This window comes from Bacillus sp. PAMC26543, from assembly GCF_014250375.1.
Classification (GTDB): Bacteria; Bacillota; Bacilli; order Bacillales; family Bacillaceae; genus Bacillus; species Bacillus halotolerans.
Window position 1 is genome coordinate 1,506,958 of sequence record NZ_CP060193.1, and the last position, 228,547, is coordinate 1,735,504.

A 228,547-nucleotide genomic window follows, 5' to 3' on the forward strand; every position below is an offset into this window, starting at 1 on the left:
CAAGGATATCTTGACAGCTTAAATTAAAGCCAGAGGTGAATATAATGGAACACGGCGAAAAAAATATTACAATTGTTGACGATCAAGGAAATGAACAGCTTTGCGAAGTGCTGTTTACATTTGAAAACGAAGAGTTTGGCAAATCTTATGTGTTGTACTACCCAATTGAAACAAAGAATGACGAAGAAGTAGAAATTCTTGCTTCCAGCTTTACGCCAAACGAAGATGGTGAAGACGGCGAACTATTCCCGATCGAAACCGATGAAGAATGGGATATGATCGAAGAGACATTAAACACGTTTTTAGCGGAAGAAGACGAAGAGTAAAAACCGCGCCAAAAGCCGGAGCCTATACTGCTCCGGCTTTTTTTCTGCTTATAAAGAGACTTTTTTTGTAATAAATTGCCGAAACAGCATGAATCATGTAGTATAAAAGCTGATGGGAGGAGACCTTATGTATATTAATCAGCAAAAAAAATCATTTTTAAATAAAAAAAGAATTGTACTGTCTTCCATTATTGTGCTGCTTCTCATCATAGGCGGAGCATTTTTATATGGGAAATCACTGCTGGAACCTGTTGAAAAAAACAATAAAACGACAGTTAATATTAACATTCCGAGCGGATCGTCTGTATCTGCGATCGCATCGATTTTGAAGGAAAACAATGTCATAAAAAGTGAAAAGGCATTTCAGTACTATGTGAAATATAAAAAAGCTTCCGGATTCCAAGCCGGGTACTACCATCTGAACAAAGGAATGGATCTGGATGCCATTATCAAGAAGCTGACAAGCGGAGCAACAAACTACGCCTTTCAAATCACGGTGCCTGAGGGGAAACAGCTGACACAGATCGCCACAGCCATTGCGGAGGAAACGAAATACTCAACAAAACAGGTCATGGCAAAGCTGGACGATAAAACGTTTATCAATCAGCTGAAAAAGGAATTTCCAGACACCGTTACAAACGATGTTTTTCAGAAAAATATAAAGCATCCGCTGGAAGGATACCTATTCCCGGCTACATATCCATTCCACGATCCGGATACGTCGCTTGAGAACATCATAACTGAGATGATGAAACAGACAGATTCTTATGTGAAAACATACAAAACAGAAATGAAGAAAGAAAAGCTTTCTGTGCATAAGCTGCTGACGATGGCTTCTTTGATCGAAGAGGAAGCGACTGAAAAAGCAGATCGCCATAAAATTTCCAGCGTCTTTTATAACAGGCTGAAAAAGAAGATGCCGCTTCAGACCGATCCGACCGTCTTGTACGCGGCTGGCAAACATAAAGACCGGGTGCTTTATAAAGACCTTGAAATTGATTCGCCGTACAATACGTATAAAAACACCGGTCTGCCGCCAGGACCGATTGCCAATGCCGGAATGTCGTCATGGGAAGCGGCGCTTCATCCGGATAAAACGGACTATCTGTACTTTTTAGCAAAATCAAACGGTGAGGTCGTATTTACGAAAACATTAAAAGAACATAATAAAGCAAAAGAAAAATATATTTCGGCAAAAAATCAGAAATAAAAGGAGAGCAAAAGCTCTCCTTTTATTCGCATTCCGCAAGGTTTTATGATAAAATATATCGGGTTGTTTACTAACGTATACAAGTTGTGCTCAGAGAGTGTCCTATGTCAAAGACTGGGGCACTCCTTTTTAGAACGGGAGGCTGTTTATTGTGACAGACCGCTATGAACAAATAAATGACTATATAGAAGCATTATTGAAGCCTCAGCCGGATAACGTGAGGAAACTGGAAGCATATGCGGAAGAACATCATGTTCCGATTATGGAAAAAGCGGGCATAGAAGTGCTGCTCCAAATTTTGTCTGTCAAACAGGCGAAGAAAATACTGGAGATCGGAACGGCTATCGGTTACTCGGCCATTCGAATGGCGCTGGCACTGCCGTCTGCAGAAATATATACGATTGAACGCAATGAGACACGCCATGAGGAAGCTGTTAACAACATAAAGGATTTTCAGCTTGATGACCGAATCCATGTGTTTTACGGGGACGCGCTCGAATTAGCAGAAGCCGTTCATGTCACAGCGCCATATGATGTGATTTTCATTGATGCTGCTAAAGGTCAATATCAAAACTTTTTTCACTTATATGAACCGATGCTTTCGCCAGACGGGGTGATTTTAACAGACAACGTGCTGTTTAAAGGTCTGGTGGCAGAGGATTACAGCAAAATAGAACCAAAAAGAAGGCGCAGGCTGGTATCAAAAATCGATGAGTATAATCATTGGCTGATGAATCATCCGGATTATCAAACTGCGATTATCCCTGTTGGGGACGGGCTTGCGATCAGTAAAAAGAAGAGGTGAACGTCATGAAAAAGCCAGAGCTCTTAGTCACACCGACAAGTACGGCAGACATTTTGCCGCTGATTCAGGCGGGGGCAACTGCGTTTTTAGTTGGGGAACAGAGATACGGTCTGAGATTAGCGGGGGAATTTTCCCGTGAGGATGTAACGAAAGCGGTAGACATTGCCCATAACGAAGGTGCAAAAGTATACGTTGCCGTAAATGGAATTTTTCATAACGATAAAGTGGGAGAACTTGGCGATTATCTCGCTTTCTTAGCGGAAACGGGCGTTGATGCGGCTGTATTCGGCGATCCTGCGGTTCTTATGGCTGCACGTGAATCAGCGCCGGAGCTGAAGCTTCATTGGAGCACAGAAACGACAGGAACCAACTATTATACATGCAACTACTGGGGACGTAAAGGCGCAGCTCGATCTGTGCTTGCCAGAGAATTAAATATGGACAGCATTGTCGAGATCAAAGAAAACGCAGAAGTTGAAATTGAAGTTCAGGTGCATGGAATGACCTGCATGTTCCAGTCGAAACGTTCCTTGATCGGAAACTATTTCGAATACCAAGGCAAAGTCATGGACATTGAAAGAAAGAAAAAAGAATCCGGCATGTTCCTGCATGATAAGGAACGCCATAATAAATATCCGATTTTCGAAGATGAGAACGGCACACATATCATGAGCCCGAACGATGTGTGCATTATTGATGAACTTGAAGAGCTGATAGATGCGGGAGTCGATTCTTTCAAAATCGACGGTGTTCTGAAATCATCTGAATACTTAGTGGAAGTCACCAGCATGTACAGAGAAGCGATTGATCTGTTTGCGGAAAACCGTGACGATTACGAAGCGAAAAAAGAAGACTGGATCGAACGTATTGAAAACATTCAGCCAGTAAACAGAAAAATAGATACCGGCTTCTTCTTTAAAGAAACGGTTTATTAATGAAAAGGAGGTTACGTTATGACTGCCGTAAATGATAAGATTTCTAAAATAGTTGATGGTAAGCGTGTGATTACGAAAAAGCCAGAGCTTCTCGCGCCTGCGGGGAATCTTGAAAAGCTGAAAATTGCTGTGCATTACGGAGCGGATGCCGTCTTTATCGGAGGGCAGGAATACGGGCTTCGTTCGAATGCGGATAACTTTACGATTGAAGAAATCGCAGAGGGAGTGGAATTTGCGAAAAAATACGGCGCGAAAATTTACGTCACGACAAATATTTTTGCCCACAATGAGAATATTGACGGGCTTGAAGATTATTTAAAAGCTCTCGGTGACGCCAATGTTGCCGGCATCATTGTGGCAGATCCGCTTATTATCGAAACCTGCCGCAGAGTAGCTCCTCATGTTGAGGTTCACTTGAGCACGCAGCAATCTCTCTCCAACTGGAAGGCTGTTCAGTTCTGGAAGGAAGAAGGGCTTGACCGTGTGGTGTTAGCCCGTGAGACAAGCGCGCTCGAAATCAGAGAAATGAAAGAAAAAGTAGATATCGAAATTGAATCCTTTATTCACGGTGCGATGTGTATTGCATACTCCGGCCGCTGTGTCTTGAGCAATCACATGACAGCCCGCGATTCCAACCGCGGAGGCTGCTGCCAGTCATGCCGCTGGGATTATGATTTATATCAAACCGACGGTGCCAATGCCGTTGCTTTATACAGTGAAGAAGACGCTCCGTTTGCAATGAGTCCGAAAGACTTGAAGCTGATTGAGTCGATTCCGAAAATGATTGAAATGGGCATCGACAGCTTAAAGATTGAAGGACGGATGAAATCCATTCACTACGTAGCGACAGTTGTCAGCGTATATCGTAAAGTGATTGACGCTTATTGCGCTGATCCCGATAACTTTGTGATTCAAAAAGAATGGCTGGAAGAGCTTGATAAATGCGCCAACCGTGACACTGCGACAGCTTTCTTCGAAGGAACACCAGGCTATGAAGAGCAAATGTTTGGCGAACACGGCAAAAAAACAACATTTGATTTTGTCGGCTTAGTGCTGAATTATGATGAGGATACACAAATGGTCACTCTTCAGCAGCGCAATTTCTTCAAAAAAGGCGACGAAGTAGAATTTTTCGGTCCGGAAATCGAAAACTTTACACATACGATTGAAACCATTTGGGACGAAGACGGAAATGAGCTAGACGCTGCCCGCCATCCCCTGCAAATTGTCAAATTCAAATTAGACAAAAAGATTTATCCGAGCAACATGATGAGAAAGGGGAAGTAATCACCCATGGGTAAGAGTCCAGTAGTCATTGGAATCGCAGGAGGTTCCGGTTCAGGAAAAACGAGTGTAACACGTTCAATTTATGAACAATTCAAAGGGCACTCGATTTTAATGATCCAGCAAGACCTCTATTATAAAGACCAAAGCCATCTTCCATTTGAAGAAAGGCTGAATACAAACTATGATCATCCGCTTGCGTTTGATAATGACTATTTAATCGAGCATATTCAAGACCTATTGAATTACCGTCCGATTGAAAAGCCGATTTACGATTATAAGCTTCACACACGGTCAGAAGAAACGGTTCACGTAGAGCCGAAAGACGTGATTATTCTTGAAGGCATTCTTGTTCTTGAAGATAAAAGGCTGCGCGACCTGATGGATATCAAGCTTTACGTTGACACAGACGCTGACTTGCGCATCATCAGACGGATTATGAGAGATATTAATGAGCGCGGACGCTCTATTGATTCTGTCATTGAACAATATGTGTCTGTTGTCCGCCCGATGCACAATCAATTCGTTGAGCCGACAAAGCGATACGCTGATATTATTATCCCGGAAGGCGGACAAAATCACGTTGCAATTGATCTGATGGTCACAAAAATTCAAACCATTCTTGAACAAAACGCGATTTTGTAATACCATAGCATAGACATAAATAACTCTGACCATATTATGTATAGGCAGGAAGGGGATGTGTAAATTCCCTTCTTTCCCTGTTTATAAACGCGAAATATTTGCAGAACCACAAGATTCAGTTTAAGATAAACAGTACCAATATGGGAGAGAAGAACGAGGACTGCCCTGTGTTCTCATTCTTGTATTTTAGTTTATGCTCTCATACATAATCGAAGATGTTGAGGGACAACCAGAAGGAGTGAAGGGACATGGCACAAGAGAAAGTTTTTCCTATGACTGTAGAAGGAAAACAAAAACTTGAACAAGAATTAGAATATTTGAAAACGGTTAAACGAAAAGAAGTAGTAGAGCGCATCAAAATCGCGAGAAGTTTCGGGGATCTTTCCGAAAACTCTGAATACGACTCAGCGAAAGAAGAGCAGGCATTCGTAGAGGGCCGTGTAACGACTCTTGAGAATATGATCCGCAATGCGAAAATCATTGAAGATGACGGCGGCTCTAACGTTGTCGGTTTAGGTAAAACCGTCACTTTCGTCGAACTGCCTGATGGTGATGAAGAATCTTATACAATCGTCGGCAGCGCTGAAGCTGATCCGTTTGAAGGGAAAATTTCAAACGACTCGCCGATCGCTAAAAGCCTGCTTGGCAAAAAAGTAGATGATGAAGTCACAGTTCAGACACCGGGCGGAGAAATGCTCGTGAAAATTGTGAAAATTTCATAATATCCGTTTAGCAAAGAAACACCTCGTCCACAATGTGGGTGAGGTGTTTTTTTATGAAGTTATCGAAACGAATGAAGCTGGCTGTTCTGGCTTTTTTAATCGTGTTTTTTCTGCTTTTGCTGAGGCTCGCGGAAATCCAGCTGTTTTTCACAGAATCATTTTCGAAAAAGAAAATTAATTTAATACAGGAAAGTGTTAATCAGCGGACGGAGGAAGTGCTCATTTCTGACGGCAGAGGATCGTTTTTAGATCGAAACGGCCAAGCGCTGACGGGTACAAGCGAGCCTGCGGTTGTCTTGTTTCCTTTTCTGTTAACGCAGGACTGGCCGATTAAAAAAGTCGCAGAGATTCTCGGCATGTCTGAAGATGATTTGCATCAGACTCTTGCAAAATCGAAAAAACCAGTTATTTTACATCAAAAGAAAATCAAAACACTTTCGAAGGAATCTATCACAAAAATCAATTCTTTGAAATATCCTGGCATTTACGGCGTATATATGGAGAATGAAGACAAGCCCAGTCTTGCCTCGCATACGATAGGCACAACCAATCAAGATCCGGCGCTTCTCCGCAATAAGTATCCAGAAAAGGAAAACCTGCCGATTAAAACGAAAATCGGCACAACTGGTTTAGAACGGACATTTGATGAGTTTTTGCTCCCGGAACAGGACACGAAGCTTTTGTATCATGTGGACGGAAAAGGAAACCCTTTGTTCGGCATGGACGTCAAATATACAGCTGAGGCCAACTCATTTTATCCGCTCCAAGTCAAAACAACGATTGATCAAAGCATTCAAAAAGCGATAGAAGGCATACTAGATGATCAGGGGCTGAAAAAAGGAGGAGCGGTGCTGCTGGACATCGAAAAGAGCAGTGTGTTGGGCATCGTAAGCAAACCGGATGCCGATGTGTCCAGACAAAACACGCTTCAAAATTATATGCTGACGCCAATCTATCCCGGCTCCGTTTTTAAAACTGTGATAGCGGCAGCTGCGATTGAGCATAACGCGGTAAAGCCGAGTCAAACCTTTAATTGTAATTTAAACCTGTACGGCGAACCGGGAGACGACAAAGGAACCCTGTCCTTTGAAGAAAGTTTCGCACAAAGCTGCAATTACACGTTTACAAGTCTTGCCGAACAATTAATGAAGAAAGACCATTCCGTCATTGAAGACATGTCAGAAAAGCTGTCCCTTACAGATCGGGCAGGCTGGGAAGGAAAACTGTACCACGAGTCAGATTTCCGCCAATTCTATAATGAAAAAAGCGGTGTGATTTGGGGGGGTGAAAAAGACAAATCAGTCAAAAAAGCAATTGCGCAAACAGCGATCGGGCAGAAAAATGTAAAGGTAACGCCGCTTGAGGTAGCTAATATGATGGCGACAATCGCCCGCGGCGGTGAAAAGCGGCAGGTGAAAATCGCAGAGCAGATTGAATACAAAAACGGCACAACGCTCGTCAAGTTTAAAGATCAGAAGCTTAAAGGAGAAACAATAGACAAATATACGGCACAGCAGCTTCAAAAAATGCTGCGGCGGGTGGTGGAATCTCCTTCCGGAACGGGCAGAAGGTTTCAGGATCTCTCGTATACTGTAGCAGGGAAGTCAGGCACCGCCCAGACAGGCAAGCTTTCAAAAGATAAAGAAACGCTTTATGAAAAATGGTTTGCCGGGTATTTTCCCGCGGATAAGCCGAAATACGCGCTTGTCGTATTGCACATGGATACGCCGGGGGATAAGGCTCTGACAAATTCGGTGTTTTATGATATTGTTAAAAAAGTACACGAAATTGAAATCAATCAGAAATAGAACAACTTCTCAGCACATGGTAAAATATATGCTGAGCCAAGAGGGATAAAGGAGTGCAGAATTATTGAGCAATAATCAATCTCGTTATGAAAACCGTGATAAGCGCAGGAAAGCTAATTTAGTGCTTAACATCTTAATCGCAATCGTATCTATTCTAATTGTTGTAGTAGCAGCCAATCTCTTCATTAACAGTCCTTCTAGCAAAGATGTCAGCAAGGATTCTGAAACGGCGCAAAAACAGGAATCTCCGGCTTCAGGAAAGACGGAAAAGAAATCGGATGAGGATATAAAAGACAGTAAGAAAGATACATCTGACAGCGAAAAGGATTCTGAGAAATCTTCTGACTCAGATTCAGATTCCAAAAAAGATGATTCTTCTAAAAGTGATGACTCAGATTCAGACTCAAATTCAGATGACCCGCTTAAAGACGCAAAAGTCACAGAAGGCGGCTCATCAAGTGATGTGGAAAAAACGTATGAAAATCCTGACTGGAAAGCAGTCGGAACTGAGCAGAAGGGCGAGCATGCCGCCACTTATGACTCAAGCTCACAAGACTGGGCTGAGATGCTGAAAGCCATATCATATGCAACCGGTGTTTCAACAGATAACATGACCGTGCTCTGGCTCGGAAATAACGGCAGCCCTCAGGATGCCAAAGGTAAGATTTTAGATAAAACGAGCGGAGAGAAATATCAAGTAACGATTACATGGGTTGATGAAAAAGGCTGGAAGCCGACAAAAGTAGAAAAATTAAAATAAACAAAAGCAGCCGAATTTTTCGGCTGCTTTTGTTTTTACACCTCAGCTGCAAAATGAACAACGGCGCTGTAAAAAAATTTTCCGTCTGCCACAGCAGTTTGATGCGAGACAGATTTCACACGCAGCATGATTGCTTTATTGTTTTCAATTTGTGTGTTGATTTTCTTTTCAAGCTCCTGCAATGATGCCGCTTCGAAAAATTCTACTTTGTCTTTAATCAGATCCAATTGAAAATTCATCTTTCGACCCCTCCGCCTTTACAAGTCATATGAAGTATAAGCCTTTTTACGCTGTACGCGCAATATATGACTGGATAAAAAACACAAAGTGTTTTAGTACCTACTTTCAAGAAGATATGGTAAGATAGGAACTGTTCCATCATTAATTCATAGTATGCTTATAGGAATTATAAAATATGGAGTGTGACAACTATGGGACGTGAATTTATCCCTCTTTTTGAGGATTGGGCCGCAACTTACGATCAAACAGTTCAAGGTTTTGATATTCAGTATAAAGAGGCGTTCAGAGGCTATGATGATATTTTGAATGCCATTGTCAGCCGGTCAGGGATTCGTGTATTAGAATTTGGGCCAGGGACCGGCAACTTGACAGCGAAACTGCTTGAAGCGGGGAAATCTGTATTTGGAGTCGAGCCGTCTCCGGCGATGCGCAAGTTAGCATCTGACAAGCTTCGCGGCAGGGCGGAAATTGTTGACGGAGACTTCCTGACATTCCCTGAACCGCCATTTCAGGCTGACACGATTGTCAGTTCATATGCTTTTCATCATTTGACTGACGAAGAAAAACGAGCCGCAATAAAGCAATATGGCAAATACCTTCACATGCATGATAAAATAGTGTTTGCCGATACTGTCTTTGAACACGAGGAAGCGTATAATCAAGCCATTGATAAAGCACGTTCTCAGGGCTTCTATCAGCTGGCGAATGATTTAAAGACAGAGCATTATCCCACATTGGAAACGATGAAAGAGATGTTTACAGCTGAAGGTTTTGCAGTCCAATTCATTCAGCAAAACGACTTCGTGTGGATAATGGAGGCGATCAAACGGTAAAGTGAAAGGAATGTGTATAGATGAAACTAGCAGTCATCGGAGCAATGGAAGAGGAAGTAACCATCCTAAGAAACAAACTGGAAAATGCAAAAACAGAAACGATCGCGCACTGTGAATTTACAACAGGCCAATATGAAGGAACTGAAGTCATTCTTTTAAAATCAGGAATCGGAAAAGTGAATGCTGCGATCAGCACGACACTTCTGCTTGATCGCTACAAGCCTGATTATGTGATTAACACAGGCTCAGCGGGCGGATTTCATCATACACTGAATGTGGGAGACGTCGTCATTTCTACTGACGTTCGCCATCATGATGTAGATGTAACGGCCTTTGATTATGAATACGGACAGGTGCCAGGCCTTCCGGCTGCTTACGCCGCAGATGAAAAGCTGATCAGCATTACTGAAGAAGCGATTTCTGAGCTTGACGGCATTCAAGTTGCAAAAGGAACGATCGCAACAGGTGATTCTTTTATGAATGATCCGAAGCGGGTCGAAGAGGTGCGTGCGAGATTTTCTGATCTGTATGCGGTTGAAATGGAGGCAGCGGCAGTCGCTCAAGTGTGCCACCAGTTTAAAACGCCGTTTGTTGTGATCAGAGCATTATCTGATATCGCAGGAAAAGAATCACATGTATCATTTGACCAATTTTTAGAGCAGGCCGCTGTTCACTCAACAGAGCTTGTGTTAAAAGTGATCAAACGAATTCATTAAAACGGGGGAGTGTTCTCCTCCGTTTTCCCTAAAACAACCTCTATCAAGGAGGAGGACATATATGACAGTTATTACGGACATTACCGAGCTGATTGGGAATACACCGCTTCTCCGCTTGAAGAATTTTGATATTCCTGAAGGAGTGGCTGTATATGCCAAGCTGGAAATGATGAACCCTGGCGGAAGCATAAAAGACAGACTGGGAGATATGCTGATTCGTGACGCCCTGGATTCAGGCAAAGTGAAGCCCGGGGGAGTCATTATAGAGGCAACGGCCGGAAATACAGGTATCGGGCTTGCCCTTAACGCCAGAAAACATGGTTTAAAAGCCATTTTCTGTGTTCCGGAACATTTCAGCAAAGAAAAGCAGCAAATTATGCAGGCGCTAGGAGCGTCAATTGTGCATACGCCGCGTAAAGACGGAATGCAGGGAGCCATTCAAAAAGCGATACAGCTGGAGAGGGAAATTGATAATTCCTATTGTGTTTTGCAATTTAAAAACCGAGTAAATCCATCGACTTACTATAAGACTCTTGGGCCTGAAATATGGAAAGCGCTTGACGGCAATATTCATACGTTTGTCGCGGGGGCAGGATCAGGAGGCACATTCGCGGGAACAGCATCCTTCTTAAAAGAAAAACATCCCGCAGTCAAAACAGTGATTGTCGAACCGGAAGGCTCCATATTAAACGGCGGAGAGCCTCATGCTCATAAAACAGAAGGGATCGGCATGGAGTTTATCCCTGACTATATGGATGAAAGCCATTTTGATGCAATATATACGGTAACAGATGAGAATGCTTTTAGACTTGTTAAAGAAGCGGCTGAAAAAGAGGGCCTGCTGATCGGAAGCTCTTCAGGTGCAGCGCTTTATGCGGCATTGGAGGAAGCGAAAAAATCGTCTGCCGGAACAAATATTGTCACAGTATTCCCAGACAGCAGTGATCGGTATATCAGCAAACATATATACGAAGGAGGCATCTGATATGAAGAAAAAAACATTGATGGTACATGGCGGGATCACAGGTGATGAGAAAACAGGAGCTGTTTCCGTTCCGATATATCAAGTGAGCACGTACAAGCAGCCAAAAGCAGGCCAGCATACCGGCTATGAATATTCAAGAACGGCCAACCCGACAAGAACTGCACTGGAAACGCTTGTGACAGAGCTCGAAGCCGGGGAAGCAGGTTATGCGTTCAGCTCAGGAATGGCTGCAATTACAGCTGTTATGATGCTGTTTAACAGCGGAGACCATGTGGTTTTGACTGATGACGTGTACGGCGGGACATATCGAGTGATGACAAAGGTGCTTAACCGTCTCGGCATTGAATCAACTTTTGTGGATACAAGCAGCAGAGAAGAAGTCGAAAAAGCGATTCGTCCCAATACAAAGGCAATTTATATTGAGACACCGACAAATCCGCTTCTCAAAATCACCGATTTATCACTGATGGCAGATATTGCGAAAAAAGCGGGGGTTCTTCTAATCGTAGACAACACCTTTAATACACCATATTTTCAGCAGCCGCTTACTTTAGGCGCTGATATCGTACTTCACAGTGCGACTAAATATCTCGGCGGGCACAGTGATGTTGTCGGCGGTTTAGTTATTACAGCTTCGAAAGAGCTTGGAGAAGAGCTGCATTTTGTGCAAAATTCAACAGGCGGCGTGCTCGGCCCTCAGGATTCATGGCTGCTAATGAGAGGGATCAAAACACTGGGGCTCAGAATGGAAGCAATCGATCAAAACGCGCGGAAAATCGCAAGCTTTCTTGAGCAGCATCCTGCTGTTCAAACGTTATATTACCCTGGTTCTCCAAACCATCCGGGACATGAGCTTGCGAAATCTCAAGGATCAGGCTTTGGAGGCATGATCTCCTTTGATATTGGCAGTGAAGAGCGAGTGGATGCCTTTTTAGGCAAACTTAAGCTGTTTACAATTGCAGAAAGCCTGGGCGCTGTAGAAAGCTTAATTTCTGTTCCGGCTAGAATGACACATGCCTCTATTCCGAGAGAGCGCCGGCTTGAACTCGGCATTACGGACGGCTTGATCAGAATCTCTGTGGGAATAGAGGATGGGGAGGATTTGCTGGAAGATATCGAGCAGGCTCTTAACATTTTATAACAAATGGATAGATTTACTTTCTCTGTAAGCTGCCAGAGTATATTATAATAGTCGTATACTATGAATCTGGCAGGTGATTCTTTTATGAAGAAGAATAGAATGAAATCATTAAAAGAAGACTACAAGCATTTCGCTTTTACCTTGCTTGCAGTCAGCACTTTTTTATATATAGGCGCGGTTCTTCCTGATCAGGGCTTAACGTTAGGCCAGAAATCAGTTATGTTTATGACGGATTGCGTGTTTTTAGCTGGCGCTTTCTTTTGCGCCGACCGTTCACTTGTATATAAGAAGCGCTTGGAAGAAGCCGACGAATAAAAAAACAGCCATCAACTGATGGCTGTTTTTTGTTATTCTTCCCGCAGCTCTTTTCCCATGCCTTTTAAAAACTGAAGGCCGAAGCCGACTGCTCTGTTAATATCAGGGTCGTTCATCGCTTTTAAAAGATCGAGAATGCCGACTTTCTTGTCTTCTTTTAAAAAGCTTTGCGCCTGTTCGGTTCCCGCCATTACGCTTTCTAAAAGCTTGCCTGTAAACGCAGGATCAGCCTTTGTCAAAGCGCCTCCAGCCGCCATCATCGTGTTGATGAGGTTTGTGACAGGCTCGCGAGATACCTGGCCAAGCGCGATTTTGGCGATGTCTTCTTTCGCCCTCAGCATGCTTGCTGCTGCATCAAAGATGCCAAGCTCATTAAGTTCACTCATTAACGTCATCGTTTTCGAGACGGCATCCTCATTTTCCGTCAGCAGCTCCTTCAGCTCCTCGATTTTCTCAAGCTTGATTTGCTCCGCTGTTTTTGTTTCTTTTTTGATCGTTTTAATCGGAGTCGCCATTTTCGTTTCCCCCTTTCATTTAATCAGTCAAATGGACATAACCCGGACGGTTCCATTTTCTTTCTGCCTCGACGCCGTTTTGCGGATTCCGTTTCTTGTTACGCGGATTTGTTTTAGGAAGCGGTGCGCTTTCGCAGCCTCCAAGCACCTCCATGCGAACCTTCGTCTGTTTGTAAGCAGGCGTGTTCGTGCGTTTATCAGCCGCAGGCCCTGTCAGGAAGTTAATCGCTGAATCCTTGTCTGTCGAGTTCATCGGCAGGTAGAGTTCATTTTTTCGCACACGGTCAGTAATGAGCGCATTTAATTTAACAGCTCCGAACGGAGAAACGAGGCGAACCAGTGAACCGTCACAAATGCCGCGCTCCTGTGCAAGCTCCGGCGATACTTCGACGAATACATTCGGCACTTTGGATTGAATGCCTTTCGATTTATTTGTCATATTTCCTTCATGGAAATGCTCAAGCATCCGGCCGTTATTGATGTGAAGATCATATTCCTCAGGGAAAGCGGCAGGTTCAGTCCAATCAGACAGTGCAAAACGGGCTTTCTTGTCTGGGAAATTAAATCCGTCTTCATACAGAAGCGGCGTGCTTTCACCTGTGAAGCTGCCCCATAGGAAGGTGTTCCAGCCTTCAAGCACCTCATAGCTGGCTTTTCCAAATAGAGGAGAAAGACTCGCCATTTCAGAGAAAATGTCGCTTGGATGGCTGTAGCTCCATCCGGCTCCTAAGCGGTTTGCCACCTCTTGAATAATCCACCAATCCGGTTTCGCGTCTCCAAGTGTCGGAAGCGCTTGATACAATCGCTGCACACGGCGCTCTGTATTGGTAAACGTTCCATCTTTCTCAAGAGATGGAGTGGCAGGCAAGACGACATCGGCATATTGAGCCGTTCTCGACAGGAAAATGTCCTGAACCACGAAGAAATCAAGGCTTGATAAAATATCATGCACATGGTTCGCATTCGAATCGACCAGTGCCATATCTTCACCAACAAGGTACATGGCCTTCATCTTGCCTTCTTCAATGGAATGAAGCATTTGAATATTGTCTAAACCTGGTTTTCCTTCAATCTCCACACCATAAGCCTTTTCAAATTTGGCGCGTGCTTCGTCATCTGTAATATGCTGATATCCCGGAAGCCAGCCTGGCAATGTCCCCATATCGCAAGCGCCTTGAACGTTATTGTGGCCGCGCAGTGGATAAGCGCCGGCACCCGGACGGCGGTAGTTGCCTGTTGCCAGAAGCAGGTTCGAAATCGCTGCTGACGTATCAGAGCCGCCCGTATTTTGAGTAACACCCATTCCCCAAAGAACACAAGTGCCGTCAGCGTCACGAATCATTTCGGCAATTCGAATGATGTTTTCTTTAGAAAGGCCTGTGATGCGTTCCGCATAATCAAGCGTATAGGTTTTAAGCGTTTCTTTATAATCTTCAAAGTAATTCACGTTCTCATCAATAAACGCTTGATCATGCCAGCCTTGGTCGATCATATATTTCGTAACGGCCATCAGCCATACTTGGTCTGTACCTTGTTTAGGACTGATGAACAGATCAGACCGCTCAGCCATCTCATTTTTCCGCAGGTCGGCAACGATTAATTTTTGTCCATGGAGCTTGTGTGCACGTTTGACCCGTGTTGCAAGCACCGGATGTCCTTCAGCCGGATTGGCGCCGACGATGATGACGAGTCCGGCCTTGGCAATATCTTTAATCGTGCCGGCGTCACCGCCCATGCCGACCGTACGGAACAACCCGTCTGTAGCAGGAGACTGACAGTAGCGAGAGCAGTTATCGACGTTATTTGTTTCAAATACCTGACGCGCTAATTTTTGGATGACATAGTTTTCTTCATTCGTAATTTTAGAAGAAGAAATGAATCCGACAGAGCCTTTGCCGTATGTTTCTTTAATTGCACCTAATCTGCTTGCGACTAAATCGAGGGCTTCTTCCCAAGATGATTCAACAAAAGCCCCGTTTTTACGGATTAAAGGCTTTGTGATCCGCTCTTCAGAATTGACGAAATCCCAGCCGAATTTCCCTTTGACACATGTAGAAATCGCGTTAACAGGAGCGTCGGAAACAGGCTGGATTTTTAAAATATCCCGTCCTTTTGTCCATACTTCAAAGGAACAGCCGACACCGCAGAACGTACATACCGTTTTTGTTTTTTTCGTTCTTGTTTCACGCATTGCCGCTTCAACTTCAGAAATGGCAAAAATGCTGCTGTACCCCGGTTCAACATTTTTGACAAGGTCAATCATTGGTTCCATGACATCCTGCTTGATGCCCGTCATAAAGCCAGCCTGGCCAAGCATTGATTTTTCCATCAGTGCATTACACGGACAAACCGTGACACATTGGCCGCAGCTGACACAAGAAGATTCGTTGATTGTAACTCCTTCATCCCAAATAACCCGCGGACGTTCGCGTTCCCAGTCGATAGAGAGTGTTTCATTGACTTGAAGGTTCTGACACACCTCAACACACTGGCCGCAGGCGATGCATTGGTTTGGATCATATCGGTAAAACGGGTGAGACATATCAACCGCACAAGAAGGATCTTCTTTTGGCGTATAAGGGTATTTTTGATGCTCGATCCCCATCATTTCCGCTGTATTATGCAGTGTACAGTTCCCATTGTTATTATCGCAAACTGTACAATACAGCAAATGATTTTCAAGAAGGCGGTCCATTGCTTCGGTTTGTGCCTCTTTCACCCGATTTCCCGAAAGATCAATTGACATTCCGTTTTCAGCGACCGTAGAGCATGAACGAACCAGCTTGCCGTCTGCCTCTACAATGCATGTATCGCATGTTTGAATCGGATCAACCTCTGGGACGTGGCAGATTTGCGGATACTCAATCCCATTTTCATTTAAAATATCTAAAATTGTGGCCCCTGCTCGTGCTTGAATTTCTGTTCCGTCAACGCGGACACTGATCGACTTATCGTCCATCATATTCATATTCCCCTCCATCTTTCTTTCAAGAAGTCAAAAAAGCCATGTATAGATACACCTGTCTTTCATTCACAGAAGGTGTAAACACACATGGCGGAATAGTTCACTAGCAAGTCTTACTAACAGACCAATCCTGGATTTTTATAAACCGATAGACTCATAACAAGATCCTATTACAAATCCATCAACACTGCTTTTATTATAAAGTGATATTTATTATAATACAATATGACAGGAAAATTTTAACCAAGTGAAATGTCCTGAGGGGAACCGGGAACGGCCTTTTTTAAGGCAAAATCGGAAGGGGTAATCAGCATGTCAAAGAAAATTCATGAGTTCAATGATATTATTCGAAAACTTCGCAAGGAATTGTTCGGCAAAGGACCTGAACGGATTCACACGGTATTTGTAGATAATATGGCTGTGTCGACGCTCTACGGCAACCTGAGCGCGAGCGAGCAGTTTATCGCCCGCACGCCTGAGGGAAGAGAAATGGTACATGCGGCCCGGACAAGCCTGATTCAAGACCTTTACTCTAAAAAAACGCCGGAAGGAATGGAGGAGCTGATCGGGGCTAAGCTTGTTCATTTGTTTTCTGATATCAAAATTGAAGAAAATATCGCCGTATCTGTTTTTGTCTTTGACCGAAAAATTGACGACCAAAAAGAAGTCCTTTTTAACTAGCATATTTGCCATTGACACAAAATTGTCACATTTGATATGATGTTTTTACTGCAGTTATAGAAGGACAAAAGCAATGGAATGTATGCACGAACTGTATATATTCTCTATCAATATCTTAATTCTGCTTGATGTTGTTGTATGGGTATGCACACAAGTTAGGCAGCATTCAAACACCTGATTGATACAGGTTATTTGAGTGCTGCCTTTTTTGATGCTTTTCTTTTATAACTGTAAAAATGGAGAAACAATGGGGGCGTATTTAGTATGGGTTTTCGGAAACCGGATGAAATAGCAGAAGCAGCAATTGAAGCAGGGATGAAAAAGATAAAGCTTCCGCTGCTGTCTCTCTTGGTGCTGGGGTTTTTAGGCGGTGCCTTTATCGCACTCGGTTATTTGCTTGATATCAGGGTGATCGGCGATCTTCCGAAAGAATGGGGAAGCATGTCCAGTTTTATCGGGGCTGCGGTATTTCCTGTAGGACTGATACTTGTGGTTCTTGCAGGGGCTGAGCTGATTACAGGAAATATGATGTCAGTGGCAATGGCGTTATTTTCGAGAAAAATATCACTAAAGGAATTGGCGGTTAATTGGGTGATCGTCACCATTATGAATCTGATCGGCGCTTTGTTTGTTGCTTACTTTTTCGGCCATCTTGTCGGCTTAACCGAAACGGGGCCATATTTGGAAAAGACGATCGCTGTTGCACAAGGCAAGCTTGATATGAGCTTTGGCAAGGTTCTCGTTTCCGGCATCGGCTGTAACTGGCTGGTGTGTCTTGCAGTTTGGCTTTCCTTCGGTGCTCAAGATGGCGCAGGGAAAATTTTTGGCATCTGGTTCCCTGTCATGGCCTTTGTGGCAATCGGATTTCAGCACGTTGTCGCCAACATGTTTGTGATTCCGGCTGCCATTTTTGCAGGCTCGTTTACGTGGGGGCAGTTTATCGGAAACCTCATTCCGGCTTTTATCGGCAATGTTATTGGAGGAGCAGTGTTTGTCGGATTCATCTATTTTATCGCATATCATAAGAAAGACCGCTCCAGAAAAGAAATGAAACAGGTATCATAAACAAGGGACAAAGACAGTCGATGAATCACACAATTTACGTCCATTTTTAGAAAAAGATGTTTACAAAATGGAATTTGGTGGATATACTTACAAAGTAAGAAAAAAAGCAAAGGAGGCTGAATCAAAATGACAATGCGACAACGACGCAGACCAGTTAATGGCTCACGCAATGTACAAGGAATTTGTAATGGTTTATTCAGCCTGTGGAAGAGTCCATGTCCTTCCTTAACCGATGCTTATCGCACGCATTAAATTCGGAATCGTCGGACATACGCAACTCCCCGCAGGCAGTAGAGACATGGGTGTCTTCTTTTGTCTGCGGTTTTTATGTGCCCGCAGCAGGGAGATGCCGCGGGTTATTTCGCTTGGGGCGGACTTTGAAAGGGGGTGAGCGATATGACGATTAACCTATTCTTTTTGACTTTAACGATTAACAAGCGGTTTAAAAGCCCGGAAGAGTTCGAACAAGAACAGCAGATCGAGCAGATTTATGATGAAATGAAAGAATCTCAGCTGAAACATCTTTATTTGACAAACTGGCGCTAATAAAAGGAAACAAAATACAGAAGGGAGAGATGACAAATGCTTAAAATGGAACTATTGATGCATTATACGATGGAGAAGGACCAAGTGTAGCGAATGAAGCTGTCAAGGAAATGCCGTCCTGCATATCATAAAAAAAGCAGCACTTTATGTAAGGGCAGGTGATGGCATGATGAACTTTCAACAAAAAAGGCTGCCGTCGATAGGTCATGGTTATGCATCCATGCCGCATTCCTTCAAACACGGCTATGGCAATCCATTCCGTCAGCAGAGACTGGCGGCGATGCAGCATCAAAGGCTGTATATGTTCCCATATCATTGGCATTAAAAAGCGGGCGGAAAACATTTTGTTTTCTGCCTTTTTTTGCGGGAAAAAATGAAAATGTTCAGTTCTGTTGAAACATTTCTAAACACATTGCCGTCTAGTTGATATCTTCATTCTGTATAAGAAATGAAGCGATGTTTATTTTTTCAATATAATATATAAGCACATGAAACCAAAAGCAGGTGTTTAAAATGCTAGAAAACAAACTTTATAAACGAGCGAACCTATTGAAATTATTTTCTGGGAAATATAAGCAAACTAAAATAATTGAGCATATGATGATTGATTCTATAGACATACAAGAAAATGACAGAATTTTAGAAATTGGAACCGGAAACGGCTCTGTCTTTAAGACAATAACGGGAAAACTTGAAAAGGGAAGCATAAAAAGCATCGACTCTTCTAAGCGAAAAGTAAGACAGGTATCTCGTGCAATCCAAAAGCAAAAGAAAACAGATCAAGGGGGCATTTTCCATGGTCATCCGGAAAGGATCCCCTTTGAAGACCGTACCTTCAATAAAGTATTTTCTTTACATACGGTTCAGGCTTGTACTGATGTCAGGCTCGCATTAAGAGAGATTTATCGAGTGCTTCAAATTGACGGCCGATTTTACATCAGTATTGATAACAATGCAGAAAAAAACGAGAAAAAATATATTCAATTGCTGCAAGATCAGCATTTTAGAGACATTTCTGTCATCAGACGCGATTCGTGCCTTTGTATTGTCGCTGTTAAATAAAAAATTTCTCGGGAAATATATCCAGACTTCTGACATTCAGGGATTTGGGTATATTTTCTTAATTTTATATTTTTTGCATAGCATTTATATTAAAAAAAGTTTTTTTCATATAAACTATAAACATAAGAATGGGTAAGAGGTGATTCGAGACAGAGTGGATATCATTTATGAACAAACGGAATGAATGTTCATTCCTAAATGAATCGGAGGTTTTAAGTTTACATGGCATCCGCACTTATCAGTAAATACGATTTGATCATGAAGGCATCGCTCTCGCTTTTTACGGAAAGAGGATTTGATGCCACCACCATCCCAATGATAGCAAAAAGAGCTGAAGTTGGTACAGGCACGATTTATCGCTACTTTGACAGCAAAGAAACACTCGTCAATGTTTTGTTTCAAGAAAGCATTCAGCGTTTTTCAGAAAAGGTAAAGCGAAATTATTCTGAAATGCCTGTCAGAGAGGGCTTTCGCCACATATTTTGCTGTCTCGTTCAATTTACGAAGGAGAGCGACTACGCGCTGTTTTTTCTTGAAACGAAAAAGGATGCTCACTATTTAAATGAAACAAGCAAAAAAATGATAGAAAACCTGACTCAAATGCTTGACGATTTCTTTAACAAGGGAAAAACAGAAGGAGTGATCCGCTCCTTGCCCTCCAATGTATTAATTGCGATTGTATTAGGCGCATTTCTCAAGTTGTATCAGCTTGTGCAACAAGGTGATATAGAGATGAATGCTGATTTGATTTCTGAATTGGAGCAGTGCTGCTGGGACGCGATTAAACTTCATTCATTGACTTCAGAAGAATAAAGAAAGGAAGATGTTTATGAAACAGGCAAGTGCAATACCTCAGCCGAAAACATACGGACCTTTAAAAAACCTCCCGCATTTGGAAAAGGAACAGCTTTCCCAATCCTTATGGCGGATTGCTGATGAGTTAGGGCCGATTTTCCGTTTCGATTTTCCTGGTGTATCCGGCGTTTTCGTATCAGGCCATGAACTCGTTGCTGAAGTGTGTGACGAGAGCCGATTTGACAAAAACCTTGGAAAAGGCTTGCTGAAAGTGCGTGAGTTCGGAGGAGACGGATTGTTTACAAGCTGGACGCACGAGCCGAATTGGCAGAAAGCCCATCGTATTCTGCTGCCGAGCTTCAGTCAAAAAGCAATGAAAGGCTATCATTCTATGATGCTGGATATCGCGACACAGCTGATTCAAAAATGGAGCCGGCTGAATCCGAATGAAGAAATTGACGTGGCGGACGATATGACCCGCCTGACGCTTGATACCATCGGGTTATGCGGATTTAACTATCGGTTTAACAGCTTTTACCGTGATACGCAGCATCCGTTTATCACCAGCATGCTCCGGGCTTTAAAAGAGGGAATGAACCAAACAAAAAGGCTGGGCCTGCAGGATAAGATGATGGTCAAAACGAGACAGCAGTTCCAAAAGGATATCGAAGTGATGAATTCGCTGGTTGACAGAATTATAGCAGAACGAAAAGCAAACCCGGACCAAAACATTAAGGATCTGTTATCGCTCATGCTTTATGCGAAAGATCCTGTAACGGGTGAGACACTGGATGATGAAAACATCAGATATCAAATCATCACGTTTTTAATCGCAGGCCATGAAACAACGAGCGGCTTGCTTTCCTTTGCGATTTACTGTCTGCTTAAACATCCGGAAAAACTTAAAAAAGCTCAAGTGGAAGCCGATCGCGTGTTAACGGAAGACACGCCTGAATATAAACACATTCAGCAGCTGAAATATGTTCGGATGGTTCTCAATGAAACGCTTAGGCTGTATCCGACAGCGCCCGCTTTTTCTCTTTATGCCAAGGAGGATACAGTTTTAGGCGGCGAATACCCTATCAGTAAAGGACAGCCCGTCTCCGTCTTGATCCCAAAACTTCACAGAGATCAAAACGCTTGGGGTGAAGATGCAGAAGATTTTCGTCCGGAACGGTTTGAGAACCCTGAGAGTATTCCTCACCATGCGTATAAACCGTTTGGAAACGGCCAGCGGGCATGTATCGGGATGCAGTTTGCGCTTCAAGAAGCGACAATGGTTCTCGGACTTGTATTAAAGCACTTTGAATTGATGAATCACACTGGTTACGAGCTCAAAATCAAAGAGGCATTAACAATTAAACCGGATGATTTTAAAATTACAGTGAAACCAAGGAAAACGGTCCAAATGAATGTTCAGAAAAAAGAACAGACTGGCACCGTGCACGAAACGAAGGAAAACGAGACAAAACCTAAACACGGCACACCTTTACTCGTTCTTTACGGTTCAAACCTCGGCACCGCAGAAGGCATGGCAGGTGAATTGGCAGCTTACGGGCGCCGGCTCGGCTTTACAGCGGAAACTGCACCTCTTGATGATTACATTGGAAAACTCCCCGACCAAGGCGCTGTTGTCATTGTGACTGCCTCATATAACGGGGCGCCGCCTGATAATGCTGCTGGCTTTGTCGAGTGGCTGGGAGAGTTGGAGGAAGGTCAATTAAAGGGTGTTTCCTATGCGGTATTCGGCTGCGGAAACCGGAGCTGGGCCAGCACGTATCAGCGAATTCCTCGCCTTATCGATGACATGATGGCATCAAAAGGAGCATCACGATTGACATCCATTGGGGAAGGCGATGCGGCCGATGACTTTGAAAGCCATCGCGAGTCTTGGGAGAACCGCTTTTGGAAGGAAACAATGGAAGCCTTTCACGTGAATGAAATAACCGAGAAAGAAACGAAGCCGTCACTATCCATTACATTCCTCAGTGAAGCAACAGAGACACCGCTTGCTAAAGCGTATGGCGCGTTTGAAGGTATCGTTCTTGAAAATCATGAGCTTCAGACAGCAAGCAGTTTGCGTTCGACGCGTCATATAGAATTGGAGCTCCCTGACTCAAAAACGTATAAAGAAGGCGACCACATCGGAATATTGCCGAAAAACAGCCAAGAGCTGGTTCAACGGGTTCTCAACCGATTCGATTTGCAGCCGCAAGATGTGATAAAAATGAACGGCAGCCCGCATATGGCTCACCTTCCGCTGGATCGGCCGATCAGAGTGATGGAGTTATTATCATCTTACGTAGAGCTGCAGGATTCTGCTTCAAGGCTTCAGCTTCGTGAGCTGGCTTCATATACAGTATGCCCGCCTCATAAAAAAGAGCTGGAATTACTTATATCGAGTGATGAAATGTACAAGGAACATGTTCTGAGAAAACGTGTGACAATGCTGGATCTGTTAGAGGACTATCCGGCCTGTGAAATGCCGTTTGAACGGTTTTTAGAGCTTTTGCCATCACTAAAGCCAAGATATTATTCAATTTCAAGCTCACCGAAGGTCAAAGCAAATAGGGTCAGTATGACGGTGGGAGTTGTAAAGGCCTCAGCTTGGAGCGGACGCGGGGAATATAAGGGCGTTGCATCCAATTACTTAGCCGGACTCCGTCAAGGTGATACGGTTGCCTGTTTCATTCGGACACCGCAATCTGGATTCCAGCTGCCTGATGATCTCCAAACTCCGCTGATTATGGTGGGACCGGGTACAGGAATTGCGCCATTCAGAGGTTTCATCCAGGCCAGATCCGTTCTGAAGAAGGAAGGAAGTGCGCTTGGCGAAGCTCATTTATACTTCGGATGCCGGCGTCCTGATCATGACGATCTTTATAAAGAAGAGCTTGACCAGGCGGAAAAAGCCGGTTTGGTAACAGTCCATCGATGCTATTCACGAATGGAAGACGAACCAAAAGTATATGTTCAGCACTTACTAAAACAAGATGCACAGAAATTAATTTCACTGATCGAAAAAGGTGCGCACGTTTATATATGCGGCGATGGTGCACAAATGGCTCCTGAAGTAGAGAACACACTGCGTGCGGCTTATGAAGCTGACAAAGGAGCAAGTCAGGAAGCGTCAGCAGAATGGCTGAAGAAGCTGCAAGATCAAAAACGTTATGTAAAAGATGTATGGACTGGAATGTAAGTAAAAATAAATCCCGCCAGAGATGGCGGGATTGCTTTAGCATGTGAAAAACCGGCACGATATTGAAATCTACTGAAAAGGATGTTATAGGGAGTATCGCGCCGGCCTTGTTATTATTATCGTCCGAAAGATATAAAACTTTAGGTTTTTTTTCTATTATTTTATATATAAATAGTTATAAAGTTATATATTTGTGTATTGGAGTTCGATTTTTTATTGACTTAATCAAGCGTTTTGCCTTCATCCTGCCGTTTGAGTTAGACTGTCCGATAGACCCGGCTTTTGAAAGCCCCGCAGGTTTCAGACTGTTCGCTTCTTCAAACTAGTCAGAGGACACTCCTTTTTGATATTGACGCTCAAGATGTTTTCTGAATGAAAAATCATGAACCAGTCGAATTGTCGGTCTGATTAAAAGCAGGAAGCTGCCAACCGCAAACAGCCATATCCCTGCAGACATTAATTCATCGTAAAAGAAGAAAAAGCTGCCGATGAAAAATAAAAAGCCAATGATAAAATCGTTTACTGTATAGAGAACTTTATATCGTTTTTTGAAAAAAAGCTCGTATCGATTTATTTGCTTTTTCATCTCTTTTTCTGCATTAGCTTCCACGATGATCCCTCCATTCTATATTTGCTTACCCTCACGTAAACGATAGGTAAACATAAGAGCTTCACAGCTAGATATAAAAATGATGAGGACCATATATAGGTCAGCCATTTCTCAAGTTAGGAAGGGCGGTAGTTTGTGAGTTTTCTTATACCTATTTATTAACATAAATTTAAAAATGTTGTAATATAAATGGATCATAAACGAAGGGGGTGGCAATATGAATAAAGAATCGAAGGTTATTATCGTATTAGGTGAATTTGAGAACGAAGCGGAAGGAATAATTTTAGAATGCAGAATATAAATTTCCAATAGATTAGGTTTTATGCCTGGTCCATGTCATCAATGTGAACGGCAATTCTTTTTTAAAAGCAATTTGCTGCACGCAGCTGGAATTGATCCATCGCAAAAAAAAGAGGTCTAAGCAGGACCTCTTTTTTGCTAATCTATTTTATTGCCCGAACGATAAGAGCGGTTAAAGCTTCAGCCCCTTGGGGAACCAAGTGTACGCCGTCAGGGGTGAAATACTCCGGATGCTGGAGAGCTTCTGTATGCCAGTCAACCAACGTAATATTGTTATGCGTGTTAGCCTGCTGCCGCAAAGATTCATTCACCTTGCTTTCCCATTGCCGGGGAACCCGCGTATTGACAAGATAGATATGAGCTTTTGAGAAAGATGTAAGCAATTGATCGATTTGGCTGTTTGTAAAGTAGCCATTGGTTCCCAGCTCAATGATGACAGCTTTATTCGGCTGATTAAAAGACTTGTATTCCTGTGTCAGTTCTAAAGCTTGAGACATTTGTCTTCCCACCTTCCCATCAATTGTGACATGTGAAAGAGACTGACGGAGGCTGGAGGCGATATCAAGCATAACGGAATCCCCTATAGCTAATACTTCTTTATCAGCAGCTGCCGGTTCTTTCTGAGATTTTTCGTCCTTTTTTTTCTTAGTCTCCTGTCCTTTTGCGCTCGTTTCCTCTTGATCTTTAGTTGAGGCTGTTGTTTTTTGTTTGGATTTGTTTTCTCCGTCTTTATCGGATGCTGCCATCTTTCTATGCTCTGACGTCTGGTTTGTGTCAGCGCTTGTTTCTTGTGAGCTATACGTCCATTGCGGATGTTTTTTCTCTCCGGCTACCCCTGACAGTCCCCCTGCAAAAATAAGTATAGCGAGAATGACGAAGCCAATTGACATTTTGCTGATGACAGATGTCGTTTTCCATTCTCGAATTCTATGAATAAAAGCCCGGCGGAAAAATGACTTAAACCCCTCTGTCCGTATCGGCTTTTCAATGAAATGATAGGAAAGCTCGGCGAGTATAAATGTAACGATGATCTTTAGCGCGATATGCCAAAAAACAGGGTTTCCGATTTCTTGAACCGGCGTGCTTAACACAATAACAGGGTAGTGCCAAAGATAAATACCGTAAGACCTCGTTCCAAGCCAACGAAGAGGCCTCCATGAAAGCAGAATGCCCAAAAAGCTGCTCGGATGGGATACACATGCAATAAGGACCGCTGCGGTAATGCTTATTAAAAACATTCCGCCTCTGTAAAGAAAAGGTTCGTATTCATCTGTAAAATAGACACACAAAACTAAAATACAAAACGCCGATAGTTCTGTGCCATGCAAAAGGCGCTTCAGTTTGCATGGCAGCCTGTTGGAAGACAGCCTTTTCATCGGCCATATCAGAGCCAGAGCACATCCTATGAGAAGTTCAAACGAACGAGTATCTGTGCCGTAGTACACGCGACTCGGATCTCCGCCGGGTTCATACAGTACGCTCATCATCACGGCTGAACAGAGCGCAAGCAACGACACCGCTGCCGCCAGTTTCGCACGGTTTTTAAATATGTACATTCCAGCAACCAAGAACATCGGCCATACAATATAAAATTGCTCTTCAATTGCCAATGACCAAAGGTTTTTAAGCGGTGACGGGGATCCGAAGCTATCAAAATACGAGAGTTTATGAAAAATAAACCACCAATTACTCATGTAAAAGAGAGAAGAGATGGCATCTCCGCGCACAGTGTGCAAAAGTTCCCGGTTGCATACGACGACCCAAATAACAGCGGAAATGATCATAAGGTAAGCCGCTGGCAGAAGCCGCCGAATTCGGCGCACCCAAAAGTCCCGAAAATCAAGGCTGATATCATTTCCATGTGCCGGCAGTATAATAGATGTAATTAAATAGCCTGATAATACAAAAAAGATATCAACTCCAATGAAACCACCGTTAGCCCAATTGAAGTTTAGGTGATAGGCGATAACTGCCAGGACGGCAAAAGCCCGAAGGCCATCGAGTCCAGTGATGTAGCGGTGATGCTGTGTTTTGTGATACATGGTATTCCTCCAATAATGTGCAGATATTCTCGTTGTTTTGGCTGCAAGGTTACGCCTTTTTGATATTTGTCAGGTCCCTTTGCGAAAGGGAAAACACCCATGACAGATGATGACATGGATGTTTTTCTGTTATCGAACATAACGTTCTCCCATGAGCAGATTTGAGATGACGCTGGTTGGAATTTTAAACTCTGTAACGCCCATATAGCCGGGGGCAACTTCATATTCATCAAATGAAATCACAAGTTTATGGTCTTCTGTAATATAAAACGTTTGATCAGGCTGAATGTGTTTGAATGGTTCTGCATCCTCGTCAGTGACCCAATAGATTTTATTTGGATCTTCCTTCATTTGCTGTTTCATTTGTTCTTTGATGTTTTGGCTGATGACTTTGATATAGCGGTCATCTTTAAATAAACTTTTTAATGTAAGTAAGATATCATTCTTTTTGTCAATTGTGATATAACGGCTTTGTGTGTAAGATGATGCTTGTGTTTTTTCAATATCACGCCGAATAGAAATTAAATCTGGCGTGTCTGTTACTGTCTCGTAATCACTGTAGATGCTGAGATGTCCTTTTTTATTTTTGGATGTGGACTGTATAAATTCTTTATACATCTGCTTGCTTTCTTTCAAATATTTCTGGTTGATGCTGTTTTCAAGCTCTTTATTAGAAAGTCCCGACAGAGCAGGCGTTTTGACATCAATGCTTGATTCATCTTTCTCTTCTTTGATCTCAATAAAAGTGATGGCTTTGACGATCTTGCCGATGACAGGGATTTTTGACATAGCTTGAGCTGCATCTGGGTTGATGTTGACAAGTGCAGTGAATAAAATAGCTGCCGCGACAGCTGCTGATGTCGGCCACATGACGATTCTTTTCTTTTTTGGTTTTTGCTGAAGGGCTTTTTCGACAATGATATCCAGTTCTTTAGGAATCTGGACATTTTTATATTCTTCTTTTAATTGCTGTAATCTCTTATCCATTAAGAATCCTCCTTCGTCAACTGAATGCGCATCAGCTTCAATGCTCTGTAAAGGCGCGTTTTGACGGTATTCAAATTTTCCCCTGTAATTTCCGCAATTTCTTCTAGTTTGAGGTCTTCAAAAAAACGCAAAATAATAATTGTTTTATAGTGGGACGGCAATTCGTCGAGCGCTTCATGAAGATCAGTGTCCTTATAGTGATCTTCCTTTCCTGAGCTTAAAAACTCAATCGTTTCGTCATCCATCACCTTTAACTTTTTTTGTTTTCGCAAAAAATCAATAGCTGTACGTACTAAGATTTTATAAAACCAGCTTTTTATCGTCTCAGGGTTTCTGACCGTTTCAACTGAGCTGAGCGCTTTTTTTATAGATTCCTGAATAATATCTAATGCGTCATCTTGATTTTTCACATAACTGAAGGCTAATCTGTAGAAATCTTGCTTATGGTCAGTTATACACGTGACAAGCAACGCTTTTATTGTTTGTTTTTTCTTCATTGCAATAAAGGGCTCCTTTTTGAATATACGTATATCGTAGGATGTTACCTAGGATAGACGGGGCAGTTTGAAAAATAGTTTGCGCAGATATTATTTTTTTAAAAAAAGTGATCAGGAGCGGGAGGGGAGGATCAATTGCTTAAAAATAAACGGAAAAGACCCTATTAATGGGGAGTTCATAAAAAAACATGACTTGTTGATACAAGCCATGTTTTTTGGTTACATGGTATACAGGAAATATCATGTGTTCTATTCCAAGTAATGTTTTTTAAAATCTGAGTGGATTGAAAATTTGCGTCGTAACTGGATGAGGTTTTTTCCAAAACTTTCTTCTAAAAGCCCTCTATGCTTCTTCATAATTTCCATGAGATACAGATCATGAATGATCACTTCTGTAATAGGCATGACTAAACCTACATGCATCGTCCATGCAGCACGGCTATCGTTGCCAAGAGAGACAATACCTGCTACTACTTCTGAATCATCTCCGCTATATACAAGCCACCGTCCGTCATACTCTTCTGTAATTTCACTGCTCATATCATGAAGGTACACATTAGCAAAATCAGATGCGATATCTCCGTAGGCAATAATGGTGACAATGACACCTTTATTTGCCGCCTGTCTCAGCTCTGATTCCACCTCTTTGAAATCCTCTTTCCAGATCTCCAAGAGGATTCTTTTTTTTGCTGATAATATACAAGCCTTCACCTTTTCAAGAATTTCACTGCGTCCGGTGATATTCCAGATATTTTCCCGGTCATTTGCGGTCTGTTCGAATTTTTCAAAGTATTTTTCAGCCTGGTCAAAATTCTCTTCCGCTTTGAGCCGTCGGTTTTTAATCAGTTCTTTAGCGGGTACAGGGACATACTGAGGCGTGTTTCCGTGGCTTACAAAAACATCTCCTCTTAAGACTAAGCTTTCCAAGACTTCATATATTTTTGAACGAGGCACGCCGGAATTTTTGGCTACCGCATAACCGGTTAAAGGCGATTCTTGCAATAATGCCAGATAAGCTTTTGATTCATATTCGGTAAAATTGAGGTTTTTTAAAATGTCTAACATATTTTCCTTCATACATCCTCCAATATAAAGAGCAGTCGCTGCCTTTGTAATCGCTATTTTAACAAACCATATTGATTTTTTCCAAACGTATTGATACACTTTTTATAGGGAGTTACTTTAGTAGTCACTATATGTTAAGGGGATTCATTTAAAGGGGGAAAGAACATGCACAGCTTACTCGCATACATACCGATCGCTGCCATGATGGTTATCATTCCAGGAGCAGATACGATGCTTGTTATGAAAAATACCCTTAGGTATGGCGCAAAGGCTGGCCGATATAATATTCTCGGATTGGCAACGGGACTTTCTTTTTGGACGGTTATTGCCATTCTAGGTTTATCAATGGTCATTGCCAAGTCGGTGATTCTTTTTACAACAATCAAATATTTGGGAGCAGCATACTTAATTTATTTAGGGATAAAAAGTTTTTTTGCAAAAAATATGTTTTCTTTAGACGACATGCAAGCTCAAGCAAAAACCGCAGCAATTTCTCCGAAACGACACTATAAATCTTCCTTTATGCAAGGGTCACTCAGTAACATTCTCAATCCCAAAACGGTTTTGGTCTATGTCACGATCATGCCCCAATTCATTAATTTGAAGGGAAATGTAAACCAGCAGCTCATTATTTTAGCTTCAATTCTCACCCTATTAGCGGTGTTATGGTTCCTCTTTCTCGTTTATATCATTGATTACGCAAAAAAATGGATGAAAAATCCCAAGTTCCAGAAAGCTTTTCAAAAAATAACGGGAATCATATTAGTTGGGTTTGGTATTAAAACTGGTTTAAATTGATGTCACGGCCACTTATCAAAAGACTCCGTTCATATTTTGAACGGAGTCTTTTGATAAATATGGAGATTAAATCACGGAGGCAGGTATGTTTTTATCTTCAGCATACGTTTATTTGGAGACATTTGTACGGGAAAAGATCATGACACTAAATGAGCGGGATCGTAAAACATGGAATATCCAGTGCCTCGCAGCACACAAAAAAGACAAGGGATAAACAACTCCCTTGTCTTTTTTATGATTTCACTTAGTATGACGAACTTTATAAGCAATCATCAATAAGAGAAACCAAACTGGAGTGACAAATAGGGAAACACGCGTATCTTTCGCGAGTGCCAGCACAACCAGTATGAACACCAGGAAAGCCAGTGTTACGTAATTGGATAATGGAAAAAGCGGCATTTTAAATGTATTCACCTTTGCTGCATCCGGTCTTGTTTTCCGGTATTTCAAATGGCAAATCACAATAATGCCCCAAATAAAGATGAAGCATATAGTAGAAACACTTGTGATCAGCGTAAAGACTTGCTCTGGCATTACATAGTTCAGAATAACACCAATAAGAATGGCAATGGCTGAAAAGAACAATGCATTGCTTGGTACATTTGAGGCAGTCAGCTTTTGCAATGGGTCAGGTGCATGATGATCCTTGGCAAGCGAGTATACCATCCGGCTTGTACTAAATAAAGCACTATTGCCAGCTGAAGCAGCAGATGTCAGTACAACAAAATTAATGATGCTGGCGGCTGCTGTGATACCGACCGCTGAGAATACTTGAACAAATGGGCTTTCAGCAGGATTAATGATATTCCATGGATAAATACTCATAATCACAAGAAGAGCGCCAATATAAAAAAGCAAAATTCGAATAGGGATATTGTTAATTGCTTTAGGGATTACTTTTTCTGGGTTTTCTGCTTCGCCTGCAGTAAGCCCCACAAGTTCAATGCCCGTAAATGCAAACACGACCATCTGGAATGAGAGGATAAATCCATGTAAACCATTTGGAAACATGCCGCCGTGACTCCAAAGATTCGTGAAGGAGGCTATGCTTGACTGTGTGGAAAATCCTTTTATGATCAAGACAATACCGATAACAATCAGTGCCAGTATTGCGATGATTTTGATTAATGCGAACCAGAACTCCAATTCACCAAAAAGTTTTACAGTCGCTAGATTCATGATGAGCAACATCATAAGCGCAATAAACCCTGGCATCCATTGGGGTACACCAGGAAACCAATATTGGGTATAAAGACCGACAGCTGTTAAATCAGCCATAGCAAGTGAGATCCAGCAAAACCAGTACGTCCAGCCGGTAATAAATGCTGCCATATTTCCTAAATAATCACTTACAAAATCAACAAAAGAGTGATATCCCGCGTTTGATAAGAGCAGCTCTCCCAGTGAACGCATAATAAAAAAGAGAAATACGCCCGTGATCATGTAAGCAAATAAAATAGAGGGTCCTGAAAAATGTATTGATTTCCCTGATCCTAGGAATAAACCAGTTCCGATTGCCCCCCCAATCGCTATGAGTTGTATGTGCCTGTTTTTAAGGCCTCTGGACAATTTCCGTTTGTGCAGAGAATTGTCCATAGTGGAATCGTCCGTCACTTTATGTTTTCCTCCAATAAAAAATATAGTTATCTTGGTTGTTTAGGAATCATAGCTTCCTAAATTTTTTATCTATCATTATAACAGGAAACTTATATTATTTTAAATTTTATTGATTTTTTTAATTAAATGTAACTAATGTATCTATCTTTCTTTTCTATTTTTATAAGGTGTAATATCCATCAGGATGAGTAAAGGATTTCTTTTCTGCCGCTCTAATAATATATCCCACTATTTTTTATTAAAATAATAATGTTATAGGAAGAATAGAGAGTTTACATTCAGTCATGTTTATAATGACAAGAGATTAAGTTTTGGGTTATTTGCCCTGATCTTTAAGATGTATTTTCTGAAGTATCAGAACTTTGTCACCAATATGTTCACGGAGAGTGGTAAACTGTTTACGAATTATTACTTTTGAAGGGGGACAACCTGAGTGAATCATAGATCAAAAACACCAAAAAGGGTGTTTGTTTAGACAAATAACGAAATTATTTTTTAATCGGTGCAAGCTTTTGTGTTGAGATACGTGCTATTGTTCCTGCATACAAAAACATTTCACAGAATATTGAAAAAGAAAATCCGAGTGCGGACGCAAGGCCATAGAATGAGATGAGATCCTCAGTACAAGGCATAAAACTGATGTCCGTTTTTTCAATTTTGACTAATAAGGACAAAGGATGATATAGATGAAAAGAATTGATAAAATATACCATCAGCTCATGCATAATTTTCATGACTCCAGCTTAGATCATCTTTTAAAGGTACAGGGAAATTCAGCAAAGGAAATTGCTCAGCAATTGAAGATAGAGCGGTCCAATGTCAGTTTTGAATTAAACAATCTCGTGCGGTCCAAAAAGGTAATAAAAATTAAAACGTTTCCCGTGCGCTACATTCCAGTGGAAGTAGTGGAAAGGGCATTCAACAAAAAATGGAATACAGAGATAATGGAAGTGAAAGAACTGAAGGGGCTTTCTGAAAATCAAAAAAAGAACGATCAAAATATTTCTACGAATCCTCTTGAACTTATGATTGGAGCAAAAGGCAGTTTGAAGAAAGCAATTTCTCAAGCAAAAGCAGCTGTTTTTTATCCTCCGCACGGTCTGCACATGCTTCTCTTAGGACCAACAGGCTCCGGTAAATCCCTTTTTGCGAACCGGATTTACCAGTTTGCGATTTACTCTGACATTTTGAAGGCTGGTTCTCCGTTCATCACATTTAACTGTGCAGATTACTATAACAATCCTCAATTATTGCTCTCTCAATTATTTGGTCATAAGAAAGGAGCATTTACCGGTGCCAGCGAAGATAAAGCCGGTTTAGTTGAGCAGGCCGACGGGGGCATTCTGTTTATGGATGAAATTCATCGTCTTCCGCCTGAGGGACAAGAAATGCTGTTTTATTTTATCGACAGCGGATCTTATAACCGTCTTGGAGAAACTGAACATAAAAGAACATCGAAAGTATTATTTATTTGCGCAACTACCGAAAACCCTAATTCTGCTCTATTAAAAACATTTTTGCGGAGAATTCCAATGACGATTCATATTCCATCGCTGGAAGAACGATCTCTTAAAGAGAGAGTTGATCTCACAACGTTTTTATTAGGGAAAGAAGCAGAGCGTATTAAGAAGAATCTAAGTGTGCATATCGATGTATATAATGCATTGATTCATTCTGCGAAGTTTGGGAATGTGGGACAGCTGAAATCAAATGTGCAGTTAGTTTGTGCACATGGATTCTTACATAATCTTGACAGAGATGAAGTTGTTGAACTGACCGTTCGGGATCTCCCGGATGAAATCAAGCAAGATTGGATGTCAAGCAGCAAAAACATGAAAAGAAGCAAAACGATTTCTGAATATGTCAATATCACAACCATCATATCCCCGATAGTAGAAGATGAAACAACAAAAATTGATGATGATCTATCATTTAATTTGTATCATTTGATAGAAGAAAAGGTCGAAGTGCTAAACAAAGAAGGTTTGTCCAAAAAGGAAATAAACCAATATATTTTAACGGATATTCATTTGCATGTCAGAAGCTTTTTTAATCAAAGCGCGTTCCGAAATGACAACCTGCTGACATTTGTTGAGGACGGCGTGATTCAAATGACGAAGCAATTAAAAGAAGTTGCTGAACATGAACTGAATTGCACATTTGACCGTAAATTTATCTATTTTTTAAGTATGCATATCGATTCATTTTTAAAACGCGGTAAGCAAATTGATATTTTAAATGCGCAGGAAACAGATGAAATCCGTGATACCCATGTGAAAGAGTATCAGGTGGCGCTCATATTTAAAGACAAAATTCAGGAACACTTCAGAGTAACCGTCCCGGAAATAGAAGTCATCTACTTAACGATGCTGATTCATTCCATCAAAACGTTAAAAGAAAACAAAAGAGTAGGGATTGTGGTTGCCGCACATGGAAATAGCATGGCGAGTTCCATGGTAGAAGTAGCGACGGAGCTTTTAGGAAGCACCCCAATTGCGGCCGTTGATATGCCCCTTTCTGTTTCACCTGCGGAAATTATGGAGTGCTTAGCGGGAAAAATACAGCAGGTAGATGAAGGTGAAGGTGTTTTAATGCTTGTTGACATGGGGTCACTTGCAATGCTGGAAAGCAAGCTTGAAGAAAAAACAGGCATCAAAATCAAAACAATCAGCAATGTCACGACCTCAATGGTGCTGGACGCCGTCAGAAAGGTGAACTATCTGAATTTACATTTACATGCCATATATGATTCGGTCACAAAGGATTTTATTGAGTTATGGGATCGGCAGCCTGCCGCCTCACCAGGCAAAAAGAGGGCGTTGGTTTCGATCTGCACAACAGGCCGCGGAACGGCAAAAAAGCTGGAAGACATCTTAACAACGATCGTAAACAAGGCCTCTGATGTTCCCATCCACATATTGACCGTATCATCGATTAAATTGGCAAACAGCATCAAAGAAATCGAAAAAGAGTATGAGATTCTTGCGACAGTAGGAACAAAAGATCCTAAAATCAATGCTCCGCATGTATCTTTGGAGGTATTAATTGGAGGAGAAGGAGAGAAGATGATCCAACAGGCGATCACAAAAGGCAGCATCCCGATGAGTAATGGATTATCGGGCACAAACATCATTGTACGGGAGCTTTGCGAGGATAGTTTGAAAAAGTATCTGGTTTTTTTGAACCCTCATCACATTATAGAAATTTTATTAGAGTGGCTTCAAACCATTCAAGATGAACTAGGCATCATTTTCAATAACACAGTGATGATCAAAGTGATTATGCATACAGCTTTTGCCTTTGAAAGGGTGATTAAACAGAATCCGATTGCTTTTTCCGAAGAAGACGAAATAACCGATCAGCTGAAAGAGATCTTTGAGGTGACAGAGCGAACATTAATCCCTTACGAACAAAAATTGGGGCTGAACATAAGCGATGATGAAAAATTATTTATAGCCGCCATTTTTGCTGACGAAGTACATGGCCACATGTGTTAAAAACGATTTTTTTACGTAAACCTGTATTAAATGGAACGCCATTTTAATACAGGTTTATTTTTGTATTCACATGTGTTTCAATCAGCTTTCTTCATGTGCTGTAAAACAAATGAGAACGCTTAACACAGCTTCTTTGGCACGATACTTGCATTATAAATGGGTGTACGAAAAAGGAAAGGAGCAATCGTGTTATGATTTCAGTCATTATTAGCGGACATGGGGACTTTCCCATAGCATTAAAAGAATCTTCAGGCATGATATTCGGTGAAGAAAATCATCTGATAGCGGTGCCGTTTTTTAAAGGAGAGGGCATCCAAACGCTGCAAGAAAAATATCATCAGACGCTTCAGGATATTCCGAAAGAAAATGAGGTGCTTTTTTTAGTTGATATTTTTGGAGGCACACCGTATAACGCAGCGGCTTCCTTCATCGCTAAGGATCAAAGAATGGATATGGCTGCCGGCATAAACCTGCCGATACTACTGGAGGTTTTAAGCCTGAGAGAACATCTGAAACTCAAAGAATTGCTGAATCACTTAAAAAAAATGAGCCAGCAAAGCTTTCAAGTTTGCAGCGAACATTTAGAAAAAGCAAAAACAGTTTGTGAAGAAAAAAGAGAGGATGAACTATGATGAACATTACATTGGCAAGAATTGATGACCGCTTTATTCACGGCCAAATCCTGACAAGATGGATTAAAGTCCATGCAGCAGACCGAATCATCGTTGTGTCAGATGACGTTGCGCAGGATGAAATGAGAAAAACCCTGATCCTATCTGTTGCTCCTTCCAATGTAAAGGCGAGTGCCGTATCAATTTCTAAAATGGCAAAGGCGTTTCATAGTCCGCGCTACGAAGGGGTAACGGCGATGCTGCTGTTTGAAAACCCATCCGATATTGTATCTCTCATAGAAGCAGGCGTCCCTATCAAAACCGTAAATGTCGGAGGGATGCGTTTTGAGAATAATCGCCGGCAAATCACCAAATCAGTCAGCGTAACTGAAGAGGATATAGAGGCCTTTGAATCATTAAATGAATTAGGCGTCACACTGGAATTGAGGCAGCTGCCTTCTGATACCAGTGAAGACTTTATGGAGATTTTGAGAAATGTAACAAAATCATCAAGGGGATGAGATGATGACTTCAATACAAATTATTTTGTTGTTAATCATTGCAGCCATTACAGGTATTGCAAGTGTATTGGATGAAGGACAAACACACCGTCCGCTGATTGCCTGCACTTTGGTTGGCCTTGTGCTTGGTGATCTAAAAACAGGAATCATTTTAGGAGGAACGCTGGAGCTGATGGCGCTGGGCTGGATGAATGTCGGCCTCGCCATGGCGCCTGATACAGCCATTGCCTCTGTGATTTCAACCATTTTAGTGATTACCGCTGATCAAGGCATTGGTGAAGGCATTGCCGTCGCTGTTGCTTTGGCAGCTGCAGGTCAAGCGCTTACTATTTTTGTCCGAACGATTACTGTCTTTTTCATTCACCGTGCTGATAAATATGCCAGGGAGGGGAATATCAAAGGAATTGAAATTATGCATGTTACCGCCATGGTGTTTCAAGCGCTGCGTGTCATGATACCGACTTTGATTGTGGCCTTAATCAGTGTGAGCGCTGTTCAGGTGTTCTTGGGAAATATTCCGGAAGTCATTACCAAAGGTTTGCAAATAGGAGGAGGCATCATTGTTGTTGTGGGGTATGCAATGGTGATCAATATGATGAATATCCCTTATCTTAAGCCATTTTTCTATATTGGTTTTTTGTTGGCAGCGTTTACCGATTTCAATTTAGTAGGATTTGGCGCTCTTGGTCTCTGTCTGGCGCTTTTATACCAGCAGGTTATGCAAAAAAATAGCGCCCACGGGGCAGTCGCCGCAGCCGCAGACGGCAGCAATGCAGCTGTCTATGATGATGATGACGATCTTGATGCATAAGAATGAGGGGGGGATGAAAATTGGAGAAAGAAAAAAGATTAACAAAGAAAGACATTTTCAGTATGTTTATCCGTTCGAATTTCTTGCTCGGCTCATTTAACTTTGAACGTGTGCAGGCAATGGGATATTGCTATGTGATGATACCGGCGATAAAAAAATTGTACGGTCCGGGAGCGAAAAGAAACGCAGCTTTGCAGCGCCATTTGGAATGGTTTAATACACATCCGTGGCTGTCCGCACCCATATTTGGGGTGACAGCTGCCATGGAAGAAGAAATGGCGAACAATAAAGGAATAGACGGGAAAGCAATAAGCGGGATGAAAATCGGTTTAATGGGTCCGATAGCGGGTGTGGGCGATCCTATTTTCTGGGGAACCGTACGCCCCGTATTGGCTGCTTTAGGGGCTTCTCTTGCTTTAGGCGGAAACATTGCCGGTCCTCTGCTGTTCTTTTTCCTGCTGAATGCCATCAGATTAACCACAAAATATTACGGTTTAAAGTATGGCTATGTAAAAGGGATGGAGATTCTGCAGGATCTAGCAGGGAATCGTATTCAAAAACTGACAGAAGGTGCTTCCATCCTCGGGTTATTTGTGATGGGGGCTTTGGTCTCCAAGTGGACCACCATCAACATCCCGATCGTTGTTTCAAGAATTAAAGATGATAACGGAAAAGTTGACGTTCAAACTGTGCAAAATATTTTAGACAGCATTATGCCGGGGGTGCTGCCTTTAGGATTGACTTTATTAGTGGCATGGATGCTGCGAAAAGGAGTAAATCCGCTCCTTATTATAGTTGGCATATTTGTGATCGGTATTCTTGGCTATTGGGCTGGATTTCTGGCATAAGCGCTTAACGGGTAAAAAGGGGAGAACCTGCAGAAGTCTTTCTCATAACCTCATCATCATTCGATACAGCTTTTATCACGGATCACTCGTGCAGATGTCTCTCTTGAATGTTTTTAAATGTTAGAGAGGAGAGAATCAGAATGAAAAAGAAGCTAATTCAAGTCGTGATCCTATTCACCATGCTGTTTACTATGGCACTGCCAGTAAGTGCAGCCGATTCAAGCTACTATGATGAGGATTACCGTCCCCAATATCATTTCACACCAGAGGCAAACTGGATGAATGATCCAAATGGAATGGTTTATTATGCAGGGGAGTATCATTTGTTTTATCAGCATCATCCATACGGTCTGCAATGGGGGCCGATGCATTGGGGCCATGCAGTAAGCAAGGATTTAGTTCACTGGAAGCACCTTCCCATAGCGCTGTCACCTGATGAAAAAGGCACAATTTTTTCCGGGAGCGCAGTGGTCGATTGGAATAATACAAGCGGTTTTCAAACCGGAAAGGAGAAGCCGCTTGTCTCTATATATACGCAGGATCATGAAGACGGCCAAGTGCAAAGCGTCGCCTATAGTAATGATAAAGGCAGAACGTGGACGAAATACTCAGGTAATCCGGTCATTCCAAACCCGGGAAAAAAAGATTTTCGCGATCCGAAAGTGTTTTGGTATGAAAAAGATAAAAAGTGGGTGATGGTCCTGGCAGCTGGTGACCGAATACTCATTTATACATCAAAAAATCTGAAACAGTGGACATATGCAAGTGAGTTTGGACAAGGACAAGGAAGTCATGGAGGCGTATGGGAATGTCCGGATTTATTTGAGCTTCCTGTAGACGGCAATCCGAAACAAAAGAAATGGGTGATGCAAGTCAGTGTCGGAAACGGTGCGGTTTCAGGAGGATCAGGCATGCAATATTTTGTAGGAAGTTTTGATGGAACAACTTTCAAGAACGAAAACCCGTCAGACAAAGTATTATGGACCGACTACGGTAAAGACTTTTATGCGGCTGTTTCTTGGTCCGATGTTCCTTCTTCAGATGGACGGCGGCTTTGGCTAGGGTGGATGAGCAATTGGCAATATGCCAACGATGTTCCTACATCTCCATGGAGAAGTGCAATGACTATTCCAAGAGAAGTAAAATTGAAAGCGTTTTCTAAAGGGATCAGAGTTATTCAAACACCAGTAACAGAGCTGCAATCTATCAGGGGAGCCGCGCAGAAGTGGAAAAATAAGATTATATCGCCAGAGAGCAGTAATGTATTGGCGGGTATATCTGGAGATGCTTATGAAATGAATGCAGAGTTTCAAGTGAATCCAGGTTCGGCTTCTGAATTCGGTTTTAAGGTTCGAACAGGGAGAAATCAATATACAAAAGTCGGTTATCATCAAAAGAGCGGCAAACTGTTCGTTGACCGAAGCCAATCCGGAAATGTCACCTTTAATCCAACCTTTAACACTGGGAAGCAAGCAGCTCCGCTGAAGCCGGTAAATGGAAAGATAAAAATGCGTATTTTTGTTGACCGCTCTTCAGTCGAAGTATTTGGCAATGACGGGCAACAGGTGTTGACTGACATCATTCTTCCGGATAGATCAAGCAAAGGTCTTGAATTATATGCTGTTAATGGCCGTGTTAAGGTAAACTCCCTAACGATTCATCCTTTAAATAAAGCATGGGGAGCGTCACCGTTTATATCCAATTTGACTGGCTGGACAACTGTAAACGGTACGTGGGCCGACACAATTGATGGAAAACAAGGACGATCAGACGGCGATTCCTTCATGATGTCTTCAGCATCAGGAGCTGACTTCACTTATGAATCCGATATAATCATTAAGGATGGGAACGGAAAAGGGGCAGGGGCTCTTGTGTTTCGTTCTGATAAAGACGCACAAAACGGTTATGTAGCCAATGTGGATGCGAAACATGATCTTGTGAAATTTTTTAAATTTGAGGACGGGATTGCCTCTGTTATTGCCGAACACCAAACACCAATAGATATAAATAAAAAATATCATCTGAAAACTGTGGCTCATGGCGCTCACTTTAAAATATATTTGGATGACCGTCTAGTCATAGATGCTGAAGATTCTGCATTCTCAGAAGGTCAATTTGGCTTGAACGTTTGGGATGCTACAGCAGCCTTTCAGAATGTCAACGCAAAGGCTGATTAGAAAAGACAAAAGAGGCATTTTAAATGAAGGGAGAATAGAGATTCTTACACTTTCTCTATAAAAAAGGGCACAGACTCAAACTGTCTGTGCCTTTTTCTTATTTCAACAGGTTCAATGATTCGCGGTTAAATGCTTCCAAATCATCAGGTGTTCTGCTTGTTACAATGTTGTGGCTGACGACTACTTCTTCGTCTTTGTAATTTGCACCAGCGTTGATCAAGTCTTTGCGAATGCTGCGGTAGCCAGTGATGTCTTTGCCTTTCAGAAGATCCGTATCAATGAGTACCTGCGGGCCGTGGCAAATAGCGAAAACAGGTTTCTCATTTTCTACAAATGCTTTCGCAAATTCACCCGGCCGATCATCTCCGCGAAGCAAATCTGGGGAAAATCCTCCAGGAATCAATAGGGCATCGAATTCACTTGCATCTACGTCGGAGATTGCTTTGTCGATCTTCACTTTCTCGCCATGTTTACCGGTAACTTCCTTGCCTGCTTCCAAATCAATGGCAACGACGCTATGGCCAGCTTCTTCGTATGCCTTTACCGGACTTGTATATTCGATATCTTCGAATTGGTCTGTAACGAGAACAGCGATTTTTTTGCTCATATTTATACCTCCTATGAATTCCTATATACCATAGAATAACAGGCACGTTCATTTTCCTTCAAAATATTTGCTTGAGATGGTTTTCGCAAGAGTCCTGCGAAAGGATTGTTTATAGGTTTTATGGTTTTCATAGGGTAAAAGCGCAGCCAAAACGAGGCAGAAGGATTAGCGCTCTTCTTAACTTATTTCTTTTTTAAAAAAAGACTTTTTAAATGATTTTCACTGTGGAGCGGAGTGCAGTAAACAAAAGGCGAGGTAGCCAATAGTATGGCTACCTCACCTTTTACAACTATTCCGACTCATAATGTAGAGATATCAATAACGAATCGGTAGCGTACATCACTGCGAAGAACACGCTCATATGCTTCATCCACTTGATCGGCACGAATCACCTCAATTTTAGGTGCAATGCCATGCTGAGCAGCGAAATCAAGCATCTCTTGTGTTTCTGGAATTCCGCCGACAAGAGAACCCGCTAGGCTGCGGCGGCCCATGATTAAGGAGAATACACTATATTTGTCCGGCTCGGCCGGTGCCCCTACATTCACAAGGGTTCCGTCTATCCGAAGCATTGATAAATAGGCATCTACATCAAGGTTCGCGGATACTGTATTTAAGATTACGTCAAAACGCCCGGCCAATTCAGTAAATGTAGCTTGATTACTGGTTGCATAGTAATGGTCAGCCCCTAGTTCAAGGGCTTCCTCTTTCTTATTCATAGAGCGGCTCAGGACGGTTACCTCTGCACCCAAAGCATGCGCAAATTGAATCGCCAAATGACCAAGCCCGCCGACCCCTACAATCGCAACCTTTTTGCCTGGGCCGACGTTCCAGTGTTTTAGAGGGGAATAGGTTGTAATCCCTGCACACAGTAGAGGGCTGGCAACATCCATCTCCAAACTGTCCGGTATCCGAACAACGAACCTGTCAGTGACAACGATTTTTTGGCTGTACCCGCCATACGTCGGATTTCCATCATAGTCCAGTGAATTATAAGTTTGGACAACACCTTTAGTGCAGAACTGTTCCTCACCGCTGAGGCAGTATTCGCATTCTCCGCAGGAGTCAACAAAACAGCCGACGCCAACGCGATCTCCGACAGCAAATTTTGTGACTTCTGCTCCCACAGCCTCCACAACTCCGGCGATTTCGTGACCGGGAACCATCGGAAAAATTCCTCCGCCCCATTCATTGAACGCACTGTGGATATCGGAATGGCAAATACCGCTGAACTTAATGTCGATTAAGACGTCGTGCGGCCGTAATTCTCTTCTTTCAATTGTCGTCTGTTCAAATTTCGCTTTAGCATTTGGTACGCTTAATACACGAGTTTTATAATGATTACACATACAGACCTTCCTTTCATATAGTCAGTTTCCAGATAAGAACATGTCACTTGGTGTTTGTCATGTGTGTTCAACATCACTTTAAACCTTAAAGTCCACTTTAAGGCAAGAGTTTTTTTTAGAAACATATTTTTATAAAAGATTAAGAGTAAACACAATTATTGAAGAAATAATGCTTTTTTAACACTTAAGTTTGACTCAATGCGTTCATTTTATAATGCATCATACCATTCATCATAAGCAGGCTCTAACCAGTCCGTCTCTCCAGGAGTAATGGCTAAATGCACAAATCAACTGTCTTTTGTTGCGCCATGCCAATGTTTTACGTGCGGCGGAATATTCACGACATCTCCTGAAGAATGAGATTGAGGAATACGTCAGAGTTTAAACTTGGTTTCTTCTTGACTTAAAGTGAACTTTAAGTGTTATCTTCAAAAACAGCAGGATAAAGAGGTGAAAAATATGAATATTACGCAAGTGGCAAAACAGTTTGGCCTAACAGCCGCAACGCTCAGATATTATGAACGTGTTGGATTGATCCCGCCGGTAAAACGAAAAGAAAGCGGAATCCGCGATTATGATGAAGAAGATATCAAATGGGTTGAATTCATCAAATGCATGCGAAATGCTGGACTAACGATAGAAGCGTTAATTGAATATACAACGTTATTTACTGAAGGAGACCGAACAGTAGAAGCCCGCAAAAATATCCTGGCTGACGAAAGACAGCGATTGATAGAAAAGCGGAAAGAAATTGATGAAACAATAAAAAGATTAAATAAAAAAATTGAGGATTATGATGGGAAATTGCGCGAAAATGAGGACAAACTCAAAAGCAGACCTAAAACGGAAAGTTTTCATGGATAAGTACCAGTAAGGCTAGAATGAATTAAACAATTCCTTCTTTGTTAACATTTATCATAAAAGAGCAGGGGAAATCGCGGAAAAACGCGGTGTCTCCCGTATTCATATCGCGCTTGCCTGGTTGCTGCAGAAAGAGCCTGTAACAGCTCCTATTATCGGTGCTACGAAAATGTCACACCTTCAAGATGCCGTAGGTGCTCTTGCAGTTAAATTGATGCCTGCAGAAGTTAAGTTTCTAGAAGAACCATATGTACCTCACCGAATAGTTGGTCATCATGAATTATGCTCGAAAACGATATTGCTGGAAATCAACAAAATACTATGTTTCGGATTGAGAGAAAGAATAGAGGGCTTATGAATAAAAACTGGCCTATTCCAATTCTTTAAGGAATTCTAAGGCCTAAGGAGCAGGGGAGAATGATAGAAAAACAGTATACAATTATCGCGAGTACAGGCTTCGCACGTGCAGCAGTCTTGTTAGTACGTGCGGCTTGTAAATTCAGCTCTAGTATATATCTTGAATATCAAGGGGAAGCTGTCGATCTGAAAAATACACCCAAGTCCCTCATTGATGTGATGTCACTAGGAATTAAACCTAATACCCACATAAGGATAAGAGCTAATGGCGTTGACGAGAATCAGGCTTTACAAGCGATAGAAGATCATTTGCAAAAAAACAAGTTCACAAAGAAATGAGGAAGAAAACCTCTCTTTTTTTATCATTTTCAGGGACTCGCTCCAAGTCCCCCTTTTTTATACGAGCGTTTTGTTAAATGCTTATCTTTAAAGAAACCAACTCATTTCTCTTCATATTAATGCCGAAAATCTTATAATTGGAAAGGATAGGGTAATGAAAAAGGCATCCATAAGGATGCCTAAAATGAATCTTTACTGAATGATTACCTATTCCATCTTTTTACTGGTTTACAGCATGGATTTCTTAAGTCACTTCCACAATCATATTCCTCAACGATATTTTCATTCTCTGCAGATTGTGTCACTGGATAGTAATTTTCTACTCTTGTAACATTTCTATTAACATTAACAATATGAGTCGGCTGAACACGTCTAACAGTACGTTCATTGGTAGTCGTATTTACAACATTTCTTGTGGGAGAAACAATTGTTTCTACATTGTTGCCTCCGTTACCTCCATTACCCCCATTAAAACCATTGAAGCCATTGAAGCTATTGGTACCGTTGTTCCCGCGACGAGAGCCGAACATGAATTCGTCCACACTTCTTAACCCACCGTTGCTGCAGCTCATCAAAATCACCCTCTCAAAAAATCTTGTCTTACAATATAAGTTATGATGAAGAAAAAAGGTTGTCCTAGACAAGAAACTCATATTATCGATACACATGACAAGTAAGGGGGCAAAGTTTTCTGTCATTTTGATTATATTTCCACCGTAGCTACGGGCCTGGAAGACCAATCAATCATTTTATACTTGATAATAGCAGTCCTGGTATTAAAATGACTTATATATTAAAATACTAATAATATTTCGAATTTTAAATCGAGGTGGGCTATGAAAACGATTGGTCTTATTGGCGGAATGAGTTGGGAGTCGTCGGCTGAGTACTATCGAATTATCAATGAGGAAATAAAAAAGAAGTTAGGGGGGTTACATTCTGCAAAGTGTCTTTTGTACAGTGTTAATTTTAAAGAGATTGAACACTTTCAATCAGAAGGAGCTTGGAATAAAGCTGGTAAAACCTTGGGGGAAGCAGCAAGATCATTAGAAAAAGCCGGAGCAGATTTTATTGTAATATGCACAAACACTATGCACAAAGTAATTAGTGATATCCAAGCAATGATCACAATACCTATTTTACATATTGCCGATGCAACTGCTGATCAAATGAACAGACAAGATATTCGTTCAGCAGGATTACTTGGTACCAAATATACAATGGAGCAAAATTTTTATAAAACTCGTATTGAGACTCATGGCATTAATATTATTGTGCCTAATGATAATGAAAGAGAATTAATAAATAATATTATCTATCAAGAACTATGTTTGGGTGAAATTAAACAGTCATCGAAAAACATTTATCACACAATCATAAATAATTTGATGAATAGAGGAGCGGAGGGAATAATTCTCGGATGTACTGAAATTGGATTACTAGTAAAAGCTGAAGATTTCAAAGTGCCAATATTTGATACAACCTTAATCCATGCTCGAGAAGCAGTGAATAAATCTCTTTCGATTTCATCTTAGAATCAGTTCCTTCCTATACTCTAAAACCGTTTTTTAAGAGCGGTTTTTTTATTATGTTTATACAAGTCATAAAATAGGAGGCTCTTTATAGGGGTGATAATATTATGATCCTTTCCACTGAAAATTGTGTTTGAAGATATTGAAGACGGCAGCAAGGTCTCACTAACACAATAGATAGACTTTGAAAACAATTGCGTAGTGAGGTGAGTATATCTGTTCTTATATACTAAACGGTATACCTATCCAGTTTTAGACATGACACGGGTGACGAGTTCAGGAATCAGATGACAATCCTGAAGCCTATGCCTAGGTATAGATTGATGATGACCTTACTTCAGCTGTACAGATTTTTGAAATGAAAAACCAAGGTGATTCATTTCATCCATCCTTAAAGCTAATGAATAATAATGAAAAACAAATTTATGTAGTTTTTTATTTTTCAGTCTAATGATGTAGATTAAATAAGCTAAATGTAGAAAGAATTTGTTTCTCATTTTAGATATATTAAGAGAGGGGGTGTGAATAATGAAAATAAAAAATCTTGAAATATTTGTTTCTCATTTTAATCAAACTGTAAGCTTTTATAAAGATATCCTTCAATTTAAAAGGCTGGCGTTAACTGATACATTAGCCACATTTCAAGTGGGAGAAAGCATTTTAACCTTGCATCAAGACGAAGTGAATCAATATTACTATCATTTTGCGTTTAATATCCATTCGAATATTTTCGCAGAAGCAAAAGAATGGCTGAAAAAGAAGGTTAATTTACTTGAAGAAAATGGTGATGATGAAGTATATTTTGCAAATGCAAAGGCAAGATCGATATATTTTGAAGATCCAGCAGGTAATATTGTTGAGTTTATTTCTCGATTAGAAACCTCTCCGGAAACGAGGTCAAAAGAATTCACGCCCGACAATGTAATAGGGATAAGTGAGATTGGTTTATCTACGAATCATGTTAAAGAATGTTTTGACTACCTTTTAAAGTTGGGAATCCGGCAAAGAAATGATGAACCTTTCTCAAAAAACCATTTACATTTCATGGGGGAGTATAAAGAAGGAGTCTATATTTTATTAGGTCCTGTCGGAAGAAGGTGGATATTCTCGGATAAATACAGTATAGATGCACCACTTATGATTGAAACTGACCGAGGGATCATCAAAAATTTTGATGAGTAGTCAAGCTTTTAATTGGTGTGTGACATATCTTTCATGCATTATTTTTGCTTGCATTGTCATCCCTATATTCCCAAATTTTATCCTCTCTTCTGTCGGAAAATTCAGTAATAATGGCACTTCTCATATACCTGTGTGATGGTAATATGATCAATATATGTAAACGAAAGGAGCGAAGATGGTCTGCCGAATCATTCCTGAACTGAATGTAAGAAAACCAGACGCAGGACATTTATTGTGAGGAGGATATAAGTTGAGAAAGTTAAAAATGGCAAGTTTATTAACCGTTATGATGGCGTCATTCTTCATTTTTTCTAGTCATGCACAAGCAGTTCAGTATTACACTGTCTCAACAAGCAGCGGTGCTCCCGTAAATATGCGCAGCGGCCCAGGTACAAGTTGGGGGATTGTAACGACTATTCCGAGCGGAACCCGCATCCCGATCTACTGCTACAAAACCGGTACAACTGTAACTGGAAAGTATGGAACGAGTAATATTTGGAACTACACAGAACGGACGCTTGCCAGCGGGGAGATCGTTCCTGGATTTGTCTCTGATACATATATGTATACAGGATCAGACGGCCCGGTAGTTCCTAAATGCAGCTGGTAGCATATGTATCGTTCTTAAAATGAAGAAATTGAAGAAAGAGGGATGACATTGACTAAACTGAAAATGCTGAGTATGTTAACCGTGATGATCGCATCATTATTCATTTTTTCCAGTCAGGCACTTGCCGTTCAGTACTTTACTGTCTCAACAAGCAGCGGTGCGCCTGTAAATATGCGCAGCGGTCCAGGTACAAACTATCCTATTATGCTTTCCATTCCTAGCGGTTCACGTGTTCCTTACTATTGTTACGCTTATGGGACGACTGTTACTGGAAAGTATGGAACGAGTAATATTTGGGATCAAATCCAGTGGAAAGATTCACGTGGTGTCGTGAACATTGGATATGTTTCTGACACATATGTCTACACAGGTTCAGACGGCCCTGTCGGTTACAAATGCAACTAGCTATATAATTCGTACAATAGAGTCTCTTCTTTGGGCCTATCTGAGAGAAACCATACCAACAATGTTGGTATGGTTTTTGCTATTATTATGTCTTCCGCACCTGCATTTGTGGGAATGCCGCTATCGAGCGCTTCATCTATAATATGGAACGCGGTCTTTTCATCTGTATCGAGCCACCTAAACATAAACGGCTGACCCGCAATCCTGTTCTTCCTAAAAAGGTGTACTTCACAACAAATCTCTCCTCATGGAATATCGTAGATTTTCGCATTTTAAAAGAATTTCTGATTAACAAAGTAGGATTCTAATGAAATCGCCATCTGCTCCCAGCAACATTCAAGCGAGATTAGGAGCATTTTCCCTTTGATTTTTGAACAAGATAATTGTATAATACAAATCGTAATTATTTCGGTTTGGGAAAAGGAGTGTTGTAATGAAAATTTTATTTGCAAAGAGATTAGGGATATTTATGATTGGTTTATTACTAATATTGGCAGGATGTCAGACTTCAGGTTCATCTAAAGGTGAGTCTAATAAAACAGCAACATCATCCTCAGCAGGTGAAGAAAACTCTTCTAACACGCAAGAGCAAACATCAGAATCTCATGATCACGATCACGATCATAGTCATAGTCATGCACATGGTGAAGAGACAGAAAAAATTCATGAAGGCGATTTTAAAAACAGCCAAGTAAAGGATCGTTCACTTTCTGATTGGGAAGGAGACTGGCAATCGGTATATCCATACCTGCAAGATGGTACTCTTGACGAAGTATTCTCATATAAATCAGAACATGAAGGTGACAAGACAGCTGAAGAATATAAAGAGTATTATAAAAAAGGGTATAAAACAGATGTTGACCGTATCTTAATTCAAAAAGATGCTGTAACGTTCTTCAAAAACGGAAAAGAATATTCTGGTAAGTATACGTATGACGGGTACGAAATTCTAACATATGATGGGGGCAATAGAGGGGTAAGATACATATTCAAACGAGCTAAAAAAGCTGAAGGACTTCCTCAGTATATTCAGTTTAGCGATCACAGTATCTACCCGACTAAAGCTAGCCATTACCATCTGTATTGGGGTGAGGACCGTGAAGCTTTACTTGATGAAGTGAAAAACTGGCCTACCTACTACCCGTCAGAAATGGACGGACACGATATTGCCCATGATATGATGGCGCATTAAATGAAGAGGAACATACCGTGAATTATGGCATTTCTTCTACACAAACGGTTTTTTTCACTATGGAAAATTGATAGAATGGGGAAAAACAAGCTTAGTCTAGTCCCTTATGGAGTTTGAATGTTTAAATACTTTTAGCTGCTGACTCCTCGTCAGCAGCTTTTTTGCCCTCTTTCGTTTTTATCCGTTTCTTTCTCTTCGCAACGGGGATTGACGGCTCATTAACAAAGTTAAGATACGATCAATATTAACTTGACGGTTGGGAAAAAGCATTTTGAAGATAGGGTGAAGAGTAAGGGAGAGTATGAGGAAAAAATGAAATGACTAAAGATGAAGAAGCTCTGGTATTATTTCAAAGTTCTGTGAATGTATGTTATGCGAACACAACAACGAAAGCAAAAACAGTTAGAAAAAGAACCAATGATTTAAAGCCAACGGTTCTTTTTCAATGTCATATTTAAAGCAGGAACATTGGTTAAAATGTGGCATGTGTAGCCGTGAGTTGAAAGCAGTTAACGGTGCAACCGTTCTATTGAAATCAGCACTCCATGCTTTGAACAACAAGAGACATGCCGTACTTGTTAAAGCAAATATTATGAAAAAACGATGTAACCGGGAATGCTATATATCTACACGCGATTTTCTTATTGTAGCGTCATTCCTCTTCCTATCGAACGAAAGCGCGGGTGTTCTGCAAGTATGGAGCTTCTCATTTCTTTTACTGCTGGATGGTCTGATGCAAAGAACTGAAGTTTGGACTCGTATAGCTCAACTAATTTTCCGTTATCTAGTACACCTAATGTGTCACTCAATTGATAAGCGGCTTTCAAATCATGCGTAATAAAAAAATACGATAACCCAAACTCGTCTTTGAGCTCTTTTAACAAATCGAGTATAAGCGTTTGGGTAACCATGTCCAGACTGCTGACTGATTCGTCTAAAACGATCAGTTTCGGTTTGAGCGAGATTGCTCTGGCGATATTGATTCGCTGCAATTGCCCGCCGCTGAATTGGTGCGGATATTTTGTTAAATCATTTTCACTTAGGCCTACTCTTTCCAACAACTCAATAATGGTTCGTCTTTGTTCCGCCGCAGTGAGGGTTTCATAGTTTTCTAATGGTTCTGCAATAATCTGTTCCGCCGTCATTCGCGGGTTGACGGACGAGTATGAATCTTGAAAGACAGCTTGAAGGTCACGACGGATTTTTCGCCGGATCGATTTATCTACGCTATACATATCATGCCCTTGAAAAAGGATTTGACCTGATTGCGGCCGTTCTAAACCAAGCAACACTTTTCCCAATGTACTCTTACCGGCTCCACTTGGCCCAATCAAGCCTAAGCATGTACCCTTCTCAATCGAAAAGCTGACATCGGATAGGACTTGTTTAGATTGAAATTTCCATTTGAATAATGAACGCTCCGCATAACGATGAGAGACTTCTTTCACTTGTAATAAACTCACTTGTTCACCTCATTAAAATGCGCTCTTTCGTCAAATTGACCCAATGGCACGTTCATCAATTGGCAATGTCAAACGTGCACCTAATAGCTTCTTTGTATATTCATGCTTTGGTGCATCAAACAGCTGAAGCACATCTGCTTTTTCTGTGATTCTTCCTTTCTGCATCACAGCGACTTCATCCGCCATTTCAGCAATGACGCCCAGATCATGAGATATAAGCAAAATCGCCGTTCCACATTCAGAGCGCATGGCGTCTAAATGTTTCAGCACGGTTTTCTGATTATTTACGTCTAGTGCGGTTGTGGGCTCATCCGCAATGAGAATGCTTGGATGTAAGCATACCGCGGTTGCAATCATCACCCGTTGAAGCATTCCGCCGCTTAATTGAAAAGGGTAAGATTTTAAAAGTTTAATAGGATTGGATAAGCTCACATTATGCAACGCTTCGATTGCAAGCTCCTTTGCCTGCTTTTTGTTAAAAGACGTATGAGTGCGAATCGTTTCAATCATTTGATGACCAATCGTAAAAACGGGGGTAAAAGCGTTCATCGGATTTTGCATAATATAGGAAATTTCTTTGCCTCGTATTTTGCGCATTTCTTTATCTGCCAATCCGTTTAATTCTCGGCCTAGTAGTGAAATGCTTCCTTTCACCTTGGTTGTTTTCTGATCAAGCATCTGAAGAATGGACATGCCTGTTACTGTTTTTCCACATCCGCTCTCACCAATCAGGCCAAGGACTTGACCGCGCTTCAGTTCGAAATTGACGTCTTGCACTAGAGTAGAAACTCCTTTGTGCGTTTTGGCCTGTACATGCAAATCTCTAACTTGCAGCACCGGTGATTGTTCTGTTCCCAACTTCCTCATTCCTTTTTATCATCGACGTTTGACTCCGTATTTTTCTGATAAGCTCTCGCCTAATAAATTGAACGTTACAACCACAATCATGATCATCATCCCTGGATAAATCATCAACTCAGGGTTCGTCCGGATATACGATTTACCTTCATGAATTATCGCTCCCCATTCCGCAGCCGGTGGCTGGACGCCTAATCCAAGAAACGACATAGCGGATATGTCCATAATGGCCCAGCCCATTTCCAATGTACCCATGACAACGAGGGGAGGGAGCACATTAGGTATGATATGTTTTTTCAGAATCTTCCATTGTGATGATCCATTGATTTGTGCGGCTTTCATAAAGTTCTCCTCTTTGAGACTAAGCACCATTCCTCTAAAGATTCTCGCATAATAGACCCATTGCACAAGCATGAGGGCAAGAATGACTTGAGGAAGTCCAGGTCCGAATATGCCCACTAGACCAAGAACTAAAATTAAGTTCGGAAAGGCCATCACACCATCACAACATCTCATTAACAGATGATCAATCCATCCGCCTTTATATCCCGAAATCGTACCGACGATGAGACCGATCACAAGTGAGGAAATAAAAATGAGCACTGCAAATCCCAAAGAAATTCGTGTTCCGTACAAAAGGCGGGATAAGTTGCATCTTCCTAAATGATCAGTTCCTAAAGGGAACTCCAAGGATGGAGGGTGCAGCTTATATGCCAAATGAACAGCAACAGGGTTATTCGGCGCAATCCAAGGGGCAAATACAGCAATGAGAAATAGAATTGATAATATGATGATACATGCTGTTATCACTTTTTGACTTTTACATATCATGCGTATGCTTGTGATCATCGAAACTGCCCTTCTTTCCTGGAAATGCGCGGATCAATAAACATTTGAATGAGATCAACGATTAAGCTACTCAATATAAAAAATGTGGCGGCTATGAACACATAGCATTGAATGACAGGGATGTCACGATTGAAAATGGCCTCAATAAAATAACGGCCAAAGCCAGGCCAAGAAAAAACCACTTCAACAATAATGGTTCCGGTGAGAAGTTTGCCAAGATTCATTCCTAGGCCTGTAATCATCGGAGAAATGGCCATTTTCAATACATGCTTAGCCATAATGCTTTTATTCTTCAAGCCTCTGATTTTTGCGTATTGTACATATGGTTCTTGCAGGTTTTCTATAACACTGGCGCGCAAAAGTCTTGTATACATAGCAATTAAAGGAAGCGCCAGCGTCATTGACGGCAGTACGAGGTGCTGCCATGTCCCAATTCCTTCTACTGGAAAAAGATCTAATTGAACAGAAAAGAAAAAAATCAACATATACCCTAACCAAAAAGTCGGAATGGATGCCCCGAAAAAGGAAATGAAGCGACTGATATGATCAATTGCGCGATTTCTTTTCATTCCCGCAAGGAAGCCGAGAGGCACACTGACAACCACCGCGATCAATAAACTACCAAGCGCAAGTTCGATCGTTGCTGGCATTCGGAGTGTAACCTCGTCCCAAACCGGCTTATTCGAAACATAAGAAATGCCGAAATCGAATTGGCATTTCTTCAAAATAGAGTTTACATATTGGATATAGAAAGGTTGATCTAAGCCAAACTCATGTCTTTTTTGCTCTAAAATGTCATCGGTTGGCTGGATATGCGCTGCGGCTACATACGCTTCAGCCGGGTCAACCGGTGAGAGTTGAATCATTCCAGTTGTCAGAAGTGTAGCTAAAAGAAACACTGGTATGATGGACATGATTCGTTTCAATATATAGATGCCCATAAAAGCCTCCTACTGCTTAATGCGAATACCTGTAAATGGATGTTCATCACGGTTGGCAGGGAAAGTAAAGTCTGTAATATTCTTTTGGTAGATCGCTGTCTTTTTTATATAAGAGATAGGAACGATAGCTCCCTGATCTTGAAGGGATGTTAAAATAGATGAGTAAAGAAGTTGACGCTCTTTTTTATCAGTTGTTTTGGGAACTTTTGCCATCTGCTTCAATAGCTCATCCTTGTTTGGATATGCCGAAATCGCTTCATTAAATCCAAATCCTTTTGACGCGACAATGTTTACAAATGTATGCGGATCATAAGGTGCGCCATAGTTGCTAAAGAAGTTCATATCAAATTCATTCGCTTTGAACCGTTTAACCTGAGTCGCCAATTCTACTCCTTCAAGATTCAACTTCACCCCAATCGCTGCCCACTCTGCTTGCAGCGTTTCTGCCATTGCTTTTTGAATGGATTCCGCTGAATCATACATTAAACTAAATTCAAGAGGCTTTCCGTCTTTCTCACGCACCGTCTTGCCATTCGGAAGCTTCCAACCTGCTGCATCTAATAACGCTCCCGCTTTTTCCGCATCATATTTCACTGGCTTTACATCAATATCAGACGTGTATGGGAAGGTTGTCGGCAAAATATGATCTGCTTTTTCTTCTAATCCGGAGGTAATGCCTTCCACCATGGCGTCTTTATTAAAGCCATAGTGCAGGGCTTGGCGAACACGTTCATCAGAAAGCTGTTCTTTTTTTGTATTCATGACAAGCTGTCTCGTCGCCACCGGTTCGGAAAGGCTTGTTTCATATTGACCTGTCGATTGCAGCTGCTTATATGCATCCAAACTGATGACGCCTTCACCGTAAATTAAGTCCAGTTCACCTTTTTCAAATGCAAGTACTCTTGTTTCTGCGTCTGGGATGACTTTCACCTTGATTTTCTCGACTTTAGGCTTTTCACCCCAATAATTTTCATTGCGTTTAAAAATCGCATATTCATCGGTTTTATGCTCTTCCAATACCCATGGACCCGTCCCGACCGGTTTTGCTACACCTTTTGATGTATCGCCATCCTTAGGGAACCCAGCCTCTCCTAAAATCCGAACAGGCCGTACAACTGCAAGCTCCTGAATGGTTGGATAATATGATTCAGTCAGTGTCAATTGAAATGTATGATTATCGATCACTTTTGTTTGAGCTATTTTTGTAATAAATCCTAACCAGCTATGTAACTCAGGATGTTTTAAAATGGAGTCAAAATTCTTTTTCACGATTTTTGCATTAAATGTTGTCCCGTCAGAAAATGTTACATTCTTACGCAAATGAAACGTATACACTTTGCCGTCATGAGATATATCCCAAGACTCAGCCAAATGCGGTTTAAGCTTTCCGCCCGCTTCATAAGAGACCAAAGGCTCGTACACCATTGACTGCGTAAACAATTGGGAAGGATTATAGACATGTGGGTTTATTTCTCCTATATCTCTAGGCCAAGCAATTGTGACCATACTGTGAGGATCTTTCTTCTCTGTTTGTCCTGCATTTGTACATCCTGCTAATAAAATAGAAAAGATGAGTATCGATACGAAAGTAAATTTAATTTTCAAACGAATCTTCCCACTAAGCATCTGTATTTCCCCCTAATTGATGTTGATAATCATTTTCATTTTAAGGAGGCAGCATACCCTTGTCAATGTAAGAATATAGGTATTGTTTTGGAACCCGATGTTCTGCCAACGGCAGTGGGCGGTATTCGCAACAAAAACAAGTAATTGATTTCGAAAAGGGTAACAAGTAATCCTTCGAATAATTAAGATGCAACCGACTTATCATAACCAGAACGGGAAAAGTTGTCATATTTTACTATCTTTTAATGGTGGAGAAGATCTCTCCGAAAACTGAGGAGTTGGAAAAACTGAGTCAAATTAATCTACTTCTAAGATTTTCACTTGAAGTGCTGCAGTCATTTTCATAGGGTGTGTGTGCTTAGAATATGCTTTAACTTTAGCTTTACCAATTGTAGTGATTTATTATCTGGTCCATATTTGCAGGCAATGATCCTAGTCGAAGCGGTCTAACTGTAATAGCCGTGAACAAGATTATTTATTGAATTATTGATCTTTGTAACTTTTTTTGTTTTATATTGCTACACTATATAACTTCAGCTGAGCGTATAAAATGGCTCTGGATCAATATGAATGATGTAAGGTAAAACTGTGGACGTTTTAAAAAAGCTCATAGAGTTTCAGAAAGATGAAGATTTGTAATTTATATTTCCCTGGTACAGAAACTTTGTCAGGATAATGAGTAATCACATTACAAAACGCCATAAAGGTTTCTTATGGCGTTTAGCCGAACAGGGAGGTGCTGCTACGGAGGAGTTAGTCTAGATTTAACTTAATATCTAAAGAAAGCTGCTCCGACAATGATTAACAAGATGAATAGCACCACGATTAACGCGAAGGAACTACCGTAACCATTAGACATATTGCCACCTCCTTTAGTGAGGGTAGTATAAGATATGCCAAACGATCGTTTTCGACATAGATTTACGTCTAAATAAGAAAAAATGAATTTTTTGTCTAAAAAACAAATTAAAACGCCATAAAAGTTTCTTATGGCGTCAAACAGAACAGGGAGGTACTCCTGCATATAGGGTTAAATAGGAACGCCTTCTGGATAGCCTCCGAAGAAAGCTGCTCCAACAATGATTAGTAAGATGAATAGCACCACGATTAATGCGAAGGAGCTACCACAACCATTTGAGTATCCCATATGTCCACCTCCTTTAAAAGAGGATAGTACATGATATGCGGGGGCGAGTTACTTCGAAAGGGATGCTAGTTGAAATGAATTTTAAAATGATTTTTTAGTCTAAGTTGAAATTGAGAGCATTGAAAGGGCAACAATACCAATATAGACGGATTTATGGAACGAAAACGAAATCGGAAATTGAGTCTCTCTTGAAATAATCAGGAGAAAATACGTCAACACACCATTATATACCTGCTCATTTTTATATGCACCTCTGCTTGGATATTATGTTCTGAGCAGGAGGTGCTTATTTTCGTTTGTATTTCCCGACTGTTACACTCCGTAAAGGAAACTTTTGATCATGAGCACTACATTACCGAACTTCTATTATCTCTATAAATGAATGTGTACATTATTAAAAATTTTATCCTCATTCTTATGTAATTTGTGTTTCTTTCTGATTTGGAGTGTAAACATAATTAACTTTCTATACATAATTAGCAATTTAAATATAAATTGAGTGAAGAAATAAACCTTCTCAACTATCCCTCTGTTGTCTTGGCAATGCTTCATGCACCTTACAAGTGAATGAAGCATTATAGCCCTATACTTAACCAAACGATAAACTCGAAGGATTGGATTAAAAAAGAGTTGTATTCTGATATTAATTTGGATATATTGTATATAAAGTATATATACAATATGATAGTGGGGTTTTATATGCAAATTATCATTTCAAATCATTCAAAAGAACCTATTTATGTGCAAATTTATGCTCAAATTAAAAAACATATTTTGACCAATGAATTACATGCAGGGCAATCCTTACCTTCAATGCGACAGTTAGCGAAGGATTTGGATATAAGTGTTATTACAACGAAACGTGCCTATGAGGAACTTGAGAAGAACGGATTCATATATTCGGTTGTTGGGAAAGGTTCTTTTGTATCGGAGCAGGACAGTGAGATGATGAAAGAAAGAAAAATGAAGGTAATTGAAGAGCAATTGTTGACGGCAATTCAAAACAGTAAAGAAATGGGCATCTCACTTACAGAATTAAAGGACATACTTACACTGTTATATAGGGAGGAAGAATAGTGGAAAATGTTATTGAATTCAAACATGTTTATAAATCATTTGGTGATTTTCAGCTAAAAGATATTTCAATGACAGTTAAAAAAGGATTTATAACGGGTTTTATCGGTGGTAATGGTGTTGGAAAATCTACAACGATTAAACTTATGATGAACTTATTGCAACCAGATAGCGGATCGATTTCAATATTTGGGTTAGATCATAAAGCACATGAAAAAGAAATAAAGCAACGGATTGGTTTTGTATTTGATGAAAATATTTTCTACGCACATTTAACATTAGCAGAAATGAAGGAGATTATAAGGCCCTGCTATATGAAATGGGATGATCGCCTATTTAATTTCTATGTTGAAAAATTTGAACTGCCGTTAAATAAAAAAATCAAATCATTTTCTAAAGGAATGATGATGAAAGCTTCTTTATCAATAGCCTTATCACACCATGCAGAGTTAATTATTATGGATGAACCCACATCGGGATTAGATCCAATATTTCGCAGGGAGTTTCTAGATATACTACATAATATAATGCAAGATGGAAAGAAAACGATCTTCTTTTCTACTCATATTACAACAGATTTAGACCGTATTGCAGATTATATTACTTTTATTCATAATGGTGAGCATATTTTCACAAAGAAATCGTATCAAATTCAAGAAGAGTATGCCATTGTAAAAGGAGGCGCGGAGTTATTAGATCGAGATACAGAACAGGAGTTTATTTCCATCCGGAAATCTAATGCTGGTTTTGAGGCATTAACAGCCAATAAAGCACGTATAGAAGATGTGTTTGGTGACTTAGTTTTGATCGAAAAACCAACGATTGAAGAGCTGATGTTCTATACAAAGAAAGGGGCTAAATAGGGTGTTTCACTTAATAAGAAAAGATATCATTTTACAAAAGAAATCTCTTATGATATTATTGCCTGCTTTATTTGTTTATTTAACGTTAAATATATCATATATCTGGTCAGGTTTTGTATTTAGTATTGTCATAATAATGAACGCGTTTTCAATGGATGAAAAAGCCCGAATAAATATCCTGCTGAATTCACTGCCATATACACGCAGGGAAATCGTTAGTTCAAAGTACATTGGAGTACTTATTTTTACTTTTATTGTAGTGCTTACAATTGTTATTGGAAATTTGATCATTCATAGAGAACTAACAATATGGATCGATCTTATGTATATAGTATGCCTTGTGATGGTATCTGCTTCATTTATCTTTCCATTTAGTTATCAGTTTAACAGCCGATATTTGTTCAAAGGCTCACTTGTTTTATTCGGTATTTATATGGTGTTGATTAATACCTTGTTCCGAAATGTGAACGATATAATCAGAGAAAATGTTCGAATATTATTATCATTACAAAATCTTAATGTTTATTTATTAATTCTATTTTCGGTTATTATTCTATATGTTTGTTCTTGGCTTCTGTCGATTCGTATTTATAGAAATAAAGCATTTTAAAGGAAAGGTGTAGAAATTCTACAGAAAGAGATTTTTACTGAGTGGTTTAATCATCCCTATTCTCATATGTTGCAAAAGGAACGGTATCTTAAATCAATGTTTGTGATGTATTTTGAAGTTAGATGTTACTCATACAACGGATTACCTGGGATAGAATTTACGGTCCAAAAACGCGAAATCGAAAACAATATTGAAGTAAAAAGAGCCTATCTCCTTTATGAGAAGGGCTATCCACTTATTTAACATGAGTTTCTGAGTGATACATAGCTTTTTCGAATGCAGCTATTCATTTTTATCTTCGTAATCAATATCCTGCCCGATCGGATCATGAAGGGACACGTCTTTTTTGTTTTTTCATTTCGCGTAAATGCATGATGAGGATTTCTTTATTAATTACAAAAGGGGGAGCATAGTTTCCCATCACTGATTGATTAAATAAATGTTGGGTCGCTTCCTGTAATACATCTTCAAACGGGTTACTACGCATGTCTTAGAAGCTTCTGAGCATGGCAGAACAGTGATTTAAATAAGGACAGCCTTGCGCAGGTTTAATCATGAGATAGATTTTAAGGGTATGTAAATGAATAATTGAAAAAACCCACTAAAATGTGGGTTCTTTGTATGCGCTAACGGGGTAATAACTATTCTTCATCTTCAAAGAAACCGAATAGTTTTTCTTCATCATATTCATATTTACGTCCTAGATTATCTGTATCTCTTTCGTGCTGTAAAAGAACTTTATAGTTTTTTCCCTTTGAAGATTCGTTTTCAGTAACACTTAGGACGGTTACTTTATCGTTCTCATATGTCTTTGCAAAAAGTTTAATCTCCTCAATTGTATCCTTTAAATCTGTTTCATCACCATTAAAAAAGTCTAAAGAAACTTCAGTTGTGTATTTTTGAATCATGGCTAGCTCCCTGCTAATATGTATTAGTTCTTAAAGGATAACGGAAAATCTAATCAACAGCTATCACTGGATGGTGAAAGAGGTTCAACAGTTGCAGAGAGTACTCTTTGGTTCAGCAACTCTAATGTGAAATTGGAGTGTTGCTCAGTATGGATGAGATGGCGATCAATGGCCGGTGCCGGATAATTACATAAATAAAGAAGAAGCAAGTAGGATGGGAAAGCATAAAAGGTAAGTAGCACCGGGTAAAAGTATCGGGGGAGATATATACAAAAACAGAGAAAAATCTTTCTGAAGCTAAAAATAGAGTGTGGTGCGAAGATGATATAAACTATATCACAGGTTACAGAGGGAATGACAGATTACTTTATTCGAATGAGGGTATAAAACAACAGATTTATTATAAAACGTTTGTTAAGTTAAATAATGGAGGACATAGTTTTTAATGAAAAAAATAGTTGTATATGGAAAAGATTTTCAAAATAAAGAAGGGTTACATAATGCATTAAAAGATAAATTAGACTTCCCAGACTACTATGGGGGAAATTTAGACGCTTTATGGGATTGCCTTACAGGGTGGATAGAGTTGCCGTTAACTTTAATCTGGAGAAATTTTGAGTGTAGTAAAAAGTTTTTAGGTTCATACGCTGATGATGCATTAGAAGTTTTACAAGAGGCTCAAGAGGAATTAGAGGATGAGTTTAAAATAATAATAGAGTAGACTTTCTTTTTTGGTTTTGTGAATTTGAAAAAAGTTACAGGCATTGTTTTTTTATCACCTTCATGTCTATATATATGGCAAAATTCATGAGCGAAATCATACCATTGTTCAGTTCGGCTTTTTCGGCTGTCCAAGCATATATTATAAATTCCGCTGTGTTTAAGTGCGAAGCTTGTTACAGGTTTAAACGAAAGCCTGATATCTAAAGCCTTGGCAATCCGTTCAAAATTAATTTGTTCTGGTTCTTTAATATCAATCTTCCTGTATAAGTTTTCAATCCAATCCTCTAAATGACTGTTTGTATACCTCAAGATGAAAAACCTCCTTAAAGACGACAATATAAAAATTGGATTCGTGAAATATTATAGGGAAAACTAAGACTTTTTTCACGGGAAAATGCATCTAAGATAAGGGTGGTGTTTCTTGAAGAGCTGCTAAGTAATTAATGACAATAATCGATAATGAAAAGTGTTTGTTTCATAATTAGAGCCATATTCGTTTAGAGTTAGAGGTATTTAGGCTGCAAAAAGAAAAAGTTGAAACGGAGGAATACATGCAATGCGAAGTGAACAGGTAATGATGGACATTTTTTTAGACTTTGCTTTGAATGATGAAAGAATCCGATTGGTTACTTTGGAAGGATCACCTACAAACAGAAATATTCTCCCCGACAACTTCCGAGACTATGACATTTCTTATTTTGTAACTGATATGGAATCTTTTAAAGATAATGATCGGTGGCTTGAATTCTTTGGTACTCGCATTATGATGCAAAAACCCGAAGATATGGAGCTTTTTCCTCCTGAATTAGGTAACTGGTTTTCATACATCATTCTTTTTGAGGATGGTAACAAATTAGATCTAACCCTTATTCCAATCAGTGAAGTAGAAGATTATTTTGCTAAGAACGATGGTTTGGTTGAGGTCTTGCTTGATAAGGATAATTTCATCAAAAATAAAGTAATCCCAAATGATCGTCAATATTGGATTAAAGAGCCTTCTGCAAGGGAATTTGATGATTGCTGTAATGAGTTCTGGATGGTTTCGACATACGTAGTAAAAGGATTAGCAAGAAAAGAAATACTTTTTGCAATCGACCATTTAAATGAGAATGTACGTCCTAATTTATTGAGAATGATGGCGTGGCATATTGCATCCCAGCAAGGGTATTCATTCAGTATGGGCAAGAACTATAAATTTATTAAACGTTACCTTTCAAATAAAGAATGGGAAGAGCTAATGTCTACATATTCTATGAATGGGTATCAAGAAATGTGTAAGTCGTTATTTACTTGCTATGAATTATTTAGGAAATATTCAAAAGTTGTATCAGAAAGTCTTAGATATAAGTATCCATATTATGACAAAGTCATCACAAAGTATACGGAAAGTATTTATAACTCATTAAAATGAATGCATAAACCCGCCTCCTTAGCGGGAGGTTTTCTTGTGTACAAAGAAGAAATTAAACTAATGAAAAAAGAAGAGTCTATCATAATACTCTTCTCTAAATTGTTTCAGTCTTCATTTTTCCTTTCCTTACAGATACCATGATTCCAGGAATGATCATAAGTACTGCTGGTATTAAGTAGAACCAATCAATACAGATAAGTCCTCCAATCCCTGAGATAAAAAGTAAAACACTGCTCAACCTTGGTTTGAATAAGACAACAATTGAAGCGGTAAATCCAACGCATGAAAAGATCAAAGATCCCCATGCCCCTACAAGGAGGTCGCTTGTCATTTCAAAGTATCTGATCAAATGAAAAAATAAATCAAGGTAGGCGATACCTAAAGCTAGAATAGATGCTACAACACCCAATAGGCTCCCTATCAAACTTTAAAAAAACTCAATGGTTCTCTTCACAATAAACGCTCCTTATGTAATCAGCAACTTCATTTTCATATATTAGAATATAAAAGCAACATAAATGAAAATATAAATGAGAAAGACAACGGTGTAAATAGTGGTTATTCATACGAAGGATTGAAAAAGAAGGACACGCAGCAGATTCATTTGCTCTTGTTGGGGGGCAAGTGTTGACAACTCTATTAGCTGGCTTAATTAAAGAAGGAGTATAAAACCTGTATCAATGATGTTACTAGATATCTACGACACAGGTTTTATATTTAGGTAACTAAATTTAACATTGCATTTTTTTATTATGCAATAGTTCACTCTATTTCTGCTTTCAATTTTTCGAACCACTCTAAATTAACCAAGTGATGTGAACGGGAATTTTCGTTCATACGGCGAAAGTAATTGATTGCGCCGGGAATTTCTTGAGTGATGGACAGGTATTCATCAAGGAGCTCGATTCGAGTTTTAGTCTGGTCGATTTGTGATTGGATCAGACCCAGTAATTTATTTTTGTCAAATTCATCGGCAAAGAGTAACGCCCCATAAAATTGCAGGTTCACATATTCCGATTTGGTGCCGTGTTTGATCATTAATTTCTCGAATTCTGCCCTTCCCGATTCTGTGACTTTAAAGTTACGGATTTCACGCCCGCTGGTTGAGGGTTTCTGCTGAATCTGTTCAATAAAACACTTTTCTTCAAGTTGCTGCAGATTGTAATAAAATGAACCTTTCGTGAAGTTAACAATGTATTTGTAATGGCGTTTTTCCATTAAGGCCAGAAGTTCATAGCCGTGAGCTCCGGGATTTTGGATTAGCAAGCCAAGGATAAGTAAGGGAATTATGGTTTCATCACCTTCGCCATCCGCGCTTCAAATTCCGCGTACGTGATTTTACCCGAAGCCAAATCCATACTATGAAGGTAAATCTGTTCTGTTTTAGAATAGTCACCATTCACTTTCAGTGATTGCTCCTCTCCCGAAATGGGTTTCAGGATATGGTACTTTTTCGAAAAAGCCTCGAAATAGCGGTAACCGAATTTGCGTTGTGAAGCTGCGTCTAAATGAATGCCATCAGGATTCGCAGTCAAACCTGATGCAGTAACAAAATAACAATTCTGTTGTTCATTAGCAAAACGCAGCAATTGTTCATTAACCTGTCGAAATTCGGTCGCGTGCTGTCCAAAACCGGTCTTCCCAAGAAAGTCACCAAGCCCTCCAATAATCAACGGTACCTCATCAAGTTTCAACTCGTTTCTTAGCGTTTCGATGATAAGAGTTAATTTCTCGTAATAAGTTTCATGTAGCGACTGATAACTGTCACTCTCACCCTGGTGCCAAAGGATTCCGCAAATTTGACTGGACCGGAGGGCGAAGCGGGCTTCGGACAAAGCATGCTGAAAAAGGATGCCTTCCGGATGCCAGTCATTCAATGAACTGCCACCTTCCGCACAAGGGATCAAGCCAATTTCTTCATCGGGATGAGCTTTCGACCATGCATCTGCAAAAGATGCCGCTAGGCCAACGCCGGAAACCGGACGGTCATAATTAATCGGCTCTGTCATCATCTGCCACTGTCCATTGCGCAGCATTTTTATTTTTTCATTATAGATAGGGTCTACTTCATTCAAAAATCCACGGCCCGCCATATTCGACTGCCCCAACATTAAAAAAGACTTTATCATCTCATTTTTCACTTCTTTACATCAATATTTTAGTCTAATTAGACTATAGTCAATTCAGTTTGTCTTGTAAAGTCTTAATAAGGTTTTACTTTTATTATTAGTATGTATGAAAAACAAACTAACATTGAAAATTTGGGTGATGTATTTGAGAAATAGCAAGTTCCTTTGCTTTTTCTTATCTAACTATCGGGGGCTTTAACTCAATAACGATCTTCCACAATCGGGCGCGATTAATGAACAAGAACTAAAGGAGTGATACATATTAGTCATGTATAATATGTATCACTCCTTATTTTTTATGGCTTTTTTTGATTTAGGTCTTGATGAAAAAATAACAAAAACCCTGTCATGTAAGGGTTCCTATGAGGTTCAAAATCATTTTTCATAGGAAATACGTTCAATGATGGGGGTGTATCCCAAATGAAATGGATTGTTAAAAAGGGAGGGCTATGTTGAAAGGGTTAAATATCAATAAAAAATTTTTAAGCATAAAGAGGAAGAGCGTCAAAACTCTTCCTCTTTTATTTGGATAGAATACCGAAAATTTCTCTTGGGAAAATTTATTTTTTAGCAAATCCCTGTTTATTTAAATACTCAAGCATGAAGGGGAGTTTGCTTCTTTCGAGATGGTCCTCAATATGATCTTTCCATCCCTTTACTTTTTTCACTGTGAAAGGCGCTTTAACAGGACGATTCTGGTAATACTCACGCATCTGTTGATCATAGGTTGCTAATTTTTCATCATCTAGCGATTGATACTGATTATCAAACATGACCATCGATTGAGGCAAACGTGGTTTTAATCCAGGTTTCTCTTCAGCAGGGTGGCCTATGCATAGCCCTACTAAAGGAACCACATGTTTTGGTAAATGTAATATCTCAGTTAAGTCTGTAATATGTAGTCTAATTCCACCGATATATACGCCGCCGAGTCCCATTGATTCGGCTGCAGTCAAAGCATTTTGAGCCATTAGCCCAGCATCAAATGTACCTATTAAAAGGTATTCAATATACTCAAGATCTACATCGGGAGCGATTTGATGATTTCGGTTAAAATCTGCACAAAAAATCCAAAACTCTGCTGCCTCTTCAATATAAGGCTGGTTCGCAGAAAGCTCCATTACTTGTTTTCGAAGATCTGGATCTGTAATTCTAATGATAGAAACGGCCTGAAGAAGGCTGAAAGATGAAGTCTGATTAGCTGCCTTAAAGATTGCTTCTCGTTGCTCCTTTGTGAGAGGTTGATCTGTAAAAGACCGAATGGAAGTATGATTACAAAGTAATTCAATTGTATTGTTCATATTGACACTCTTCCTTTCTTACATATTAGATTCAAGCTGATTAAGTTGGGCTAGAGTTACTTTTGAAAAAAGTGTAACTTGTATACAATATGATAAAATCAGCACTCTAATTTATGAAGAGGGCAATTTAAATTGCCGTAGTGCATTTTTTTGTACTTAGTACCAAAAACTAGATAAAAAGGTGGCTAGATTTTGTTAAAACGAATTTGAAAAAGAATTTAAATGGAATAAACAAAAGATCCGGCAAATGTCCCGAAAAAGGAAGCTTGTGTCAACCTGCTTAGTTAGTAAAAAAAAGCTGTCACATTCGACAGCTTCTGATCTTTTAACTCTTGCCCCGATACTTTAATACATTTCTTCATAAACTCTTATCGTAAAATTACTCTATCTGCTCCCCAAACTTCTTTCCGAACTCTTCCATCAAATCAATTATAGGAATGAATTCTTTCCCTTTTGAGGTTAGTGAATACTCTACACGAGGAGGAACCTCAGGAAACACCTCTCTCTTAATTAATCCATCTGTTTCTAATTCTCTCAGCTGCTTTGTAAGAGAACCTTGTGAAATGTCCCATAAAAAAGCTTTAATTTCGCTATAACGACGTTTTTTTGTTTTTAAAAACCAGAGAATAATATATTTCCAGCGTCCCGAAAGCATATTTTGAGCATATGCAATTCCATATACTTCTCTTTGTTCCTTTATATACTCTTTGTCAAATCCATCCTTACATATTTTAGACACCTTTTCACCTGCTTTCTGCTGTTAAGTACAGAAAAATGTACTACGGCAATTTAAATTACCTACTTTAAATAGATGAGAAACGGTTTTATTCTAGTATATGTAAAAGAAATACTCAATACTCATTACGCTTTTCTTAATATATGTTTACGATTTGGTGAACATATAATGGTGTAACTTTAAGCAGAAATATTCTTTTATATACAAATTCTTTTAGGAGGGAAAATAGTGAAATTCGGAATTATAGGTGCAGGAACAATTGGGTCAATTATTTCTAAAAAATTAGTTGAGAATGGGCATGATGTCAAAATTGCAGATGCAAGGGCAATTGAATATTTAGAAGGAAAAAAGCTTGCTGGAACCCCTGTGCGCGTAGAGGATGCAATTAAAAACATTGATGTTCTGATCATATCTCTTCCTACAAAAGCAATGTCAAGCATTCGAAATATGATCGATCAAGTCGGAGAGGATGTAATCATTGTAGATACTTCAAATTATTATCCTTTTAGAGACGACAAAATTGAAGAAATCGAGAACGGGATGGTTGAAAGTGTTTGGGTATCAAATCAATTAGGCAGACCTGTCATTAAAGCATTCAACAATTTATTAGCCTATACTTTAGAAAATGAAGGAACAACCGTAGATTCTAGTGAACGAATCGCGATAGCAGTTTCTGGTGATGACACATCACAAAAACAAGTAGTCATAGACGTAGTATCCGAGTTAGGCTTCGATGCAATAGACAGTGGTTCTTTAAGTGATTCTTGGAGACAGCAACCAGGAACTCCTGCTTACTGCACAGAGCTAACAAAAGATGAACTTACGAAAGCGTTGAAAAAGGCGAATAAAGAAAAAGCACCGTTACTACGCGACAAAGTGATGGAAATATTTGCAGAGAAAAAGGATGTTAAATTTTCACACGAGGATGTTGTGAATCTAAACAGAGAAATATACAATTCATAAAAACAAGCTATCATAAGGAAGAAATTAAAAATTATAGAAAATGAAAGTAAAGAGTATAATAAAAATAAACATTCATAACGTGCAAGATGGTTTTATAATGTTGAAGGCCTAATGAGTGTAGTAAAAACCGGTGGTTTAATACTATCGGTTTTTTTTACTGCTTTTATATACTCATTGAAAATCACCTCATTATTAGAACAAACAGTTGTTACATAGCATTACCCAAGGGATGATGCATTTTATGAAGTTGATAATCATCGAGTGACCGCAAGCTGACAAATGCATTAACGCTTACTATCATTATTTAATAAAACGTTATAGGAAGGAGATCCAGGGTGATAGCAATATATGTAAGGGTATCGACCGAGGAACAAGCGATCAAGGGATCGAGCATTGACAGCCAGATCGAAGCCTGTATAAAGAAAGCAGGGACTAAGATGTGCTGAAGTATGCTGATGAAGGGTATTCTGGTGAGTTGTTTGAACGTCCAGCTTTTAACCGCTTAAGGGAGGACGCAAGTAAAGGACTCATAAGCAAGTTATCCTCAATGACTCAGCTATCATTGATGATGATTAGTCTAATTCCATTTGACAGTAATGGTAAAGCATTTTAATATTTACTCACTTTGTAGATACAGACAGATTCAAATGTTGGTTTCATAATAGTTGGAGATGAAGTTAGGGACTAAAGGAAGGAAAGAACCTTTCTTTTTTACTTGGAAGGAAAAAAACTGTGCCCATTTTGTGCCCAAAATAGATATAAAATGATGCAATGAGTGTATTGGATAACTTCAGATGCTTGAAAGCTTCTGTAACTGACAATATACTTCCACTTTATTGAGGGCCTCGAACTAATAAAGAGATACCAAAGCCATATTGGTATCTTCTTTGTTTTTGCTTTAGAGCTATTAAATCCATCTAGGAGTGCCATGACTTGAACTCAACGACAGTAACTTAATACTATATCGAATCTATTTGAGGAAACTGATTGATGATATATTGCTTGAAGTTTTCAGTGACAGGTGATAGATACTTCCCTTCAATCCAAGAAATACCGACTACACGCTCAAACCTTGGCCAACTAATACGGACCTTTGCGATATTTGTTTGGTCTAAGCCTTTAAAATCAGGAAGAATTGAAACGCCAAGACCCGCTGCAACAAAACCTGCGATTGTAGTAGCTTCTTCGCCTTCAAATACAATGTTTGGGGTAATATTAACCTGTTCAAATATATGATCTATTGTTACTCGAAGAGCAAAACCTTCTTTCATTAAAACAAAAGGCTCATTAGCAATTTCGTTTAAGGTAATATCCTTACGAGTAGCTAACACATGTTTTTTGGGCAAAAATAAAAAGAGCTCCTCCTTCCATAAGGGCTTCCACATTATATTTGATTCGACTGGAAAAGAAGCAAGCAGGCAGAGATCTAGTTCACCTGATTTTAGTTTATCTAAAAGCTGATTAGAGTGAGACTGGTTTAATTGGAAATGAACATTTGGGTATTGATCTTTAAATGCTCCAATTAAATTTGGAACGATCGTTGTACCCAGAGTGTGTAAAAAGCCTAAAGACACTTCACCTTGATCTGGTTGTAAAAGGGATTGAATTTCTTCCTTTCCTTCAGTAAATTCTTTAATGATGGAATCGACCCTCTTGAGGAATCTTTCCCCATATTTATTTAATGTAATGGACCGGCCTTGTCTATCAAAAAGCGGAACCCCTAAGTAATTTTCTAATCTAACAATAGACCGAGAAAGTGCTGGCTGTGTTATTGATAATGTTTCAGCAGCTTTAGTTACATGCTGTATACGAGCAAGTGTTTGAAAGTATTCTAATTGTTCCCATTCCATTAGAAATCCACCTTTTTTATAAATCATTACATAAATGAATTAAAATCATATTTATTATGCATTATACATCATAATTTATTAGTGTTATGATAAATTTATCGAAAAAATATATGAATTTTTATATGAATTTTAAACTAATTATGTGTTCAGAAGGAGGACTATTTTAATGAACTATCGAATTGAAAAAGATACTTTTGGAGAAATAAAGGTGCCTGCTGATAAGTTTTGGGGAGCGCAAACACAACGTAGTAAAGAGAACTTCAAGATAGGTTCTGAAAAAATGCCTATCCGTATTGTTAAAGCTTTTGCTATATTGAAGCGCAGTACAGCTATTGCTAATAATCGTCTAGGTAATTTGGATAACGAAAAAACAGAGGTTATTACAGCAGTTTGTGATGAAATTCTTGAAGGCAAATATGATGACAATTTTCCACTCGTTGTTTGGCAGACGGGAAGCGGTACACAAAGCAATATGAATGTTAATGAAGTTATAGCGAACCTTGCAACAGCTTTATTAAAAGAAAAAGGCTCTATACAAACCATACATCCAAATGATGATGTCAATCGCAGTCAAAGTTCGAATGACACTTTCCCAACAGCGATGCATGTTGCAGGTGTATTAGCCATCTATGAACAATTAGTTCCTGCACTTGATCAACTTCGGAACACATTAGATGAAAAAGCAAAAAAATTCAATGACATTGTAAAAATAGGTCGTACACATCTTCAAGATGCTACACCTTTAACCCTTGGACAAGAAATTAGCGGTTGGGTGTATATGGTTGATCGTTCGAAAGAAATGATATTGGAAGCAACTGAAAAAATGCGTGAACTTGCTATCGGGGGTACGGCAGTAGGGACAGGCATTAATGCACATCCACAGTTTGGAGAAGTTGTCTCAGAGGAAATCTCGAATTTTACAGGCCAACAGTTTAAAAGTTCACCGAATAAGTTCCATGCCTTAACTAGTCATGATGAAATAACGTATGTACATGGTGCTATGAAGGCATTAGCTGCTGACTTAATGAAAATTGCGAACGATGTTAGATGGCTTGCAAGCGGTCCTCGCTGTGGTATCGGGGAAATTTCAATCCCGGAAAATGAACCTGGCAGCTCCATTATGCCCGGTAAAGTCAACCCTACTCAATGTGAAGCCCTAACCATGATTGCGGCTCAAATTATGGGGAATGATGCAACTATTGGTTTTGCTTCAAGTCAGGGCAACTTTGAACTAAATGTATTTAAACCGGTTATTATCTATAACTTCCTTCAATCCGTGCAGTTACTGAGTGATGGAATAAAATCTTTCCATGATCATTGTGCGGTTGGTATTGAACCTAATACGAAAACCATTAAAGAAAATCTTTCCGGATCTTTGATGCTTGTCACAGCATTGAATCCTTATATCGGATATGAAAAAGCTGCGAAAATTGCTAAGTTTGCTCATAAAGAAGGCTTAACGTTAAAAGAGGCTGCTGTGAAACTTAAATTGCTAACGGAAGAACAATTTGATGAGATGGTTAAACCGGAAAATATGGTGAAACCAAACATTTAAATCTTTAAGATGAAAACTAGTTACTGATCAGTAACTAGTTTTTCCTTTTTTTACACTTGTTGAAAATCACTTCATTAGGACAAACAGTTATTACATAGCATTACCCAAGGGGTGATGCATTTATGAAGGTAATAATCATCGAGGGACAGCAAGCTGACAAAATGCATTAACGATTGCTATCATTAAAATTTGTAGGAATACGATCCAGGGTGATGGAAATTTGTATGTGAAAAGGTATCGACCGAGGAACAAGCGATCAAGGGATCGAGCATCGACAGCCAGCTCGAGGTCTCTAAGGATGTGCTGAAGAATGCGTTGAGGGATTTTCTGGCGAGTTTGGATGAAAGTAAAGGACTTATAAGTCAAGTCATCTGCTAAGATGCTGACCGTCTTTCTCGGAAATGATAATTGAGCTTATCAGTGCTGACGAGTTAAGATAGTGAGACAAGCGGTTGACTGGAAATATTTTCATGCCTCTATCGTATATTCTGTCTCCGTTAGTTTCGAAAGTTTTAAAAGAAGCATGTAAATGAATGAGAGAAAGCCGGAATATTAGATCCGGCTTCTTCTGCATTATTTCCCCTTCGCTTTCTTCCGCTTTTCCTTTTCCGCCCGGTAGAACTCATGGAACATCTTCATCAGCGCCCGTTTCTCAATCCGTGATACATAGCTGCGCGAAATACCGAGTTCTTTGGCAATCTCACGCTGCGTTTTTTCCTTCTTTAAATCAAGCCCAAACCGCCCGACAATCACTTCTTTCTCACGGTCATCTAAAATGTCAATGTATTGCTTCACTTTTTCAAGCTCCATATTGAGCTGGATCGTATCAATCACGTCTTTATTTTCTGATTTCAGGACATCGATCAGGCTTATTTCATTCCCTTCTTTATCCTGCCCGATCGGATCATGAAGGGAGACGTCTTTTTTTGTTTTTTTTAGTGCGCGCAAATGCATGAGGATCTCATTATTAATTACAAAGGGGGGGTGCATAAATTTCCCGTAACAGTTTGACTAAATAAATGTTGAGTCCGCTTCCTATAATAAATGTTCAAACGTTTCTTCGCAAATGAAGGGGATACCTTAAATAGCCAAGCTACATTTTCAATTGCATGTGATTGTATGTACGAAAGATTAATATTACGCAACATGAAAGTTGGAATGCAAAAGTGATATGTAAAATAATTCGACTGCCACTCCAAATAATCAGTCCAAGTTGCAGGCTTGTTTTTTTATCACCTTCATGTCTATATATATGGCAAAATTCATGAGCAAAATCATACCATTGTTCAACTCGGCTTTTTCGGCTGTCCAAGCATATGGTATAAATTGCGCTGTGTTTAAGTGCGAAGCTTGTAACAGGTTTAAATGAAAGCCTGATATCTAATGACTCGGCAATCCGTTCAAAATTAATTTGTTCAGGTTCTGTAATATCAATCTTTCTGTATAAGTTTTCAATCCAATCCTCTAAAGGACTGTTTGTATACCTCAAGATAAAAAACCTCCTTAAAGACGACAATCTAAAAATTGGATTCGTTTAAATATTATAGGGAAAGCAAGACTTTTTTCATAGGAAAATGCGTCTAAGGAGATGGAATATGAATCCGTTTAATAATGGCTGTTTTCGTAAGTATGATGATTTTAACACGCATCTGGATTTCCCTCGAAAAGTAAAGGTCTTTAGGGATTTATGTCAAAATAATAGTAAGTACCTTATGCAACAAACAGGGAGTTTGGTTGATTAATAAGGAGGGGGAAGTATGAAAAAAAATATTCACATATTGGGAGCTTCTGGTGTTGGGACTTCAACATTGGGTGTTGCATTATCAAAGCGTTTGCCTCATACGCATCTTGATACTGATAATTACTATTGGTTAGATAAATTCACTAAAAAAAGAGAAATTCCTGAAAGAAGAAAGTTGCTTGAAAAAGACTTAACAATAAATGAGAAATGGATTCTTTCTGGTGCAGTGTGTGGCTGGGGCGATAATCTAAAAAGTTATTTTGACCTTGTCGTCTTCTTATGGATTCCACAAGAAATACGGCTTGAGAGATTAAGGCATAGGGAATTTCAGCGTTATGGAAATGAAGTGTTAGCCGGTGGCAGTAAATATGAACAATCAAAAGCATTTTTAGAGTGGGCTTCTTTATATGATAATGCTGGAATGGAAGTTAGAAGTAAAGCTTTGCATGAACATTGGATGGAAGATTTATCTTGTCCAGTGCTAAAGATTGAAGGCGATCACTCAGTCAATGAAAGAGTTGACCGTGTCTTGGATTATCTGAATTCTAATTAAACTAACGGATAGCGATAGCTGCATAAGAAAATAAATTTAAAAATCAAAGAAAGTTCCAGTAATGCATTTTACGGATCACGTTTTTTTATACCGCTATCAGTATGCTGTTGGAGGGGGTAAATATCAATAAAAAATTCTTAAAAAGGTTAATGATTGTACCAATTCTATTCATTTGTTATGTTTTATTTTTAAATCCTAAAGTTATACTTGAACAGCAATGTCCTAATAAGCCTTACAGTTTAACAATCGTAAAGCACGGGACAGGTATATTCGATAAGAAAATTGTTTTAATATATTACAAGATCAACGGAAAAACAGTAGCTGTTGGGGATTTGGTGTTTTTTGAGAATTTTGACAGAGATATAGATGTTACTTGGGATACGAATACAGATGATGGAACTTGGTGGATAGATAAAAGCGTACATTTAACCATGACCTATGCTAAAAATTTTAAGGGGGATTTAGACAAGAAAGATATTGATTTTGATTATGGTGCTGTCCAATAATAATGAAGCAGTTTATTTAAAATAGGAATATACACTAAAAGAACCGCCAGTCGCGGTTCTTTTGTGTTATACTCTGCTCTAAATTGCTTTAGTAGCAGTTTTTTCTTTCCTTACAAACACCATGATTCCAGGAATGATCATAAGTATTGCTGGTATTAAGTAGAGTAACGAAATACAAAATAATCCACCTAAACCAGATATAATGAGTAATGTACCGCTTAGCTTAGGTTTTACTCCAACAGCAAATGAAGCAAGAAAAGCAACACTTGAAAAGAAAACAGATCCCCCATGAAACATCTATAAGTTCACTTGATAAATCTAAATGAATAAACGCATTTAAAAGTGCATCTGAATAGGCGATAATTAAGGCTATGATGGCGACTACTATACCTAGTAGCTTCCAATTAAACTTAAAACAAACTCAACAATTCTCTGCACCAATAGACGCTCCTTATGTAATGATTTTTATATATAAAATATAAAAGAAACATAAATGAAAATATAAATGAGAAAACAACAAAAACCCTTGTCACGTAAGGGTTTTTATGGGATTCAAAAGTCACTTTATAAATGAGGATATGATTGAGATATAAATGAGAATCTAAATCTTATTAGTAAACAGAATTAAACATAATAAACAGAAATAAATAATAATAAACTAACTGCGTTTATTTATCTGATTTCCGTCTTTCCTTTAATTGCTCCGTTATAATCTCCAAAGCAGCCTGTGAAATTTCATCAGTTACTTCACCGTCTTAGCTGCAAGGAATGTTTCAGGATCGTTTAATACTTTTTTTGCATCGTCAGTGATTATATTGCAGCTGAGATTGAACACAGGAGATCGATGACAAAATGAAAAATGCCTTTGAGCTATATGAAAACAAAGTTGCTCGGTCAGTCGGGCCGATTGAGGCACAGCGAATCGGCTACATGGTCGACGATTATGGTGAAGAGAAAGTGATGGAGGCTATCAAGACAGCGTTTCAGCTAAAGGGGAAATCAGCAAGTTTGTCATATGTTCAAGCCATCTTATCAAATCCATTCACTCAAAAGAGAAAGGAGAAACAATATGGCTATAAACAAAGCAGTCAGTATAGACACCGCATTTCAAACGATTATGCAGGAACTTCGGGAAAAGTCAGCCCGCTTTTTGGGAACAGACAGGCCGCATCCGAAGAAAAGGCTGATTTTGATTGTCCTTATTGTAAGGATCGTGGAATTGTCGTTTATCGGGTCCATAAAGATACTCCTTGGCATTTAGATGATCAGTTAGATCTTATGGTTCCAGAAGATATGGTATCGGAAGATGATTTTCTTTTGGGGAAGGTTTGCACGCCGGACAAAGCTAGTGAATGGAAAGATACTTATTCAAAACAGTGTGAATGTGTAAGACGAAAGGAAATTGCCAGACTCATGGCAGCTAGTGGCATTACAGAAGAGTTTGAAAAGCTTCTATTTGGTAACTTCATCACGGGCCGTAAGCCAGACATGATCAAGGACGCTTATGAGTGTGCAGTGGAATACTATAAAGATTTCCAAAAGATCAAAGGAGAAAGGCAAAACAGTATTGCATTACTTGGACAGCCTGGCAGCGGCAAAACTCATTTGCTCACGGCGATTATGAATAATCTGATCAAGAAAAAATCAGTACACTGCATGTATTTCCCTTACGTAGAGGGCATGGGTGATTTGAAAGCTAACTTTGATAACTTAGAAGCGAAACTCGATGTCATGAGAAAGGTCGAATTACTATTCATTGATGACTTATTCAAACCAATAAACGGTCATCCAAGGGCAACCGATTGGCAGGTTGAACAAATCCAGTCGGTCATTAATTATTGATACTTGAATCATAAGCCTTTGCTGATTTCTTCGGAGTTAACAGTCGATGAGATTTTAGATATAGACGAGGCTCTTGGTTCACGAATTCACCAGATGTGTCGTGATTACATAGTGATTATTAAAGGTGATCGAATGCAATTAAATCATAGGTTAGGTGATTGGGAATGAAAGAGAAAACGAATGTAAAAGCAGCTGATGGACTTTATATATTCGGACCCTCTAAGTCCTACAGAAGGTAAAGATCTTACGCCAACTATCCGTTTACTTGAGGAACAAATAAAGCAAATGGAGCGGATGCTGAGTGCTTAAAGCAGTCGTGTCTCTGCTGGCAATTTTACTCTCCGCACCGAGAATAGAAAAAGAAATTCAGCTATGGAAAGAGCAGTTGGATTACATTAAGTTCACTGTTTATGATGAGCCAGTCGCACAGGGGCGGCCGCTTGGATCAATACGAAATGGGAAGGTGCATATGCGAGATCCAGCGAAATCAAAGTACTTTAAGCAGTATGTAGCATTGGTTGCGTCTCAGCATCGACCAGAAACAATTATTACTGGTCCTGTCTCAATGGATGTCAAAGTGTATAGACCTATGCCCAAATCAGTTTCAAACTCATGAAAGAAGAAAGAAAAAGCCGAAAAAGGTCTTCTGAGGCCGACGACAAAGCCCGACGTTGATAACTATGTAAAGGGTGTAAAAGACGCTCTGAACCATTTGATATATAAAGATGATAGCCAAGTAGTGGACCTGAAAGTTAGCAAGTTTTATAGTGGAGAGCCGAGGGTGGAAGTCATGATAAGAGAGGTTTCTGCCTAAAAATAAAAAACACTGAAGCGCTTAGCCTCAGTGTTCTTGATATGAACTGGTACTTCTATCATAACACAGGGGGCGCTTTGAGTGTGCAATCCAAGAGAAATAAACATCAAAAAAGACTTTACTATTCAACAGAAGATTGACCCAGGGAAAGTTCAGATCATTGTTTTAGATGGGAATCAAGGTACTGCCCATGTCTTAGATGCTCCGGAGCACGGTAAAACGGTGATCCAAATTGTAAAGGGCAGCTTTGCAAGGGTTGATCATGAGATAGGTTACAAAGTCAGGTAAGCAATTGAAAGGAAGTTTCATAATGGATACCATTAACAAGTTGAACTTCAAATGTACGTCAAGTCATGCCAGATGAAATAATAACTGACAAACAAGCAGTAGAACTATAAGAAAGAGGAGGCTATAAACCTCCTCATAGTTAACTTGAATAGTAGGCGATATAAGATCCATCAGGATAAAAAGTAACACTGTCTAAATAATATGTTGTTCCGTTTATAGTGATTGTTTGTCCTGGGTCTGGATCAGAAGGAAGTCCACGAACAACTAGGGTACCTAATGCAGAAACTTCTTTTGATTGACTTTCTTCAGAATGAGTATCAGTAGGACTTGCGGCAAAGGCAGGAGCGGCAGAAACAAGCAAAGTAAGTGACAATGCAGTACCAGTTAAAACTTTTTTCAATTTCATTTTAAACACTCCCTTTGTTTTTAATACAAGTGTATTATTACATGAGATACAAAAATATCCAAGGTATTTTTTGTTAATATTTTGTGAACTTAGATTAAAATATAGAATCCTCCCGAATGCCTGCACCCCGAAATGAGGGCACAGCATGAGCGTTGAGAGGTAATATTGTCCAAGAAGGAAAGCCTGCGGACACTGAACTTACAGTATTATTTACGCTGTTGGTTTGGTGTCCGTTTTATTTGTTTAAAAAGGAGGACGTTTCATGAATCGAAAAGAAATTGAAAATCTAATCAATAGCTATCACTGGATGGTGAAAGAGGTTCATCGTTTGCAGAAGGTACTCTATGGTTCGGTAATTCCAATGAAAAATTGGGGTGTTGCTCAATATGGATTAGAAGCTGCTATGCCAAAAGGGAGTCCTGGGAAGAGTCAGGCTGAATTGAGGCAAATGGATATGCGAGAGGAACGTCTTTTCAAACGTCTTAAGTACTATGAGAAACGAGTATATGCAGTTGAGTTGGGGGCAGAAAAGATCAAATGAGAGCAACATAAAGTCATTTATGATTGCATGATGGAGGGTATGAGCAACCGCGCAATAGGTCTTCACCTTGGCATTTCAAGGGAAACTGTACGCAAAATGAAAGACGAATTGATCAGCCAATTATGCCAAGATTGCCACTTTGAGCGTTTGTTGAATCTGAAAAAATCTGTGGTTTAAAATGGGAGGCAGGTCGGCGCAGCAGAATTATTATTGTGCCACCTAAACCATATAGTAAAAGGATAATAAATCATTCGACAAATTCTGCAAAGCGTCCCTTTGTTCACCGATAATAAAGGTGGGGGAGGAGACAAATGAAAAAGATTTGTTTGTTATTTATATTAGTTGGCATTGTGGCGGTAATTGGTGCATGTTCTTCAGAAGATTCGACTGACGATACATCGGTAAACTCTGTCGATTCATCAACAGATGATTTAACGGACGATACATCTGATGAATTAGATACAGATAGTGGTGAATCTGATAGCTCAATTTATACTGAAGAAGAATTAGAGAGTGATCCAAAAACACCTTCTTCAAATCCAAATGATTACAATGATGATGCAGAGTATGTACCAGAGAATGGGGTTTCTGATAACCCAGCTGATTATAATGCCAACGGAGAATATAAACCAGTTGAAGACATGACTCAAGAAGAGATTGAAAAAGAATTGGAAAGTATGATTGGAGATAGTATAAATCAATAATTTTTTCATGGGGCACCTTATTAGGTGTCTTTTTTATGTTCAATCGTTCGACAAATTTTGCAAAATGTTCTTTGTCATAATCTATGGCTGATATTAAGGTAGGAGGTGAAAACATGACTAGAACAATTAATGTTAATCAGCAACATTTGTTAGAACAATTGGCAGGTAGATCGGTAAACCGTCAATGCACAATAGAAGCTCTAATTGATATTCTCATCGATAAAAAGGTATTTACTGAAGAAGAATTCGTTAAATACCAAATGCATCATTTAGAACAATCTGCAGATGAGCATTCTGCGGAGCTTTTAGGTGTCAGTAAAGAAGATTACATAAAGAGCAGAAAATAATAAAGCATCCTGTAGGGTGTTTTTTTGTCGACAAATTTTGCAAATAGTTCCTTAGTTACTTGCTTTAACCGATAATTAAAAAGAGGTGATTAAATGGGAAATGAAAATGGATGGAGCAAAAACTTGGTAGGAGACTTAAAGATACCTAAGATCAATTTAGAATTACCTAAATTGAATTATCCTCCAACTGACTTGAGTCATATTAAGAAAATTAATGAGCAGATAGCTTCAGAGCGGCAACAAAAAGAGCAAGCCATTAAATAAAGAGAGAAAGATGAGAAAGAGTACCGTGAACAAACTCTTCAACTACTATCTGGTATCGAAAGGAATACAGCTATACTGCATGAAATATCGTTGCTTATGAGAACTAGCAATGAGAAACAAGATGAAATTTTCACTCTAATTGTAGAAATGTTAGAGGTATTGAAAAGTGCCAATCAGGAAGAAGCTGTAAGCAAATATAGAAAGATCATGGATAAGATAAGTAAATTCAAAGGAGATACCGATACTATTAAATCACTTTATAGTGTTGGTTCTGCTATTTTGACTATGATTAATACTCTTAATTCTTGAGCCGGTTTAGCGTTGTAAAGGAATAGGAGCTGTATAATTTGAATCAAACTAACTTACTTTTAAGATTCGCTCTTGAAATCGTTGCACTAATCTCCATAGGTGTGTTTGCATGGACCCATTTTAACTTTAATGGTTATCTTAAGTATGTTGTAACTTTGGTTTTACCGATTGTAGTTATGATTATCTGGTCAGTGTTTGCAGTGTCTAATGATCCTAGTCGAAATGGACAAACTGTAATAGCTGTAAACGGGGTAACAAGATTAGTTATTGAATTTATGATCTTTATAATGGCTGTTGCAGCGCTTTATTTTAGTAATTTAAAAACTGTTAGTATCATCTTTTTATGTCTTATAATACTCCACTATATATTTTCAGTTGAGCGTATCAAATGGCTTCTAAATCAATAGTCTTTAATTTCAGCACTCCTTATTAGAGTGCTTTTATTATTCGCTGTAGAAAATATATTCAAATGTTTTAGGGGGGCGCTTATTTGGAATTCATCGTTAAGCCATTGTACAAAAGTAAAATTTGTATTTAAAATGTAGTAATAAAAATAAGTGATTCTTTAGGAGGTTAACTTATGGAAGAAAAGAAAAAAGCTTTAATAATTGTGGATGTACAAAAAGCCTTCGATGATAAAAAATGGGGTGAACGAAATAACTTAAAGGCGGAAGAAAACATTAGTGAAATACTAAAATTGTGGAGAGAAAAAGGATGGACAGTAATATACATACAACACACTTCTGATAAACCTCATTCTTTATTTCATCCAAAGAATGAAGGGTTTGCTATAAAGGAAATAGTTAAACCTATGGATGAAGAAGTAATAATAACCAAGAAAGTAAATAGTAGCTTTATTGGTACTAATTTAGAAGAGTTCTTAAAATTAAATGAAATAACAACTGTAGTAATAACTGGTTTAACTACGCCTCATTGTGTATCAACAACCACAAGGATGAGTGGTAATTTAGGATTTGATACATACCTAATTTCAGATGCAACAGCAGCCTTCGGTATTAAAGACCAAAATGGTACATATTATGATGCGAATATTATTCATAATGTATCTATAGCTACATTGCACGATGAGTTTGCCACAATATTAACAACTGATCAATTAATAAACGATTTTATAAAACTCTCTAATTAAAATAATTATGCGCAATTATGGCATGATAATGGCACGCCATTTTGTATTCCGTATGTCGGTAATAGGTAATAAAACGAGAAGAGCGACCCAAATGTAGGGGTCGCTTTTTATCACTAATAAAACTATGAACAAAATGTTCAAAAGAGAAAGCAGTTCTGTGATCAAGGAAATTAAGATTTGCAGCAAAAATTTCGACAAATTCTGCAAATTATTCCTTTGTCCTTTTCTTTCACCGATAATAAGGTGGGAGGAGATTATATGAGTTTTGAAACAAAGTATTTAATAAGGTGGGGCATACCAGGATGGATGTTAATTTTCTGGATAGGAGCCTATTTTGCACTTACTGAAGCTGACTATATATCAGCTCATTTAAAGTTTTCTGAGCTTGGAAAATTAATAGGGGTTTTCATTTCTCTGAGTATATTTGGCGTGGTAGTGGGTTATATAATTCATCATTTATACTTTGTAGCGAATTGGATATTTAATAAAAATCGGATTTTTGATAATGCAATTGAGCAGGTTGAGAATTTTCCCAAACCTGACAATTGGAAAGATAACAATAAGAACGATTATTTTTATTTTGAGGTTTTATGGCATGAAAATTTATTAAAGATTAAAGAAGATAAAAGAAACTATATCGTTGAAAGGTATAGGTACCTGCTATCAACAATTCATGCCTTGGGTACTGTATTCGTAAGTCATTTTTTAGCCGTTTTGTTTACAGTGATAGCAACACTGTATAAGTATGGCTGTTTTTCTTACCCGCCGATGGTAATTGCTATGTTAATTATACAACTTGTAATATTGTTTATTGCGGTATCAAGTTTCAGATACTACTCTGCAAACTTAAATTATTTTCAAGGAAGTTTTTTAGACAAAATGTTAAAAAATAAGATTTAGCATCCTACGGGGTGCTTTTTATATTCTCTGTAAACTGCTTCCGGTAAATCTCAGGATAGACAATTGGCGGTTAACGGCTTGAGTGCGGTGGCGGTTTAGAGAGAATATTCACCATATAGAAACCTTGTCAGCATGATTCGGCAATCAAATGGCAAAACGCCATAAAAACTTCTTATGGCGTTTTGCCGTACAGGGAGGTGAATTCAAAAAGGCCGCTTTGGATTGAAGTGCCTCAAGACTAATAAAGGAATGCAGCACCAACAATGATTAACAAAATGAATAGCACCACGATCAAAGCGAAGGAGTTACCATATCCATTTGAATAACCAGTATTTCCGTTAGAGTATCCACCGAAGAATCCCATATTTCCACCTCCTTTAGGGGAGATAGTATAAGGTATGATAAACAATAACTTTCGACATAGATTTAAGTCTAAAAAAGAAGAAATGAATATTTTGTCTAAAGGTGCAATAGCGGACACATCAGCAAAAGCTATTAAAACAAACACAAACTCAAACATGAGATCCGGAGGTGGGTGAGATGTAATGCCAAGACCACGTGATCCACGCAGAGATGAAGCTTTTCGTTTGTGGGAAGAGAGCGGCGGGAGCAAGAAGTTAAAAGACATTGCTGAGGAATTAGGCATCACAAGCAGCACTATTCGCAAATGGAAAGCAAACGATAAATGGGAAGAAAAAATAAAAGGGAGCGCTCTTTTGCGTCGAGGCGCACCTAAAGGGAACAAAAATGCAAAAGGAAACAAGGGAGGAAGAGCACCGTTTGGTAATAAAAATGCGTTAGGAAATAAAGGTGGTGCCGCTCCACTGAGAAATCAAACAAAATGCTGTGACTCATGGATTCTTCTCAAAGTTCTTGCCAGAAGAAACGCTATCCATCATGGATGAGATTCAGGAGCGCTCACCTGTCGATATGATATGGGATCAGATACAGATCCAATATGCTGCAATATTAAGGGCGAAAAAATCATGTTCGTTTCTGATAAGGAAGAAATGATTAAGGAACTGAAAAAGAAAAAGTCTGTCATATCTGAGACAAACGAAGTCGAAGAGGAAGAATACGAATTCCAATTTTCTTGGGATCGTCATGCTACGTTCTTGAACGCTCAATCTAGGGCAATGGCAGAGCTCAGGAACCTAATAAAACAGTTTGATGAGTTAGCTCATTCGGAAGACGAACGACGCCTTAAATTGGAGCATATGCGTTTAAATATCAACAAGAAAAAATTAGAGATTGAAGAACTTACAGAAGAAGATAAACCTTTTGAGATCACCATTGTGAACAAAGGTGATAACAGTGATTAAACAAGTAAATCCCCATTTTAAAGAATTTCTCTTTGACTGGAATCAAAAATTTCAATTCTTAGTAGGTGGTTATGGATCATCCAGAAGCTATCATGTGGCACTCAAGATTGTTCTGAAATTGATACGAAAGCGATCTAGAAGCATTTATTGAAGTGCAAAAGAGCCTCTCATATAATGAGGGTTCTATATTGCAATCCTTCTGACTTAATCGTCCCAGTCTTCATCTTCTTCCCAGTTTTCTTTAGATTCCTCAAGATCCTCCATTAAAAACTCTAAAAAGTTACGGGCCACAGTTCGACCGTAACCCTCTTGATTGTCCCAAAGGATAACCGGACATTCTCCATCATCATCCATTCTGTTTGTATCAAGACAATAAGAAAATTCATCTATATATTCGATAACCACAATTCCATCAATTAAATCATAGTATTTCTTGTATTCTTCAGTCACTGTAACCACTCTCGCCGTAGCTTTACCATGACCTAGTATATTCACTCCATAAACTCCACCAGATCCATATTTCTCAAGAAACCATTTATAACTGTTGGGTAATTTAACGTTTAGTTTTTCCTCTATAGCATTAATTTTATCAATGCTAATTCCACCCGTAAAATCGTCATCTTCTGCATTCTCTCTAATAAATTGCTCAACTTGTGAATAGTTCATTAAAGTCACCTCTTACTCTTGATTCTCGAATTGTTTAGCTCTCCATTTCCAATATCTCTTTCTAAAATTATTGTACTGTTTTTCAAGTATTGGATCATTTCTAAAGCTCTGTCCACTTCCCTTCAAGCCATGCAGCACTTTACTATATTTGTTGTGCCAGCTTTCGGGTATTTCAAGCATTGTACCACTCTCTTCTTGGATAAGGTGATGCAAATTAACTTTGGTTCCATCATTAGCGTAAGGAGCATCTCCTTTTTTCATTATCTGAAGATTCGTTTTCCCTGTATCTGGGTCTACTCTGTTAATATCAATGTCTTTCATTGTGTATACTCTACGGCTTACATCTCTAGGTTGTCTTTTAACTTTTACTTTGCCGTCTATTTCAACAGCACTTAACCAAGGAAGATTTATTTCCTTACCTGTAAACGGTTTTCTGCTATCATCTAGTTTTACGATTATAGAGTCGGTGATAAATTATTCATCCGTGTAAACGGTGATCGAACAAAACGTTACTTAGAAGTAGATATTATAGAAGCATCTAGTGCAAATAAATCAGGGTTTATGAATATGGTTTTATGAGAATTTGTAAAGGGACATACAAAGCAGGTCTTTTTAAATAATATATTTTGCATTGATTAAGAACGTCCATTTTTGTGTTAAATATGAATTTTCTTGATTTAGTAACACTCCCTTAATAAATGCATAGGATACTATCACAAAATTTATAATTGTGGGGATCAAAAAATGTACTATATACCTTTTTCGCCTCAATGTTATTATTATGTCACTGTACCGATGTATAACGATGGAAGATCTGTTTATTGGACTATTCCAAATGAAATGCAGTATGTAAACAGATTTAATGATGTGCGTTCTTCCTACGAAGATAGAAACCTTCTCTTGAAGGATTATGGACCAAAACCATTTGTTGTAAATATCAATAGAGCCACAAAACAAAACAATACGTTCCGTGCTGCCTTATGGACAGGAAAACATTTTCAAGTAACTTTGATGAGTATCGGTATTGGAGAAGATATTGGTTTGGAAATGCATTCAAACGTCGATCAGTTCTTACGGATTGAGCAGGGTCGAGGGATCGTTAAAATGGGAAAGAGCAAAGATAATTTAAATTTCCAAAGAAATGTCTATGATGATTCTGCCATTGTTATACCTGCTGGCACTTGGCACAATGTGATTAATACAGGTAATACGCCGTTAAAACTATACTCAATTTATGCTCCTCCAAACCATCCATTTGGTACAGTTCATGCAACCAAAGCAGATGCAGCCGCTGCGGAAGATTAGCATAGATATTTTGCAGAATTCTGAGTAATTCGAGTCACATACGGCATGAAACATAGGGAACCAGTACCTGCAAATTGTTCTTATGCAAATGAAACTCAATTTAATATCCAAGCAGCGGAGGATTGCATGCTGTGTAGCGTATTAGAAATAGTTGCTGAGCAGATGAACTGTCTTGTGCTAATTTTAAAAGTAATTGATTAAACAAGTCGATTTAAATGAAAATCGGATTGTTTCTTTATTCGAGTTACTTTTAGTCGAATTGGCATTAGCGAAATGTGAGTGTTTTTCAGTCGTTAGAGGTTAAAATTAATTAATAGCTCAAAGAAATTAGCTTTCACACTTGACTATATACCTATAGGGGTATATTATTGCGTTATGAATAAGAAGGGGTTAATAAGGTGGTGTGGTTAGTATCAATTATTTAGTTGTTGCATTTCTGCTTATTTTTGTTATTATCCATGCAACGTATAGACGTTATTATCCTATAACCGGAATTTTTTGTATTCATAAGGATAAATTAGAGACCATGGACATAACAATATTAGATATTCGCCATTATAACGATGTACCCAATTTTTCAGATGGTATTATTTTAAACATCCCATATGCGTATCTAAAACGTTTTTATTTAGAGATTCCACGTGATAAAATACACATAATAGCTTATGATAGGGTGGAATTAAATTTAGGAGTGCGTTTTCTGAAGAGCAAAGGTATCCATGTAAATAGTTATGAATTGGCAACATGTAAATGTAAAAATAAATTATAGAAAGGATTTCAGCGAATGGAGTATGATCAAAAGATTAAAAACCGCTTACGTCGGATAGAAGGACAAATTAAAGGTGTATTGACTATGATGGAGCAAGGAAAAGACTGTAGAGAAGTTGTGACTCAATTGGCAGCATCACGCAATGCTATAGACCGAGCATTAGGTGTTATAGTTAGTACAAATCTTGAACATTGTGTTCGCGAAAGTTTAGAAAAGGGCGAAGACACACAAAACTTAGTAAAAGAAGCAGTCGACTTATTGGTAAAGAGTCGATAAAAAATTCATCAACCTATATTTAAGGTTGACGAATTTTTATATGTGTTATATTATACCCCTACCGGTATATGTATTTGGCGAAACGTCCATCTTTCACTTAAAAATTTTTGGAATTCTATATACCCCTATGGGTAATTCAATTGGGAGGAGAAACATGACAGAACAAACAAAACGCACAACAATTGTTTTATTTAGTGGAGATTATGATAAAGCAATGGCAGCTTATATTATTGCAAATGGTGCTGCTGCCTACGATCACGAAGTGACGATCTTCCATACTTTTTGGGGTTTAAACGCTTTACGTAAAGAAGAACTGATTCCAGTAAAAAAAGGGTTTCTTGAAAAAATGTTTGGAAAGATGATGCCTCGTGGTGCTGATAAGATGGGTTTATCTAGAATGAACTTTGCAGGTATGGGCCCTAAAATGATTAAAAACGTGATGAAAAAGCATAATGCACTTACGTTGCCTCAGTTGATTGAGATGGCTCAAGAACAGGGTGTAAAGCTTGTAGCTTGTACGATGACAATGGATCTTCTTGGTTTACAGGAAAAAGAACTATTAGATGAAATCGACTATGCTGGTGTAGCCGCTTATTTAGCAGATGCTGAAGAAGGCAGTGTCAACTTATTTATTTAATGTTACCAATTGCAAATTAAATAAAGGAGGTGAAACACAATGGATAGTGGGATAATCATCAATACCTTACTAATTTTATTTTTACTTTGGATTGTATTTCGACGATTTTTACCAGTGGAAGGTGTTAAACAGATAACAACTACTGATTTAAAGTCAGAGCTGAAAAATAAAGGAAAACAGTTTATCGATGTACGAACACCTCATGAATTTCGTACAAGGCATATTAAAGAGTTCAAAAATATTCCCTTGTCAAAATTGGCTCATCAAACAAGTCAACTTTCGAAAGACCAAGAAGTTTTTGTTATTTGTCAAAGTGGAATGAGAAGTCTAAAGGCGAGCAAGGTATTGAAAAAACAAGGATTTAAAAATATCACAAATATTAAAGGTGGTATGAACACATGGCCATAAAACCTTAGATATTATTTTTTTGTATATTTATATACCCCCACCCGTATTTGAAAAGGAGGAAAAAATGGTGAAGGCAAATATTGTGTTAGACGCTAAAGGTTTGACGTGTCCAATGCCCATTGTAAAAACGAAGAAGAAAATGAAGGATTTAAATGCTGGTGAGATACTAGAAATTGAAGCAACAGATAAAGGCTCTACGGCAGATTTGCAAGCATGGGCAAATAGCACAGGTCACGAATATCTAGGTACTGAAACAGAGGGAGAAATACTTCATCATTTTCTTCGTAAAGGAGGAGTACATTCATCAGAAAGCGCACCTTCTATTCCTGAGGTTCCACTAGAAGCTTTCAAACAGAAAGTGGAAAGTGAGGAGTCTCTTAACATTTTAGATGTCCGGGAGCTAGATGAGTATGAAGAAGCTCATATCCCGGGAGTTATGCATATCCCTCTTGGGGAAGTGGAAAAGCGCTCTAACGAGTTAAACAAAGATGATGAAATTTATATCATTTGCCATTCTGGAAGAAGAAGTGAAATGGCAGCCCAAACGATGAAAAAACAAGGTTTTAAAAAGGTAATTAATGTTGTCCCTGGTATGCGTGATTGGACAGGTAAAACAGAATAAATAAAAAGGATGATGAACCAATGAGTACAAGAGTAGCGATTATTGCGGCAAATGGTGGTCTATTTGATGCTTATAAGGTATTTAATATTGCGACTGCGGCAGCAGCAAGTGGTCAAGAAGTATCTATCTTCTTTACATTCGAGGGATTAAATCTGATCCATAAGCAAGCCCATCAACATTTAGAAATGCCGAAAGGAAAAGAACACTTCGCGGAAGGATTTAAGAAAGCAAATGTGCCTTCTATTCCTGAACTGATTGAAATGGCACAAGAAATGGGAGTTACATTTATTGGTTGTCAAATGACGATGGACGTTATGGGTTTAACAAAAGAGGACTTTGTAGAAGGAATTGAAGTAGGCGGGGCTGTCACCTTTTTAGATTTTGCTAAAGATGCTGATGTATCCTTAACATTTTAGTCCCATTAAAAAAAATTCAATATAGGAGGCATTGAAACATGACTGTAAAGGCAATGACCCCAAAAGAAGTGACAAAAAAAATCTTTAACAATGAACCTTTATTTATTTTGGATGTGCGTAATGAAAATGATTTTAGTAATTGGAAGATTGAAGGGCATGACTTTGACCATTTGAATGTTCCTTATTTCGATCTTTTAGATGGCGTAGAAGATATGCTAGAGAAAATTCCTTCTGATAAAGAAGTGCTAGTCGTTTGCGCAAAAGAAGGTTCATCAGTAATGGTATCCGAGATGCTTTCAGAAGCAGGTCTTTCTGTATCCTATCTTAAAGGCGGAATGAAAGCATGGAGTGAACATTTAGAGCCAGTAAAAGTCGGGGATTTAAAAGATGGTGGGGAAATTTATCAGTTTGTTCGAATTGGGAAAGGCTGCCTATCATACATGATATTATCCAATGGAGAAGCAGCCATAGTAGATGCTACACGTATGGCGGATGTCTTTTTAGATTTTGCTAAAGAGAAGGGTGCAACAATTACTCACGTATTTGATACCCATCTCCATGCAGACCATATTTCAGGGGGGAGAGTGATTGCTGAAAAAACAAGAGCAACCTACTGGTTACCGCCTAAAGATGCTGAAGAAGTGTTATTCGATTATCAGCCGTTGGAAGAAGGAAATGACATTATCATTGGAAAAACGACGATTAAAATTCAACCAATTTATTCACCTGGACATACCATTGGCTCCACTTCTTTCATTGTCGATGATCAGTATCTCCTTTCAGGTGATATCTTGTTTATCGATTCAATCGGCAGACCTGATTTAGCCGGTATGGCAGAAGATTGGGTAGGAGATTTAAGAGAAACCCTTTATAAACGTTACAAAGCGTTATCAAAGGATTTAATTGTATTACCGGCACACTTCATGATTATTGATGAGTTAAATGAAGACGGAAGTGTTGGTAAAAAACTAAGTACATTATTTATTAAGAATCATGGTTTGAACATTGAGGATGAAACGGAATTTAGACACCTAGTGACAGACAGTCTGCCTCCACAACCCAATGCATATCAAGAGATTCGAGAAACAAATATGGGAAAAATCAACCCAGATGAAGAAAAACAGCGTGAAATGGAGATTGGGCCAAATCGTTGTGCAATTCGATAAAAGATGATTATTACCAAACAGAGGAGAGATGAACATGAAATCAGATAAAGTATTAGATGCTAAAGGACTGGCATGTCCAATGCCAATCGTCAGAACAAAGAAAGCTATGAATGAAATAGAATCAGGTCAAATATTAGAAGTACATGCAACCGATAAAGGATTCAAAAGTGACCTAGCGGCTTGGTCTAAATCAGGTGGGCATGACATCTTAGAGCAAGATCAAGAAGGAGATGTACTGAAATTCTGGATTAAAAAAGGCTAATGAATGTGAAAGGGTATCGAATAAAAAGATACCCTTTTCCTTTGAAAAGGAGGAAACCAAATTGGATATTGCCTTTATCACAACTCTTTTCATTATAGGGTTTATTGGTGCCTTTCTTTCCGGATTGATTGGTATTGGCGGTTCAGTAATTAATTATCCAATGTTATTGTACATTCCTTCTTTAGTAGGGGTGATGTCATTAACTGCCCATGAAGTTTCAGGGATAGGGGCTATTCAAGTTTTCTTTGCGACACTTGGCGGTGTTTGGGCTTATCGTAAGAGTGGTCTTTTAAATAAAGCATTAATTATTTACATGGGAAGCAGCATCCTTTTAGGGAGTGTATTGGGGAGCTATTTTTCTCATCACTTATCTGAAAAAGGAATTAACTTTATATACGGAATTCTGGCTATTATAGCTGTTATTCTAATGTTTATACCTAAAAAAGGACAAGCACATAGAGACGGCAAAGAAGTGATATTTAATAAATGGTTGGCGTCGTCCCTAGCGTTTATCATTGGTGGCGTATCAGGTATTTTAGGAGCTGGCGGCGCCTTTATCCTAGTCCCCATTATGTTATCGATTTTAAATATTCCTGTAAGAATCACCGTCGCTTCATCTCTTGCGATTACATTTCTTTCATCTATTGGAGCAACAGTTGGAAAGGTGATCACAGGTCAGGTACTTTTTTTACCTTCTTTGATTCTTATTATCTCAAGTTTAATCGCTTCGCCTCTAGGAGCAAAACTGGGACAAAAAGTAAATGGAAAAATCCTGCGGTGGATCTTAGCTTTACTGATTTTGGTGACGACCGTTAAAATTTGGTTGGATATTCTGTAACAGATCACTTTCTTACGTATGATTAAAAGAAAGACCAACAGAGTGTTTCAAATGTTGGCCTTTCTTTTTTATGTAAGACATTTATCATTGTATTTGTACTTGCTTTCGGATTATCAGCATATGAAACAGTTTTCAGCCTATTTTCTGATCATAAATTTGGCTTCACGCCGAAGGAGATTGCAACTATTATTACAATCAGCTCAATCTTCGGAGTTGTTATTCAATTATTTATGTTTGGAAAAATGGTAGATAAACTTGGTGAAAAGAAACTAATTCAATTATTGTTAATTATAGGTGCAATATTGGCGGTGGCATCTACTGTAATCTCTAGCTTTTTAGCAGTACTGGCAGTAACTTGCTTCATCTTCCTCGCATTTGACTTGCTTCGCCCGGCGTTAACGACTTTTTTATCAAAAGCTGCCGGGAAAGAGCAAGGATTTGCTGCTGGAATGAACTCAACCTATACGAGCTTAGGTAATATCGGTGGGCCAGCCATGGGTGGAATATTATTTGACGTAAACATCCACTATCCTTATCTTTTCGCTGCTGTCATTATGGTCATTGGCTTCGGTATTACAATTATGTGGAAAGAAAACCGGTTGGGAGAAAGCTTAGCGAAAAACTTGAGGTCCTAGTGGGGATAGTAAAAAAAACCGATGATTTAAGGGACTGACCCCTGTTTTTGAGACAGGGATCAAAACACTTTTATACAGCCAATTGCCGATAGCTTATCGGTGATTGGCTGTTTAGTTTCGTTTCGTTTGAATACGAATGTTGTTATAATAATAAATGTATTCTTTGACAGTGCGTTCTACGATGGCGGTCGTGGTTCGATTAATGCTGTTAAGATAGAACGTTTCAGACTTTAGTGAGGAATGAAACGATTCGATGGAGGCATTATCAGCGGGCGTCCCTTTGCGGGACATGCTCATGGTAATGCCTTTTGTTTTAACAGCTTTCTGATACTCATAAGATGTATACACAGATCCTTGGTCACTATGTAACACACAGTTCTGAGGCAGTGTTGGCAGTTGCTCAAGTGTGTTTAAGACAAAGTCTGTGTCCTGCTTATCTCCAATCGTGAAAGCAATCACTTCTCCATTGTATACATCCAATATACTGGAAAGGTACAATTGTTTCTGTCCATAAGGCAAATATGTGATGTCCGTTACTAGTTTTTCAAGAGGACGATCAGACTGAAAGTTCCGATTCAATATGTTATCGACCACGGCATATGGCTGCCCATTCTTCTTGCGTTTTTTCACCTTAACCCGGCACTGCCACTGATTTTTCTGCATGATACGCTGAACCGTTTTATGGTTAATACGCATTCCCTTTTTTAATATAGCTGTAATTTTTCGATATCCATATCGATACTTGTGCTCTCGGCACAACGTGCCGATTTGTTTTTCCAAATGGCATTTGGGATGATCTTTCGTCAGGTTCTTTTTCCAACGATAATAAGATGCTCGTGAAATACCTAAATGAACACAGATATTCTGTACGGTCATTGTGTTGCGCAATACTTCTACAAGTTCGACTGACGTTTGACTATCAACTTCCTTTCCAATTCGTTGTACTTTTTTAAAACTTCATTCTGTTGTCTCAGATAACGGTTCTCTGCCTGTAGTTTCTCTAATTCGGAAGAATACTCCGGACCTTTTCCGTAAGTGTATTGCTTACCAACAGGCTGTTCAAATCGATGTGTATCCCCAGCTTTATGCCATCTAACCCATGTCTGAACCTGCGTCTTATTCTTGATATTCAATTCCTGCATGATCTCTTTCATAGGCACACCTGCCAATCTCATTTCTACAGCCTTCTGTTTGACTTCAATCGGATAACTCGCTCTTGTTCCCATACAAAAAACACCTCCAAGTCTTATTTCGGATAACAACTATCCGTTTTCAAACTTGAAGGTGTTTTTTATTTGTCTCATCTTATGGGGTCAGTCCCATCTTTCATGGCTTTTTTCTGTTCAGACATGATTGATTTTGATTTTTTATGGGCGTTAGCCAGTTCATGTTCTAAAAAAGATTCTTCAATATAAGCATCAGAGAGACCTTTGTCTTCGACAGCTCCGGCAATGCTGTTAAAGAATGCGATTTTCATGTCAATGTAGTCAATCCATTGATCAGTGACACCAACATGATCGTGATAGAATGCTTTAATGTTATTAGCGCCTTTACCTGAGAATTCGCTGTCGTCCAGTTCAGCGACGCTTTGTAAAGCTTTTCTCAAGTTGACCATTTGCGTCCTTAGTTCTTTATATTCTTTGGCGCGGTCTGTAGCTTCAGACATAAGTGTTTTAGCTTCAAAGACTTTCATAATCATACCCTCTCATTTAATCATATAACAAAATATTACCATGGAAGAATGATGAAACTAACTGTTATGTGGATCAAATGGTGGAAATGAATCATTCGATCTGTGTCATTTTACCTATTTGCTAATCCTTTCAATGAAAGGGGACTTTCCAATTGTAACATCGCCATCATGAAAAAATTCGATAACGTAGCCGGATTCACTAAACATAAAAGTATCTGAACCAACGGCAGTTACATCATCAATTACGTTTAATGCATGTTCAAGACTGGTTTTTAATGCTGGTTGTTCTCCGTAACCCCAAAGAATGATAATGTTTCTATCTTTAAAATGGTGTTCAGCTAGCCACTCGTCAATCTCTTCCTCGTAATCTATAGATTGGTGACAACAAACTTCTTCCCACTTGATTCGTCCCCAAGATGTAAAGGGAAAACTGTTTGAAAGCAGTTCATAATATTTTGCCGTTAATTCTTCTGATAAGATTTCTTTGTTTTTCTCTAGAGCTTCTAAGCATTCATCAAATAAGTCCAAAATTTTCACCTCAAAAGCTTTATGTATATGATGGATTTTTTCAGTATTAGAAATAAGAAAAAGCCGTTATGAAACGGCTAAAGGGAATTAGAACTAATGTTGTTTATCGAATCAAACAAGGAATTCATGAGTAGGTGCGAGAGTTACATTCCGGGATGCTTCCTTCATTTCGCCATTAGACATAGATCCGAAAAAGGCAAGTCCAATTAAAACAGCGGATAAACTGATAAACAATTTAGATTTCATACATGCATTCCCCTTTCGATATTTGCTTTTGAGCATATACCATCTTCTTGAAACAGATGATACTATCCTCTATTTTTCCATTATAATCGAAAAGGTTTCCTCCTAACAATGCCAGCTCTTCCAGATAATGGTATCCTTTGCCGTTCTCTAAACGAGAAAAAATGTTGAGGAGTTTAGGTGTATCGCCATTTCTTATATAAAGAACGTCTAATGCTTCAAATAAGTTCATAAAAAGTTCGTCTTTAAAATCTACAGCGCTTCTGATTCCTTTGCGGAAGCAATCCATTGCTTGTTCTTTTTTGCCTTGTTTAAAATAAATCAACGCTAGGTCATGATAAGCTTGCGGAAGTACGTCAGAGTTTATTTTTCTGTATTGAACCAAAGCTTGTTCGATGTAACGTGCAGCCTTATTTAGGTTGTCCATTTTGTGATAGCAGTTACCGAGATTGAAAAATGCGGTGGCATAGATGTGAGTATTTTTACTTTTAAGCAGCTCAGCACCTTTTAAAGCTTCTTGAAGGTGGGGGAGAGCTTTTTCATGATTTTCAAGGTCATCGTAGTTGCCAGCAATAACAAAATGGCACTGAATAAGCCGACCAGAATAAAGTTCATGTTTTTTATAGATGTTGTATGAAAGTTCAGCGTAGTGCATTGAGATGTGAGTCATCTTCATATGATAATAGACTTCGGATAACTTAAAATAAAACTCAGCTTTTTCAATCTTGTCGGAGATCGTTGGAATTTTGCGTTCAGCTTTTTTGTAATATGTAATGGCCTTTGTGTATTCACCGTTTCTAAACTCATACATCCCGCGGAAGAAGTTATAATAATACGCTCGCATATTGTCTAGCTTCTTCTTATGCCCCTCGATTTTCTTTAAATATTCTGAAAGTTCCATTCGATTTTCATCAGATGCAGCGTGTATTCCAACATAATTTTATGGCGAAAGGCCATTAATTGATAATAAATAAGCAAATCTTGATCTTCTTCCATCACCTCTATATCACGTTCGATTTCAGCTTTTAACATTTCAGCATCAGTTACGTTGAATTTTTGAATATGCCTATGCCATTCATTAATCTTCATTCCCACTTCAGCTGATGTGATTGATATCAAGATATTCACCCTTCCCTTAACTCTACTAGTAATGTAAATATTAACAAGTTTTCCTTCGCGGAAAAAGGCAATAGGGCACCGCAATTTAAATTTTCGGTGAGACCGCAATAACTTTTTGTCTTGGTATTAAGAATCTTGATTATATGCTACGTAGAAAGTGACGGGTTGGGACTGTTAGAGGAGTAAACCTTGTGTTTGCTCCTCTTTTTTTTGCTTATCAGATAGTCGTCGTGGTGTTGTTATCAAGTTGCAATAGTATTTTTAAGAAAAGCATCAATTGATTTTATTTGAATACAAAAGAACCTGTATTGGAATTTTTATAATAAATATTTTGACATTTCAGTAAAGAGCATATATATTCTTATATGAGCATGTAATCATATATTGATATTTCTAGTGTCAGGTTAGAATGCTCAATAAAAGATAAGAAATAATAAAGCATATGAATCAAGAAACTTTCGTTAAGGAGGAGATTTTTATGGGTCACAATCATACTACGGGAGCTAATAAAAAGGTTTTATTGATCTCTTTTATCATGATTACAGGTTATATGATGATAGAAGCCATAGGTGGATTTTTAACAAATAGTCTGGCGCTTTTATCAGATGCAGGCCATATGCTGAGTGATTCAATTTCATTAATGGTTGCCTTGATTGCTTTTACATTAGCTGAAAAAAAGGCAAATCACAATAAGACATTCGGCTATAAACGATTTGAGATTCTTGCTGCTGTGATAAACGGTGTTGCATTAATTCTTATTTCTCTTTATATCATTTATGAAGCAATCGAACGTTTCTCTAACCCACCAGAAGTAGCAACAACTGGCATGCTTACGATTAGTATTATCGGGTTAGTTGTGAATATATTAGTCGCATGGATTATGATGAGTGGCGGAGATACAAAGAATAATCTGAACATAAGAGGAGCTTATTTGCATGTGATAAGCGATATGCTCGGCTCTGTAGGTGCCATTCTAGCTGCCATACTTATCATCTTCTTTGGATGGGGCTGGGCAGACCCATTGGCTAGTATGATTGTGGCTATTCTTGTTCTAAGAAGTGGTTACAATGTGACTAAAAGTTCCATTCACATATTAATGGAAGGAACTCCAGAACATATCGATGTCACTGACATCATTCGTGCAATTGAAGAGACAGAGGGAATTCAAAACATTCATGATTTACACATATGGTCTATCACAAGTGGATTAAATGCTCTTTCTTGCCACGCTGTGGTTGACGATCAGCTGACCATTTCAGAAAGTGAAAATATTTTACGCAAAATTGAACATGAGCTTGAGCATAAAGGCATTACGCATGTAACCATTCAAATGGAAACAGAAGCACATAATCATGACAATGCGATCCTTTGTCAGGCCACAATTGAGAAGCCGCATGACCACCATCATCATTAAAATTTTTATCTGATGAGGTTCAGTTTTAGTCTATCTCTCGTATGAATAAAATTAGTGGGAGGCTTAATATGTATGACACGATAGTAATTGGAGCTGGTCAAGCAGGAATCTCAATAGGATATTATCTTAAGCAGACCGACCAAAAGCTTATCATTTTGGATAAAAGTCAGGGGGTTGGGGAGAGCTGGAAAGAACGGTATGACTCATTGGTTTTATTTACTACTCGAATGTATAGCTCTTTGCCTGGGATGCATCTTGAAGGAGAAAAAAACGGATTTCCTTCAAAAGATGAAATTGTAGCTTATCTAAAGAAATATGTTGAAAGATTTGATATTCCAATCCAATTACAGACAGATGTAATAAGTGTTCTAAAATCAAAGAATTATTTCTTAATAAAAACAAATCAGGGAGAATATCAATCAAAGAATCTTGTCATTGCTACAGGTCCTTTTCATACCCCTAATATTCCATCAATATCAAAAGGTTTAGCTGATAATATTAATCAACTACACTCGTCACAATATAAGAATTCAAAACAATTGGTACATGGAAATGTACTAGTAGTTGGTGGGGGGAATAGTGGTGCGCAGATAGCTGTTGAATTATCCAAAGAAAGAGTTACATATTTAGCCTGTAGTAATAAACTTGTTTATTTGCCTTTAATGATCGGAAAAAGAAGCATCTTTTGGTGGTTTGATAAATTAGGAGTTTTACATGCAAGTCATACATCGATATTAGGCAAATTCATTCAAAAGAAAGATGATCCAATATTTAGGTATGAACTAAAACACGCAATAAAACAGAGGGAGATTATGTTAAAAACAAGAGTCGTAGCTGGAAAGCAAAATGAAATCATTTTTAAAGATTCATCTTCGTTAGAAGTAAACAATATTATTTGGGCTACAGGTTTTAGGAATCCTCTTAAATGGATAAATATAAAAGGTGTTTTGAATAAAGAAGGCCGAATCATACATCATAGAGGTGTTTCACCTGTAGAGGGATTGTACTTTATAGGTTTGCCTTGGCAGCATAGGCGAGGTTCAGCATTGCTTCAAGGCGTAGGAAATGATGCTGAATACATTGTAAAACAAATTAACGGGGAATAAACTATGTAGAGCAGTAACTAACATGTGAACTGCTCTATTTTTTGTGGGAATAAGTTTAGGAAGCAGAGATGTCCCTTCTCTTTTATATTTAAGAAATTAGAAAGAAATCTCTTCAAGACATACTCATATTTTTATCTTCAATAATGTAAGAGGGGAGAAACGAGCCTAAAATTATCTTGGTTAATCATATCAAAGATACGATACCGAATAAAAAAATTGCGGTTTTTTTGCGGTCCAAACACTTTTTGGAAATGTTAGAATATTACATAAAAAGACATAAAAGGAGGGGTCCTGTGAATCCGGTTTTATCATCGTCAGAAGTTGGCGTAAAGATCAATGAATGGTATAAAATGATACGTCAATTTAGTGTCCCGGATGCAGAGATTTTAAAGGCAGAGGTGGAGCAAGAAATCCAACGGATGGAGGAAGATGAGTATTTACTCATTTACTTCTCCCTAATGAAATTCCGTCATCAACTCATGTTAGATTATTTGGAACCCGTAACAACACGTATAAGACCAACTATTGACGAACTTCTTGAAAAAATTGAGACTTCAAATAAAGGCATATCTGGTCTTTTGTCGTATTATTCTCTGTTTTTCAGAGGGATGTACGAGTTTGATAAGAAGCAATACATGAAAGCTATTTACTATTATAGAGAAGCTGAAAAGCAGCTTATACATGTCCCTGATGAGATCGAAAGGGCAGAGTTTCATTTTAAGTTAGCTGAAGCATATTATGGTATGAAGCAAAGTCATGTGTCTATGCATCACGTTAAACAAGCATTGGATATTTATAATCAATATGAACTTTATAAGGTGCGAAAAGTTCAATGTATGTTTGTTATCTCAGGGAATTATACTGATTTTAAACATTATGAAAAAAGTCAGCCGCATCTTGAAAAGGCATTAGAGTTATCTAGGGAATTGAATAACAAAAGGTTGATTAGTTCTGCACTATATAATTTAGGCACTAATTTTGCTGATAGTGGTGATTACGAGCAGGCGGAAGTATACATAAAGCAAGCAGTGGAGATTACAGAAAAAGAAAAGCTCACAAACTTGCCACATTCTTTATTTTCTTATGCAAAAATCCTTTTTAAACAAGGAAAAATGAATGAGGCTATCCAAGTAAGTAAGAAAGGTTTGTCAGCAGCTCTTTATCAAGGTGATGAGCTTTTCGCAAAATTACAGGGATATTTAAAAGCTCTTTATGTCGATGCAGTGGACCAACAAGGTGTTAATAAAACAATAGAATACTTAGAAAAAAATAAGAACTATTCATATATTGAAGACATTGCCTGTGAGACCGCAGCTGCTTACGCAAACTCAAAAGAATTTGAAACATCTTATTTATATCATCGGAAAATGCTTGAGACTCAAACACAAATTCAAAGGGGAGAATGCCTGTATGACTTTTAAAAAGAAGGTATGCCTAATCCTGGGTTTGTCACTTGTTTTAGTGTGTGGTTTCGGATCCAACTTAACAGAAAATCAAACTCAAAACACATTTCATATTGCCTCAGATCGTTTTCAAACTTGATAATATTACATTCAACCTCCTTCAGAAATGGAGGTTTTTTTATTTGATATCAACAGAAACAATGGAATCAAATGCGATATAATTAGTATCCCCCCTTTAAATCCTTGAGGAATAACCTTTACTTTTGGGGAGAGAAAAAGGCAATAGGGCACCGCAATTTAAATTTTCGGTGAGACCGCAATAACTTTTTAGTTCTCATGGAAAATCTCTCGATGGTGAATTAAGTGGTTTTGAGGATTAGCTCATTAAAAACTCACTTCGTAGATGAAGACAGTGCTTCAAAAGTGATTTTAAAATTGCTGCAGAACAAGTTATGCATAAAGAGAAAGGTGATCAGACCTTTTATTTCTATTTTGGATGATTGCTGAACTTGTACCCATTTTTGTGCATAAAATATAAAACTGTGTAAAAAGATGTAATGAATGACTTCAAAATTACTTAGGACCTAATGGCCGAAGTAATTGTCCGAGAAAACACTGGTTGTTTCAAACTATCGGTGTTTTTATTTGTCTCATTTTATGGGGGTGTACCACTTACATAAAGTTCTTTTATGCCCCCTAGAGAATATACATGTAAAAATATTTTTTCATATGGGGGATTATATGAAGTTGCAAGGGAGGATAAGTTTAAGCGTTGGTTGGATAACTTTGTTTCTAATGGGTACTGATTTATTTGTGGTATCCCCATTATTACCGTTTATTTCGGAAGTATATAAAGTTAGTGCATCAACCACTGGATGGATGGTAACTGTTTTTGCAGTTACATATGCTTTTTCGGCTCCTTGCTTCGGTTGGCTTTCAGATATCAAAGAACGGAGAACATTGATTACATTTGGCTTATTGCTGTTCGCTATTTCTAATATGCTAACTGCATTTTCTCCTTCATTTTTATGGTTGATTGTTAGCCGTATTTTAGCTGGTTTATCCGTTGCTTCAATCACTCCTTTGATATACGCAATCATTGGAGATACTGCCCCGCCTAACCGAAGAGGAACATGGCTTTCGATTGTTGTCTCAGGACACTTGACGGCTCTTTGGGCAGGAGCGCCAATCGGTACGTTATTAGAGCATTTTCTTGGATGGCGCTCAGTATTTGTTGTAATGGCAATCATAGGAGCCGTATTGGCGGCAGTGAATTTTAAAACATGGGAATCTATTCCTAAAAATGGTTTAACAAGAAACCTGTTAGAAGGAAATCTGCTAAGAATACTTGGTTCTGTAAGTGTTACTACCATTTGGGCGATTTCAATGTATACCCTTTATGTTTATTTAGGTGCAGCTCTTTACTCTAAAAATAAATTCTCGTCATCAGAAATCGCATTAGCTGTTGCTTTTTATGGTGTCGGTGCTGTTTTAGGGAGCCTTACAAGTGGGCAATTAACAGATAAATTTGGAGAAGAGAAAATTTCGAAGGTTACGCTAATTTTGTTAATTTTAATACTCATTTGTTTAGGGATATTCTTCTCATCTGGTGATTGGATTTATTTCTTTCTTTTTATATGGGCTTTAGTTGGGTATGCAGGATTTACATCATACCAAGCAAGATTAGCAGTGGAATATCCAAAAGAACGAGGAATTGTTATGGCATGGAATAATACAGCTCTGTATATTGGTATTACCATTGGTTCAATGATTGGGGGTTATGTCATATCTAATTGGGGATATTCTTCACTTCCATATGTTTGTAGCGTTGCAGCAATCGTAAGTTTTGTGCTTAGTACCCAAAAGGTACAAGAAGCCAAAAAAGATTCAGCTTTTTCAACAGATACATGACCACGGAACAAAGTCTATTTGGGGTTCAGCCGAGATACATGTATAAGGGGTCATAGGATTGTTTTTATTTCCAAATCCTAAAATATCAAAAGTGACATTAGGAAACATGGATTTTTTGCACAAAGCTTAACTTCAAACTAAAAAAGTCAAATTTCCTGTCACGCTAAGCCACTTTTCATTAAAGCCGGATTCCTGTTCAACTAGAGGCTCAGGCTTATGTTCATTACACTCTGATTCTCGTTCGCTTTACTCAGTTATATTTTTCAAGCCGATCTTTGAGATTTGTGCGGACAGCAGGCCATTCCTTGGCAATGATTGAAAAGTAAGCTGTATCCCTAATGCTACCATTACTTGCAGGGAGATGTGCCCTGCGAATGCCTTCAAAAGTAGCACCAAGCCTTTGTATAGCAGAACGTGAACGTATGTTACGAGCGTCAGTTTTCAGTGTGACTCTGATAGTATTCCACGAATCAAATGCATGTGCAAGCATCAGAAGCTTGCACTCTGTATTAACACCAGTACGTTGAAATGGAGCTCCATACCAGGTGCTACCGATTTCTGCCACGGTTGGTGGAGTCAAATCTGTAGGGGAAGTCCCACTTGCAACGCCCGGTGGCCATGAAAAAACTTCGAGAGCAAAAAGCCGCGGATCTGTTTTGAAACATCATAAAAATGGATAAAGTAATTTCTCGTTTCAAAACTGGTTGTCTAGTTTTGAAATTTGATTTCCATATTCATCAAAATTGCTCTCCAAAAGCCACTTTTCGAACCGATTTTTTATATTGGGCCATTCTTTATCAATTATCGAAAACCAAGCTGTATCTCTATTTCTTTGTTTGTATACAAGTGCTTGCCTAAAAGTTCCTTCATATTGAAATCCCAATCTTAGAGCTGCCTTTCTAGAAGGATCGTTTAAACTATCACATTTCCATTCATAACGTCTATAGTGCAGCTCTTCGAATACGTAACGCGCCAGTAGAAACTGTGCTTCAGTAGCAATTCTAGTTTTTTTTAGTCTTTCAGAGTATATTACATGTCCAACTTCCACTGAACTATTTTCGATATTGATCCTCATTAGTGAAAAAGAGCCCAGTGCTACGTTAGTGTCATTGTCAACTATTGCATAGTAAAAAGGATCTTCTGATTTTATTAATTTTGATAAGAAAATTTCGAATTCCTTTTCACTTGTAAATTTTTCGGTTGGCAGATAGGTCCATTGTTTATCGTCACTCTCGGGTCCATAAACATTTTTGTACAGATCATCAAAATGCTTCATTGATACCTTTTCTAACGTACAGTATTTTCCTGCTATTGTGTTTCTTGTTGGAACTAGTGGATGTTGATAGCCCTCAACTGGCTCACCGATTTTTTGTCCAAATTGGTTAATTTGCATACTTAACATATCCTTTCTTAGATCAACCCACGAAGTAGGGAACTTATGCTTGTTAATATTACATTGAATGTTTAATAAGATTGATTTCTCTACTTTTGGGGATTCCATCAGCGTAAGAATTCTCCCAATAAAGTACCTAGTTCAAGAATAATCCAAACAATTTAACCGATCGTATCTGAGTAAAATCAATCCTCTTATTATCTGTACATACTAATTTTATTGGCGGATATTATGCATTTTTTTTATCCCAACTTTCTTTATAAATGATAAAATCATTTTAGAGAATTTCTGTACCTAATAAAAGTGACAGAATTTAAAAAAACAATAGGGACAGATGGAGGGTTAACAGTGGAAATTACCCCATTTTTACATAGGGAGTCGTCTGAGCCGTTATATAGTCAATTGTATCATTGGATTAAGAATGAAATTGAGGAAGGTAGGCTCTTGCCAGGAATGAAGATGCCATCAATTCGTCAGCTAACGGCTCATTTAAAGGTTAGCCGAAACACGGTTGAGACAGCATATCAGCAGCTACAATCAGAGGGATACCTAGAAAGTGTCCCTAAAAGTGGAATATGGGTAGCTGAGATTGAGAAACCTTTACTACATCCGATTGTTGTGGAACATCCTATTAGGTTGGAAAGTAAACAATCAAGCGAGGTCCTTGTGGATTTTAAATATGGAAACATCGATCTGGAGAAGTTTCCCTTGAAGCAGTGGAAAAAATGTCTGTCAGACGCAGTTGATCAAGTATTTCATTATGGAGAAAATCAGGGTGACTTTGCATTGAGGAGAGAGATTTCAAACTATCTGCTTCAATCCAGAGGTGTACGCTCTACACCGGAACAGATTCTTGTAACGGCCGGAACACAAGCCTCCATGGCGTTAATCTGCCGTCTTTTAGCACTTCAGGAAAAAACCGTGGCCATGGAAGAACCCGGTTACAGTGGAGTTCGATCAGTCTTAAAAGACCAAGGATGCCAAATTGAACCAGTGCCTCTTGAGAAGGACGGATTGTCAATGGAGCATATTCAAATGAGCAAGGCAAAAGCAGTGTATTTAACGCCTTCTCACCAATTTCCATTTGGTATGATTATGTCCATATCGAAAAGAATGCGTTTACTAAAATGGGCTTATCAAACTGGGGGATACATTATTGAGGATGATTATGACAGCGAGTTTCGATACAGGGGACAGCCGATTCCTTCACTGAAATCATTGGATGAAGAGGAAAGGGTTATTTATTTAGGTACATTTTCTAAATCATTTCTACCTTCAGCTCGATTAAGTTATATTGTATTTCCATCCTCTCTAATGGTTCAATATTCACGAAAGTTCGCAGCTTACAAGCAATCTGCTTCTCCTATTATTCAGAGGGCTATGGCCATGTTTATGCAATCCGGGGAATTTGAGAGGCATATACGAAGAATGCGCAAGATTTATCAAAGAAAACATCAGACTCTGTTAAGGAGCATTGAACAGTATATGGGCAATCAAGTAAAAATTGTTGGAGAAAAGTCAGGCTTACATATCTTATTGAAACTAAAAGGCGTAACAGCCTTCGAGTTGATCGAAGCTGGTTTCCAAAAAGGTGTCAAAGTATATTCTCCGTCAAGGTTTTGGCTTAATCCAAACCCCGAAAATGATTCCTATATCATGTTGGGATTTGGTGGATTATCAATTGAAGAAATTGAAAATGGAGTAAGATTACTCGCTAGCTGCATCCCATGAAGAGGGAGAACAGTAAGTAATAAACATATTGGCTTAAAGAATGATGGCGATATATGTAGGTATCGACCGAGAAACAAGCGATCAAGGGGTCAAGCATCGACAGCCAGATAGAGGCCTGGCCTGTATAAAGAAAGCAGGGACTAAGGATGTGCTGAAGTATGCCGATGAAGCTTTGGGGAGCTTTTAGAACGTCCGGCTTTGAATTGCTTAAGGATAAGGATGGATTCAAAATTGCCGCATATCGAGTTGGTGCATAACATAGTTTTGAGTAATTTTCCAAATAATAAACCCACCTTCATCTTTACAATAGAAGCTGGGTTTATTATTTCAGGTAGTTTTTAAAGTGTTAAAAATATTACGTGCTTGTTGTTTTCAACTCATTTATTTGAAAATTAGATTCTTTCTTCTTTCTAACTTTTAAAGTTAATAGCATTAATATGATTGAAATAAAAAGTAATAAAAAGAATGCAAAATTATAAGAGTTTGTTATATCTTTTGCAGCCCCAACAAGTATAGGGACAGCGCCACTTATAATGTAACCACCGAATTGAATCATAGCAGTCCATTGACTAGCATCTCTTGGTGTAGTTGTTGCGTCTAAAGGAAGGATCATCGCTATTGGAAATAACCCTCCGGCACCAATCCCAGTCAAAATAGCACTAATAATGGGTGAAATACTTCCAGCTATTAACGTGATTATCCCGATAAAATAACATAAAGCACATAGAATAATCCAAGGTTTTCTATTTGGATTATTATTAATTAAAATAGGGATGATGAAGCTGAAAATCATCTGTATGATTGAAAAAACAGTAGCAGTTGTTGCTGCATATGTGGCACTAAAACCTACTTCTTGTACTTTTGGAGCTAGCCATGTTGCAAAAGAATAATACATGCCAGACTGTAGGCCAAAAATCACCATTAGCAGCCATACATATCGATTTCTCCAAGGTAATTGGTTTTTTTGTTTTACAGACTCCCCTTCTACACTTTTCTTTAGTTTAGATTTTTTAATGATTGGCATCCAAACAATTATTCCAATTCCAGCGAATAAAGCCCATATTGCTAAAGCGATGTTCCAAGAATTATTAAAAGAATGCATAGCGGGCACTACCAACCCAGAACTTAAGGATGCTCCAACGCCCATGCCAGCTGAATAAACACCAATCATTGAAGATGAATATTTAGGAAATTGTTTTTTTATATATCCAGAGATAAGTGGACCGGCTATTGCAATTCCAATTCCGGTAAGTACAGCCGTCATTAATAATAGAAAAGGGAAGGTTGCCATAAAGCGCAACGCTGTTGCTAGTCCAATTAATAAGACTGAAAATGCAATGGTCAATTCAATTCCCCATCGTTGACTAAGCTTTGCAGCCACAGGAGCAAATACCCCCATACAAAAAACTGGGAGGGCTGTAAGTAAACTAACCGAAACATTAGACATTTGTAAGTCTGCCTGAATAGTTTTTAAAACTGGAGAGATTGATGTAATGGAAGCACGTAAGCTCATGGATATAACAAACAAAGAAAAGATGCTCCAAATTATATAAATGTTTCCCTTTTTTTTCATAATTATAAACGCTCCTTTTATGATTTTAGATGATTATTTGATATAATATAGTTAACTTTTTTGTTTGGATGTATACTATAGTTACATCTTTGGTATACTATAATATATTTTGTAGATAGAATCAATGCGAAAGGTGTGAAAAAGTGAAGGAAGAAAATATTGACTTATCCAATCAGGTAGGGATTAAACTTAGAGGAATTCGAAGAAGTAAAAAAATTAGCTTGGAAGAGTTATCTAACTTAAGCAATGTCAGTAAATTAACTCTAGGTAAAATTGAAAGAGGCGAAGCGAACCCAACAATAAATGTCTTATGGAAAATATGTAGAGGATTAAATATTCCATTAGCATCTTTACTAACTTTTGAAGAGGAAATTGAAGTACACCGATTTGTGCCTCCCCATCACTTTGCGGGACAAAATAATGATTGGTTTATCAACCCATTGTTTAAGGCACTTGGCACGGTTGAATGGTATAGAGCATGTATCGATCCAAACAGTGAGTACAGTGAGTCACATTTGGCTGGATCTGAAGAAATCGTACTTGTATTAAATGGTCAATTGGAAATGAAAGTTGGAGAGGAAAAACACCAACTCAACAAGTGGGATGTCATTAAATTTAAAGGTGAAGAGATTCATACGTACATAAACCGTTCAGACGAAAAAGTGTACTTAATGATTTCTTTAACCTATACAAGCCCTTAAGCTCAAACTTTTCAAGAGAGGAATTTTTTGTTTATCACTGGTTATTTTAATACCTACCGTATGAGGATAATCTTAATTCGAAAAGCAAGTTACTTTAAGATCAGGCTACCAATGTGGTAGCTTTTTTATTTACTATAGGGGCAGTATTCTGTTATATACCAGGGTTTCTTCTAATTTTTGCCCTACTTCTGTTTTCTTAAATAGTCCCCTCAACAAAAATTTGTATTGTTGAAATTGCATTAATAACTGGCAATAAAAACGCTACTTCATTTTTAAAATGAGAATAAATCTTTGTAAACGATAATAAGCTAATTTTGATTTAAGGCTTTGATTAGAAAATAAAATCTCTCCTATTGAGGATCTAAGGAGTGTAGAAATGTCTCAACAAAACATCGATTGTTTCAAATTATCGGTGTTTTTTATTTTCTGCATATACATTGAAACGTTTAATAACACTGTAGTTTAATTTAAAATCTCCTCATTTGGACAAACAGCTGTTACATAGCATTACCCAAGGGGTGATGCATTTTATGAAGGTAATAATCATCGAGGGACCGCAAGCTGACAAATGCATTAACGATTGCTATCAATATTTAATAAAACGTTATAGGAAGAAGATCCAGGGTGATAGCAATATATGTAAGGGTATCAACCGAGGAACAAGCGATCAAGGGATCGAGGAATCGAGTATTGACAGCCAGATCGAGGACTGCATAAGAAAGCAGGGACTAAGGATGTGCTGAGGCATGAACGATTTTCTGACGAGCTTTTAGAACGTCCGACTTAGAATCGCTTGAGGGAGAATGCGAGTAAAGGACTAAAGTTTGCTAAGGTCCTGACCGTCTTTCTCGGAAATGATAATTGAGCTTATCAGTGCTGACGAGTTGAGAGAGTGAGACAAGCGGTTAGCTGGAAGCATTTTCATACCTCTATCGTATATTCTGTCTCCATTAGTTTCGAAAGTTTTAAAAGAAGCATGTAAATGAATAAGAGAAAGCCGGCATATTAGATCCGGCTTCTTCTGCATTATTTCCCCTTCGCTTTCTTCCGCTTTTCCTTTTCCGCCCGGTAGAACTCATGGAACATCTTCATCAGCGCCCGTTTCTCAATCCGTGATACATAGCTGCGCGAAATACCGAGTTCTTTGGCAATCTCACGCTGCGTTTTTTCCTTCTTTAAATCAAGCCCAAACCGCCCGACAATCACTTCTTTCTCACGGTCATCTAAAATGTCAATGTATTGCTTCACTTTTTCAAGCTCCATATTGAGCTGGATCGTATCAATCACGTCTTCATTTTCTGATTTCAGGACATCGATCAGGCTTATTTCATTCCCTTCTTTATCCTGCCCGATCGGATCATGAAGGGACACATCTTTTTTTGTTTTTTTCAATGCTCGCAAATGCATGAGGATTTCATTTTCAATACACCGCGCAGCATACGTCGCCAGTTTTGTCCCTTTTCCGGCGGAATAGCTTTCAATTCCTTTGATCAGCCCGATTGTTCCGATGGAGATTAAGTCCTCTGCGTCTTCACCTGTATTTTCAAACTTTTTTACAATATGGGCGACCAAGCGAAGATTATGCTCAATCAGCATGTTTCTGGCATGTTCATCCCCTTTAGCCATGAGCTCTAAGTATTTTTTTTCGTCGCTGCTTGAGAGCGGTTGTGGAAAGGCATTGTTTTTCACGTAAGATACTAAAAAGACAAGCTCTTTAACTACAAAACCGAGCGCTGCGAAAACACCTGTCACCATCGTCACCTCCACATGATTATGTAGGCAAAAGCCTATATGTCAATGTATGTGATCGGAAGGCTGTCTGTGTCTGTACCGGGAAATTTCTCAATGGGGAGCTTAGGTTTTGTTTTTTAAAATAATCTTTACGCTGCCCCCATACATTTAAATGAACGAAACTGTATGGGGGGATGAGGATGAAAAGATGGATGGCAATGCTTCTTCTGGCGGCAGCAGTTTTTCTTTGTTTGTTGGGAAAGGATATGACGGCTCCGCAACAGGCCAAGGGGGCTGCTTTATATGACAAAATTTTATACTTTCCGTTGTCTCGTTATCCGGAAACCGGGGATCATATAAGAGATGCAATTGCCGAAGGACATTCTGATATATGTACAATTGATCGTGGTGGAGCGGACAAAAGGCGGGAGGAATCATTAAAAGGAATTCCAACGAAGCCTGGCTACGATCGGGATGAATGGCCGATGGCAGTTTGTGAAGAAGGAGGCGCCGGAGCCGATGTCCGATATGTAACGCCTTCTGATAATCGCGGCGCCGGTTCATGGGTAGGAAATCAAATGAGCAGTTATCCAGATGGCACCAAAGTGTTGTTTATTGTTCAGTGATAAAAGAAGAGGCTCAATTCTGAGCCTCTTTTGCTATGATCCTATTTTGCCGCTAGGCTGATTCTCCTGAGGAGGATACGATTCTGTTTCTCGCCAATACTGGCGTGTTCCTTCTTCACGTACAACAATTCCGATCTTTGCGAGTTCAAGACGGAAATCTTCAATGTCGTCTGTTTCCTCTTCTTTCAGTGCTTTCTGACGAGCCTTCAATATAGCATGAGCGCTTGGAGAGAGATCGGGTGATTCAGGTACCCATCGTCTAAATTTATCTTTAAACGGGTCTCCTTCAGCCGACCACACGTAATGGTGCTTTTTAAAGGCCTGTTCAATGATTTTAGGTTTTTCATCTATTTCTTCACGTGCCAGTTCATATCCGTCTGTTCCTAAGAGGACAAGCCGTTTATGATCAATAAATACCAGAGCAATGTCTCCGGAGTTGATCGTTTGAACATGCTTGCCTTTCATTAATTCCACGGAGTCGTCTGTAATCTGTACAGTTAATAGCAATTTCATGATTGAATGAGCGAACCATATACCGGCAATCAGGCCAAGCAGCGCGGTGATAAACTTAACCGGTGATCCGTGAAAAGAGGCAACAAGCCGAAGAGGGCCTTCTAATGGAGTCCACGGCAGGGATAATGCCCATTTCGCAAGCTGATGAAAAAAATAACCAATGAGAAGACCGATGATTGCAAGTGTACCGTATAATAAACATTTCGCGGTTTTCGTAATTCCAATTATAGTTTGTGTTTGATCCGGCAAGTTGTCACCTTCTTAGCTAGAAATAAGTTGAATTCCCTTTCCATATTTTAACTTAAATAGAGAGGAAATCAAGAATGTTTCCGCTATTTTTGCTGTCATGCATGAAGCCGCCAAATGATTATCAAGCCTTCTTTATGATAAAGATCATACAGAAACAATATGACACGGAGCAGTAAGTTACTGGGGATAAAAGGAATTACCCTTGCTGATCGCGGCCCGCTTTTGTTTTTTATTTGAGAAAACAGGACGTATCACATAGCAGTTCACAGGGAACATAAAGAGTAATGGCTTTAGAGTTTAGACAACCAGGAGGAACTCACATGAAAATAGGATTGATCGGCTTAGGGAAAATGGGCATAAACATAGGAAAGCAATTGATCGACCGCAATCATCAAGCAATCGGTTATGACGTGAATCAAGCGGCTGTTGATGAACTGATATCTTATGGGGCTGAGGGGACAACAAATATAAAAGAATTGATTTCATTATTAGATACGCCGCGAATTTTGTGGGTGATGGTGCCGCATGACGTTGTGGATGCTGTACTGAGTGATGTGGCACCGTTATTAAACGAAGGGGATATTATCATTGAGGCTGGAAATTCTCATTATAAAGAATCGATCCGGCGGTACAATCAAATGAAAGAAGCCGGTCTTCATTATCTCGACGCCGGAACTTCCGGCGGTATGGAGGGAGCGCGTCACGGGGCTTGTTATATGGTTGGAGGAGACCCGGAAGCATGGCGTATCGCGGAGCCGCTGTTTCGGGATACTGCTGTTGAAAATGGATATTTATATGCCGGAGAAGCGGGCAGCGGCCACTTTTTGAAAATGATTCATAATGGCATTGAGTACGGAATGATGGCTGCCATTGGTGAAGGATTTGAAGTGCTGGAAAACAGTCCGTTTGAATTTGACTATGAGAAAGTCGCAAGGGTATGGAATCATGGCTCTGTCATAAGGTCGTGGCTTATGGGGCTGACTGAGCGAGCTTTTTCTAAAGACGCGAGGCTCGATCAGATCAAAGGCGTCATGCATTCCTCAGGGGAAGGGAAATGGACAGTGGAAACGGCACTAGATCTGCAGACAGCAGCTCCGGTGATCGCGATGTCGCTCTTGATGAGATACCGTTCTTTAACAGACGATACGTTTACAGGAAAGGTCGTTGCTGCGCTCCGTAATGAATTTGGAGGACATGCAACAGAAAAAAAGTAAGGGGGGCAAAGCGGGACGCCCTTATTTTTTTGACGCTTTCACCAGATGAGGAAACTTTATATATATGATTAGCATCAGGATCAGAACGTAGGCCCCGTAAATACTGAAAGATAATAATTTGTTGCTGGAGAAATTGGCGCCGGCAATGGTAACAACTAAAATGTTCGGAATTTTTCCTATTAAAGAGGCGAAGAAAAAAACATGCCACCGAACACTGCTTAGTCCGCATACAACGTTCATGACTAGAGAAGGGATAACAGGGATAAGCCTTCCCAATAAAACTGCAGTAAACGCATTTTTATCGAATGAAGCCTCGTAGCCTTGTATAGCAGGATAAGCTTTTATTTTTTTTCTGGCCCAATCTCGAAAGCTGTACCTCGCGAGAAAAAACAGCAATATCGTACCGAGCATTGAACCGGCCAGTGTAATCCAAACACCATTTGCAATTCCGAACACAGCGCCATTTAAAGCTGCAATGATTGCAAACGGCACAATCGGGAAAAAGACGTCGGCGGCTATCAGCAGCATACTACATAAAACGGAGATCAATCCGCCTGCTTTTATAGCATCAAGCCAAGCTTCTTTCTGATAGAATCCGACTGCAATAACGGCGATGATCAAGATTATACCTAAAGTCTTTTTTAACATATCAATTATCCACTCCCAACACTTGTGGCGATGTCAGGAGGCAGAATCTCCGGCATCTACGTTAGTATAACTTGTACCGTTTCGGTGGTTCAACTGTCATACGAGTGGGGGGAAATACAATTCTTTTTTATCTAGTAAAATAGGCTGTCCATTTCTCTTGTTGCTGCATTCTTTAATAGTAGGGAGGGATAGAAATGGTAGCGATAAAAAAGGATTTTATACCAAAATCAAACGATAACCGTCCCGGCTATGCGATGACACCTGCCTATATTACGGTGCACAATACAGCAAATACCGCCAAAGGTGCCGATGCGAAAATGCACGCTGATTATGTGAAAAACCCAAGTACATCTGTCAGCTGGCATTTTACAGTAGACGATTCAGACATCTATCAGCATCTTCCTCTTACTGAAAACGGGTGGCATGCTGGCGACGGCACCAATGGGACAGGGAATCGCAAATCAATCGGGATTGAAATCTGTGAAAATGCAGACGGCGATTTTGACAAAGCAGTAGCTAATGCGCAGTGGCTGATCAAAAAATTAATGAAGGATCACAATATTTCGCTGGATCGTGTTGTTCCCCACAAAAAATGGTCTGGAAAAGAATGTCCCCGCAAACTCTTACATCAATGGAGTGCTTTCAAAAACGGAATTTCTTCCTCTGATACGCCATTTGAAGAATCACCCAAATCTTATCCTCTGCCTTCAGGAGTAATAAAACTCACTGCGCCTTATAGAAAAGGCACTAAAGTTCTTCAGCTGCAAAAGGCTTTAGCCGCCTTTCATTTTTACCCCGATAAAGGCGCGAAGAATAACGGTATTGACGGCATTTATGGACCGAAAACAGCAAATGCCGTGAAACGTTTTCAGCTGATGAATGGATTAAAAGCTGATGGTATATACGGACCAAAAACAAAGGCCAAGCTTAAAGCGAAATTAAAATAAATGCAGAGGTAATCAGTAGCCTGTTTCCTCTGGCGGAAACAGGTTATTGCATTCAACTCTCTGAAGTGTTTTTTCGCAGAAAAAGACGGGAACTGAAATAGATATCTCACCCCTTACTGGAAACAGAATGATTTTAGTCGAGAGGGACACGTTAACAATAGAGAGAACGCTATAACGAAAAAACTCTGCGTTGAATGAAACAGAACAGAGGTATAACATAAAGATGAAGCTTTTGGGGGTGTAAAGATGAAGTATATATTCATCCTTTTCCTTCTGCTGTTCGTTACAGCAGGATGTGAAGGAAAGGGATACGAAGACGTGGTAGCATTTGGTGACAGCAATACACGCGGCTCTAATTGGGATTATCGTGACTATCCAAAAGCGCAGCAGTGGGTCAATATATTAAAAACAGCTGAACGCGGGAATCTTGATATCCTCAACGCAGGAATTGGAGGACAAACGACTGAAGATGCCCGTTTACGGTTTCAAACAGATGTACTCGATCAAAAACCTAAGCATCTTTTTATTATGTTTGGCACTAATGACGCTGGGATTCTGGCTGAAGGAAAGCCAAGAGTGTCAAAGCTGCGTTTCAGAGAGAATCTGGTGTACTTTATAAAAGAAAGCAGAAAACACGGCATCAAGCCTGTTTTAATGACGTGTATCCCTATTATTGAAGGAAACGGGAAGCATCACCTCTTTTACTATTCCAGGTATAAAGCGGCTGCTTTTGAATCAAAAGGCGGGGCGAGAAAGTGGCATAACTCATACAATGATATTACAAGAGATGTCGCGAAACATATGAATGTGCCTCTCGTAGACAACTGGAAGCACTTTATAGAAGCAGACGGCGGAAAAGCTACTGATGAAGCACTTATCCAATCCGGCTTGATAGATCCTTCTGGCAATCATATGACACCTAAAGGGGCAAGGGTTGTTTATGAAGGAATACAAGATGGGCAGGTCCTGAAGCGCTGAACCGGACAAAGGCCTAAAATGTTTTATTTCTCCTACATAGGCTGTTATAGAAACATTTTTAAGGAGGCGCGCTTCACATGTACAGCGGTTATTTATACACGTATCCTTTCGGCGGCTGGCCATATGGCGCAAGCAGAGCATACGGATACGCTTTTATCGTTGTTTTGATTGTTGTTCTCCTGATTGTGGGCGGAGTGTATTGGTTCACATGAAATCCAGCCCTGGAAACACCTCTTTTTAGGGGTGTTTTTTGCTGAAAACAGTAGTAAAGCGCGTAACTGAAGTGATATAATATCAGTCATCTGAGTAAAAAAAGGAAATACGCCCGGAAAAAATAGACAAATTCCTATTAAGAAGATACGGAAATAATATGTCCGAGCGATCTTCTTTTTATTTCGTTTTCGATTAACTCGATAAAGTCACGGTTTAAATTCATTTCGGTGGCTTTGAAATAAGATTCTATTAATAATTCATCAGACAATTTTCTCATGCTAGGAACCCAATTAATGGGAGAGACACCTCCTTCATAGTTGGAATCATTCATGACTTTGTGACATACATTTATAGGTTGCGTTCATCTGAAGCTGAAGATTATCTTTAATCTACCATGAATTGCATATAAGAACAATCGTTCTGTTATCCACACCAAAAAGTGGATAACTTGTGAGTATCGTGTTTATAATTTGTCTAAAGAGTGATGTAATAAGAGTGGATAGTGTGTGTAAATTTATCCACACCTGGTGAAGAAACCCAATTTTTGTCGAAATTTTTTTGCTCAGTTTTTCTTTAAGCGCAAGTTCGATTTTTTTCGACATGAATTTTAAGAGAAAGAAAAGGGAAGGGTGCGGGTTTTGTTAAAAAAGTTTTTTTTACCTGACGAGTTTGTTAAAAATATTTTTCATATTACACCTGAAAAATTAAAGGAACGAAATGTAAAAGGAATTATCACTGACCTGGATAATACACTTGTTGAATGGGACAGACCAAACGCAACACCGCGATTGATCGAGTGGTTTGAAGAAATGAAAGAGCACGGCATTAAAGTGACGATTGTCTCTAATAATAATGAGCGAAGAGTAAAACTTTTCTCGGAACCGCTCGGCATACCATTCATCTATAAAGCAAGAAAACCGATGGGCAAAGCCTTTAATAGAGCAGTGCGCAATATGGAGCTGAAAAAAGAGGACTGTGTTGTCATCGGAGACCAGCTGCTGACTGATGTACTCGGCGGGAACCGTAACGGCTACCATACGATCCTGGTCGTGCCTGTCGCTTCCTCGGATGGCTTTATTACGCGCTTTAACCGCCAGGTCGAACGCAGAATACTGAGTGCTCTCAAACGAAAAGGGCACATTCAGTGGGAGGAGTAAGAATGGAAAAGGTTGTTTGTATCGGCTGCGGAGTCACAATCCAAACCGAAGACAAAAATGGTCTGGGATACGCGCCGCCGGCTTCGCTTTCTAAAGAAAGTGTGATTTGCCAGCGCTGCTTCAGACTGAAAAACTACAATGAAATACAAGACGTTTCCTTAACGGATGATGACTTTTTAAACATCCTTCATGGAATTGGAGAAACGGATTCTCTCGTTGTTAAAATTGTTGATATTTTCGATTTTAACGGCAGCTGGATTAATGGATTGCAGCGCTTAGTCGGAGGCAATCCTATATTGTTAGTCGGAAACAAGGCGGATATTCTGCCTAAATCGCTCAAAAGAGAACGGCTGATCCAGTGGATGAAGCGCGAGGCGAAAGAGCTTGGCTTAAAACCGATTGACGTATTTTTGGTCAGTGCGGGACGCGGCCAGGGAATCAGAGAAGTCATTGATGCGATTGAGCATTACCGTAACGGCAAGGATGTTTACGTTGTCGGCTGTACCAATGTAGGGAAATCAACGTTCATTAACCGGATTATCAAGGAAGTGTCGGGTGAAGACAACATTATCACGACATCCCAATTCCCGGGCACAACTCTTGATGCTATTGAAATTCCGTTAGATGACGGCTCTGCGCTTTATGATACACCGGGAATCATCAATCACCATCAAATGGCGCACTATGTAAACAAAAAGGATTTAAAAGTGCTTTCGCCCAAAAAGGAACTGAAGCCGCGCACATTCCAGCTAAACGATCAGCAAACGCTGTATTTCGGCGGACTGGCAAGGTTTGATTATGTTTCAGGTGAAAGAGCTGCCTTTGTCTGCTATATGCCAAATGAATTAATGATTCACAGAACGAAACTGGAAAATGCAGACGCGCTTTATGAAAAGCACGCAGGAGAATTGCTCATACCGCCGGGAAAAGATGATATGGATGAGTTTCCAGAGCTGGTTGCCCATACGTTTACGATGAAAGAGCAAAAGACAGATATCGTTTTCTCTGGGTTAGGCTGGGTAACGGTGCATGACGCGAATAAAAAAATAACGGCTTATGCGCCAAAAGGCGTTCACGTATTTGTTCGGCGCTCATTAATTTAACAAAAAGGGGAGAGGAGTATGAAGAAGCTGTACGGGGTTATCGGAAATCCGATTGCGCATTCCATGTCGCCGGATATCCATAACGCGGCTTTGAAGGATCTTGGTTTGGACGGACACTACCATGCATTTAAGGTGGAAGAGAATCGTCTGGAAGATGCGGTAAAAGGGATAAGAGCTCTTGGTGTACAAGGCATCAATGTGACTGTTCCGCACAAGGTTTCCATCATGGATCATCTCGATCATATTGATGAGAGCGCAAAAGTGCTTGGTGCCGTTAACACTGTCAGAAGAGAAGGAGACAAGCTTGTCGGATATAATACAGACGGAGAAGGCTTTGTGAAATCTTTAATGAGAATTTTGGACAAACCAGTCTCCGAACTGTCTTTCTTAATGATCGGCGCGGGCGGGGCAGCCAGAGCGATTTTTACAACGATCGTCCGCGACAATCCGGAAAAGTTTGATATTTGCAACCGAACGATAGAAAAAGCCAAACAGCTCGCAGAATCTGCTCCCTCGTTCCGCAATGTAGAAGTGTTAAGCATAAAAGAAGCAGAAGAACGGCTTGAGCAGTATGATGTAATTATCCATACAACATCTGTAGGCATGTATCCAAACGTGGAAGATATTCCGCTTTCATTGCAGCGTGCTGCAAGCAGTGCGGTTGTTTGCGATATCGTGTATAATCCGATTCAGACTTCACTATTAAAAGAAGCAAAGCAAAAAGGTCTGAAAACACTGGATGGAGTCGGCATGTTTGTTGAGCAGGCGGCATTGTCTTTCCGCTTGTGGACGGGACATGAGCCTGATGTTGAAAAAATGAGATCTATTGTAGTAGGGAAATTAGGAGGAAAATAATGTTAACAGGAAAACAAAAACGTTTCTTGCGTTCAAAAGCGCACCATTTAAGCCCGATTTTTCAAGTAGGAAAGGGCGGAGTCAATGACAACATGATTAAACAAATTTCTGAAGCGCTTGAAGCGAGAGAGCTGATTAAAATCAGCGTTCTTCAAAACTGCGAAGACGATAAAAATGATGTTGCGGAAGCTCTTGTAAAAGGAAGCCGCGCACAGTTGGTTCAGACGATCGGCAATACGATTGTTTTATATAAGGAATCAAAGGAAAATAAACAAATCGAGCTTCCTTAAGGTGGTTGAAATGAAGAAAATCGGAATTTTCGGAGGCACGTTTGATCCTCCGCATAACGGTCACCTTTTAATGGCGAATGAGGTGCTGTATCAGGCGGAGCTCGACGAAATTTGGTTTATGCCCAATCAAATTCCTCCGCATAAACAGGATGAAGACTATACAGACAGCACTCATCGGGTGGAAATGCTGAAGCTTGCTATTCAGTCTAATCCATCCTTTAAGCTGCAGCTGGCTGAAATGGAAAGAGAAGGACCGTCATATACCTTTGATACCGTTTCTTTACTAAAGCAGCGATATCCGAATGATCAGCTTTTCTTTATTATCGGTGCTGACATGATTGAATACCTGCCGAAATGGTATAAGCTGGACGAGCTGCTGAACCTTATTCAATTTATCGGAGTAAAGCGCCCCGGTTTTCATGTTGAAACCCCTTATCCGCTTCTCTTTGCAGACGTTCCGGAGTTTGAGGTATCATCGACTATGATAAGGGAACGGTTTAAAAGCAAGAAGCCCACTGACTACTTAATCCCTGATAAAGTGAAGAAGTATGTAGAGGAGAATGGTTTATATGAATCGTGAGGAGGCACTTGCCTGCGTCAAGCAGCAATTGACCGAGCATCGATATATCCATACAATTGGCGTAATGAACACGGCGATTGAACTTGCGGAGCGCTTTGGCGCCGACTCCAAAAAAGCGGAAACGGCGGCTATCTTTCATGATTACGCCAAATTCCGCCCGAAAGAAGAAATGAAACAAATTATAGCCAGAGAAAAAATGTCCGCGCATCTGTTGGATCACAACCCGGAGCTGTGGCATGCTCCGGTCGGCGCTTACCTAGTCCAGAGAGAAGCGGGAATTCATGACGAAGATATTCTTGACGCGATCAGATATCATACCTCTGGGCGTCCGGGCATGACGCTTTTGGAAAAAGTCATTTACGTTGCTGATTATATTGAACCAGGCCGTAAATTTCCCGGTGTCGATGAGGTGCGTGAACTTGCAGAAACGGATTTGAATCAAGCGTTGATTCAGTCGATCAAAAATACAATGATTTTTCTAATGAAAAAAAATCAACAGGTTTTCCCAGATACATGTTTAACTTATAACTGGCTTGTGTCTGGCAAATGAACAGGAGGAATATGTGAATGAATCAAACGTCCATTTTAAAGATTGCAGCTGCGGCTTGCGACGATAAGCGGGCAGAGGATATTTTAGCACTGGATATGGAAGGAATTTCTCTGGTTGCGGATTATTTTCTGATCTGCCACGGTAATTCAGACAAACAAGTGCAGGCCATTGCGCGTGAAATCAAGGACCAGGCTGAAGAAAACGGCATTGAAGTCAAAAAGATGGAAGGCTTCGATGAAGCAAGATGGGTATTAGTTGACCTTGGGGATGTCATTGCCCATGTGTTTCATAAGGATGAAAGAAGCTATTACAACCTAGAAAAACTGTGGGGAGACGCTCCGCTCGCAGACCTGGAACTTGGATTGAACCAATGATTTACCAAGGCTTTGCAAGCGTGTATGACGAGTTAATGTCTCACGCACCTTACGACAAATGGACAAAGTGGATTGAAGCATCTCTACCGGAAAAAGGCCGTATTCTCGATTTGGCATGCGGCACCGGAGAAATTTCAATCCGGCTTGCCGAAAAAGGCTTTGAAGTCACCGGGATTGATCTCAGTGAAGAAATGCTTTCTTACGCCCAGCAAAAAGTACCAGCTAAACAGCCGATTCTTTTCCTTCAGCAGGACATGAGAGAGATTACCGGATTTGAAGGCCAGTTTGACGCGGTTGTGATCTGCTGTGACTCCTTGAACTATTTAAAAACGAAAAATGACGTAATGAATACCTTTAAAAGTGTATTTCAGGTGCTGAAGCCGGACGGCATATTGCTGTTTGATGTTCATTCACCATATAAAATAACCGAGGTTTTTCCTGGGAGCACGTTTGCTGATCAGGACGAAGATATCAGCTATATTTGGCAAAGCTTTGCCGGAAGTGAAGAGCTTTCCGCCATTCATGATATGTCGTTTTTTGTTTGGAACGGAGAGGCGTACGACCGCTTCGACGAAACACATGAGCAAAGAACGTTCCGAGTGGATGAATACGAAGAAATGCTGGCAAGCTGCGGCTTTCAGCTTCATAAGGTTACCGCTGATTTTACCGATTCAGCGCCGTCACCACAATCTGAGCGCCTGTTCTTTAAAGCACAGAAATCAAAAACCATCGTTTACTAAGACGATGGTTTTTAAAATGCCTTTTTACCCTTTTGCATACAACAGACGGCTATGACATACTCGTTTACACATGAAACTGCTTCTTCACCGCGGAAATATCCTCTTCGTACTTCAAATGCGTATTTTGAAACACCCGATGAAACATATCCTGTACACCGCTTTCGAGTGCTTTAATGCCTTCTCCTGTCACGCCGCCTTTTACGCAAACCTTTTCCTGTAATGCAGGAAGGGTATACAATTCGGTTTCTAACAGTTTTCCCAGCCCGACAAGCATTTCTTTACACATGAGTATAGCGTCTTGTTTAGACACTGACGTTTCCGTAACGGCTGCATCTATAAACCGCTGAACCAGATAGCTCATAAAAGCGGGTCCGCAGCTTACGATATCTGACGCTACTCTTGTGATGTCACTTTCAATTTGCAGCGGATTAGAAATGTGCTTCATCAGCTCGTTGATTTTTGTTTTTGCTGCCTCCCCGCAGCTTTTACCGAAGGTGACAAGAGAAACGCCAGCAAGCGCCCGGTTTGTAATACTCGGGATAACTCGTGCCACTTGACATGGCACATACTGTTCCAGCTGATCAGTTTGAAGCGGGCTTGTAATTGAAATGAGAATGTGATCCTTTGTTAAATAAGGGACTGCCCTTGACAATAATGGATATATATCAAGCGGCTTTACACAGATGAAAATGATCTCATTTTCTGCAACAAGCTTTTCAAGGCTCTCTGTTACGTTTAAGCTGTTGTAGCGGTTTTTTATCTTCAACGCTTTTTCAATTGTGCGGTTTGTGATTGTGATGTTTGAGGGATCGGCTGCTTGTGATTCAATAAATGATTCTATAAGGATCGTACCCATATTTCCAGTGCCGATAAAGCCAATCTTCAATAATTTCCCCTCCTTTGAGCTATTATCCTCTAAACCATATGTGATAAAGAAACAAAATATGACGAAAGCGGGGCGCATGCAAGTTGAATTGGTTGAATCAACATAAAACGATAATCATGTCAGTTGGCTCTGCTGCTGTTCTCATTGCAGTTCTTTGCCTCTTTTTTTTCAGCGGAAATAACAAAGAGCCTGTAAAACAAGTTGTATCTAGTGAAAAGGAAAATGAGGAGGTCAAGCAGGAAGCAACAAAAGACAAAGCGGAAGAAAATATTGTAATCGATATAAAAGGCGCTGTTAAGCATCCCGGCGTTTATGAAATGCATACGGGAGACAGAGTATCGCAGGCTATTGAGAAAGCAGGCGGCATTGGTGAAAAAGCAGATGAAACGCAAGTGAATTTGGCGGAACTTTTACAGGACGGTACAGTGGTGTATATACCGAGTAAGGGAGAAGAGGCGGCACAGCAAGCGGCCGGCGGTGCTGTACAAAGCAGTACGGGGAAGGAGACTTTGGTCAATATCAACATAGCAACATTAGAGGATTTACAAAACATTTCGGGAGTAGGGCCTTCAAAAGCCGAAGCGATTATTGCGTATCGGGAAGAGAACGGGCGTTTCCAGACAATCGAAGATATCACAAAGGTTTCGGGAATTGGCGAAAAATCTTTTGAAAAAATAAAGTCTTCCATTACAGTAAAGTGAATTGACGGTCATGCATGAGGATAGGTAAACTAAAGAACAGGCAACACAACATTTGGAGGGAACAACGTGGAACGAATTTCATGGAACCAATATTTTATGGCTCAAAGCCATTTACTGGCACTGCGCAGCACCTGCCCGAGATTGTCTGTCGGCGCTACCATTGTCAGAGATAAACGCATGATTGCAGGAGGCTATAACGGATCAATCGCAGGCGGCGTACATTGCGCGGACGAAGGATGCTTAATGATAGACGATCATTGCGCGAGAACGATTCACGCGGAAATGAATGCGATACTTCAATGCTCTAAATTTGGAGTGCCGACAGATGGAGCGGAGATATATGTCACGCACTATCCGTGTATTCAATGCTGTAAGTCTATCATTCAAGCCGGTATCAAAACAGTATATTACGCTGAGGATTATAAAACACATCCGTATGCCCAGGAGCTATTTGAGCAATCAGGCGTTACGGTTGAACAGGTTGAACTCGATGAAATGATCGTTGATCTGAAAAACAGAGAAAAGCTTTCATTTGTAGCAGGACTTTTAGAAAAATTAGCGGATGCCGGTCTTGCAGAGGAAGATTTGAAGAAAATACATGAGCAGGCTAATAAACTTTTTACGAGTTATGTGTGATTGATGCGGAATTCGCGTCTATTATTGCCTTTGGCGGCAGCTTCAGCAACGGCTGGAATTGCTGCCGCCTCTTATTTCTCCGCTGTCTTTCTCTTCTTCCTCTTTCTTCTTATTGTGTCAATCAAAACAAGGAACGCTCCACTCATTTTTGTTTGTTTATTCTCTTTTGTACTCAATTTTGCCCTGTTTAAGATCACAGATTCTCAAAATACTTCTTCGTATCAGCAGGGCAGCTATCACTTCAAGGCGGTTATTCACAGTATTCCTAAAATTGACGGGGATCGGATGTCTATGCTGATCAAGACGCCTGATGGCGAAAAATGGGCTGCCTCTTATCGGATCCAGTCTTTAGCTGAAAAAGACAAACTGTCACATCTAGAGCCGGGTATGCCATGCGAATTGACTGGTGCTTTGGAGAAGCCAAAACAAGCAACAGTGCCGGGAACATTTGATTATCAACAGTATCTTTACCGGCAGCATATTCATTGGAGCTATTCTGTCACATCTATTGGAAATTGCAGCGAGCCTTCAGGTGTCCGATATAAGCTTCTCAGTTTGAGAAAATACATCGTATCATTTACGAACACGCAGCTTCCGCCAGATTCAGCAGGAATCGTACAGGCGCTTACAGTAGGTGAAAGATCTTATTTAGATGACGATGTGCTTAATGCTTACCAAAGTCTAGGTGTTGTCCATCTGTTAGCCATCTCAGGACTCCATATCGGGATTTTGACAGCAGGCCTATTTTACGCAATGATCCGTCTGGGCATAACAAGAGAAAATGCGTCAATCCTATTGCTTTTGTTTCTGCCGATCTATGTTATTTTGACAGGTGCAGCGCCTTCTGTTCTCCGAGCCGCTCTGATGTCCGGCATCTGCTTAGCGGGAAGCCTTTTTCAGCAGCGGGTGAATTCTGCCGGGGTAATCTGTCTTTCGTATATTGTCCTCTTGCTTTTTAATCCCTACTACCTTTTTGAAGCTGGATTTCAGCTTTCATTTGCGGTCAGTTTTTCTTTAATTCTCTCATCGTCTATTTTTCAGCATATCAAAACGAGTCTGGGACAGCTGACGATTGTATCTGTTATTGCCCAGCTAGGCTCACTACCCATTCTTCTGTATCATTTTCAGCAGTTTTCTATCATTAGCATTCCAATGAATATGGTGTTGGTGCCTTTTTATACATTCTGTATTTTACCGGCTGCTATTATAGGAGTTATTCTATTATTTTTTTCAGCGTCCGTCGGTCAATTTCTGTTCTATTGGTTTGATGTAATGATGACCTGGACCAACAGACTGATCACTAAAATCGCTGATATAGAAATATTCACAATCATCATCTCTCGCCCTGCACCTGCTCTTCTTCTCTTATTCACGCTCACTGTCATCATATTGCTTATGAGTATTGAGAAACCCTCATTTCTCCGGCTGACAGTGTCCACAGGCCTTTTTTGTGCAACACTTATCCTGCTCTTTGTTTTCCCTTATGTTAGTTCCGAGGGAGAAGTAGATATGATTGATATCGGACAAGGTGACAGTATGTTTGTCAGTGCACCGTATCAGAAAGGCCGTGTTTAGAGGCACTTTGTCTTATTCGTCAGAGCCTTGGCGGGAAAAACAGCATCCTTTTTCACTGGGGGAAAAGGTGCTGATCCCTTTTTTAACGGCAAAGGGCATCAAGCAGCTTGATGCGCTGATACTGACGCACGCAGATCAAGATCATATCGGAGAGGCAGAGGTTTTGCTGAAGCATCATAAAGTGAAGCGTCTCATCATTCCGAAAGGGTTTGTTTCTGAACCTCATGATGAGAAAGTGCTGCGGACTGCCAGACAGGAGGGTGTGGAAATTGAAGAGGTGAAGAGAGGTGATGTATTACAAATAAAGGACTTACAGTTTCATGTGCTGTCACCGGAAACGCCTGATCCGGCAAGTAAAAATAATTCTTCTCTCGTTCTATGGATGAAAACAGGCAGGCTCAGCTGGCTCCTGACGGGTGATCTGGAAAAAGAGGGGGAACAGGAGGTTATCGATGTGTTCCCAAATATAAAAGCGGATGTGTTAAAGGTGGGGCATCATGGAAGCAAGGGCTCGACCGGTGAAGAATTCATCAAACAGCTTCAGCCCAAAACGGCGGTCATCTCAGCGGGTGAAAACAATAGGTACCATCATCCGCATCAAGAAGTTCTTCAATTGTTAAAGAGCCGATCCATTCGTGTGCTGCGCACTGATCAAAGCGGCACGATCCAATACACGTACAAAAGCGGATCTGGAACCTTTTCTGTTTATCCTCCATATGATACATCAGATATGACAGAGACGAATTAAAAAAGACTGCCGAGAAATCAGCAGCCCGGGCAGTCGTGTTATGAACCAACCAGGTGAATAACCGTTGCCATGACAAACAATAAGGCGAAAAATCCGAAGGACACAACAAAACCAACCGCTGAATCTACAGCATCATTTCGTTTGCTTTGAACGTTTTTTTCAAAATCATTCAATTTCATCCCCCCCTGACTGACTTAAGTATAATGGAATCGTTTTGAAAAATCTAGAAGCTAAGGTAACGTTTTCTGTTCTGGTGATTATCGCCTTTTTACAAGCTGTCCCGGGGGCTTGCGAACAGGCGTTTAATATAAATGGGGAAGCAGCTGTCAGGCTTCCTCTTTACTATTTTGCAAACTCAATTTAGGATAGAAGGGGATGATGAAAGAGAGGAAGTCGTACAACAATGGTATTTGATGTGTGGAAAAGCCTGAAAAAAGGAGAAGTCCATCCGGTTTATTGTTTATACGGAAAAGAGACGTATCTGCTCCAGGAAACCGTCAGCAGGATCAGACAGACGGTGATTGATCAAGAGACGAAAGATTTCAACCTGTCTGTTTTTGATTTGGAGGAAGACCCGCTTGATCAGGCGATTGCCGACGCTGAAACGTTCCCGTTTATGGGGGAGCGGCGCCTTGTCATTGTGAAAAATCCATATTTTTTAACGGGTGAGAAAAAGAAAGAAAAAGTTGAGCACAACGTCAGCGCGCTTGAATCGTATATACAATCACCGGCACCATACACGGTCTTTGTTCTGCTTGCGCCTTATGAAAAACTGGATGAGCGGAAAAAACTGACCAAAGCGCTAAAAAAGCAGGCGTTCATGATGGAGGCAAAGGAATTAAACGCGAAGGAAACGACAGACTTTACGATCAATCTGGCGAGAACCGAGCAGAAAACGATCGGCACCGAGGCGGCAGAGCATTTGGTTTTGCTTGTAAACGGGCATCTGTCATCCCTTTTTCAGGAGATTCAGAAACTCTGCACGTTTATTGGAGACCGTGAAGAAATTACGCTGGATGATGTAAAAATGCTTGTAGCGAGAAGCCTGGAACAAAATATCTTTGAACTGATTAATAAAATCGTCAATCGGAAACGAACTGAGAGTCTGCAAATTTTTTATGACTTGCTCAAACAAAATGAAGAACCGATCAAAATTATGGCTCTTATATCGAACCAGTTCCGGCTGATCCTGCAGACGAAATATTTCGCGGAACAAGGGTACGGACAAAAACAGATTGCTTCTAATTTAAAGGTGCATCCATTCCGGGTAAAGCTGGCGATGGATCAAGCAAGGCTTTTTTCAGAAGCCGAGCTCCGGTCTATTATTGAACAGCTTGCCGTTATGGACTATGAGATGAAAACCGGGAAAAAGGACAAGCAGCTTTTACTAGAGCTTTTTCTCTTGCAGCTGTTAAAAAGAAATGAAAAAAACGATCCTCAATTATGAGGATCGTTTTTGTTTTATGCAGAAAGTCCGTTCACTTTTTTCGCTAGTCTTGATTTGTATCGAGCTGCGGCATTTTTGTGTACAAGACCTGTTTTCACTGCTTTATCAATACGTTTAGCTGCTTCAGTAAGAGCAGTTTTCGCTTTGTCAGCTTCGTTGTTTGCAACAGAAGCTTCAACTTGTTTGATTGCAGTACGCATAGCAGATTTGATTGTCGCGTTATGAGCGCGGCGTTCGTTATTAGTTTTTGTACGTTTAATCGCTGATTTAATGTTTGGCATGTGTTTCACCTCCTAAGATACAACCTGTAGCACAGTGTCTTAAGGTTAAATCTTCTTCACAATAGAACAAATTGTATTCTATCAAACACACCTTTAGATTGCAATATAAATGTAAAGTATTTTTCATTGAAGGAATGCTTTTAAGCATGATTCATTTTATAAATGGAAACAATATGGATACTGAATATCGAAGGAGGCCCTGTATGAAAAAGAGTGAGCTGGATGTAAATCAGTATTTGGTACGTACGGATTTAGCGGTTGAAACGAAGGAAGCCATGGCTAATCAGCAGGCTGTGCCTGCAAAAGAGATAAAAGGTTTTATCGAAAAAGAACGCGATCATGGCGGAATAAAAATCCGCACTGTTGATATCACGAAGGAAGGTGCTGAGCTTTCAGGAAAAAAAGAAGGACGTTATTTAACAATTGAGGCCCAAGGGATCAGAGAAAATGACTCGGAAATGCAAGAGAAAGTCTCTGCTGTATTTGCGGAAGAATTCTCAGCCTTTCTGGAAAGCCTTAAGATCTCAAAGGATGCGAGCTGTTTAATTGTCGGCCTCGGCAACTGGAACGTGACACCTGATGCGCTCGGTCCGATGGCTGTAGAAAATCTATTGGTGACAAGACATTTATTTAAACTCCAGCCTGAAAATGTGCAGGAGGGCTACAGGCCTGTCAGCGCATTTGCTCCTGGTGTCATGGGAATTACAGGCATCGAAACAAGCGACATTATTAAAGGGGTAATCGAACAGTCAAAACCTGATTTTGTGATTGCCATTGATGCACTTGCGGCGCGTGCGGTAGAAAGGGTCAACACAACCATTCAAATATCAGATACAGGAATTCACCCGGGGTCAGGCGTTGGAAATAAACGCAAAGACTTGAGCAAGGACACCCTGGGCGTACCTGTCATTGCAATCGGTGTACCGACAGTCGTTGACGCGGTAACAATTGCCAGCGATACGGTTGACTACATATTAAAACATTTTGGCAGAGAAATGAGAGATGACAGTCCGTCGAGATCGCTTGTTCCGGCGGGGATGACGTTTGGGAAAAAGAAAGTGCTTACTGAAGAGGATCTTCCCGACCCAAAACAGCGTCAATCGTTTCTCGGCATTGTCGGGACTCTTGAAGAAAACGAAAAGCGGCAGCTCATTCATGAGGTGCTGGCGCCTCTGGGCCATAATTTGATGGTCACGCCGAAGGAAGTCGATTCATTTATTGACGATATGGCAAATGTGCTGGCAAACGGATTAAATACAGCGCTTCATGAAAAGGTGTCTCAAGAAAACAAAGGCTCCTATAATCACTAAACGGTTCTACTTCCTCTAGCTTGTTCATAGAGTAATTACTAGACAAGCGCTGGAGGGATTCAATGAGAAATAAACGCAGAAACAGACAAATTGTTGTTGCGGTGAATGGCGGGAAAGCGATAAAGGCGATCTTTCTATTTATCGCAAGCCTAGTAGTGATTTTTGTTTTATCTGGTGTGCTGACGTCTCTCCGGCCGGAACTCAGGCCTTCGTCTGACTCTTTTTACGGGATTGCCGACGAACTGCCGGGTGACGTATTTGCACACTTGCTGCGGATGGAAAACCATTATTTCGCTTCTGACCTTTCTCAAACCGACAGCTCATTTCATCTATCACGTCTTTCTTTAAAGTTGGCGACAAGTATTAATCTCGAAGATCCGCGAAGTTTTCTTGGACGCGAGCTGCCTGGGTTTGCGCAATTTGACACAGAGATTCTTTTAGCGGGACAAGGCACCGATTATACAAACATGCCGTCGGAATCCCCGCCGCCTTCAAAGGTGATGCAGGAAGAAAGAGAAGCGAATTTGGCGGAGATTGAAAAACAGCAGACGCAAACAGACAATACGAAAAAAGACCCGCCAAAACAAACAACCGGCGATAAGAAGGTTGTCTTTATCTATCACACGCACAATACAGAATCTTATCTCCCGTTATTAAAAGGTGAGACCGACCCCGATATGGCGCGTCATTCTAAAGCAAACGTCACCCTCGTGGGAGACATGTTCGGAAAAGCGCTGCAATCTCAAGGTATCGGAGCCACAGTTAATAAAACGGATATACAGGCAAAACTGAGCAAAAAAGGGTTGAATTATGCCAGATCCTATGATGAATCAAGGCCGGTCGTGCAGGAAGCCCTTGCGTCAAATAAAAATCTGCAATATATCATTGACATCCATAGAGACTCCAGGCGCAAGAAAAATACGACGGCAACCATTAAAGGGAAAAGCTATGCCCGGGTGGCGTTTGTGGTCGGCAAAAAAAGCAAGAATTTCGAAGAAAACTACAAAATTGCAAGTGAGCTTCACAAGCTGATGGAGAAAAAATACCCGGGACTCAGCACAGGGGTCTTTTCTAAAGGCTCACCAGGCGATAACGGAGTTTACAACCAAGACTTAAACGACAGAGCGCTTTTGCTTGAATTCGGCGGAGTGGATAACAATCTCGAAGAGCTGCAGCGGGCGGCTGACGCAACCGCTGACGTATTCAGCGAAATGTACTGGGATGCTGAAAAGGTTAACGCTGAAAGCGGCGAGACGAAAAAACAATAAGAAATAGGTGGTCGAGTTGATTGCATATCTTGGCAAATGCTTGCTTCTTGTGGCGATGATGTTTATAGGCGTCCTGTTCGGCATGCAGCAGGCGAATAACGGCATGCTGAGCATGAAAGGCTATCATGATCCTTCACTGAAAGGCGCGTTTACGCTCACAGACGGAGAAAATAATGAAAAAGAAGCGACCGTTTTAGGGGAAACAGTAACCTCGAAAGATTTAGAAGAAAAACAAAAAGAGCTGGAACAGGTGGAAACCTTTAACGTTTTCTCTAAAGCCGGAAAAACGCTTTCTGACACAGTGACAAACACAGCCCAATCGATGTATGAATGGATACGGGATATGAGAAAATAAGTGCTTGAAAGAGAAAAGCAGCCCCAGTATGAGAGGGAACTTTTCTCTTTCTTGTTTTACATTGAATCTTTACAATCCTATTGATATAATCTAAGCTAGTGTATTTTGCGTTTAATAGTAGGAGTGATAGATTGTGACAGATAAAGAAAAGCGTTTAGAGAGGCAGTCGAGAATTCGGAATTTCTCCATCATCGCCCATATTGACCACGGAAAATCGACCTTAGCGGATCGTATTTTAGAAAAAACGTCGGCAATCACTCAACGAGAAATGAAAGAACAATTGCTTGATTCTATGGATCTTGAACGCGAACGGGGCATCACCATTAAATTAAACTCTGTTCAGCTTAAATACAAAGCGAAAGACGGAGAGGAATATATTTTCCACCTGATTGACACACCGGGACACGTCGATTTCACATATGAAGTATCCCGAAGCCTTGCTGCCTGCGAAGGAGCGATACTTGTTGTGGATGCGGCGCAAGGAATTGAAGCGCAGACGCTTGCGAACGTTTACTTGGCGCTTGATAATGACCTTGAAATTCTTCCGGTTATTAATAAAATCGATCTGCCAAGCGCAGAGCCGGAACGTGTTCGCCAAGAGGTGGAGGACGTCATCGGCCTTGACGCATCGGAAGCCGTGCTCGCTTCAGCAAAAGCCGGGATCGGGATTGAGGAGATATTAGAGCAGATCGTGGAAAAGGTGCCTGCTCCGACCGGAGATCCAGAGGCGCCGCTTAAAGCGCTGATCTTCGACTCGCTTTATGACGCTTACCGCGGTGTCGTGGCTTATATCAGAGTCGTTGAAGGAACGGTAAAGCCGGGGCAAAAAATCAAAATGATGGCAACTGGCAAAGAGTTTGAAGTGACAGAAGTCGGTGTGTTCACGCCGAAAGCAACTCCGACAGATGAACTGACCGTCGGCGATGTAGGCTTTTTAACTGCTGCGATCAAAAATGTCGGTGACACACGCGTCGGTGACACGATCACAAGCGCGGCCAATCAGGCTGCCGAAGCATTGCCTGGATATCGCAAGCTGAACCCGATGGTGTATTGCGGTTTGTATCCGATCGATACGGCCAAATACAACGATTTAAGGGAAGCTCTTGAAAAGCTTGAACTGAATGACTCATCGCTTCAATATGAAGCAGAGACATCCCAAGCGCTCGGATTCGGTTTCCGCTGCGGATTTTTAGGTATGCTTCACATGGAAATCATCCAGGAGCGGATTGAGCGTGAGTTTAAAATCGACCTGATCACAACAGCACCGAGTGTTATCTATGATGTGTATATGACAGACGGCGAAAAGGTTGTTGTCGACAACCCGTCCAACATGCCTGACCCACAAAAGATCGAAAGAATCGAGGAGCCGTATGTAAAAGCGACAATGATGGTGCCGAACGATTATGTCGGTGCGGTGATGGAGCTTTGCCAAGGAAAACGCGGCAATTTTATCGACATGCAATATTTAGACGCAAATCGTGTCAGCATTGTCTATGACATGCCATTAGCGGAAATCGTCTATGAGTTTTTTGATCAGCTGAAATCAAGCACAAAAGGCTACGCGTCCTTTGATTACGAACTGATCGGCTACAAACCGTCTAAACTTGTCAAGATGGACATTATGCTGAACGGAGAAAAAATCGACGCCCTTTCATTTATCGTGCATCGCGATTACGCGTACGAACGCGGAAAAGTAATTGTAGAAAAACTGAAAGAGCTCATTCCGCGCCAGCACTTTGAAGTACCGATTCAAGCGGCGATCGGCCAAAAAATCGTGGCCCGCTCTACCATTAAAGCGATGCGTAAAAACGTATTGGCTAAATGTTACGGCGGAGACATCTCGCGGAAACGGAAGCTTCTTGAAAAACAAAAAGAAGGAAAACGCCGAATGAAGCAGGTTGGCTCAGTTGAAGTGCCGCAAGAAGCATTTATGGCGGTCCTGAAAATGGACGACAGTCCGAAAAAATAATAGAAGCCGCCGCAGTCCTGTACTGCGGCTTCTTTCTGTAAAGAAGGTGAATACATTGAAATCAGCTTATATCCATATTCCATTTTGTGAGCATATTTGCCACTACTGCGATTTCAATAAATATTTTATTCAAAGCCAGCCCGTCGGCGAGTATTTAAACGCACTCGAGAAGGAAATGATAAATACGATAGAAAAAACGGGGCAGCCTGATTTGGATACGATTTTTATCGGAGGAGGCACGCCGACATCCCTCTCAGAGGACCAGCTCAAAAAATTGATGGACATGGTCAGCCGTGTGCTGAAGCCTGCAGACACTTTAAAAGAATTCGCTGTTGAGGCGAACCCGGACGACCTATCGGCAGAAAAACTGAAAATACTCAAGGAAGCGGGCGTTAATCGTTTAAGCTTCGGTGTGCAAACATTCGAAGACGACCTTCTAGAAAAAATCGGACGGGTGCATAAACAAAAAGACGTATTTGCCTCTTTTGAACGTGCAAGGGAAATTGGTTTTGAAAATATTAGTCTCGATTTGATGTTCGGTCTTCCCGGACAAACGCTTAAACATCTGGATCATTCTTTAAAAACTGCTTTATCCCTGAATGCAGAGCATTATTCCGTTTACTCTCTCATTGTAGAACCGAAAACGGTATTTTATAATTTGATGCAAAAAGGGCGGCTTCATCTGCCGGCGCAGGAACAGGAAGCCGAAATGTACGAAACGGTGATGAGCCGGATGGAAGCTGCCGGTATTCATCAATATGAAATCAGCAATTTTGCAAAACAAGGCATGGAATCTCAGCACAATCTGACGTACTGGAGCAATGAGGAATATTTCGGTTTCGGAGCAGGAGCCCACGGGTATATCGGCGGAATTCGAACAGTAAACGTCGGACCTGTTAAGCATTACATTGACCTGATAGCTGAAAAAGGTTTTCCTTACCGGGATACACATGAAGTGACGATGGAAGAACAAATTGAAGAAGAGATGTTTTTAGGATTAAGAAAAACATCCGGAGTCAGCAAAAAACGGTTTGAAGAGAAATACGGTCGTTCTCTTGATAAACTTTTTCCCGGCGTTTTAAAAGAGCTTTCTGAAAAGGGACTGATTCTTAACACAGAGTCTGCCGTTTGTTTGACTCATCAGGGAAAATTATTGGGTAATGAAGTTTTTGGCGCTTTTTTGGGTGAGTTATAATTGACATTTTTCTTGTGGTTTGATACTTTTGTTATAGATTTAGCACTCGCTTGTTGAGAGTGCTAACAGAGGTGATGATGATGTTAACAAATCGTCAGCTGCTGATCCTTCAGGTCATAATCAACGATTTTATTAAATCGGCGCAGCCGGTCGGATCTAGAACTCTTTCGAAAAAAGATGAAATCACATTTAGCTCTGCAACAATAAGAAACGAGATGGCTGACTTGGAGGAGCTGGGCTTTATTGAGAAAACCCACTCTTCCTCAGGACGTGTTCCGTCGGAAAAAGGGTACCGGTATTATGTTGATCATTTGCTGTCGCCCGTCAAACTGACAAAAACCGACCTAGACCAAATCCACTCGATCTTCAAAGAAAAAATATTCGAGCTGGAAAAGACAGTTCAAAAATCAGCACAAATTTTGTCCGATCTTACGAATTATACGTCTATCGTACTCGGGCCGAAGTTGAGCGAGAATTATCTTAAACAGATTCAAATCATACCGATTCAGCCCGATAAAGCGGTAGCCATTCTCGTAACCAATACGGGGCATGTGGAAAATAAAACGATTAATTTTCCAACCAAAATGGATCTGTCTGATATTGAAAAGCTGGTAAATATATTGAACGACCGTTTAACCGGTGTTCCGATGGATGAACTGAATGAACGCATTTTTAAAGAAGTTGTCATGTACTTAAGGCAGCACATTAAGAACTACGACAACATCCTTGAAGCGCTGCGTTCAACATTTCATTCGACAAGTCACGTTGAAAAATTGTTTTTCGGCGGGAAAATCAATATGCTGAACCAGCCCGAGTTCCATGATATCGGCAGAGTGCGGTCGCTGCTTTCTCTAATCGAAAAGGAGCAGGACGTCTTGAAGCTCGTCCAATCTTCAGATACAGGCATTTCGATTAAAATCGGAAAAGAAAATGACTATGAAGAGATGGAAAACTGCAGCCTGATTACAGCCTCTTATTCAGTAGATAAGAAGCAAATAGGCTCAATTGCGATCATCGGACCAACCCGTATGAATTATTCACGGGTCGTCAGTCTGCTTCAGCATGTGACTTCAGACTTGTCAAAAGCATTAACAAGTTTGTATGATGAGTAAGGGAAATTTGGCAAATTTTATCGAAGGGCATCACCCGCCCTTCTCCTTACACTTTTGAGGGAGGTGAACACAATGTCAGAAGAAAAACAAACCGCGGAACAAAACGAAACAGAAGAGCAAGAAGTAATCGAAGAACAAGTTGCCGCTGAAGAACAGCAGGAAGAAACAAACGAAAGCGAACTTCTTCAAAATCAAATTAACGAATTGCAAGGTTTGCTTGAGGAAAAGGAAAACAAACTTTTGCGTGTTCAAGCAGACTTTGAAAACTATAAACGACGCAGCCGCTTAGAAATGGAAGCGTCACAGAAATACCGTTCTCAAAACATCGTTACTGAATTGCTGCCGGCTCTTGACAGCTTTGAAAGAGCGCTTCAGGTTGAAGCCGACAATGAACAGACGAAAAGTTTGCTCCAAGGAATGGAAATGGTCCACCGCCAGCTCGTAGAAGCCTTGAATAAAGAAGGCGTAGAAGCAATCGAGGCTGTAGGACAGGAATTTGATCCGAACCTTCACCAAGCCGTTATGCAGGCTGAAGATGAAAACTACGGCTCCAACATTGTCGTTGAGGAAATGCAAAAAGGCTACAAGCTGAAGGATCGCGTCATTCGCCCTTCCATGGTAAAAGTGAATCAATAATTACATAGCAGGAGGTTATTCAAGTGAGTAAAGTTATCGGAATCGACTTAGGTACAACAAACTCATGTGTGGCAGTGCTTGAAGGCGGCGAGCCTAAAGTTATTGCTAACGCTGAAGGAAACCGCACAACTCCATCAGTTGTCGCATTCAAAAACGGCGAACGCCAAGTAGGGGAAGTGGCTAAACGCCAATCTATCACAAACCCTAACACAATTATGTCTGTCAAACGCCATATGGGTACAGATTACAAAGTTGAAATTGAAGGAAAAGATTACACTCCTCAAGAAGTGTCTGCTATCATCCTTCAACACCTTAAATCATACGCTGAAAGCTATCTTGGCGAAACAGTTTCAAAAGCAGTTATCACAGTTCCTGCATACTTTAACGATGCTGAGCGTCAAGCGACAAAAGACGCTGGTAAAATCGCAGGTCTTGAAGTAGAACGTATCATCAACGAGCCGACTGCAGCAGCGCTTGCATACGGACTTGATAAAACAGATGAAGATCAAACGATCCTGGTATACGACCTTGGCGGCGGTACATTCGACGTTTCCATCCTTGAACTTGGCGACGGTGTATTCGAAGTTCGTTCAACTGCCGGTGACAACCGTCTGGGCGGAGACGATTTTGACCAAGTCATCATCGATCATCTTGTGTCTGAATTCAAAAAAGAAAACGGCATTGATCTGTCAAAAGACAAAATGGCGCTTCAGCGTTTGAAAGACGCAGCTGAGAAAGCGAAAAAAGATCTTTCCGGCGTATCTTCTACGCAAATTTCTTTACCGTTTATCACAGCTGGAGAAGCAGGACCGCTTCACCTTGAACTTACATTAACTCGCGCTAAATTCGAAGAGCTTTCTTCTCATTTAGTAGAGCGCACAATGGGCCCTGTCCGTCAAGCGCTTCAAGATGCAGGACTTTCTGCAAGCGAAATCGACAAAGTCATCCTTGTCGGCGGATCAACTCGTATTCCTGCCGTACAAGAAGCAATCAAAAAAGAAACTGGAAAAGAAGCGCATAAAGGCGTAAACCCGGATGAAGTTGTAGCGCTTGGTGCTGCAATTCAGGGCGGCGTTATCACTGGTGACGTAAAAGACGTTGTTCTTCTTGACGTTACACCGCTTTCTCTCGGTATTGAAACAATGGGCGGCGTGTTCACAAAACTGATCGACCGCAACACAACAATTCCGACAAGCAAATCACAAGTGTTCTCAACTGCTGCTGATAACCAAACAGCTGTTGATATCCATGTTCTTCAAGGTGAGCGCCCAATGTCTGCCGACAACAAAACACTCGGCCGCTTCCAGCTTACTGATATCCCGCCAGCACCGCGCGGCGTGCCTCAAATCGAAGTTTCTTTCGATATTGACAAAAACGGTATCGTAAATGTAAGAGCAAAAGACTTAGGCACAGGAAAAGAACAAAACATCACAATCAAATCTTCTTCAGGTCTTTCTGATGATGAGATCGAACGCATGGTAAAAGAAGCGGAAGAAAATGCTGACGCTGATGCGAAGAAAAAAGAAGAAATCGAAGTCCGCAACGAAGCAGATCAGCTTGTTTTCCAAACTGAGAAAACATTAAAAGATCTTGAAGGCAAAGTGGACGAAGAACAAGTGAAAAAAGCCAACGATGCCAAAGACGCTTTAAAAGCAGCGATTGAGAAAAACGAATTTGAAGAGATCAAAGCGAAAAAAGATGAGCTTCAAGCAATCGTTCAAGAGCTTTCTATGAAGCTTTATGAAGAAGCTGCTAAAGCACAGCAAGCTCAAGACGGAGCAAACGCTGAAGGCAAAGCTGATGACAACGTTGTCGACGCTGAATACGAAGAAGTAAACGACGACCAAAACAAAAAATAAGTTTCTTTCTGAGTCAGCTCGCTTTTGGGCTGGCTGAAAAGAACATATTTCATAATCTGATTCAATGGTTAGAAAGTCAAAGTCAGGCATCTCTTGGCTTTGACTTTTTTTCTTGCCCGGGATAAAAGGAATTGAAAAATCATAATTCAAAATGATACAATCTAATTTATGTGAGAAATTCGGGAGAGTGAAGTAGATGAGTAAGCGTGATTACTATGAAGTGCTGGGTGTAAGTAAGAGCGCTTCAAAGGATGAAATAAAAAAGGCTTATCGAAAGCTGTCAAAAAAATATCATCCTGACATTAACAAAGAAGCCGGATCAGATGAAAAGTTTAAAGAAGTCAAAGAAGCATACGAAACGCTGTCTGATGACCAAAAACGGTCTCATTACGACCAATTTGGCCATACTGATCCTAACCAAGGCTTCGGCGGCGGCGGTTTTGGCGGCGGCGACTTCGGCGGTTTTGGTTTCGATGATATTTTCTCAAGTATTTTCGGCGGCGGCACTAGACGAAGAGATCCGAATGCACCGCGTCAAGGGGCGGATCTGCAATATACGATGACTTTGTCATTTGAGGATGCCGTTTTCGGAAAAGAAACGACCATCGAGATTCCGCGTGAGGAAACATGCGATACATGTAAAGGCTCAGGGGCGAAACCTGGTACAAATCCGGAAACGTGCTCACACTGCGGAGGCTCCGGTCAGCTAAATGTGGAGCAAAACACGCCGTTTGGTAAAGTTGTCAACAGACGAGTCTGCCACCACTGCGAAGGTACAGGTAAAATCATTAAAAACAAATGTGCGGATTGCGGCGGCAAAGGAAAAATCAAAAAACGCAAAAAAATCAACGTCACAATTCCTGCCGGTGTAGATGACGGGCAGCAGCTGCGTCTCTCAGGACAGGGTGAACCAGGCGTAAACGGCGGCCCTGCCGGGGATTTATTTGTCGTATTCCACGTGCGCGCCCACGAATTCTTTGAGCGCGACGGAGATGATATTTACTGTGAAATGCCGTTAACGTTTGCTCAAGCCGCGCTTGGAGATGAAGTGGAAGTTCCGACGCTTCACGGGAAAGTGAAATTGAAAATCCCTGCCGGTACACAAACAGGAACAAAATTCAGATTAAGAGGCAAAGGCGTTCAAAATGTCAGAGGCTATGGACAGGGTGACCAGCATATCGTCGTCCGCGTTGTCACTCCGACAAACTTGACAGATAAACAAAAAGATATTATCCGCGAATTTGCCGAAGTCAGCGGAAACCTGCCTGATGAACAGGAAATGAGTTTCTTTGATAAGGTAAAACGCGCGTTTAAAGGCGATTAATTATTGGATGAGGAGTTGGTAGTTTTGAAATGGTCCGAATTAAGCATTCACACAACACATGAAGCGGTCGAACCTATCTCAAATATTTTGCATGAAGCTGGTGCGAGTGGGGTTGTGATAGAGGACCCGCTTGATTTAATTAAAGAACGTGAGAATGTGTACGGGGAAATCTACCAGCTCGACCCCAATGATTATCCGAACGAGGGTGTCATTGTCAAAGCGTATCTGCCGGTCAACAGCTTTCTTGGAGAAACGGTAGAGGGCATAAAAGAAACAATTAATAATCTGCTTCTTTATGATATTGATTTGGGCAGAAACCATATCACCATTTCCGAAGTGAACGAAGAGGAATGGGCGACTGCCTGGAAAAAGTATTACCACCCTGTGAAAATTTCTGAAAAGTTTACGATTGTGCCGACGTGGGAGGACTATACGCCGGTACATACGGATGAGCTGATTATTGAAATGGACCCGGGAATGGCATTCGGAACAGGCACACACCCTACAACCGTACTTTGTATTCAGGCGCTTGAACGCTTTGTGCAAAAGGGTGATAAGGTGATTGATGTAGGCACAGGCTCCGGAATTTTAAGTATTGCGGCTGCAATGCTTGAGGCTGAATCGGTTCATGCCTATGATCTTGATCCCGTTGCTGTAGAAAGCGCACGTCTCAATTTGAAGTTAAACAAGGTTAGCGATATAGCTCAAGTCAAACAAAATAATTTGTTAGACGGGATTTCAGGAGAACATGATGTGATCGTTGCCAACATTTTGGCTGAAGTCATCCTTCGTTTTACTTCACAGGCTTATCATCTGCTGAAAGACGGCGGGCACTTTATTACTTCAGGAATTATCGGCCAAAAAAAGCAAGAGGTAAAAGAAGCATTGGAACAGGCTGGCTTTACCATTGTGGAAATCCTCTCAATGGAAGATTGGGTCAGCATTATTGCGAAAAAATAACAGTTAGTAGGTGTCACAGCGTATGCAACGATATTTTATCGAGCTCACGAAGCAGCAAATGGAGGAAGCGCCGGCTATTTCAATTACCGGAGAAGATGTTCATCATATTGTAAATGTCATGAGAATGAACGAGGGAGACGAGATTATCTGCTGTTCTCAGGATGGCTTCGAAGCAAAATGTGAACTTCAATCTGTTACCAAAGAAAAAGTGTCCTGTCTTATGATAGAATGGACGAATGAAAACAGAGAGCTTCCGATAAAGGTTTATATTGCAAGCGGCCTCCCGAAAGGGGATAAACTTGAATGGATTATCCAAAAGGGGACTGAGCTGGGAGCTCATGCCTTTATTCCTCTGCAAGCCGCACGCTCTGTTGTCAAGCTGGATGACAAGAAAGCGAAGAAAAAGCGGGAAAGATGGACAAAAATTGCGAAGGAAGCGGCGGAGCAATCGTACCGAAACGAAGTGCCGCAAGTGCTGGATATCCATTCCTTTCAGCAGCTTCTTGAAAAGGTGCAGAATTTCGATAAATGTGTCGTTGCATACGAAGAGTCATCGAAGCAAGGAGAAACAAGCTCGTTCAGCGCAGTTGTAAGCAGCCTTCCGAAAGGATCATCCCTTTTGATCGTATTCGGTCCCGAAGGCGGTTTAACAGAAGCGGAGGTTGAGCGGCTCACGGCGAAAAACGCTGTTCCGTGCGGCCTCGGACCGAGAATTTTAAGGACAGAAACCGCTCCGCTATACGCGCTGAGCGCAATTTCTTATCATACAGAGTTATTAAGAGGTGATCAATAATGGCAACTGTTGCGTTCCATACGCTTGGCTGCAAAGTCAATCATTATGAAACAGAAGCAATCTGGCAGCTTTTCAAAGATGCGGGCTATGAAAGAAGAGACTTTGAACAAACAGCTGACGTATATGTCATTAATACATGTACGGTAACAAATACGGGAGATAAAAAAAGCCGACAAGTGATCAGACGCGCCATTCGTCAAAATCCTGACGGCGTCATCTGCGTCACAGGCTGTTATGCGCAAACCTCGCCAGCGGAGATTATGGCAATCCCGGGTGTTGACATTGTAGTCGGAACTCAGGATCGTGAAAAAATGCTCGGCTACATCGATCAATATCGTGAAGAGCGTCAGCCGATCAATGGCGTCAGCAACATTATGAAAGCTAGAGTATATGAAGAGCTTGATGTACCTGCTTTCACAGACCGGACAAGAGCGTCATTAAAAATACAGGAAGGCTGCAATAACTTCTGCACGTTCTGTATCATTCCGTGGGCGCGCGGACTTCTCCGTTCACGTGACCCGGAGGAAGTTATTAAACAAGCACAGCAGCTTGTTGATGCGGGTTATAAAGAAATCGTACTTACTGGTATTCATACAGGCGGCTACGGTGAAGATATGAAAGATTACAACTTTGCCAAGCTTTTGAGAGAACTTGACGCCCGTGTTCAAGGTGTGAAACGGATCAGAATTTCGTCCATTGAGGCAAGCCAGATCACAGACGAAGTGATTGAAGTTTTAGACCGTTCAGATAAGATTGTGCGCCATTTGCACATTCCGATTCAATCCGGATCAAACACAGTGCTTAAACGGATGAGACGCAAATACACTATGGAATTTTTCGCTGACCGTTTAAATAAGCTGAAAAAAGCACTTCCGGGCTTAGCCGTAACCTCCGATGTCATTGTAGGCTTCCCTGGTGAAACAGAAGAAGAATTTATGGAAACCTATAACTTTATCAAAGAAAACAGATTCTCTGAACTGCATGTTTTCCCTTACAGCAAACGTACGGGAACGCCAGCTGCGCGGATGGAAGACCAAGTGGATGAAAACGTCAAAAACGAACGTGTACACCGCCTGATTGCACTTTCTGACCAGCTTGCGAAGGAATATGCCTCTGATTATGAAAATGAAGTCCTTGAAATTATTCCTGAGGAAGCATTTAAAGAATCAGATGAAGAAAACATGTATGTCGGCTACACAGACAACTACATGAAAGTTGTTTTCAAAGGTACGGAAGACATGATCGGCAAAATCGTGAAAGTAAAAATACTAAAAGCAGGCTATCCATACAATGAAGGACAGTTTGTCCGTATTGTTGAGGATGACATAACAGAACAAATGCGTATGTCTTCTTAATCTGAAAAACCGGTGCATCTGAATGTGCCGGTTTTTTATGTTCAGTTTTTAGCTGGGATAAGCAGTTTAATAAAGCTGTAGAACAAGTTGGTAAGCGGTAAAAACAAAAGAGCTGATACGACATTAAATAGCAGACTGAAATGGGCGATTCTTTGGGCAGGGTCTGCCGAGAGCTGTTCAACAAATCCGGTCGCTGCCGCCAAAAACGGGAATACAATTGCTACGCCGATTATGTTAAACAAAACATGGGCGCACGCTGTCTGTTTTGCGGCATATCCGCCGGATACAGCAGCCATGACAGCTGTAATGCATGTCCCGATGTTTGACCCAAGCACAACGCTCATTGCCTGTGTCAGTCCAATAACGCCTTCATTCATAAAGCTCATTAAAATGCCGATGCAGACAGAACTTGAGTGAATGATTGCAGTTAACACCATGCCGATAAGCAAAGCAGACCAGTTTGAGTCGTTTACATGATGAAGAATCCCTGCACCTGTTTTCAGCTGAGTAAGCGGTTCTGCAAGACGGCTGAAGCCGCTGATGCAAAAAAAGATAATTCCGAGTCCGAGAAAGCTTGTTCCCAGCTGCTTGAATGGATACCTGCCCGTCAAAAAAAACAGCACACCGCCAATCAATAGAATCCAAATCAACACATCCATTTTGATTGCAAGAAATTCGGTTGTAAAGGTAGATCCGACATTTGTTCCAAGGATCATCGGTATTGTCCGTTTGAAAGAAAGGGCTCCCGCACTTACAAATCCGATGACAATTACCATAAAGGCGGAGCTGCTTTGGAGAAATCCTGTAAAAACAATACTGATGAGGAATGCTTTTAATGGATGATCCGTAAAAATCAGCAGCTGCTCTTCAATTTTTGAATACGTCAGCGAAATTAAACCTTTCCGAAGCATGTTCATTCCTGCGAGAAAGAATAATATAAGAGCAGTAAAACTAATCAGAAGCAACATTTTATTCACCAACCCCTTTCTATCATTATATAGACAGGCAGTCCCGCTCATGACGGAAAAGTGAACTCACTTAGTTGACCTGACTGAAGGCTTATATTATAATGTCAAAGTACATGTTTATATGTGTAACTTAAAGGTAGTCGATTGGTGTATTCGGAGGGAGGGAAAGAGAATGTCAAAAACGGTCGTTAGAAAAAACGAATCGCTTGAAGATGCTCTTCGTCGCTTCAAACGCAGTGTATCAAAGACAGGTACTTTGCAAGAAGCAAGAAAGCGCGAATTTTATGAAAAACCTAGCGTAAAGCGCAAGAAAAAGTCTGAAGCTGCTAGAAAACGCAAATTCTAAAAGAGGGTGGATTTATGAGTCTTCTTGAGCGACTTAACCAAGATATGAAGCTATATATGAAAAGCCGTGAGAAAGACAAACTGACTGTCGTTCGAATGGTTAAGGCTTCACTTCAAAACGAAGCAATTAAGCTTAAGAAAGACAGTTTGACCGAGGATGAGGAACTCACTGTCCTTTCTCGTGAACTTAAGCAACGTAAAGACTCCCTCCAGGAATTTTCAAACGCTAATCGTTTAGATTTAGTAGATAAAGTTCAAAAAGAGCTGGACATTTTAGAAGTTTATTTACCACAGCAGCTATCAGAAGAAGAGCTGCGTACAATCGTAAATGAAACCATCGCGGAGGTCGGTGCGAGCTCAAAAGCGGACATGGGCAAAGTGATGGGGGCAATTATGCCTAAAGTAAAAGGTAAAGCTGACGGAAGTTTAATTAATAAGCTTGTGAGCAGTCAACTGTCTTAAATGGCGAAGAAAAGGACATCTTTCTAAGAGAGATGTCTTTTTTTATACATAAAAAAATGAAACCTTTGATACATTTGTTACGTATGAAGAGAAGGCACTTACTATACGAGGAAGGAGGGATACATCGCCCTTGCTTCAAACAAAAGGATTCCGAGCGGCTCTTTTGAGCATATTTCTACTATCATTATTAGGAGTTCAGCTGCACACAAAAGCAGAAAAACAAACCGTCTACGTCATTCCCGTTGAAAAAAATGTCGAACAGGGTCTCGCCTCGTTTTTGTCACGTTCGCTACAAGATGCAGAGGCTCAGCATGCAAACCATATTATTCTTGATATTAACACACCGGGAGGACTGGTGAAATCAGCTATTGATATAGCGGACACGATCAACGAAACGGATATCCCGATAACTGCTTATGTAAACAAACGGGCATTGTCTGCTGGTGCATATATCGCGTTACAGGCTGACGCCATTTATATGGCGCCCGGAGGAAAGATGGGAGCCTCGGCGATCATAGACGGTAAAGGCAATGCTGCTGACAAAAAAGCTGAATCATTCTGGCTTGCGGAGCTGGAAGATGCCGCAGCAAAAAACAACCGTGATCCAAAATATGCGCGTGCCATGGCAGACCCTGATGTAGATGCAAGAGAAGCGGGCGCGCCGAAGGGAGATCTGCTTACGCTGAATGCGGAAAAAGCTGTTGACGTAGGCTATTCAGAAGGAACTGTTAACAATCTTTCCGCGCTTGTGAAGAAGCTTGGATACGAAAATGCACATATCAGCTATGCTGAGGAAAGCTTTGCAGAAAAGGCAGCAAGGTGGCTGACCAGTCCGATTGTTGTTCCTATTTTATTGACAATTGCCTTTTTAGGCCTTACTGTTGAGCTTTTTTCTCCTGGTGTCGGTCTGCCTGGAACAGCAGGATTTATCGCTTTGATCCTGTTTTTTTACGGACATCTTGCAACGGGTCTTGCCGGATATGAAACGGTTCTCCTCTTCATAGCAGGGGTGATTCTGATCCTGATGGAGATATTCCTCCCCGGAGGAATTATTGGTTTACTTGGCTTGGGAGCAATTGTTGCGAGCTTATTTTTGGCCGCGGGAAGCTTCACAGTCATGGCGGTTTCTCTCTTGATCGCCTCAGCTGTTTCCATTACAGCTTTCATTTTACTGACAAGGGTGTTGGGAAAGCGTATGAAATTCTTTAAGAAATTTATATTAAATGATTCTACAAATACAGAGAGCGGTTATGTATCAAACCAAACGCGCACGGACTTAATCGGCAAGGAGGGCGTGACCTTTACGCCGCTGCGTCCCGCGGGAACCGTCATTATCGATGATGAACGTCTTGATGTGGTATCTGAAGGATTATTTACAGAGAAAGATAAAAAAGTAAAAGTAATCAAAGTGGAAGGCTCGCGCATTGTCGTGAGAGAAATTTAAACAGAAACGAGGAGAAGTAGCATGGACCCATCAACATTAATGATACTGGCTATTGTCGTAGTAGGGATCATTGTTTTAGCTGTATTTTTTACATTTGTACCTGTTATGCTCTGGATTTCAGCTTTAGCAGCCGGAGTTAAAATCAGCATTTTCACTCTAATAGGGATGAGGCTTCGCCGCGTCATACCGAACCGGGTGGTTAATCCGCTGATTAAAGCGCATAAAGCGGGACTCGACGTTGGAACAAACCAGCTTGAAAGCCACTATCTTGCCGGAGGGAATGTAGATAGAGTCGTTAACGCACTTATCGCAGCTCAGCGTGCTAATATTGAGCTTACATTTGAACGCTGTGCAGCCATCGACCTTGCCGGACGTGATGTATTGGAAGCCGTGCAAATGAGCGTTAATCCGAAGGTCATTGAAACACCGTTTATTGCAGGTGTTGCCATGGACGGAATTGAAGTGAAGGCGAAAGCGAGAATTACAGTAAGAGCCAATATCGACCGCCTCGTCGGGGGGGCGGGTGAGGAAACGATTGTAGCCCGTGTAGGCGAAGGGATCGTCTCTACAATCGGTTCATCCGAAAATCACAAAAAAGTGCTGGAGAACCCTGATATGATTTCTCAAACGGTTCTCGGTAAAGGCCTGGATTCAGGAACCGCCTTTGAAATTCTTTCGATTGATATTGCTGATGTTGACATTGGTAAAAACATCGGGGCGATCTTGCAGACGGATCAGGCAGAGGCCGACAAAAATATTGCACAGGCCAAAGCCGAAGAACGCCGTGCAATGGCTGTTGCTCAAGAACAGGAAATGCGCGCACGTGTAGAAGAAATGCGAGCTAAAGTGGTTGAAGCCGAAGCGGAAGTGCCGCTTGCGATGGCCGAAGCTTTGCGCGAAGGAAATATCGGCGTCATGGACTACATGAATATTAAAAACATTGATGCAGACACAGATATGCGTGATTCATTCGGTAAATTAACGAAAGACCAATCGGATGAAGACCGCAAATCATAATCTCTCTATGCAGAAGGGAGAATAGTGATGGAAGATATACTGACGAATCCGCTTGTTATTGCAGCGATTATCGGAATTATTTCCACGATTTTCGGCAAAGTGAAAAAAGAAGAAGAAAAAAACAATCAAAATCAAAAAAGAAAAAAGCCGCAGACAATGAAACCTGCTTCTGTTCAAACTAAACAATCAGCTGAAGAAACGCCTGCTCCTATTCCAAACCGCTTGGAACAGATGAGACAAGAAGCTGAAGACAGACGGAAGGAAACGGAAAGAAACCTGAAAGGGCTTGAGGGGGATCTTACTGCCGCCAAACATAAATCTGTGTATACCAAGCAAAAACTGTTTCAGGTCAATAAAGACACTGTGGTGCAAGGTATTGTCTTAGGCGAGGTATTCGGTCCGCCAAGGGCAAAAAAACCTCATCACACAATGCGAGCAGCCCGCAAAAATTAAGTGTTAGAACCCTCTTTCAAATCATACATATGAGATGAAAGGGGGTTCTTTTTGTATGGGGCAAAGAAAGAATCGTTTAAAAGCTTGGCTGACAAGAGCATTGGAAATTCCCCCGGACGTTATGATGGATCTGCCGCGGATCACAATGGTCGGCAGACTTCATATCTACATAGAAAACCACAGAGGCCTTCTGCTGTTCAGTGAGAATGAAGTGAGGCTGATGCTGAAGCAGGGCCAGTGCATCATATCAGGAAAAAACTTTGTTATCAAAGCGATTCTTCCGGAAGAAATACTTTTGGAGGGTACGATTGATGTCGTTCGATATGTTGAGTCATAAAGCCGAGGGGGAAATGTTGTGAAAAATAAATGGCTGTCTTTTTTTGGTGGTAAGGTCCAGCTTGAAGTGACGGGACGAGGCATTGAACGGCTCCTTAATGAATGCACAAGAAGAGGGATTCCGATCTTTCATCTGAAAAAAAAGAAAGAAGCCGTCTTGTTATATATACAGCTTCAGGATGTACATGCCTTTCGGCGTGTCAGAAGAGAATTTGACTGTAAAGCCCGTTTTATCAATCGAAAAGGGTTCCCGTTCTTATTGCTGAAATCCAAACTGAATTTAGGTTTTACCATTGGTTTTGCGCTTTTTTTTATCCTATTGTTTTTGCTCTCCAATATGGTGTGGAAAATTGAAGTGACTGGTGCAAAGCCTGAAACGGAGCACCAAATGATGCAGCATTTGAAGGAAATCGGCGTCAAAAAAGGGCGATTGCAATTTTTAATGCAGTCTCCCGAAAAAATACAAAAATCGTTAACCAACGGAATAGACAATATTACTTGGGTCGGAGTCGATTTGAAAGGCACGACCATCCACATGAAAGTTGTGGAGAAAAATGAGCCTGAAAAAGAAAAGTATGTCAGTCCGCGCCACATTGTCGCCAAAAAGAAAGCAACCATTACAAGAATGTTTGTCCAGAAAGGCCAGCCCATGGCCGCAATCCATGATCATGTGGAAAAGGGGCAAATGCTTGTCTCCGGCTTAATCGGAAGCGAAGATGAGCAGCAGGAAGTCGCCTCTAAAGCTGAAATTTACGGCGAGACCTGGTACAGATCTGAAGTAACGGTGCCCCTTGAAACATTATTTAACGTCTATACGGGCAAAGTAAGGACAAAGCACAAGCTTTCTTTTGGCTCATGGGCTTTCCCAATCTGGGGGACGCTTAAAAAAGAAGAATTAAAACATCCAAAAACAGAACAAGAGAAGCATTCGCTTCATTTTCTCGGTTTGGAGCTCCCTGTTTCTTATATCAAAGAGCAAACGAGAGAAAGTGAAGAGGCTTTGCGAAAATATACGAAAGAAGAAGCAGTTCAAGAAGGAATCAAAATGGGTAAACGGGATGTAGAGAGTAAAATAGGCGAGGACGGCGAGGTGAAAAGTGAAAAAGTTTTGCACCAGACAGTCGAGAATGGTAAAGTAAAGTTGATTATTCTCTACCAAGTTATAGAAGATATCGTTCAAACCACACCTATTGTCAGGGAGACTGAAGAATGACAGAACATTTACTTGCGATGAATCAAAAACTGAAAAGCCCGGACGAAGCGCTTTCACTGTTCGGGAATCAAGATTCTTTTTTGACACTGATGGAGAAAGATCTGGATGTAAATATCATTACGCGAGGCGAAACGATTTATATTTCAGGCGATGAAGAATCGTTTCAGATTGCCGACAGGCTGCTGGGATCACTTCTCGCATTAATTCGCAAGGGGATAGAGATCTCTGAACGTGATGTGATTTCCGCCATCAAGATGGCAAAAAAGAATGAACTTGAATATTTTGAAAGCATGTACGAAGAAGAAATTACAAAAAACGCAAAAGGCAAATCGATCCGTGTGAAAACCATGGGACAGCGGGAATACGTAGCCGCCATGAAACGAGATGATCTTGTATTTGGCATCGGCCCGGCAGGAACTGGAAAAACGTACCTTGCTGTCGTAAAAGCAGTCCACGCATTGAAAAACGGACATATTAAAAAAATCATTTTAACAAGACCTGCGGTAGAAGCCGGTGAAAGCCTCGGTTTTTTACCAGGTGACCTGAAAGAGAAAGTAGATCCTTATCTGCGCCCGCTGTATGACGCTCTTCATGATGTGCTTGGAACAGATCATACAGAACGGCTGCTGGAAAGAGGAGTCATTGAAATCGCTCCGCTCGCTTATATGAGAGGCCGGACGCTTGATGATGCCTATGTTATACTTGATGAAGCACAGAACACTACGCCTGCCCAGATGAAAATGTTTTTGACGAGACTGGGTTTTGGCTCTAAAATGATCATTACAGGTGACGTTAGCCAAATTGATCTGCCGAAAGGCGTCAAATCGGGACTTGCAGTAGCGAGAGAGATGCTGAAAGAAATCAACGGCATTTCTGTGATTGAACTGGACCAGACAGACGTGGTCAGACATCCGCTTGTTGCGAAAATTATTGAAGCATACGATAAGCAAAATTAATCCTGAATGACCCGATCGCGCGTTATCGGGTCATTTTTGCTTATGAGCTTGATTTTCTAGAGGAGGTTCTTGTGTTGAAAAAGAAGGGGAAGACCAAAAGCGGCTCAAAAAAGTGGCGCGGCTTTAAAAATGCCCGTTCCATGCATGTACTGCTGTATCTTCTGCTGGCTGCGATTATGTTCGCATTGCTTTTTGTACATGTGAAGCCGGAAACGCTTGATTTAGACCTGTTTTCAGTCAGCGACAAGACCATTTATGCTCCGGCAACCGTGGAAGATCAAAAAGCGACAGAGGAAAAAAAGCAAGCTGCTGAGGATGCGGTCGAAGATCAATATACCTTAAAGAAAGATTATACAGACAATCGAATTGATCTTGTGTCATCGATATTCGACAGTATCAGTGAAGTGAAAAAATCAGCAGAAGAAGACAGCAGTTCACCATCAGAAAAAACAATGATTAAGTCGGTGAAAAATAAGCTGACGTCAGATGTGAATGATTCTATATCAGAGGATGCCATCAAGACTTTGCTGAAGGCGGACCATGAAGATTTTTCATTTGTCAGAGATACTGTCATAACAGCAGTAAACTCAGTGATGAGCAGTGAAATCCCGTCGGATAAATTATCTGAAGCAAAAGATAAAGTGCAAAAAGAACTGAAGAGTAATTCTATCCCGTCTAAATATTTAGGAGCCGCCACGGAAATCGGGCGTTACGCCATTATTCCGAATTACGTCTTCGATCCAAAAGCAACAGAGGCAAAACGCCAGGAAGCGTCAGATAATGTTCAGCAGGTTCAGATCAAACAGGGGCAGGTGCTCGTGGAAGAAAATGACCTCATTGATCGGGAAGTGTACAGAAAACTTGAGCTGACCGGATTGTTAAATAACTCCAATTTGTTCAAACCGATTAGCGGCCTTTTGATTATGATCGGGCTTTTCATTGCTACACTCGTTTACTATTTCGAAAAACAGAATCAAAATCTGAAATTCAAAAACAAGTCGATCCTATTATTCTCCATTATTACAACGCTTTTGCTTGTTATTATGGAGGTTGTCAGTTTATTTCAAAAGATGGAATATAACAATATTGGCTATCTTGTTCCCATTGCGGCCGGAGCAATCTTAATCAAGCTGCTGATGAATGAACGGATCGCTATTTTAGGAAGTATCATTCTTGCGATTTGCGGAAGTATGATGTTTAATCAAGGTGTGACAGGAACATTTAATTATGTCATTGGTATTTATTATTTGATCAGCGGTATTTCCGGTGTTTTGTTTTTAGGAAAACACAATGGCAGATCAAAAATTTTGCAGACCGGGCTTTTTGTGGCGTTTATCAATATGATTGTGGTTCTATCTCTATTATTGATTCAAAACACCGCGCTGTCAGGCTTGGAAATCGGGACGCTAATGCTGATGGGGGTTGTGTCGGGATTTGCTTCCTCCGTATTAATTATCGGGCTTATGCCGTTTTTTGAGACAGGTTTCGGCATTTTGTCCACAATGAGGCTGATCGAGCTGTCCAACCCTAACCATCCGCTGCTTCGAAAAATACTGACAGAAACACCAGGTACATATCACCACAGCGTCATGGTCGCCAATTTGTCAGAGGCCGCCTGCGAGGCGGTAGGGGCAAATGGTTTGCTTGCAAGAGTCGGTGCGTATTATCACGACCTCGGAAAAACAAAGCGGCCGCAATATTTTATTGAAAATCAAATGAATATTGACAATCCGCATGATAAGCTTTCTCCGCAACTCAGTAAAAATATCATTATTTCGCATACCACTGACGGGGCGAATATGCTGAGGAGCTATAAATTTCCAAAGGAGCTTGTGGATATTGCTGAGCAGCACCACGGGACCTCTCTTTTGAAATTCTTTTATTATAAAGCGAAAGAAAAAGGCGATCAGATTACAGAGGAAGAATTCCGTTACCCGGGACCGAAGCCGCAGTCAAAAGAAGCCGCGATTATATCAGTGGCAGACAGTGTCGAAGCGGCTGTCAGATCGATGCATAATCCAAATCCTGAACGAATTGAAAAGCTTGTCCGGGGCATTATATCCGATAAGCTTCAGGACGGACAGTTTAGTGAATGCGATTTGACATTTAAAGAGCTAGATACAATCGCAAAAACGCTTTGTGCAACATTAAAAGGAATTTTCCACTCCCGGATTGAATATCCGGAGGCTACTAAGAAGGTGAAATAGATGAGTTTATTGATTGATATCGTAGATGAAACCGGAAGTGTCTCTGAAGAGATGCTTAAAGAAGTAGAAAATCTGCTTCAATTTGCCGCTGAGCGCGAAGGAGTTCAGGACCAGGCTGAGGTTTCTGTCACGATCGTTACCAATGAAGACATTCAGCAGATCAATAAAGAGTATCGGGGAAAGGATACGCCGACAGACGTCATCTCTTTTGCTCTTGAAGAAGAGGGAGAAGACGAAGTTGAAATTGTCGGTGCTGAAATGCCGCCGGTTCTAGGTGACATTATCATCAGTGCAGATCGTACAAGAGAGCAGGCTGAAGAATATAACCATTCTTTCAAGAGAGAGCTTGGCTTTCTAGCGGTGCATGGATTCCTGCATCTTTTAGGATATGACCATATGACGAAAGAGGAAGAAGAGGAGATGTTTACTAAGCAAAAGGATTTGCTGGACGCCTATGGACTCAAGAGATCATAGAAATGAGCTGAAGCGATTCCTAATGAGCTTCGTGCACGCAGGGCGGGGCATATGGAGAACGGCGCGGACGGAGCGGAATTTTCAATTTCATGCCGCGGCTGCCTGCGCCGTTATCATTTGCGGTTTTCTCGTTAATCTCAGCCTGACAGAGTGGGCTATTATTTTTCTTTTGATTGGCGGAATGCTTTCACTGGAGCTTTTAAATACAGCTATTGAACACACGGTTGATTTAGTAACAGATAAACACCACCCGCTTGCTAAGGCGGCTAAGGACGCTGCTGCCGGGGCTGTTTGCGTTTTTGCCGTGATTTCGTGTATTATTGGTTTACTTATTTTTTTGCCAAAGCTGTCTGGCTGAAAATTCTTACATTTATTTTACATTTTTAGAAATGGGCGTGAAAAAAGGAGCGCCATTATGTAAAATATAAAGTGATAGCGGTACCATTATAGGTAAGAGAGGAACATGTACACATGAACAGACAGAAATTGATAACAGAAGCTTTAAAAGCGCGTGACATGGCATATGCACCGTATTCCAAGTTTAAAGTAGGAGCCGCTCTTCTTACCAAAGATGGAAAAGTGTACAGAGGCTGCAATATAGAGAATGCGGCATACAGCATGTGCAATTGCGCTGAGCGTACCGCTTTGTTTAAAGCTGTTTCTGAAGGCGATACTGAGTTTCAGATGCTGGCAGTAGCTGCTGACACCCCGGGCCCAGTATCACCGTGCGGAGCCTGCCGGCAGGTGATTTCTGAGCTCTGCACAAAGGACGTTATTATCGTGCTGACCAATTTACAAGGACAAATACAAGAAATGACTGCAGAAGAATTATTGCCAGGCGCATTTTCATCGGAGGATTTACATGACGAACGAAAGCTTTAAATCAGGATTTGTATCCATTATCGGAAGACCAAACGTAGGAAAGTCTACTTTTTTGAACAGAGTGATCGGCCAAAAAATCGCGATCATGAGTGATAAACCCCAAACAACAAGAAATAAGGTGCAAGGGGTATTAACGACAGGCACATCACAAACGATTTTTATTGACACACCAGGAATTCATAAGCCTAAGCATAAGCTTGGAGACTTTATGATGAAAGTGGCGCAAAATACATTAAAAGAAGTCGATTTGATCTTATTTATGATCAATGCTGAGGAAGGCTACGGCAAGGGTGACGAGTTCATTATTGAGAAACTGCAGAATACCTCGACACCTGTTTTCTTAATCGTAAACAAAATTGACAAGATCCATCCAGATCAATTGCTTCTGCTAATTGACGAATACCGCGGGCGATATCCTTTTAAGGAAATTGTTCCGATCTCTGCATTAGAGGGAAATAACATTGAAACATTGCTGGCCCAGATTGAAGCATATTTGCCTGAAGGTCCGCAGTTTTATCCGAGTGACCAGGTGACCGATCATCCGGAGCGCTTTATCATTTCTGAGTTGATAAGGGAAAAGGTGCTGCATCTGACAAGGGAAGAGATCCCGCACAGCATTGCGGTAAGCATCGAATCGATTAAAGGGCAGGACAACGGATCCGTGCACGTGGCGGCAACAATTGTGGTCGAACGGGATTCTCAAAAAGGAATTGTCATCGGGAAAAAAGGCAGCCTGCTGAAAGAAGTCGGAAAAAGAGCGAGAGCGGATATCGAGGCCCTCTTAGGTTCTCGCGTCTATCTTGAATTGTGGGTAAAAGTGCAGAAAGACTGGCGTAACAAAATGTCCCAGCTTCGCGACTTCGGCTTTAAAGAGGATGAATATTAATCTCTTGCTGTGTCATTATCTCACATGAACAGGGATACATTAGCAAATTTTGTTTAACATGAAATGGAGGACATCTGGTCAAGATAAAGGTAAGAATTTGGAGTTTAGGTAAGCTAGTTTAACTACAGAAAGGTGGGTTTCTTGTGTTGAATTTTACCTGGAACGTATTTTCTCAAACAGGAAATGTTGATACGTATCTTCTTTTTAAAGAACTGGAAAAAGAGAACATGGAAAGACCCGAAGAACTAGAAGATGAGCTAGCCCGATTTGATTTTCCAATTTTATAGACCTCTTGACCGCTCCTGTTTTAGGAAGGTGCGGAAATGCTGACAAAATGTGAAGGAATCGTTCTTCGTACCAATGATTACGGAGAGACGAATAAAATTGTTACTTTACTGACAAGAGAACACGGAAAAATAGGTGTTATGGCCAGAGGAGCCAAAAAACCGAACAGCCGTTTATCAGCAGTCAGCCAGCCCTTTTTGTATGGTTCATTCTTAATGCAGAAAACAACAGGCCTCGGAACCCTTCAGCAGGGTGAAATGATCCTCAGCATGAGAGGCATCAGAGAGGATTTGTTTTTAACTGCATATGCAGCTTTTATTGCTGAGCTCGTTGACAAAGGCACAGAAGAAAAAAAACCAAATCCCTATTTGTTTGAATTTATTTTAGAATCCTTTAAACAGCTTGACGAAGGAACAGACCCGGATGTTATTACCTTCATTGTTCAAATGAAGATGCTTGCTGTGATGGGACTGTATCCTGAGCTTAATCACTGTGTGCATTGTAAAAGCCAGGATGGGACATTCCATTTTTCTGTTCGCGATAACGGTTTTATTTGCCACCGCTGCTTTGACAAAGACCCTTACAAGGTGCCGATTAAGCCGCAAACGGCAAGGCTTTTGAGACTGTTTTATTACTTCGATCTTTCAAGGATTGGCAATGTGTCTTTAAAGCAGGAAACGAAAAATGAATTAAAGCAAGTTATTGACTTGTACTACGAAGAATATTCAGGGGTTTATCTGAAATCGAAGCGTTTTTTAGATCAAATGGAGAGCATGAAACATCTTATGGGTGAAAACAAAAGTTGACATATGGCCCATCTTTTTATATGATCATTTATTATAAAATATGTTGCAGTGAGAGAAAGAAGTACTTGCGTTTACCTCATAAAAGCGACCTTAGGACGGTGTAAGCTAAGGATGAGCTCGCAACGAAAGGCATTCTTGAGCAATTTTAAAAAAGAGGCTGGGATTTTGTTCTCAGCAACTAGGGTGGAACCGCGGGAGAACTCTCGTCCCTATGTTTGCGGCTGGCAAGCATAGAGACGGGAGTTTTTTGGTTGCTGCCGCAGCAATTTTATGAAAGAAAAGTGGAGGTGCTTGAAATGAATATTCAAGACATGATTCTAACCCTGCAGAAGCATTGGTCTAATGAAGGCTGTGTGCTCATGCAGGCATACGATGTAGAAAAAGGGGCCGGCACGATGAGCCCGTATACATTTTTGCGCAGTATCGGTCCTGAGCCGTGGAAAGTGGCTTACGTTGAGCCGTCAAGACGCCCAGCTGACGGCCGATACGGAGAAAACCCGAACAGACTCTATCAGCATCATCAATTTCAGGTCATCATTAAACCATCACCTGATAACATTCAAGAGCTGTATTTAGACTCTTTGCGTGCTCTCGGAATTGATCCGCTTGAGCATGACATCCGTTTTGTTGAGGACAACTGGGAGAATCCGTCTTTAGGCTGTGCGGGTCTTGGCTGGGAAGTCTGGCTTGACGGAATGGAAATTACACAATTCACGTATTTCCAGCAGGTTGGGGGACTTGAGTGTAAGCCTGTTTCCGTGGAAATTACATATGGAATTGAGCGTCTGGCCTCTTATATACAGGATAAAGAAAATGTATTTGAACTTGAGTGGACGTCAGGGTTTACTGTGAAAGATTTATTTATGATGGCTGAGTACGAGCATTCCGTTTATACATTTGAAACATCTGACGTTGATATGCTGTTCCAATTATTCAGCACGTATGAAAAAGAAGCGATCAAGCAAATGGATAACGGTCTTGTGCATCCCGCATATGACTACGTGCTTAAATGCTCGCACACATTCAACCTTCTTGACGCCAAAGGGGCAATCTCTGTTACAGAGCGGACAGGCTATATCGGAAGAGTGCGGAATTTAGCAAGAAAAGTCGCAAAAACCTATTATGAGGAACGAGAAAAACTAGGGTTCCCAATGCTTAAAGGGGAGGGTTCTTCTCATGAGTAAACAGGATTTACTTTTAGAGATCGGATTAGAGGAAATGCCGGCGCGCTTTTTGAATGAAAGCATGGTTCAGCTGGGCGAAAAGCTGACAGGCTGGCTTGCAGAAAAAAATATTGCACACGGTGAAGTGAAGCTTTTTAATACACCGAGACGCCTTGCTGTTTTAGTAAAGGGTGTAGCAGAAAAGCAGGATGATATAAAAGAAGAAGCAAGAGGGCCTGCAAAAAAAATCGCCCTTGATGCTGACGGCAACTGGACAAAAGCGGCGATTGGGTTTTCAAAAGGCCAAGGTGCCAGCGTGGAAGACTTGTACATGAAAGAAATAAAAGGCACCGAATATGTTTTTGTGCAAAAATTTCAAGCAGGACAAGAAACCAAAACGCTTCTGCCTGAACTGAACAGCTTAATTACAAGCCTCCATTTCCCGAAAAACATGAGATGGGGAAATGAAGATCTGCGTTATATCCGTCCGATTAAATGGATTGTCGCTTTATTTGGCCAGGATGTCATTCCGTTTGCAATCACAAATGTTGAGTCAGGCCGGACGACACAGGGGCACCGGTTCCTGGGGCATGAAGTGTCTATTGAATCGCCTTCAAGTTATGAAGAACAGCTGAAACAGCAGCATGTTATTGCTGATCCAAATGTTCGCAAACAGATGATTCAATCGCAGCTGGAAGCAATGGCCGAAGAAAACAATTGGAGTATTCCGGTTGACGAGGACCTCCTTGATGAGGTCAATCATTTAGTAGAATATCCGACGGCTCTTTACGGGTCATTTGAATCTGAGTTTCTGTCCATTCCTGAGGAAGTGCTTGTAACGACAATGAAAGAGCATCAGCGCTATTTCCCTGTTAAAGACAAAAACGGAGATTTGCTGCCTTACTTTATCACAGTCCGTAACGGAAACAGCCACGCGATCGAAAATGTCGCGCGAGGCAATGAAAAAGTGCTGCGTGCTCGTTTGTCAGATGCTTCCTTCTTCTACAAGGAAGACCAGAAACTGAACATTGATGAAAATGTGAAGAAGCTTGAAAACATTGTGTTCCATGAAGAGCTTGGCTCTCTCGCTGATAAGGTAAGAAGAGTAACAGCGATCGCAGAGAAGCTTGCTGTCCGTCTTCAAGCTGATGAAGATACATTAAAACATGTGAAACGTGCTGCTGAAATTTCTAAATTCGACCTTGTGACACACATGATATATGAGTTCCCTGAGCTTCAAGGAATTATGGGTGAAAAGTATGCGAAAATGCTTGGCGAACATGATGCTGTAGCCGCAGCTGTCAACGAACACTATATGCCTAGATCTGCAGGCGGAGAAACGCCTTCCACTTTTACTGGGGCGGTAGTTGCCATGGCGGATAAGCTGGATACAATCGCATCCTTCTTCTCTATTGGCGTCATTCCGACTGGTTCACAGGATCCTTACGGTTTGCGCCGCCAAGCGAGCGGGATTGTCGCTATTCTGCTTGACCGGAACTGGGGCATTTCGTTTGAAGAGCTGCTGACTTTCGTACAAACCGAAAAAGAAACCGAACTGTTAGATTTCTTCACTCAGCGTCTAAAATACGTCTTAAATGCGGAGCAGATCAGACATGATGTAATAGATGCCGTGCTGGAAAGCTCTGAGCTTGAGCCATATTCGGCGCTCCACAAAGCGCAAGTGCTGGAACAAAAACTGGGTGCGCCAGGCTTTAAGGAAACAGCAGAAGCTTTAGGCCGAGTGATTTCTATCAGCAAAAAAGGAGTTCGCGCGGAAATTCAGCCTGATTTATTCGAAAATGAATACGAAGCGAAGCTGTACGAAGCTTATCAAACTGCTAAACAAAATCTGCAGGAAAGCTTCAGCAAAAAGGATTATGAGGCGGCACTTACTTCCCTTGCGGCCTTGAAGGAACCGATTGATGCTTATTTCGACCATACGATGGTTATTGCTGATAACGAGACATTAAAGGCAAACCGATTAGCGCAAATGGTAAGCTTGGCGGATCAGATCAAGTCCTTTGCTAATATGAATGCCCTTATTGTAAAATAAAGAAAGAAAAGGCGGTTGCTGTGTGATCGGTAATCGTCTTTTCCCCATTTGAAAGTTTTTTTGTTTGATTACAAAGCATTTACGTTATAATATGGTTTATTATTTCTTTACATAGATACGAAGTGAAAAGGTGGTGAGTACGATCGAACTAAATAAACGGCAAGAACATATTTTGCAGATTGTAAAAGAAAACGGACCGATTACAGGGGAGCATATTGCCGAACAGCTGAATTTAACAAGAGCAACACTGCGTCCGGATTTAGCCATACTCACCATGTCAGGTTTCCTTGAGGCGCGCCCGAGAGTCGGTTATTTCTATACTGGAAAAACCGGCACGCAGCTTTTGGCAGATAAACTGAAAAAGCTTCAGGTGAAAGACTTTCAATCTATCCCCGTCGTTATTCACGAGAACGTTTCTGTATATGATGCGATTTGCACCATGTTTTTAGAAGATGTAGGTACTCTGTTTGTAGTGGACCGTGATGCTGTTTTAGTCGGAGTGCTTTCACGAAAGGATTTACTACGAGCCAGCATCGGCCAGCAGGAGCTTACTTCTGTCCCTGTGCACATTATTATGACTAGAATGCCGAATATTACAGTGTGCAGACGCGAGGATTATGTGATGGACATTGCAAAGCACTTAATTGAAAAACAAATCGATGCGCTGCCTGTCATCAAAGATACCGATAAAGGATATGAAGTGATCGGCAGAGTGACGAAAACGAATATGACCAAAATACTTGTCAGTTTATCAGAAAATGAAATCCTATAAGAGCGCAGACTAACGGGGGGATAATATGAATAACCGCATCATCTATGTTGTATCGGATTCCGTCGGTGAAACGGCCGAATTGGTAGTCAAAGCTGCATTAAGCCAATTTAACGGATCAGCGGATGATACACATGTAAGAAGAATTCCTTATGTTGAAGACATTGGCACTATCAATGAAGTGATTTCACTTGCAAAAGCAGATGGAGGTATTATCTGTTTTACACTTGTGGTGCCGGAAATAAGAGAATATTTGATTGCCGAAGCGGAAAAAGCAAATGTTTTATATTATGATATTATCGGCCCGTTAATTGATAAAATGGAAACAGCCTACGGTTTAACGGCGAAATATGAACCGGGACGGGTCCGCCAGCTTGATGAAGATTATTTCAAAAAGGTCGAAGCGATTGAATTTGCTGTTAAATACGATGATGGGCGTGACCCACGAGGCATTTTAAAAGCTGATATCGTTTTGATCGGTGTATCGAGAACCTCTAAAACACCGTTATCTCAATATCTTGCCCACAAGCGGCTGAAGGTTGCCAATGTTCCGATTGTTCCGGAGGTTGACCCGCCGGAAGAGCTCTTTAATGTTGACCCGAAAAAATGCATCGGCCTGAAGATTAGTCCGGATAAACTGAATCATATCAGAAAAGAACGGTTAAAATCGCTTGGCCTCAATGACAAGGCCATCTATGCAAATATCAACAGAATTAAAGAGGAACTGGAATATTTCGAAAAGATCGTGGATCGAATCGGCTGCCAGGTTGTAGATGTTTCAAATAAAGCAGTAGAAGAAACAGCAAATATTATCCATCATCTCAAAACGAAAAACATGTAACTCAGGACGCTCTATCCTGGGTTTTTGACTTTGCCAAAAGGGAATAATGAAAAACAATAGCATCTTTGTGAAGTTTGTATTATAATAAAAAATTGTGATAAAATGATTAATTTTAGGTTTAAGGTTAGTGTGATACGAATAAACTATTATGGGTAAGATGTCAAGAATTTCTCCTGGAAATTTTTCGACAAATTCATATACACCCGCATTTTTGCAGGGTGTGCGATTTTGCTTGCTTTTATGCAGGAGTTTAATGGAGGGATGGAGAATTACTCTTCTTAATGAAAAAGAAAAGACGATTTTTGTCGATGCTGATGCTTGTCCCGTAAAAGACGAAATTTTACAAACAGCATCCGATTATGAAGTTCAAGTTCTTTTTGTCGCTTCATTTGAACATTACCAGCTTTCAAGAAGTCAGGAAGAAAAATGGAAGTATGTTGATCCTCATAAAGAAGCTGCTGATTTATATATCGCAAATCATGTAAAACCGGGAGATGTCGTGGTGACGCAGGATATTGGTTTAGCATCCCTGCTTGTGAACAGGAATGTCACCGTCATGTCGGAGAGAGGGCGTCTTTACAAGGAAGATACGATTGATTTTGCCCTTGAAGGCCGTCATGTTTCCGGCAAACAAAGGAGAAAAGGCATATATGCCAAAGGGCCTAAAAAATTGAATCATGAAGATCGAGAACGATTTGTTACACTGCTGCAAAAAATCCTGTCGAACGATGAAGGGATTTTGCACTAAAACATCGAATAATGTACGACGGAGTGTTATAAGATGGGAAATCGGATACCAGATGAAATTGTAGACAAGGTGCAAAAGTCGGCAGATATCGTTGAAGTCATAGGTGATTATGTTCAATTAAAGAAGCAAGGCCGAAACTACTTTGGACTCTGTCCTTTTCACGGAGAAAGCACACCTTCGTTTTCCGTATCGCCAGACAAACAGATTTTTCATTGCTTCGGCTGCGGAGCGGGCGGCAATGTTTTCTCTTTTTTGAGGCAGATGGAGGGCTATTCGTTTGCGGAGTCGGTTTCCCACCTTGCGGACAAATACCACATTGATTTTCCAGATGATATAACGGTTCACACCGCAGTCCGGCCAGAATCCTCCGGAGAACAAAAAATGGCGGAGGCTCATGAGCTTCTGAGGAAATTTTACCATCATTTGTTAATAAATACAAAAGAAGGTCAAGAAGCGCTGGATTATTTGCTTGCAAGAGGGTTTACAAAAGAGCTGATTGATGAATTTCAGATCGGCTATGCTCTTGATTCTTGGGATTTCATAACAAAATTTCTCGTCAAGCGGGGCTTCAGTGAAACACAAATGGAAAAAGCGGGTCTGCTAATCAGACGCGAAGACGGAAGCGGATATTTTGACCGTTTCAGAAACCGGATCATGTTTCCGATCCATGACCATCATGGAGCTGTTGTGGCTTTCTCAGGCCGAGCGCTTGGCAGCCAGCAGCCGAAATATATGAACAGTCCGGAAACGCCGCTTTTTCATAAAAGCAAGCTGCTTTATCATTTTCACAAGGCCCGGCTTCATATCAGAAAGCAGGAAAGAGCTGTCTTATTTGAGGGATTCGCTGATGTCATATCAGCGGTAAACTCAGGCGTAAAAGAGAGTATAGCGACGATGGGCACGTCTCTGACAGATGATCATGTAAAGATTCTGAGAAGAAACGTGGAGGAAATCATTCTTTGCTATGACTCTGATAAAGCCGGATATGAAGCCACCTTGAAAGCTGCGGAGCTTCTTCAGAAAAAAGATTGTAAAGTCAGAGTCGCTATGATCCCTGACGGATTGGACCCTGACGATTACATTAAACAGTACGGCGGAGAAAAATTCAAAAACGACATTGTCGATGCAAGCGTTACGGTAATGGCGTTTAAAATGCAATATTTCCGCAAAGGAAAGAACCTGGCCGATGAAGGCGATCGATTAGCCTACATTAAAGAAGTGCTTAAAGAAATCAGCGCGCTGTCAGGATCACTTGAACAGGAAGTCTATGTGAAACAGCTTGCTTCCGAATTTTCGATTTCCCAGGAGTCATTAACTGAGCAGCTGACTGTATTCGGCAGGCAAAACAAACCTGCTGACAGCAGCGGTGAAACGAAAACAAGAAGAGCGCATTTGACAACTAAGGCAAGGCAAAAGCGGCTGCGCCCGGCGTATGAAAATGCAGAAAGGCTTTTACTGGCGCATATGCTTCGTGACAGGGGCGTCATAAAAAAAGTCATTGACCGGGTCGGGTTTGAATTTAATATTGATGAACACCGCGCTTTGGCAGCCTATCTGTACGCTTTTTATGAAGAGGGTGCCGAGCTGACGCCTCAGCACCTTATGGCCAGGGTGACGGATGATCATATAAGCCAGGTACTGTCTGATATTTTAATGCTTCAGATTAATCAAGAACTCAGCGAGGCCGAGTTATCAGATTATGTGAAAAAAGTGTTGAATCACAGAAAATGGTCAATGATAAAAGAAAAAGAGGCGGAAAGAGCCGAAGCCGAAAGGCAAAAAGATTTTTTGAGAGCGGCATCTCTGGCTCAAGAAATCGTTACTTTGAACCGATCTTTAAAATAACCGGGACAACTGATGAGGAGCTTTCATTGGCAATGATTCCTTGCGGAGGAGCAAATAGATCGCTTGACCTCATCATGAATTGTCATTTCATTATTCGCACATTGTTAAAGGCAGTTCACATAGAAAACGCCTGAATGGACCGAATAAGAATCATACCGCTTTTAGAATTCGTTGCAAGCTTTGGAAGGAGGGATCCATAATGGCTGATAAACAAACCCACGAAACTGAATTAACATTCGACCAAGTGAAAGAACAATTAACCGAGTCTGGTAAAAAACGTGGCGTTTTGACATATGAAGAAATTGCTGAGCGTATGTCCAGCTTTGAGATTGAATCAGACCAAATGGATGAGTATTATGAATTTTTAGGTGAACAAGGTGTTGAATTAATTAGTGAGAATGAAGAAACAGAAGATCCTAATATTCAGCAGCTTGCCAAAGCCGAAGAAGAATTTGACCTTAATGACCTAAGTGTACCGCCTGGTGTCAAAATCAATGACCCAGTTCGTATGTATTTAAAGGAAATCGGCCGGGTTAACCTTCTTTCTGCAAAGGAAGAAATCGCCTATGCGCAAAAAATTGAAGAAGGTGATGAAGAATCCAAACGTAGATTGGCTGAAGCGAACCTGCGGCTTGTTGTCAGCATCGCCAAACGGTACGTCGGACGCGGAATGCTGTTCCTTGACCTGATCCAAGAAGGTAACATGGGTCTGATGAAAGCCGTTGAGAAATTTGATTACCGTAAGGGTTATAAATTCAGTACGTATGCTACGTGGTGGATCAGACAGGCGATTACACGCGCCATTGCCGATCAGGCGAGAACGATCCGGATCCCCGTTCATATGGTTGAAACCATTAATAAATTAATCCGCGTACAGCGTCAGCTATTGCAAGACTTAGGCAGAGAGCCAACACCTGAAGAAATTGCGGAAGACATGGATTTAACACCTGAAAAAGTACGTGAAATCTTAAAAATAGCACAAGAGCCAGTGTCCCTTGAAACACCGATCGGTGAAGAGGATGATTCCCATCTTGGTGATTTCATCGAAGATCAAGAGGCTACTTCACCTTCAGATCACGCGGCATACGAGCTATTGAAAGAGCAGCTTGAAGACGTGCTTGATACGTTAACAGATCGTGAAGAAAATGTATTGCGGCTTCGATTCGGTCTTGATGACGGACGTACAAGAACATTGGAAGAGGTCGGCAAGGTATTTGGAGTTACGAGAGAGCGTATTCGACAAATCGAAGCGAAAGCGCTGCGGAAACTAAGACATCCTAGCAGAAGTAAACGTTTGAAAGATTTTCTAGAATAAGATGGAACGGGTCTTGCAGATCCGTTCTTCTTTTTTTAAAAAGATATATGGATAATATGCCTTTATTTTACTGAAAAATGATGTCATTTGCAAATGAACATTGTAATGAAAAATTTCAATATACCAATCCATATTTTCTATTGTAAGCGTATACAATACATTATACAATAGAATAAAAGGAATGTTAGAGAAATAGGCATGTTTTGATTCAATTTTGTATAAAGTGTGAATAAAAAACTTTTGTATGCCAATCCATTTACTTTTTGTAAAAATAAGTTAGAATTAGAAGTGTTTACATAGGGGGAAGGATCATAAAGGGGGAAGGGAAATGAAATGGAATCCGCTTATTCCATTTTTACTGATCGCTGTTTTAGGAATTGGTCTGACTTTCTTTTTATCAGTAAAGGGGCTTGATGACTCTCGTGAGATTGCGAGCGGGGGAGAAAGCAAGTCTGCTGAAAAAGATGATGCGAACGCTTCACCGGAAGACATTTACAAGGCAAATTGTATCGCGTGTCACGGGGAAAATTATGAAGGAGTTTCGGGTCCGAGTTTAAAAGGTGTAGGAGATAAGAAGGATGTCGCTGAAATCAAAACAAAGATTGAAAAAGGCGGTAATGGAATGCCTTCCGGTCTTGTTCCGGCTGATAAGCTTGATGACATGGCAGAATGGGTGTCTAAAATTAAATAAAGGATGTATCTTTCTCCTTATACGTTCTCAGGCCGCCGAGATGTTCTCGACAGCCTTTTATTTTTGTCCGTCATCCCGACTTGATGTTGTTCCTGCAAAGAAATAAACTGAAAATCATTCGCTCAGCTTGGATTCCGGGCTGATTTTTTATATGATAGAAAAGGAAAAAATGATTGAGAAAAGTTGTGATGACTAGTGAACGAATTAAAATTATCAAAACGATTACAAACAGTAGCGGAGTACATACCGGATGGAGCTGTAGTAGCGGATATTGGTTCTGACCATGCTTACCTTCCCTGTTATGCGGTGCTGAATCATAAAGCCAGCAAAGCTATTGCTGGAGAAATAACAGACGGTCCATTCTTGTCTGCCAAACGGCAGGTCGAAAAATCGGGCTTAAGCGCACACATAACGGTAAGGCAAGGAGACGGCCTGGAAGTGCTTCAGAAAGGTGAGGCTGACGCCATAACAATTGCCGGAATGGGCGGGTCACTGATCGCTCATATTTTAGAAGCAGGCAAAGAAAAACTGACTGGTAAAGAACGGCTTATTTTACAGCCGAATATTCATGCCGTTCATATTAGAGAGTGGCTGTATAAAGAAGGATACGCACTTATTGATGAAGTGATTCTTGAGGAAGACGGAAAGTGCTATGAGGTACTTGTCGCCGAATCCGGAGACAGAGATGCAGCTTATGCAGGAATTTCTTTGCCGGCCGGAATGCTCGTAGGCCCATTTTTGGCAAAAGAAAAGAATGCTGTATTTTTGAAAAAATGGACACAAGAGCTTCAGCATACTCAAAACATATATGAACAGATCAGCCGTGCTGCAACATCTGAAGATAACAAACAGAAATTGAAGGAACTAACCGATCGAATGAAGCTATTAAAGGAGGTTATCGATCATGGCTAAAACGGTAAACGGACAGCAAGTCATCCAGCTGTTTGAACAATTTTCTCCGAAAGCCTATGCAGTTGAGGGCGATAAAATCGGTCTGCAAATCGGCAGTTTAAATAAACCGGTTAAAAATGTGATGGTTACGCTGGATGTATTGGAAAGCGTTGTCGATGAAGCGATTGAAAAAGATGTTGATTTAATCATTGCGCACCATCCTCCTATTTTCCGGCCGCTAAAGCATATTTCAACTGATCAGCCCGGCGGAAGGCTGATTGAAAAGTGTTTGAAGCATGATATTGCTGTCTATGCGGCTCATACTAACTTAGATGTTGCTGATGGCGGCGTAAATGATCTGCTTGCTGAGGCCTTGGAGCTGAGTGAAACTGAAGTATTGGCCCCTACTTATACCGATCCTCTTAAAAAGCTGGTCGTATACGTGCCGAAAGAATATGAGGAGCAGGTCAGAGGAGCGCTGGGAAATGCGGGGGCAGGCCATATCGGTGAGTACAGCCATTGTGCGTATTCATCTGAGGGCATTGGCAGCTTTAAGCCACTGGACGGCGCACAGCCTTTTATCGGAGAGGTAGGAGAGCTTGAGCTCGTTCATGAAGTCAGACTGGAGACTGTGTTTCCTAAAAGCATAGAAAAAGCCGTTATAAACGCAATGATAAAAAGCCATCCATATGAAGAAGTGGCTTATGATGTTTATCCTGTCGAACAGTCACCAGCTGAAAAAGGGCTAGGCCGTGTCGGAACACTTAAAAATGAAATGACGCTTCAGGAATTCGCTTTGTTTGTGAAAGACAAGCTTCAAGTGAACGGCGTCAGAATGGTGGGACAGGCTGACAGCATGGTGAAGAAAGTAGCTGTTCTCGGAGGAGACGGGAACAAGTATATCCACCAGGCAAAACGAAAAGGCGCAGATGTTTACGTTACAGGTGATCTATATTTCCATGTTGCCCATGATGCGATGATGCTTGGTCTGAATGTCATTGATCCAGGCCATTACGCTGAAAAAATCATGAAAGAAGGCGTCACAAAAAAACTGACGTCAATGTGTAAGGATAAAAAAGTAGACGTCAATATCTTTATTTCTGAAACGGATACAAATCCATTTACTTTTCTATAAAAAAACTGAGGCTGTGAGGGCCTCAGTTTTTTGCTTTCACTTTCGGAAGGATTTTTTTGAGCGGAACATTGTGTTCAATTGTCCAAGTTGATGGGTCTTCATGATCGAACTGTTCTAAAAAGCGAATCACTTCTTTGGTGATCGGTGTCGGTGTTGAAGCTCCGGCAGTAACGGCAACGGTATTTACGCCTTTAAGCCATTCCAATTTTAATTCGCTTAGATCGCCGATTCGGTACGCTTTTGTTCCGGCTATTTCCTCTGACACTTGAGCGAGCCGGTTTGAATTGTTGCTTTTCGGGTCGCCGACAACGATCGTTAAGTCCGCTTTTTTCGCCTGTTCCGATACAGCTTCCTGCCGTACCTGAGTAGCCAGGCAAATCTCTTGGTGATATTCAACGTGAGGATATTTTTCCTTCACAAGCTCCATAATATCGTGAACATCCCATTGAGACATTGTCGTTTGGTTTGTTACGATCAATTTTTCAGCTTGGGTATCGAGATTTTTGACATCTTCCGGCGTTTCAACCAAGTGAACGATATCAGGCGCAACGCCAACCGCTCCTTCCGGCTCCGGATGGCCTTTTTTGCCGATATAGATTACGTGGTATCCTTTTTCTTTCATTTCTAAGATTAAATTGTGGGTTTTCGTTACATCCGGACATGTAGCATCTATTGCGACTAATCCTTTTTCTTCGGCGATTCGTCTAACCTCGGGAGAAACGCCGTGCGCTGTGAAAATGACAGTTCCTTTGTCAACCTGCTTCAGGATGTCCAGTCGATTAGCGCCGTCCAATGTATAAATGCCATCTTCCTCAAACGCATCAGTGACGTGTTTATTATGAACAATCATCCCGAGTATATAAATGGGTCTTGGCAAGCTTTTATCCAGTGCCGCGTTTTTAGCGATTACCATAGCGTCAACAACACCATAGCAATAGCCGCGCGGCGAAATTTTAATTACGTCCATTTTCGGTTGTCCTCCAATACAGAAGTGAGTAAAGGCAATATAAAAAGCCGTAATCAAACGGCTCTAATCTTGCATTCTTCTGATCTCCATTATAGCCAAACTCACTCCAGATATCAAAGAATGTTAAATATATAATCTCGGCTTAGAACTGCCGGATGTTTTTTTCGAGGAAGGAGAGGGCGTTTCCTTTTTCTGTGAGACAGATGTTTTTGATTCTTGTTCCTTTAAGTCCGGTGCTGCTGTTTTTTTTGCAGATGATGGTCTGCTTGCTATTGATTTTTCCTTTTCACCAGATTCGTTTGCCGCAGCTTTCTTTTCTGTTTCTGTATTATCTTCTGTTTCTGTATTATCTTCCGATTCTGTCTTCGTTTCTTCTTCAGTGCCCTCTGTATCATCGTTTTTGCTTAATTGACTGTAAAGCTTTATCATTGCCGGCAGATTGCGGACTAAGGGTCCGTACTGCTGGATCATAGGGGTGACTTGCTGCGCCATGCCGAGCACTTTTTGCACATTGTTGAGCATACTGGATAACGATGCCGGATTGGCGAGATTTTGAATGCCTTGCAGACCTGCTCCTCCGCCTGCGGCTGCTCCGGGTGCCCCTGTGCCTCCTGCGCCGGGCAAAAATTTGGACAGCATCCCTTTTAAGCCTGTGCCCGCCCCATTTCTTGCTCCAGCGTTTGGCTGAGGAAGAAATTGCTGCCCTGATTGCTGGAAACCTTGCTGCGGCGGACCAAATGAAGGTCTTCGCATTTCAGGCGCTGTTCTTCCCATCATGCGCTGGTTTTGCATAGGGCGGGGCGGACCGGGCTGCGGATAGTTTCTCATTGGCTGCTGCTGTGAAAACATACTTGTACCTCCTTTCAGCTCTCTCTGCTATTACAATATGCATGGGTTTCGGTATTTGCTTTCCTTATCTGAATAAACAAACGCCTTCCAAACGTGGTGTTTTTAAGGTAAATCGGGTATAATGTGATGATGGACACATAATGTGCCGCTTTAAGGAGCTGGGAAAAATGAAAGAAACTAAATTTGATGTGTATGAATTGAAACCGTTTATTATAGATGCAGTACATCGCCTTGGTTTTTATGAACCGACTGATATTCAAAAAAGGCTGATTCCTGCTGTATTAAAAAAAGAAAGCGTCATTGGACAGTCTCAGACGGGAACCGGAAAGACTCACGCTTACTTACTTCCTTTGTTAAATAAAATTGATCCTGCTAAGGATGTCGTTCAGGTGGTCATCACGGCTCCGACGCGCGAGCTTGCCAACCAAATTTATCAGGAAGCGCTGAAAATTACGCAGGGTGCAGAAGGCGATTCGATCCGTTCGAAATGTTTTATCGGAGGAACAGATAAGCAGAAAGCCATTGATAAACTGAAAACGCAGCCGCATCTAGTCGTCGGAACGCCGGGACGGATTGCGGATTTAATCAAAGAACAGGCATTAAGTGTTCATAAAGCTGAGTCTCTTGTTATTGATGAAGCGGATTTAATGCTGGATATGGGGTTCCTTGCAGACGTTGATTACATTGGTTCACGCATGCCGGAGAATCTGCAGATGCTTGTGTTCTCTGCAACTATTCCGGAAAAGCTGAAACCGTTTTTGAAAAAATATATGGAAAATCCGAAATATGCCCACGTGGAGCCGAAACAGGTCACTGCTGCAAAAATTGAGCATATTCTTATTCCTTCAAAGCACCGTGATAAGGACAAGCTCCTTTTCGATATCATGTCTAATCTGAACCCATACTTAGGCATTGTGTTTGCCAATACGAAAAACACTGCCGACCATATTGCCAAATATTTGATGGGCAAAGGTATGAAAATCGGACTTCTGCACGGCGGCTTAACGCCTCGTGAGCGGAAAAAAGTCATGAAGCAGATTAATGATTTGGAATTCACTTATGTAATTGCAACTGACCTCGCCGCAAGAGGTATTGATATTAAAGGTGTCAGCCATGTCATCAACTATGAGCTGCCGGATGATCTTGATTTCTATGTTCACCGTGTGGGCAGAACAGCGCGCGCGGGTTCTTCAGGACAGGCCATGACAATTTATGAGCTTTCTGATGAGGATGCATTGGTGAAGCTTGAGAAAATGGGTATTGAGTTTGATTACCTGGAGATTGAAAAAGGCGAATGGAAAAAAGGCGATGACCGCCAGCGCCGCCAAAAGCGTAAAAAGACGCCAAACGAAGCAGATGAAATCGCCCATCGTCTCGTGAAAAAGCCGAAGAAGGTTAAGCCGGGTTATAAAAAGAAAATGAGCTACGAGATGGAGAAAATTAAGAAAAAACAGCGAAGAAATCAATCTAAAAAAAGAAAGTAGGGGAACCGGTTGTTGAGAATAGGTTCACACGTCTCTATGAGCGGAAAACATATGCTTCTGGCTGCGAGTCAGGAAGCGGTCTCTTACGGGGCGAACACGTTTATGATTTATACAGGTGCGCCGCAAAATACGCGCCGAAAAAAAATTGAAGACTTAAATATAGAAGCCGGCCGCGTTCACATGCAGGAAAACGGGATCGACGAGATTATCGTACACGCGCCTTATATTATTAATATTGGCAATACGGTCAATCCGGCTACTTTTGAGCTTGGTGTTGATTTTCTCCGTTCTGAAATTGAGCGGACAGCTGCTATCGGCGCGAAGCAAATCGTCCTTCACCCGGGTGCTCATGTTGGCGCGGGAGCCGAAGAAGGCATTAAAAAAATTATTGAAGGTTTAAATGAAGTCATTGATCCGAATCAAAATGTGCAGATTGCATTAGAAACAATGGCAGGCAAAGGATCTGAATGCGGCAGAAGCTTTGAAGAGCTTGCGCAAATTATTGATGGCGTGACACACAATGAGCATTTGTCTGTATGCTTTGACACATGCCATACACATGATGCCGGCTACAATATTGTCGAAGATTTTGACGGAGTGCTGAATGAGTTCGATAAAATTGTCGGTATTGACAGAATCAAAGTGCTCCATATCAATGACAGCAAAAATATCAAAGGCGCGAGAAAAGACCGTCATGAAAATATTGGCTTCGGGGAAATCGGGTTTGACGCATTGCAATATGTCGTTCATCATGAGCAGTTAAAAGACATTCCGAAAATCCTTGAAACGCCGTATGTCGGTGAAGATAAAAAGAACAAAAAACCGCCGTACCGTTTTGAAATTCAAATGCTGAAAGAAAAGCAATTTGACAACACATTACTCGAAAAGATTTTACAGCAATAAAAAAAGGGGGGGATTGAATTCCCCCCTTTTTTCAGCTTGTGAACTGTTTGAAAAGTTCATGAACGGTTTGGGCTGTTTCTTTTGAAGTAATGGATTCTACTTGTTTCAGCAGCCGCGTACGTTCCTGCTCATTAAAAATATTCACATTTTTCCCGTATAACAGGTTTGCTACTTCAACTGCCTGCGGTTTTGTCAGACTGATTCCGTATTGCTTAGAGTACTTCAATAAATCTTCAGCAGTGGCTTGATTGAGCCTCTGCAAAATAATTCTTTGAAATAATATCATCGAACATTCCACCTCTCAGACATAATGTATGGGCAAATCAGTAAAATGTGTCAGCATTTCATGGTAAAATAGAGTCATAGTCTATTTAAAATAGTTATTGCAGGAAAGGAGATTTTATGACCCCAACAAAACAACACAAAAGAGAATCATTTACCCATTTTATATTCAGGGTCATCATGATTCTGATTGGAGCTGCGTCTGCGGCGGTAAGTATTGAATTATTTTTAGTCCCCAATGATTTTATTGATGGAGGCATTATCGGTGTATCACTTATTTTAGACCACCTCTTTATGTCAAACCCCTTTCTGAATTTCGCTGTATTCGTTGTCATCTTAAACATTCCTTTTATGATCTTCGGATATAAATATATCGGTAAGACTTTCCTCGTTTCTACTGTTATCGGGATTGTCGGCCTTGCCTTAATCGAATCCTCGCTTCACCACGTAGAAGCCATTACGACACAGCCTATTCTGGCTACAGTATTCGGAGGTCTTTTGCTCGGCTTTGGTGTCGGGCTGGTGATTCGAAACGGTGGTTCAATGGACGGCACAGAAATTCTCGGTATCCTTCTAACAAAAAAACTGCCGTTTTCAGTTGGTGAGTTTGTGATGCTCATCAATGTATTTATCTTTATTTGGGCCGGTTTTGTGTTCGGTCCTGAGCAAGCTATGTATTCTTTCATGACTTACTACATTGCCATGAAAACCATTGATGCGGTCATCCAAGGGCTGGATGAAACAAAAGCTGTGATTATTGTCTCGGACCAGTATGATGAGATTTCCGACGCAATATTACACCGTCTCGGACGCGGAACAACAAAGCTGAAGGGAAAAGGCGGCTATACAGACGAGGAAAAAGATGTGATTTATGCAGTTGTCACAAGGCTGGAAGTGACCAAGCTCAAATCCATTGTGTTTGAAGTCGACGATAATGCATTTATTACAATTATGAATACTCATGAAACAAGAGGCGGTAAATTCAAAACCGCAATCCACTAGGCTTTCATTTACTTTTATTCATTTTATGGGTATAATTTTATCAGTAGTAAAGAAAATGGCTTGCTGGTCAGACAGCTGCCATTTTCTTTTTGATATATAAGATACGTTCGTTCTTAAGCAAAGCGAAAAGGGGGGCCCTTCATGAACGTACAAGAAGCGCTGAACTTACTGAAAGAAAACGGATATAAATATACAAGCAAACGGGAAGATATGCTTCAGCTTTTTGCTGATTCGGACAGGTATCTGACCGCTAAAAATGTACTGTCTGCACTAAATGATGATTATCCCGGTTTAAGCTTTGATACGATTTACAGAAACCTTTCTTTATATGAAGAGCTAGGTATTTTGGAAACGACTGAGCTCTCCGGTGAAAAGCTGTTCCGATTTAAATGCTCATTTACTCATCATCACCATCACTTTATTTGCCTGGCTTGCGGCAAAACAAAGGAAATTGAGTCTTGTCCGATGGATAAGCTCTATGATGATCTAGATGGCTATCAGATCAGCGGGCATAAATTTGAGATTTACGGGACATGTCCAAGCTGTGAACAGGAAAAGCAAGATCAACCTTCTGCGTAAGAGTTAAGGATAGAGAAAAAGGAGCCTGATCAGGCTCCTTTTTTAATTTTTCACACGTATGAAATAATGTTTATTTTCATTTATCCATTGAACCGCTTCGAGCCAGTTGTTAACTCTAATGATATTTGAATCGATCGGAAGCTGGTTATAAGGCGAATTGAATAAAATCACCGGTATACCGGCTTCTTTTGCAATCATCATTGCGTTTCCGTGATGATCCTCAAAAAACAAGTCGATGTCATGTTTTTTGACCGCTTCGACTTTATGATGCCCGCCCACGAGCTCTATGTGGTCATAATGGATGTTTTGTCTGTCAAACCATTCGAACGTAACATCGCTTAAATGAGTCCTTCTCGCCGTAATATAAATCAGCCGGTGCTCCTCTTTGAGGAGGTCAAGGGACTGTTTTGCATGCTGCGCAAGAAGTGCTTCTTTATATATGATTGCTTCATTTTGATTCATCCAATCCCAAAATTCTTCCTGTGTAATATGTAACAGTTTTGTTAAATCATAATCCGTCATATCGTTTAATGAAATGGAAAGATTAAACGAGTGGTTTAAATAAGGGACGAATGTATCCTGAGCCGTGATTGTGCCGTCAATATCTATTCCTAACCGTAACATGCCCACACTCCTTCAGTTTCATCCTTCCAAGTGTAACATAAACAATTAACATTACCAGAAAAGTTTAGCAAACATGAATCAGCAAAAATGGATCAAACTATAAAAGCTCCTTTAATAAAACAGAAGGGGGAATTGAAGGTGGCAAACGATTACGAAAAACGTGATAACAACAGTTACTATGTAGATCATGGTTCTGAAGGAACAAATATTACCCGCGACAATGATGGTTTTTTTGAGGAAACGGCTGCTGAAATTGCAGAGCCTTTCCGTGCTTCTGACCGCAGCGGTGACCAAGAGAATGACCGCAGCGGCGGAAATGTCAATGAAGGACGGGGGATAGGGTATATCGCTTTAGCCTTGTCCATTATTTCATTGTTTGTTCTTCCTGTTTTGTTGGGAGCTGCCGGTATTATTGTCGGCTATATCGCAAGAAGAAGAGGAGCCCAAAGCCTGGGTGCATGGGCTATGGGGATTGGTGTTGTTTCATTAGTGCTTGGAATATTTATTATTCCATTTTTCTAATACAAAAAAGCTTGACGGGTTTCCGTCAAGCTTTTTGTGTTTCTTCATCTAATTTCGCTTTTTCAGCCTCAAGTTTTGCGTAGTGCTCTTCAGCAAGTATGTCGATTTCTTTTTTCAGTTCTTCAACCATTGTTTCTTCTGGAACCTTACGGACAATTTTACCTTTTCGGAACAGAAGGCCTTCACCGCGTGCTCCAGCGATGCCGATATCAGCTTCTCTTGCTTCACCCGGGCCGTTTACCGCACATCCGAGAACGGCGACTTTAATCGGCGCTTTCACTTTAGAAATATATTCTTCCACTTCGTTGGCGATACTGATCAAATCAATCTCGATACGGCCGCAAGTCGGGCATGAGATGAGGGTTGCAGCATTAGAGGCCAAACCAAAGGATTTCAACAGCTCTCTCGCTACTTTAACCTCTTCAACCGGGTCTGCGCTTAATGAGATACGCAGGGTGTTACCGATGCCCTTGCTTAAAATCGCGCCAAGTCCTGCTGCGCTTTTTACTGTACCGGCAAACAGCGTTCCTGACTCGGTGATTCCGAGGTGAAGCGGGTAATCAAATGCTTTTGACGCTTTTTCGTAAGCCTCGATGGCAAGGTTTACGTCAGAAGCCTTCATGCTGACGATAATATCGTGAAAATCTAGATCTTCAAGAATCTTAATGTGATGAAGAGCGCTTTCTACCATGCCGTCTGCTGTCGGATATCCGTATTTTTCTAAAATCCGTTTTTCCAATGAACCTGCGTTTACACCAATTCGGATTGGAATCCCTTTTTCTTTTGCCGCTTTAACGACCGCTTCGACTTTTTCACGGCGGCCGATGTTGCCTGGGTTGATTCGTATTTTATCTGCGCCGCCTTCAATAGCTTTTAACGCAAGCTTATAATCAAAATGAATGTCAACGACGAGCGGAATGGAGATGCGTTTCTTAATATCCGCAATGGCGTTTGCCGCCCGTTCATCCGGACAAGCCACCCGCACGATTTGGCATCCGGCTTCAGCCAGCCGGTTAATTTCCGCAACCGTTGCTTCTACATCATGTGTTTTGGTTGTTGTCATGCTTTGGATAACGACTTCATTGTTACCGCCTATTGTTAAAGGTCCCACTTTAACGGGACGCGTTTTTGTACGATGGGTGATTTCACTCACTTGTCAATCGCTCCTTAATTGTAGTTGCCGCTTCTAGATAGAATAAACCTAGTATGGTGTATGTCAATGTATTTTACAAATTATATTGTAACAGTGTATTCGCCGAACTGACAAGAAATTAACGTTAATTATGGGTAGACCGGGAATTTGTATGCTGTTCCTGCTTGAATCGTATTGGCTTTTACACTTGGATTAAGCGTTTCAAAATCCTTTACAATATCGTCAGGGGAACTTGCAGACCCGACAATTGACATGACCGTGTCACCCGGTTTTACCGTCACCGTTTTATACGCTGTTTCCTGTACAGCTGTTTTTGCCGATGCTTTATAGACAGGGAGGTTCTGAATGGGGATCGTTCCAATTTTAAGATCATAAAAAATAATAAAAAGGATAAAGAGAATGCTGAATACAAAAGTGAGACGTTTCATTGATTTTGCCTCCCGCATACAAAATTTTTATAACATTGTATGCTTGTCCGTGTTGATTCATGACAAAAGAAAAGAGACTGCGAAGGCAGTCTCCGAATTAAGCAACAGCTTTTTTGGACGGGAGCTCTTTTAATACGAGAAACAGGATGACAAAGTTAACAAACCAGTTGACTAAAAATTCACTTGGCACCGTTGTTTCTAACGCACGCATAATCGTAAAAAATATTGTTGAAAGGGTAATGGAGTAAGCAGAAAGCTTCCATAGCTGCTGGTAAGACAGCTGCTTTTGCTGAGCGTTCTTTATGATTAGCCCGATAAGCGCCAAGAATGATACCTCAATAAATTTTCCCGCCGCTGTCACGAGAAAAATGAGTACCGAGAGAACAGTCACGATCATTGTTTTATTTTGGTTTAACCCTGCAGTGACATCTTTTTTGGTTAAATCTGACGGCATCATTGAGTAAGCCATCTCTTGGGCCTGTCCGTCAATGGCCAAAACAAACTTATCCTGAAGTATACCTATTGCGTTTTGCTTTGCTTCGATTTGTTCAGTGCCATATGCATCCGTCGGATCAAACACAATGACAAAGCCGTTTGCCTTTGATTCTGTAGCTTTTTTTTCATCCGTCTGAAGTTTGCCGTTTGAAATTGTGAAATCAGGGAAATCTTTGTTTAAAACGGATTTAAAGCCGTTCATAGATTGGACGGTCCCTGAGCTTACATAATAAGCAGTGGGGATCGCAAAAAGGACAGAAAGCAAAAATACATAAAGAATCGCTTTTCCGATTCCTTGAAATCTTGTTTTTGCAATATCCCGTGGAGAGTATGTACTTTTGATGAAAAGCTGAAATACATTCACTGTCTTCACTTCCTAGCTATACAATATATGTTGCTTATTGTATCGTTGCCTGCGTATGAATACAAGGAAGACCTGCATTGGCAGAAGTGTAAGATAAGAGATGTAAGCATAATGAGGAGGATGGATTCTATGGATATTTTGTATTGGCTGTTGATCGCGGCACTATTTATCATCGCTTTTATCGGGCTTGTGTATCCTGTTATTCCAAGTGTTGTATTTATCGTTGCCGGTTTTGTATTATATGGATTTTTGTTTTCTTTCAGTCCGTATTCCTATATGTTCTGGCTGGTTGAAGCTGTATTCGCCGCAGTATTATTCGCCGCAGATTACGTTTCCAATCTGCTTGGTGTAAAGAGGTTCGGCGGAAGCAAAGCTGCTATTTGGGGGAGTACGATCGGGTTGTTGATCGGTCCCTTTGTGATTCCGGTTGCGGGGATTATTTTAGGGCCGTTTATCGGAGCTGTTTGCGCAGAGCTTATCGTACATCAAAAAGATGTAAAATCAGCGTTTAAAATTGGGCTAGGCTCATTGATCGGCTTTTTAACGGGGGTCATTGCAAAGGGAATTATTCAGCTTTTAATGATCGGATATTTTTTATGGACTGTCCTGTAAGAATTGCTGTCAGGAGGTTTAAGGGGGCAAAGTAACGGTTAAAGTGAAATATGTCTGCTGAAATAGCCAAATTGTGAGCTTTTTCATTGATTACACGGCGTTCTTTTGTTACATTGAATGAAGAAAGGCTCGCTGTGAAGCGGCATTTCAGTACATATATATTAAGGAGGAATTATCATGGCTTACGAACTTCCAGAATTACCTTATGCGTACGATGCTTTAGAACCGCATATCGACAAGGAAACTATGAATATTCACCATACGAAGCACCATAACACATACGTTACAAATTTAAACAAAGCGGTTGAAGGAAACACTGCTCTTGCAAACAAATCAGTTGAAGAGCTTGTTGCAGATCTAGATTCTGTTCCTGAAAACATCCGCACAGCAGTCCGCAACAATGGCGGCGGACACGCGAACCACAAATTATTCTGGACACTTTTATCTCCAAACGGCGGTGGCGAGCCAACTGGCGAGCTTGCTGAAGAGATCAACAGTGTATTTGGAAGCTTGGACAAATTCAAAGAACAATTCGCTGCAGCAGCAGCTGGACGTTTCGGTTCAGGCTGGGCATGGCTTGTTGTAAATAACGGCAAACTTGAAATCACAAGCACGCCAAACCAAGATTCTCCGCTTTCTGAAGGCAAAACGCCTATCCTAGGTCTTGATGTTTGGGAGCATGCTTACTACCTTAACTATCAAAACCGCCGTCCTGATTACATTTCAGCTTTCTGGAATGTGGTAAACTGGGACGAAGTTGCTCGTCTTTACAGCGCAGCAAAATAATAACGCAAAACAAGGCCCTCATAAAAGGGCCTTGTTTTTTTATGTCTTCTCTTTACATATCTCTGTTTCAGTGAGACAGACTAAGGGGTAGTAAAGGGGAGTCAGTAATGAGCAAACTAAAAAAGGTAATTGGAGATGTAAATGTAAATAAAGGATTACTTCTTCTGCTGACCGTTGGCGGTCTTTACTCGTTAGGAATTGCGCTTTCCAATACATTTGTGAATGTGTATCTCTGGAAGCAGTCAGGAAAATTTATTGATTTGGCGATATACAACTTATCGATTGTGACGATGCAGCCGATAACATTTTATTTAGCTGGCCGATTAGCCAAAAAAATAGACCGGGTTTTCATTCTTAGATTTGGAGTGATTTTTTTAGCAGCATTTTATTTAAGTGTGCTGCTGGCTGGAGAAACTGCAGCATCACGTCTTGTTCTCATCGGAGCGGTGCTCGGAGTAGGCTATGGATTTTACTGGCTCGCGTTTAATGTGCTCACCTTTGAAATAACAGAGCCTGATACGCGGGATTTTTTCAACGGCTTTATGGGCATCCTGTCCTCATCCGCAGGAATGATTGGTCCGATTGTTGCAGGATTTGTCATCTCAAGGCTTGAAAATAATACGGGTTACACTGTCATTTTCAGTCTCTCCCTCAGTTTATTTGCACTGGCTGTCGTGATGAGCTTCTTCCTAAAACGGAGAGAATCAAAGGGCCAATTTATGCTGAGTAAGGTATTTGGAGAACGCCACACTAATATGAACTGGCGGCGGATTACAAATGCGCATTTTTTTCAGGGCTTGAGAGAAGGGATTTTCGTCTTTTTAATCAGTGTTTTTGTGTTTATTGAGACAAACAGCGAACTGGCCCTCGGAACCTTTGGTCTCGTCAACTCCGCTGTTTCCTTTTTTGCCTATTATTTTGCATCAAGGCTGATTAAGAAAAAGGCCCGTAAAAAATCAATTTTGCTGGGCGGCCTTATTTTGTATGGTGCGCTGTTTTTGATACTCTTTCATATGAGCTTTACGACATTATTGACGTACGGCGTGTTTATTGCGATCGGCTATCCTCTTTTGCTCGTGCCTTATGTATCGCTTACATATGATGTCATAGGACGGGCCAGACATGCCAGAAAAGCGAGAATTGAATATATCGTGCTGAGAGAAATGTTTTTAAACGCCGGCAGAATTGTTTCGATTTTATGCTTTCTCCTTATCGTGGCCCTTTTTAAAGAAGATATGGGTATACCGTTGTCGCTTGCCATCTTGGGCATCGGGCATCCGCTCATTTATTACTTTGTCAAGGATATTCGTTTTAAAGAGAAAGAAGAGGAAAATGAAACTATGGAGGAAGACGGCCACAAACGGGTGACTGAACCGAACCTTTTAAAAGGCGAAAGATAATTTTTTGGCAATAAGGGGTTATCTGTAGAAAAAAGTCGAAAAAACCTTTAAAATGAAAAATGGCACTCTTACTTGAGTGTCTTTTCTTTCTGTAAATAGAAAAAGGTGATGTTATGAGGAGAAATAAACAAAAAAAGCAAAATCATAAAGAGAAAAAGAAGTCGCTTCCGATCCGGCTGAATATTTTATTTTTGGCCGCTTTTGTCATATTCACCTGGATTATTGTGGAGCTTGGCATTAAGCAGATCGTTCAAGGCGATGATTACAAAAATCAAGCCAATCAGCAGGAACAAAGTGAAGTCAGCTCGGCGGTGCCGCGCGGGAAAATTTATGATCGGAATTTTAATGCCATTGTAACAAATAAGGCTTTAAATGCGATTACATACACCAGATCTAAATCTACAACGCAAGAACAGCGTTTGAAAATCGCAAAAAAGCTGGCGGATATGATTAAAGTCGACACAAAAAAAGTAACAGAACGGGATAAAAAAGATTATTGGATTTTGACTAGACCAAAAGAAGCGAAAAAGCTGATTACTTCTAAGGAAAGACAGCAGGTAGAAAATAAAAAATTATCAGATGATGATTTATACCAGCTCCAGCTGAAACGGATTACTGATAAGCAGCTGAATGAATTGACTGATAAAGACATGCAGATTCTCGCCATTAAAAGACAGATGGACTCCGGATATGCGTTAACACCGCAATACATCAAAAATGAAGATGTTTCAGCGAAAGAAATGGCAGTTGTAAGTGAACATTTAGATGAACTGCCGGGTGTTGATGTCACATCAGACTGGGAACGTGAATATCCGTATAAAAATCTTCTCCGCTCAGTGCTCGGAAGTGTTTCCAGCTCTGATGAAGGATTACCGTCAAATCTGCTCGACCATTATTTATCGCTCGGCTACAGCAGAAACGACAGGGTTGGTAAAAGTTATCTGGAATATCAATACGAAAGCCTTTTGCAGGGGCAAAAAGCGAAGGTGGAAAATATCACAGATTCAAACGGCAATGTAACGGGAACGAAGACCGTTTCTGAAGGGAAAGCCGGTAAAGATCTCGTGCTTACAATTGATATTGACTTGCAAAAATCAGTTGAAAAAATTATCGAGAAAAATCTCAAATCTGCTAAAGCAAGACCAAGTACTGAATTGTTAGACCGGGCATTTGTCGTCATGATGGACCCGAGAAACGGTGAAGTGCTGACGATGGCAGGTAAGCAGATTAAAACAGAAAACGGGAAATATAAAATTGATGATTACGCACTAGGGAATATGACATCATCTTATGCTATGGGATCAGCTGTCAAAGGCGCAACTGTACTGACAGGTCTTCAAACCGGTGCCATCAATCTGAATACAGTGTTTCAGGATGAACCATTGTATATAGGTAGTCAGGATAAAAATGGTAAAAAATCATGGACGAACTTAGGTCCGGTTAATATTCAAAGAGCCTTAGAGCAGTCTTCAAACGTATTCATGTTTAAGACTGCAATCGCACTTGGAAAAGGTGAATATAAACCGCATCAAGCTTTACCGATTGATACGACGGCATTTGATACGTTCCGGAATTATTTCAGTCAATTTGGACTTGGTGTAAAAACTGGGATTGACCTTCCAAATGAAATGACAGGCTATAAAGGAACAAGCAGATTGACGGGATTCTTGCTAGACTATGCTATCGGCCAATATGATACGTATACACCGCTCGAACTAGCACAATATGTATCAACAATCGCAAATGGTGGCTACCGCTTGAAACCTCAGCTTGTAAAAGAAGTAAGGGAACCTGATGCAGAAAAAGGAATCGGGGCGGTCGTACAATCTGTTCAGCCTGAAGTGCTGAATAAAGTGGACATGAAAAGCGATTATATTAAAGAGGTTCAAGCCGGGTTTAGACGAGTCGCGACTAAAGGAACTGCGGCAAGTCAATTTGCTTCAGCATCTTATAAACCTGCTGCTAAAACAGGAACAGCGCAATCGTTCTATGACGGACCAAATAAATCAAAAACAGGTGAAGGTACTTATAATACGACACTTGTTGCTTATGCGCCTGCTGATAACCCTGAGGTTGCCATCTCTGTTGTAGTTCCTTGGGCTTATGTAGATTACAGCGCTAAATATACCATTACGAACGAAATCGGCAGAGAAGTATTGGATAAATATTTTGAGCTGAAATCGAAGCAGGACAAAGAAGATACTCAGCAAAAAAATAAAGACAAAATTGAAGAAAAAGCAGAAAACACAACGTCTTCTGATAACTAAACAGAAACGCCCACATCATGTGGGCGTTTTTTTATACAAAAAAATGCACGGATTTACAAAACCTTAACATTCGATTTAAACCTATTTTACATAGAACCTTTACTCTATACGTGTAGGACAAATTACACATTATACGCAGGGGGAATTCAGGAAATGAAAAAAAACAAATTGGTGCTTATGCTTCTGATGGCTGCTTTTATGATGATTGCAGCTGCATGCGGAAACGCAGGAGAAAGTGAAAAAACAAATAGCGGCTCTGCAAAAGGAGAAGAAAAGGCATCAGGTTCTTTAACCATTTCTGGTTCATCGGCCATGCAGCCATTAGTACTTGCAGCTGCAGAAAAATTTATGGAAGAAAACCCTGATGCTGATATACAGGTACAAGCAGGGGGGTCTGGAACAGGGCTTTCTCAAGTCTCTGAAGGAGCTGTTCAAATCGGAAATTCAGATGTTTTCGCTGAAGAAAAAGAAGGTATCGACGCAAAAGCGCTTGTAGATCATCAAGTTGCAGTAGTCGGTATGGCAGCGGCTGTAAACCCTGATACAGGTGTAAAAGATATCTCAAAAGATGAATTGAAAAAAATCTTCACTGGCAAAATCAAAAACTGGAAAGAGCTTGGCGGAAAGGACCAAAAAATTACGCTTGTAAACCGTCCTGATTCTTCAGGTACACGTGCTACATTTGTAAAATACGCGCTTGACGGAGAAGAACCAGCAGAAGGCATTACTGAGGATTCTTCCAACACTGTGAAAAAAATCATTGCTGATACTCCGGGAGCGATTGGATATCTTGCATTCTCATATTTAACAGATGACAAAGTAACAGCTTTATCTATTGACGGTGTGAAGCCGGAAGCGAAAAACGTTACAACTGGAGAATATCCAATCTGGGCTTATCAGCATTCTTATACAAAAGGCGAAGCGAAAGATCTAGCGAAAGAATTTCTTGATTATCTAAAGAGTGAAGACATTCAAAAAAGCATTGTAACTGACCAAGGGTACATTCCGGTGACTGATATGAAAGTGACTCGCGATGCCAAAGGGAAGCAAAGCTGATCTAAATAAAAAGAGGAGTGCGGAGACTTCCGTTTCTCCTCTTAACACATTCATAGGAGTGTAAAACAATGATAAACAATAGAGAAAATATGTCTGTGAGCGAACGTTTAATCAGCTCAAGGCAAAATAGGCAATTGGATGAAGTTCGGGGAAGAATGATCGTGACAGCCTGCGCGCTTATAATGATAGCGGCATCTGTGGCGATCACCATTTTCCTCGGCATTAAGGGGCTGCAATCTTTTCTTGTAAATGGTGTAAGCCCAATTGAATTCTTAACGAGTCTGAATTGGAACCCTACAGATTCTGATCCGAAATACGGAGTGCTGCCTTTTATCTTTGGCTCATTTGCAGTAACGATTCTCTCCGCTCTCATTGCTGCGCCGCTCGGCATAGCAGGTGCGATCTTTATGACAGAAATTGCGCCGAATTGGGGGAAGAAAGTGCTTCAGCCGGTGATCGAATTATTGGTCGGCATCCCATCTGTTGTTTATGGATTCATAGGTCTTACAGTATTGGTGCCTTTTATTGCTCAGTTCAAAACGAGCGGAACAGGACACAGTTTATTGGCGGGAACGATTGTGCTTTCTATTATGATTCTGCCGACGATTACATCTATCTCAGCCGATGCGATGGCATCACTTCCGAAAAGCTTAAGAGAAGGTTCTTACGCTCTCGGTGCGACAAGATGGCAGACCATTAGAAAAGTGCTCATCCCTGCAGCTTTTCCGACATTAATGACTGCCGTTGTCCTAGGTATGGCCCGTGCGTTTGGTGAGGCTCTTGCTGTCCAAATGGTCATTGGAAATACAAGAGTATTGCCTGAAAGTCTGTTTGACACCGCAGGAACATTGACAACCATTATTACGCTGAATATGGGCCATACCACATACGGAAGCGTTGAAAATAATACGCTGTGGTCAATGGGACTTGTGTTGCTGGTGATGTCATTCTTGTTCATCCTGCTTATTCGCTACTTGTCATCTAGGAGGAAAGTGTAATGAACCGCAAATTAACAGATAAACTGGCGACTGGAATGTTCGGTTTATGCGCAGCCATTATCGCCGCGATTCTAGTCGGTCTGTTTTCCTATATTATTATTAACGGTGTTTCTCAGCTCAGCTTTGATTTTATTACGACAAAATCAAGTGCCATTGCCGCAGGAGGCGGGATACGAGACCAGCTGTTTAACTCCTTTTATATTCTGTTTATCACGATGCTGATTACCATCCCGCTCGGAGTGGGCGGCGGAGTGTTCATGGCGGAATACGCGCCTAACAACAAAGTGACAGATTTTATCAGAACGTGTATTGAGGTCCTTTCATCTCTTCCATCAATTGTCATTGGAATGTTCGGCTTACTGATATTTGTTAACCTGACAGGCTGGGGATATACGATCATAGGCGGGGCGCTGGCATTAACGGTCTTTAATCTTCCTGTTATGGTGCGTGTGACAGAAGACGCGGTCCGTTCAGTCCCTAAAGATTTGAAGGAAGCATCGCTCGCTTTAGGTGTTTCTCGATGGCATACCGTAAAAACCGTTTTAATACCAAGTGCGATCCCTTCCATCATCACAGGTGCCATTTTAGCGTCAGGAAGGGTGTTCGGGGAAGCGGCGGCTTTATTATTTACAGCAGGGCTTACAACGCCGCGCCTCAATTTTGCAGAGTGGAATCCGTTTTCTGAAACATCGCCGCTTAATATTTTCAGACCCGCTGAAACACTTGCGGTCCACATTTGGAACGTAAATACGCAAGGGATGATTCCGGATGCTGAAGCGATTGCCAACGGCGGTTCTGCAGTGCTGGTGATTTCAGTCCTAGTCTTCAATCTCGCGGCGAGATGGCTTGGAACAATAATCTATAAAAAGCTTACGGCAAATTAGACCGGAAAGAGGCGAAAACAATGTCTGAACAAATGGTAAAAGAAAAGCCTGAGAGTGCGGTTATGCTTCCTCAGCAGCAAAATGTGCTCGAGGTGAAGGATCTGTCTATTTTCTACGGAAACAAACAGGCCGTTCGTCACGTGAATATGGAGATTGAAAAAAATGCGGTGACTGCTTTGATCGGGCCGTCAGGATGCGGCAAATCTACTTTTCTTAGAAATATTAACCGCATGAATGACTTAATTCCTTCTGCAAGAAGCGAAGGTGAAATTTTGTATGAAGGATTAAATATACTGGGAAGCAATATTAACGTTGTCAGCTTAAGAAGAGAAATCGGCATGGTCTTCCAAAAGCCGAATCCATTTCCAAAATCGATCTACCATAATATCACGCATGCATTAAAATATGCCGGAGAGCGGAACAAATCAGTGCTCGATGACATCGTGGAAGAAAGCTTAACAAAAGCGGCGCTCTGGGATGAAGTAAAGGACCGTTTGCATTCATCTGCACTTTCGTTATCAGGCGGTCAGCAGCAGCGTTTATGTATTGCCAGAACGCTCGCGATGAAGCCGGCCGTTCTTCTTCTTGATGAACCTGCTTCAGCGCTAGATCCGATTTCGAATGCGAAAATAGAAGAATTGATTACGGAATTGAAAAGCGAATACTCAATTATTATTGTCACTCACAATATGCAGCAGGCTTTGCGGGTGTCTGACCGGACGGCTTTCTTTTTAAACGGCGAGATCGTTGAATACGGACAAACCGAACAAATTTTCACAAGTCCGAAGCAGCAAAAAACAGAGGATTACATTAACGGGAAATTCGGATAGGAGGCTGGCAATGAGTATTGCTACCGAAGCTGTAAAGAAACAGGAAGTATATCAAGTCAACGGAATGAATTTATGGTATGGGGAAAACCATGCCTTGAAAAATATCAATTTGAGCATTAATCAAAACGAAGTCACGGCGATTATCGGGCCGTCAGGATGCGGCAAATCGACATTTATTAAAACATTGAATTTAATGATTCAGATGACGCCGAATGTAAAGCTTGCGGGTGAGCTGAACTATAATGGCAGCAACATTTTAAAGGATAAAGTCGATATCGTAGATCTACGCAAAAATATCGGCATGGTATTTCAGAAAGGAAACCCGTTTCCGCAATCAATTTTTGATAATGTCGCTTACGGACCGAGAGTTCACGGCATCAAAAATAAAAAGAAGCTGCAAGACATTGTAGAAAAGTCATTAAAAGACGTGGCGCTGTGGGATGAGGTGAAGGATCGTTTGCATTCATCTGCACTCTCATTATCAGGCGGCCAGCAGCAGCGTCTCTGTATCGCCAGAGCTCTTGCGACAAATCCTGATATTTTGCTGATGGATGAGCCGACATCTGCGCTAGATCCAATTTCGACGAGAAAAATTGAAGAGCTCATTCTTCAGCTGAAAAATAAATACACCATCGTTATCGTGACGCACAACATGCAGCAGGCAGCGAGGGTTTCTGATCAAACTGCATTTTTCTACATGGGTGAGCTTGTTGAATGCGACAATACAAATAAAATGTTCTCTCAGCCGAGAGATCAAAGAACACTCGATTATATTACAGGGAAATTCGGATAAAAAAAACAGGCTGTTACATAGCCTGTTTTTTTTATCGTGTTAATGTTTTAACGATCTTTTTGAAGCTCATATCTGATTTAACTTTAAATTCTCCGGCACGAATCTCCTTGTGATACCCAGCGTCGATCACGTAGTCATTAAAGTCCTTAGCTGAAGAAATAATGCCTTCTTTTTCAAGAATAGCTGATACATCTGCGGTGCTCATGCCGTCTTTAATGATGAGCTTGTACGTTTTTACTTTGTTTTTCGAGTCTGAGCTGCTGTCATCGCTCAGAGATTTCTCTTTTGAGTCGAGAAGCTTTTGATATTCATCACGGTTAACAGAAACCATTTTTTTAGAATCGAGATAATTGTTCACGTCCTGCTCGGTTACTGTTTTTTGTTCTTTTACAGCAGCGGCTTGATCTTCATCTGTCAGATAAAAAACACTTGCGAGAACGGCTGTCGCTAATATGATACCGCCGGCAAATGCCTGAATGCCTCGTTTTGTCATACGAGCACCTTCTCATTATCTTTTATAATCGTATTCACGTCTTCTACTGATACATGCTCAGCTTTAGCAATTGCTTCAGCTGACATGCCGTTATTATATTTAGAAAGTATTTGTTTGGCGATCTTTTGATTGATGCCGCTGTTCTTTGCTTTACGGATCACAAGGTTTGTTTCAAGTAATTCTTCCTCAAGCACTGTCATTTTCTTTTTGAGCTTATAAATTTCCTGCATAGCAGAAAGCTGCAATGTTTCAAGCTCCTGCTCGACATCTTTCATCGGATCTCGTTGAGAATATGAGAATGCAATTAGCGCTATACTGACGATAAACAACGCAATAATAGCAATTTCCACGTTTCATCACCTTCTATTCTTTTTTTATCCTTCTTTTTTATACCATAAAACAAGTGGATTCTAAAGGAATTCGCGAAAAAAACGAGTTTTTGTCGAGAAATCTTTCTTTTCTTCCTTTATGGGTAATGGTTTAATAGGATCACCGAGCCAATGGAAGGAAAGGAGAATGTGAGAAGCCTATGGACAAACACTCATTTCCCCATAACATTCGAAGCGGGATTCCTTTTTTTAGGGACATATTCGACATGAACATCCAAAACTCTCACACATTGACAGTCCGATGGAATCTTTCAGTTGAGACGATGAAACTGGCGGAAACCGTGCTTTTCGAAAAAGCGCCGGACATGATAAAAGAAATCCGTATTTTCGTGAAAAGAAACGGTATAGAAGCTGTCAGGACGAAACGCATAAAACGGGGCAAAGGGAAATGGATCATTGTTCAGGTGCCTGGTCATGCTTTATATCGCGCAGAATGCAGAATACTGAATTCAATGAATGTTTCTCTCAAACTAGCTGAAACAGAGGACATCTTTCTTGCAGAAAACGGTGTCAGCGACATAAACAGTTTCCGCAATGCAGAAATACATACCAGGTGGGAGGAGCAATTTTCTGCTTATACCTGCTATCGCACTGAGGGAAAAGGGAAATGAACATCCTTATGCTTTCATTCGAGCATCCTAATAAACCGAAAAGCGGGCTTGGCGTTCATTTGAGCCGTCTTATTTCTTATTTAAATCCGCATATCAAAATAACGGTATGCGTTCCAAGCGGTAAGCTATGTTCCAATGCGAATGTTGAAGACTTTATAGCTGATGTCAATGTCAGAATGGTTCAACAAGTGTTGTCATGCAATGATCGCTTTGATCTGATTCATGCCCATGATGACATGACGGCTCCTGCCGCTCATTATTTGAAAAAGCAGCTTGGCATTCCGCTTGCTGCAACGATCCACGGGCTTGAAAGCAGAAGGAAGCGTGCATGCAAAGAAACGCCTCATCCGTACAGGCTGCTGACGGAGAGGCTCCTCCTTGAAATTTCCGACGAACTGATTGTGTTAAGCAGTTTTATGAAGAGATCGATGAATAAGGCGTATCCGTTTCGTGAAAAAATAACCGTCATCCCAAGCCCTCTGTCTCTGCAGGCAAAAAGCGGCCTAGCTGAAAGGATCATTCATAAAAGATACTTGTTTTCGTTTGGAAGGTTTGTTCCGGAAAAAGGGTTTTCACAGCTGTTGAAGGTATTTTCTATTCTGAACAAATGCCGGCCTGACCTTCAGTTGGTGCTAGCTGGACAAGGGCCGTTTCTGGCTGCCTATAAGAAACTGGCTGAGCAATTGAGCATAAAGGAAAGTGTAATGTTTTATCCTTTTTTAAATAGAAGAGAGATCGTGACGTTACTGTCTCAATGTGAAATGGCTGTTTTCCCAAGCTTTTATGAACCCTTTGGGCTCGCTGCACAAGAAAGCATGGAACAAGGCGTGCTGACAGCTGTTTCACAGTCGGGCGGTTTTTGTGACTTTGCCGTTCATGACAAAACTGCAATTGCTGCTGATTTTTCGCAAGAACGGGAGGCAGCCGATAGGCTTCACAACATATTAATAGATGAAGAAAAGGCCCGCCGGATAAAAGAAGCGGGCAGAGAACAGGTGATGAAACTGCATCATCCACGGATCATCACAGCATCATATTTGCAGCTTTATCAGCGTCTATCCAATAATTCATCATTTCATTGAAAAACATCCTAGCATTCCGTGCATTATAGTGGTATTATATATAAGTCTGAATAAGTAAATGATATTTAGTTTGGAGGGAAAACAATGCGCGTTAATATTACTTTGGCTTGCACAGAATGTGGTGAGCGTAACTATATTTCTAAAAAGAACAAACGCAACAATCCAGACCGCGTTGAATTTAAAAAATATTGCCCACGTGATAAAAAATCTACGTTACACCGTGAAACAAAATAACAGCATAGCTGTTTGAGGTGTAAGAAAAAAGCCAGAGCTTTGAAAAAGGTTCTGGCTTTTTTCTATTCCGAGGGGGATGGAAATGAAATCACAATTAAGAAAAAAAACAATAGAAACGTTATCAGCGATATCGAGTGAAGAACTGTCTAAGAAAACTGCGCGTATCAACAAGCATTTATTTTCACTCCAAGAATGGCAAAATGCCAGCACCATAGCCGTCACCATTTCAAGAGGGCTGGAGGTACCGACACGGCCGATCATCGAAAAAGCCTGGGGCGAAGGGAAAGAAGTTTGTATTCCAAAGTGTGATCCCGACACGAAAAGAATGCAGTTCCGCACTTTCCAAGCGGATGATCAGCTTGAAACGGTTTACGCCGGACTTCAGGAGCCAATGATTGAGAAAACGAATGAAGTGATCCAATCACAGATTGATTTGATGATCGTGCCTGGCGTATGTTTCGATGTCAACGGCTATAGGATTGGCTTTGGCGGCGGTTATTATGATCGTTATTTAAGTGGTTATAAAGGGAACACAGTTTCTTTGCTTTTAGAATGCCAGCTGTATGATCACGTGCCGCATCTGTCACATGATATCCCGGTTCAAATGCTGGTTACTGAGGATCGAATCATTTCTTGCTTTTCATAGCTTTCTCGTCCCTCCGTCAAGAATAAATAAGAAAGAATAACAAACCCTAATGGCAGGAGGGATATAATGAAAAAATTTATGATCTATGCCATTTGTGCTGTTTCTGCCGTGATTTTTTACCAAAACCGTTACCGTCTCATGAATACCGTGCTCAGCCAGCCGGGAATTAGACGGTCCTTTATTCATCTTTTTTTAAGAATTCCGTTTATCCGCAATAAGTTTATACAGCAAGCTTTTTAAAAATCCCGTTTTCACGGGATTTTTTGCTTTTAGTAGGCGTCAAGAGCACCAGCTGTTATAATGAAAAAAAACCATTGGAGCGGTAAACATGTATTTGTTGGAGTATACATATTGGAAGATCGCGGCGCATTTAGTAAGAAGAGGGTATGGCGTCATACAATCCGGTGAATCTGATGAAATATGGCTGGAAGCACCGGACAAATCCTCTCATGATATGATTCGCCTCTTTAAACAGAATATTGATTTTCGCCAAGAAATTGCAAGGGACATAGAAGTGCAGGCGGAGCGAGTAGAGCATGTCAGGAAGTCTATCGGTAAGCGGCATTTGAAGCTGCTGAATGTGCTGATTACAGCGGAAGCCCCTGTCGATGACTGGGAGGAAATCGCTGAAAAGCCTTTTGAAAAAGGACAGGTATCCGTTGAAACGGCACTTGTGACTGGCACTTCGCTTCATGAAGATCTGCAGGCAGTTTTTCCCTCACTTGATGCTGTTGAATGGACGGAAGACCGAGACTCATTGGAACACGCGCAAATGGCGAAAGAACGCTTTTTTTCACTAGTGCAGAAACAAGAGGAACAGCGAAAAAAAGAAGCGGCGTTTTTCCAGAACGGAAAACCGATCTTTACATATTTGTTCATCGCGTTGCAGCTCGTGATGTTTTTCCTGCTCGAAATAAACGGAGGCAGCACCAATACGGAGACGCTTGTTGCTTTCGGTGCTAAGGAAAACGGCCTGATTGCAGCCGGAGAATGGTGGCGCCTGCTGACGCCGATTGTGCTTCACATCGGCCTTGCGCATTTAGCCTTTAACACGCTGGCTTTATGGTCGGTTGGAACCGCTGTTGAGCGCATGTATGGATCAGGCAGATTTTTGCTGATTTATTTGGCGGCGGGTATCACGGGATCGATCGCCAGCTTCGTGTTCAGTCCGTATCCTTCAGCCGGTGCTTCAGGCGCCATATTCGGATGCTTAGGCGCATTGCTGTATGTAGCTGTGTCAAACCGAAAAATGTTTCTAAAAACGATAGGCACAAATATTATTGTTATTATCCTGATAAACCTGGGTTTTGGCTTTGCGGTCTCAAATATTGATAATTCGGGGCATATTGGCGGCTTGGCCGGCGGTTTTCTTGCTGCGGCAGCACTGGGTTTGCCAAAAGCAAAAGACTGGGGCAAAAAACTGGTGTCAGCGATTCTGCTGGCTGCCCTGGCCGGCGGGTTTCTCTCTTACGGATTGCATTCACCGTCCCATCAGGAGACAGCGCTGATCCGGCAGGCAAATGAGCTTTACCAGGAAGGGAAATATAAAGAAGTAACCGAATTGCTGAACGGTGAAGCAGAGCAGAAAGACGCTTCAGCTGATCTTCTGAAAATCCTGGCCGTTTCTGATATTCAAATCAGTGAATATGATCAGGCGATTTCTCTTTTGGAAAGAGCTGTGCAAAAAGAGCCTAAAGACCATGCGTCCTATTACAATTTGGCATTGCTGTATGCGGAAAAAAATGAACTTGGTCAAGCTGACGAGGCAATCAGGACCGCTGTAAAGCTGAAGCCGAAGGAGAAGCGTTACATAGAACTGCAGCAGCAAATTGAAAATAATAAAAATAAATGACTGGATGAGAAAACGTTGAATTTGCCAAGGAATGAATCCCGGGTATTTTTGTCAGCGTTTTCTTCTTGACTGGCCGGTTCTTTATGACTACGCTATTTATAGTTAAGATCAAGAATGGTGAGGAATATGAATACATTTTATGATGTACAGCAGCTGTTAAAAACTTTTGGACACATTGTTTACTTTGGTGACAGAGAGCTTGAAATTGAGTTTATGCTTGATGAATTAAAGGAACTATATATAAATCATATGATTGAGAAGGAGCAGTGGGCTAAAGCGGCAGCTGTCCTTCATAAAGAGCTGGAACAAACAAAAAAACGGAAGAGATTTACGTAAAGGTTAAGGTGATAAAAATGGATGAGATATGGTTTGCGGGAATCGATCTTGGAGGAACGACGATAAAACTCGCATTTATTAATCAATATGGAGAGATTCAGCATAAATGGGAAGTGCCGACCGATAAGTCCGGTGACACCATTACCGTGACAATAGCAAAAGCGATTGACAGCAAGCTGGATGAGCTTCATAAACCGAAGCACATCGTCAAATATATAGGAATGGGCGCACCGGGGCCAGTAGATATGGCAACTGGGGTCGTTTATGAAACGGTAAATCTGGGCTGGAAAAACTATGCTTTAAAAAATCATCTGGAAACGGAAACAGGCATCCCTGCGGTTATAGAAAATGATGCGAATATTGCCGCGCTCGGAGAAATGTGGAAGGGTGCGGGTGATGGCGCAAAAGACGTCATTCTCGTTACTCTAGGCACAGGAGTTGGCGGCGGTATTATTGTGAATGGGGAGATTGTGCACGGGATAAATGGCGCTGGCGGAGAAATCGGCCATATTTGCAGCATCCCTGAAGGCGGGGCGCCGTGCAACTGCGGTAAAACAGGCTGTATTGAAACCATCGCGTCAGCAACTGGCATTGTTAGAATTGCAAAAGAGAAAATTGCAAAAGCTAAAAAGCCGACTCAATTAAAAGCATCTGATCATTTAACGGCACGAGATGTATTTGAAGCAGCAAATGAAAATGATGAATTAGCTCTTGAAGTTGTCGATTATGTAGCTAAGCATCTCGGCCTGGTGCTTGGCAATCTGGCCAGTTCGCTTAATCCGTCAAAAATTGTTCTCGGCGGCGGCGTTTCAAGAGCCGGAGAATTGCTGAGATCCAAAGTCGAGAAAACATTCCGTATATGTGCCTTTCCGCGCGCTGCGGAAGCGGCTGATATATCTATTGCGGCGCTTGGAAATGATGCGGGCGTTATCGGAGGGGCTTGGATTGCTAAGAATGAATGGCTGAAACACCAAAATTGTTAAATTTGTGAAAATGAAATTGATTTTTTGTTATGTTCAGGTTAAGATTTAATTTGATGTGTTAATGAGAATGTTGTGAATAGACTGATTTATTTGAGCGTGCTTGCATAGGAGGTTGAAATGCGAAAAACGTTTTTTTCGATAATTTCATTTATGCTGATTGCCATTTTAATGATGTGGCTGAAAACGTATGTTGTTTACAAAACCAGTTTTCATATTAAAATTGACAATCTTACGCAGGAATTTATTCTGTTTATCAACCCATTGAGCTTTTTGCTGCTTATTTTTGGCTTCAGCCTGTTTTTAAAGGGAAGAAACAGAAATCGTTACATTATTGCCATGAGTTGTGTTGTCACATTTGTTTTGCTGGCGAATATGGTTTTTTATCGTTTTTACAATGATTTCCTAACGATTCCGGTTCTTTTTCAAACAAGCAATATGGGCGATCTGGGAAGCAGCATCGGAACGCTTCTTGAGCCGACAGACCTCCTATTGGCTGTAGATATCGTGATTTTAATATGGCTTTATATGCGTCAAAAAGCCTTTCAATCAGACATCCCCTCCACGAAAAATGAACGGGCGGCATATTTTTTGTTTGTGGCTTCCGTTTATTTCTTCAACTTAGGTCTGTCTGAGGCAGAACGGCCGCAGTTATTGACACGCTCATTTGACAGAGAAATGCTCGTTAAAAATATCAGCCTTTTTAATTTTCATATTTATGACGGAGTACTTCAGTCGAAGCAATCCGCACAAAGAGCGCTGGCTGACAGCAACAGCCTGACTGAAATTGAAAACTATGTCACAGCCAATGCGAAAGATGCCAATAAGAACTTAATTGGCGCCGCAAAAGGCAGAAACGTCATACTCGTATCTCTGGAGTCGACACAAAGCTTTGTGATCAATGAAAAGGTGAACGGAAAAGAAATCACCCCGTTTTTGAATGATTTTATAAAAGAAAGCTATAACTTTAGTAATGTTTACCACCAAACCGGGCAGGGGAAAACCTCTGATTCTGAATTTATCGTTGACAATTCACTTTATCCGCTTGGACGAGGCGCTGTGTTCTTTACAAATGCGGGCAATCAATACATGGCCGCCCCTGAGATACTCAAAAATAACGGATATTATTCAGCGGTGCTCCATGCCAATAATAAAAGCTTTTGGAATCGCGACTTAATGTACGATTCATTTGGGTATGATTCATTTTTTGATATTGAATCGTATGATGTCAATGACGATAATTCAGTCGGCTGGGGGCTGAAGGATAAAGAATTTTTTGAACAGTCTTCAGAGCTGATGAAAAACCTGCCTCAGCCGTTTTACTCCAGGCTGATCACACTCACGAACCACTTTCCGTTTGACCTTGATGAAGAGGACAAATTGATTGAGGAATATAATTCAAGCAGCCAAACGTTAAACAAGTATTTCCCAACTGTTCGCTATCAGGATGAGGCGCTGAAACGATTTATCGAAAAGCTGAAGGAAGACGGGTTATATGATAACTCCATTATTGTTTTATACGGTGACCATTACGGGATATCGGAAAACCATAATGAAGCGATGGGGCAGTTTTTAGGGAAAGAAATTACACCATTTGAAGAAGTGCAGCTCCAAAAAGTGCCGTTTGTCGTTCACATTCCTGGAATTACAGACAAGAAGCCGAAAACGATTGATAAGGTAGGCGGACAAATCGATATCCGGCCGACGCTGATGAATCTGTTAGGTATTGATACAAAGAACTTCATTCAATTCGGCAACGATCTGCTTTCTGACGACAAACTGGACTTTACAGTGCTGCGGGACGGAAGCTTTATCACAGACCAGATCGTGTATACTGACGGTCTATGTTATGACAAAGCGACTGGAAAGCCTTTGAAAGAGGGAAAACAATGTGAAACATTTGCAGATAAAGCGAAACAGGAGCTTTCACTTTCCGATGAAATCATTTACGGAGATTTGTTACGATTTTATGATCAGGAAAGACTGGACAATTCGTCAAAAAGAAAAGAAAAACAAATTCTTGATCAGGCCTCATGATCACAAAGTCTCCCGTATCAAAAAATGCGGGAGGCTTTCTTTTTTAAAAAACGCCGTCATATAGTAACAAAAAGGGGGATGATGATGGCGTTTATTACGATAAAACCTGAGATCAAATACAATTTGGCTTTATTGGCAAGAGAACTGAAGATAGATGAGACATTGCTTAGAAGTGCCAATCAAACAGCACAGAAACATCAATTGTACTGTCCGGGTTATAAGATTGAAGAAAGTACTGATAAGGAGCTTCAATCCATTCAGGAAGTAAAGCGCTTTTTACACCCGCTGCAGCTGCAGCCTGCTGATGACTGGCTGGAGCAAGAAAAAATCTATGACTTTCTAGCTACCGAAGAGGAAATTAAAAAAATAATCAATGTGTTTCCGTTTGTTTCGTGCCGGGAAATCGGACGTTCCGTTTTGGGCAGGCCGATCTGGGAGCTGGCAGTTGGGGGAGAGCATACCTCCAAAAAAGTTCACATGAATGCATCGTTTCATGCAAATGAGTGGATTACCACGTCTGTATTGCTGAAGTGGCTGAAGGAATATTGCCTTTCTTTATGTCATAATACGAATTTCTTTGGTTTTACTCCTTTGGAGCTGTTCAGCCGAACCTCTCTGTCTCTTGTTCCTCTTGTGAATCCGGATGGCGTTGATCTTGTCTTACACGGATCAGCGGGCATGGGAGACAGGAGAGATGAACTTGATATACTAAACTGCCATCGTCCGAATTTTAATGAATGGAAAGCAAATATTAACGGAGTTGATTTAAATAAACAATTCCCGTCTTTATGGGAAATTGAAAAATACCGCAAACCAAAAACGCCCAGCTACCGAGATTTTCCCGGAACTTCTCCGCTCACAGAGCCGGAATCCATTGCGATGCAGCAGCTGATAACAGCGGATCCGCCTGACAGGCTGGTGGCCCTTCACACTCAAGGAGAAGAAATCTATTGGGGATATAAAGGCCTTGAGCCCGAAGAATCGGCTGCAGTAATAAAGGATTTTGAGACGATAAGCGGAAACATTTATAAAGGAGTCAAGGATATTGACAGCTATGCGGGATTCCGCGACTGGTTTATTCATCACTATTTTAAGGAAGGTTATACGGTGGAGCTTGGAAAAGGTCAAAATCCCTTGCCGTTTGAGCAGTTTTCACATATTTACAAGGCGACAAGCGGGATCTTATGGAGGTCGTTATTTTTTCCTGAATAACTGAAACTTTTTCTTTTTCGTACCGTATCAAATATGGGACAATAAATATGATCGGAGGGGGAGGCTGATGAGATCAGTTTGTTTGATTCTGCTGTCAGCATTGCTAGTTTGTTTATCGGCATGCGAACCATCTCATCAGCAGCAAAAACAGGCAGCGACGGCAAAAAGTGAGGAAAAAGAGATTGTTCCGCTGCCAGCAGGAAAAGCGGACGGAGCGGAAGGCTGGCTCAATAACAACACCATTCTGTATACAGCCTCAGATCCGACAAAAACAGAGCTTCTTGCATATCAAATCTTTAATGGCAAAACGAAAAAGCTCTATCAGACGGATGGTCAAATCGTTGATGTTCAAATCAATCCCAAGAAACAGATGATTCTGCTGCAGATCACGCATAGCCAACAGACAGCAGTAGTTTTGCTGAATCAAAAAGGGGAGAAGCTGTACCAGAAAGAATACGAAACGTACGAGCTGGAGGCAGCATGGAATCAGTATGATCCGTATCAAATGATGGTCACGGTATTCACTGAAAACTGGGACTTCAATACATATCACGTGGATGCCAAAAAAGACAAGTCTGCTTTAAGTCGAATACAGGTACCGTTTGTCCATTGGACCTCAAAAGACACATTTGACTATCTAAAAGAGGGAAGAAACGATAAAGAAGGCCCTTTGTATACGTATGATATTGCTTCTGAAGAGGAGAAAAAGCTGGAGGAGGATGTCCTTTACTTTGATTCTTTTCATAATATGAACTTTACCGTCAAAGCAGATTCCGGAGAGAACGGCTTGTATAAATTTACATCACCGCAATTGAATGGTGAAGCAGTTACAGCAGAATGGCCGCTCCAAACCAAATATACAAGTCTGGCTCCGATGGAGTATGATTTTGATGAGGCTGGCGGTCTGTTTTACACGTTTAAAGAAAGCGGGGACGCATATAAGCTGTCAGCGATCGATATGAAATCGGGAAAGGCGCAGGATCTTCTTACCTTGCCTGAAATGGAGCCGATCCAAGTATCCCCGAATGGAAAATATGCGTTGTACGGTTTTCATTTTGAGCGCATAATTTCATTAATATCACATGAAATGAAGCCAATCATCATTGATAAAAAGGAGATGGAATAATTAATGGCTATCGCAGATGTAACCATTATCCCAATCGGAACAGAAACACCTAGTGTGAGCGCCTACGTGGCGGATGTGCAGAAAATTTTAGAGGGCTACAAGGCAGAAGGGAAAATCAAATATCAGCTGACACCAATGAACACACTGATTGAAGGCGAACTCAGCGACCTTTTTACTGTGATTCAGGCGATTCACGAAGCGCCGTTCCAAAAAGGGCTTCACAGAGTGGCGACCAACATTCGCATCGATGACAGACGGGACAAAAAAACGACGCTTGAAAGTAAAATAGAAAGCGTGAATAAACATTTACAGCAATAAAAAATAAACCTGTATCCCATTGGATACAGGTTTTAATGTGCAGTAGGATAACCGCTGTTTATCACCGTCATCACTGTAAACCAGCCAAACACACACAAGGTGGCTCCGGCTAATAAAAATCCAAGTATGTTTTTGTTTTTCACAGAACGCAAGACTCCCCATAAAGCGAAAAGAGCGACAAGGCCGAAAATCACGACAAGTAACATTACGCAGCCCCCTTTACATTGAAAAACCTGCAATTCTTTCCATTTTTATTCTACCCGTTTTCAGTGTGTTTGTCGATAGCGTTTTCATAGCGATTGTTTGAATCTTTTTTCAAAAACCCTCATAATAGGAGCATAAAAAGGAAAGAGGTGAGAAAAGTGAAATGGAGAAGAATGCCTGTAGGACCGATTCAAGCGAATGCATATTTTTTAATCAGTGATGATCAATGCCTGATTTTTGATCCGGGCGGCGAAGGAGATAAAATCAACCAATACATAAAAGAAAAAGGATTAACGCCTTTAGCCATTTTACTGACACACGCCCATTTTGACCATATTGGGGCGCTGGATGACGTGAGAGACAGATGGGATATTCCTGTCTATCTGCATCAAAATGAAAAGAATTGGCTTACAGATGCCTCATTAAACGGCTCAGGAATGCTGAGAGGGATAGAAGTGACAGCTAAGCCGGCAGATCATTTGATTGAAGGGGACGGTGAGCTGAATATTGGGCCTTTCCATCTGGAGACGCTATTTACACCGGGACATTCCCCGGGAAGCGTTTCATATTACGTGAAGGATGCCGACCTGGTGATTTCCGGTGATGTCCTGTTTCAAGGCGGGATAGGCCGTACAGATTTACATGGAGGCGACCAAGAAACGCTGCTGACGTCTATCCATGAAAAATTGCTTACGCTGCCGGAGCACACATTGGTGTTAAGCGGACATGGCCCTGAAACTGACGTGCAGACTGAGCAGGATCAAAATCCGTTTTTAAATGGTTTTTCATTATAGAAAAAGAGACAAACCGATGAGGTTTGTCTCTTTTTGCCTTTAATGTCCTCCGCCGCCTGGTACCATAATAAAAATGGAATAGTATGTGAAGCCGGCAAAGAAGATGGTTAAATAAGCGCCAAAGATATAAATGTACATCCGTTCTGTTAAATTCAAATACGATAGAAACACAAATAAGATCGTCTGTCCAAAAAATAAAAGGGAAGCATCTTTCATATCACCTAAATAAAACATGACTGCAAATATTCCCGTCCAAAATCCTAACACCCGGAACATGCGATTCATTTTTTATCCCCTCCCGAGAGTCCCTCTGACTGTTATTATAATAGATTACGGACAAAAATGTAAACATTTTCATTATTAATATGAAAAATGGTATTTAACCCTTTGATTGCGTTTTCTATTATATGTGCGGTTTTTTAGAAATAACCCGAAAAAAAGTTCAATAAATGGTTTAAAGAAAAATTGATACGGGTAGTTATTCTACAAAGAGATCGTTAACTGGAGGAGGAAAAAACATAATGGAACAATTAACTTTTTACTCATACCCAAGCTGCACGTCATGCCGAAAAACAAAACATTGGCTCAAAGCGCACCAGATTGAATTTAACGAACGGCACTTATTCAGAGAAACTCCAACGATGGATGAATTAAAGTATATTTTATCTTTAACCACAGAAGGAATTGACGAAATTTTAGCAACAAGAAGCCAAACCTTCAAAAATTTAAATTTAAACATTGAAGATATGACTGTAAACGAAGTGCTGGAACTTTTAATTGAGAAACCGAAGCTTTTGCGCCGTCCGATTCTCGTGGACAACAGGAAGCTTGTTATCGGATACAATCCGGGAGAACTGTTAAAGTTATCGAAGAAGAAAACGGTTCATCAATCTGCATGATGAAAAACCGAAGATCCGCTGATTTGCTTGAATCAGCTTATCTTCGGTTTTTCACGGTTCAGAAACTGGGCTAGCTGGATTCGAACCAACGATCACGGAGTCAAAGTCCATTGCCTTACCGCTTGGCTATAGCCCATTGAATATAAAAATAGTATGTGTAACGTGAGACAAGTTATACATATCAATCATACACTTTTTGAAAGATAAACATCACAGGAGGTAACCGATGAAATGAAAGCTCTAGATCAGTATTTAACAGAGCACAAAGAAGACATTACACTCCAATGGCTGGAAACATGCACGTTAAAAGGAAGTTTGCTGTATTCTGCAAAAGATCAGCAAAAATTAGAACGAAAATTAAAAGAGCAGCATGAATCATTGGTAGCCATTGTAGCAAATTCCATTAGAAAAGAAGAGGTGAAGGATCAGCTTAACCAATGGTCACTTCAATGTGCCAGAGACCGTGCTGTTCATGAAGTGACCGTGACGGAAAGTGTCAGTCAGTTTAACGCTTTCAGGCACATCATGTGGCAATGGATTCAAGACTTCAGCGAAACCGCTTCTTCCCAAGAAATCGGCATCCAGGAGATATTTGAGTGGAGCAAGATTTTGAATCAAACGATTGATGAGATTATCGAGGTATTTACAGAAGAATATCATCAGGTCACGGTGATCCAATTAAATGCGCAAAAAGAAATGATCAATGAATTGAGCGCACCGATTATGCCGATTTCTAAAGAGATTGGGATTCTTCCCCTTGTTGGTGAAATTGACACGTACAGAGCGAGAACCATTTTGGAATCCGTTTTGGCCCAATGCTCGGCGTTAAAGCTTTCATATTTATTTTTAGATATATCCGGTGTTCCTATCGTCGATACGATGGTTGCCTATCAAATCTTTAAAGTGATTGACAGCACCAAACTGCTGGGCATTGAGACGATTATTTCAGGAATCAGGCCTGAAATCGCCCAGACTGTTGTGAAGCTCGGATTAGATTTTTCGAATGTGAAAACAGAGCAAAGTCTTGCTAAAGCTTTAGCCAACAAAGGATTTAAGATAGAAGAATCTTAAGATGTCCCTTAAGGGATGTATTTTTTTGAAGCACGTTCAACAATGAAGAGAAGCAACAGCTGAACAGCCTGTGCTAGGGCTATTCAGCTTTTTTTACTTCGATAAACAAAATATGGTGACTGTCGATGTCTTTTACCTTGAATGAGTAGCCGTCATATTCAATGACACTTTCAGGCTCGGCGTCTATGTTTTGTGTGAGAAACCAGCCTCCGAGCGTATCGACTTCAGCATCTGATAAATCAGTTCCAAGCAGGTTATTCACGTCACTGATTAATAACTTCGCATTTAATAAATAATGATCTTTTCCCAGCTCACGAACATGAGGCACTTCATCTGCATCAAATTCATCGCGTATTTCTCCTACAATTTCTTCAATAATATCCTCGACGGTGATCAATCCTGAAGTTCCGCCATACTCATCAATAAGAATCGCCATATGAGTGCGTTCCTTTTGCATTTTGATGATTAATTTGTAAATCGGAATGGTCTCAATGACATGAATGACGGGCTGTATGAAGGGTTCAATTTTGTGCTTCTGAAAAGAAAAATCTTTCGTCAGCAATGAAAACAGCACTTCTTTCATATTGATCACGCCGATGACGTTATCTTTATCTTCCTTTACAACAGGGTAACGGGTATATTTGGTCTGCTTAACCGTTTCCCGCATGCTTGGAATCGAGTCATCCTCAATAGACAAACTGACCATTTCGTTTCGCGGGACCATAATTTCCTTTGCCATTCGTTTATCAAATGTAAAGATATTATTCATATATTTTAATTCGCTTTTTCTGATTTCTCCGCTTTTATAGCTTTCGGTTAACAGTACTCTAAGCTCTTCCTCCGTATAAGCCAGTTCATGCTCTGATGCCGGCTTCAGCCCAAAAAGTCCTGTGATCATTCTGGCAGACTGGTTAAGGAGCCAAATGAACGGAAACATGATTTTATAAAACCAGATTAATGGCTTCGCGAGCATCAGCGTAATGCTTTCTGCTTTTTGAATCGCGAAGCTCTTCGGTGCCAGTTCCCCGATGACGACATTTAAATACGTTACCACTAAAAAGGCGATAATAAGGGAAAGAAGATGGGTAAGCGACTCGTTTAAACCTGCCTTCTGAAAGAGCGGACGAAGCAGAGTCTGTACAGTCGGTTCACCCAGCCAGCCGAGTCCTAAAGCTGCGACCGTGATGCCCAGCTGGCAGGCTGATAAATATTCGTCAAGATGAGTGACCACATGTTTTGCCGCTTTAGCGCCTTTTTTGCCTTTTGCGACAAGCTGATCAATTCTGGATCGCCTGACTTTTACGATCGAAAATTCTACGGCGACAAAAAATCCCGTTAACAAAATTAAAAACACGACTGCTAATAAATTGATAAATTCCAAAATAAACTGCCTTCTCCAAGGAAGGCATGCACCTCCCTTTCCGATGTCTTTCTACATTCCATACCACCGGCAAAAGCTCACAAAACATGTGATGAAGTGCCTAAATGGTTTAGGAATGCTTCTCCTTGGGCAATTAAAGAACAAAAGAATAAAAGTCTGGAGGATCGTAACATGAAGGTACATACAGGTGGGGATTGGTTTTGGTACCAAATGGGGCCTCAGGAAAGAGATAAGGCAAGAGATCTGATCCATTTTTCTCATTGGCCGCAATGTGAAAAGTGGTTTGAAAATAATCATCATATTAATTTTTTGCGCGTGGATACAACAGAAGCTGAGAATGAAGCGGTATTTGGCTCGATCGTATATGATCAGGGGCTTGGCGAGGAAAAAGACCATACCGTTTTTCATTTCTATATTACTAGGCAATATTTTTTCACAATTAACTTTGATTTTGCGATTTTGGATGGGATTAAGGGAAAACAAGTTGTCCAGCAAATGGAGAGAGCGGATAGTACCATGGAGGGATTTTTGATCCTTCTCGGCGAGTTAATGAATGCGTATCTAATCGGTGTAGATGAATTTGAAGTAAAGCTGAGAAAGCTCAGATGGCAAATCAAAGACGACAATAGCAAAAGCATTTTAAACCGTGTTCATCTCCTGCACCATGAGCTGATGGTCTGGAAAAACTTAATCCTAAGCGCTAAAAAAATTGAAATGGCATTGAAAGAAACCTTTTTGCTCCAAAATGATAGTAAAAAGGTTTATCAGCGGATACAACTCAAAATTGACAGGGGGTTTACATACATCAGCGAATTTGAAGGGGAGCTTAATAGTCTGTTGCATTCAGAGGAAGTCATTACCTCTCACAGGGGAAATGAAATATTCAAAGCGCTGACCATTTTCACGACGCTTTTTACGCCGGTTACAGCACTTGGTGCCCTCTGGGGGATGAACTTTTCCGTGATGCCTGAGCTGAATTGGAAATACGGTTATGTCTTTTCTCTCTTATTGATTATCACTTCTACAGTCTTAATCTACCTATATTTGAAGAAGAAAGGCTGGACGGGAGATATGCTGCAGGAACGGAAGGATAAAAAGAAATCTCGAAAACGGCGGATACTGTAGAATGTTTCATTTTTTGTGCAGCGGATAAAGAATAAATAGAACACGGTAAAGGAGGAATTGAAATGAAAGTAAGAGATATCATGACTGCGAATGTAGAATGCTGTGAGCCAACCGCATCAGTCACTGAACTAGCCAAAAAGATGAAAGACTCCAATGTCGGTTCTATTCCAATTTGTGAAAGCGGCAGACTTCAAGGCATCGTTTCTGATCGGGACATTGTCACCAGAAGCTTAGCTGAAGATCAAATAGAAGCGAAAGCAAGTGATATCATGAGCACCGAAATCGTTTCCGGTCATCCTGATATGTCTGCTGATGAAGCGAGTCAGCTCATGGCAGAGCATCAAATCCGCCGTTTACCGATTCTTGAAAATGAACGTTTAACGGGTATTGTTGCGTTAGGCGACCTTTCCGTTAAGAAAGACACAGACCAGAAAGCCGGAAAAGCATTAAGTGAAATTTCTAAATCAGCATAACAAACAGTTTGGAAGAGGTAACTGCCTCTTCCTTTTTATTTTGTATACAATAAACTGATTCGCCAATTTTAGAAAGCATCAAACTCCGATTTATGAATCCCTCTTTGGGTGCCAGAGCCGGACTGCGTACATCTGTCCATCAATCTCTTTTCAAATCCTTATTAAAATTGAAAATGATGTGATACATATAGCTGAATTTCTATTTTTGGTAGGAGCGAAATGTTTTTTTAGGTTGTAAATACATCAGAAAAACACATTTTCTTTGTTTGATTACCATGTCTTCTTTTTCTACAATACGCTTTGAAAGGAGAGGGAATCAAATTGGATTCGATAGAAAAAATAAGCAAAACTTTAATTGAAGAGGCATATAGGACGAAGGCCTCTGACATTCACATTGTGCCGAGGGAACGGGACGCAATCATTCATTTTCGGGTTGACCATGCATTGCTGAAAAAGCGAAACATGAAAAAAGAAGAGTGTGTAAGACTCATTTCTCATTTTAAGTTTCTCTCAGCTATGGACATAGGGGAAAGAAGAAAGCCGCAAAATGGATCTCTTACTCTAAAATTAAAAGAGGGTGACGTTCACTTAAGGATGTCAACGCTCCCGACAATTAACGAAGAAAGCCTCGTCATCAGAGTGATGCCTCAGTATAATATCCCTTCGATTGACAAACTGTCTTTATTCCCAAAGACAGGAGCCACCTTGCTATCATTTTTAAAACACTCCCACGGCATGCTGATTTTTACCGGACCAACAGGCTCTGGGAAAACAACAACATTATATTCTCTGATCCAATATGCAAAAAAACATTTTAATCGAAACATTGTCACACTTGAAGATCCAGTGGAAACGAGGGATGAAGATGTTCTTCAAGTGCAGGTGAATGAAAAAGCCGGTGTCACATATTCCACAGGGCTGAAGGCTATTTTGCGCCATGACCCCGATATGATCATCTTAGGTGAGATTAGAGACGCTGAAACAGCCCAAATTGCGGTGCGGGCAGCGATGACTGGTCATTTAGTGCTGACGAGCCTTCATACGAGAGATGCGAAGGGCGCGATTTACAGGCTGCTTGAATTTGGCATTAATATGAATGAAATCGAGCAAACGGTTATTGCGATAGCGGCTCAGCGTTTAGTTGATTTGGCTTGCCCGTTTTGTGAAGACGGATGTTCATCAGTGTATTGCCGCCTGTCACGAAATGTCAGGAGAGCAAGCGTATACGAGCTGCTTTACGGGAAAAACCTTCAGCAGTGTATCCAGGAAGCGAAAGGGGACAATGCAAATTACCAATATCAAACGCTGCGTCAAATTATAAGAAAAGGGATTGCGCTCGGCTATTTAACGACAAACAACTATGACCGGTGGGTTTATCATGAAACAGATTAGAAAAGTTTGGCCGTTAAAGGATCAAGCCTATTTACTGAAAAGGCTGGGTGAAATGACAGCGGGCGGATACAGTCTTTTAGACGGATTGCGCCTGATGCAGCTGCAAATGAATAAAAGGCAGCTGGCGGACTTGGCTAACGCAATAAGCCGGTTGAGAGAAGGGGAATCGTTTTACCATGTATTAAAGAGCTTGTCATTTCATAAGGAAGCCATCGGTATTTGTTATTTTGCTGAAACACATGGGGAATTGCCGGCTTCCATGATTCAGAGCGGAGAGCTGCTGGAACGAAAAGCAGGTCAGGCAGAACAGATAAAAAGGGTGTTGCGATATCCTCTTTTCCTCATCTTTACCGTTGGTGTCATGCTTTATATGCTGCAATACATCATCATCCCTCAGTTTTCTGGTATTTATCAATCGATGAATGTAGAAACGTCACGCACAACAGACATCATTTTTGCGTTTTTTCAGCACCTTGATGCTGTGTTCATATTAATGGCCATTTTGGCTGCAGGAATAGGTCTTTATTATTGGTTTGTGTTCAAGAAAAAATCCCCTGACCATCAAATGCTCATTTGCGTAAGCATTCCTTTGTTTGGAAAGCTGGTCAGGCTGTTTAACAGCTACTTTTTTTCTTTACAGCTGAGCAGTCTGCTAGCATCAGGTCTTTCTATTTATGACAGTTTGAAAGCATTTAGGCATCAAACGTTTCTCCCTTTTTACCGCCATGAAGCTGAACAAATGATTGAACGGTTAAAAGCCGGTGAAACCATTGAAGCTGCTTTATACAAACGGCCTTTTTACGAAAATGATTTTTCAAAAGTGATATCTCATGGCCAGCTAAGCGGCCGCTTGGATCGGGAACTCTTCACATACAGCCAGTTTATATTGCAGCGGCTTGAGGACAAGTCACAAAAATGGACAGGCATTCTTCAGCCCATTATTTACGGATTTGTCGCAGGGATGATTTTAATTGTTTATCTATCGATGCTCCTGCCTATGTATCAGATGATGAATCAAATGTGAAAGGAAGAGGCGGATGAATGAGAAAGGGTTTACACTTGTGGAAATGCTGATCGTGCTCTTTATTATTTCTATTTTGCTATTGATCACCATACCGAATGTAACAAAACATAATCAAACCATTCAGAAAAAGGGCTGTGAAGGCCTGCAAAACATGATAAAGGCGCAGGTAACAGCATATGAACTCGATCATGACGGGAAGACACCAAGCCTCGGCGATTTACAGGCAGAAGGTTATGTGAAAAAAGATGCTGTTTGTCCAAATGGAAAGCAAATTATCATTACCGGCGGGGAGGTTAAGGTTGAACATTAAATTAAAAGGGGAAGCTGGATTCACCCTTTTAGAAAGCCTGCTTGTTTTAAGCCTCGCCTCTATTATGCTGATTGCGGTGTTTACCACGCTTCCTCCTGTTTATGAAAATACAGCATTACGGCAGACAGTATCCCAGCTGAAAAATGATATTTTACTTGCGCAGCAGACCGCAATTTCCAATCATCAAAGAACAAAGATTCTTTTTCAAGAGAAAAAATATCAATTAATCATAGGTGACACTGTTATAGACCGTACTTATCATAACGGGCTTTCGGCAGAGTTACTGACATTAAAAGACCGCTTGGAATTTAACGAGAAAGGGCACCCGAATATAGGCGGGAAAATCCGTATAAAAGGACGTGCCGCCTATGACATAACAGTTTATTTAGGGAGCGGAAGAGTGAATGTGGAGAGAAAATAAAGGCTTTTCTACAATTGAAACAATGGCTGCCCTCAGCATATGGCTGTTTATGCTTCTGACGATCGTGCCGTTGTGGAACAAGCTGATAGCTGATGAACATATAGCGGAGTCGAGAGAAATTGGTTATCAGCTTGTTAATGAAAGCATAGGCAAATATATGCTTACAGGAAAAGGAAATTCGTCGCAAACTGTTTCGATGAACAATAGCAAATACTCGATGACATGGGAGGAGGAGGGAGAGTATCAAAACGTATGCATCACATCAGACGCCTATAAAGACAAGCCATTTTGCCTCAGCATTTTGCGGACAGACTGGCTATACGCTTCTTAATGTATTATTTTCGCTCTCTGCTTATTTGCTCATATCAGGATCGTTAGCGATATTCTTTCATCTATTTTTGTCACGTCAACAGGAGAATGAGGGCTTCATGCAGCGGGAATGGGTCATTTCGGTAGAGCAGATCATGAATGAGTGCAAGCAGTCGCAGACAGTGCAGACAGATGAGCATGGCAGCGTCTTAATCTGCAGAAATCTGTCAGGGCAAGAGGTCCGTTTTGAAATCTACCATTCAATGATCAGAAAAAGAGTAGACGGAAAAGGGCATGTTCCGATTCTTGATCATATTAAAACAATGAAAGCCGGGGTTAAAAACGGGATGCTTTGGCTGAAAGTCAAGAATGAGAATGATAAAGAGTATCAAACCGCTTTTCCGGTATATACGTCGTTAGGAGGTGGGTGAATGTACTACTCAAAAGGGTTTATCTATCCGGCTGTTCTTTTTACATTTGCCCTTGTGATGCTGATTGTGAATTTCACCGCCCCTCAATTTGTTTCACGCCATATGTTTGAGAAGGAAACAAAAGAGTATTACACAGGAGAAAATCTGCTGCAAAATGGCGCGCTTCTATCCATCAGGCATATACTTGAGCACAGACCAGGCCGAAAGGGTTCACAGCAGTTTCAATATGGACATGTATCTTATGACATTCGCAAAACAACCATAAAAGAACAGCAAGAAATCACTCTTAAAGCCATCACAGAGTCGGGAACAGAAAAAAACGCTCAGCTGCTGTTCGATCAAAGTCAGAAAAAACTGCTGAGCTGGACAGAATAAACCAGCGGTATGTGTATAAAAAAAGTCGTGTGAGCCAACACTTCATAATAACTGAATGATGAGGTGATCACGTGAAAACGAATGATTATGTCAAATATATGACTCAGCAATTTGTGAAATATATAGACACTCCGAAAGATGAGCGAAAAGAACGAAAAGAGGTTCGAAAAGAAACAAAAACGCCTGCTTCTCAGCATTGGTTCGGTATTTTACCTTATGGTTTTAGGCTATGGCTGAAAAGAAAAAAATAAACTGTCCAATATAACGAACAAGGTCCTTCACATGGAGGACCTTATTGATATTCTTCTAAAATTGCAATTTTATTCACCTTTTGACTATGAGGATCGAAAGAAATTGTGACAAACACGCCGAATTCCTTTGAGCCTTCTCTCAGGGTTAAATGATATTGCTTCACAGCTTCGTCTTTTCTTTTGCGGTCCCAAACTTTTTGTTTAACCAGTACCTGTGCGAGCGGGTACCTTTTTTTTGCTTCTTTTACAGCAAGCTCTTCCCATTTTGACATGTGGCGGGCGGTTACAAGCGGCCCTTCTTCTGCTTGAGCGGCACTGGTGCCGAAACCGAGAAGAGACAGACAAATCACACATTGTTTGATCATAAGCCGTCACCCTTTCTTTGTTGTTTATTATTGCCAAATGTTAACCAGATATGCGTTTAATTTCTCACATAACAATCCTAAAAAATTCTAAAAACTTAAAAAGGTGAGCAATATTGAGTAAGGCTATGCAATATGATGAAAACATTCTTTTAAACGAACAAAATGGCGGATTTTGGTGTTTTTAAATCCTTCAATCGTTGATTATACTCAGTTTGTATGGTTCTTAAAAGAGAACAATTGTCACATCAAGTTACAGTGTTTTACAGGGGGTAAGGTATGTTTCGATTGTTCCGCAATCAGCATAAGGCTAAGACAAAATTAAGAGTGCTGCTTGTTTTTCAGCTTTCAGCCATATTCAGTCTGACAGCCGCCATATGCTTACAATTTACCGGAGATACAAGCGCAGCTTTTTATGATATTGAAAACTTTGATGTTTCGCTTCAAACGTGTGAGAACTTTCAGCATACAGATAAAAACTGTCATTACGATAAACGGTGGGACCAAAGTGATTTACACGTGGTGAATCAAACAGATACAAAAGGTACTGTCTGTTCCCCTGTTCGTCTATTTGCCGAGCTGGAAAACAGAGGCGAGAAACTTAAGAAATCGAAATGGAAGTGGGAGCTTCATAAACTGGCAAACACCCGCAAACCGCTAAAAGACGGGAACGTAATAGATAAAGGATACGTTTCCACCCAAACAGGCGAATCACTTTACAAAATTGAAACAAATAAAAAAGTGAAACCCGGCATTTATGCGTTTAAAGTATATAAACCGGCCGGCTATCCGGCGAACGGAAGCAAGTCTGATTGGTCGGAACCAATGACAATTGTGAAGTGTGACGAAAAACCGACAGCACCGAAAAAGGAAAGTCAGCCGTCTGTGAAAAATCAGCACAATCAAGCAGACAGTGACAGAAAAGACAAAACAGATAAAGAAAAAACAGCCGACAAAGCCGTAACTGAAGACAAAGAAAATCAACCAGTTCAGAAGGAAAGCGGGGAAGAGGATGAAGAAAGCATTAAAGCTGATCAGTAATATCCTTTACGTAATCATCTTTACTCTGATTATTGTGTTAACGCTAGTTGTCATATCAACACGTTCATCCGGGGGAGAGCCGGCAGTGTTCGGATACACGCTGAAATCAGTACTGTCTGGCTCGATGGACCCTGAATTTAAAACGGGCTCATTAATTCTTGTTAAAGAAATCACGGATGTGAAAAGGCTCCAAAAGGGCGACGTGATCACATTTATGCAGGATGCAGACACAGCGGTGACCCATAGAATTATTGATATGAAAAAGCAAGGCGATCATTTGTCATTCCAAACAAAAGGGGATAATAACGCCGCAGCTGATTCTGCGCCTGTGTCGGATGAAAATGTCCGCGCGCAATATACAGGTTTTCAGCTTCCTTATGCCGGCTACATGCTTCATTTTGCCAGTCAGCCGATCGGCACAGCTATTTTACTGATTGTTCCCGGCGTTATGCTGCTGATCTACTCCTTTGTGACAATCAGCAGTGCGATCAGGGAGATTGAAAGAAAGACGAAAGCCTTGGAAACAGAGACAAAGGACAATACGATGTCCACTTAACATCAGTTGTAAACCTGGCAACAGGTTTCGATAATATAATCATTCAATAAAAGGGGAGTTTACCATGGGTATGAAAAAGAAATTGAGTTTAGGAGTTGCATCAGCAGCACTAGGGTTAGCTTTAGTAGGAGGAGGAACATGGGCAGCATTTAACGACATTAAATCAACGGATGCTACTTTTGCATCAGGCACGCTTGATTTAGCAGCGAAAGAAAATTCAGCCAGTGTCAACTTATCAAATCTAAAGCCGGGAGATAAATTGACGAAAGATTTCCAATTCGAAAATAACGGCTCACTTGCGATCAAAGAGGTATTAATGGCGCTGAATTATGGAGAATTTAAAGCAAACGGGGGAAGTAATACATCCCCAGAAGATTTTCTCAGCCAATTTGAGGTTACATTATTGACAGTCGGCAAAGAGGGAGGCAATGGCTATCCGAAAAACATCATTTTAGATGATGCCAACCTTAAAGACTTATATTTAATGTCCTCTAAGAATGATGCTGCGGCGACTGAAAAAATTAAAAAACAAATTGATCCTAAATTCTTAAACGCAAGCGGAAAAGTCAATATAGCGACAATTGACGGTAAAACCGCTCCTGAATATGACGGCGTTCCAAAAACACCGACTGATTTTGACCAGGTTAAAATGGAAATTCAATTTAAAGACGATAAAACAAAAGATGAAAAGGGACAAATGGTTCAAAATAAATATCAAGGCAACTCATTACAGCTTCAATTCTCATTCGAAGCAACACAGTGGAATGGCTTGACAATCAAAAAGGAACATACTGATAAAGACGGTTACATTAAAGAAAATGAAAAAGCGCATAGCGAGGATAAACATTAATAGAAAAAAGAGGTGGCTCAGTACATGCGTACTGAGCCATTCTTATGTTCATTGACAAAAGAGGAGTAAGTGCCTCTGCTCAGGCACTACTCCTCTTTTTGGGATTTTCTCCATTTTTGATAATCTAAAAATTCACGAAATTGTTTTTTCGATACCCCAGATGTCATCGCATCGCGAACCAATTTCTCCCATTCACTATCTAATTGACCATCGTATTCGGTTTCATGTTTTTCATCAAGCAAAGTATGAACCGAGACGTCCAGAACAGCGGAGACTTTTTCGAGAAATTGAATGGAGGGGTTCGTTTGTAGATTTCGTTCTATTGAGCTTAAATAAGACTTCGCTACCCCAGCTTTTTCTGCTAGTTCTGATAGTGAGTAGCCTTTTTCTTTACGGTATTGTTTAATACGCTGGCCAATCAATGTCATCACCTTCCTTGTGATATTATAGCACATTCAGAAAGGATTTATGGTATGACTTCTGGCTGCCGGACCAGGATGAGCAGACTTTTTGTTTAAAAGTAAATATTTGCGTATTTCCTCAGGGCTGATATTTGCTTCTCTGGCTTCCATCATTAATTCAACCCATTCTTGATCTAATTCGAAGTGCTCTTGTTTTGCATTTTTCATGCAGTTTCTCCTCCTAAAATACTTGTTTATGTATTTCAGCCAGTCCGGCCATGACCATTGTACGCCTTCTGTGGTCTCTGGAAGTCATTTGCCAATTGAATAGCCAGAATTTTTTTCCAATATACCTTTATTATAATAGCATTTTTCCAAAAAAAACGAGAACGATGTCGAATCTGAAAAAAGTTAGCTCGAAATATTATTTTGCAGAAAAAATAATCCGCCATTCTCGATCTGAACTGATATCTTTGGTTGATACAAGGCTTTTAACGCCTGTTTTTCAAGGTGGTACTCTTCTGGTTTTTCTTCTGTATGCTCATAAAACTGATCAAGCAATTTCATATCGTTTTGCCACCTGTTTACCGCCTGCTCTGCCCAGTCTGACGGTTCTTGCATAGCGGCTTGAGTAATGTAGCTCTCCATCCGCTTAAGACCGCTTTCAGGTTTAATCATAGGCGATATGGTGAAACAATAGTCACATATTTGTGATGTCAATGAAAGCTGTACGAGCTTACTTTGAAAATCTTCAATCATGGTTCCAGAGACAAGGTGAAGACCTAGTGACAATAGCTTATCCTTTTTCATGTCGGACTGGTATGAAATCATGACATTTATACCAAGCCAAGGCTGAAGCGGAATTTTCGCTCCGGCTGATTCAATTTTCTCATACATTCTGGTAAATCTCCCATTTTGTTTAACTGCTTTAAATATTTGAAAAAGGCGTGGCGCCCCGAAATAAATAAATTCGCCATCTAGGTCTTTTGGAGCAGATTCCTTATCTGTAATGAACGTCATTTTCATCGGATTCGGGTCGCCGCCGGTCTTCTCGCGCCAGTGCCAGTAAAAAGGCCGATTCATGATCTGTTTGTCCATTTCAACTGTAAGCTGAACCGTCATGTAACCGGGTCCTTGGTCGATGATCGGACAGCTGTTTGCCTGGAAAAAACGAAGCAGTAATTGGTGAACCTCTTGCTGTCTCACTTGTAAAACCTCCTTGCGGCTAAGAACCTCTTTTTTCAGCGGGCTGCTGTTTTTTATAAGACAAAAATGAGGTTAAGTTGTCCATTTTAATTTTCATTTCTTCTTCGGTTGCCGAATGGAACAAAATATCGTGCAGGTGCTCTTCAAAATTGTTGACTTGAATTTTTGTTAAAATGTCATCAAGCTCGCCGACCACTTTTTCAAATAAATGAATTTTTTCATATAAAAGCTTTAAAATATGCTCTTCCACTGTATGTTTGGTAGCCATGTTATAAATATGGACGTCACGCTCCTGCCCGAGCCTGTGGATTCTTCCGATTCTTTGTTCAAGCCGCATCGGATTCCATGGCAAATCATAGTTAATCATGTGATTGCAAAACTGCAGGTTGATCCCTTCGCCGCCTGCTTCAGTTGCAATCAGCACTTGAACCTTCCCGCGGAAAAGGTCCTTCATCCAGTCTTTTTTTCCGCGTTTAAATCCGCCTCTGAACGGCACAGAGCTGATGCCGTGTTGCTGAAGAAACCACTGCAGATAAATTTGAGTGGCACGGTATTCTGTAAAAATAATGACTTTATCGTCTATCTTTTTAATCAGATCGACGACTTGATTCGCTTTAGAATTTTGTGTCACTTGATTGATGCGGTCCATTAATATAGAAATGGTGTCTTCATCAATAGCTGGTGCCTGTTTTTCTTTTTGGTCGAGCATTTTTTTCAATGTCATGTACACAGCTTCCCTGCTTGAACAGCATTCTCTTTGGAGTGTCATAATGGAGAACATGCTGGCCGGTTTGTTAATGCTTTCTTTCAGGCGGGAAATCTCATCGTAAAGCGCCTGCTCTGATGGAGAAAATTCAATCGGCACTGTTTCGACGCGGCGCTGCTTCCAATTCAGCCCGGTGTCATGCCGCCTGTTGCGAATCATGACTTTATTCACTAGATCTTTTAAATGATCATGTGCTTCTAAGCTGGATTTCTTTTTAGAAAACATTTCTTGAAAGTGATTCTGATTGCCTAAATGACCAGGCTTTAATAATGAAACCAAATTGAATATTTCTTCAACACGGTTTTGGATTGGCGTCGCAGTCAGCAGCAGGCAGTATTTTTTCACAAGATTCCGGACAAATTCATAGTTCTTTGTTTTGCTATTTTTCAGCTTGTGGGCCTCATCAATAATGACGAGATCATATGGGATTGACAGCACAATTTCCCGGTGGGGCGAGCGCTTTGCGGTATCGATGGAGGACACGACGATATCGCACTGCTCCCACACATAGCTTTTCTTTTGTTCAACAGCCGGAATCAAAAATTTTTCCTGAAGCTCTTTCACCCACTGCGAAACAAGAGAAGCTGGCACAAGGATCAGAATTTTTTTGGCTAACCCGCGAATCATATATTCTTTTAGAATCAGTCCGGCTTCAACAGTTTTGCCGAGCCCCACTTCATCTGCTAAAATCGCTTTTCCGTTCATTTTTTCAACAACCTTCTGCGCAACCTCAAGCTGATGGGGAAGCGGCGTGAAGGAAGGGAGATATAATGGGGCCCGCAAGCCTTCAAATTCAGGAATCGCCAATGTTTCCTGGATTTCTGATGAAAGCTTGTACAGCTCCCAGTTTGACCACGGACCGTCGTTTTTCAGTCTTTCGGCAAATTCTTCGGGCCATTTTGTGTCATATGTGATTTCTGCATTCATTGCTGTGAAACCGCCTTTCATATTCTTCAATTTTTTAAATGAACAATATAAGAAAAATCCGCCCAAATTGCTGTTGCCCCGCATATAGTGATGATGGTAGGATATGAGTATGTATTTGATGTAAGATATTGCTATAGTATGTCCATAACAGCATGAAAATATGAGCGAATGACAGCAAGGGGAGAGACCTGACCGAGAAAACCGGGATACAGGCGCCGAAGGAGCAAACTGCGGAGTGAATCTCTCAGGCAAAAGAACTCTTGCTCGACGCAACTCTGGAGAGTGTTTGTGTGAAATGCGCAAGCCACCAAAGGGGACGTCTTTGCTATTGCAAAGTAAACTTTCAGGTGCCAGGACAGAGAACCTTCATTTAATATGAGGTGTTTCTCTGTCCTTTTTTGTATGTTTTTTAGCTGCGCCGTTGAAAAAGGGGAGGAATTTGATGCTGAAAAGAACACCGTTATTTGAATTGTATAAGGAATATGGAGGGAAAACGATTGATTTCGGAGGCTGGGAGCTTCCTGTTCAATTTTCTTCAATCAAAAAAGAGCATGAAGCTGTCCGAACAGCAGCCGGGCTGTTTGATGTATCTCATATGGGGGAAGTCGAAATCACGGGGGATGACAGTCTGTCTTTTTTACAAAAGCTGATGACAAATGATGTATCCGCGTTAAAAACCGGCCGTGCGCAATATACCGCGATGTGCTATCCGGATGGCGGCACCGTTGATGATTTACTCATCTATCAAAAAGCTGAAAACCGCTATTTGCTTGTCATAAATGCTTCAAATATAGATAAAGATCTTGCTTGGCTCAAAGAACACGCAACAGGAGATGTCCAGATTGACAATTTGTCAGATCAGATTGCGCTTTTGGCCGTGCAGGGCCCGAAAGCAGAAACAATCTTAAAAAATCTGACAGCTTCAGATGTATCTGCTTTAAAACCATTTGCATTTATTGATGAAGCTGATATCAGCGGCTGCAAAGCACTCATTTCGCGCACCGGCTATACGGGTGAAGACGGGTTCGAAATTTACTGCCGTGCTGATGACGCAGTCCGAATTTGGAAACAAATCATTGAAGCGGGTGAAGAACACGGGCTTATGCCATGCGGGCTAGGGGCGCGTGATACGCTCAGATTTGAAGCGAAGCTCCCGCTCTATGGCCAGGAGCTGACTCGGGATATCACGCCGGTTGAAGCAGGTATAGGCTTTGCCGTAAAACACAAAAAAGAGTCTGATTTTTTCGGGAAGTCTGTATTGAGTGAACAGAAAGAAAACGGGGCGAAACGAAAGCTCGTCGGTCTTGAAATGATTGAAAAAGGAATACCGAGACACGGATATGAAGTGTTTCAAAGCGGCAAGTCCGTCGGAAAGGTGACAACAGGCACCCAGTCACCGACATTGGGGAAAAACGTGGGCCTTGCCTTGGTTGATGCTGGAGCGAGTGAGATCGGAACTGTTGTAGAAGTGGAGATTCGCAAAAAATTAGTGAAAGCAAAGGTAGTTAAAACACCATTTTATAAACGCTAAAAATTTTTCTTTGGAGAGGGGTCAACACATGAAGCACCGCTATTTGCCCGCGACAGAAAAGGATAAACAGGAAATGCTTGATGCCATCGGCGCAAACACGATCGATGATTTATTCGCCGATATACCTGAGAACGTCAGATTCAAAAAAGAGTATCAATTCAAAAAGGCAAAATCAGAAACAGAATTAACAAAAGAACTGACAAAGCTGGCGTCTAAAAACTGTGATACCGTTCAATACGCATCTTTCTTAGGCGCCGGTGTATATGATCATTATCAGCCGGTTATTGTGGATCATGTCATTTCAAGGTCTGAGTTTTATACAGCTTATACACCATATCAGCCGGAAATTTCTCAAGGGGAGCTTCAGGCGATTTTCGAGTTTCAAACGATGATTTGTGAATTAACAGGCATGGATATCAGCAACTCTTCTATGTATGATGGCGGAACAGCCTTGGCGGAAGCTGCGATGCTTGCCTCCGGACATACGAAAAAGAAAAAAATTGTGGTGTCAACAACCGTGCACCCTGAATCGAGAGAAGTGCTGAAAACATATGCAAAAGGACAGTATATTGAAGTTGTTGAAGTCCCTGCCGCAAATGGAGTGACTGATCTTGATGCTTTGCGCGAAACCGTTTGTGACGATACGGCGGCAGTCATTGTGCAGTACCCGAACTTTTTTGGTCTGGTTGAGCCATTGAAGGATATTGAGCCGATCGCTCATCAGGGAAAATCCATGTTTATTGTCTCAGCCAATCCGCTTGCATTGGGACTTCTGACCCCGCCGGGCGCTTTTCAGGCCGATATTGTGGTTGGCGACGCACAGCCATTCGGGATTCCTTCCGCATATGGCGGACCCCATTGCGGATTTTTTGCCGTCACGAAAAAATTAATGAGAAAGGTGCCGGGCCGCCTCGTCGGACAAACGGAGGATGAAAACGGAAAAAGAGGTTTTGTGCTTACCTTGCAAGCCAGAGAGCAGCATATTCGCAGGGATAAGGCGACCTCAAACATCTGCTCGAACCAGGCTTTAAACGCACTGGCCGCTTCCGTCGCCATGACGGCTCTCGGCAAAAACGGCGTAAAAGAAATCGCCCGCCAAAATCTCTTAAAAGCCAATTATGCTAAGCAAGAAGCGAAAAAAGCGGGGCTCACTGTGATGTTTGACGGGCCGATGTTTAACGAATTCATCATCAAACTTGATGAACCTGTGAAATCGGTAAACAAAAGATTGTTGACAAATGGGATCATCGGCGGCTACGATTTGGGTCTGACGTATCCGGAGCTTGACCGCCATATGCTTATTGCCGTAACAGAGCTGAGAACAAAAGAAGAAATTGACGCACTCATTCAGGAATTGGGGGATCGCCATGTATAATCAGGATCAGGCACTTATTTTTGAGCTTTCAAGAGAAGGCCGTGTCGGCTACAGTCTGCCGGAGCTTGACATACCGGAAATGGAAGTGGAGGACCTCTTGTCAGACAGCTATATCCGTGATGAGGACGCAGAGCTGCCGGAGGTTTCTGAGCTGGATATTATGCGGCATTACACAGCATTGTCCAGACGGAACCACGGGGTTGATTCGGGCTTTTACCCGCTCGGTTCCTGTACAATGAAATACAATCCGAAATTGAATGAAAAAATCGCGCGGATTCCCGGTTTTGCCGCGATTCATCCTCTTCAGGACGAAGACACAGTGCAAGGCGCTTTGGAGCTTTTATATGACTTAAGCAAGCATCTCGAAGAAATTACGGGAATGGATGAGGTCACGCTTCAGCCCGCGGCGGGGGCGCATGGCGAATGGACGGGACTGATGATGATCCGCGCTTATCATGAGGCGCGCGGAGATATGAAACGGACAAAGGTCATTGTCCCCGATTCAGCTCATGGGACAAATCCTGCGTCTGCAACAGTTGCCGGTTTTGAAACGGTGACGGTGAAATCGAATGAAAACGGGCTTGTTGATTTAGAGGATTTAAAAAGAGCGGTGAATGAAGAAACCGCAGCTCTTATGCTGACGAATCCGAATACACTCGGATTATTTGAGGAACAGATCACCGAGATGGCGGAAATCGTTCACCAAGCCGGAGGAAAGCTGTATTATGACGGCGCTAATTTAAATGCCGTGTTAAGTAAAGCGAGACCCGGTGATATGGGATTTGATGTGGTGCATCTTAATTTGCATAAAACCTTCACAGGGCCTCACGGCGGAGGCGGTCCGGGTTCAGGTCCGGTTGGCGTAAAAGAAGATCTGATTCCTTATCTGCCAAAACCCGTTTTAATCAAAAAAGAAGGGCGATTTACTTTTGACTATGACCGCCCTCACGCGATCGGCCGTGTTAAGCCTTATTACGGCAACTTCGGCATCAATGTCAGAGCGTATACGTACATCCGCTCTATGGGCCCGGACGGGTTAAAGGCCGTTACTGAAAACGCGGTGCTGAACGCCAACTATATGATGAGAAAGCTTGCCCCTTATTACGATCTGCCGTTTGACCGCCATTGCAAGCACGAATTTGTATTGTCAGGGAAACGCCAGAAAAAGCTTGGGGTGCGTACGCTGGATATTGCAAAACGGCTGCTCGATTTCGGCTATCATCCGCCTACAATTTATTTTCCGCTTAATGTTGAGGAGTGCATCATGATTGAGCCGACAGAGACAGAATCCAAGGAAACACTGGATGCATTTATTGATGCTATGATCCAAATTGCGAAAGAAGCAGAGGAAACTCCGGAGCTCGTACAGGAGGCTCCGCATACAACAATCGTCAAAAGAATGGATGAAACAAAAGCAGCCAGACAGCCGGTACTTAGATATAAGAAAAATGTAAGCAGCGAACTTGTAAAATAAAAAACAGCTGTCTGATATCAGACAGCTGTTTTTTTAATTTTTGGCTTTAATTTTTCCGCCCCATTTTTTAAAGCCGCCCTTAAGGTTATAAATCTCAGTGCAGCCGTTTTTGCGCAGGGTTTGTGCCGCGCGTCCGCTGCGGACACTGTTCTGGCAGTACAGATAGACAGGCTTGTCCGGCCGGATTTCATTTTTTCTCTGTTTCAGCTGAGAAAGCGGAATGTTGCGGGCGCCTAAAATATGTCCGCCATCAAATTCATTCGGTTCACGAACGTCGATAAGCTGCGCTTTGCGGTAACCAGCGCGGAATTCTTCTTCCGAAAGTGTTTTCATAATTCGCTGCTGATAGACATATGAAGCAATCATATAGACGATAAACGCAGCAAAAATAATTAAAACGATCATATTAGACAATGTGATTCTACTCCTTTAACGTATAAAATCAAAACCCTGCTTCTTTAAACAAGGGCATAGAGACGTTTTCGACAAATACTATTATAGTAAAGCACGGCGTGATTGTCATCCATAATGGAACTAAAATATTTTTCATTTTCCCTGCAGTTTGTTAAACTGATTCTATTAAAACGGTAAGGAAGGTCTCAAAATGGAAAAAGAAACTTGGCGGTTTATAGACTCAGGAAATGCAAGCCCGGCTTTCAATATGGCGCTTGATGAAGCGCTTTTATATTGGCACAGTGAAAAGAAAATTCCTCCGGTCATCCGTTTTTACGGCTGGAATCCGGCGACGCTTTCTGTAGGTTATTTTCAAAATATTAAAAAGGAAATCAATTTTGAAGCAGTACATAAGTATAATCTTGGATTTGTCAGACGCCCGACCGGAGGAAGAGGGGTGCTCCACGATCAGGAATTGACATACAGCGTAATCGTTTCTGAGGATCATCCGGAAATGCCGGCGACTGTAACCGAGGCATATCGGGTTATTTCAGAAGGCATACTTCAAGGCTTTAGAAATCTTGGTCTGGACGCTTATTTTGCCATTCCGAGAACCGAAAAAGAAAAAGAAAGCTTAAAGAACCCGCGGTCATCCGTTTGTTTTGACGCGCCGTCCTGGTATGAGCTTGTTGTGGAGGGGCGCAAGGTGGCGGGAAGCGCGCAAACGAGACAAAAAGGCGTCATCCTTCAGCACGGCTCCATTCTGCTTGATTTGGATGAGGACAAGCTGTTTGATCTGTTTTTGTATCCGAGTGAAAGAGTCAGAGAACGGATGCAGCGCAATTTTAAAAATAAAGCGGTTGCGATTAATGAACTCACCGATCACCCGGTGACAATGGACGATGCACGCAAGGCTTTTAAATCCGGATTTGAAACCGGCTTGAATATTCACTTGGAGCCGTACGAATTATCCCAGGAAGAGCTTGATTTTGTTCAGGACTTGGCAGAAACAAAATATGCTTCTGATGAATGGAATTATAGGCGGTAAAAAGGGCTTTTTAGCCTGCAGAGCATCCTTGTTTTTTCAAGTTCATTAGTGTAAACTTGTAATGATTTATAAAGTTAAGGTGCTTTTTGGGAGGGTTTCGATGACGACACCAAGTATGGAAGATTATATTGAACAGATTTATATGCTGATTGAAGAAAAAGGATATGCAAGGGTTTCTGATATCGCGGAAGCATTGGCAGTCCACCCCTCCTCTGTAACAAAAATGGTTCAAAAACTAGATAAAGACGAATATTTAATTTATGAAAAATATCGCGGTCTCGTGCTAACGTCTAAAGGAAAGAAAATAGGCAAACGGCTAGTATACAGACATGAATTGCTTGAGCAGTTTTTAAGAATCATTGGTGTTGATGAAGAGAAAATATATAACGATGTCGAAGGAATCGAGCATCATTTAAGCTGGAACAGCATTGATCGCATCGGTGATCTTGTTCAATATTTTGAAGAAGACGATGCGCGTAAAAAAGAGCTGAAATCAATCCAAAAGAAAACAGAACATCATAATCAGTAAAAAGGCGGGTCTCAAAGGAGGCCGCCTTTTTTTGATGAAATGCGCCCTGCTTCATTCATTGGTCTATTTCTTCGCATTTTTTCTTAAAATGATAGTAAGCCATTGGATGGAGGGGGAGGGTATGGGATGTATATTGACGGTGTGTTTTCTGGCGGAGGGGTAAAAGGCGTGGCGCTTGCCGGCGCTTATGAAGCGCTTGAGGAAAAAGGCTTCCGCTTTGCACGGCTTGCCGGCACAAGCGCCGGCGCCGTTATTGCCGCTTTTATTGCATCAGGTTATTCAAGCAAGGAAATTCACGCTTTGATTGAAGAAGTGGACGGAGAGAGGCTGCTGGACCAGCGATACTCATTTCTCCCCTTAAAAATGCTCCAATGGGTGTCCATTTACTGGCGTTTGGGCTTGTTTAAAGGAGACACATTAGAAAAGTGGATCGCCGACCTTTTAAGAGCGAAAGGCGTACGCGTCTTTGGCGATTTGAAAAAAGGCTCTTTGCGGCTCATCGCTTCGGATCTGACAAACGGTACAATGATCGTGCTGCCGGACGACTTGGTCCGCTACGGGTTAAATCCGGATATGTTTCCGGTTGCCAGAGCGGTAAGAATGAGCTGCAGCATTCCCTATTTTTTTGAACCAATAAAATTAAAAACAGATACAGGAACTGCCACCGTAGTGGATGGGGGCGTTTTAAGCAATTTTCCCATATGGCTGTTTTCTAAAGAAAGAAAACGACCTGTTATCGGTGTGACGCTTGCGCCGAATGAAAGGGAGCGGCCGAAAAAAAATATCGGAAACGCTTTCGAACTGTTTGGCGCTCTGTTTGAAACGATGAAGGATGCGCATGACGCAAGACATATCGCGTCACGCTATGAGCAAAATATCATTTTTCTTCCGGTTGACAACGTGATGGCGACCGAATTTCATTTAACACAACAAAAAAAACTAGCCCTGATTGAGCTAGGTAAAAGTCGGACAGAGCAGTTTTTAAAGCAGTGGACCTATTAAAAAAGCGCTCTGTTTTTCTTTTTATTTTTTTTTCCTTCTATGACAGTCAGCTGCGTCTGGCTTTTTTTCTTGAGAATCATCGGCTTAGGTTTGCTGGCGCTCGGAACGCTTCGCAGATGGCTCACCCGTCCTTTATGCCCGGCGCGGTGCTTTGCTTTTTGTTCTTTCAGCCGGCGCCGCGATTGTTTGGCCGCTTTTTTAAAAGCCGCTCCTTCACTGCCAGTATTTCGCTTCATTACATATTTCACAATAAAATAAATAATGATACCTGCCAAGATGACGGTTATCGCCATTTTTGCCATTTCTCCGGGATTGGTTACCAGCACATAGAGGAAACCGAACGCTCCCAGCGCAATTAATACAGCAATAATAGGTTGTACACGATGATTCATAACTGTCCACCTCCGAAAGTAATAGCAGGGCAACGGATATTAGATGACGTTGTGAGAAGGCTGCTCTTTTTGTTCAGATCTTTCTTCGAGTCTGAGAAGCTCGTTAAAGCTTTCGATTGCAACTTCAACTTGGTCATCCTTAGGTTCTTTCGTCGTTAACAGCTGAAGCCAGAGGCCCGGGTACCCGAGACATTTCAAACCGGGAATATCACGCACTTTATTTGTCAGCTGCAGCACTTCAAAGGAAATCCCAAGTACAACCGGTATGAGAGCGACACGATCTATAACACGCAACCAAAGCGGATCTGTTGGAACAAGCAAGTATACAAACATACCGACAATAATGGTAAATAAAATAAAGCTGGACCCGCAGCGGTAATGAAGCCGTGATTGATTTTGAACGTTCTCTACAGTAATTGGCAATTTCTGTTCATAACAGTTTATGACCTTATGTTCGGCTCCATGATATTGAAACACTCTTTTAATCAGCGGTGTCATGGATAAAAAATAAATATAACCGAGCAGCAAAATCAATTTGAATAGACTTTCAACTGCGATTTGCGCTGTGTCCGATGGAAAAACCGGTCTTGTCAGTTCAGCTAAGAAAACAGGAACCAATGTAAATACGAATTTACTGAACAAAAATGATAAGACGCCGATCACTGCAAGGCTGAGATACATTGACAGCCCCGAGGCTTTTTTTTCTTCCTTAAGCGTCTCGTCCTCAGACGGATCAAGTCCGTAGCGTTCACTCGAGAAATTCAAATGCTTTGTGCCGTTAGCGCTCGCTTCAATAATAGCCGCGATCCCTCTTATAAATGGTATTTTTTTTACCCTGTTCAGCTTCGGATTGTGTTTCCGGGGAAGCTTGAAGAAATCAATGCTTCCGTCTGTTCTTCGTATGGCCGTAACGTAATTGTGTTTTCCGCCAAACATAACGCCTTCCACAACCGCCTGCCCGCCGTAAGCGGGCGGAATTTTATGTTTTGACATATTCATCAACCTGCCTATTTCTTTAGGATTGCTAACTATTTCCTTTCACTCTATTGTACAGGAAACAGCGCGAAACCTCTAGATTGACGGGCTGAAAATTTGCCAGAGCCTTGCTTTTTCTACATGCAGTATACCCGTTATTTTCAAATTTTACTCGCTGCTGTCAAAATGTGTGAGCTTTTTTATTGACATTTCATTTTTTGGGCACACTTTAACAAGGAGGTGGCCGTTATGACAAGTGAAAAAAATACAGATCAAAACGAACAAACAAAAGAGGATCAGGGACCGCCTGTGCCAATGGGCGCCAGGGTAGCGGCGACGGGTTTTTGCGGAGGCGTATTATGGAGTTTCGTCGGTTATATCGCCTACTTATTTCATTTTTCCGAAATCAGCCCCAATATGATATTGCAGCCGTTTGTACTCGGAGAGTGGAAGAAACATGGTTTAGGAACGATTATCAGCATCATTGTGATTGGCATCATTTCGATTGGCGGGGCGTTTCTTTATTATCTTCTCTTGAAACGCTTGAAAACGATGTGGCCTGGTATGTTATACGGCTTGCTGCTTTGGCTGCTCGTGTTTTTTGTGTTTAATCCGATTTTCCAGGATGTGCGCGCTGTAACTGAATTGAAATCAGATACGATTATTACAACAATTTGCATCTATCTGCTTTACGGGCTGTTTGTCGGATATTCAATTTCATTTGAATATAATGAGCTGAACTCGGAAAAGCTGGCACGTGCGCTGGGAACACAGAGAGAATAGTGTATTATCCTTTTTTGTTATGATAAAATGTTCACGAGAAGTGAACATTTTTTACATGAGAAACCCTCGCGAAAAGGAGAGAGCCATGTGCCTCATTTTTTGATTTTGAACGGCCCGAATGTCAATCGGCTGGGGAAGCGTGAGCCGGATGTATTTGGGCGTCACACACTGACAGATATTGAAACAGATCTTTTTCAATTTGCTGAAGCCTTACATATTCAGCTTACTTTTTTCCAGTCTAATCATGAAGGCGATTTGATAGACGCCATACACGAGGCTGAGGAACAATATGACGGAATTGTTTTGAATCCGGGCGCGCTGAGCCATTACAGCTATGCAATCAGGGATGCTGTTTCAAGCATCAGCCCTCCTGTGGTTGAGGTGCATTTATCAAATTTATACGCCAGAGAAGAATTCAGGCATCAGTCAGTGATCGCTCCTGTTGCGAAAGGGCAGATTGTCGGCCTCGGATCTGAAGGCTACAAGCTTGCTGTTCGCTATTTATTAAGCCGGCAAGGGGGAGAATAAAGATGAAACTTGAGAAATTAAGAAACTTGTTCGAACAGCTGGGGATAGACGGAATGCTGATTACAAGCAGCATCAATTTGCGCTATATGACCGGTTTTACAGGGTCAGCGGGCTTAGCTGTCATATCCGGAGACAGGGCTGCGTTTATTACAGATTTCCGTTATACGGAGCAGGCGAAGGTTCAGGTAAAGGGCTTTGAAATCATTGAGCACGGCGGCAGCCTGATTCAAACCACTGCCGACACAATTGAAAAGTTCGGCATCAAACGCCTCGGTTTTGAACAAAACAGTATGACCTACGGCACATACGCGTCCTACAACGCGGTTGTCAGTGAGGCTGAATTAGTGCCTGTGGCTGAATCCGTGGAAAAGTTGCGCTTGATTAAGTCTAATGAAGAGATTAAGATATTAGAGGAAGCTGCGAAGATTGCAGATGATGCTTTCAGCCATATCTTGACGTTTATGAAACCCGGCATTTCTGAAATAGCTGTTGCCAATGAATTGGAGTTTTATATGAGAAGCCAAGGAGCGGACAGCTCTTCTTTTGATATGATTGTCGCCTCGGGCCTTCGGTCAAGCCTTCCCCATGGAGTGGCAAGTGACAAACTGATTGAAAGCGGGGATCTTGTTACGCTGGATTTTGGCGCTTACTATAAAGGATATTGTTCTGACATTACCCGAACGGTCGCTGTAGGCCAGCCTAGTGATCAATTGAAAGAAATTTATCAGGTCGTATTTGATGCTCAGGCACTCGGCGTCGAACATATTAAGCCGGGCATGACAGGCAAAGAGGCTGACGCCCTGACTAGGGATCATATCGCTGCAAAAGGCTACGGCGAGTACTTCGGCCATTCAACCGGGCATGGGCTCGGCATGGAAGTTCATGAGTCGCCGGGGCTGTCCGTCAGATCTTCAGCTATCCTTGAACCGGGCATGGTGGTTACAGTGGAGCCGGGCATTTACATACCAGAAACAGGCGGTGTCCGAATTGAAGATGACATCGTGATGACAGAAAACGGCAACCGGACAATTACCCATTCCCCAAAAGAACTCATTATTTTGTGATTGGAATATAGGAGGACATTAAACATGATTTCAGTAAACGATTTCCGTACAGGATTAACAATCGAAGTGGATGGCGGCATTTGGCGCGTCGTTGACTTCCAGCACGTAAAACCGGGTAAAGGTGCGGCATTTGTCCGTTCTAAACTTCGCAACCTGCGTACTGGCGCGATTCAGGAAAAAACATTCCGTGCTGGTGAAAAAGTGGCAAAAGCGCAAATCGAAACAAAAACAATGCAATACTTATATGCAAACGGAGACCAGCACGTATTCATGGATACAAGTTCTTATGAACAGCTTGAACTGAGTGAAACTCAAATTGAAGAGGAATTAAAATATCTGCTTGAAAATATGTCTGTACACATCATGATGTACCAAGATGAAACACTCGGAATCGAACTACCGAACACGGTTGAGCTGAAAGTGGTAGAGACTGAACCTGGCATTAAAGGTGATACGGCATCAGGCGGTACAAAACCTGCGAAAACCGAAACTGGTCTTGTTGTAAACGTGCCGTTCTTTGTCAATGAAGGCGACACACTTGTAGTCAACACATCAGATGGTTCTTACGTTTCAAGAGCGTAAGGAGAAAAAAGAGGCCTGTTCCCAATTGGGAGCAGGCTTTTTTTGTACGCAAAAACAGAATCTTTCTTTTATACGAAAATGGCAAGACTACTTCCGCAAGCTAGAGCATATCATATAAAAAAATGGGAGGTTGGGAGAGTGCTATGAAATTTTTTCTTGGAAATATCAATTCTACTGTTTTGACGATGGCCGGATTGCGAGTTTTATCCTCCATGATTGAGCTGACGGCCGCGATTGTGATGCTTGTGACAAATGATGTCCGCAAAGCGGTTGTGGTCAACAGCATTCTTGCTATTGTCGGTCCGCTGATTTTTATCATCACCATGACTGTGGGAATCTACCAAATTGCCGGGCAGCTGTCATATGCAAAACTGATCTTGATTTTTACGGGTGTCGTGTTGATTTTAGCGGGTGTCCACAAATAAAGAGAGGCTTGTCATAAAGTCTGCCTCACATCATACATTTTAAAGAAGCCGATCGGTAGAAAGGAGGAGACTCTGTTGAATGAAATTGCTGACGTTCTCCCTGAATCCATGAAAAACGCCCTTTCTGAAATACCGGAACATCAATGGCTGGAAATCGAAGAAATCAGAATTCGGGTTAACCGCCCTGTTGAACTGATACGAAAAGGACAACCTCTTTTTTTGTCCTATGCGGGCACGGCCGAGGATGCCCACCTGATCCTCAGCCGGCTAAGCAATTACAGTATGTATACGCTCGAAGAAGAGCTGAAGAAAGGGTATGTCACCATCAGGGGCGGCCACAGAGTCGGACTTGCAGGCAGAGTCATTACAGAAAACGGAGGGGTGAAGGGCCTCCGTGACATTGCGTCTTTTAATATACGAATTGCCCGGCAAAAGCTTGGAATAGCAGAACCGCTGCTGCCTTATCTGCATCAAAACAGCTGGCTGAATACATTGATTATCGGTCCGCCGCAAACCGGTAAAACAACGCTGCTTCGTGATATTGCCAGACTTGCGAGCAGCGGCAAGAACCGCATTCCGCCCGTAAAGACAGGCATTGTCGATGAACGGTCGGAAATTGCCGGGTGCCTGCGCGGCATTCCGCAGCATCAATTCGGACAGAGAATTGACGTGTTAGATGCCTGTCCGAAGGCTGAGGGGCTGATGATGATGATCCGGTCAATGAGTCCCGAGGTGATAATCGTTGATGAAATCGGAAGAACGGAGGATACAGAAGCACTTCTCGAGGCGCTGCATGCCGGTGTTTCGGTCATCGTATCCGCGCATGGCTGGAGTATTTCTGATCTGATGAAGCGGCCTTCATTAAAGCGTCTGTGGGAAGAAAAAGCCTTTGACCGCTATTTGGAATTATCCAGAACGAAGGGGCCGGGCACGGTAAGCCGTATTTATGACAAAGACGGAAACGTGCTTTCTGGAACGAGGGACGTGAAAACATGCTGAAGCTGTTAGGCGCTGTATTCATTGTAGCTGCGACAACATGGACAGGTTTCGAGACGGCGAAAATTTATACAGAACGGCCAAGGCAAATCCGTCAGCTGCGTGCGGCGCTCCAATCTCTCGAGGCGGAAATTATGTACGGCCATACACCGCTTCACACCGCTTCGCAGCAGATCGCAAAACAGCTTGCACAGCCTGTTTCGGCTCTGTTTCTCAGTTTTAGCGAACAGCTGGAGAAAGGCAGTGATTCCGCTAAAACGGCATGGGAGCAAAGCTTAAAAAAAGTGTGGGACAACATGTCACTGAAAAAAGCCGAATATGATGTGCTGAAGCAGTTCGGCGAGACGCTTGGGATTCACGATCGAATCTCACAGCAAAAACATATCAAGCTGGCACTTACACACTTAGAGGCATCGGAAGCGGATGCTGAGCAGGCACAAGCGAAAAATGAAAAGATGATAAAAAGTTTAGGCTTTTTAGCGGGCTTGTTACTCATTCTTCTATTGATGTAAACGTGAGGGGAGCAAAAATAAAATGGGAGTAGACGTTAATGTCATTTTTCAAATCGCCGGAGTGGGAATCGTGGTCGCTTTTTTACACACGATTTTGGATCAGATGGGAAAAAAAGAATACGCCCAGTGGGTGACGCTGTTAGGTTTTATCTATATTTTATTTATGGTCGCCACCATTGTGGATGACCTCTTTAAAAAGATAAAAGCTGTGTTTTTATTTCAAGGATAGGGGGGCTTACAGATTGACATTGTTCAAATTGTAGGTTTAGGGCTGATCGCCACCTTCCTTTCTTTGATCGTAAAAGAACAAAAGCCGACATTTGCCTTTTTAATTGTCGTATTTGCCGGATGTGTTATTTTTCTCTATTTGGTAGATCAAATCTACGACATTATCAGAATGATTGAAAAAATAGCCGTTAACGCCAATGTCAACATGGTATATGTTGAAACGATTTTAAAGATTATCGGAATCGCCTATATTGCTGAATTCGGGGCGCAGCTCACCAAGGATGCCGGTCAAGGGGCCATCGCCTCGAAAATAGAATTGGCGGGGAAAATTCTGATTCTCGTTATGGCTGTTCCTATTTTAACCGTGATTATTGAAACGATTCTCGGACTTATACCTTCCATGTCATAACCGAAAGGAGGCGGCAGATTGAAGCGTTTTCGATGGGCGTTGGTTCTTGCGGTGCTGCTCGTATTCGGCTGCACAGAAATTGTACAAGCAGCAGACGACTCGGTCCAAACAGAAGAACATACCGAAACACCGGAGCAATTGGCTGAAAAAACGGCAGAGTCGCTTGAAACAGACAAGATCGGTGAATTTTGGAATGACATAATGACGGAGTACGGCGGGCTTCTGCCGGAAAGTCAAAAAGGAAGTTTGCTTGAGTTTATAAACGGCGATAAATCTTTTTCACCGCAAGAATGGCTGAAGGCTCTCTTTTCTTATTTGTTTCATGAAGTGCTTGCCAATGGAAAGCTTCTCGGCACGTTGATTTTGCTAACGATTTTTTGCGTCATTCTTCAGCTTCTGCAAAATGCATTTCAGCAAAGCACAGTCAGCAAGGTTGCCTACGCAATTGTTTATATGGTGCTGATTATCCTTGCACTGAACAGCTTTCATGTAGCGATCAATTATGCGACAGAGGCGATTCAGACGATGACCAGTTTTATTTTGGCTCTCATTCCTCTCCTGCTGGCGCTTTTGGCTTCCTCTGGAGGAGCTGTATCTGCGGCCTTCTTTCATCCTGTTATTCTTTTTCTAATGAATACGAGCGGTCTGCTGATTCAAAATATCGTCATGCCGCTGATTTTCTTATCAGCAATTCTGAGCATCGTCAGTACAATGACTGAACAATACAAAGTAACGCAGCTGTCCAATCTTCTCAGAAATATTGCCATCGGAGCGCTGGCAGTCTTTCTCACTGTGTTTCTCGGCGTCATTTCTGTGCAGGGTGCCTCGGCGGCAGTGACAGACGGCATTACGCTCAGGACGGCTAAGTTTATTACCGGCAACTTCATTCCTGTTCTTGGAAGAATGTTTACTGACGCAACGGATACGGTGATCAGCGCTTCCTTATTGCTGAAAAATACGGTAGGAATCCTAGGTGTCGCCATTTTGATTTGTATTGCGGCTTTCCCGGCAATCAAAGTGCTTTCTCTCGCTTTTATTTACAAGCTGGCAGCCGCGATTCTCCAGCCGCTCGGCGGCGGTCCGGTCATTACCTGTCTCGATGTCATCAGCAAAAGCGTCATTTATATTTTTGCGGCTCTCGCTATTGTGTCTCTCATGTTTTTTTTAAGCCTTACCGTCATTATTACTGCCGGAAACCTCACGATGATGATGAAATAAAGGAGGCTGACGGATGAGTTTTTTAACTGAATGGCTTACCAGCATCGTCTTATTTATCCTATTTGCAATCGTTATTGATATGCTGCTGCCGAGCTCCAGCATGCAAAAGTACGCAAAAATGGTAGTCAGCCTGCTGCTGATCGTCGTCATGCTTACTCCAATCTTTAAGCTTTTCAAAACAGACCCCGAAGTCATCTTTGAATACCTCACAAAAAACGGGCAATCGGAATCTGCCGAAATAAAAAATCAGATCAATTCAAAAAAAATAGAAATACAAGCTTCCCAGCGCGCATATATTTTAGAAGAAATGGCTGTCCAACTAAAAAAGAAAGCGGAGGAGATGTTCAGTCATGACGAATATAAAGTAGACCAAATCAAGATCACGGCAGGAGAAAAAGTAGATTCAGAAGAGGATATCAAAACAATCAGCGTGTATATGGCCCCGTCTTCTGAAAAAACGGTCCAAACGGTCGCGCCGATCGACATTAATACGGATCATGCATACGTCACGAAAGAAAAAGCGGAACAAAAAGAAGCTAAACAGATTGAGACAAAGCTTGCGGACATTTGGGAAATCGGCAGTGAGAAAATTACGGTTCATATGGAAGGCGGGGAGAGGATCGGCAATGAATAAAAACGGATTATGGAACGTATTGAAAAAGCAGTTTCTTCCGGGGCAATCGAAGGACGGCGAAAAACCGAAGCTGACCAAATATCATTACTTTCTGTTCGTTTTTGTTCTCGGCGTCTCCTTTATGCTTGTCAGCCAGCTCTTTTCTTCACCGGAGAAAACGGAAAACGCCCAGACCATAACAGCACCGGCATCAGCTGATTCGGCGGACAGCAAAGAGAAAACAGCTGAAGTGTTTAAAGCCTCTAAATCTGATGATCCTAAAAACTCTATTGGCGATTATGAAAAAGAATATGAAAACCAGCTGAAGGAAATTCTTGAAACCATTATCGGCGTGGAGGATGTCTCGGTTGTGGTCAATGTAGACGCAACGTCACTGAAGGTTTATGAAAAAAACAAATCAAGCAAAAATACAACAACTGAGGAAACAGACAAAGAAGGCGGAACTAGAAGTGTGACGGATCAAACATCAGAGGAAGAAATCGTCATGATCAGGAATGGGGATAAAGAAACCCCTGTTGTCGTTCAAACGAAAAAACCTGATATACGCGGTGTACTCGTTGTTGCTCAAGGAGTGGACAACGTTCAAATAAAACAAACCATTATTGAAGCGGTGACACGGGTCCTGGATGTTCCAAGCCACCGGGTTGCGGTTGCCCCTAAAAAAATAAAGGAGGATTCATAAATGCTCAAAAAACAAACCGTTTGGCTGTTAACAATGCTCAGTCTTGTTGTGGTGTTAAGTGTTTATTATATCATGTCGCCGGAAAGTAAAAACGCGGTGCAGATGCAAAGTGAAAAAAGCCCGTCAGACAGCGGTGAGGTAGCAACTGAAAAAACACCTGCCAAGGAAGACACAAAGGAAAAAAACGGTGCTGAAACAGAGAAAGAAGACGGAACAAAGGGTACGAAAGATTCTTCATCAGACAAAGAAACTTCCGCTGAAGCGAGTGAAAAAGGAACGGTTGTGACCGAAACCGCCGATGATGATCTCTTCACAACGTACCGCCTTGATTTAGAGGATGCCAGAAGCAAGGAAAGGGAAGAACTGAATGCGATCGTATCCAGCGACGATGCAACAGCAAAGGAAAAGAGCGAAGCATATGATAAAATGACAGCCCTCAGTGAAGCGGAAGGAACAGAAAAACAGCTTGAAACACTGATTAAAACACAAGGCTATGAAGATGCCCTCGTAAATGCGGAAGGAGACAAAATCAACATCACGGTCAAGTCTGACAAACACTCCAAATCTAAAGCTACAGCCATCATAGACCTTGTTGCCAAAGAAATTAAAACGATGAAAGACGTTGCTGTCACATTTGAGCCTTCCAAATAGTTAATGAACAACCGCCCGCCGAAACGCGGGCTTTTTGCATGCCAATCATATTAGAGTTGAATTCAAAAGTCCGCTCCTGTAAGATAAACATAGTATGTACTTTTAGTAGTAACCTATAAAAAAGAAATTTCAATACATAGGAGTGCGATGGAATGTTAAACATTAAAGAAATCCATGAGCTGATTAAAACAATTGACGAATCTTCAATTGATGAATTCGTATATGAAAATGAAGGTGTTTCCCTAAAACTGAAAAAACACGAAGCGGGTACTGTGCAAGTGATGCAGCAAGCACCGGCAGCACCTGTACAAGCAGCGGCTCCGCAAACGGCACAGCCTCAAGCGCAGCAAGCAGCGCCGGCACCTGCACAAGAGGCGCCGAAACAAGATGAAAACCTGCATCAAATCAAATCGCCGATGGTGGGAACATTTTATGCTTCTTCATCACCGGAAGCCGGTCCTTATGTAACTGCAGGCTCTAAAGTAAATGAAAACACAGTTGTCTGCATTGTGGAAGCAATGAAGCTATTCAACGAAATCGAAGCGGAAGTAAAAGGCGAAATCGTTGAAGTATTAGTTGAAAACGGCCAGCTGGTTGAGTATGGACAACCTCTATTTCTTGTAAAAGCAGAGTAAGGAGACTTAACATGATAAAAAAGCTATTGATCGCCAACAGAGGAGAAATTGCTGTCAGAATCATCAGAGCCTGCAAAGAGCTCGGCATTGAGACTGTCGCTGTTTATTCAGAAGCTGATAAAGATGCCCTGCATGTGCAAATGGCTGATGAGGCTTTTTGTATCGGACCGAAAGCATCAAAAGACAGCTATCTAAACGTTACAAATATCGTAAGTGTCGCCAAGCTTACCGGCACAGATGCTATCCATCCGGGATACGGATTTTTAGCTGAAAACGCCGACTTCGCGGAATTATGTGAAGAAGTGAATGTCACGTTTGTCGGACCTAGCGCTGAGGCCATTTCAAAAATGGGAACAAAAGACGTTGCGCGGGAGACGATGAAACAGGCGGGCGTGCCGATCGTTCCAGGTTCACAAGGAATTATAGAAAATGTGGAAGAAGCGGTTTCGCTGGCTAATGAAATTGGGTATCCTGTAATTATAAAAGCCACCGCAGGCGGAGGCGGAAAAGGAATCAGGGTTGCGCGCACCGAAGAGGAATTGATTAACGGCATTAAGATTACTCAGCAGGAAGCTGCAACTGCATTTGGAAATCCTGGAGTTTACATCGAAAAATACATAGAGGATTTTCGTCATGTTGAGATCCAAGTGCTTGCCGATAATTATGGAAATACCATTCATTTGGGCGAACGCGACTGCTCGATTCAAAGACGCCTTCAAAAGCTTTTGGAAGAATCACCATCTCCTGCGCTTGATTCAGAAATCAGAGAGCAGATGGGTGAAGCAGCGGTTAAGGCTGCAAAAGCAGTTGGCTACACAGGCGCGGGCACAGTTGAATTTATTTATGACTACAGAGAACAGCGCTACTACTTCATGGAAATGAACACAAGAATTCAAGTAGAGCACCCAGTCACAGAAATGGTGACAGGAACAGACCTGATTAAGGAACAAATCAGAGTCGCATCAGGAATGGAACTCAGCCTCAAACAAGAAGATGTTCTATTTGAAGGCTGGGCCATCGAATGCCGAATTAATGCGGAAAACCCAAGCAAAAATTTCATGCCGTCACCTGGTGAAATAAAAATGTATCTGCCGCCGGGCGGTTTAGGTGTCCGTGTAGATTCAGCCGCGTATCCGGGCTATACCATCCCTCCGTACTACGACAGCATGATTGCGAAAGTAATCACATACGGAAAAACGAGAGATGAAGCGGTTGCCCGCATGAAGCGCGCATTAAGCGAATTCGTCATCGAAGGCATAGAAACAACAATCCCGTTCCACATCAAACTGCTTGAACACGAAACATTTGTCAGCGGAGAGTTTAATACGAAGTTTTTAGAAACATATGATGTAATGGGCTCATAATTTTTACGGAGGTGAATTGAATGAAAGACAACAGCTTGCTTAAAATGGATCATGAAGACACGCATTTAGGTAAGGTTGAGATCGCGCCGGAAGTCATTGAGGTGATTGCCGGTATCGCAGCTTCAGAAGTTGACGGCGTTGCTGAAATGCGCGGGAACTTTGCGACAGGGGTCGTCGAGCGCTTCGGCAAAGTAAACCACGGCAAAGGCGTAAAAGTCGACTTGGCGGATGACGGAATTACGATCGATGTCTTCTGTGTTGTCGCATTCGGCGTTTCCATTCCGAAAGTCGCAGCGGCCGTTCAGGAAAACATTCGTCAAACCTTATTAAATATGACGTCTCTTTCAATTAACGAGATCAATATTCACATCGTCGGCATTCAATTTGACACAAAAGCCCAGGAAGTCGAAATCGACGAAGAAATGTAAATGGCTTAACAGAAAACCAAGGGGAGGGCGGCCCTTTGGTTTTTTTACACGTTACCCTTTATTTCAAAGCATGAAGAAAGCCGGCTCGAGGCAGCCGAGTTTCTTCATGATCGTGAAATCCGAATGATCATATGAAGGTGTGTAAAAATATTCGGTAATAGGGTCGAAAAACCTTGATTTCAATATGCGGATACGAAAAAAATATGTTATGATCTCTTTATGGCTTAACGACAAGCGGATAAAGAGGATCAAAGGAGAAAGAAAATGAAAAGAAGAACAGCAAGAG

At 41.0% G+C, this 228,547-nt stretch carries 245 protein-coding genes, 1 tRNA gene, 29 pseudogenes and 1 riboswitch (2 of these 276 running past the window's edge); of the genes and pseudogenes, 202 read left to right on the forward strand and 73 right to left on the reverse strand.

What is annotated here, in order from left to right:
• From ruvX to H7F27_RS07545, 10 genes are all read left to right on the forward strand, one after another.
• Positions 1-27, forward strand: partial view of a Holliday junction resolvase RuvX gene (gene ruvX, locus H7F27_RS07500; RefSeq protein ID WP_024122301.1) — the 3' end only. 390 nt of this gene lie to the left of the window's left edge; 27 of the gene's 417 nt are visible here — the last part of the coding sequence; the start codon falls outside the window, past its left edge; the stop codon is at positions 25-27.
• Positions 28-44: 17 nt separating this feature from the next.
• Positions 45-326: a DUF1292 domain-containing protein gene (locus H7F27_RS07505; protein ID WP_010335105.1), complete on the forward strand. Its 282-nt coding sequence runs from the start codon at positions 45-47 to the stop codon at positions 324-326.
• A 127-nt stretch (positions 327-453) separates the two neighbouring features.
• The gene (mltG, locus tag H7F27_RS07510) at positions 454-1,536 is read left to right on the forward strand and encodes an endolytic transglycosylase MltG (RefSeq protein WP_185848764.1); all 1,083 of its coding nucleotides are present in this window, start codon (positions 454-456) and stop codon (positions 1,534-1,536) included.
• A gap of 151 nt (positions 1,537-1,687) precedes the next feature.
• The gene (locus tag H7F27_RS07515; RefSeq protein WP_024122299.1) at positions 1,688-2,341 is read left to right on the forward strand and encodes an O-methyltransferase; all 654 of its coding nucleotides are present in this window, start codon (positions 1,688-1,690) and stop codon (positions 2,339-2,341) included.
• Positions 2,342-2,346: 5 nt separating this feature from the next.
• Positions 2,347-3,276, forward strand: a complete 930-nt coding sequence (locus H7F27_RS07520) for a peptidase U32 family protein (protein WP_185848765.1) — start codon at positions 2,347-2,349, stop codon at positions 3,274-3,276.
• An 18-nt stretch (positions 3,277-3,294) separates the two neighbouring features.
• Positions 3,295-4,563, forward strand: a complete 1,269-nt coding sequence (locus H7F27_RS07525) for a peptidase U32 family protein (RefSeq protein WP_044154332.1) — start codon at positions 3,295-3,297, stop codon at positions 4,561-4,563.
• A gap of 6 nt (positions 4,564-4,569) precedes the next feature.
• Positions 4,570-5,205 (forward strand): uridine kinase, encoded by a 636-nt coding sequence (udk, locus tag H7F27_RS07530; RefSeq protein ID WP_010335100.1) that lies wholly within the window; start codon positions 4,570-4,572, stop codon positions 5,203-5,205.
• Between the two features lie 248 nt (positions 5,206-5,453).
• A complete protein-coding gene (gene greA, locus H7F27_RS07535; protein WP_010335099.1) occupies positions 5,454-5,927 on the forward strand; it encodes a transcription elongation factor GreA in 474 nt (157 codons plus the stop codon).
• Between the two features lie 53 nt (positions 5,928-5,980).
• Positions 5,981-7,735: a peptidoglycan D,D-transpeptidase FtsI family protein gene (locus H7F27_RS07540; RefSeq protein WP_185848766.1), complete on the forward strand. Its 1,755-nt coding sequence runs from the start codon at positions 5,981-5,983 to the stop codon at positions 7,733-7,735.
• 64 nt (positions 7,736-7,799) lie between these two features.
• Positions 7,800-8,495, forward strand: a complete 696-nt coding sequence (locus H7F27_RS07545; protein ID WP_101861144.1) for a YrrS family protein — start codon at positions 7,800-7,802, stop codon at positions 8,493-8,495.
• A 35-nt stretch (positions 8,496-8,530) separates the two neighbouring features.
• On the opposite strand, the gene H7F27_RS07550 is transcribed toward H7F27_RS07545, so the two are convergent.
• Positions 8,531-8,734 (reverse strand): YrzA family protein, encoded by a 204-nt coding sequence (locus tag H7F27_RS07550; RefSeq protein ID WP_024122294.1) that lies wholly within the window; start codon positions 8,732-8,734, stop codon positions 8,531-8,533.
• 192 nt (positions 8,735-8,926) lie between these two features.
• Between H7F27_RS07550 and H7F27_RS07555 the strand changes: the two genes are divergently transcribed.
• The 5 genes from H7F27_RS07555 (at position 8,927) to H7F27_RS07575 (ending at position 12,725) form a co-directional block, all read left to right on the forward strand.
• Positions 8,927-9,568, forward strand: coding sequence for a class I SAM-dependent methyltransferase (locus H7F27_RS07555; RefSeq protein WP_024122293.1), 642 nt, complete (start codon positions 8,927-8,929; stop codon positions 9,566-9,568).
• Positions 9,569-9,588: 20 nt separating this feature from the next.
• Positions 9,589-10,284: a 5'-methylthioadenosine/S-adenosylhomocysteine nucleosidase gene (gene mtnN, locus H7F27_RS07560; protein WP_024122292.1), complete on the forward strand. Its 696-nt coding sequence runs from the start codon at positions 9,589-9,591 to the stop codon at positions 10,282-10,284.
• 61 nt (positions 10,285-10,345) lie between these two features.
• Entirely contained in the window at positions 10,346-11,269 is a 924-nt protein-coding gene (locus H7F27_RS07565) for an O-acetylserine dependent cystathionine beta-synthase (RefSeq protein WP_024122291.1), read from the forward strand.
• 1 nt (position 11,270) lies between these two features.
• Positions 11,271-12,410: a bifunctional cystathionine gamma-lyase/homocysteine desulfhydrase gene (locus tag H7F27_RS07570; RefSeq protein WP_024122290.1), complete on the forward strand. Its 1,140-nt coding sequence runs from the start codon at positions 11,271-11,273 to the stop codon at positions 12,408-12,410.
• A gap of 84 nt (positions 12,411-12,494) precedes the next feature.
• Positions 12,495-12,725: a YrhC family protein gene (locus H7F27_RS07575; protein WP_010335091.1), complete on the forward strand. Its 231-nt coding sequence runs from the start codon at positions 12,495-12,497 to the stop codon at positions 12,723-12,725.
• 32 nt (positions 12,726-12,757) lie between these two features.
• Here the strand turns inward: H7F27_RS07575 and H7F27_RS07580 are convergent, their stop codons facing one another.
• Complete coding sequence (locus H7F27_RS07580) at positions 12,758-13,240, reverse strand: helical membrane plugin domain-containing protein (protein ID WP_185848767.1); 483 nt, start codon at positions 13,238-13,240, stop codon at positions 12,758-12,760.
• Positions 13,241-13,259: 19 nt separating this feature from the next.
• Complete coding sequence (gene fdhF / locus H7F27_RS07585; protein ID WP_185848768.1) at positions 13,260-16,202, reverse strand: formate dehydrogenase subunit alpha; 2,943 nt, start codon at positions 16,200-16,202, stop codon at positions 13,260-13,262.
• A 315-nt stretch (positions 16,203-16,517) separates the two neighbouring features.
• On the opposite strand from fdhF, the gene H7F27_RS07590 reads away from it, so the two are divergent.
• The 7 genes from H7F27_RS07590 to cypB all read left to right on the forward strand — a co-directional run bounded on the left by H7F27_RS07590 (position 16,518) and on the right by cypB (position 23,553).
• Positions 16,518-16,886 (forward strand): Na-translocating system protein MpsC family protein, encoded by a 369-nt coding sequence (locus H7F27_RS07590; RefSeq protein WP_024122287.1) that lies wholly within the window; start codon positions 16,518-16,520, stop codon positions 16,884-16,886.
• Between the two features lie 264 nt (positions 16,887-17,150).
• A complete protein-coding gene (locus H7F27_RS07595) occupies positions 17,151-17,951 on the forward strand; it encodes a formate/nitrite transporter family protein (protein WP_185848769.1) in 801 nt (266 codons plus the stop codon).
• A 396-nt stretch (positions 17,952-18,347) separates the two neighbouring features.
• Entirely contained in the window at positions 18,348-18,497 is a 150-nt protein-coding gene (locus tag H7F27_RS07600) for a YrzI family small protein (protein WP_024122284.1), read from the forward strand.
• A 166-nt stretch (positions 18,498-18,663) separates the two neighbouring features.
• On the forward strand, positions 18,664-18,822 hold the full coding sequence (locus tag H7F27_RS07605; RefSeq protein WP_185848770.1) for a hypothetical protein: 159 nt from the start codon (positions 18,664-18,666) through the stop codon (positions 18,820-18,822).
• A gap of 188 nt (positions 18,823-19,010) precedes the next feature.
• On the forward strand, positions 19,011-19,559 hold the full coding sequence (locus H7F27_RS07610; RefSeq protein WP_103672579.1) for a class I SAM-dependent methyltransferase: 549 nt from the start codon (positions 19,011-19,013) through the stop codon (positions 19,557-19,559).
• Positions 19,560-19,781: 222 nt separating this feature from the next.
• The gene (locus H7F27_RS07615) at positions 19,782-20,372 is read left to right on the forward strand and encodes a transcriptional regulator FatR (RefSeq protein ID WP_024122281.1); all 591 of its coding nucleotides are present in this window, start codon (positions 19,782-19,784) and stop codon (positions 20,370-20,372) included.
• Between the two features lie 16 nt (positions 20,373-20,388).
• Positions 20,389-23,553 (forward strand): bifunctional cytochrome P450/NADPH--P450 reductase CypB, encoded by a 3,165-nt coding sequence (cypB, locus tag H7F27_RS07620; protein WP_185848771.1) that lies wholly within the window; start codon positions 20,389-20,391, stop codon positions 23,551-23,553.
• A 322-nt stretch (positions 23,554-23,875) separates the two neighbouring features.
• Here the strand turns inward: cypB and H7F27_RS07625 are convergent, their stop codons facing one another.
• The 5 genes from H7F27_RS07625 to H7F27_RS07645 form a co-directional block, all read right to left on the reverse strand.
• On the reverse strand, positions 23,876-24,139 hold the full coding sequence (locus H7F27_RS07625) for a YrhK family protein (protein ID WP_395958033.1): 264 nt from the start codon (positions 24,137-24,139) through the stop codon (positions 23,876-23,878).
• A 467-nt stretch (positions 24,140-24,606) separates the two neighbouring features.
• A complete protein-coding gene (locus H7F27_RS07630) occupies positions 24,607-26,505 on the reverse strand; it encodes an acyltransferase family protein (RefSeq protein ID WP_185848773.1) in 1,899 nt (632 codons plus the stop codon).
• A gap of 129 nt (positions 26,506-26,634) precedes the next feature.
• On the reverse strand, positions 26,635-27,492 hold the full coding sequence (gene rsiV, locus H7F27_RS07635; protein WP_095713415.1) for an anti-sigma-V factor RsiV: 858 nt from the start codon (positions 27,490-27,492) through the stop codon (positions 26,635-26,637).
• A complete protein-coding gene (gene sigV, locus H7F27_RS07640; protein WP_095713414.1) occupies positions 27,492-27,989 on the reverse strand; it encodes an RNA polymerase sigma factor SigV in 498 nt (165 codons plus the stop codon). Before sigV ends, rsiV begins: the two co-directional genes overlap by 1 nt.
• A 249-nt stretch (positions 27,990-28,238) precedes the next feature.
• On the reverse strand, positions 28,239-29,066 hold the full coding sequence (locus H7F27_RS07645; RefSeq protein WP_095713413.1) for a TrmB family transcriptional regulator: 828 nt from the start codon (positions 29,064-29,066) through the stop codon (positions 28,239-28,241).
• 153 nt (positions 29,067-29,219) lie between these two features.
• Between H7F27_RS07645 and H7F27_RS07650 the strand changes: the two genes are divergently transcribed.
• Positions 29,220-29,852, forward strand: coding sequence for a LysE family transporter (locus H7F27_RS07650; protein ID WP_024122275.1), 633 nt, complete (start codon positions 29,220-29,222; stop codon positions 29,850-29,852).
• A 240-nt stretch (positions 29,853-30,092) separates the two neighbouring features.
• Here H7F27_RS07650 and H7F27_RS07655 read toward each other — a convergent pair whose 3' ends face one another.
• Complete coding sequence (locus H7F27_RS07655) at positions 30,093-31,466, reverse strand: amino acid permease (RefSeq protein ID WP_024122274.1); 1,374 nt, start codon at positions 31,464-31,466, stop codon at positions 30,093-30,095.
• 689 nt (positions 31,467-32,155) lie between these two features.
• Between H7F27_RS07655 and H7F27_RS07660 the strand changes: the two genes are divergently transcribed.
• The 6 genes from H7F27_RS07660 (at position 32,156) to H7F27_RS07685 (ending at position 39,934) form a co-directional block, all read left to right on the forward strand.
• Positions 32,156-34,966, forward strand: a complete 2,811-nt coding sequence (locus tag H7F27_RS07660; protein WP_185848774.1) for a sigma-54-dependent transcriptional regulator — start codon at positions 32,156-32,158, stop codon at positions 34,964-34,966.
• 191 nt (positions 34,967-35,157) lie between these two features.
• Positions 35,158-35,598 (forward strand): PTS fructose transporter subunit IIA, encoded by a 441-nt coding sequence (gene levD, locus H7F27_RS07665; RefSeq protein ID WP_095713411.1) that lies wholly within the window; start codon positions 35,158-35,160, stop codon positions 35,596-35,598.
• On the forward strand, positions 35,598-36,098 hold the full coding sequence (locus tag H7F27_RS07670) for a PTS sugar transporter subunit IIB (RefSeq protein WP_185848775.1): 501 nt from the start codon (positions 35,598-35,600) through the stop codon (positions 36,096-36,098). Before levD ends, H7F27_RS07670 begins: the two co-directional genes overlap by 1 nt.
• Before the next feature lie 4 nt (positions 36,099-36,102).
• A complete protein-coding gene (gene levF, locus H7F27_RS07675) occupies positions 36,103-36,909 on the forward strand; it encodes a PTS fructose transporter subunit IIC (protein ID WP_101861138.1) in 807 nt (268 codons plus the stop codon).
• 20 nt (positions 36,910-36,929) lie between these two features.
• Positions 36,930-37,757 carry a PTS fructose transporter subunit IID gene (gene levG / locus H7F27_RS07680; protein ID WP_024122268.1) on the forward strand — a complete coding sequence of 276 codons (828 nt, stop codon included), beginning with the start codon at positions 36,930-36,932 and terminating at the stop codon, positions 37,755-37,757.
• A 140-nt stretch (positions 37,758-37,897) separates the two neighbouring features.
• Positions 37,898-39,934, forward strand: coding sequence for a glycoside hydrolase family 32 protein (locus tag H7F27_RS07685; RefSeq protein ID WP_185848776.1), 2,037 nt, complete (start codon positions 37,898-37,900; stop codon positions 39,932-39,934).
• 97 nt (positions 39,935-40,031) lie between these two features.
• Here H7F27_RS07685 and yraA read toward each other — a convergent pair whose 3' ends face one another.
• From yraA to H7F27_RS20815, 3 genes and pseudogenes are all read right to left on the reverse strand, one after another.
• Positions 40,032-40,541, reverse strand: coding sequence for a cysteine protease YraA (yraA, locus tag H7F27_RS07690; protein WP_069487145.1), 510 nt, complete (start codon positions 40,539-40,541; stop codon positions 40,032-40,034).
• A gap of 299 nt (positions 40,542-40,840) precedes the next feature.
• Entirely contained in the window at positions 40,841-41,890 is a 1,050-nt protein-coding gene (locus H7F27_RS07695; RefSeq protein ID WP_185848777.1) for an NAD(P)-dependent alcohol dehydrogenase, read from the reverse strand.
• Between the two features lie 209 nt (positions 41,891-42,099).
• A pseudogene (locus H7F27_RS20815) lies at positions 42,100-42,240 on the reverse strand (gamma-carboxymuconolactone decarboxylase); the annotation flags it as partial.
• Positions 42,241-42,349: 109 nt separating this feature from the next.
• Between H7F27_RS20815 and H7F27_RS07700 the strand changes: the two are divergent.
• From H7F27_RS07700 to H7F27_RS07710, 3 genes and pseudogenes are all read left to right on the forward strand, one after another.
• Complete coding sequence (locus tag H7F27_RS07700) at positions 42,350-42,754, forward strand: aldehyde stress transcriptional regulator AdhR (protein ID WP_024122264.1); 405 nt, start codon at positions 42,350-42,352, stop codon at positions 42,752-42,754.
• Positions 42,755-42,809: 55 nt separating this feature from the next.
• Positions 42,810-43,025, forward strand: a pseudogene (locus tag H7F27_RS07705) (aldo/keto reductase); the annotation flags it as partial.
• A 143-nt stretch (positions 43,026-43,168) separates the two neighbouring features.
• Complete coding sequence (locus H7F27_RS07710) at positions 43,169-43,447, forward strand: HPr family phosphocarrier protein (RefSeq protein WP_095713407.1); 279 nt, start codon at positions 43,169-43,171, stop codon at positions 43,445-43,447.
• A gap of 203 nt (positions 43,448-43,650) precedes the next feature.
• Here H7F27_RS07710 and H7F27_RS07715 read toward each other — a convergent pair whose 3' ends face one another.
• Positions 43,651-44,019, reverse strand: a complete 369-nt coding sequence (locus H7F27_RS07715; RefSeq protein ID WP_095713406.1) for a CotD family spore coat protein — start codon at positions 44,017-44,019, stop codon at positions 43,651-43,653.
• 264 nt (positions 44,020-44,283) lie between these two features.
• Here H7F27_RS07715 and H7F27_RS07720 point away from each other — a divergent pair, with 264 nt between their 5' ends.
• The 4 genes from H7F27_RS07720 to H7F27_RS07735 all read left to right on the forward strand — a co-directional run bounded on the left by H7F27_RS07720 (position 44,284) and on the right by H7F27_RS07735 (position 47,176).
• Positions 44,284-44,982 carry an aspartate/glutamate racemase family protein gene (locus tag H7F27_RS07720; RefSeq protein WP_095713405.1) on the forward strand — a complete coding sequence of 233 codons (699 nt, stop codon included), beginning with the start codon at positions 44,284-44,286 and terminating at the stop codon, positions 44,980-44,982.
• Positions 44,983-45,507: 525 nt separating this feature from the next.
• Positions 45,508-46,161 carry a VOC family protein gene (locus H7F27_RS07725; RefSeq protein ID WP_095713404.1) on the forward strand — a complete coding sequence of 218 codons (654 nt, stop codon included), beginning with the start codon at positions 45,508-45,510 and terminating at the stop codon, positions 46,159-46,161.
• A gap of 250 nt (positions 46,162-46,411) precedes the next feature.
• Positions 46,412-46,771, forward strand: coding sequence for an SH3 domain-containing protein (locus tag H7F27_RS07730; RefSeq protein ID WP_010335061.1), 360 nt, complete (start codon positions 46,412-46,414; stop codon positions 46,769-46,771).
• A gap of 48 nt (positions 46,772-46,819) precedes the next feature.
• Positions 46,820-47,176, forward strand: coding sequence for an SH3 domain-containing protein (locus tag H7F27_RS07735; RefSeq protein ID WP_004398671.1), 357 nt, complete (start codon positions 46,820-46,822; stop codon positions 47,174-47,176).
• A 14-nt stretch (positions 47,177-47,190) separates the two neighbouring features.
• On the opposite strand, the pseudogene H7F27_RS21120 reads toward H7F27_RS07735, so the two are convergent.
• Positions 47,191-47,408 (reverse strand): annotated as a pseudogene (locus tag H7F27_RS21120) (aldo/keto reductase); the annotation flags it as partial.
• A 201-nt stretch (positions 47,409-47,609) separates the two neighbouring features.
• Here H7F27_RS21120 and H7F27_RS07745 point away from each other — a divergent pair.
• Positions 47,610-48,368 (forward strand): metal-binding protein ZinT, encoded by a 759-nt coding sequence (locus H7F27_RS07745; protein WP_103672571.1) that lies wholly within the window; start codon positions 47,610-47,612, stop codon positions 48,366-48,368.
• 317 nt (positions 48,369-48,685) lie between these two features.
• Positions 48,686-48,826, forward strand: coding sequence for a hypothetical protein (locus H7F27_RS07750; RefSeq protein ID WP_185848778.1), 141 nt, complete (start codon positions 48,686-48,688; stop codon positions 48,824-48,826).
• Between the two features lie 183 nt (positions 48,827-49,009).
• On the opposite strand, the gene nikE is transcribed toward H7F27_RS07750, so the two are convergent.
• The 7 genes from nikE to H7F27_RS07785 form a co-directional block, all read right to left on the reverse strand.
• Entirely contained in the window at positions 49,010-49,831 is an 822-nt protein-coding gene (nikE, locus tag H7F27_RS07755; protein ID WP_101861132.1) for a nickel import ATP-binding protein NikE, read from the reverse strand.
• 30 nt (positions 49,832-49,861) lie between these two features.
• Positions 49,862-50,689: a nickel import ATP-binding protein NikD gene (gene nikD / locus H7F27_RS07760; protein WP_024122257.1), complete on the reverse strand. Its 828-nt coding sequence runs from the start codon at positions 50,687-50,689 to the stop codon at positions 49,862-49,864.
• An 18-nt stretch (positions 50,690-50,707) separates the two neighbouring features.
• Positions 50,708-51,538, reverse strand: a complete 831-nt coding sequence (nikC, locus tag H7F27_RS07765) for a nickel ABC transporter permease subunit NikC (RefSeq protein ID WP_185848779.1) — start codon at positions 51,536-51,538, stop codon at positions 50,708-50,710.
• Positions 51,535-52,479 (reverse strand): nickel ABC transporter permease subunit NikB, encoded by a 945-nt coding sequence (nikB, locus tag H7F27_RS07770; RefSeq protein WP_106022546.1) that lies wholly within the window; start codon positions 52,477-52,479, stop codon positions 51,535-51,537. Before nikB ends, nikC begins: the two co-directional genes overlap by 4 nt.
• Before the next feature lie 9 nt (positions 52,480-52,488).
• Positions 52,489-54,105 (reverse strand): nickel ABC transporter substrate-binding protein, encoded by a 1,617-nt coding sequence (gene nikA / locus H7F27_RS07775; protein ID WP_185848780.1) that lies wholly within the window; start codon positions 54,103-54,105, stop codon positions 52,489-52,491.
• Positions 54,106-54,874: 769 nt separating this feature from the next.
• Entirely contained in the window at positions 54,875-54,964 is a 90-nt protein-coding gene (locus H7F27_RS07780) for a YjcZ family sporulation protein (RefSeq protein WP_024122253.1), read from the reverse strand.
• Between the two features lie 171 nt (positions 54,965-55,135).
• The gene (locus H7F27_RS07785; protein WP_010335054.1) at positions 55,136-55,252 is read right to left on the reverse strand and encodes a YjcZ family sporulation protein; all 117 of its coding nucleotides are present in this window, start codon (positions 55,250-55,252) and stop codon (positions 55,136-55,138) included.
• Positions 55,253-55,951: 699 nt separating this feature from the next.
• Between H7F27_RS07785 and H7F27_RS07790 the strand changes: the two genes are divergently transcribed.
• Genes H7F27_RS07790 through H7F27_RS07800 form a run of 3 tightly spaced genes read left to right on the forward strand, consistent with a single transcriptional unit; the run spans position 55,952 to position 57,799 of the window.
• Positions 55,952-56,329 (forward strand): GntR family transcriptional regulator, encoded by a 378-nt coding sequence (locus H7F27_RS07790; protein ID WP_185848781.1) that lies wholly within the window; start codon positions 55,952-55,954, stop codon positions 56,327-56,329.
• Positions 56,329-57,189: an ABC transporter ATP-binding protein gene (locus H7F27_RS07795; protein ID WP_185848782.1), complete on the forward strand. Its 861-nt coding sequence runs from the start codon at positions 56,329-56,331 to the stop codon at positions 57,187-57,189. The genes H7F27_RS07790 and H7F27_RS07795 overlap by 1 nt, the downstream gene beginning before the upstream one ends.
• A gap of 49 nt (positions 57,190-57,238) precedes the next feature.
• Positions 57,239-57,799, forward strand: a complete 561-nt coding sequence (locus tag H7F27_RS07800) for an ABC-2 transporter permease (RefSeq protein ID WP_260627363.1) — start codon at positions 57,239-57,241, stop codon at positions 57,797-57,799.
• Between the two features lie 641 nt (positions 57,800-58,440).
• Here the strand turns inward: H7F27_RS07800 and H7F27_RS07805 are convergent.
• On the reverse strand, positions 58,441-58,707 hold the full coding sequence (locus H7F27_RS07805) for a hypothetical protein (RefSeq protein ID WP_185848784.1): 267 nt from the start codon (positions 58,705-58,707) through the stop codon (positions 58,441-58,443).
• A 445-nt stretch (positions 58,708-59,152) separates the two neighbouring features.
• Between H7F27_RS07805 and H7F27_RS07815 the strand changes: the two genes are divergently transcribed.
• Entirely contained in the window at positions 59,153-59,428 is a 276-nt protein-coding gene (locus H7F27_RS07815) for a barstar family protein (protein WP_106020152.1), read from the forward strand.
• A gap of 29 nt (positions 59,429-59,457) precedes the next feature.
• Here the strand turns inward: H7F27_RS07815 and H7F27_RS07820 are convergent.
• Positions 59,458-59,739, reverse strand: a pseudogene (locus H7F27_RS07820) (ImmA/IrrE family metallo-endopeptidase); the annotation flags it as partial.
• Positions 59,740-59,986: 247 nt separating this feature from the next.
• On the opposite strand from H7F27_RS07820, the gene ant(6) reads away from it, so the two are divergent.
• Positions 59,987-60,841, forward strand: coding sequence for an aminoglycoside 6-adenylyltransferase (gene ant(6) / locus H7F27_RS07825; RefSeq protein WP_185848785.1), 855 nt, complete (start codon positions 59,987-59,989; stop codon positions 60,839-60,841).
• A 762-nt stretch (positions 60,842-61,603) separates the two neighbouring features.
• On the opposite strand, the gene H7F27_RS07830 is transcribed toward ant(6), so the two are convergent.
• The 4 genes from H7F27_RS07830 to H7F27_RS07845 form a co-directional block, all read right to left on the reverse strand.
• Positions 61,604-62,131, reverse strand: coding sequence for a PadR family transcriptional regulator (locus H7F27_RS07830; RefSeq protein WP_185848932.1), 528 nt, complete (start codon positions 62,129-62,131; stop codon positions 61,604-61,606).
• Complete coding sequence (locus tag H7F27_RS07835; RefSeq protein WP_185848933.1) at positions 62,128-62,970, reverse strand: sialate O-acetylesterase; 843 nt, start codon at positions 62,968-62,970, stop codon at positions 62,128-62,130. Before H7F27_RS07835 ends, H7F27_RS07830 begins: the two co-directional genes overlap by 4 nt.
• Positions 62,971-63,530: 560 nt before the next feature.
• The gene (gene nfsA, locus H7F27_RS07840) at positions 63,531-64,271 is read right to left on the reverse strand and encodes an oxygen-insensitive NADPH nitroreductase (RefSeq protein WP_185848786.1); all 741 of its coding nucleotides are present in this window, start codon (positions 64,269-64,271) and stop codon (positions 63,531-63,533) included.
• 379 nt (positions 64,272-64,650) lie between these two features.
• Positions 64,651-65,010 carry a winged helix-turn-helix transcriptional regulator gene (locus H7F27_RS07845; RefSeq protein WP_024122237.1) on the reverse strand — a complete coding sequence of 120 codons (360 nt, stop codon included), beginning with the start codon at positions 65,008-65,010 and terminating at the stop codon, positions 64,651-64,653.
• A 225-nt stretch (positions 65,011-65,235) separates the two neighbouring features.
• Between H7F27_RS07845 and H7F27_RS07850 the strand changes: the two genes are divergently transcribed.
• The 3 genes and pseudogenes from H7F27_RS07850 to H7F27_RS20825 all read left to right on the forward strand — a co-directional run.
• Positions 65,236-65,970 (forward strand): NADPH-dependent F420 reductase, encoded by a 735-nt coding sequence (locus tag H7F27_RS07850; protein ID WP_185848787.1) that lies wholly within the window; start codon positions 65,236-65,238, stop codon positions 65,968-65,970.
• A gap of 283 nt (positions 65,971-66,253) precedes the next feature.
• A pseudogene (locus H7F27_RS20820) lies at positions 66,254-66,390 on the forward strand (hypothetical protein).
• Positions 66,348-66,511 (forward strand): annotated as a pseudogene (locus tag H7F27_RS20825) (recombinase family protein); the annotation flags it as partial. The pseudogenes H7F27_RS20820 and H7F27_RS20825, both read left to right, overlap by 43 nt.
• 418 nt (positions 66,512-66,929) lie before the next feature.
• Here the strand turns inward: H7F27_RS20825 and H7F27_RS07860 are convergent.
• Positions 66,930-67,820 carry a LysR family transcriptional regulator gene (locus H7F27_RS07860; RefSeq protein ID WP_185848788.1) on the reverse strand — a complete coding sequence of 297 codons (891 nt, stop codon included), beginning with the start codon at positions 67,818-67,820 and terminating at the stop codon, positions 66,930-66,932.
• Between the two features lie 166 nt (positions 67,821-67,986).
• Here H7F27_RS07860 and fumC point away from each other — a divergent pair, with 166 nt between their 5' ends.
• A complete protein-coding gene (gene fumC / locus H7F27_RS07865) occupies positions 67,987-69,375 on the forward strand; it encodes a class II fumarate hydratase (protein WP_185848789.1) in 1,389 nt (462 codons plus the stop codon).
• Between the two features lie 573 nt (positions 69,376-69,948).
• Here the strand turns inward: fumC and H7F27_RS07870 are convergent.
• Both H7F27_RS07870 and H7F27_RS07875 read right to left on the reverse strand, forming a co-directional pair.
• Positions 69,949-70,347: pseudogene (locus H7F27_RS07870) on the reverse strand (sigma-70 family RNA polymerase sigma factor); the annotation flags it as partial.
• Positions 70,347-70,864 (reverse strand): annotated as a pseudogene (locus H7F27_RS07875) (ImmA/IrrE family metallo-endopeptidase). The pseudogenes H7F27_RS07875 and H7F27_RS07870, both read right to left, overlap by 1 nt.
• Positions 70,865-71,132: 268 nt before the next feature.
• On the opposite strand from H7F27_RS07875, the gene H7F27_RS07880 reads away from it, so the two are divergent.
• Both H7F27_RS07880 and H7F27_RS07885 read left to right on the forward strand, forming a co-directional pair.
• Positions 71,133-71,669 (forward strand): ATP-binding protein, encoded by a 537-nt coding sequence (locus tag H7F27_RS07880; protein WP_106020147.1) that lies wholly within the window; start codon positions 71,133-71,135, stop codon positions 71,667-71,669.
• 149 nt (positions 71,670-71,818) lie between these two features.
• Positions 71,819-72,175 (forward strand): hypothetical protein, encoded by a 357-nt coding sequence (locus H7F27_RS07885; RefSeq protein ID WP_260627349.1) that lies wholly within the window; start codon positions 71,819-71,821, stop codon positions 72,173-72,175.
• Positions 72,176-72,253: 78 nt separating this feature from the next.
• On the opposite strand, the gene H7F27_RS07890 is transcribed toward H7F27_RS07885, so the two are convergent.
• Positions 72,254-72,472 (reverse strand): hypothetical protein, encoded by a 219-nt coding sequence (locus H7F27_RS07890; RefSeq protein WP_260627350.1) that lies wholly within the window; start codon positions 72,470-72,472, stop codon positions 72,254-72,256.
• Between the two features lie 371 nt (positions 72,473-72,843).
• Positions 72,844-72,989 (reverse strand): annotated as a pseudogene (locus H7F27_RS07895) (transcriptional regulator); the annotation flags it as partial.
• 20 nt (positions 72,990-73,009) lie between these two features.
• On the opposite strand from H7F27_RS07895, the pseudogene H7F27_RS07900 reads away from it, so the two are divergent.
• The 5 genes and pseudogenes from H7F27_RS07900 to H7F27_RS07920 form a co-directional block, all read left to right on the forward strand.
• Positions 73,010-73,362, forward strand: a pseudogene (locus tag H7F27_RS07900) (DnaD domain-containing protein); the annotation flags it as partial.
• A gap of 31 nt (positions 73,363-73,393) precedes the next feature.
• A pseudogene (locus tag H7F27_RS07905) lies at positions 73,394-74,185 on the forward strand (ATP-binding protein).
• Positions 74,176-74,326 (forward strand): annotated as a pseudogene (locus tag H7F27_RS07910) (hypothetical protein). Before H7F27_RS07905 ends, H7F27_RS07910 begins: the two co-directional pseudogenes overlap by 10 nt.
• Before the next feature lie 76 nt (positions 74,327-74,402).
• Positions 74,403-74,831, forward strand: a pseudogene (locus tag H7F27_RS07915) (RusA family crossover junction endodeoxyribonuclease).
• Between the two features lie 81 nt (positions 74,832-74,912).
• Positions 74,913-75,119 carry an XtrA/YqaO family protein gene (locus tag H7F27_RS07920; protein ID WP_103672589.1) on the forward strand — a complete coding sequence of 69 codons (207 nt, stop codon included), beginning with the start codon at positions 74,913-74,915 and terminating at the stop codon, positions 75,117-75,119.
• Between the two features lie 139 nt (positions 75,120-75,258).
• Here the strand turns inward: H7F27_RS07920 and H7F27_RS07925 are convergent, their stop codons facing one another.
• On the reverse strand, positions 75,259-75,525 hold the full coding sequence (locus tag H7F27_RS07925) for a hypothetical protein (RefSeq protein ID WP_024122226.1): 267 nt from the start codon (positions 75,523-75,525) through the stop codon (positions 75,259-75,261).
• A gap of 262 nt (positions 75,526-75,787) precedes the next feature.
• Between H7F27_RS07925 and H7F27_RS07930 the strand changes: the two are divergent.
• The 7 genes and pseudogenes from H7F27_RS07930 to H7F27_RS07960 all read left to right on the forward strand — a co-directional run bounded on the left by H7F27_RS07930 (position 75,788) and on the right by H7F27_RS07960 (position 79,740).
• A pseudogene (locus H7F27_RS07930) lies at positions 75,788-76,243 on the forward strand (sigma-70 family RNA polymerase sigma factor).
• A gap of 134 nt (positions 76,244-76,377) precedes the next feature.
• Positions 76,378-76,770, forward strand: coding sequence for a hypothetical protein (locus tag H7F27_RS07935; RefSeq protein ID WP_103672590.1), 393 nt, complete (start codon positions 76,378-76,380; stop codon positions 76,768-76,770).
• Positions 76,771-76,883: 113 nt separating this feature from the next.
• Positions 76,884-77,117 (forward strand): hypothetical protein, encoded by a 234-nt coding sequence (locus H7F27_RS07940; RefSeq protein WP_103672591.1) that lies wholly within the window; start codon positions 76,884-76,886, stop codon positions 77,115-77,117.
• Positions 77,118-77,210: 93 nt separating this feature from the next.
• Positions 77,211-77,381: a hypothetical protein gene (locus H7F27_RS07945; RefSeq protein WP_181000342.1), complete on the forward strand. Its 171-nt coding sequence runs from the start codon at positions 77,211-77,213 to the stop codon at positions 77,379-77,381.
• A 338-nt stretch (positions 77,382-77,719) separates the two neighbouring features.
• Positions 77,720-78,097 (forward strand): YrdB family protein, encoded by a 378-nt coding sequence (locus H7F27_RS07950; RefSeq protein WP_038954242.1) that lies wholly within the window; start codon positions 77,720-77,722, stop codon positions 78,095-78,097.
• 173 nt (positions 78,098-78,270) lie between these two features.
• Positions 78,271-78,840 carry a cysteine hydrolase family protein gene (locus H7F27_RS07955; RefSeq protein ID WP_185848792.1) on the forward strand — a complete coding sequence of 190 codons (570 nt, stop codon included), beginning with the start codon at positions 78,271-78,273 and terminating at the stop codon, positions 78,838-78,840.
• 258 nt (positions 78,841-79,098) lie between these two features.
• Positions 79,099-79,740, forward strand: a complete 642-nt coding sequence (locus tag H7F27_RS07960) for a BA5345 family protein (protein WP_185848793.1) — start codon at positions 79,099-79,101, stop codon at positions 79,738-79,740.
• A gap of 238 nt (positions 79,741-79,978) precedes the next feature.
• Here the strand turns inward: H7F27_RS07960 and H7F27_RS07965 are convergent, their stop codons facing one another.
• Positions 79,979-80,104 carry a YjcZ family sporulation protein gene (locus H7F27_RS07965; protein WP_024122219.1) on the reverse strand — a complete coding sequence of 42 codons (126 nt, stop codon included), beginning with the start codon at positions 80,102-80,104 and terminating at the stop codon, positions 79,979-79,981.
• Between the two features lie 181 nt (positions 80,105-80,285).
• Between H7F27_RS07965 and terS the strand changes: the two are divergent.
• Together terS and H7F27_RS07975 are read left to right on the forward strand one after the other, a co-directional pair.
• Positions 80,286-81,062 (forward strand): annotated as a pseudogene (gene terS, locus H7F27_RS07970) (phage terminase small subunit).
• Positions 81,055-81,207: pseudogene (locus H7F27_RS07975) on the forward strand (phage terminase large subunit); the annotation flags it as partial. The pseudogenes terS and H7F27_RS07975, both read left to right, overlap by 8 nt.
• 59 nt (positions 81,208-81,266) lie before the next feature.
• On the opposite strand, the gene H7F27_RS07980 reads toward H7F27_RS07975, so the two are convergent.
• On the reverse strand, positions 81,267-81,728 hold the full coding sequence (locus H7F27_RS07980; protein WP_185848794.1) for an SMI1/KNR4 family protein: 462 nt from the start codon (positions 81,726-81,728) through the stop codon (positions 81,267-81,269).
• Positions 81,729-81,740: 12 nt separating this feature from the next.
• A pseudogene (locus tag H7F27_RS07985) lies at positions 81,741-82,172 on the reverse strand (HNH/ENDO VII family nuclease); the annotation flags it as partial.
• Between the two features lie 300 nt (positions 82,173-82,472).
• Between H7F27_RS07985 and H7F27_RS07990 the strand changes: the two are divergent.
• The 11 genes and pseudogenes from H7F27_RS07990 to H7F27_RS08035 form a co-directional block, all read left to right on the forward strand.
• Complete coding sequence (locus H7F27_RS07990; RefSeq protein WP_185848795.1) at positions 82,473-83,033, forward strand: cupin domain-containing protein; 561 nt, start codon at positions 82,473-82,475, stop codon at positions 83,031-83,033.
• Between the two features lie 403 nt (positions 83,034-83,436).
• Positions 83,437-83,802, forward strand: a complete 366-nt coding sequence (locus H7F27_RS20835) for a sulfurtransferase (protein ID WP_151175170.1) — start codon at positions 83,437-83,439, stop codon at positions 83,800-83,802.
• A 15-nt stretch (positions 83,803-83,817) separates the two neighbouring features.
• Positions 83,818-84,078 carry a metal-sensitive transcriptional regulator gene (locus tag H7F27_RS07995; RefSeq protein WP_151175169.1) on the forward strand — a complete coding sequence of 87 codons (261 nt, stop codon included), beginning with the start codon at positions 83,818-83,820 and terminating at the stop codon, positions 84,076-84,078.
• A gap of 154 nt (positions 84,079-84,232) precedes the next feature.
• Positions 84,233-84,715: a DsrE/DsrF/DrsH-like family protein gene (locus H7F27_RS08000; RefSeq protein ID WP_185848796.1), complete on the forward strand. Its 483-nt coding sequence runs from the start codon at positions 84,233-84,235 to the stop codon at positions 84,713-84,715.
• A 39-nt stretch (positions 84,716-84,754) separates the two neighbouring features.
• Positions 84,755-85,123, forward strand: coding sequence for a rhodanese-like domain-containing protein (locus tag H7F27_RS08005; RefSeq protein WP_185848797.1), 369 nt, complete (start codon positions 84,755-84,757; stop codon positions 85,121-85,123).
• Between the two features lie 64 nt (positions 85,124-85,187).
• Positions 85,188-85,745: a sulfurtransferase TusA family protein gene (locus tag H7F27_RS08010; RefSeq protein WP_185848798.1), complete on the forward strand. Its 558-nt coding sequence runs from the start codon at positions 85,188-85,190 to the stop codon at positions 85,743-85,745.
• 20 nt (positions 85,746-85,765) lie between these two features.
• Positions 85,766-86,161, forward strand: a complete 396-nt coding sequence (locus tag H7F27_RS08015) for a DsrE/DsrF/DrsH-like family protein (protein WP_185848799.1) — start codon at positions 85,766-85,768, stop codon at positions 86,159-86,161.
• A gap of 31 nt (positions 86,162-86,192) precedes the next feature.
• Positions 86,193-87,327, forward strand: a pseudogene (locus H7F27_RS08020) (MBL fold metallo-hydrolase).
• Positions 87,328-87,361: 34 nt separating this feature from the next.
• Positions 87,362-87,589, forward strand: coding sequence for a sulfurtransferase TusA family protein (locus H7F27_RS08025; RefSeq protein WP_185848801.1), 228 nt, complete (start codon positions 87,362-87,364; stop codon positions 87,587-87,589).
• A gap of 61 nt (positions 87,590-87,650) precedes the next feature.
• The gene (locus H7F27_RS08030; RefSeq protein ID WP_185848802.1) at positions 87,651-88,427 is read left to right on the forward strand and encodes a sulfite exporter TauE/SafE family protein; all 777 of its coding nucleotides are present in this window, start codon (positions 87,651-87,653) and stop codon (positions 88,425-88,427) included.
• An 80-nt stretch (positions 88,428-88,507) separates the two neighbouring features.
• Positions 88,508-89,062, forward strand: a pseudogene (locus H7F27_RS08035) (MFS transporter); the annotation flags it as partial.
• 70 nt (positions 89,063-89,132) lie between these two features.
• On the opposite strand, the pseudogene H7F27_RS08040 reads toward H7F27_RS08035, so the two are convergent.
• The 5 genes and pseudogenes from H7F27_RS08040 to rapE all read right to left on the reverse strand — a co-directional run bounded on the left by H7F27_RS08040 (position 89,133) and on the right by rapE (position 92,645).
• Positions 89,133-90,288, reverse strand: a pseudogene (locus tag H7F27_RS08040) (IS3 family transposase).
• A gap of 95 nt (positions 90,289-90,383) precedes the next feature.
• Positions 90,384-90,755, reverse strand: a pseudogene (locus tag H7F27_RS08045) (T7SS effector LXG polymorphic toxin); the annotation flags it as partial.
• Between the two features lie 368 nt (positions 90,756-91,123).
• Positions 91,124-91,283: pseudogene (locus H7F27_RS08050) on the reverse strand (hypothetical protein).
• Positions 91,284-91,394: 111 nt separating this feature from the next.
• Complete coding sequence (gene phrE / locus H7F27_RS08055) at positions 91,395-91,529, reverse strand: phosphatase RapE inhibitor PhrE (protein ID WP_014114495.1); 135 nt, start codon at positions 91,527-91,529, stop codon at positions 91,395-91,397.
• Positions 91,519-92,645: pseudogene (gene rapE, locus H7F27_RS08060) on the reverse strand (response regulator aspartate phosphatase RapE). Before rapE ends, phrE begins: the two are co-directional and overlap by 11 nt.
• A gap of 478 nt (positions 92,646-93,123) precedes the next feature.
• Here rapE and czcD point away from each other — a divergent pair.
• From czcD to H7F27_RS08080, 4 genes are all read left to right on the forward strand, one after another.
• The gene (gene czcD, locus H7F27_RS08065; RefSeq protein WP_101861076.1) at positions 93,124-94,059 is read left to right on the forward strand and encodes a CDF family zinc transporter CzcD; all 936 of its coding nucleotides are present in this window, start codon (positions 93,124-93,126) and stop codon (positions 94,057-94,059) included.
• A 68-nt stretch (positions 94,060-94,127) separates the two neighbouring features.
• Positions 94,128-95,165 (forward strand): flavin-containing monooxygenase, encoded by a 1,038-nt coding sequence (locus tag H7F27_RS08070; protein ID WP_185848803.1) that lies wholly within the window; start codon positions 94,128-94,130, stop codon positions 95,163-95,165.
• Positions 95,166-95,458: 293 nt separating this feature from the next.
• Entirely contained in the window at positions 95,459-96,586 is a 1,128-nt protein-coding gene (locus tag H7F27_RS08075; protein WP_185848804.1) for a Rap family tetratricopeptide repeat protein, read from the forward strand.
• A 723-nt stretch (positions 96,587-97,309) separates the two neighbouring features.
• Complete coding sequence (locus H7F27_RS08080; RefSeq protein WP_127696745.1) at positions 97,310-98,479, forward strand: MFS transporter; 1,170 nt, start codon at positions 97,310-97,312, stop codon at positions 98,477-98,479.
• A 250-nt stretch (positions 98,480-98,729) separates the two neighbouring features.
• Here H7F27_RS08080 and H7F27_RS08085 read toward each other — a convergent pair.
• Positions 98,730-99,074 (reverse strand): annotated as a pseudogene (locus H7F27_RS08085) (GNAT family N-acetyltransferase); the annotation flags it as partial.
• Between the two features lie 99 nt (positions 99,075-99,173).
• Entirely contained in the window at positions 99,174-99,872 is a 699-nt protein-coding gene (locus tag H7F27_RS08090) for a GNAT family N-acetyltransferase (RefSeq protein WP_219620031.1), read from the reverse strand.
• A gap of 348 nt (positions 99,873-100,220) precedes the next feature.
• Between H7F27_RS08090 and H7F27_RS08095 the strand changes: the two genes are divergently transcribed.
• Together H7F27_RS08095 and H7F27_RS08100 are read left to right on the forward strand one after the other, a co-directional pair.
• A complete protein-coding gene (locus H7F27_RS08095; RefSeq protein ID WP_024122193.1) occupies positions 100,221-101,603 on the forward strand; it encodes a MocR-like pyridoxine biosynthesis transcription factor PdxR in 1,383 nt (460 codons plus the stop codon).
• Positions 101,604-101,643: 40 nt separating this feature from the next.
• Positions 101,644-101,816 (forward strand): annotated as a pseudogene (locus H7F27_RS08100) (recombinase family protein); the annotation flags it as partial.
• Positions 101,817-101,958: 142 nt separating this feature from the next.
• Here H7F27_RS08100 and H7F27_RS08105 read toward each other — a convergent pair.
• The gene (locus H7F27_RS08105) at positions 101,959-103,176 is read right to left on the reverse strand and encodes an MFS transporter (RefSeq protein ID WP_106020130.1); all 1,218 of its coding nucleotides are present in this window, start codon (positions 103,174-103,176) and stop codon (positions 101,959-101,961) included.
• A gap of 143 nt (positions 103,177-103,319) precedes the next feature.
• Here H7F27_RS08105 and H7F27_RS08110 point away from each other — a divergent pair, with 143 nt between their 5' ends.
• Together H7F27_RS08110 and H7F27_RS21125 are read left to right on the forward strand one after the other, a co-directional pair.
• Entirely contained in the window at positions 103,320-103,877 is a 558-nt protein-coding gene (locus H7F27_RS08110; protein WP_101861070.1) for a helix-turn-helix domain-containing protein, read from the forward strand.
• A 624-nt stretch (positions 103,878-104,501) separates the two neighbouring features.
• A pseudogene (locus H7F27_RS21125) lies at positions 104,502-104,661 on the forward strand (recombinase family protein); the annotation flags it as partial.
• Between the two features lie 242 nt (positions 104,662-104,903).
• On the opposite strand, the gene sigK reads toward H7F27_RS21125, so the two are convergent.
• Positions 104,904-105,632, reverse strand: a complete 729-nt coding sequence (gene sigK / locus H7F27_RS08125) for an RNA polymerase sporulation sigma factor SigK (protein ID WP_174754429.1) — start codon at positions 105,630-105,632, stop codon at positions 104,904-104,906.
• 176 nt (positions 105,633-105,808) lie between these two features.
• On the opposite strand from sigK, the gene H7F27_RS08130 reads away from it, so the two are divergent.
• Positions 105,809-106,234, forward strand: a complete 426-nt coding sequence (locus H7F27_RS08130; protein ID WP_101861068.1) for a NucA/NucB deoxyribonuclease domain-containing protein — start codon at positions 105,809-105,811, stop codon at positions 106,232-106,234.
• 33 nt (positions 106,235-106,267) lie between these two features.
• Here the strand turns inward: H7F27_RS08130 and H7F27_RS08135 are convergent, their stop codons facing one another.
• Positions 106,268-106,996 (reverse strand): YqeB family protein, encoded by a 729-nt coding sequence (locus tag H7F27_RS08135; RefSeq protein WP_185848805.1) that lies wholly within the window; start codon positions 106,994-106,996, stop codon positions 106,268-106,270.
• A 320-nt stretch (positions 106,997-107,316) separates the two neighbouring features.
• On the opposite strand from H7F27_RS08135, the gene gnd reads away from it, so the two are divergent.
• Positions 107,317-108,210 (forward strand): phosphogluconate dehydrogenase (NAD(+)-dependent, decarboxylating), encoded by an 894-nt coding sequence (gnd, locus tag H7F27_RS08140; protein ID WP_101861066.1) that lies wholly within the window; start codon positions 107,317-107,319, stop codon positions 108,208-108,210.
• Positions 108,211-108,231: 21 nt separating this feature from the next.
• Here gnd and H7F27_RS08145 read toward each other — a convergent pair whose 3' ends face one another.
• Entirely contained in the window at positions 108,232-108,858 is a 627-nt protein-coding gene (locus H7F27_RS08145; protein WP_024122122.1) for a TVP38/TMEM64 family protein, read from the reverse strand.
• Positions 108,859-109,052: 194 nt separating this feature from the next.
• Here H7F27_RS08145 and H7F27_RS08150 point away from each other — a divergent pair, with 194 nt between their 5' ends.
• The 3 genes from H7F27_RS08150 to H7F27_RS20840 all read left to right on the forward strand — a co-directional run bounded on the left by H7F27_RS08150 (position 109,053) and on the right by H7F27_RS20840 (position 110,995).
• Positions 109,053-109,805 carry a peptidoglycan recognition protein family protein gene (locus tag H7F27_RS08150; protein WP_185848806.1) on the forward strand — a complete coding sequence of 251 codons (753 nt, stop codon included), beginning with the start codon at positions 109,053-109,055 and terminating at the stop codon, positions 109,803-109,805.
• A 246-nt stretch (positions 109,806-110,051) separates the two neighbouring features.
• Positions 110,052-110,783 (forward strand): SGNH/GDSL hydrolase family protein, encoded by a 732-nt coding sequence (locus H7F27_RS08155; RefSeq protein WP_024122120.1) that lies wholly within the window; start codon positions 110,052-110,054, stop codon positions 110,781-110,783.
• 77 nt (positions 110,784-110,860) lie between these two features.
• Positions 110,861-110,995 carry a hypothetical protein gene (locus H7F27_RS20840; RefSeq protein WP_010335019.1) on the forward strand — a complete coding sequence of 45 codons (135 nt, stop codon included), beginning with the start codon at positions 110,861-110,863 and terminating at the stop codon, positions 110,993-110,995.
• A gap of 137 nt (positions 110,996-111,132) precedes the next feature.
• On the opposite strand, the gene H7F27_RS08160 is transcribed toward H7F27_RS20840, so the two are convergent.
• Positions 111,133-111,273 (reverse strand): sporulation histidine kinase inhibitor Sda, encoded by a 141-nt coding sequence (locus H7F27_RS08160; protein WP_003226124.1) that lies wholly within the window; start codon positions 111,271-111,273, stop codon positions 111,133-111,135.
• A 361-nt stretch (positions 111,274-111,634) separates the two neighbouring features.
• Between H7F27_RS08160 and H7F27_RS08165 the strand changes: the two genes are divergently transcribed.
• From H7F27_RS08165 to H7F27_RS08200, 8 genes are read left to right on the forward strand one after another with little or no spacing between them, the layout of a single operon-like run.
• Positions 111,635-112,153: a YqeG family HAD IIIA-type phosphatase gene (locus H7F27_RS08165; RefSeq protein WP_003226126.1), complete on the forward strand. Its 519-nt coding sequence runs from the start codon at positions 111,635-111,637 to the stop codon at positions 112,151-112,153.
• Positions 112,154-112,155: 2 nt separating this feature from the next.
• Positions 112,156-113,256, forward strand: a complete 1,101-nt coding sequence (gene yqeH, locus H7F27_RS08170; protein ID WP_185848807.1) for a ribosome biogenesis GTPase YqeH — start codon at positions 112,156-112,158, stop codon at positions 113,254-113,256.
• A gap of 18 nt (positions 113,257-113,274) precedes the next feature.
• On the forward strand, positions 113,275-114,111 hold the full coding sequence (gene aroE / locus H7F27_RS08175) for a shikimate dehydrogenase (RefSeq protein ID WP_038954228.1): 837 nt from the start codon (positions 113,275-113,277) through the stop codon (positions 114,109-114,111).
• On the forward strand, positions 114,111-114,401 hold the full coding sequence (yhbY, locus tag H7F27_RS08180; protein ID WP_024122118.1) for a ribosome assembly RNA-binding protein YhbY: 291 nt from the start codon (positions 114,111-114,113) through the stop codon (positions 114,399-114,401). Before aroE ends, yhbY begins: the two co-directional genes overlap by 1 nt.
• 10 nt (positions 114,402-114,411) lie before the next feature.
• Positions 114,412-114,981 carry a nicotinate-nucleotide adenylyltransferase gene (locus H7F27_RS08185; RefSeq protein ID WP_010335014.1) on the forward strand — a complete coding sequence of 190 codons (570 nt, stop codon included), beginning with the start codon at positions 114,412-114,414 and terminating at the stop codon, positions 114,979-114,981.
• Entirely contained in the window at positions 114,971-115,531 is a 561-nt protein-coding gene (gene yqeK / locus H7F27_RS08190) for a bis(5'-nucleosyl)-tetraphosphatase (symmetrical) YqeK (RefSeq protein ID WP_185848808.1), read from the forward strand. Before H7F27_RS08185 ends, yqeK begins: the two co-directional genes overlap by 11 nt.
• A 17-nt stretch (positions 115,532-115,548) precedes the next feature.
• On the forward strand, positions 115,549-115,905 hold the full coding sequence (rsfS, locus tag H7F27_RS08195; protein WP_044154484.1) for a ribosome silencing factor: 357 nt from the start codon (positions 115,549-115,551) through the stop codon (positions 115,903-115,905).
• Entirely contained in the window at positions 115,902-116,645 is a 744-nt protein-coding gene (locus H7F27_RS08200; protein ID WP_024122114.1) for a class I SAM-dependent DNA methyltransferase, read from the forward strand. The genes rsfS and H7F27_RS08200 overlap by 4 nt, the downstream gene beginning before the upstream one ends.
• 64 nt (positions 116,646-116,709) lie before the next feature.
• On the opposite strand, the gene comER is transcribed toward H7F27_RS08200, so the two are convergent.
• The gene (gene comER, locus H7F27_RS08205; protein WP_024122113.1) at positions 116,710-117,531 is read right to left on the reverse strand and encodes a late competence protein ComER; all 822 of its coding nucleotides are present in this window, start codon (positions 117,529-117,531) and stop codon (positions 116,710-116,712) included.
• A gap of 83 nt (positions 117,532-117,614) precedes the next feature.
• Between comER and H7F27_RS08210 the strand changes: the two genes are divergently transcribed.
• From H7F27_RS08210 to H7F27_RS08220, 3 genes and pseudogenes are all read left to right on the forward strand, one after another.
• A complete protein-coding gene (locus H7F27_RS08210) occupies positions 117,615-118,232 on the forward strand; it encodes a helix-hairpin-helix domain-containing protein (protein ID WP_185848809.1) in 618 nt (205 codons plus the stop codon).
• Between the two features lie 66 nt (positions 118,233-118,298).
• Positions 118,299-118,868, forward strand: coding sequence for a ComE operon protein 2 (locus H7F27_RS08215; RefSeq protein WP_010335007.1), 570 nt, complete (start codon positions 118,299-118,301; stop codon positions 118,866-118,868).
• 3 nt (positions 118,869-118,871) lie between these two features.
• Positions 118,872-121,191, forward strand: a pseudogene (locus H7F27_RS08220) (DNA internalization-related competence protein ComEC/Rec2).
• 38 nt (positions 121,192-121,229) lie between these two features.
• On the opposite strand, the gene H7F27_RS08225 reads toward H7F27_RS08220, so the two are convergent.
• Positions 121,230-121,364 (reverse strand): YqzM family protein, encoded by a 135-nt coding sequence (locus H7F27_RS08225; RefSeq protein ID WP_010335005.1) that lies wholly within the window; start codon positions 121,362-121,364, stop codon positions 121,230-121,232.
• A gap of 41 nt (positions 121,365-121,405) precedes the next feature.
• Between H7F27_RS08225 and H7F27_RS08230 the strand changes: the two genes are divergently transcribed.
• Both H7F27_RS08230 and holA read left to right on the forward strand, forming a co-directional pair.
• Positions 121,406-121,555 carry a hypothetical protein gene (locus H7F27_RS08230; RefSeq protein ID WP_003229985.1) on the forward strand — a complete coding sequence of 50 codons (150 nt, stop codon included), beginning with the start codon at positions 121,406-121,408 and terminating at the stop codon, positions 121,553-121,555.
• Between the two features lie 39 nt (positions 121,556-121,594).
• The gene (gene holA / locus H7F27_RS08235; protein ID WP_024122110.1) at positions 121,595-122,638 is read left to right on the forward strand and encodes a DNA polymerase III subunit delta; all 1,044 of its coding nucleotides are present in this window, start codon (positions 121,595-121,597) and stop codon (positions 122,636-122,638) included.
• Between the two features lie 14 nt (positions 122,639-122,652).
• Here the strand turns inward: holA and rpsT are convergent, their stop codons facing one another.
• Positions 122,653-122,919 (reverse strand): 30S ribosomal protein S20, encoded by a 267-nt coding sequence (gene rpsT / locus H7F27_RS08240; RefSeq protein WP_010335003.1) that lies wholly within the window; start codon positions 122,917-122,919, stop codon positions 122,653-122,655.
• Positions 122,920-123,122: 203 nt separating this feature from the next.
• On the opposite strand from rpsT, the gene gpr reads away from it, so the two are divergent.
• The 12 genes from gpr (at position 123,123) to mtaB (ending at position 137,055) form a co-directional block, all read left to right on the forward strand.
• Positions 123,123-124,229: a GPR endopeptidase gene (gene gpr / locus H7F27_RS08245; RefSeq protein ID WP_044154490.1), complete on the forward strand. Its 1,107-nt coding sequence runs from the start codon at positions 123,123-123,125 to the stop codon at positions 124,227-124,229.
• A gap of 62 nt (positions 124,230-124,291) precedes the next feature.
• Positions 124,292-125,497 (forward strand): spore autolysin SpoIIP, encoded by a 1,206-nt coding sequence (gene spoIIP / locus H7F27_RS08250; RefSeq protein WP_095713315.1) that lies wholly within the window; start codon positions 124,292-124,294, stop codon positions 125,495-125,497.
• 16 nt (positions 125,498-125,513) lie between these two features.
• Positions 125,514-125,852, forward strand: coding sequence for a YqxA family protein (locus H7F27_RS08255; RefSeq protein WP_024122107.1), 339 nt, complete (start codon positions 125,514-125,516; stop codon positions 125,850-125,852).
• A gap of 133 nt (positions 125,853-125,985) precedes the next feature.
• Positions 125,986-127,821: a translation elongation factor 4 gene (lepA, locus tag H7F27_RS08260; RefSeq protein ID WP_044154493.1), complete on the forward strand. Its 1,836-nt coding sequence runs from the start codon at positions 125,986-125,988 to the stop codon at positions 127,819-127,821.
• A 55-nt stretch (positions 127,822-127,876) separates the two neighbouring features.
• On the forward strand, positions 127,877-129,016 hold the full coding sequence (gene hemW / locus H7F27_RS08265; RefSeq protein ID WP_185848810.1) for a radical SAM family heme chaperone HemW: 1,140 nt from the start codon (positions 127,877-127,879) through the stop codon (positions 129,014-129,016).
• A gap of 80 nt (positions 129,017-129,096) precedes the next feature.
• Positions 129,097-130,128, forward strand: a complete 1,032-nt coding sequence (gene hrcA, locus H7F27_RS08270) for a heat-inducible transcriptional repressor HrcA (protein WP_095713313.1) — start codon at positions 129,097-129,099, stop codon at positions 130,126-130,128.
• A 72-nt stretch (positions 130,129-130,200) separates the two neighbouring features.
• On the forward strand, positions 130,201-130,764 hold the full coding sequence (grpE, locus tag H7F27_RS08275) for a nucleotide exchange factor GrpE (RefSeq protein ID WP_185848811.1): 564 nt from the start codon (positions 130,201-130,203) through the stop codon (positions 130,762-130,764).
• Between the two features lie 23 nt (positions 130,765-130,787).
• Positions 130,788-132,623, forward strand: a complete 1,836-nt coding sequence (gene dnaK / locus H7F27_RS08280; RefSeq protein WP_024122102.1) for a molecular chaperone DnaK — start codon at positions 130,788-130,790, stop codon at positions 132,621-132,623.
• A 196-nt stretch (positions 132,624-132,819) separates the two neighbouring features.
• The gene (gene dnaJ, locus H7F27_RS08285) at positions 132,820-133,947 is read left to right on the forward strand and encodes a molecular chaperone DnaJ (RefSeq protein WP_024122101.1); all 1,128 of its coding nucleotides are present in this window, start codon (positions 132,820-132,822) and stop codon (positions 133,945-133,947) included.
• Between the two features lie 24 nt (positions 133,948-133,971).
• A complete protein-coding gene (gene prmA / locus H7F27_RS08290; protein ID WP_101861060.1) occupies positions 133,972-134,907 on the forward strand; it encodes a 50S ribosomal protein L11 methyltransferase in 936 nt (311 codons plus the stop codon).
• Positions 134,908-134,929: 22 nt separating this feature from the next.
• A complete protein-coding gene (locus H7F27_RS08295; protein WP_103672287.1) occupies positions 134,930-135,700 on the forward strand; it encodes a 16S rRNA (uracil(1498)-N(3))-methyltransferase in 771 nt (256 codons plus the stop codon).
• Positions 135,700-137,055, forward strand: a complete 1,356-nt coding sequence (mtaB, locus tag H7F27_RS08300; protein WP_024122098.1) for a tRNA (N(6)-L-threonylcarbamoyladenosine(37)-C(2))-methylthiotransferase MtaB — start codon at positions 135,700-135,702, stop codon at positions 137,053-137,055. The genes H7F27_RS08295 and mtaB overlap by 1 nt, the downstream gene beginning before the upstream one ends.
• Before the next feature lie 41 nt (positions 137,056-137,096).
• Here the strand turns inward: mtaB and H7F27_RS08305 are convergent, their stop codons facing one another.
• Positions 137,097-138,023 (reverse strand): Na/Pi symporter, encoded by a 927-nt coding sequence (locus H7F27_RS08305; protein WP_024122097.1) that lies wholly within the window; start codon positions 138,021-138,023, stop codon positions 137,097-137,099.
• Positions 138,024-138,195: 172 nt separating this feature from the next.
• Here H7F27_RS08305 and rpsU point away from each other — a divergent pair, with 172 nt between their 5' ends.
• The 25 genes from rpsU to H7F27_RS08430 all read left to right on the forward strand — a co-directional run bounded on the left by rpsU (position 138,196) and on the right by H7F27_RS08430 (position 161,240).
• On the forward strand, positions 138,196-138,369 hold the full coding sequence (gene rpsU / locus H7F27_RS08310; RefSeq protein ID WP_003152957.1) for a 30S ribosomal protein S21: 174 nt from the start codon (positions 138,196-138,198) through the stop codon (positions 138,367-138,369).
• A 14-nt stretch (positions 138,370-138,383) separates the two neighbouring features.
• Positions 138,384-138,830 carry a GatB/YqeY domain-containing protein gene (locus H7F27_RS08315; protein ID WP_010334989.1) on the forward strand — a complete coding sequence of 149 codons (447 nt, stop codon included), beginning with the start codon at positions 138,384-138,386 and terminating at the stop codon, positions 138,828-138,830.
• Positions 138,831-138,960: 130 nt separating this feature from the next.
• Positions 138,961-140,274, forward strand: coding sequence for an NfeD family protein (locus tag H7F27_RS08320; protein WP_185848812.1), 1,314 nt, complete (start codon positions 138,961-138,963; stop codon positions 140,272-140,274).
• 21 nt (positions 140,275-140,295) lie between these two features.
• Positions 140,296-141,291 carry a flotillin-like protein FloA gene (gene floA, locus H7F27_RS08325; protein WP_024122095.1) on the forward strand — a complete coding sequence of 332 codons (996 nt, stop codon included), beginning with the start codon at positions 140,296-140,298 and terminating at the stop codon, positions 141,289-141,291.
• Positions 141,292-141,318: 27 nt separating this feature from the next.
• The gene (locus H7F27_RS08330) at positions 141,319-141,744 is read left to right on the forward strand and encodes a hypothetical protein (RefSeq protein ID WP_185848813.1); all 426 of its coding nucleotides are present in this window, start codon (positions 141,319-141,321) and stop codon (positions 141,742-141,744) included.
• A gap of 55 nt (positions 141,745-141,799) precedes the next feature.
• Positions 141,800-142,081 carry a sporulation protein YqfC gene (gene yqfC, locus H7F27_RS08335; protein WP_024122093.1) on the forward strand — a complete coding sequence of 94 codons (282 nt, stop codon included), beginning with the start codon at positions 141,800-141,802 and terminating at the stop codon, positions 142,079-142,081.
• An 18-nt stretch (positions 142,082-142,099) separates the two neighbouring features.
• Entirely contained in the window at positions 142,100-143,293 is a 1,194-nt protein-coding gene (gene yqfD, locus H7F27_RS08340) for a sporulation protein YqfD (RefSeq protein ID WP_185848814.1), read from the forward strand.
• Complete coding sequence (locus H7F27_RS08345; protein WP_095713296.1) at positions 143,290-144,249, forward strand: PhoH family protein; 960 nt, start codon at positions 143,290-143,292, stop codon at positions 144,247-144,249. The genes yqfD and H7F27_RS08345 overlap by 4 nt, the downstream gene beginning before the upstream one ends.
• 71 nt (positions 144,250-144,320) lie before the next feature.
• On the forward strand, positions 144,321-146,456 hold the full coding sequence (pgpH, locus tag H7F27_RS08350) for a cyclic-di-AMP phosphodiesterase PgpH (RefSeq protein WP_081638339.1): 2,136 nt from the start codon (positions 144,321-144,323) through the stop codon (positions 146,454-146,456).
• Positions 146,457-146,930 (forward strand): rRNA maturation RNase YbeY, encoded by a 474-nt coding sequence (gene ybeY, locus H7F27_RS08355; RefSeq protein WP_010334982.1) that lies wholly within the window; start codon positions 146,457-146,459, stop codon positions 146,928-146,930.
• Complete coding sequence (locus H7F27_RS08360; protein ID WP_024122089.1) at positions 146,911-147,288, forward strand: diacylglycerol kinase family protein; 378 nt, start codon at positions 146,911-146,913, stop codon at positions 147,286-147,288. The genes ybeY and H7F27_RS08360 overlap by 20 nt, the downstream gene beginning before the upstream one ends.
• Before the next feature lie 113 nt (positions 147,289-147,401).
• Positions 147,402-147,812, forward strand: coding sequence for a cytidine deaminase (gene cdd, locus H7F27_RS08365; protein WP_024122088.1), 411 nt, complete (start codon positions 147,402-147,404; stop codon positions 147,810-147,812).
• On the forward strand, positions 147,793-148,698 hold the full coding sequence (era, locus tag H7F27_RS08370; RefSeq protein ID WP_010334979.1) for a GTPase Era: 906 nt from the start codon (positions 147,793-147,795) through the stop codon (positions 148,696-148,698). The genes cdd and era overlap by 20 nt, the downstream gene beginning before the upstream one ends.
• A gap of 143 nt (positions 148,699-148,841) precedes the next feature.
• The gene (locus H7F27_RS08375; RefSeq protein WP_024122087.1) at positions 148,842-148,985 is read left to right on the forward strand and encodes a YqzL family protein; all 144 of its coding nucleotides are present in this window, start codon (positions 148,842-148,844) and stop codon (positions 148,983-148,985) included.
• A gap of 36 nt (positions 148,986-149,021) precedes the next feature.
• Positions 149,022-149,789 (forward strand): DNA repair protein RecO, encoded by a 768-nt coding sequence (gene recO, locus H7F27_RS08380; protein ID WP_024122086.1) that lies wholly within the window; start codon positions 149,022-149,024, stop codon positions 149,787-149,789.
• A 296-nt stretch (positions 149,790-150,085) separates the two neighbouring features.
• Positions 150,086-150,973 carry a glycine--tRNA ligase subunit alpha gene (glyQ, locus tag H7F27_RS08385; RefSeq protein ID WP_103672297.1) on the forward strand — a complete coding sequence of 296 codons (888 nt, stop codon included), beginning with the start codon at positions 150,086-150,088 and terminating at the stop codon, positions 150,971-150,973.
• A complete protein-coding gene (gene glyS / locus H7F27_RS08390) occupies positions 150,966-153,005 on the forward strand; it encodes a glycine--tRNA ligase subunit beta (protein WP_185848815.1) in 2,040 nt (679 codons plus the stop codon). The genes glyQ and glyS overlap by 8 nt, the downstream gene beginning before the upstream one ends.
• A gap of 133 nt (positions 153,006-153,138) precedes the next feature.
• Positions 153,139-153,777: a transcriptional regulator CcpN gene (gene ccpN / locus H7F27_RS08395; protein ID WP_024122084.1), complete on the forward strand. Its 639-nt coding sequence runs from the start codon at positions 153,139-153,141 to the stop codon at positions 153,775-153,777.
• A gap of 25 nt (positions 153,778-153,802) precedes the next feature.
• Positions 153,803-154,615, forward strand: coding sequence for a pyruvate, water dikinase regulatory protein (locus tag H7F27_RS08400; RefSeq protein ID WP_003237056.1), 813 nt, complete (start codon positions 153,803-153,805; stop codon positions 154,613-154,615).
• Positions 154,616-154,868: 253 nt separating this feature from the next.
• Positions 154,869-155,363, forward strand: coding sequence for a YaiI/YqxD family protein (locus H7F27_RS08405; protein ID WP_024122083.1), 495 nt, complete (start codon positions 154,869-154,871; stop codon positions 155,361-155,363).
• Positions 155,364-155,396: 33 nt separating this feature from the next.
• Positions 155,397-157,208 carry a DNA primase gene (gene dnaG / locus H7F27_RS08410; RefSeq protein ID WP_185848816.1) on the forward strand — a complete coding sequence of 604 codons (1,812 nt, stop codon included), beginning with the start codon at positions 155,397-155,399 and terminating at the stop codon, positions 157,206-157,208.
• 199 nt (positions 157,209-157,407) lie between these two features.
• Positions 157,408-158,523: an RNA polymerase sigma factor RpoD gene (rpoD, locus tag H7F27_RS08415; RefSeq protein ID WP_003226225.1), complete on the forward strand. Its 1,116-nt coding sequence runs from the start codon at positions 157,408-157,410 to the stop codon at positions 158,521-158,523.
• 328 nt (positions 158,524-158,851) lie between these two features.
• A complete protein-coding gene (cccA, locus tag H7F27_RS08420; protein WP_003237051.1) occupies positions 158,852-159,214 on the forward strand; it encodes a cytochrome c550 in 363 nt (120 codons plus the stop codon).
• 243 nt (positions 159,215-159,457) lie between these two features.
• Positions 159,458-160,126 (forward strand): tRNA (adenine(22)-N(1))-methyltransferase TrmK, encoded by a 669-nt coding sequence (gene trmK / locus H7F27_RS08425; protein WP_249746157.1) that lies wholly within the window; start codon positions 159,458-159,460, stop codon positions 160,124-160,126.
• Entirely contained in the window at positions 160,119-161,240 is a 1,122-nt protein-coding gene (locus H7F27_RS08430; RefSeq protein ID WP_101861053.1) for a Nif3-like dinuclear metal center hexameric protein, read from the forward strand. The genes trmK and H7F27_RS08430 overlap by 8 nt, the downstream gene beginning before the upstream one ends.
• Positions 161,241-161,262: 22 nt before the next feature.
• Here the strand turns inward: H7F27_RS08430 and H7F27_RS08435 are convergent, their stop codons facing one another.
• Together H7F27_RS08435 and vrrA are read right to left on the reverse strand one after the other, a co-directional pair.
• Complete coding sequence (locus H7F27_RS08435; protein WP_024122079.1) at positions 161,263-162,207, reverse strand: 4-hydroxy-3-methylbut-2-enyl diphosphate reductase; 945 nt, start codon at positions 162,205-162,207, stop codon at positions 161,263-161,265.
• Positions 162,208-162,330: 123 nt separating this feature from the next.
• A complete protein-coding gene (gene vrrA / locus H7F27_RS08440) occupies positions 162,331-163,056 on the reverse strand; it encodes a VrrA/YqfQ family protein (protein WP_101861052.1) in 726 nt (241 codons plus the stop codon).
• Between the two features lie 167 nt (positions 163,057-163,223).
• On the opposite strand from vrrA, the gene cshB reads away from it, so the two are divergent.
• Together cshB and H7F27_RS08450 are read left to right on the forward strand one after the other, a co-directional pair.
• Positions 163,224-164,540 (forward strand): DEAD-box ATP-dependent RNA helicase CshB, encoded by a 1,317-nt coding sequence (gene cshB / locus H7F27_RS08445; protein WP_024122078.1) that lies wholly within the window; start codon positions 163,224-163,226, stop codon positions 164,538-164,540.
• 9 nt (positions 164,541-164,549) lie between these two features.
• The gene (locus H7F27_RS08450; protein ID WP_101861051.1) at positions 164,550-165,443 is read left to right on the forward strand and encodes a deoxyribonuclease IV; all 894 of its coding nucleotides are present in this window, start codon (positions 164,550-164,552) and stop codon (positions 165,441-165,443) included.
• A gap of 31 nt (positions 165,444-165,474) precedes the next feature.
• Here H7F27_RS08450 and H7F27_RS08455 read toward each other — a convergent pair whose 3' ends face one another.
• Positions 165,475-165,729: a DUF2624 domain-containing protein gene (locus H7F27_RS08455; RefSeq protein WP_059352365.1), complete on the reverse strand. Its 255-nt coding sequence runs from the start codon at positions 165,727-165,729 to the stop codon at positions 165,475-165,477.
• Between the two features lie 116 nt (positions 165,730-165,845).
• Between H7F27_RS08455 and H7F27_RS08460 the strand changes: the two genes are divergently transcribed.
• Positions 165,846-166,727, forward strand: a complete 882-nt coding sequence (locus H7F27_RS08460; RefSeq protein ID WP_010334965.1) for a YitT family protein — start codon at positions 165,846-165,848, stop codon at positions 166,725-166,727.
• A 141-nt stretch (positions 166,728-166,868) separates the two neighbouring features.
• Complete coding sequence (locus H7F27_RS08465; protein ID WP_010334964.1) at positions 166,869-167,306, forward strand: zinc uptake transcriptional repressor Zur; 438 nt, start codon at positions 166,869-166,871, stop codon at positions 167,304-167,306.
• 42 nt (positions 167,307-167,348) lie between these two features.
• Here the strand turns inward: H7F27_RS08465 and H7F27_RS08470 are convergent, their stop codons facing one another.
• Positions 167,349-167,930, reverse strand: coding sequence for a hypothetical protein (locus H7F27_RS08470; protein ID WP_101861050.1), 582 nt, complete (start codon positions 167,928-167,930; stop codon positions 167,349-167,351).
• A 132-nt stretch (positions 167,931-168,062) separates the two neighbouring features.
• Between H7F27_RS08470 and H7F27_RS08475 the strand changes: the two genes are divergently transcribed.
• Positions 168,063-168,452 carry a DUF308 domain-containing protein gene (locus H7F27_RS08475; RefSeq protein WP_082687864.1) on the forward strand — a complete coding sequence of 130 codons (390 nt, stop codon included), beginning with the start codon at positions 168,063-168,065 and terminating at the stop codon, positions 168,450-168,452.
• Between the two features lie 25 nt (positions 168,453-168,477).
• Here H7F27_RS08475 and ispG read toward each other — a convergent pair whose 3' ends face one another.
• The 3 genes from ispG to H7F27_RS08490 form a co-directional block, all read right to left on the reverse strand.
• Positions 168,478-169,596: a flavodoxin-dependent (E)-4-hydroxy-3-methylbut-2-enyl-diphosphate synthase gene (gene ispG / locus H7F27_RS08480; protein WP_173400513.1), complete on the reverse strand. Its 1,119-nt coding sequence runs from the start codon at positions 169,594-169,596 to the stop codon at positions 168,478-168,480.
• A gap of 137 nt (positions 169,597-169,733) precedes the next feature.
• A complete protein-coding gene (locus tag H7F27_RS08485; protein WP_095713288.1) occupies positions 169,734-170,033 on the reverse strand; it encodes a LysM peptidoglycan-binding domain-containing protein in 300 nt (99 codons plus the stop codon).
• A 97-nt stretch (positions 170,034-170,130) separates the two neighbouring features.
• Positions 170,131-170,892 (reverse strand): DUF1189 domain-containing protein, encoded by a 762-nt coding sequence (locus tag H7F27_RS08490; protein WP_095713287.1) that lies wholly within the window; start codon positions 170,890-170,892, stop codon positions 170,131-170,133.
• A 129-nt stretch (positions 170,893-171,021) separates the two neighbouring features.
• On the opposite strand from H7F27_RS08490, the gene H7F27_RS08495 reads away from it, so the two are divergent.
• From H7F27_RS08495 to pstB (H7F27_RS08535), 9 genes are all read left to right on the forward strand, one after another.
• Positions 171,022-171,504 carry a DUF456 domain-containing protein gene (locus H7F27_RS08495; protein WP_010334953.1) on the forward strand — a complete coding sequence of 161 codons (483 nt, stop codon included), beginning with the start codon at positions 171,022-171,024 and terminating at the stop codon, positions 171,502-171,504.
• Positions 171,505-171,681: 177 nt separating this feature from the next.
• Entirely contained in the window at positions 171,682-172,290 is a 609-nt protein-coding gene (sodA, locus tag H7F27_RS08500) for a superoxide dismutase SodA (RefSeq protein WP_024122071.1), read from the forward strand.
• A 107-nt stretch (positions 172,291-172,397) separates the two neighbouring features.
• On the forward strand, positions 172,398-173,690 hold the full coding sequence (locus H7F27_RS08505) for an MFS transporter (protein ID WP_024122070.1): 1,293 nt from the start codon (positions 172,398-172,400) through the stop codon (positions 173,688-173,690).
• Positions 173,691-173,803: 113 nt separating this feature from the next.
• Positions 173,804-175,957 (forward strand): penicillin-binding protein 2A, encoded by a 2,154-nt coding sequence (gene pbpA, locus H7F27_RS08510; protein WP_024122069.1) that lies wholly within the window; start codon positions 173,804-173,806, stop codon positions 175,955-175,957.
• A 153-nt stretch (positions 175,958-176,110) separates the two neighbouring features.
• Positions 176,111-177,013: a phosphate ABC transporter substrate-binding protein gene (locus H7F27_RS08515; protein WP_024122068.1), complete on the forward strand. Its 903-nt coding sequence runs from the start codon at positions 176,111-176,113 to the stop codon at positions 177,011-177,013.
• 68 nt (positions 177,014-177,081) lie between these two features.
• The gene (gene pstC / locus H7F27_RS08520; RefSeq protein WP_024122067.1) at positions 177,082-178,011 is read left to right on the forward strand and encodes a phosphate ABC transporter permease subunit PstC; all 930 of its coding nucleotides are present in this window, start codon (positions 177,082-177,084) and stop codon (positions 178,009-178,011) included.
• Positions 178,011-178,895: a phosphate ABC transporter permease PstA gene (pstA, locus tag H7F27_RS08525; RefSeq protein WP_185848817.1), complete on the forward strand. Its 885-nt coding sequence runs from the start codon at positions 178,011-178,013 to the stop codon at positions 178,893-178,895. The genes pstC and pstA overlap by 1 nt, the downstream gene beginning before the upstream one ends.
• A gap of 20 nt (positions 178,896-178,915) precedes the next feature.
• Entirely contained in the window at positions 178,916-179,725 is an 810-nt protein-coding gene (pstB, locus tag H7F27_RS08530) for a phosphate ABC transporter ATP-binding protein PstB (RefSeq protein ID WP_127696765.1), read from the forward strand.
• Positions 179,726-179,735: 10 nt separating this feature from the next.
• Positions 179,736-180,518 (forward strand): phosphate ABC transporter ATP-binding protein PstB, encoded by a 783-nt coding sequence (gene pstB, locus H7F27_RS08535; RefSeq protein WP_024122064.1) that lies wholly within the window; start codon positions 179,736-179,738, stop codon positions 180,516-180,518.
• Positions 180,519-180,549: 31 nt separating this feature from the next.
• Here pstB (H7F27_RS08535) and H7F27_RS08540 read toward each other — a convergent pair whose 3' ends face one another.
• Entirely contained in the window at positions 180,550-181,011 is a 462-nt protein-coding gene (locus H7F27_RS08540; RefSeq protein WP_024122063.1) for an endolytic transglycosylase MltG, read from the reverse strand.
• Positions 181,008-181,361: a hypothetical protein gene (locus H7F27_RS08545; protein WP_010334943.1), complete on the reverse strand. Its 354-nt coding sequence runs from the start codon at positions 181,359-181,361 to the stop codon at positions 181,008-181,010. The genes H7F27_RS08540 and H7F27_RS08545 overlap by 4 nt, the downstream gene beginning before the upstream one ends.
• Before the next feature lie 179 nt (positions 181,362-181,540).
• Between H7F27_RS08545 and H7F27_RS08550 the strand changes: the two genes are divergently transcribed.
• The 12 genes and pseudogenes from H7F27_RS08550 (at position 181,541) to H7F27_RS08605 (ending at position 191,834) form a co-directional block, all read left to right on the forward strand.
• On the forward strand, positions 181,541-182,011 hold the full coding sequence (locus tag H7F27_RS08550; protein ID WP_223203881.1) for a hypothetical protein: 471 nt from the start codon (positions 181,541-181,543) through the stop codon (positions 182,009-182,011).
• A complete protein-coding gene (locus tag H7F27_RS08555) occupies positions 182,008-183,093 on the forward strand; it encodes a glycosyltransferase family 4 protein (protein WP_185848818.1) in 1,086 nt (361 codons plus the stop codon). The genes H7F27_RS08550 and H7F27_RS08555 overlap by 4 nt, the downstream gene beginning before the upstream one ends.
• An 84-nt stretch (positions 183,094-183,177) precedes the next feature.
• Positions 183,178-183,327 (forward strand): 50S ribosomal protein L33, encoded by a 150-nt coding sequence (gene rpmG, locus H7F27_RS08560; protein ID WP_003153056.1) that lies wholly within the window; start codon positions 183,178-183,180, stop codon positions 183,325-183,327.
• A gap of 82 nt (positions 183,328-183,409) precedes the next feature.
• Positions 183,410-183,973, forward strand: a complete 564-nt coding sequence (locus H7F27_RS08565; RefSeq protein WP_185848819.1) for a 5-formyltetrahydrofolate cyclo-ligase — start codon at positions 183,410-183,412, stop codon at positions 183,971-183,973.
• Between the two features lie 66 nt (positions 183,974-184,039).
• The gene (locus H7F27_RS08570; protein WP_185848820.1) at positions 184,040-184,213 is read left to right on the forward strand and encodes a hypothetical protein; all 174 of its coding nucleotides are present in this window, start codon (positions 184,040-184,042) and stop codon (positions 184,211-184,213) included.
• 88 nt (positions 184,214-184,301) lie between these two features.
• Complete coding sequence (gene yqgP / locus H7F27_RS08575; protein WP_185848821.1) at positions 184,302-185,825, forward strand: rhomboid protease YqgP; 1,524 nt, start codon at positions 184,302-184,304, stop codon at positions 185,823-185,825.
• Positions 185,826-185,951: 126 nt separating this feature from the next.
• Positions 185,952-186,168: pseudogene (locus H7F27_RS08580) on the forward strand (YqgQ family protein).
• 10 nt (positions 186,169-186,178) lie between these two features.
• On the forward strand, positions 186,179-187,144 hold the full coding sequence (gene glcK / locus H7F27_RS08585) for a glucose kinase GlcK (RefSeq protein WP_044154564.1): 966 nt from the start codon (positions 186,179-186,181) through the stop codon (positions 187,142-187,144).
• 117 nt (positions 187,145-187,261) lie between these two features.
• Complete coding sequence (locus tag H7F27_RS08590) at positions 187,262-189,178, forward strand: LTA synthase family protein (protein ID WP_185848822.1); 1,917 nt, start codon at positions 187,262-187,264, stop codon at positions 189,176-189,178.
• Between the two features lie 81 nt (positions 189,179-189,259).
• Entirely contained in the window at positions 189,260-190,390 is a 1,131-nt protein-coding gene (locus H7F27_RS08595) for a M14 family metallopeptidase (RefSeq protein WP_185848934.1), read from the forward strand.
• Between the two features lie 67 nt (positions 190,391-190,457).
• The gene (locus tag H7F27_RS08600) at positions 190,458-191,516 is read left to right on the forward strand and encodes a YqgU-like beta propeller domain-containing protein (protein WP_185848823.1); all 1,059 of its coding nucleotides are present in this window, start codon (positions 190,458-190,460) and stop codon (positions 191,514-191,516) included.
• Positions 191,517-191,519: 3 nt separating this feature from the next.
• Positions 191,520-191,834: an MTH1187 family thiamine-binding protein gene (locus H7F27_RS08605; protein WP_010334936.1), complete on the forward strand. Its 315-nt coding sequence runs from the start codon at positions 191,520-191,522 to the stop codon at positions 191,832-191,834.
• Positions 191,835-191,866: 32 nt separating this feature from the next.
• On the opposite strand, the gene H7F27_RS08610 is transcribed toward H7F27_RS08605, so the two are convergent.
• Positions 191,867-192,040 (reverse strand): DUF2759 domain-containing protein, encoded by a 174-nt coding sequence (locus tag H7F27_RS08610; RefSeq protein ID WP_010334935.1) that lies wholly within the window; start codon positions 192,038-192,040, stop codon positions 191,867-191,869.
• Between the two features lie 156 nt (positions 192,041-192,196).
• Here H7F27_RS08610 and H7F27_RS08615 point away from each other — a divergent pair, with 156 nt between their 5' ends.
• Entirely contained in the window at positions 192,197-192,832 is a 636-nt protein-coding gene (locus tag H7F27_RS08615; protein ID WP_024122052.1) for an MBL fold metallo-hydrolase, read from the forward strand.
• A 39-nt stretch (positions 192,833-192,871) separates the two neighbouring features.
• Here the strand turns inward: H7F27_RS08615 and H7F27_RS08620 are convergent, their stop codons facing one another.
• Complete coding sequence (locus tag H7F27_RS08620; protein WP_003226300.1) at positions 192,872-193,117, reverse strand: DUF2626 domain-containing protein; 246 nt, start codon at positions 193,115-193,117, stop codon at positions 192,872-192,874.
• A 233-nt stretch (positions 193,118-193,350) separates the two neighbouring features.
• Between H7F27_RS08620 and mgsR the strand changes: the two genes are divergently transcribed.
• A complete protein-coding gene (gene mgsR / locus H7F27_RS08625; RefSeq protein WP_026014741.1) occupies positions 193,351-193,731 on the forward strand; it encodes a transcriptional regulator MgsR in 381 nt (126 codons plus the stop codon).
• A 65-nt stretch (positions 193,732-193,796) separates the two neighbouring features.
• Here the strand turns inward: mgsR and H7F27_RS08630 are convergent.
• Positions 193,797-193,867: transfer RNA gene (locus tag H7F27_RS08630), tRNA-Gln, on the reverse strand.
• A gap of 95 nt (positions 193,868-193,962) precedes the next feature.
• On the opposite strand from H7F27_RS08630, the gene H7F27_RS08635 reads away from it, so the two are divergent.
• Positions 193,963-194,802 (forward strand): STAS domain-containing protein, encoded by an 840-nt coding sequence (locus tag H7F27_RS08635; protein WP_185848824.1) that lies wholly within the window; start codon positions 193,963-193,965, stop codon positions 194,800-194,802.
• 79 nt (positions 194,803-194,881) lie between these two features.
• On the opposite strand, the pseudogene H7F27_RS08640 reads toward H7F27_RS08635, so the two are convergent.
• A pseudogene (locus H7F27_RS08640) lies at positions 194,882-196,211 on the reverse strand (hemolysin family protein).
• A 143-nt stretch (positions 196,212-196,354) separates the two neighbouring features.
• Here H7F27_RS08640 and H7F27_RS08645 point away from each other — a divergent pair.
• The 10 genes from H7F27_RS08645 to H7F27_RS08690 all read left to right on the forward strand — a co-directional run bounded on the left by H7F27_RS08645 (position 196,355) and on the right by H7F27_RS08690 (position 202,294).
• Positions 196,355-197,308 carry a magnesium transporter CorA family protein gene (locus H7F27_RS08645; RefSeq protein ID WP_185848826.1) on the forward strand — a complete coding sequence of 318 codons (954 nt, stop codon included), beginning with the start codon at positions 196,355-196,357 and terminating at the stop codon, positions 197,306-197,308.
• 62 nt (positions 197,309-197,370) lie between these two features.
• Complete coding sequence (locus H7F27_RS08650) at positions 197,371-197,781, forward strand: CBS domain-containing protein (protein ID WP_185848827.1); 411 nt, start codon at positions 197,371-197,373, stop codon at positions 197,779-197,781.
• A gap of 321 nt (positions 197,782-198,102) precedes the next feature.
• Positions 198,103-199,173 carry a competence protein ComGA gene (gene comGA / locus H7F27_RS08655; protein WP_095713275.1) on the forward strand — a complete coding sequence of 357 codons (1,071 nt, stop codon included), beginning with the start codon at positions 198,103-198,105 and terminating at the stop codon, positions 199,171-199,173.
• Positions 199,160-200,197 (forward strand): competence type IV pilus assembly protein ComGB, encoded by a 1,038-nt coding sequence (comGB, locus tag H7F27_RS08660; RefSeq protein WP_185848828.1) that lies wholly within the window; start codon positions 199,160-199,162, stop codon positions 200,195-200,197. Before comGA ends, comGB begins: the two co-directional genes overlap by 14 nt.
• 13 nt (positions 200,198-200,210) lie before the next feature.
• Positions 200,211-200,507, forward strand: a complete 297-nt coding sequence (comGC, locus tag H7F27_RS08665; RefSeq protein ID WP_010334925.1) for a competence type IV pilus major pilin ComGC — start codon at positions 200,211-200,213, stop codon at positions 200,505-200,507.
• Positions 200,497-200,928, forward strand: coding sequence for a competence type IV pilus minor pilin ComGD (gene comGD, locus H7F27_RS08670; protein WP_151175143.1), 432 nt, complete (start codon positions 200,497-200,499; stop codon positions 200,926-200,928). Before comGC ends, comGD begins: the two co-directional genes overlap by 11 nt.
• Positions 200,912-201,259, forward strand: coding sequence for a competence type IV pilus minor pilin ComGE (comGE, locus tag H7F27_RS08675; protein WP_185848829.1), 348 nt, complete (start codon positions 200,912-200,914; stop codon positions 201,257-201,259). The genes comGD and comGE overlap by 17 nt, the downstream gene beginning before the upstream one ends.
• Positions 201,260-201,284: 25 nt before the next feature.
• Positions 201,285-201,668 (forward strand): competence type IV pilus minor pilin ComGF, encoded by a 384-nt coding sequence (gene comGF, locus H7F27_RS08680; RefSeq protein ID WP_038954226.1) that lies wholly within the window; start codon positions 201,285-201,287, stop codon positions 201,666-201,668.
• Positions 201,669-202,043: a competence type IV pilus minor pilin ComGG gene (comGG, locus tag H7F27_RS08685; protein WP_185848830.1), complete on the forward strand. Its 375-nt coding sequence runs from the start codon at positions 201,669-201,671 to the stop codon at positions 202,041-202,043.
• Between the two features lie 71 nt (positions 202,044-202,114).
• The gene (locus H7F27_RS08690; RefSeq protein ID WP_003236949.1) at positions 202,115-202,294 is read left to right on the forward strand and encodes a YqzE family protein; all 180 of its coding nucleotides are present in this window, start codon (positions 202,115-202,117) and stop codon (positions 202,292-202,294) included.
• A gap of 41 nt (positions 202,295-202,335) precedes the next feature.
• Here H7F27_RS08690 and H7F27_RS08695 read toward each other — a convergent pair whose 3' ends face one another.
• Positions 202,336-202,659 (reverse strand): YqzG/YhdC family protein, encoded by a 324-nt coding sequence (locus tag H7F27_RS08695; protein ID WP_024122040.1) that lies wholly within the window; start codon positions 202,657-202,659, stop codon positions 202,336-202,338.
• 276 nt (positions 202,660-202,935) lie between these two features.
• On the opposite strand from H7F27_RS08695, the gene tapA reads away from it, so the two are divergent.
• The 3 genes from tapA (at position 202,936) to tasA (ending at position 205,103) form a co-directional block, all read left to right on the forward strand.
• Positions 202,936-203,697: an amyloid fiber anchoring/assembly protein TapA gene (gene tapA / locus H7F27_RS08700; RefSeq protein ID WP_185848831.1), complete on the forward strand. Its 762-nt coding sequence runs from the start codon at positions 202,936-202,938 to the stop codon at positions 203,695-203,697.
• Positions 203,669-204,253, forward strand: a complete 585-nt coding sequence (gene sipW / locus H7F27_RS08705; protein ID WP_101861033.1) for a signal peptidase I SipW — start codon at positions 203,669-203,671, stop codon at positions 204,251-204,253. Before tapA ends, sipW begins: the two co-directional genes overlap by 29 nt.
• A 64-nt stretch (positions 204,254-204,317) precedes the next feature.
• Positions 204,318-205,103, forward strand: coding sequence for a biofilm matrix protein TasA (gene tasA / locus H7F27_RS08710; protein WP_024122037.1), 786 nt, complete (start codon positions 204,318-204,320; stop codon positions 205,101-205,103).
• An 86-nt stretch (positions 205,104-205,189) separates the two neighbouring features.
• Here tasA and sinR read toward each other — a convergent pair whose 3' ends face one another.
• The 4 genes from sinR to H7F27_RS08730 form a co-directional block, all read right to left on the reverse strand.
• Positions 205,190-205,525, reverse strand: a complete 336-nt coding sequence (gene sinR / locus H7F27_RS08715; RefSeq protein WP_003226345.1) for a transcriptional regulator SinR — start codon at positions 205,523-205,525, stop codon at positions 205,190-205,192.
• A 33-nt stretch (positions 205,526-205,558) separates the two neighbouring features.
• A complete protein-coding gene (sinI, locus tag H7F27_RS08720; RefSeq protein WP_024122036.1) occupies positions 205,559-205,732 on the reverse strand; it encodes an anti-repressor SinI in 174 nt (57 codons plus the stop codon).
• Positions 205,733-205,915: 183 nt separating this feature from the next.
• Positions 205,916-206,710 (reverse strand): YqhG family protein, encoded by a 795-nt coding sequence (locus tag H7F27_RS08725; protein ID WP_185848832.1) that lies wholly within the window; start codon positions 206,708-206,710, stop codon positions 205,916-205,918.
• A 19-nt stretch (positions 206,711-206,729) separates the two neighbouring features.
• Positions 206,730-208,403 (reverse strand): DEAD/DEAH box helicase, encoded by a 1,674-nt coding sequence (locus tag H7F27_RS08730; protein WP_185848833.1) that lies wholly within the window; start codon positions 208,401-208,403, stop codon positions 206,730-206,732.
• A 168-nt stretch (positions 208,404-208,571) separates the two neighbouring features.
• A riboswitch (glycine riboswitch) is annotated at positions 208,572-208,673 on the forward strand.
• A gap of 172 nt (positions 208,674-208,845) precedes the next feature.
• On the opposite strand from H7F27_RS08730, the gene gcvT reads away from it, so the two are divergent.
• From gcvT to gcvPB, 3 genes are read left to right on the forward strand one after another with little or no spacing between them, the layout of a single operon-like run.
• Positions 208,846-209,934 (forward strand): glycine cleavage system aminomethyltransferase GcvT, encoded by a 1,089-nt coding sequence (gcvT, locus tag H7F27_RS08735; protein WP_185848834.1) that lies wholly within the window; start codon positions 208,846-208,848, stop codon positions 209,932-209,934.
• A gap of 28 nt (positions 209,935-209,962) precedes the next feature.
• Complete coding sequence (gene gcvPA, locus H7F27_RS08740) at positions 209,963-211,309, forward strand: aminomethyl-transferring glycine dehydrogenase subunit GcvPA (RefSeq protein WP_185848835.1); 1,347 nt, start codon at positions 209,963-209,965, stop codon at positions 211,307-211,309.
• Positions 211,302-212,783 carry an aminomethyl-transferring glycine dehydrogenase subunit GcvPB gene (gcvPB, locus tag H7F27_RS08745; RefSeq protein ID WP_185848836.1) on the forward strand — a complete coding sequence of 494 codons (1,482 nt, stop codon included), beginning with the start codon at positions 211,302-211,304 and terminating at the stop codon, positions 212,781-212,783. Before gcvPA ends, gcvPB begins: the two co-directional genes overlap by 8 nt.
• A gap of 33 nt (positions 212,784-212,816) precedes the next feature.
• On the opposite strand, the gene H7F27_RS08750 is transcribed toward gcvPB, so the two are convergent.
• Positions 212,817-213,197: a rhodanese-like domain-containing protein gene (locus tag H7F27_RS08750; RefSeq protein ID WP_024122030.1), complete on the reverse strand. Its 381-nt coding sequence runs from the start codon at positions 213,195-213,197 to the stop codon at positions 212,817-212,819.
• Between the two features lie 190 nt (positions 213,198-213,387).
• Between H7F27_RS08750 and lipM the strand changes: the two genes are divergently transcribed.
• From lipM to H7F27_RS08765, 3 genes are all read left to right on the forward strand, one after another.
• Positions 213,388-214,224 (forward strand): octanoyltransferase LipM, encoded by an 837-nt coding sequence (gene lipM, locus H7F27_RS08755; protein ID WP_103672263.1) that lies wholly within the window; start codon positions 213,388-213,390, stop codon positions 214,222-214,224.
• 100 nt (positions 214,225-214,324) lie between these two features.
• Positions 214,325-214,753 carry a transcriptional regulator MntR gene (mntR, locus tag H7F27_RS08760; RefSeq protein WP_010334908.1) on the forward strand — a complete coding sequence of 143 codons (429 nt, stop codon included), beginning with the start codon at positions 214,325-214,327 and terminating at the stop codon, positions 214,751-214,753.
• Positions 214,754-214,879: 126 nt separating this feature from the next.
• Positions 214,880-215,755, forward strand: a complete 876-nt coding sequence (locus tag H7F27_RS08765) for a patatin-like phospholipase family protein (protein WP_024122028.1) — start codon at positions 214,880-214,882, stop codon at positions 215,753-215,755.
• On the opposite strand, the gene H7F27_RS08770 is transcribed toward H7F27_RS08765, so the two are convergent.
• On the reverse strand, positions 215,752-216,147 hold the full coding sequence (locus tag H7F27_RS08770; RefSeq protein WP_044154629.1) for an SA1362 family protein: 396 nt from the start codon (positions 216,145-216,147) through the stop codon (positions 215,752-215,754). The genes H7F27_RS08765 and H7F27_RS08770 overlap by 4 nt on opposite strands.
• A 39-nt stretch (positions 216,148-216,186) precedes the next feature.
• Positions 216,187-217,140, reverse strand: coding sequence for a DUF1385 domain-containing protein (locus tag H7F27_RS08775; protein WP_024122026.1), 954 nt, complete (start codon positions 217,138-217,140; stop codon positions 216,187-216,189).
• Positions 217,141-217,371: 231 nt separating this feature from the next.
• On the opposite strand from H7F27_RS08775, the gene H7F27_RS08780 reads away from it, so the two are divergent.
• The 17 genes from H7F27_RS08780 to nusB form a co-directional block, all read left to right on the forward strand.
• Positions 217,372-217,905 (forward strand): YqhR family membrane protein, encoded by a 534-nt coding sequence (locus H7F27_RS08780; RefSeq protein WP_024122025.1) that lies wholly within the window; start codon positions 217,372-217,374, stop codon positions 217,903-217,905.
• A gap of 87 nt (positions 217,906-217,992) precedes the next feature.
• Entirely contained in the window at positions 217,993-218,433 is a 441-nt protein-coding gene (gene aroQ, locus H7F27_RS08785) for a type II 3-dehydroquinate dehydratase (protein ID WP_024122024.1), read from the forward strand.
• Positions 218,434-218,435: 2 nt separating this feature from the next.
• Positions 218,436-219,497 carry an aminopeptidase PapA gene (gene papA / locus H7F27_RS08790; RefSeq protein WP_101861027.1) on the forward strand — a complete coding sequence of 354 codons (1,062 nt, stop codon included), beginning with the start codon at positions 218,436-218,438 and terminating at the stop codon, positions 219,495-219,497.
• A 24-nt stretch (positions 219,498-219,521) separates the two neighbouring features.
• Positions 219,522-220,079, forward strand: coding sequence for an elongation factor P (efp, locus tag H7F27_RS08795; protein ID WP_024122022.1), 558 nt, complete (start codon positions 219,522-219,524; stop codon positions 220,077-220,079).
• Between the two features lie 143 nt (positions 220,080-220,222).
• Positions 220,223-220,504, forward strand: coding sequence for a YqhV family protein (locus tag H7F27_RS08800; protein WP_010334901.1), 282 nt, complete (start codon positions 220,223-220,225; stop codon positions 220,502-220,504).
• Between the two features lie 75 nt (positions 220,505-220,579).
• The gene (gene spoIIIAA / locus H7F27_RS08805; protein WP_185848837.1) at positions 220,580-221,503 is read left to right on the forward strand and encodes a stage III sporulation protein AA; all 924 of its coding nucleotides are present in this window, start codon (positions 220,580-220,582) and stop codon (positions 221,501-221,503) included.
• On the forward strand, positions 221,497-222,012 hold the full coding sequence (gene spoIIIAB / locus H7F27_RS08810) for a stage III sporulation protein SpoIIIAB (protein WP_024122020.1): 516 nt from the start codon (positions 221,497-221,499) through the stop codon (positions 222,010-222,012). The genes spoIIIAA and spoIIIAB overlap by 7 nt, the downstream gene beginning before the upstream one ends.
• Positions 222,013-222,034: 22 nt before the next feature.
• Positions 222,035-222,241 carry a stage III sporulation protein AC gene (spoIIIAC, locus tag H7F27_RS08815; protein WP_003153142.1) on the forward strand — a complete coding sequence of 69 codons (207 nt, stop codon included), beginning with the start codon at positions 222,035-222,037 and terminating at the stop codon, positions 222,239-222,241.
• Positions 222,242-222,253: 12 nt separating this feature from the next.
• Entirely contained in the window at positions 222,254-222,649 is a 396-nt protein-coding gene (gene spoIIIAD / locus H7F27_RS08820) for a stage III sporulation protein AD (protein ID WP_081638335.1), read from the forward strand.
• A gap of 18 nt (positions 222,650-222,667) precedes the next feature.
• The gene (spoIIIAE, locus tag H7F27_RS08825) at positions 222,668-223,867 is read left to right on the forward strand and encodes a stage III sporulation protein AE (protein WP_069487194.1); all 1,200 of its coding nucleotides are present in this window, start codon (positions 222,668-222,670) and stop codon (positions 223,865-223,867) included.
• Between the two features lie 13 nt (positions 223,868-223,880).
• Positions 223,881-224,501, forward strand: a complete 621-nt coding sequence (gene spoIIIAF / locus H7F27_RS08830) for a stage III sporulation protein AF (protein WP_044154638.1) — start codon at positions 223,881-223,883, stop codon at positions 224,499-224,501.
• Positions 224,494-225,183 carry a stage III sporulation protein AG gene (spoIIIAG, locus tag H7F27_RS08835; RefSeq protein WP_010334895.1) on the forward strand — a complete coding sequence of 230 codons (690 nt, stop codon included), beginning with the start codon at positions 224,494-224,496 and terminating at the stop codon, positions 225,181-225,183. The genes spoIIIAF and spoIIIAG overlap by 8 nt, the downstream gene beginning before the upstream one ends.
• The gene (gene spoIIIAH / locus H7F27_RS08840; RefSeq protein WP_024122016.1) at positions 225,184-225,834 is read left to right on the forward strand and encodes a stage III sporulation ratchet engulfment protein SpoIIIAH; all 651 of its coding nucleotides are present in this window, start codon (positions 225,184-225,186) and stop codon (positions 225,832-225,834) included. It begins immediately after the preceding gene.
• Positions 225,835-225,986: 152 nt separating this feature from the next.
• Complete coding sequence (gene accB, locus H7F27_RS08845; RefSeq protein ID WP_024122015.1) at positions 225,987-226,469, forward strand: acetyl-CoA carboxylase biotin carboxyl carrier protein; 483 nt, start codon at positions 225,987-225,989, stop codon at positions 226,467-226,469.
• 11 nt (positions 226,470-226,480) lie between these two features.
• Positions 226,481-227,833: an acetyl-CoA carboxylase biotin carboxylase subunit gene (gene accC / locus H7F27_RS08850; protein ID WP_044154640.1), complete on the forward strand. Its 1,353-nt coding sequence runs from the start codon at positions 226,481-226,483 to the stop codon at positions 227,831-227,833.
• Positions 227,834-227,853: 20 nt separating this feature from the next.
• Positions 227,854-228,261, forward strand: a complete 408-nt coding sequence (gene yqhY / locus H7F27_RS08855) for a fatty acid biosynthesis protein YqhY (protein ID WP_185848838.1) — start codon at positions 227,854-227,856, stop codon at positions 228,259-228,261.
• 264 nt (positions 228,262-228,525) lie between these two features.
• A protein-coding gene (nusB, locus tag H7F27_RS08860) for a transcription antitermination factor NusB (protein ID WP_024122013.1) crosses the window boundary here: on the forward strand, positions 228,526-228,547 show its beginning. 374 nt of this gene lie beyond the right edge of the window; the window shows 22 of its 396 coding nt (coding positions 1-22); the start codon lies at positions 228,526-228,528; the stop codon falls past the right edge of the window.

What these genes read in the sequence shown, in the direction of transcription:
- dnaG (WP_185848816.1), top strand. Translation starts at nt 155,397, where the DNA reads ATGGGAAATCGGATACCAGATGAAATTGTAGACAAGGTGCAAAAGTCG.
- H7F27_RS07800 (WP_260627363.1), top strand. Translation starts at nt 57,239, where the DNA reads ATGATATTATTGCCTGCTTTATTTGTTTATTTAACGTTAAATATATCA.
- efp (WP_024122022.1), top strand. Translation starts at nt 219,522, where the DNA reads ATGATTTCAGTAAACGATTTCCGTACAGGATTAACAATCGAAGTGGAT.
- rsiV (WP_095713415.1), bottom strand. Translation starts at nt 27,492, where the DNA reads ATGGATAAGAGATTACAGCAATTAAAAGAAGAATATAAAAATGTCCAG.
- nfsA (WP_185848786.1), bottom strand. Translation starts at nt 64,271, where the DNA reads ATGAACAATACAATTGAATTACTTTGTAATCATACTTCCATTCGGTCT.
- dnaJ (WP_024122101.1), top strand. Translation starts at nt 132,820, where the DNA reads ATGAGTAAGCGTGATTACTATGAAGTGCTGGGTGTAAGTAAGAGCGCT.
- yqhY (WP_185848838.1), top strand. Translation starts at nt 227,854, where the DNA reads ATGAAAGACAACAGCTTGCTTAAAATGGATCATGAAGACACGCATTTA.
- H7F27_RS08565 (WP_185848819.1), top strand. Translation starts at nt 183,410, where the DNA reads ATGAAATCACAATTAAGAAAAAAAACAATAGAAACGTTATCAGCGATA.
- H7F27_RS07935 (WP_103672590.1), top strand. Translation starts at nt 76,378, where the DNA reads ATGAAAAAGATTTGTTTGTTATTTATATTAGTTGGCATTGTGGCGGTA.
- H7F27_RS07815 (WP_106020152.1), top strand. Translation starts at nt 59,153, where the DNA reads ATGAAAAAAATAGTTGTATATGGAAAAGATTTTCAAAATAAAGAAGGG.
- mltG (WP_185848764.1), top strand. Translation starts at nt 454, where the DNA reads ATGTATATTAATCAGCAAAAAAAATCATTTTTAAATAAAAAAAGAATT.
- rpsT (WP_010335003.1), bottom strand. Translation starts at nt 122,919, where the DNA reads ATGCCAAACATTAAATCAGCGATTAAACGTACAAAAACTAATAACGAA.
- H7F27_RS08515 (WP_024122068.1), top strand. Translation starts at nt 176,111, where the DNA reads ATGAAAAAAAACAAATTGGTGCTTATGCTTCTGATGGCTGCTTTTATG.
- tapA (WP_185848831.1), top strand. Translation starts at nt 202,936, where the DNA reads ATGTTTCGATTGTTCCGCAATCAGCATAAGGCTAAGACAAAATTAAGA.
- H7F27_RS08765 (WP_024122028.1), top strand. Translation starts at nt 214,880, where the DNA reads ATGTATATTGACGGTGTGTTTTCTGGCGGAGGGGTAAAAGGCGTGGCG.
- comGG (WP_185848830.1), top strand. Translation starts at nt 201,669, where the DNA reads ATGTACTACTCAAAAGGGTTTATCTATCCGGCTGTTCTTTTTACATTT.
- comGE (WP_185848829.1), top strand. Translation starts at nt 200,912, where the DNA reads ATGTGGAGAGAAAATAAAGGCTTTTCTACAATTGAAACAATGGCTGCC.
- nikA (WP_185848780.1), bottom strand. Translation starts at nt 54,105, where the DNA reads ATGCTTAGTGGGAAGATTCGTTTGAAAATTAAATTTACTTTCGTATCG.
- H7F27_RS07650 (WP_024122275.1), top strand. Translation starts at nt 29,220, where the DNA reads ATGCACAGCTTACTCGCATACATACCGATCGCTGCCATGATGGTTATC.
- H7F27_RS08295 (WP_103672287.1), top strand. Translation starts at nt 134,930, where the DNA reads ATGCAACGATATTTTATCGAGCTCACGAAGCAGCAAATGGAGGAAGCG.
- H7F27_RS08455 (WP_059352365.1), bottom strand. Translation starts at nt 165,729, where the DNA reads ATGATATTATTTCAAAGAATTATTTTGCAGAGGCTCAATCAAGCCACT.
- lipM (WP_103672263.1), top strand. Translation starts at nt 213,388, where the DNA reads ATGGAAAAAGAAACTTGGCGGTTTATAGACTCAGGAAATGCAAGCCCG.
- H7F27_RS08730 (WP_185848833.1), bottom strand. Translation starts at nt 208,403, where the DNA reads ATGAATGCAGAAATCACATATGACACAAAATGGCCCGAAGAATTTGCC.
- H7F27_RS08645 (WP_185848826.1), top strand. Translation starts at nt 196,355, where the DNA reads ATGAAGGTACATACAGGTGGGGATTGGTTTTGGTACCAAATGGGGCCT.
- H7F27_RS08435 (WP_024122079.1), bottom strand. Translation starts at nt 162,207, where the DNA reads ATGGACGTAATTAAAATTTCGCCGCGCGGCTATTGCTATGGTGTTGTT.
- H7F27_RS07805 (WP_185848784.1), bottom strand. Translation starts at nt 58,707, where the DNA reads ATGATTCAAAAATACACAACTGAAGTTTCTTTAGACTTTTTTAATGGT.
- accC (WP_044154640.1), top strand. Translation starts at nt 226,481, where the DNA reads ATGATAAAAAAGCTATTGATCGCCAACAGAGGAGAAATTGCTGTCAGA.
- H7F27_RS07520 (WP_185848765.1), top strand. Translation starts at nt 2,347, where the DNA reads ATGAAAAAGCCAGAGCTCTTAGTCACACCGACAAGTACGGCAGACATT.
- H7F27_RS07595 (WP_185848769.1), top strand. Translation starts at nt 17,151, where the DNA reads ATGGGTTTTCGGAAACCGGATGAAATAGCAGAAGCAGCAATTGAAGCA.
- H7F27_RS08070 (WP_185848803.1), top strand. Translation starts at nt 94,128, where the DNA reads ATGTATGACACGATAGTAATTGGAGCTGGTCAAGCAGGAATCTCAATA.
- H7F27_RS07785 (WP_010335054.1), bottom strand. Translation starts at nt 55,252, where the DNA reads ATGGGATACTCAAATGGTTGTGGTAGCTCCTTCGCATTAATCGTGGTG.
- H7F27_RS07780 (WP_024122253.1), bottom strand. Translation starts at nt 54,964, where the DNA reads ATGTCTAATGGTTACGGTAGTTCCTTCGCGTTAATCGTGGTGCTATTC.
- grpE (WP_185848811.1), top strand. Translation starts at nt 130,201, where the DNA reads ATGTCAGAAGAAAAACAAACCGCGGAACAAAACGAAACAGAAGAGCAA.
- H7F27_RS08405 (WP_024122083.1), top strand. Translation starts at nt 154,869, where the DNA reads ATGGAGGGATGGAGAATTACTCTTCTTAATGAAAAAGAAAAGACGATT.
- H7F27_RS07540 (WP_185848766.1), top strand. Translation starts at nt 5,981, where the DNA reads ATGAAGTTATCGAAACGAATGAAGCTGGCTGTTCTGGCTTTTTTAATC.
- H7F27_RS07525 (WP_044154332.1), top strand. Translation starts at nt 3,295, where the DNA reads ATGACTGCCGTAAATGATAAGATTTCTAAAATAGTTGATGGTAAGCGT.
- comGB (WP_185848828.1), top strand. Translation starts at nt 199,160, where the DNA reads ATGAAACAGATTAGAAAAGTTTGGCCGTTAAAGGATCAAGCCTATTTA.
- H7F27_RS08505 (WP_024122070.1), top strand. Translation starts at nt 172,398, where the DNA reads ATGAGCAAACTAAAAAAGGTAATTGGAGATGTAAATGTAAATAAAGGA.
- H7F27_RS07630 (WP_185848773.1), bottom strand. Translation starts at nt 26,505, where the DNA reads ATGTATCACAAAACACAGCATCACCGCTACATCACTGGACTCGATGGC.
- H7F27_RS07670 (WP_185848775.1), top strand. Translation starts at nt 35,598, where the DNA reads ATGAACATTACATTGGCAAGAATTGATGACCGCTTTATTCACGGCCAA.
- fumC (WP_185848789.1), top strand. Translation starts at nt 67,987, where the DNA reads ATGAACTATCGAATTGAAAAAGATACTTTTGGAGAAATAAAGGTGCCT.
- ybeY (WP_010334982.1), top strand. Translation starts at nt 146,457, where the DNA reads ATGAGTTTATTGATTGATATCGTAGATGAAACCGGAAGTGTCTCTGAA.
- H7F27_RS08570 (WP_185848820.1), top strand. Translation starts at nt 184,040, where the DNA reads ATGAAAAAATTTATGATCTATGCCATTTGTGCTGTTTCTGCCGTGATT.
- levD (WP_095713411.1), top strand. Translation starts at nt 35,158, where the DNA reads ATGATTTCAGTCATTATTAGCGGACATGGGGACTTTCCCATAGCATTA.
- pstB (WP_127696765.1), top strand. Translation starts at nt 178,916, where the DNA reads ATGTCTGAACAAATGGTAAAAGAAAAGCCTGAGAGTGCGGTTATGCTT.
- cshB (WP_024122078.1), top strand. Translation starts at nt 163,224, where the DNA reads ATGAAAGAAACTAAATTTGATGTGTATGAATTGAAACCGTTTATTATA.
- H7F27_RS07945 (WP_181000342.1), top strand. Translation starts at nt 77,211, where the DNA reads ATGGGAAATGAAAATGGATGGAGCAAAAACTTGGTAGGAGACTTAAAG.
- H7F27_RS08610 (WP_010334935.1), bottom strand. Translation starts at nt 192,040, where the DNA reads ATGTTACTTGTCGTGATTTTCGGCCTTGTCGCTCTTTTCGCTTTATGG.
- H7F27_RS08550 (WP_223203881.1), top strand. Translation starts at nt 181,541, where the DNA reads ATGGACAAACACTCATTTCCCCATAACATTCGAAGCGGGATTCCTTTT.
- H7F27_RS08015 (WP_185848799.1), top strand. Translation starts at nt 85,766, where the DNA reads ATGAGTACAAGAGTAGCGATTATTGCGGCAAATGGTGGTCTATTTGAT.
- H7F27_RS08620 (WP_003226300.1), bottom strand. Translation starts at nt 193,117, where the DNA reads ATGAATCGCATGTTCCGGGTGTTAGGATTTTGGACGGGAATATTTGCA.
- H7F27_RS08025 (WP_185848801.1), top strand. Translation starts at nt 87,362, where the DNA reads ATGAAATCAGATAAAGTATTAGATGCTAAAGGACTGGCATGTCCAATG.
- gcvPB (WP_185848836.1), top strand. Translation starts at nt 211,302, where the DNA reads ATGTATAATCAGGATCAGGCACTTATTTTTGAGCTTTCAAGAGAAGGC.
- H7F27_RS08305 (WP_024122097.1), bottom strand. Translation starts at nt 138,023, where the DNA reads ATGTTGCTTCTGATTAGTTTTACTGCTCTTATATTATTCTTTCTCGCA.
- vrrA (WP_101861052.1), bottom strand. Translation starts at nt 163,056, where the DNA reads ATGTTTTCACAGCAGCAGCCAATGAGAAACTATCCGCAGCCCGGTCCG.
- H7F27_RS07565 (WP_024122291.1), top strand. Translation starts at nt 10,346, where the DNA reads ATGACAGTTATTACGGACATTACCGAGCTGATTGGGAATACACCGCTT.
- yhbY (WP_024122118.1), top strand. Translation starts at nt 114,111, where the DNA reads ATGTTAACAGGAAAACAAAAACGTTTCTTGCGTTCAAAAGCGCACCAT.
- levF (WP_101861138.1), top strand. Translation starts at nt 36,103, where the DNA reads ATGACTTCAATACAAATTATTTTGTTGTTAATCATTGCAGCCATTACA.
- H7F27_RS07960 (WP_185848793.1), top strand. Translation starts at nt 79,099, where the DNA reads ATGAGTTTTGAAACAAAGTATTTAATAAGGTGGGGCATACCAGGATGG.
- gpr (WP_044154490.1), top strand. Translation starts at nt 123,123, where the DNA reads ATGAAAAAGAGTGAGCTGGATGTAAATCAGTATTTGGTACGTACGGAT.
- H7F27_RS07745 (WP_103672571.1), top strand. Translation starts at nt 47,610, where the DNA reads ATGAAAATTTTATTTGCAAAGAGATTAGGGATATTTATGATTGGTTTA.
- H7F27_RS08200 (WP_024122114.1), top strand. Translation starts at nt 115,902, where the DNA reads ATGATTTACCAAGGCTTTGCAAGCGTGTATGACGAGTTAATGTCTCAC.
- H7F27_RS07715 (WP_095713406.1), bottom strand. Translation starts at nt 44,019, where the DNA reads ATGAGCTGCAGCAACGGTGGGTTAAGAAGTGTGGACGAATTCATGTTC.
- H7F27_RS08005 (WP_185848797.1), top strand. Translation starts at nt 84,755, where the DNA reads ATGGATAGTGGGATAATCATCAATACCTTACTAATTTTATTTTTACTT.
- H7F27_RS07605 (WP_185848770.1), top strand. Translation starts at nt 18,664, where the DNA reads ATGATGAACTTTCAACAAAAAAGGCTGCCGTCGATAGGTCATGGTTAT.
- H7F27_RS07720 (WP_095713405.1), top strand. Translation starts at nt 44,284, where the DNA reads ATGAAAACGATTGGTCTTATTGGCGGAATGAGTTGGGAGTCGTCGGCT.
- H7F27_RS08000 (WP_185848796.1), top strand. Translation starts at nt 84,233, where the DNA reads ATGACAGAACAAACAAAACGCACAACAATTGTTTTATTTAGTGGAGAT.
- H7F27_RS08130 (WP_101861068.1), top strand. Translation starts at nt 105,809, where the DNA reads ATGAAAAGATGGATGGCAATGCTTCTTCTGGCGGCAGCAGTTTTTCTT.
- H7F27_RS08185 (WP_010335014.1), top strand. Translation starts at nt 114,412, where the DNA reads ATGAAGAAAATCGGAATTTTCGGAGGCACGTTTGATCCTCCGCATAAC.
- H7F27_RS08460 (WP_010334965.1), top strand. Translation starts at nt 165,846, where the DNA reads ATGACCCCAACAAAACAACACAAAAGAGAATCATTTACCCATTTTATA.
- H7F27_RS08430 (WP_101861053.1), top strand. Translation starts at nt 160,119, where the DNA reads ATGGCTAAAACGGTAAACGGACAGCAAGTCATCCAGCTGTTTGAACAA.
- fdhF (WP_185848768.1), bottom strand. Translation starts at nt 16,202, where the DNA reads ATGATGGACGATAAGTCGATCAGTGTCCGCGTTGACGGAACAGAAATT.
- H7F27_RS07790 (WP_185848781.1), top strand. Translation starts at nt 55,952, where the DNA reads ATGCAAATTATCATTTCAAATCATTCAAAAGAACCTATTTATGTGCAA.
- glyS (WP_185848815.1), top strand. Translation starts at nt 150,966, where the DNA reads ATGAGTAAACAGGATTTACTTTTAGAGATCGGATTAGAGGAAATGCCG.
- H7F27_RS08145 (WP_024122122.1), bottom strand. Translation starts at nt 108,858, where the DNA reads ATGTTAAAAAAGACTTTAGGTATAATCTTGATCATCGCCGTTATTGCA.
- floA (WP_024122095.1), top strand. Translation starts at nt 140,296, where the DNA reads ATGGACCCATCAACATTAATGATACTGGCTATTGTCGTAGTAGGGATC.
- mtaB (WP_024122098.1), top strand. Translation starts at nt 135,700, where the DNA reads ATGGCAACTGTTGCGTTCCATACGCTTGGCTGCAAAGTCAATCATTAT.
- spoIIIAF (WP_044154638.1), top strand. Translation starts at nt 223,881, where the DNA reads ATGAGTTTTTTAACTGAATGGCTTACCAGCATCGTCTTATTTATCCTA.
- H7F27_RS07625 (WP_395958033.1), bottom strand. Translation starts at nt 24,139, where the DNA reads ATGAAAAAGCAAATAAATCGATACGAGCTTTTTTTCAAAAAACGATAT.
- H7F27_RS08150 (WP_185848806.1), top strand. Translation starts at nt 109,053, where the DNA reads ATGGTAGCGATAAAAAAGGATTTTATACCAAAATCAAACGATAACCGT.
- H7F27_RS07615 (WP_024122281.1), top strand. Translation starts at nt 19,782, where the DNA reads ATGGCATCCGCACTTATCAGTAAATACGATTTGATCATGAAGGCATCG.
- aroE (WP_038954228.1), top strand. Translation starts at nt 113,275, where the DNA reads ATGAAGAAGCTGTACGGGGTTATCGGAAATCCGATTGCGCATTCCATG.
- rsfS (WP_044154484.1), top strand. Translation starts at nt 115,549, where the DNA reads ATGAATCAAACGTCCATTTTAAAGATTGCAGCTGCGGCTTGCGACGAT.
- sinI (WP_024122036.1), bottom strand. Translation starts at nt 205,732, where the DNA reads ATGAAAAATGCAAAACAAGAGCACTTCGAATTAGATCAAGAATGGGTT.
- H7F27_RS08160 (WP_003226124.1), bottom strand. Translation starts at nt 111,273, where the DNA reads ATGAGAAAATTGTCTGATGAATTATTAATAGAATCTTATTTCAAAGCC.
- H7F27_RS07980 (WP_185848794.1), bottom strand. Translation starts at nt 81,728, where the DNA reads ATGAACTATTCACAAGTTGAGCAATTTATTAGAGAGAATGCAGAAGAT.
- H7F27_RS08105 (WP_106020130.1), bottom strand. Translation starts at nt 103,176, where the DNA reads ATGAAAAAAAAGGGAAACATTTATATAATTTGGAGCATCTTTTCTTTG.
- H7F27_RS08780 (WP_024122025.1), top strand. Translation starts at nt 217,372, where the DNA reads ATGACAAGTGAAAAAAATACAGATCAAAACGAACAAACAAAAGAGGAT.
- rpmG (WP_003153056.1), top strand. Translation starts at nt 183,178, where the DNA reads ATGCGCGTTAATATTACTTTGGCTTGCACAGAATGTGGTGAGCGTAAC.
- papA (WP_101861027.1), top strand. Translation starts at nt 218,436, where the DNA reads ATGAAACTTGAGAAATTAAGAAACTTGTTCGAACAGCTGGGGATAGAC.
- H7F27_RS07885 (WP_260627349.1), top strand. Translation starts at nt 71,819, where the DNA reads ATGATTGTACCAATTCTATTCATTTGTTATGTTTTATTTTTAAATCCT.
- tasA (WP_024122037.1), top strand. Translation starts at nt 204,318, where the DNA reads ATGGGTATGAAAAAGAAATTGAGTTTAGGAGTTGCATCAGCAGCACTA.
- H7F27_RS08600 (WP_185848823.1), top strand. Translation starts at nt 190,458, where the DNA reads ATGAGATCAGTTTGTTTGATTCTGCTGTCAGCATTGCTAGTTTGTTTA.
- sigV (WP_095713414.1), bottom strand. Translation starts at nt 27,989, where the DNA reads ATGAAGAAAAAACAAACAATAAAAGCGTTGCTTGTCACGTGTATAACT.
- rpsU (WP_003152957.1), top strand. Translation starts at nt 138,196, where the DNA reads ATGTCAAAAACGGTCGTTAGAAAAAACGAATCGCTTGAAGATGCTCTT.
- nikB (WP_106022546.1), bottom strand. Translation starts at nt 52,479, where the DNA reads ATGGGCATCTATATATTGAAACGAATCATGTCCATCATACCAGTGTTT.
- recO (WP_024122086.1), top strand. Translation starts at nt 149,022, where the DNA reads ATGCTGACAAAATGTGAAGGAATCGTTCTTCGTACCAATGATTACGGA.
- sodA (WP_024122071.1), top strand. Translation starts at nt 171,682, where the DNA reads ATGGCTTACGAACTTCCAGAATTACCTTATGCGTACGATGCTTTAGAA.
- H7F27_RS08465 (WP_010334964.1), top strand. Translation starts at nt 166,869, where the DNA reads ATGAACGTACAAGAAGCGCTGAACTTACTGAAAGAAAACGGATATAAA.
- H7F27_RS07750 (WP_185848778.1), top strand. Translation starts at nt 48,686, where the DNA reads ATGACTAAAGATGAAGAAGCTCTGGTATTATTTCAAAGTTCTGTGAAT.
- H7F27_RS08800 (WP_010334901.1), top strand. Translation starts at nt 220,223, where the DNA reads ATGAAATTTTTTCTTGGAAATATCAATTCTACTGTTTTGACGATGGCC.
- greA (WP_010335099.1), top strand. Translation starts at nt 5,454, where the DNA reads ATGGCACAAGAGAAAGTTTTTCCTATGACTGTAGAAGGAAAACAAAAA.
- H7F27_RS07835 (WP_185848933.1), bottom strand. Translation starts at nt 62,970, where the DNA reads ATGATAAAGTCTTTTTTAATGTTGGGGCAGTCGAATATGGCGGGCCGT.
- H7F27_RS07860 (WP_185848788.1), bottom strand. Translation starts at nt 67,820, where the DNA reads ATGGAATGGGAACAATTAGAATACTTTCAAACACTTGCTCGTATACAG.
- spoIIIAC (WP_003153142.1), top strand. Translation starts at nt 222,035, where the DNA reads ATGGGAGTAGACGTTAATGTCATTTTTCAAATCGCCGGAGTGGGAATC.
- H7F27_RS07925 (WP_024122226.1), bottom strand. Translation starts at nt 75,525, where the DNA reads ATGAAATTGAAAAAAGTTTTAACTGGTACTGCATTGTCACTTACTTTG.
- yqeH (WP_185848807.1), top strand. Translation starts at nt 112,156, where the DNA reads ATGGAAAAGGTTGTTTGTATCGGCTGCGGAGTCACAATCCAAACCGAA.
- H7F27_RS08695 (WP_024122040.1), bottom strand. Translation starts at nt 202,659, where the DNA reads ATGATCAAACAATGTGTGATTTGTCTGTCTCTTCTCGGTTTCGGCACC.
- H7F27_RS07955 (WP_185848792.1), top strand. Translation starts at nt 78,271, where the DNA reads ATGGAAGAAAAGAAAAAAGCTTTAATAATTGTGGATGTACAAAAAGCC.
- phrE (WP_014114495.1), bottom strand. Translation starts at nt 91,529, where the DNA reads ATGAAATCTAAATTGTTTATCAGTTTATCCGCTGTTTTAATTGGACTT.
- yqeK (WP_185848808.1), top strand. Translation starts at nt 114,971, where the DNA reads ATGAATCGTGAGGAGGCACTTGCCTGCGTCAAGCAGCAATTGACCGAG.
- H7F27_RS07590 (WP_024122287.1), top strand. Translation starts at nt 16,518, where the DNA reads ATGTCAAAGAAAATTCATGAGTTCAATGATATTATTCGAAAACTTCGC.
- H7F27_RS08345 (WP_095713296.1), top strand. Translation starts at nt 143,290, where the DNA reads ATGACAGAACATTTACTTGCGATGAATCAAAAACTGAAAAGCCCGGAC.
- czcD (WP_101861076.1), top strand. Translation starts at nt 93,124, where the DNA reads ATGGGTCACAATCATACTACGGGAGCTAATAAAAAGGTTTTATTGATC.
- H7F27_RS08635 (WP_185848824.1), top strand. Translation starts at nt 193,963, where the DNA reads ATGAAAGCTCTAGATCAGTATTTAACAGAGCACAAAGAAGACATTACA.
- H7F27_RS08400 (WP_003237056.1), top strand. Translation starts at nt 153,803, where the DNA reads ATGAATAACCGCATCATCTATGTTGTATCGGATTCCGTCGGTGAAACG.
- pstB (WP_024122064.1), top strand. Translation starts at nt 179,736, where the DNA reads ATGAGTATTGCTACCGAAGCTGTAAAGAAACAGGAAGTATATCAAGTC.
- spoIIIAH (WP_024122016.1), top strand. Translation starts at nt 225,184, where the DNA reads ATGCTCAAAAAACAAACCGTTTGGCTGTTAACAATGCTCAGTCTTGTT.
- spoIIP (WP_095713315.1), top strand. Translation starts at nt 124,292, where the DNA reads ATGAGAAATAAACGCAGAAACAGACAAATTGTTGTTGCGGTGAATGGC.
- H7F27_RS07695 (WP_185848777.1), bottom strand. Translation starts at nt 41,890, where the DNA reads ATGTGTAATCATTATAAAACTCGTGTATTAAGCGTACCAAATGCTAAA.
- H7F27_RS08470 (WP_101861050.1), bottom strand. Translation starts at nt 167,930, where the DNA reads ATGTTACGGTTAGGAATAGATATTGACGGCACAATCACGGCTCAGGAT.
- H7F27_RS07710 (WP_095713407.1), top strand. Translation starts at nt 43,169, where the DNA reads ATGATAGAAAAACAGTATACAATTATCGCGAGTACAGGCTTCGCACGT.
- sigK (WP_174754429.1), bottom strand. Translation starts at nt 105,632, where the DNA reads ATGGTGACAGGTGTTTTCGCAGCGCTCGGTTTTGTAGTTAAAGAGCTT.
- yraA (WP_069487145.1), bottom strand. Translation starts at nt 40,541, where the DNA reads ATGAGCAAAAAAATCGCTGTTCTCGTTACAGACCAATTCGAAGATATC.
- cdd (WP_024122088.1), top strand. Translation starts at nt 147,402, where the DNA reads ATGAACAGACAGAAATTGATAACAGAAGCTTTAAAAGCGCGTGACATG.
- H7F27_RS08330 (WP_185848813.1), top strand. Translation starts at nt 141,319, where the DNA reads ATGGAAGATATACTGACGAATCCGCTTGTTATTGCAGCGATTATCGGA.
- gcvT (WP_185848834.1), top strand. Translation starts at nt 208,846, where the DNA reads ATGCTGAAAAGAACACCGTTATTTGAATTGTATAAGGAATATGGAGGG.
- nikC (WP_185848779.1), bottom strand. Translation starts at nt 51,538, where the DNA reads ATGATCACAAGCATACGCATGATATGTAAAAGTCAAAAAGTGATAACA.
- H7F27_RS20840 (WP_010335019.1), top strand. Translation starts at nt 110,861, where the DNA reads ATGTACAGCGGTTATTTATACACGTATCCTTTCGGCGGCTGGCCATAT.
- hrcA (WP_095713313.1), top strand. Translation starts at nt 129,097, where the DNA reads ATGTTAACAAATCGTCAGCTGCTGATCCTTCAGGTCATAATCAACGAT.
- H7F27_RS07505 (WP_010335105.1), top strand. Translation starts at nt 45, where the DNA reads ATGGAACACGGCGAAAAAAATATTACAATTGTTGACGATCAAGGAAAT.
- holA (WP_024122110.1), top strand. Translation starts at nt 121,595, where the DNA reads ATGGTATTTGATGTGTGGAAAAGCCTGAAAAAAGGAGAAGTCCATCCG.
- H7F27_RS07685 (WP_185848776.1), top strand. Translation starts at nt 37,898, where the DNA reads ATGAAAAAGAAGCTAATTCAAGTCGTGATCCTATTCACCATGCTGTTT.
- H7F27_RS08555 (WP_185848818.1), top strand. Translation starts at nt 182,008, where the DNA reads ATGAACATCCTTATGCTTTCATTCGAGCATCCTAATAAACCGAAAAGC.
- H7F27_RS07575 (WP_010335091.1), top strand. Translation starts at nt 12,495, where the DNA reads ATGAAGAAGAATAGAATGAAATCATTAAAAGAAGACTACAAGCATTTC.
- H7F27_RS08775 (WP_024122026.1), bottom strand. Translation starts at nt 217,140, where the DNA reads ATGTCAAAACATAAAATTCCGCCCGCTTACGGCGGGCAGGCGGTTGTG.
- H7F27_RS07600 (WP_024122284.1), top strand. Translation starts at nt 18,348, where the DNA reads ATGACGATTAACCTATTCTTTTTGACTTTAACGATTAACAAGCGGTTT.
- H7F27_RS07995 (WP_151175169.1), top strand. Translation starts at nt 83,818, where the DNA reads ATGGAGTATGATCAAAAGATTAAAAACCGCTTACGTCGGATAGAAGGA.
- spoIIIAG (WP_010334895.1), top strand. Translation starts at nt 224,494, where the DNA reads ATGAATAAAAACGGATTATGGAACGTATTGAAAAAGCAGTTTCTTCCG.
- comGC (WP_010334925.1), top strand. Translation starts at nt 200,211, where the DNA reads ATGAATGAGAAAGGGTTTACACTTGTGGAAATGCTGATCGTGCTCTTT.
- H7F27_RS07990 (WP_185848795.1), top strand. Translation starts at nt 82,473, where the DNA reads ATGTACTATATACCTTTTTCGCCTCAATGTTATTATTATGTCACTGTA.
- H7F27_RS08360 (WP_024122089.1), top strand. Translation starts at nt 146,911, where the DNA reads ATGGACTCAAGAGATCATAGAAATGAGCTGAAGCGATTCCTAATGAGC.
- H7F27_RS08155 (WP_024122120.1), top strand. Translation starts at nt 110,052, where the DNA reads ATGAAGTATATATTCATCCTTTTCCTTCTGCTGTTCGTTACAGCAGGA.
- pstC (WP_024122067.1), top strand. Translation starts at nt 177,082, where the DNA reads ATGATAAACAATAGAGAAAATATGTCTGTGAGCGAACGTTTAATCAGC.
- glyQ (WP_103672297.1), top strand. Translation starts at nt 150,086, where the DNA reads ATGAATATTCAAGACATGATTCTAACCCTGCAGAAGCATTGGTCTAAT.
- H7F27_RS08540 (WP_024122063.1), bottom strand. Translation starts at nt 181,011, where the DNA reads ATGACAAAACGAGGCATTCAGGCATTTGCCGGCGGTATCATATTAGCG.
- gnd (WP_101861066.1), top strand. Translation starts at nt 107,317, where the DNA reads ATGAAAATAGGATTGATCGGCTTAGGGAAAATGGGCATAAACATAGGA.
- H7F27_RS07725 (WP_095713404.1), top strand. Translation starts at nt 45,508, where the DNA reads ATGAAAATAAAAAATCTTGAAATATTTGTTTCTCATTTTAATCAAACT.
- H7F27_RS07580 (WP_185848767.1), bottom strand. Translation starts at nt 13,240, where the DNA reads ATGGCGACTCCGATTAAAACGATCAAAAAAGAAACAAAAACAGCGGAG.
- udk (WP_010335100.1), top strand. Translation starts at nt 4,570, where the DNA reads ATGGGTAAGAGTCCAGTAGTCATTGGAATCGCAGGAGGTTCCGGTTCA.
- H7F27_RS07940 (WP_103672591.1), top strand. Translation starts at nt 76,884, where the DNA reads ATGACTAGAACAATTAATGTTAATCAGCAACATTTGTTAGAACAATTG.
- sipW (WP_101861033.1), top strand. Translation starts at nt 203,669, where the DNA reads ATGAAGAAAGCATTAAAGCTGATCAGTAATATCCTTTACGTAATCATC.
- glcK (WP_044154564.1), top strand. Translation starts at nt 186,179, where the DNA reads ATGGATGAGATATGGTTTGCGGGAATCGATCTTGGAGGAACGACGATA.
- H7F27_RS08605 (WP_010334936.1), top strand. Translation starts at nt 191,520, where the DNA reads ATGGCTATCGCAGATGTAACCATTATCCCAATCGGAACAGAAACACCT.
- cypB (WP_185848771.1), top strand. Translation starts at nt 20,389, where the DNA reads ATGAAACAGGCAAGTGCAATACCTCAGCCGAAAACATACGGACCTTTA.
- H7F27_RS07570 (WP_024122290.1), top strand. Translation starts at nt 11,271, where the DNA reads ATGAAGAAAAAAACATTGATGGTACATGGCGGGATCACAGGTGATGAG.
- H7F27_RS08770 (WP_044154629.1), bottom strand. Translation starts at nt 216,147, where the DNA reads ATGAATCATCGTGTACAACCTATTATTGCTGTATTAATTGCGCTGGGA.
- H7F27_RS07555 (WP_024122293.1), top strand. Translation starts at nt 8,927, where the DNA reads ATGGGACGTGAATTTATCCCTCTTTTTGAGGATTGGGCCGCAACTTAC.
- pstA (WP_185848817.1), top strand. Translation starts at nt 178,011, where the DNA reads ATGAACCGCAAATTAACAGATAAACTGGCGACTGGAATGTTCGGTTTA.
- H7F27_RS07880 (WP_106020147.1), top strand. Translation starts at nt 71,133, where the DNA reads ATGAAAAAAAATATTCACATATTGGGAGCTTCTGGTGTTGGGACTTCA.
- mtnN (WP_024122292.1), top strand. Translation starts at nt 9,589, where the DNA reads ATGAAACTAGCAGTCATCGGAGCAATGGAAGAGGAAGTAACCATCCTA.
- H7F27_RS08090 (WP_219620031.1), bottom strand. Translation starts at nt 99,872, where the DNA reads ATGCAAATTAACCAATTTGGACAAAAAATCGGTGAGCCAGTTGAGGGC.
- H7F27_RS07700 (WP_024122264.1), top strand. Translation starts at nt 42,350, where the DNA reads ATGAATATTACGCAAGTGGCAAAACAGTTTGGCCTAACAGCCGCAACG.
- H7F27_RS08650 (WP_185848827.1), top strand. Translation starts at nt 197,371, where the DNA reads ATGAAAGTAAGAGATATCATGACTGCGAATGTAGAATGCTGTGAGCCA.
- era (WP_010334979.1), top strand. Translation starts at nt 147,793, where the DNA reads ATGACGAACGAAAGCTTTAAATCAGGATTTGTATCCATTATCGGAAGA.
- H7F27_RS08495 (WP_010334953.1), top strand. Translation starts at nt 171,022, where the DNA reads ATGGATATTTTGTATTGGCTGTTGATCGCGGCACTATTTATCATCGCT.
- H7F27_RS07645 (WP_095713413.1), bottom strand. Translation starts at nt 29,066, where the DNA reads ATGAAGGAAAATATGTTAGACATTTTAAAAAACCTCAATTTTACCGAA.
- pbpA (WP_024122069.1), top strand. Translation starts at nt 173,804, where the DNA reads ATGAGGAGAAATAAACAAAAAAAGCAAAATCATAAAGAGAAAAAGAAG.
- cccA (WP_003237051.1), top strand. Translation starts at nt 158,852, where the DNA reads ATGAAATGGAATCCGCTTATTCCATTTTTACTGATCGCTGTTTTAGGA.
- yqgP (WP_185848821.1), top strand. Translation starts at nt 184,302, where the DNA reads ATGTATTTGTTGGAGTATACATATTGGAAGATCGCGGCGCATTTAGTA.
- H7F27_RS07550 (WP_024122294.1), bottom strand. Translation starts at nt 8,734, where the DNA reads ATGAATTTTCAATTGGATCTGATTAAAGACAAAGTAGAATTTTTCGAA.
- H7F27_RS07610 (WP_103672579.1), top strand. Translation starts at nt 19,011, where the DNA reads ATGCTAGAAAACAAACTTTATAAACGAGCGAACCTATTGAAATTATTT.
- H7F27_RS08080 (WP_127696745.1), top strand. Translation starts at nt 97,310, where the DNA reads ATGAAGTTGCAAGGGAGGATAAGTTTAAGCGTTGGTTGGATAACTTTG.
- gcvPA (WP_185848835.1), top strand. Translation starts at nt 209,963, where the DNA reads ATGAAGCACCGCTATTTGCCCGCGACAGAAAAGGATAAACAGGAAATG.
- rpoD (WP_003226225.1), top strand. Translation starts at nt 157,408, where the DNA reads ATGGCTGATAAACAAACCCACGAAACTGAATTAACATTCGACCAAGTG.
- mntR (WP_010334908.1), top strand. Translation starts at nt 214,325, where the DNA reads ATGACGACACCAAGTATGGAAGATTATATTGAACAGATTTATATGCTG.
- H7F27_RS07890 (WP_260627350.1), bottom strand. Translation starts at nt 72,472, where the DNA reads ATGTTTCATGGGGGATCTGTTTTCTTTTCAAGTGTTGCTTTTCTTGCT.
- H7F27_RS08315 (WP_010334989.1), top strand. Translation starts at nt 138,384, where the DNA reads ATGAGTCTTCTTGAGCGACTTAACCAAGATATGAAGCTATATATGAAA.
- H7F27_RS07965 (WP_024122219.1), bottom strand. Translation starts at nt 80,104, where the DNA reads ATGGGATTCTTCGGTGGATACTCTAACGGAAATACTGGTTATTCAAAT.
- H7F27_RS08595 (WP_185848934.1), top strand. Translation starts at nt 189,260, where the DNA reads ATGATGGCGTTTATTACGATAAAACCTGAGATCAAATACAATTTGGCT.
- H7F27_RS08590 (WP_185848822.1), top strand. Translation starts at nt 187,262, where the DNA reads ATGCGAAAAACGTTTTTTTCGATAATTTCATTTATGCTGATTGCCATT.
- H7F27_RS07660 (WP_185848774.1), top strand. Translation starts at nt 32,156, where the DNA reads ATGAAAAGAATTGATAAAATATACCATCAGCTCATGCATAATTTTCAT.
- H7F27_RS08485 (WP_095713288.1), bottom strand. Translation starts at nt 170,033, where the DNA reads ATGAAACGTCTCACTTTTGTATTCAGCATTCTCTTTATCCTTTTTATT.
- yqfC (WP_024122093.1), top strand. Translation starts at nt 141,800, where the DNA reads ATGGGGCAAAGAAAGAATCGTTTAAAAGCTTGGCTGACAAGAGCATTG.
- accB (WP_024122015.1), top strand. Translation starts at nt 225,987, where the DNA reads ATGTTAAACATTAAAGAAATCCATGAGCTGATTAAAACAATTGACGAA.
- H7F27_RS08010 (WP_185848798.1), top strand. Translation starts at nt 85,188, where the DNA reads ATGGTGAAGGCAAATATTGTGTTAGACGCTAAAGGTTTGACGTGTCCA.
- spoIIIAB (WP_024122020.1), top strand. Translation starts at nt 221,497, where the DNA reads ATGCTGAAGCTGTTAGGCGCTGTATTCATTGTAGCTGCGACAACATGG.